The sequence below is a fragment of the Lentzea sp. NPDC036955 genome (assembly GCF_055608005.1).
This window is the reverse complement of record NZ_JBVJRC010000008.1, coordinates 166834-397519: the sequence shown is the minus strand read 5'-3', so window position 1 is coordinate 397519 and position 230686 is coordinate 166834. Positions and strand designations below refer to the sequence as shown.

Genomic DNA, 230686 nt, shown 5'->3' with positions numbered 1-230686 from the left:
CCTCGGTGATCGCCTCGACCACCTCCGCGCGGCTCACGGTCAGCTCGGAGACCCTGCGCCGCAACACCTCCTGCGCGGTCGGGCCGAGGAAGTGGCGCGCCAGCCCGAGGTCAAGGCGCTCCACACCGAGCAGCGCCTGCACCGTCATGAACACCAGCAGCGTGCCGAACAGCACGAACGTGATCGGGTCGTACCAGCTCATCCGGCTCGGGCTGCCCGTGCCGAAGACCATCTGCCACACCATGACCGCGGCCGTGCCGGCACCGAGGACGATCAGCAGCAGCACGCCCGCGCCGAGCCCGCCGACGAGCCAGCGCACACCCAGGTACCGCAACGCCCGCCGGCCGGTGAAGTCCCCCGCGCTGCCCTGCCCGTGGAAGCGCTCGATCCGCCGGCCCTCGAACTCGGCGAGCACCCTGGCCGTCGTGAACACCGCTGGTCGCGCGGACCTCACCCCCAGCAAAGCCGCGGCGCAGACCACGAAGGCGAGCTCGGCGAACGCGGACGCTCCCCCGACCGCCAGCCCGGCCGTCCGGCGCGCGACACGGCGCAGCAGCCCACCGCGGTCGAACAGCACCCCGGCAGCGTAGCCGTCACCGGGCACGCGCCGACCGCCGTTCCCGCAGGCGGATGACCACGAACCACCCGGCGGCCAGCACGACCGCCGCGAGCACGGCCTTCTGGAACACCCCGGCGTACTCGTCGACCAGGTACCAGTTCGCGCCGAGCAGGTACCCCGCGCCCACGAACACCGTGTTCCAGATCAGGCTGCCCAGCGTGGTCAGCAGCAGGAACTTCGCGAAGCCCATCCGCTCCACTCCCGCGGGCAGCGAGATGAAACTGCGGAACAACGGCACCATGCGCCCGAAGAAAACCGCTTTCGCGCCGTGTTCCGCGAACCACTTCTCGGTCCGGTCGAAATCGGAGACCTGCACGAGCGGGATCTTCGCGACGAGGGTGCGGGTGCGTTCGCGGCCGAGCAGCATTCCGGCGAGGTACACGACGACCGCGCCCACGACGGAGCCGACCGTGGTCCAGAAGAGCGCCTCCCCCAGGCTGAACACGCCCCTGGCCGCGGAGAAACCCGCCAGTGGCAGGACGATCTCGCTCGGGATGGGCGGGAAGAGGTTGTCCAAGCCGACCACCACGGCAGCGCCCACGCCGCCGAGCGACTCCATCAGGCCCACGGCCCACCCGGCGAGTCCGCCGACCGGTTCGTGGGCGGTGGGCGCGACAACTGAGAACATCGAACTCCCCCAATTCCTTTTCGGTGAGCTCGATCTTTTCAACTCCTTTTTCCGGTCACCATGAGGAAGACCGTTCGTTTTGTGGTGCTCGTCCGCAGCTGCGGAACTGCGGAGGACCACACCCCCGTCCGGACCAGCACCACCTCGTTTCGAGCCGGTCGTGGCAGGATCGGGCCCGTGAGTGACATTCAACGTGTGGGAGTCGTCGGTTCCGGCCTCATGGGCTCCGGGATCGCCGAGGTGAGCGCTCGTGCGGGGCTCGACGTCATCGTCGTCGAGGTCAACGCGGGTGCGGCCGAGGCAGCGCAGGGGCGGATCGCCTCGTCGCTGGCCAGGGGCGTGAAGTCGGGCAAGCTGACCGAGGACGACCGGGCGGCCGCGCTGGGGCGGATCCGGTTCACCACGGACATCGGCGACTTCGCCGACCGGCAGTTCGTGGTCGAGGCGGTCGCGGAGAACGAGCAGGTCAAGACCGAGGTCTTCGCCGCGCTCGACAAGGTCGTGACGGACGAGGACGCGATCTTCGCCTCCAACACGTCATCGATCCCGATCATGAAGCTCGGCATGGCCACCAACCGGCCGGAGCACGTCATCGGCGTGCACTTCTTCAACCCGGTGCCAGTGCTGAAGCTCGTCGAGATCGTGCCGTCGCTGCTGACCGGCGCCGCCACGCAGGAGCGCGCCGAGGCGTTCGTGCGCGGCACCCTGCACAAGGAGGTCATCCGCTCGCAGGACCGCGCCGGCTTCGTGGTCAACGCGCTGCTGATCCCCTACCTGCTCTCCTCGATCCGCATGCTGGAGTCCGGGTTCGCCTCGGCCGACGACATCGACAACGGCATGGTGCTCGGCTGCGCCCACCCGATGGGGCCGCTGCGGCTGACCGACCTGATCGGCCTCGACACCACGAAGGCCATCGCCGAGTCGATGTACGAGGAGTTCAAGGAGCCGCTGTACTCGCCGCCGCCGCTGCTGCTGCGCATGGTGGACGCGGGGCTGCTGGGCAAGAAGTCCGGCCGCGGGTTCCACAACTACGCCCGGTAGAACGCACGCGGGGACCTTTCGTACTCTCAGAGGGTACGAAAGGTCCCCGCGTGCGTTCGCAGGCAGGGGGCGGGGTGCCGGTGTTGCGGAGGCCGGGCTTGCTGTCTTCCGCGCTGACGAGCTGACCCTCAGGCCGGCGCCAGGCGGTTCATCGAGTGCTGGATCAGGCCGACCAGCACCGCCTTCGACGACTCGCGGTCGCGGGCGTCGCACAGCAGCACCGGGATCGCGTCGTCGAGGTCGAGGGCGTGGCGCACCTCGTCCACGGTGTAGAGCTGCCCGCCGTCGAAGCAGTTGACCGCCACGATGAACGGGATGCCGCGGTGCTCGAAGAAGTCGATGGACGGGAACGACGAGTCGAGCCGGCGGGTGTCGACCAGCACGACGGCGCCGATCGCCCCGTGGGCCAGCTCGTCCCACATGAACCAGAACCTGTTCTGGCCGGGCGTCCCGAACAGGTAGAGCACCACGCTCGCGTTGATCGTGATGCGGCCGAAGTCGAGCGCCACCGTCGTGGTGTTCTTGCCCTCGATGCCGGCCAGGTCGTCGACGTGCACACCGGCCTCGGTGAGCAGCTCCTCGGTCTTCAGCGGCGGGATCTCGGAGACCGACGAGACCATGGTGGTCTTGCCGGTGCCGAAACCGCCCGCGATGACGATCTTGACCGAGGTCGGCACGGTCAGCTGGTCGTCAGATCCCACGAACACCATCCAGTACGGCCTGCAGGAGATCCCGGTCGGGAACTCGCGGTGCGGAGTTCTGCACGATCATGTCGCCGCGCTCGATGAGGTCCGAGAGCAGCACCTTGACCACGACGAGCGGGACGTCGAGGTAGGCGGCCACCTCGGCGACCGACAGCGGGCGCACGCACAACGACATGATCTCGCGATGCTCGACCGTCAGCGACGTCTGGTCGGACGCAAACGAGGACGTGCGGACCTGCGTCACGAGGTGCAGGTCCGGCGCGTTCGGCCGGGTGCGGCCGCGCACCATGGCGTAGGGCCGCACCAGCGGCCCCGCGGCCTCGTCGTACCACCAGTCCTCGCGGGAGGACATCAGCGGGACTCTCGTGCCGAGGGCACGGGCGCCGTTTCTGCGCGGGGGGCCGACGAGAGGTACGTGCCCACCCGTTTCACCAGCATGTTCATCTCGTAGGCGATCATGCCCATGTCCGCGTCCTCCTCGCCGAGCAGCGCGAGGCACGCACCGTGCCCCGCCGCCGTGACGAACAGGTAGGCGTGCTCCATCTCGACGATGGTCTGCCGCACCGCGCCACCGCCGAAGTGGCGCCCAGTGCCGCGGGCGAGCGACTGGAACGCCGACGCCATCGCCGACAGGTGCTCCGAGTCGTCGCGGGAGAGCCCGGCCGAACGGCCGAGCAGGAGTCCGTCGGCGGACAGCACCACCGCGTGCCGCGCGCCGACCACCCGCTGGATCAGGTCCTCCAGCAGCCAGTTGAGCTCACCGTGCTGGCTGGTCTTGTCCTTCATGACGAGGGGGCTCCTTCTGATCTCCAGTCGTCGGTCAGCCGGGCGTCACGGGTGCCGCGCTGGAACGCGGCGAGCCCGTCACGGGTCCGCTCGGCCGACCTTTCGCCGGTCACCGGCTCAGCATGCGGCACCTCGCCCGGTTGCACGAGCTGCGGCGCCAGGTTCTGCCGCTTCTTCCTGCGGGGAAGCGCAGGCTTCCCGTCCGGGGCCGGTTCCGGGGTACCCGGTTGCGGCGCCGTCTGTTCCGGCGCCACCGGACCACCCGCTTCGGGAACGGACGGGACGGGCCGCGGGTTCACGAGCGCCTCCGCCACCTCGTCCGGCGCCGCCGCGCTCACCGTCCTCTGCGGCAGCCTGACCGGGAAGCTCGGGTGTTCCTCGGCGTGGCCGTGGTGCTGGTCGTGGAACGACCGCACCGGCATCTGCGTGGTCTCGCTGATGTCGCCCGCGGTGTTGTGCGGCGCCACCAGCTGCGGCGGCAGCACGCACAGCGCGACCGTGCCGCCGTAGGGCGAGTCGCGCAGCTCCACCTTGATGCCGCGGCGGGCGGCGAGCCGGGCGACGACGAAGAGGCCCAGCCGCGACTCGCCGCGGAACGCCATGGTCTCGAAGTCCGGCGGGTTGGAGAGCTTCGCGTTGGCCTGCAGGCGTTCTTCCCGCGTCATGCCGAGCCCGTGGTCCTCGATCTCGATCACGATGCCGTGCGGCGCGGCGTTGGAGTGGACGACGACCTCGGAGCGCGGCGAGGAGAACGCCGTGGCGTTGTCGACGAGCTCGGCGAGCAGGTGGATGGTGTCGGCGACGGCCACGCCCACGAGCGCGCGGTCGGGCACCGGGTTGACCTTGACCCGGACGTACTGCTCGGTCTCGGCGACGGCGGCGCGCAGGACGTCGCTCAGCCGCACCGGCTTGCGCCACTGCCTGCCGGGCTGCTCACCGGCGAGGATGATCAGGTTCTCGGCGTTGCGGCGGGCGCGGGTGGCGAGGTGGTCGAGCTGGAACAGCGAGTCGAGCTGGTCCGGGTTCTCCTCCTCGCGCTCCAGCTTGTCGAGGATCTTGAGCTGGCGGTGCACGAGCCCCTGGTTGCGGTGCGCGATGTCGAGGAACACCCGGTTCACGCCCTCGCGGGCCTGCGTCTCCTTCACGGCGGCCGCGACCGCCGTGTACTGGGCGGTGTTGAACGCGTCGGCGACCTGGCCGATCTCGTCGTTGCCGTAGTCCAGCGGCGGCATGTCGCGGTGGACGTCGACCTGCTCGCCCCCGCGCAGGCGGGCCACGATGTGCGGCAGCCGTTCCTGCGCCAGTCGCAGCGTGTCCTCCCGCAGCGAGGCGAGCCGCGTGACCAGCGCCCGGCTCACCAGCCGGTGGGAGATGCGCAGCGCGAGCACGATGCCGACGACGACCGCGAGCAACGCGATCAGGCTGCCGACGAGCACGGCGGTCAACCGGTTGCCGGCCTTCTCCAGCCCCAGGTTCGTCGCGTCCTCCGCCTGCCGGACGGCGATGGCGACGAGCCGCTCGTGCACCGGACCGGCAGCGGCCCGCCACTGCTGGTCGCTGACGGCGGTGTCGCCGTTGATGATGCGGCCCTCGAGGTCGGTCAGCGCGCGGTACTCGGAGCTGGTGCGCAGCGCGTCGTACTGCAGGCGGGGCTGCTCCAGCGCGAGCGGGATCGTGGCGTCGACACCGGAGTGGTAGGCGCCGACCAGGCGGGCGAACTCCACGCGCTCCGCGGGCGTGAACGACCGGTTGAGCAGGCCGCGGGAGCCGACGGTGGCGGCGCGGGACATCCAGTCGGCGGACTGGAAGATCGTGACGGCCTGCACGGTGGACTGGCCGGCCTCGGCGTCGGGCACCTGCCGCGCCTGCCGGGAGAACAGCGCGATGCCCGCGTCGACGAGGCCGTTGTAGTAGTCGTAGACCTCCTGCGGGTTGCCGGTGCCCGACTCGACCCGCGAGCGGTGCTGCCCGAGCTCGTCCAGCGCGGTGGTGAGCGCGGTGACCCGGTCGATGACGTCCTGCGGCGCGCCGTCGGTCAGGTCCGCGAACGCCGCTTTCATCCTGGTGACGGACTCGTCGGTCTCGGCCTGCTGCTGCCGCAGCGCGCTCGCGTCGGTGCCGCCGGCCTTGCTGAGCAGCACGAGGCTCAGCCGGCGTTCCTGCTGGAGGCCGACGAACGCCTGCACGGACGGGATCGTCACGTCCTTCACCTCGGCCGCGGCGGAGCGCATGTGGAAACCGTCGAAAACGGTGTACGAGGAGAAGACCGCCCACATGACCAGCAGGACGACGCTGGGAACGACGACCACTCCGGCCAACCGCGACCTAATGGTCCGGTAGTCGGTCGGTGCGTAGCCGCTCTTCTCGTTCACAGCGCTCTTCGTCTCCATGTGTCCCACGGCTAGCGCTGCGGGTTATCCACGTCACTCCTTCGGCTGCAAAATGGTAACAAGAAAAGATCTTCGTCACCGAATGGCAGCGATCACCTGCTGTACGCGGTCAGCAGGCTACCCAGTCAGGTGACTGCCGCAACACCCAGTCCGGGGGTTCTTGCCCTGCGAGAACCCCCGGACGGCCTAGTTCTACGGACGGGTCACGGAGACCACGTCGTAGGTGGTCTCCGGCGTGGGCGGGGTCGTGAACCGGGCGTTCGGCAGGTACAGGCGCTTTCCGAACGCGGCCACCGTGGTCGGCACGTCGAACCGCGCGTCAGTTCGTTCCGCGGCCAGCGTCGCGCCATCACGGCTGAGCGTGTAGCGCGCGACTTTGTTCAAGCGGTTTTGCACCACGTACAACTGACGTCCCTCACGCAACAGACCGTCACCATTGGTGAGTGTTTGACCGTTCAAATCGATGCCGGTGGTCTTACCGGTGCGCGGGTCGACGCGGAACAGCATTCCGGTGTTGCTCTGGACGACGATCAGGCCGCCGTCGAGTCCGGTCACGATGCCGTTCAGGTTCGTCGCGCCGGGGGTGACGACGAGGTCACCGGTGAGGTCGAGCGTCGAGTGCGGCGTGAGGCTCAGCGGCACCTGGTACAGCACCGCCTTGCGCGAGTCGGTGAACCACGCCGACTTGTCCGTGAGTATGACGTCGTTGACGAACGTGTCCGCGGTGGCGAACTGGAACTTCGCCAGCAGCGCACCGGTGCGCGTGTCATAGACCCGTGCGTCGCCACCGGCACCGCCCGCGACCCACAGCCGTTTGTGCTCGTCGACCTTCATGCCGAGCGAGGGCGTACCGGGTCCCTTGGCCAGCACCGCGCCCTTGCCGGTCCGCAGGTCGGCCGCGTAGATGGAGCCGTCGGCCCGCGAACCGAAGTAGGCGGTGGTCCCGGCGATCGCGATGCCCTCGGGCTGCCACCCGGCGGGCAGGGAGAACTCCGCCGGGAACCGCCCGTGCTGCCCGGACGCGTCTGCGGTGGCCGGCGCGGCAGCGGTGAGCGTGACGCCCAGAACCGCCGCGAACAGGACACCGAATCTGCGGTACATGCCGCCTCCTGGAGTCGGGGTGGGGTGCGTCCCGATCCTGTCGCAGGTCAGCAGCTGATCCGGACTTTTCTCAGCAACCCGACATCACCGCTGGTGGGGCGTGCTTCACAGCTCCGCCGCCGCCTCCGCGATCAGCTCCAGCGACTCGCCCTCCCCCAGCGCGAGGTCGCTCACCGCCCCGAACCGCCGCGCACACCCCTCGGTCTGCACGGGGTCCTCGACGTACGTCCCCTGGACGAACGTCTCGAAGTACGCCACGTCGTTGTGCTGGCGGTGCGCGAAGCTGAGCAACGTGAACGGCGTGCCCATCGCCGGGTGTGCGCCCGCGCTGTGCGGCACGATCCGCAGCGACACCCCGTCCAGCTCGCTCAGCTCCATCAGGTGCAGCAGCTGTGCCTTCATCACCCGCGGGCCGCCGACCACGGGCCGCAGCACCGGTTCGGCGAGGACCGCCTGCACCCGCAACGGGTCGCGGCCACCGACGCGGCTCGTCCACGCCTCCCGCGCCGCCGCCTGGTGCTCGGCGCGCGGCGGGTCGTGGTGCAGCACGGCCCTCGCGTAGTCGGCGAGCTGGAACAGGGGCGGGACGAGGTCCGTCGTGAACGTCCGCAACACCGTTGCCTCGAACACAAGATTCGCGAAGTCGGCGGCCGGGTCGAACAACGGCGCATTGTCGAGCGCGCGCACCTGTTCCGCATACTGCGCCTGTCGCACCACGGCCTGCCATTCCTCGGACGGCAGTTGGTACACGTATCCGAGCGCCATGATGTCGAGCACCGCGGAGGGCTGCACGGCGTTCTCCATCATCGACAGCTTGGCGCTGCTGAAGCCCACCCGCTGCCCGGCCTCGGTCAGGCTGAGCTGCCGCTCGTCCCGCCACCCTGCCAGGCGCCGGCCGATGGCGCGTTCGAGGGTCGTGGCCCGGAAATCCTTCGGCATGCCGCGAAGGATAAGACCGAATCGGATTCCCGAATGGGCCACCCGCTGTGGACAACCGTTAAATGGCCGACCTGTTCCTTCACTGATGAGCAATGCCGTTAGATCGCGTCGAAAGACATTTAACTCGCATGGCGTTTTGCGCGCGCATGGGCACGCACGAGGTCATGGAAGCGGAACGCGTCGTCGCCCACTTCGGTCAGCAATGCCTTCTCGACGAGGTCGTCCAGCGCGTCCTCGACGTCGCACTCGGACTCGCCGGCGATCGCCGCCGCCTCGGGCACGTCGAAGTGGGCGCCGGGGTGCCACGCGCACAGCCGGTACAGGCGGGCCTGCCGTTCCGGGAGCTCCACGTAGGACAGGTCGAGCAGGGGCGGGAGGCTGCCGTCCTCGTCGGTCAGCGGGTCGAGCTCGACCACGGGCGCGTCGAGGTCCAGCGGTGCGCGGCTCGTCACGAGGACCGTGCCGCGGGCGGGCAGGAACGGCCGCACCTGCTCGGCGCTGCTCGCGTTGTCCAGCAGCAGGGTGATCCTCTGCCGCAGCACGATCGACCGGAACGCCGCCGCGCGGTCGGCGCGGTCGACGTGGGTGAGCCGCAGTGCGCGCAGCAGGCGGCCGAGCCGGACCTCGACCGGTTCGCGCACGGTCAGGTCGACGTGCAGCTGGTCGCCGCTGCCGCGGTCGCGCAGCCACTTCAGGGCCAGCGCGGTCTTGCCCACGCCGGCAGGGCCGCTGATGACCGTCACCCCGTTGGGCCGCAACTGTTCGAGTTCTCCCGCGCGCCCGACGAAGTGCTTCGGCGGCGCCGGTGGCCGCAACTGCGCCGGAATGCCGTGCGAACCGCGGGAACGAACCTCGCCGGCAGCGTTCCTACCAGCCACAACGTCACTCATCACCGGTAACCTCCCCGAGTAGGTGAAGCTACGGTCTTTCGCACCGCTTACATCAGACGGCCATCGAGTGATCGCACGCGAGCGCGGCGCCGGAGGCGGAGGTCGCGGTCTTGACCTGGCGGCCGTTGATGATGATCTTGCAGGTCAGCTCGCCCCGCACGCCCTCCAGCCGCACCACGAACCGGCCCTTGCGCGCTCCCCTGCGCTGCCACGGCACGTCCGGGTTCTTGAGGGTCCGCTCGTCCTCGCCGGGGAACATGTACGTGAGCTGGTCGGCGGTTCCCGTCCCCTCCACGACCAGCCGGGCGTCGGTGGCCGCCGAGCAGCCGCTCATCAGCACCAGCACGGCGACCACGACGATCCTCATGTCCGGGAACGGTAGGAAACGCGGGTGTCCGGCGGCATCAGCCTGAAGGCTCGACCGGGATCAGCCGTCAGACTGACAACGCCACACGGGTTCTAGTGCGTTTGCAGTGCCAGGAACAGGTCCACGCGGGACTCGAACTCGGTCAGGTCAACGCCGAGCAGCTCCTCCACCCGGCCCACCCGGTACCGCAGCGTGTTGACGTGCACGTGCAGCTTCTGCGCCGCCGTCGTCCACGAACCGCCGCAGCCGAGGAACACCCGCAGCGTCCCGGCCAGGTCGGACCCGTGCTCGGCGTCGTAGTCGAGCACCGGGCCGAGGAGCCTGCGCCGCAACGAGGACCGCAGCTCCTCGGGCACCCCGGCGAGCAGCAGCTGGTGCAGGGCGATCTCCTCGCCCGCCACCACGCACGTGCGGCCGCCGCGCCGTTCGCCGAGCCGACGGGCGTGGGTCGCCTCCTCGGCCGCGCCGCGCAGGCCTCGTGCGGTGACCGGGGAGCTGATGCCGACGAGCACGCGGGACGAGCCGAGGCCGGGTTCCACGACCCTCAGCGCCTCGCGCACCTCGGCGGGCACCGAGTCATCGGCTTTCGCGACGGCGTAGACGGTGTCGCCGACCGGGGTGACGAGCGCCTGCGGCAGCGCCTCCTCCAGCACGGCGGCGGCGAGGTCGGCGCGCTGGTCCCCGGTGACCGCGCACAGGACGCGCAGCGGGGTGTTCTCCAGACCGGCGGCGGCGAGGCGGGAGTCGAGGTCGGGTGCGCCGGTGAGCACGGCGGTCAGCAGCGGTGCCGCGGTGCGGTTCTCGATCCGGCGGCCCTGGGCCTGGCGCAGGCGTTCGAGTGCGACGAGCGAGGCGAGCTCGGCGGCGGCCTCCGGCTGCGGTTCGCCGGCGACGACGAGGATCCAGCTGGTGAGCCGGGTGCCGCCGCGTTCGGAGACGGGCACGAGCGTGGTGCCCCTGACCGCCTTCGGCAACCGGTCGGCCTGCAGGAACTCCTTCACCAGCGCCACCCGGGCCGGCAGCTCGCCGCCCGCGACGACCCGGCCGGTCGTGGACAGCACCCAGCAGCGGGCGCGGAGCTCTTGGCTGCCCGCGGTCAGCAGCGCGGGCAGCCCGGCGCCCTCCGCGACGACGTTCAGCAGGCGCCGGTGGCGGCTCAGGCCGACGAGCTCCGTCGACACGCGTTCGGTGATCGTCGCGAACGACAGGTCGACGGGGACCTCCAGCAACGGCACGCGGTGGCGTTCGCAGGCGGTCACGAGGTCGGCGGGCAGCTGCCTGTCCTCGGTCTCGCTGGCGGCGAGGCCGGCGACGTCCGCGGCGGCCAGTGAGCGGACGAACGTCTCGGAGTCGCGCGGGCCGTGGTGCCACAGCAGGCCGGACAGCACCAGCTCACCGCCGGAGAGGTACCGGCTGGGGTCGGGCAGCTCCGTTCCGTACACGCGGGTGACCGCGCGGTCGAGCTGGTCCGCACCGGTCCGCAGGCTCAGCCGCAGTTCCGTCATGCCGAGCAACGTCCGCAGCAGCAACATGGGGTGTCACTCTCGTCCATCCGGGTTTGTAGGAAAGCACAAATTCGTTACCTCCAGGAGTCCTCGGATTCATGTGCCACGCCGTAGCTGCCTGTACCACTGAGTCTGTGTACTGGCTCACAACCGGAGGGGAGGGCGAGTGACGATCTCCACGCACGTGCTGGACGCGGCCCGCGGAAGGCCGTTCGCCGGCATCGCCGTGTCGCTGCAGCGCCGAGACGGGACCGAGGTGGCCGCCGCCGAGACGAACGCGGACGGCCGGGTCACCGGGTGGGGTGACGGCCTGGAGGCCGGGGTGTACCGGCTGGTGTTCGACACGGCGCAGGCCGCGCCGTTCTTCCCCGAGGTCGTGCTCACGTTCGACTACTCCGACCCGGCGCAGCACTACCACGTACCGCTGCTCCTCTCGCCGTTCGCCTACTCCACCTACCGAGGTAGCTGACGATGGACTTCCTCCGACCGGCCACGCTCGCCGAAGCGCTGGAACTGAAGGCCGCGCGCCCCGACGCCGTGCCGATCGCCGGTGGCACGGACGTGATGGTGGAACTGAACTTCGACCACCGCAGACCGGCCGCGCTGCTCGACCTGACGCGCGTCGAGGAGCTGCGCACGGTCACCGAGGGGCGGATCGGCTCCGGGGTGCCGTACGCGCGGATCATCGACGAGCTCGGGACCACGCACCCCGGGCTCGCGATGGCGTCGCGGACCGTCGGTTCGCCGCAGATCCGCAACCGCGGCACGGTCGGCGGCAACCTGGGCGCCGCCTCGCCCGCCGGGGACACGCACCCGGTGCTGCTGGCGTCGGACGCGGTGGTCGAAGTGGCCTCCGCGCGCGGCACGCGGATGATCCCGGCCGCCGAGTTCTACCTGGGGGTCAAGCGGAACGCGCTGGAGCCGGACGAGCTGATCGTGGCCGTGCACCTGGCACCCGCGCAGGGGCCGCAGCAGTTCTCCAAGGTCGGCACGCGCAACGCCATGGTGATCGCGGTGTGCTCGTTCGCGATCTCGCTGTTCCCGGCGGAGAACCGGGCCGGCGCCGCGGTCGGGTCGGCGGCGCCGACACCGCGGCGGGCGCACGAGGCGGAGGAGTTCCTGGCCGCCGAGCTGGACTTCTCCTCTCCGGCGCCGCTCCTGGACTCGGTGAAGCGGCGGTTCGGGGAGCTGGTGGCGACGGCGGCCGCGCCGATCGACGACGTGCGCGGGTCGGCGGAGTACCGCAGGCACGCGCTGGCCGTGCTGGCACGCAGGACGCTGGGCTGGGTGTGGCAGGAACTCTTGGACGGGGAACAGGCATGCGCGTGAACCTGACGGTCAACGGCGAGCAGCGCCAGGCCGACGACGTGTGGGAGGGCGAGTCGCTGCTGTTCCTGCTGCGCGAGCGCCTCGGGCTGCCCGGCTCGAAGAACGCCTGCGAGCAGGGTGAGTGCGGTTCGTGCACGGTGTACCTGGACGGCGCGCCGGTGTGCGCGTGCCTGGTCGCGGCCGGACAGGCGCAGGACCGGGAGGTGCGCACGGTCGAGGGCCTCGCCGACGGTGACCGGCTCGACCCGGTGCAGGAGGCGTTCGTCGAGGCGGGCGCGGTGCAGTGCGGGTTCTGCACGCCCGGTCTCGTGGTCCAGGCGCACGACCTGCTCGACCGGGTGCCGAACCCGTCCGACCCGGAGATCCGGGAGGCGCTGGCCGGGAACCTGTGCCGCTGCACGGGGTACGAGAAGATCCTGGACGCCGTGCGGCTCGCGGCGGCCCGCCGATGATCGTCCTGGACCGCTGCGCGGTGTCCACTGTGGACGAGGCCGGGACCGAGCACGCGTCCGGGCACGTCGTCGTCGAGAACGGGCGGATCAAGGCCGTCGGCTCCGGTCCCGCACCGCGGCCGGCTGAGCCGCACACGTACGTGGACGCGTCGTCGTGCCTGGTCACACCGGGTCTGATCAACACCCACCACCACCTGTACCAGTGGGCGACGCGGGGCCTCGCGACCGACGCGACGCTGTTCGAGTGGCTGACCGCGCTCTACCCGGTGTGGCGCGGGCTGGACGACACCGTGACGCACGCGGCGGCGTCGGCCGGGCTCGCGAAGCTGGCGCTGACCGGCTGCACGCTCGCCGCCGACCACCACTACGTCTTCCCCTCCGGTGGCGGGGACGTGTTCGACGCGCTGGTGTCGGCGGGGCGGCGGATCGGCATCCGGCTGGAGGCGGTCCGCGGGTCGATGGACCGGGGCGAGTCCTCCGGTGGCCTGCCGCCGGACAACCTGGTCGAGGAGACCGAGGCCGCGTTGGCCGCCACGGAACGCGCGATCGGCGCCTACCACTCGACCGCGGACGACGCGCTGGTCCGCGTGGCCGTGGGGCCGTGCTCGCCGTTCTCGGTGTCGAAGGAGCTGATGACCGGGGCGGCCGAGCTGGCGCGACGGCACGGCGTCCGGCTGCACACGCACCTCGCCGAGACGCTGGACGAGGAAGAGCAGTGCCTGGCGGAGAACGGCTGCACGCCGACCGAGTACGCCGAGCAGCTCGGCTGGCTGGGACCGGACGTGTGGCTCGCGCACACCGTGCACCTCAACGCCGACGCGGTGAAGCGGCTGGGCGCGACCTCGACGGGGTCGGCGCACTGCCCGACGTCCAACGGCCGACTGGGCACCGGCATCGCGCCGGTGCGGGACCTGCTCGACGCGGGTGCGCCGGTCGGTCTCGGGGTCGACGGCGCGGCGTCCAACGAGGACGGTGGCCTGGTCGTCGAGCTGCGGTCGGCGCTCTACCAGGCACGGCAGCGCGGCGGGCCGGGTGCGCTCGACGCCCGCAAGGCGTTGTGGATGGGCACGATGGGCGGCGCGCAGGTGCTCGGCAGGGCCGGCGAGCTGGGTTCGATCGAACCGGGCAAGGTGGCGGACCTCGCGGTGTGGGACCTGTCCGGACTGGACCACGCGGGCATCGCGGACCCGGTGGCGGCACTGGTGCTGGGCCCGCCGCCGCCGGTGAAACTGCTGGTCGTGGGCGGAGAGGTCGTGGTGCGGGACGGGGTCCTGCTCACGGCGCCGACCGACGAGCTGGCGCGGGACCTCTCCGCGGCCGGCACCAAGCTCCAGGAGGCAGCGCGATGACCCTCACCCCCACCGAGCTCACCTCCGCGGTCTCGGGTGGCATCGGCACGTCACCGCAACGCCCGGACGGCAACCTCAAGGTGCGCGGCGAGTTCGCGTACGCGTCGGACCTGTGGCACGAGGACATGATCTGGGGCGCGACCCTGCGCTCACCGCACCCGTACGCCCGCATCACGTCGGTGGACCTCACCGAGGCCTTGAAGGTGCCGGGCGTGTACGCGGTGCTCACGCACTCGGACGTGCCGGGCCGCAACCTGTACGGGCTGGAGCACAAGGACCAGCCGGTGCTGGCCGTGGACGTCGTGCGCTACCAGGGTGAACCGGTCGCGCTGGTCGGCGCGGACCACCCGGAGACCGCGCTGCGGGCGATGAAGAAGATCGTCGTCACCTACGACGTGCTGGAACCCGTGGTGGACATGGAGACCGCGGTCGACGACACCCCGCTGCACCCCGGCGGGAACCTCGTGCGGCACGTGCCGATCCGGCGCGGCGCGCAGGACGTCACCGCGGACGTCGTGGTCACCGGCCGGTACGAGGTCGGCATGCAGGACCAGGCGTTCCTCGGGCCGGAGTCCGGGCTCGCGGTGCCGGCGGCCGACGGCTCGGTCGACCTGTACATCGCAACGCAGTGGCTGCACGTCGACCGCGCGCAGATCGCGTCCGCGCTGGGACTGCCCGAGGAACAGGTGCGGCTGACGCTGTCCGGCGTCGGTGGCGCGTTCGGTGGCCGCGAGGACCTGTCGATGCAGGTGCACGCGTGCCTGCTCGCGTTGCACACCGGCAAGCCGGTCAAGATGGTCTACAACCGCGAGGAGTCGTTCTACGGGCACGTGCACCGGCACCCGGCCGTGCTGTACTACGAGCACGGCGCCGACCGCACCGGCAAGCTGGTCTACGTCCGCACGAAGATGTACCTCGACGGCGGCGCGTACGCCTCCTCGACCCCCGCTGTCGTGGCCAACGCGGCGACGCTGGGCGTCGGGCCGTACGAGGTCGACAACGTGACGATCGACGCGTACGGCGTCTACACGAACAACCCGCCCTGCGGTGCGATGCGCGGGTTCGGTGCCGTGCAGGCGGGTTTCGCCTACGAGTCCCAGATGGACAAGCTGGCAGAGGCGCTGGGGATGTCGCCGGTCGACATCCGCGTGCGCAACGCGATGACCGAGGGTTCGGTGATGCCGACCGGGCAGGTCGTCGACTCGGCGGCACCGGTCGCGCAGCTGCTGAAGCTGGTGCAGGACAAGCCGTTGCCGGCCGGGAGGTCGGCCGACATCCGCGAGCTGCCCGGCGGTGTCTCGAACACCACGCACGGCGAGGGCGTCGTGCGCGGCGTCGGTTACGCCGTCGGCATCAAGAACATCTGCTTCTCCGAGGGCTACGACGACTACTCGACCGCGCGGGTGCGCGTCTCGATGGTGAACGGTTCGCTGGTCGCCGCCGTGCACACCGCGGCGTGCGAGGTCGGCCAGGGCCTGGTGACGATCATGCAGCAGATCGTGCGGACCGAGCTCGGCATCGAGACCGTGACCGTGCTGCCGATGGACACCACGATCGGCAACGGCGGTTCCACGTCCGCGTCCCGCCAGACGTACGTGACCGGGGGCGCGGTCCGTGCCGCGTGCCTGGCCGTGCGCGACAGGCTCGGCGACCGCGCGGACATCGGCGACGAGGTCATCGACGAGACGGTCGAGTGGCGGCACCGCGCCACCGAACCGCTCGACCCCGAGACCGGCCAGGGCAACGCGCACGTGCAGTACGGGTTCGCCGCCCACCGCGCCGTCGTGGACGTGGACGTCGAGCTCGGACTCGTGCGCGTGGTGGCACTGGACTGCGCCCAGGACGTCGGCAAGGCGCTCAACCCGCAGGCCGTCGTCGGGCAGATCCAGGGCGGGTCCGCGCAGGGCCTCGGCCTCGCCGTGATGGAGGAGATCCAGACCTCCGGCGGCAAGGTGCGCAACCCGTCGTTCACCGACTACCTCATCCCGACCGTGCTCGACATGCCCCCGATGAGCATCGACGTGCTCGAACTGGCCGACCCCCACGCCCCGTACGGCATCCGGGGAGTCGGCGAACCGCCCACCATCTCGTCGACCCCGGCGATCGTGGCGGCGATCCGCGCGGCGACCGGCCTGGCGCTCACCCGCGTCCCGGTCCGCCCGGAACACCTCACCGGTACCTGAGTTCCTGGAGTTCGTTGCTGTGAACGCACATCTGCTCGCCACCATCGACCTGGCCACCCGCAACGTGGCCGCCGGCGGTGGCCCGTTCGGCGCGATGATCGTCCGCGCCGGCCAGGTCGTCGCCACCGGCGTCAACCAGGTCACGCCCACGCTCGACCCCACCGCCCACGCCGAGGTCGTCGCGATCCGCGCGGCCTGCCGGGTGCTCGGCGACTTCAAGCTCACCGGCTGCACGCTGATCTCGTCGTGCGAACCGTGCCCGCTGTGCCTGTCCGCTGCTCTGTGGGCCCGCGTGGACCGCGTCGTGTACGCCGCAGACCGGGACGACGCCGCCGCGGCCGGGTTCGACGACCGCGAGTTCTACGAGCTGTTCAGCAGGTCCCGCGACGAGTGGGACCTGCCGGTGCACCAGATCTCCACGGGCGAGGACACCGCCCCGTTCACCGCCTGGACGTCACTCGCGACCCGAATCGACTACTGAGCTCGACCACCAGGGCCACAAGCCTGCTATTCGCTGACCGGAGCTTGCATCGCTCAATTGCGTTCCGGCGCTGGAACGCGCCCACCGGCATGGGAAAGGCCGTCATGACCCAGTTACGGACGCGGCAGTCGTCCGCCTTCGACCAGTTCTTCCGCATCACCGAACGCGGCAGCACGGTCAGTCGCGAGGTCCGCGGTGGCATCACGACGTTCGTCGCGATGTCGTACATCGTCCTGCTCAACCCGCTGATCCTCGGTGCCTCCGCCGACATCACCGGCGCCAAGCTCACCACCGCCGAGATCACCACGGCCACCGCGCTCGCCGCCGGTGTGATGACCGTCCTCATGGGACTGGTCGGCAACGCACCGCTGGCGATCGCGGCCGGCCTCGGCGTGAACGGCGTGGTGGCGTTCCAGATGGCACCGGCCATGACGTGGGCGCAGGCCTTCGGGCTGGTGGTGCTGGAGGGCGTGTGCATCGTGGTCATGGCGGCCTCCGGTGTCCGCGAGCGGATCATCAACGCGATCCCGGAACCGTTGAAGATCGCGATCACCGTGGGCATCGGGCTCTACATCGCGCTGGTGGGACTGGTGTCCGCGGGGTTCGTGACCCGCACGCCGGACGCCGCCGGCTCGACCGTGCCCGTGCGGATGGGCGTCGACGGCCACCTCAGCGGCTGGCCGATCGCGATCTTCTGCCTCGGGCTGCTGCTGATGATCGTGCTGATGGCCCGCGGGGTGCCCGGCGCGGTGCTGATCAGCATCGTGGTGGCGACGGTCGTGGCGGTCGTCGTGAACTCCGCGTTCACCGTGCCGAACTGGGGACTCGTGACACCGAGGCTGCCCTCGTCGGTCGTCGGGCACCCGGACTTCGGGCTGTTCGGCCGGATCGACCTGTTCGGCGGGTTCGTGTCGGCGGGCGTGATCGCGGCGACGATCTTCCTGTTCACGCTGGTGCTGTCCGGTTTCTTCGACGCCATGGGCACCATCACGTCGGTGGCGGACGAGGCGGGCCTCACCCGTGACGGCCGCGTGGAGGGGATGGGCAGGATCCTCGTGGTCGACGGCGCCGGCGCGATCGCCGGTGGTGTCACGGGATCGGCACCGAACACGGTGTTCCTGGAGTCGGCGGCGGGCGTCGGCGAAGGCGCCCGGACCGGCCTGGCCTCGGTGGTCACCGGCGGGCTGTTCCTGGTGGCACTGCTGTTCACGCCGCTGGCGACCGTGGTGCCCGCCCAGGCCGCGGCACCGGCGCTGGTGGTGATCGGCGGGCTGATGATGACCCAGATCCGCCGCATCCCCTGGCAGGAGGCGGACTTCACCATCCCGGTGTTCCTGACCGTCGCGGTCATCCCGTTCACCTACTCGATCACCAACGGCATCGGCGCCGGCCTCGTGTCCTACGTGGTGCTGCGCATCTGCAAGGGCCGCTGGCCGGGCTGGCTGATGACCGGTCTCGCGCTGATGTTCGCCGTGTACTTCGGCGTGGACGTGATCACCGGCAAGTGACGCTCGGGCGGCCGGGCGACCGTGTGGGGAGGTTCGATGCGTGAGCTCGCTTCGACTTTGCTGTCGTGGGACCGGTTCGCGGTCGCCTCGGTGGTGGCCGTGCGGGGCAGCGCGCCCCGTCCGGTCGGCGCCGCGCTGGCCGTCGGCCCGTCCGGCGAGGTCGCCGGCAGCGTGTCCGGCGGCTGCGTGGAGGCCGAGGTCTACGAGCTGGCGTGCGAGGTGCTGAGGACGTCCGTTCCCGCGTTCGCCACGTTCGGGTACTCCGACGACACGGCGTTCGCGGCCGGTCTGACGTGCGGCGGCTCGCTGGACGTCCTGGTGCAGCGCGACAACCCGTCGTTGCGGGCAGCGCTCCAGGCCTCGGTGGACGCCCTGCCGGTGTCGGTGCGGTTCTCGTTCGAGGACCGCGTGTTCACCGAGACCTGGCTGCCGCCGCCCCGGCTGCTGGTGTTCGGCGCCATCGACCACGCCGCCGCCGTGGCCGAGATCGGCCGGTTCCTCGGCTTCCACGTCACCGTGTGCGACGCCCGCCCCGTCTTCGCGACCCCCGAGCGCTTCCCCGCGGCGCACGAGGTCGTCGTCGACTGGCCGCACCGCTACCTCGCCTCGACCCGCACCGACGCGACCACCGCCGTGGTCGTGCTGACCCACGACCCGAAGTTCGACGTCCCGGTGCTGACCGAGGCCCTGTCCCGCCCGCTCGCGTTCGTCGGCGCGCTGGGTTCCCGTCGCACGCACCTGGAACGCCTCGACCGCCTGCGCGAGGCCGGTGTCCCCGCCGCGGCGCTGGCCCGCCTGCGGTCCCCGGTCGGTCTCGACCTGGGCGGCCGCACCCCGGCCGAGACCGCGGTGTCCATCGCGGCCGAGCTGGTGGCCCTGCGCCACGGCGGCACCGGCGCGCCCCTGTCCGACCTGACCACCCCGATCCACGAGGAGCGAGATGGCACTGATCTTCCTCAACGGCGGCGGCATGCGGGGCGGCCCGCTGCACTCCCAGCTGCAGGGCACGCCGATGGTGTGCCGAGCCCGCAGTGCCCCGAGGTACCGGTACTTCTCGGTGCGGGGGACGTTCCCCGCCATGCACGAGTCGGGCACGGCGGCGGTGGTCGGTGAGCTCTACGACCTGCCGCTGAAGGTCCTGCGCGACCACCTCGTCCCCGCGGAACCGCCGGAGCTGGAGATCGGCGTCATCGAGCTGGAGGACGGCAGCGCCGCCCTGGCCACCGTGCTGCGCGACGCGGTCGTCGACCCGTTGCTCCGATCGGGTGACATCGAGGACATCTCGTATCTCGGCGACTGGCGGGCCTTCTTACACGTCGAGGGGTGAGGGAGTGGCAAGGGGGAGTTGCCGCAGGCGGCGGGACCACCGACGGTGGTCCCGCCGCGGGGGACGGCGACGCCGCTGCTCGACCGGGTCTGACCACCACCCAGACCCGGCACCACCGCTCGACCTCCTTCCGGCCGCACCCGCGACGGCTCGCCGCCGCGTCAGCGCCCGCGGCTGCTCAGCAGCCCTCGTTCGTACGCCACGGCGACAGCGGCCGCGCGGTCCGACACCCCCAGCTTCGCGTAGACGTGCAGCAGGTGCGTCTTCACCGTCGCCTCGGAGATGAACAGCGCCGCCGCCACCGCCCGGTTCGTCGACCCGCGCGCGACCAGGCCCAGCACGTCGAGCTCCCGCGCCGACAACGCCTCCGACGCCGGCTCCCGCACCTGCCCCAGCAACCGCGTCGCCACCGCCGGCGACAGCACCGCCTCCCCCGCCGACGCCGCCACGACCGCCCGGTGCAGCTCGTCGCGCGGGGTGTCCTTGAGCAGGTAGCCGGTGGCGCCCGCCTTGATGGCGGGCAGCACGTCGCGGTCGGTGTCGTAGGTGGTGAGCACCAGGATGCGGCAGGGGTGGCCGCGGAGGCGTTCGATGGCGGACAGCCCGTCGGAACCGGGCATCCGCAGGTCCATCAGCACCACGTCGGGCGAGAGCGCGCGCACCACGGCGACGGCCTCGTCCCCCGACGCGGCCTCGCCGACCACCTCGAACGACGGCGAGGCCAGCATGCCGCGCAACCCGTCGCGGACGACGGGGTGGTCGTCGACGATGACGAGGCGGATCACGCGGGCACCCGCGCCGAGATCGCGGTACCGGCACCCGGTTCCGACTCCACGTCGAGGTCGCCCGACAGCCGCGACACCCGGTGCCGCATCGCCGTCAGGCCGAACCCCGCGGAGGGCTCCGCGAGGTCGAAGCCGATGCCGTCGTCGCGCACGTCCAGGGTCACCACGTCCTCCATGTACGACAGGGTCAGGCCGACGCGCGAGGCCGAGGCGTGCTTCGCGACGTTGGCGAGGGCTTCCTGGGCGGTGCGCAGCAGGGCGACCTCCACCTCGGGGTGCATGGCGCGGGCGGAACCGGTGCAGGTCACCGCCACCGGGACGCCGTGCAGGACCGACCAGCCGGACGCGACCTCGCCCAGCGCCTCCGGCAGGGCGGCCTCCTCCAGCGCGGGCGGGCGCAGGGCGTGGACGGAGCGGCGGGCCTCGTCGAGGCCGGAGCGCGCCAGCGACACCGCCGTCGTGACGCGGTGTTCCCAGTCCGCGGGGGTGGCCGCGGACAGCTGCGTGACGATCCCGGCCAGGTCCTGGGCCAGGGTGTCGTGGATCTCGCCGGCCATGCGCTGGCGTTCGTCCTGCACGCCGGCCTCGTGCGCCTGCACCAGCAGCTGCGCCTGCAGCCCGGAGTTCTCGTCGAGGAGCACCTTGCGCAGCCGGGCCTGCTCGGTCGTCACGTGGCCGACGAACGTGAACACGGACGCCACCACCACGAACACGAGCAGCAGCAACCAGAACGCCGGTCGCGCCTCCGGTGGCGGGTAGCCGCCGAACAACGACAGGGTCGCCAGCACGGCCGTGCCCGCCGTCGCGAGGAACATCCAGCGCGGGCGCAGCAGCTCGCTCGCGAAGACGTACACCGCGTACGACACGGCGCCGAACCAGTGCTCGCGCATGCCGAGGACCGCGTAGAAGACGACCATGCCCGCCACGAACACGGCCATCAGCTCGGTCCGGCCGCGCCACTGCGGGTGCAGCGTGAACCACCACAGCATCCACGCGTACCCGAACGCCACGACGCCGTACGTGAACCAGCGCTCCGCCACCGGCTGCTCGGTGAAGATCGCGTACAGCGCGGTCGTCACGGTCAGCACGAAGTACGGGATCACGTGTGCGACGGAAGCGAGCCTGTGCTCCCACCTGTCCAGCGCGGCCTGGTCCACGAGCTACTCCCAGCGGAACGTCGTGGCCGCGACGCTACCCGCCACGAGGCCCACGAGCCCCATGATCGCCAAATGCCCCCACCCCGGCGCGGTGCCGAGCCACGCCTGGTGCAACGCCTCCACACCGGGCGGTGTGAAGGAACCGATCGCCTGCACGACCGGGGGCAGCATGAACCGCGGCAGGTACACGCCGCCGAAGAACATCAGCAGCATGAACACCGCCGTCGCCCAGCCACCGGCCGCACGCGCGTTCGGGGCCAGTGCGGCGATCACCAGTCCCAGCGCGAACGTGCCCGCGCCACCCAGCACCACCGCCGCCGCCAGGCCCACCGGGTGGTGCGGCAGGTCCACGCCGAACACCAGGTACCCCACCACGATGGTGAGCAGCACCGACAGGATCGCGGCGCAGGAGTTCACGACCAGCTGCCCCACCAGCAACCGCGCCGGGTGCATCGGCGTCGTGGACAGCCGCCGCAGCACGCCTTTCTCCCGATAGGTCGCCACGACCGTGGGCACGCGCTGCAACCCGATGAACGCCAAGGTGAACACGACCAACGACGACATGTACGCGTCGATGAACCGCATCCCGTCGAACTCGGGCGCGGGCGTCCGCAACGCCGGAACCGCCCCCAGCACGAGCAGCAGCAGCGACGGGAACACCACCGCGAACAACGAGTTCAGCCGGTCCCGCAGGAACAACCGCGCCTCGACCTCAACGATCCGCATCATCACGACCCCCGGTCAGCTCCACGTACGCGTCGTCCAGCGACACCTGGTCCACCCGCAGCCGCCGCGCCACGAGCTGGTTGCGCGCCAGCCACGACGTCACGACCGCCAGCACGTTCTCGCCGCCGGTGACCACCACCTGCTCCCCCGCCAGGTCCACCCCGGCCACGTCCGGCAACGCCAGCAGCGCCGGCACGTCCACCGGCGCCGAGGGCACGAACCGCACCCGCGTCGAACCGTCCACGCGCGACACGAGACCGGCCGGGGTGTCCAGTGCGGCAACGCGTCCGTCGCGGATCACGGCCACGCGGTCGCACAACCGCTCGGCTTCCTCCATGAAGTGCGTGACGAGCAGGACCGTCACGCCGGCGGCGCGCACGTCCTCGATCACCGACCACGTGTCCCGCCGCGCCTGCGGGTCGAGCCCGGTGGTCAGCTCGTCGAGGATCGCCACCCGCGGCCCGCCGACGAGCGCCAGCGCGATCGACAGCCGCTGCTTCAGCCCGCCGGAGAGCCGCCCGTACTCCGCGGTCAGGTGCTCGGTCAGCCCCAGCCGCTCCGACCAGTCGACCGGCTTCGGGTAGAACGACGAGAACAGCCGCAGCGCCTCCCCGACCCTGATCCGCTCGGGCAGCTCGGAGGCCTGCAGCTGCACCCCGATCGCCGCACGCGAGTGCGCCGGTGGCCGCCCCAGCACGGTCACGCTCCCCCGGTCCGGTGTCCGCAGCCCGGCCACGCACTCGACCGTCGTCGTCTTGCCCGCGCCGTTCGGCCCGAGCACGCCGAAGATCTCCCCCTCGGCCACCGAGAACGACACCGAGTCCACCGCGACCTTCGGCCCGTACCTCTTCCCGATGTCGCGCACTTCGATGATCGCCATGCCACCACGATGGGGCAGCGCGCGCCGGGGATCATCGAACGACGGGCGGCACCGGCATCAACCGATCGGTCGATGCGCTACTCGGTCTCCACGAAGGCGGTGCGCACCGCGGCCGCCAGGCGCGCGACGGGGTCCGGCACCGGTCCCGGCAGCCGGGCGAGCAGCACCCGGCGCTGTTCGGCGGGCCCACCGCGCACGGGGAGAACCCGCACCCCGGCTGGCGCGACCTGGACCAGCGACGCGGGCACCGTCGTGATGCCGAGGCCCGCCGCGACCAGCTGCAGCTTCGCCAGCCAGTCGCGGGCGGTGTGCGCGACGACGGGCCGTTCGGGCAGCCCCGGCCACACGCCCATCACCGACGGGTCACCGGGCCCGGAGATCCAGCGCTGTCCGTGCAGGTCGTCCACGTCGATGAAGTCGTTGCGCGCCAACGGGTGCGTGGTCGGGACGGCGACCCGCAGGCTGCGTTCGACGAGGGTGTCGACGGCCAGCGCGGGGATCTCGTCGTCCGGGGCCCGGAACGGCGGCGCCGAGGCGATCAGCGCGACGTCGAGGGTGCCCGCCCGCACCGCGCGCACCAGCGCGGGCGTGCTGCCCTCCCGCGTCACCACCGTGATCGACGGGTGGGTGCGCGCCAGCGCCGTCAGCGCCCGCGGGAGCAGCCACGCCCCGGCCGTCGCGAACCAGCCGAGCCGCACCGTGCTCTCGCCGGAGGCCGGCAGGCCCTCCAGCTCGCGCGCACCCGCGTCGACCTGGTCCAGGGCGGCAGCGGCCCGGCGCAGCACGACCCGGCCGGCAGCGGTGAGCCGCACGCCGTCGTGCCGCCGTTCCAGCAGCACGGCACCGGCCGCCCGCTCCAGGGTCGCGATCTGCCGGGACACCGCGGACTGCGTGTACCCCAGCGCGGTGGCCGCCGCCGTCAGCGTGCCGCGTTCGGCCACCTCGCGGAACACCCTCAGCGCGGTCAGCGACGCATTGGCCAAAGACATGATGTTTACGCATACCCCGTCTGCTGAACTTTCGCTACCGGCATGGCTCGGCCGAGCCTAGCGTCGAGGGCGTGATCGAAACGGAGTTCGGGTTCAGCACCACCGCCGCCGAGGTCGTCGACGGGATCGACCTCACCGGCAAGCGCGTCGTCGTGACCGGCGCGTCGTCCGGCATCGGCGTCGAGACCGCCCGCGCACTGGCCGGAGCGGGCGCCGAGGTGACCCTCGCGGTGCGCAACGTCGCCGCCGGGGAGCGGGTCGCCGGGGAGGTCGGCGCGGCCGGGGTCGCCCGCCTCGACCTGACCGACCTGGTGTCCGTCGAGGAGTTCGCGCGGAGCTGGAGCGGACCGCTGCACGTCCTGGTCAACAACGCCGGTGTCATGGCGAGCCCCGAGCGGCACACCGAGCAGGGCTGGGAGTGGCAGTTCGCCACCAACCACCTCGGGCACTTCGCCCTGGCCACCGGTCTGCACGGCGCGCTGCGTGCCGCCGGGGGCGCCCGCGTCGTCTCCCTCACCTCGCGCGGCCACATGCTCTCGCCCGTGGTGTTCGACGACGTCCACTACGCGTTCCGCCCCTACGAACCGTGGGGCGCCTACGGCCAGAGCAAGACCGCCAACGTCCTGTTCGCGGTCGAGGCGACGCGCCGGTGGGCGGCCGACGGCATCACCGCGAACGCCGTCATGCCCGGTGCCGTCCTCACCGGCCTGCAACGCCACATCGGTCAGAGCGAGGTCGACCCGGCCATCGTCAAGACGGTCGAGCAGGGCGCGGCGACCTCGGTCTTCGTGGCCACCTCACCGTTGCTGGAGGGCATCGGCGGCCGTTACTTCGACGACTGCGCCGAGACGCGCGTCGCCGACCACCGCGACGAGACGCCACCGATGCGCGGGGTCGCCCGCTTCGCACTCGACCCGGACGCCGCCGCCCGGCTGTGGACGTACTCCGAGACCCTGCTGGCGAAGGCATGATCGCCCTCGTCACCGGTGCCACCCAGGGCCTCGGCCGCGCGCTCGCCGAAGGCCTGGCGCGGCGGCTGACCCCGCGGGACACCGTCTACCTGACCGGCCGCGACGCCACGCGGGTCGCCGACGCCGTCGCGGCCGTCCCCGCGGGTGGGGCCGAGGTCCGCGGCGAGGTGCTCGACGTGGCGGGCCCGATCGACCGGTTCGCGGCACGCGTCCAGGAGCGCCACGGCGGCATCGACGTCGTCTTCGGCAACGCCGTCATGCGCATCGGCCCCGACGACGACCCGCGCGCGATCATCGACGAGTACACGCAGGTCAACAACTTCGGCACCACGAGGTTGCTGAACGCCTTCGCGCCGATGCTCAACGACGGCGGCCGGCTGCTCGTGGTCGCCAGCTCGCTCGGCACCCTCCACCACCTGGCACCCGTGCTGCACGGGCGGTTCGCCGACCCGTCCACAGTGGACGAGGTCGACGCGCAGATCGCCCGGTGGCGCGACGACGTGAAGGCGGGCCGTCCCGGCGCGTGGCCCGCGTTCGTCAACATCCCGTCGAAGATCGGCCAGGTCGCCGCCGTCCGGGCGCTGGCCGCCCTGCGCCGGGACACCGATGCGGCGCGCGGGGTCCTGGTCGCCGCGGTCTGCCCCGGGATGATCAACACGCCGACGTCCGCGCTGTGGTGGGACGTCAGCGCCGCACCCACCCCGGACCGGGCCGCCGGACCGCTGCTCGACCTGGCGCTGGGTCCGGTCGAGCCGGCGCATTACGGGGAGCTGGTGCGGTACGGCGAGGTCGTGCCGTTCAGCTGAGCGGCTGGTGCAACCCGTGCACCGCCTGGTCGAGCAACGTCTGGATGACGGCCTCGTTGTGCTCGGTCCGCCCCGGCGTGATCATGCGCGACGAGGCCTCGACCATGGCGTGCACCAGCATCGCCCGCAGCTGCGCGCGCTGCACCCCCGCGGTCTTGAACACCGACACGAGCGGCGCCAGCAGTCGTTCGTGCTCGGCCCTGATCTGCTCGCGCGAGGCGTCCGGCAGCGCGTGCGCGGACAACGCGACGACCGCGCCGTGGCTGCCGTCTGTGATGATCGCGAGTTCGGTCCGCACGTACGCCTCGATCTTGGCGGGCACGCTGTCCGCGCTGTTGACCGCGTCGTCCAGCTTGTCCGCCCACTCGGGCAGCGCGTCGGACACGATCGCGGCGACCAGCTCCTCGCGTGAGCGGAAGTACTCGTAGAGGCTCGGCCGGGACAGGCCCACCCGCCTGGCCAGCGACGCGAGCGTCAGCGCCTCGGCGCCCTCGGACGCCACGATGTCGCGCCCCGCGTCCAGCAGGGCGCGCAACCGGTTGGCGCGGTGCTCGGCAACGGTGTCGGCGCTGATCCTCGGCACCCGTGGATCGTATCGCGCTTGCTTTCCCGACGGGGTGTTGGAATAGTTCCCGACAGAGCGTCGGGATCAGGGAGGCCAGCATGTTCATCGCGACCAACCGGATGTTCGTCAACCCGGACATGTCCGAGGAGTTCGAGCGCTACTTCCGCGGCACCATGCGCACCCACCTGCCCGGAGTCCCCGGCCTGCTGCGCAGCACGCTGCTCAAGCCGGTGCGCGACGACCAGCCGTACGTCTCGGTCAACGAGTTCGAGTCCGAGGACGCCTTCCACGCCTGGGTCGCCTCCGACGCGTTCCGCGAGGCGCACAAGGGCCACCGCACGATCGCACGTCTCGTGACGGGCAACGAGCCCGAGCGGTTCACGCACGCGGAGGACCTGGTGCTGCCGCGGCAGCGCACCGAGGCGTCCTGACCGGGCAGCGAGCCCTGCACCGTCTCACAGGGTGGACAGCAGGGCCCTCATCCGGTTGATCTCGTCGGACTGCGTGGCCACCACGTCGTCCGCCATCTCCTCGACCTGGACGTTGTGGCCGGCCGCGCGCACGTCGGTGGCCATCTTGATCGCACCCTCGTGGTGCTTGATCATCAACTCCAGGAACATCCGGTCGAAGTCCTTGCCGCGTGCGGCCCCCAGCGCGGTCAACTGGTCCTGCGTGGCCATGCCGGGCATCGACCCGTGGTCGCCGTGCGAGCCGACGATGTTGTTGGTGCGCTGCCACTGCTTCATGGCACCGATCTCGGGTTCCTGGCTGTACCGGATGCGGTCGGCCAGGCCCTTCACCGTCGCGTTCTCCGCGCGGTCGGGCGCGAACCTGGTCATCGCCAGCGCCTGCTCGTGGTGCACGATCATCATCGACACGTACTCGCGGTCCGCGTCGTTGGGCGGCGGCACGACGGCGGCCGTCGCCTCCGACGCCGCGATGGTCGGCGCCGACCCGCCGGGGGTGTCCGGCGCGATGACCGGTGCCTGCTCCGGCTCCGACGTACAGCCTGCCAGCAGGGCGAATGCCGCCACGATCGCCACGAGCCCAGAACGCATGCACCGGACAATACAGTCCGCGGCGGCGGGCGTTGCCCGGCTTTTCGCGAGGGGGACGAACACCCCCACAACCCTCCGAAAGACGCTGGCCTTTAGCAAGGCGAAGGGTCATACTCCCCCTCACCAACCTGTGATGAGGGGGTAAAGCAGTGACTTCACGCGCAACGGCCCGGCGGCGCAGAGCGCCGTTGGCGGTTCTGGGGGCGCTCGCGCTGACGCTGTCGACGATGACCGCGCCCGCGTACGCCGAGCCCGACCTGCCCGCTGACGGCAGGGGTCTGACCGAGGCTCAACTCGAAGCGCAGGCGGAAGCGGTCGACGGCCTCCCCGGTGTCGACGAGATCTCCCGCAGCCGCAACATGGTCCCGGTCGCCCACCTGGACAAGCAGGCTCCGCTCGACTCGACGCAGACCGACATCGCGTTCCAGGACAACTACGCGTTCGTCGGCAACTACAACGGCTTCGTCATCTACGACATCCGCAACCCGAAGAAGCCGACGATCAAGTCGCAGGTGCTGTGCCCCGGCTCGCAGAACGACATCTCGGTGTACGGGAACCTGCTGTTCCTGTCGACTGACTCGTCGCGCAGCGACAACTCCTGCTCCAGCGTCGCCCAGTCGGCGACGATCAAGGAGTCGTGGGAGGGCATCAAGGTCTTCGACATCAGCGACAAGAGCGCCCCGCGCTACGTCGCCGCCGTCGAGACCGCGTGCGGCTCGCACACCCACACGATGGTGCCGGGCAAGAACAAGAAGGACGTGTACCTCTACGTCTCGTCCTACTCGCCGAACGCGACGTTCCCCGACTGCCAGCCGCCGCACGACCTCATCTCGATCGTCAAGGTCCCGGTGAAGAACCCGGCCGCGGCCGCGCTGCTCAAGGCCCAGGTCGTGTTCCCGGACGGCGCCAACCCCGGCGTCCCCGGCACCATCGAGGACGGCTACACCTCGGCCACCACCGGTTGCCACGACATCACCGTCTACCCGCAGCTCGACCTCGCGGCCGGCGCGTGCATGGGTGACGGCGTGCTGTGGGACATCTCCGACCGGGAGAAGCTGGTCGAGATCAACCGGGTCCAGGACGACGCGCACTTCGCGTTCTGGCACTCCGCCACGTTCAACAACAGCGGCACCAAGGTCGTCTTCACCGACGAGCTCGGTGGCGGTGGCGCCGCGACGTGCAACGAGAAGATCGGCCCGAACCGCGGTGCCAACGGCATCTACGACATCGTGGGCAAGGGCAAGAACCGCAAGCTGGTCTTCAAGTCCTACTACAAGATCCCGCGCATGCAGGGCGACACCGAGAACTGCGTCGCGCACAACGGGTCGCTGATCCCGGTGCCCGGCAAGGACATCATGGTGCAGTCCTGGTACCAGGGCGGCATCTCGGTGTGGGACTTCACCGACTCGACCAAGCCGCGTGAGATCGGCTTCTTCGAGCGCGGCCCGATGCCGAACGGCGCGGGCGGCGGTACGTGGTCCACGTACTGGTACAACGGCTACATCTACTCTTCGGAGATGGGCCGCGGCTTCGACGTCATCGACATGCGCGACCCGCGCACGTTCGTGGCGAAGCTGTTCCGCACGGACGAGCTGAACGTGCAGACCCAGGGCAACTTCTACCGCGGGTAGGGGTTCCCACCCAGATCAGCGCGGCTGCCGGCGTTCGGCAGCCGCGCTGATCGCTGTCAGGACCAGGGTGACGGTGACGCCGCCGAGCACCGCCCACACCGGTGAGCCGGCGTCCAGCGCCCACGCGGCCACCACGGCGGTCAGGCCGTAGCCCGCACCGGTCACCGCGTACATCATCGAGAACCCGGCGGCGTGCGCGCCGACCGGCAGCCGTTCGCGCAACGCGAGGCTCCGCGTCACGAGCACACCGGACTGGAACAACCCCGCCGCGAGCAGCGCGCCCGCGATGCCGGGCAGGTTCGGGAACAACGCCACCGCGCCCACGCAGGTCGCCGTGACGACGAGCAGCACCAGCCCCTGCGTGCGCAGCGATCCCGGCCACGGCCGCAACCCGTAGAGCACCGCCCCGAGCGCACTGCACGCCGCGAACCCGGTCAGCAGCGGGCCGGTCCAGCCGATGCCGATCCCCCGGTGCTCCAGCAACGCCGGCAGCACCAGCTCCGCGATCGCCAGCTGCGCCAGCGCCGCCGCGCTCACCAGGTAGATCGGCCACGCCGACGCCACCACGCGCACCTTCGCCGTGCCCGATCGGGACGTCACGTGCCCGCGCGGCAGGATGAACACCAGCCACGCCGCGACGACGATCAGGCTGACCGACACCACCACCGGCGCACGGCGGTCGACGCCCAGCGCCAGTGCCGTCACCAGTGCGGGCGCCACCGCCCACACCACCTGCGTGATCATGGCGTCGAAGCCCATCGCCTTGGGCACCAGCGCGTCCGGCACCAGCCCGAGCAGCATCGCGCGCAGCCCGCCCGGTGTCGTCGACGGCCCGGCGCCCGCGATGAACGCCGCGACCACCATGACGGTCACGTTGCCGGTCAGGGCGAGCGTCGTGAACGCGCCCGCGCCCACGAGCAGCCCGGCGCTGAGCTGCCCGCGCATCCGCGACGGGTCGAGCAGCAGGCCGAGCACCCCGGCGCCGAGGACCTCGCCGAGCACGTAGACGGCGGTCAGCGACGCCGCGAGGACGTAGCCGCCGGGCAGGTTCCTGGTCAGGAACACCATCATCAGCGGCGTCATCGACATCGGCAGCTTCGCCGCGACCGTGACGACGGCCGTGGTGAGCACGTCGCGGTTGGCGAGGTCGCGGTAGCCCGCGGCGGAGATCGTCACCGCGCGCCGCCCTGGCTGAGCGCCGCCCGCTCCGGCAGGCCCGGCACGTCGGGGGCATCGGCGCAGTCGGCGGCGGTGACGACTGCACGGGGTTCGCGGACACCGGTCATGGTGACGATCATTTCACCACCCGCGGCCGCGGGAGCGGTGCCCGCCGAAAGTCCGGCGCCTCAACCCCGCAGGGCGAAGAAGTGAATCCGCGAGCCCGGCCGGAAACCGATCCGCGGGTACACCGGCGCACCGGCCTCGGTCGCGTGCAGGGTCGCGCGGGTGATCCCCGTGGCACGGGCGCCCTCGTACAACGCCTTCCTGGTCACGGCCTCGCCGTAGCCCCGGCGCTGCCACCCGGGAAGGGTCGCGACGAGCACGACGAACAGCCGTCCCTCGACCTCCACGCACGCCGCGCACGCCACCGCGACGCCGTCGTTCAGCGCCAGGTAGGCGTGGACGTCGTTCTTCCACAGCGCGGAGCCCGCGAGCCCGTCGCGGCCGTCCTCGGGCGCGAACCCGTAGGCCGCGGAGTTGATGTCCGCGTAGGTCAGCAGCTGGTCGTCGGTCCGCACGCGGGCGAACGTCAGCTCGGGGTGCACCGGCTCGGGGATGGACGGCAGGTCCGCGGCCATGCCCGTTCCGGGGAAGGCGTGCTCCAGGCCCGCCCGCTGCGCCGCGGGGAGCAGGGCGGCGCGTGCGCCGTCGTCGAGCAGGTCCTCGAAGAGCCACAGGAAACCCGGCCGCTGCTTCGACCGCATGACCTCCGCCGCCGCGTGCAGCCGCTGGTCGAGCAGCCCGGCGGCCAGCCCCGGCTCGGTGAGCGTGACGGCGTTCCAGAACGGGAACCGGCTGTCGGCCCAGCGGACGGCGACACCGGGCAGGTCCCGCACGTCGGCCGCGGGGTCGCGGTCGAGCACCACGGGCCGCCAGCCCGCGGTCAGCTGCCGCACCGACTCGATCGAGTCCGCGAGATCAGACATCGGAACCTGCCACCACCCTCGTCGCCACCACCAGCACCAGCGCGATCCCCGCCGTCACGTGGATCGGCGCCGGCCCGAACGTCGCCGCCAGCACCGCCACCGCACCGGCCGGCAGCAGGTACTTGCGGAGGCCGTCCTGACCGGGACAGTCCTGCACGTACCAGACGCACAGCAGGAAGATCGCGAGCGGCACCGTGGTGAACGCCGCCACCGTCGTGCCCGGTGCGTGCGAGACGTGCAGATCGTAGTCGACGCTCGCGGCGAGACCGGCACCGAGCGCGGCGACCGAGCCGAGGACGAACAGGTGCGCGTACCCCCACAGGAACGCCCTGCGCAGGTCGAGCAGGCTGGTCGGTGCCTCGAAGTACAGCCACCACACCGAGAACACGATGACCAGCGACGCCGCGGCCAGCGAGATCAGGTTGACGCCGCTGTCGAAGCCCTTCTGGAACGCGAGGGTCGCCGCCAGGATCGACTCGCCGAGCACGATCAGCGTGAACAGGCCGTGCCGCTCGGCGATGTGGTGCGGGTGCCAGGTCGTGGCCGACGCGCGTTCCGCCCAGGCCGGCACCACCAGCTCGCCGAGCATGAACAGCACCCACAGCGGGATCTGCAGGGCGGGCGGCGCGACGAGCACCCACAGCACCCAGAGCACCTGCATGAAGGTGATCCCGGCCGCGTACCGGAGGGTGCAGGCGCGGTGCTCCGGGTTGTCCCGCGACGCGCGCAGCCAGTGCGCGACCATCGCGAGGCGGATCACGACGTAGCCGCCGACGACGACCCGGTAGTCCTGGTGCTCGAAGACGGCCGGGATGCCCGAGGCGACCACGAGCACGCCAGCGATCTGGACCATCGTGATGATCCGGTACAGCGTGTCGTCGTTGTCGAACGCGCTCGCGAACCAGGTGAAGTTGAGCCATGGCAGCCACAGCGCGAAGAACGCCATGCAGAACGCCATGACACCGGCACCGACGTGGTTCTCGGAGACGGCGTGGTGCAACGAGGCGGCGGCCTGGGCGACCGCCACCACGAAGCTCAGGTCGAACAACAGCTCCAACGGCGTCGCGACCCGGTGGGCCTCCGCCATGTCGCGCGCGAGGAGCTTCCTGATCATCCGGGCACCACCATGATCCTCGACTCGGTGAGGTCCAGCGCGACCCGCGTGCCCGGCTGGTACGCGGAGGCGGTGTTGGAGGGCTGGTCGACGCGCAGCACCTGCTCACCGACCCTCACCGAGATCCGCGTGACCGGCCCGAGGAACGACTGGGTCAGCACGTCGCCCACGATCTTGCCACCGGTGTCGCCGGTCTGCTCGGACACCCCGATGTCCTCCGGGCGCACGATGACGCGCACGTCGCTGCCGGACGGCTGGTCGTGCGGCACGGGCACGGTGACGCCGTTGATCACGACGGTCTGGCCCTGCGCCTTGGCCTCCACCGAGTTCGTGACGCCGACGAACTGCGCCACGAACGCCGACGCGGGCTCGCGGTACACGACCGACGGCGTGTCGAGCTGCTCCAGCCGGCCGTGCGACATGACGCCGACGCGGTCGGAGACGGCGAGCGCCTCCTCCTGGTCGTGCGTGACGAACAGCGTCGTCATGCCGAGCTCGGTCTGGATGCGCCGGATCTCGTCACGCAGGTTCACGCGGACCTTGGCGTCCAGCGCGGACAACGGCTCGTCCAGCAGCAGCACGCGCGGCTGGATCGCGAGTGCCCGCGCCAGTGCGACCCGCTGCTGCTGACCACCCGACATCTGGTGCGGGTAGCGGCCGCCGAGGTGCGACAGGCCGACCAGCTCCAGCAGCTCACCGGTCCGCTTGGTGTCGCCCTTGCGCAGCTTCAGCCCGAACGCGACGTTCTGCGCGGCGGTCATGTTCGGGAAGAGGCTGTAGGCCTGGAAGACCATGCCCATGTCCCGCTTGTTGGCCGGAACCTTCGTGACGTCCTTGCCGCCCACGGTGACCGTGCCGGAGTCGGCGGTCTCGAAACCGGCGACGATGCGCAGCGCCGTCGTCTTGCCGCAGCCCGACGGTCCGAGCAGCGAGACCAGCTCGCCCTCGGCCAGGTCGAGGTCGAGACCGGCCAGCGCCGTGTTGCCGCCGAAGGACTTCCGCAGCCCCTTCAGTTCCAGATGACCCATCTTCACTCCTCGACCACGGTCTGACGGCGCCGTTGGCCGACATAGGAAAGTGCGAACAGAAGGACGAACGCGAAGACCAGGCACAGCAGCGACACCGCGATGGACACGCCCGCGTTGCGCTTGCCGAGCAGGTTGACCTGCACCTGCAGCGTGTCGAAGTTCAGCAGCGACGCGATGGTGAACTCGCCGAGCACCAACGCGACGCTCAGCAGCGACGCGCCGATGAGCGCGACGCGGATGTTCGGCACGACGACCTTCCACAGCACCGTGAGCCACGACGCGCCCAGGCTGCGCGCGGCCTCCGACAGCGTCTTGAGGTCGATGGCGCTCAGACCGGCGTCGATCGCCCGGTAGGCGAACGGCAGCACCAGGACGGTGTACGCGAACGTGAGCGTCAGCGCCGAGTCGCCGAGGAAGTAGTTCACCCACGCGTACAGCGGCGCCATGCCGACCACGAGCACGATCGCGGGGATCGCGAGCGGCAGCAGGCAGAGGAACTCCACGAGCCGTTGCAGCTGCGGCAGCCGCAGCCGGATCCACGCCATCGTCGGCACCAGCAGCACGAGCATCAGCACCGCGGACGTGACCGACAGCAGCAGCGAGTTGCCCAGCGCCGCCATCAGGCCCTCGTCCTCGACGATCGACGTCCAGGAGCCGAGGCTGCGGGTGCCGCCGGCACCGCGCGTGGAGAACTCCGCCATCGCGATCAGCGGCAGGACGAAGTAGACGCCCAGGACCAGCAGGACGACCGTGCGCAGGACGCGCTGCCTGACTAGCGAACCCACTTGGCCACCCTCCGCTGCAGCAGCACGTTGACGCCCATGGCGATGCTGACCACGACGACCATGCCCAGGCCGAGGGCCTTGCCGAGGTTCTCCTGGCCGAGCACGACCTCGCCGGTGAGGAACCCGCGGATCTGCAGCGGCACGATCGGGCTGCCCTGCGACACGAGCGCGGCGGCCGTGGCGTAGGCGCTGAAGGCGTTGGCGAACAACAACAGCAGCGCGCCGAGGAACGGCGGGGTGAGGATCGGCCCGCCGACGTGCCGCCAGAACGTCCAGGTGGTGCCGCCGAGGCTCGCGTTGGCCTCCCGCCACTGCGGGCGCAGGCCCTCCAGGGCGGGCAGGAACACGATCACCATCAGCGGGATCTGGAAGAACGTGTAGACGAGCGTCAGACCGGGCAGCTCGAACAGCCACGCGCTGCCGGCGAACAGGTCGACGCCGGCGCTGTCGCGCAGGAACTTCGTGACCAGGCCCTCGAAGCCGATCGTCGCGAGGAACGCGAACGCCAGCGGCACGCCACCGAACTGGGCGAGCACACCGGACCCGGCCACGACGGTCCTGCGCAGCATCCCGTCGGGGTTGCCGACGGCGACCGCCCACGTGAGCAGGGCGCCGAAGATCGCGCCGATGACCGCGGTGAGCGCGGACAGCTCGATGCTGAGCACGAACGCGTCGAAGACGACACCGGTGAACAGGGTGGAGAGGTTGCCGAGCGTGAACGCGCCGTCCGAGTCCTGGAAGGCGCCGACCAGCACGAGCACCGTGGGGTAGACGAGGAACGTGCCGACGAACGCGAGGAACGGCACCGCGACGAGCCAGGCGGCCGCAGACGGCCGACCGGCGGCCCCACCCTTCTGCCGGGTGGAACCGCCGGGCGTCGCCGCTACGGGAGCGACGGAGGTCATCCGATGGCCTGGGCCCAGGTCGCGGTCAGGACGGCCTTGGCCTTGTCGGCCTGCTCCTGCGTCTGGAACACCTGCTTGCCGTCGGTCTTCGGCAGCTTGTCCTTCGCCGCCTTGTCCGCCTTGTCCCCCATCTTGTCGAGGCGCACCGGCCGGGCCAGGCCCTGCAGGTACAGGTTCTGCCCCTCGTCGGAGTAGAGGAACTCCTGCCACAGGCGCGCGGCCGCCGGGTGCGGCGCGTCCTTGCTGATGGCCTGGTTGTAGTAGCCGCCGATCTGCGCCTCGGCGGGCACGACGACCTTCCAGTCGAGCTTGCCCTTGAGCTTGTCGGTCTGGGCGGCGTTGGTGTAGTCCCAGTCGATGACGACGGGCGTCTGACCGGACTCGATCGTGGCGGGCGACGGGTCGACCGGCTGGAAGTTCCCGGCCGCCTTGAGCTGCTTGAAGAACTCGACACCGGGCGCGATGTCGTCGGCGGACCCGCCGTTGCCCAGCGCGGCCATCACGACACCGGCGAACGCGGCACCGGCCTGCGTCGGGTTGCCGTTGAGCGCGACCTTGCCCTTGTACTCGGGCTTGAGCAGGTCCTTCACGCTCGCCGGCGCCGGCACCTTCGCGGCGTCGTAGCCGATCGACATGAAGCCGCCGTAGTCGCCGTAGTAGGCGCCGTCCGCGTCCTTGAGCTCGGCGGGGATGTCGTCCCAGGTGCTGACCTTGTAGGGCGCGAACAGGTCCTTGTTGGCCAGCGCCACGTTCAGCCCGAGGTCGAACACGTCGGGCGCCCGGTCGGTGCCCTTGAGCTGCTTGGCGGCGTTGATCTCCTCCTGGCTGGAGGCGTCCGGCTGGTCCGACTTGACCTCGATGCCGTACTTCGCCTTGAACGCCTCGATGACCTTGCCGTAGTTCGCCCAGTCCGGGGGCAGCGCGATGACGTTGAGCTTGCCCTCCTTCTTGGCCGCCTCGACCAGCTTGTCCATGCCGCCGAGCTCACTCGCCGACTTCGCGGTTCCGGCAGCACCGGCCGGCGTCTCCTTGGCGGGCGGGGCGCCACAGGCAGCCACCGCCAGCACCACCGCGCCGACGCCGATCAACTTCGTCGTGACGTTCCGTCGCTTCAGCACGAGCGGAGGATTCGCGCGGGATGCTTTCGTTGTCAAGCCAGCCGCGCCGGTTGAGACCTTCTCGACTCCTGCGGTGAATTCTCGGAGGCGCGCGGGTGCCGTACCGGGAAACCGGTCCGGCACCGTCGCTTGTAGACGAACCCGGGCCCTGCCCGGCCGGCTGGCCGCCGACGACCCCGGGAGGGCCGTCTCAACTGGAGCCGCAGGCGGAACGGCGAGGTGGGCGGACGTCACCCGATCTCCAGCCCCAGCGGCGTCGGCACGTGCCGCACGGTGTTGCGGTGCCGGTGGCTCGTGATCAGCCCGGCGTCGCGCAGCACGCCGGCGTGCTCGCTGGCCCGTCCCGGCGAGATCCCCAGCGCCGCCGCGATCTGGCTGGTCGTGCTCGACGGGTTGCGCGTGATCGTCCGCAGCACCGCGGTCCGCGTCCGGCCGAGCAGCGGGGTCAGTGCCGGCGTCCGCTCGCTGGCCTCGATCAACGGCATCGGCACGCGCGCCGGGTAGACGACCACCCGCGGTTGTCCGGGCATGGCGCTGCCCAGCAGGGTCGAGCCGAGCCGGAACGCCGTCGGCAGGAGCACCACCCCCTCCCCGCCCAGGTCGATCGCCAGCTCCCGCGCGTGCGGGACCTCCAGCACGTCACCGTGCCACCGCGCCGCCGGAAAGACGCTCTCCAGCGCCGCGCCGAGTCCGGCGGTCATCAGCACCTCCCTGCGGTGCGCCACGTCCGTGTGCCACGCCGCCCGCACCCGCTGGTGGTCGAGCACCGGCCGGGCGCTGCGCAACGCCCGTTCCAGCACGGCCTGCGCCGAGCGGTCGCCCGAGGCCAGGCCGCGCGTCCACGCCGAGCCGGGGCGGCCCACCGCGGCCAGCGACTCGCGCACGTACGCCGGTGGCGAGGCCAGCACCCGGTCGACGGCGGTGTCGAAGTCGTGGTCGAGCGCCCACAGGTACTCGACGGCGCCCGCGTCGGACACGAGCTCCAGCAGCGGCAGCGCCTCCCGCGGCAGCGCCCTCCGGGTCCGGGCGACCCACGGCCCCAGCAGGCCGCGGCCGTTCCCGCACAGCGCACCGGCCGCCAGCGACAGCTCCACCAGCGGCGCCGGCGCGGGCAGGAACCGCGTGCGCAGCAGGTCCTCGGCCGTGAACCGGATCCTCAGCACGCGCGCGAGTGCAGCACACACCACCGGGCGTTGTCCTGTGCTTTTCCGACTTTCCGCCCTGCCGGAAGGTCCGTGCCGTGCCGCGGCGAGCACGCCAACCTCGGTGGTGTCCGCAAGAACACCCAAGGGGAGAAACCGAATTGCGCAGGATCACCTTGTTGCTCGCCACCGTCGTCGCGCTCTGCACCGGGTTCGCGACCTCGGCCTCGGCCGGCACGATCTTCTTCCAGCTCAAGGTCCAGCACACGCTGAAGTGCCTGCAGGTCAGCGGCGGCACCACCGCCGTGCAGTCGACGTGCGGGGGCTTCCAGCAGCAGAACCAGATCTTCGTGCTGGACCCGCTGCCCAACGGCAACCACCGGATCAGGAACGTCTCCACGAACAGGTGCCTCGACATCCGCGGCGCCAACCCGGCCACCGGCGCCGACGTCATCGAGTTCACCTGCACCGCCGGGGCGAAGCACCAGGAGTGGGGGTTCGGCTTCGACGGGGCCGGCCACTACGAGGTCGTGTCGGCGCTCAACCAGAAGTGCCTCGACGTCGACACGTTCGGCGGTGGCACGAACAACGGGGCCCGCGTGCAGATGTGGGACTGCCTGGACAACCCCGCGCTCAACCAGCGCTGGAACCTCCAGTCGATCTGACCCGGCGGGTCGGGGACCGTTTCCCGGACGGGAGACGGCCCCCAGCCCGGCCGGGCCGCTACTGCCGCATCAGGCCGACCGCGTCCCGGGCGTGGAACACGGCCGGTGAACCGGCCGGGACCTCCTGGTACGAGCCGCGCCGTTCCCACCGCACGCCGTAGATCAGGCCCGGCAGGAGCCGCCGGAACCGCAGGTGCACCTCGCCCGCGGCGTCCACCGGGAACGGCTGCCCTGCCGGGTCGCGGCGGTAGGCGCCGTCGAAGCGCTGTACCTGCGGCTTGTGGTCGGGGCCGAAGCGCACCCGCAGGTCGAACTGCTCGCACGGGCGTTCCGGCACGTGCAGCAGCTCGGGCAGCAGCGACTCGCGGTCGAGCGGGTAGCGCAGCGCGAACTCGAAGGTCTCGCCGCGCGGCAACGGCTCGGCGGGCACCACCGTGAACCCGGGCCGGGCGTGGGTGACGACGCCGTGGTCCTGCAGCGTGCCGCCGTAGAGGAGCCGGGTGTCGCGGCGCGGCACCGCGAACAGCGCGGTGAACTCGACCTCGTCGACGTGCTCGGCGTCGATCACGAGCCGGTGCCGTTCGACGACCTCGGGCCTGCCGTGGTCGAGGACCACCGACACGTTCAGCTCCGCGAGGTGCCAGCCCCCGGTCTCGCGGCGCGTGGTCGTGGCGGCGAGCTCGGCCAGCTGCTCGACGGCCTCGTCGACGCGGCGGCGCACGGTGCGCGCGTCACGGTCGACCTCGGCGGCCACCCAGACGACCCGGTCCTGGTACAGCGGCAGGCGGGTCTCCGGGGTCAGCGCGAACGCCGCGCGCGCGGCGAGCTGCAGGTCGTCCGGCAGCTGCTCGACCAGCTCGGTCAGCCGCGTGATCAGCTTCTGCCGCGCGGCCAGCGGCCCGTCCGAGCGGGTGATGCCGCACGCGGCGCGCAGCGTCGGCCCGATCTTCTCGTCGATCCCTCCCGCGTGCACACCACGCCCCTTGCGCACCCTCTTCAGCTCGCGGACCAGGTTCTTGTGCGTCGTCACCGTTCGCCCTCCCCTTCGTGTGCGGCGCAGCGTGCGACGGGGGCGTGGACGGGAAGTGGACACACCGTGGATTGATCAGTGGTGTTCTGGACGCAGCACCGACGCGGCGAGCGCGATGCCCAGCCGGACGCCGTCGCGGGCGAGGAAGACGCGTGAGACGCCGATGCGGTCCAGCGCGGGCACGTCGACGGCACCGACCCCGAAGACGATCATCTCGGGGCCGTTGTCCGAGGTGGTGAGGCCGGAGAGCGGTGTCTCCCAGACCGCGTCGGTGGCCCGTCCGTCCGAGATGAAGAACAGCACGGGACGCCGGACTCGGATCTGTTGCGCTTTCAGCACCGTCACGTCACGGTCGATGGTGGTGCGCATGAGGGTGAACGTCGCGCCGAAGTCCGTTCCGGATTCCTGGCGGGGGCGAATGATCTCCACGCCCTCCAGCGCGGGTCTCAGCGGCTGCACGACGCACGGGCTCCGCGCGAACGCCACCACGCACACGCGGACCTGCGTGAGGCCCAAGCCCTCCGCGTGCACGGCACCGCGGAACTCGCGCAGCCCGGCGTTGACCTCGTCGAGGTGGTCGGTCATCGAGAACGACACGTCGCAGACCACGTAACACGGCAGCACTTCGGACACCATGCGTCTCCCCCAAGTCACTTCACGTGACCCCAGCTTTCCGCTCCCCTGTAGACCAAAAGTGGAAAGAATGCTGATTCGCGACACACCAAAGGGCCCTTGTGCGACATCCATGCCAGAAGTGAAGCTGGCTCGAAGGAGGCGGAGTGGAATTCCGGATGCTGGGTCCGCTGGAGGCGTGGCAGGACGGCGCGCCGGTACCACTGGGGGACCTCCAGCAGCGCTACGTCCTCGTGGTCCTGCTCCTCAACGCGAACAGGCCGATGACGCCGGAGCGGATCACCGAGATCGTCTGGCCGGACCAGCCCGAGCGCAAGAACCTGGTCCGCGGGTACGTGAACAAGCTGCGCAAGGCGTTCGCCGAGGCCGGTGCCGACGACGTCGTGATCGAGACGACGCCCACCGGGTACGTGCTGCGCGTCGCCGAGGAGAAGATCGACACCGTCCGGTTCGACCGGCTGCGCGACCAGGCCGCGCGGGCGGTGCACGACAACGACGGGCGCCGTGCCGTCGACCTGCTGCGGGAGGCCGTGGCGCTGTGGCGCGGCCGGTTCATCGAGGACATCGACATCGACCGGGTCGGTGGCGCCGACGTCGTCTTCTCCGACGAGGGCCACCACGACGCGATCGGTGACCTGGCCGAGCAGGAGCTGGTGATCGGCGACCACCGCTCGGCGCGCGACCGGATGCGCCGGGCCGTGCGTTCCCGCCCTGACCACCAGAAGTACGCCGAGCTGCTGATGCGCGCGCTGATCGCGGGCGGCGACCAGGTCGGTGCGATCAAGGTGTTCGAGGCGGCCGGTGAGGCGCTGGCGCAGGCCGGGTTCGAACCGGGTCCGCTGCTGCGCAACCTCGCCGAACGGGCCCGCCGCGGCGAACCGGTGAGCTCGCTGCCCTCCCGTCCCGGACGGTTCACCGGGCGCGCGGCGGAGCTGGCCGCGGTCGAACGGGCCGCGGCGGGAACGGGCGAGCGGCGCGCGGTGTGGGTCAGCGGCGCTCCCGGCGTCGGCAAGACGGGACTGGCGGTCGAGGCCGCGCACCGGCTCAAGCGCCGGTTCCCCGACGGTCAGCTGCAGGTGCGCCTGAACGGGTTCACGCCCGGTGTGGCCCCGACGTCGGTCTCCGACGCGCTGACCCAGCTGCTGACCGAGCTGGGCGTGCCACCCGAGCAGATCCCAGACACCGTGAACCGCAAGGCCACCCTCTACCAGACGCGTCTCTACGGCACGAAGACGTTGGTGGTGCTCGACAACGCTGTCTCGGCCGAGCAGGTGCGGCCGCTGCTGCCCGAGGCCGAGGGCTGCTTCGCGATCGTGACGAGCCGGCAGATGGGCGAGCCGGACATCAGCGCCCACGTCCGGCTGTCCCCGTTGCCGCCGGACGACGCCTTTTCCCTGTTCACCGCGCTCATCGACCCGTTCCGCGTGCAGGGCCGCTCCGCCGACGTGGCGGGGCTGGTCAAGCGCTGCGGCTACCTGCCGATGCCGATCAACGTGGCCGCGGCGCTGTTCCGCAGGCACGACCGGTGGTCGCTCGACCACCTCCTGGGCCTGATCGACGAGAGCGGCCCGTGGCAGGAGGACGGCACCGCGGCGGTCCGCGCGTCGTTCCGCCAGCTCGACGCCGCCCAGCAGGAGGCGTTCCGGCTCTTCGGGCAGCTGCCGGGACCGGACGTCGACCTGAGGGGTGCGGCCGCGCTGCTGGGCTGCGACATCGCTGTCACCCGCGAGCTGCTCGACGACCTGCACGAGGTGTGCCTGCTGGAGGAGGTCGCGCCCGACCGCTACCAGATGCTCGACGTGCTGAAGGAGTACGCCTCCGCCGACCCGCCCGCGACGGGACCGGAGGCGTTGCTGCGGCTGCTCGACTTCTACGTCGTCACGCTCGCGTCGGCGGTGGGCACCGCGTACCCGTTCGACCAGGCCGGTCGGCCGTCGGTGGACCGCACGAGCCCGTACGCGCTGGAGTTCGGGAGCGAGGAGACCGCGCTGGCGTGGGTGACCACCGAGCGCGACAACCTGGTGGCCGCGGTGCACCACGCGAGCCGCACCGGGCTGGCGGGGCACGCGTGGCGGGTCGCCGTGCTGGTGTGGCGGCGGTTCGCGTCGGCCAACCGGTTCCACGACTGGATCGAGGCCACGGAGCTGGCGCGGGAGGCGGTGGGCACCGACCGGTACGGCCGGGCCCACGTGCTGCTGCGGCTCGCCTCCACGCACGACCGGCTGGGCCACCACGCGCAGGCGCTGGAGCTGGCCACGAAGGCGCTGCCGCTGTGGACCGAGCTGCCCGACGTGCGGGGCGAGGCCGCGACGCTCGCCACGATGGCGATCTGCACCATGCAGCTCGGCGACCACGAGAAGGCGACCGGGCAGTTCGAGACCGCATTGCGCAAGTACGAGCAGTGCGACGACCTGCGCGGCCAGGCGCACATGCTGAGCCACCTCGGTTACCTCGACGAGCAGCACGGCGAGTTCGAGACGGCGTTGCGCCGGCACGAGGCCGCCGTCCGCATCCAGCGCTCGATCGGCAACCGGCGCGGTCTCGCCCACGCGTTGAACAACCTCGGCGCGAGCCGCCAGCACCTCGGCGGGCTCGACGACGCGATCCCCGAGCACGTCGAGGCCTACGAGATCGCCTCCGAGCTCGGCGACTCGGTGCTGGCCGCCTACGCGTTGACGAACATCGCCGACGCGCACCGGCTCGCGGGCCGCCTCACCGAGGCGGTGCGCCACCACGAGCTCGCCACGTCCCACGCGTCCGAGGTCGTCGACGCGGACCTGCGGGCCCGCCTGTTCCGCGACCGCGGCCTCGTGGCGCAGGACGGCCGCGACCACCTGGCGGCGCTGCGGCTGTTCCAGTCCTCACTGGACGTCGCCGACGCCACCGGCAACCCGACACACCGCTCGCACGCGGAGGCCGGCATCGCCCGCGCCCTGCACGCGCTGGGCCGGCACCGGGAGGCCGCGGCGCACTGGGACGTGGCGGAGGAGGTGTACGCGGCGCTCGACCAGCCGGAGGTGCGGGAGGTGCGGGCCCAGCGCGCGGACATGACGTGCGCCTGCGGTCAGCGGTGAACCAGCCGCTTGAGGTCCGGGTACACCGCGCGCACGGCATCGTGGTTGTGCCAGCGCCCCAGCGTCCGCGCGAGCTGCCGCAGGTCGGTCCTGATCGTCGCCGAGTCCACGGCCTCGGCGTCGGTCAGCGTCGCGGCCAGCGTGCGGCAGCCCTCGTCCACCTCGCCCGCCAACGCGTGGGCGAGCGACCGCCGGGCCCCGAACCGCGTCCTGGACCGCCGTGACTGCGCCGGGATCAGCTCGATCTGCCGGTCCAGCAGCTCCGCGGCCTCGGCGTTGCGCCCCAGGTCCACCAACGACCAGCCGCGCGCCAGCTCCAGCGGGTCCGGCACGCTCGACCCGAGCACCGGGTACGGCCGGTCGTCGCGTGGTGCGTCCTGCATCAGCTCGGCCGCGCGTTCGAACGCGCTTTCGGCCGCATAACGGTCTCCCGCCAACGCGTGGCCTTGCGCCTCACGGCGTGCGGCCAGCGCGAGTGTGCGCGCTCCGGCCCGTCCGATCCACTGCGCCTGCTGGGCGAGGTTGATCGTGGTGGCCGCCTCCTGCCGGTAGAGCGCGAGCCCCGCCTCCCGCACGAACGCGTAGCAGGCGATCTCCGGGTCACCGGCCGCGCGGGACAGCTCGGAGGCGTGCCGCGTCCACCACAGCGCGTTCTGCTCGTCGCCCGCCTCCTGGCTCATCCAGCCGGTGTACTCGGCGATCCGCGCGGCCAGCCGCTGCAACGCGACGCTGCCGTCCCTGCGCGCGGTGGCGTCGACCTTGTACTGCAGCTCCTTCAACGGTTCCAGGAGCATCGTCGGACTCGTCCGCAGCCCGAGGCCCTGCAGGTGCTCGAACCGGTCGCGGATCCGCACCGCGAGGTCGGGCCCCTGCCCGGTGCCGGTGAGCGCCCCGACGCCGAGCATCGTGCCCGCCACCAGCAGCTGGCGCCGCGTCGGCTGCGGCCGGGTGGCGGCGGCGACCAGCTCCCCGCCGGTGCCGAGCGCGCTGTCGCACAGCCGGGCGAACGCGGTGTTCGGCGGTTTCAGCCCATTCTCGATCTTGCTGAGATATCCCTTGCTGTAGTGCACCAGCTTTGCCAGCTGCCCCATCGACAATCCTGCGGCGAGACGTCGTTCCCGCAACAGCTCACCAAAGTTCTCCGCCACGACTGCCTCCCGCTCAGACGTTCCCCGAGTACAACACCCCGACGAGTTCAGCGCAATGCCCCGGCCTTCCACCGAATAACGGCGGTCGACCGGGGCGAATTGCTCTCAGCTCAGTCGTGCCACGGGTTCCCACCGCCGTTGGGCGCGTCCGTGGTGGTCGTGGTGGGCGGCGGCGGGGTGCCGTCGGCGGTGGCCGCGGGCCCGGAAACGGCGGCGGCGAAGCTGAGCGCGGTCACCAGGGCGGCGACGGTCACACCGAAAGTGGACAGGGTTTTGGACATGACGAATCCTCCGAAGGAAATCGCAGTTTGATTTCTGGATTTCGCCCGTTCGATTTCGGGCTACTTCGAGAATCCATCACCGAAAAGCGCGCAACCAGATGTTTCCCGTTGCCCGGCACAGCGGGCAACGGCCTCCACACCTGTTCCACTTCTCATCCACCAGGACAGCAGAAAGGCGGTGCCCCGGTTCAGGGCACCGCCTCGTTCACCACAGTCCGCGCTCTACCTCCGCGCGCGCTCGACCACGTCCTCCAGCCGCAACGGGCTCGGCGGGTGGTGGCTCAGGCACAGCGGCGCGCGCATCCGCCGGAACCCGAACGTGTCCCCGGTGACGTAGAACCGCCCGCGTTCCAGCCGCGAGATGTCCGCGACCGTGCTGCCCTTCGCGCGCGCCATCTCCGTCGCCGCCGCGATCTGCGCCGGGCTGTTGAGCCGGCCGAAGAACTGCGTGGTCGCGTTGCCGGTCACCTGGTTGTGCACGCCTTTCGGCGCCTGCGTGGCGAGCAGCAGCCCCAGCCCGTACTTGCGCGCCTGCGAGGCCAGCAGGATCGTGCTCTGCGTGCTCGCCGTCCACGCCCCGGACGGCGCGATGGTCTGCGCCTCGTCCATCACCAGCAACCCGCCCAGCGGCCGGTCGGCCGCCGGGTTGCGCTTGATCCAGGCGAACACCTCCAGCTGCAGCTGGCTGATGAACCCCTGCCGCTGCTCCTCCGACGGCAACCCGACGAAGCTGATCACCGACACCCGCGCGCGCCTGCCGTCCGACGGCGTGAGCAGCACCCCGGGGTCGGTCGGCTCGCCCTGCCCGCCGAGCAGCGGGTCGTTCACCATCGCGGCCCTGAGCGTCTCCGCCAGCTCCACCGCCGTCGCCGGCGCCGAGTTGAGCTTGCTCACCCCGTCCGGCAGCTCGGCCAGCACCTCGACGAACCCGTTGAGGTCACGCCGGTCCCTGCGCGCGTAGTACGTCAGCGCCTCTCTGAGCACTGCACGCCCACGCACCGCGAACCGCGACTCGCTGGCCACCCGCGCGTGCGGCACCAACCGCGCCACCGCCGCTTCGACGGCGGCACCGAACTCGTCGGGATCTCCCCGCACCTCCGCGAAGTCCGGCAACGGGTGGAAGCTCAGCGCCCGCCCGCCCGCACGCCCCGGCGTCCACACCACGACCTCGGTGTGCGCCAGGTACTCCGCCGCGCGCTCCGCGTCCCCCGGCCGCCACTCCCCCGGCGGCTCCGGCCACGCGTCCCCCAGCCGCGCCAGGTCGTTGTTGGGGTCCAGCACGATCGCCGACACCCCGCGCAACGCGCACTCCTCGACGATCCGCCGCAGCAGCACCGTCTTCCCGCTGCCGGACCCGGCGAACACGATGGCGTGCTTGCGCAACGACTCCAGCTCGATGCGGATCTCCCCGTCCATGCCGAGCACGATCTCCCCCGGCGCCGCCTCCGGCACCGGCGGTGGCCGGGTCTCCTGGTGCGAGGCCGCCGTCCGCTCCTGCGCGGGCAGGACCGAACGCAGGAACGTGGCACCGCTGGCCGGTTTGCGCGCCACCAGCCACGACAGCAGCTGGTGGGTCTGCACCGCGCAGATCTCCTTGAGGGCGCTGAACGTCCGCAGGTCGTCGTCGCTGATGTCGACGCACCGGCCACCCGCCCGCTCCAGCGCGGCGACCTCCTGCCGGGTCTTCGCACCGGTCCAGCCCTTGGCGCCGTTGCGGATGATGACCAGGTGCCGGCCCTGCCCGCCGTGCGTGCCCTCGGCGGCGGCACGGGCGTCGCGCAGCTTGCGCAACACCCGGTTGCCGTGGCTGCTCGCGATGAACACCAGCCCCCAGCGCTCCTGGGTGTCCAGCTCCTCGTTGACCGTGAGGCGCAGCCCGGCGTGCAGGCGCCCGTCCTCGGACTGCGGCTCCGGGTGCCACTTCAGGTCGTCGTTGCCCACCTCGGTGATCCACGACTTCAGCCCGGCCAGCAGCAGCGGCGGGACGACCTCGTCCTCGTTGTGCGGCCGGATGTCCCCGGCGACGACCCCGGACTGCTCCCGCAGCCGCGCGAACCGCGCGTCGAACTCGGCCAGGTGGTCCTGCTCCCGCACGGCGGGCTCCGGCGCCTCGGCCGGCTGTGCCTCGTCGAACGACGTCAGCTCCCTGATCTCGGCGTACAGGCAGGCCTCCGCGTGCGCGTGCACCCGCTTGAGCAGCTGCCGCGGCGTCCGGTTGGCCCACGTCGCGGCGTCGAACGCGCTCGGCGCCACCGGCCACGTCGGGTGCGGCGGCGTGATCCCGTTGCGCTGGTAGATCACGCCGAGCCACTTCTCCAGCAACCGCTTGCCCAGCACGGGGTCCGCGATGGCGGCGAGGATCGGGGTTCTGGTGAACCGGTCCTCGACGGTGCTGGTCGCGATCGACTTCAGCATCGTCCACGTGTCGGGCAGGCAGGCCACCACCGTGAGCGTGCGCCTCGTGGTCTCACGGAGCTGCATCAGACCATCGGAGATGTCACTGATCTCCTGGCGGAGCTCGGGGTTCGTGACGATGTCCCCGACCGCGTCGCGGCCCTTGTTCACCAGCGTGTCCAGCTGGTCGACCGCGATCACGCACGGCCCGGTCATCGCGAGGACGCGGGACACGTCGCGGACCAGCTCCCGCGACGGCTTCGGCTCGGCGGGCAGCCCCCACCGCCTGCGTTCCTCGCCCGTGTCGTCGCCGCCCTTGAGGTAGGACCGCGCGATCTCGGCGTGCTCGGACGCGTACAGCACCAGCGCCCTGATCGTGTCACCGCACTCCACCGCGATCCGGCTGTCCACAGTGCGCAGTCCGCTCAGGAACGCCCGCAGGTGCTCCGGTGTCAGGTCCGCCTGCCCCACCACGGCCCTGGCGACGTCCTCGGACACGTCGGCGCCCATGCACAGCTGCCGCAGCAGCACGGTGAGCTGCAGCTCGCCCTCGTCGTCGGCCCTGCGGAGCTCGCTGCGCAGCGCGTCGGCGATGTCGTCCCAGAACGCCTTCCCCGACGTCACCTCGACGAGGAAGAAGTAGCCGCCCTCCTGCTGGACCATGCGGCGCACGGACCCCAGCAGGTGCGTCTTGCCCACGCCCTTCTCGCCCTGCAGCACCAGCCCGCCGATGCTCGGCCCGACGCTGGCCCGCGCGTCCGCGATGCCGGCGCGCAGGCGGTGCTCCGCCCGCGTGTGCAGGCCGTCGACGTGGAACGGCGAGGTGTGCCACACGTCGTCGGGTGTCTCGGCGGAGTTGAACCGCACGACCGCCAGCGCCTCGCGCAGGTGCTCGGTCATGATTCCTCGATTGCCACGAGGTGCTTGTCCTCGCCGCCGATCCGGATGGCCGCCGCGTGGTCCTCGTCGGTCAGCACCTTGCGGTTCGCGCTCGCCACCAGGTGCGTGGAGCCGTCCTTGACCATCTTCAACAACGTCTGGTCGACCTCCTCGCGTTCCGCGCCGTCGAGCCGCGGCCGCAGCTTCGCGAGCCGCACCCAGTCCTGGTAGCCGTCACCGAGCTCCAGGTACGCGCGCCGGATCACGTCCTCGAGGTCCTGGGGTGACTTGAGCGCCTCGGCGAGCGAGCCCCGGTCGCGCAGGAAGAGCGCGAGAACCCTGAGCACCAGCCCGTGCACCCTCGCGAGTGGTCCCATCCTGTTCGGTGCCTCCCCGTCGATGAGATCGTTCAGGCACCAGGCGACGCCGCTGTCGGTGATCTCGTGGACCAGCCGCCTGCCCTCGGTGGTGGTCCGCAGCAGCCCGTCGCCGTTCAGCGCCTCCCTGTCCTGCTTCCCGAGCTCGATCTTGAACGTCTTCGTCAGCTCCACGTTCGGGATCGCCCGGTCCTCCACCATGAGCTGCAGCAGCGCCGCTCGTGCGGTGGGTCCGTACTTCTCCGGCATCACGCCGCCTTTCAGTCGGTGAACGCGTTGACTCGTCGCTCGATCCGGGCGAGCAGAGCGCGCACCTCGGCGCGCAGCTGCCCAGGAACCACCACGGCGGTCCCTTTGAGGTGCGATTTGGTCAGCAGGGCCAGATCCGCCGTCAGGACCCGCACCGCGTCCATGTCGCCGTCGTCGAGCGCGACAGCGATCCCCTGCACGGTCTCCCTGACCAACGCCAGCCTTGCGGAGGACGGCAGCTGCTCCGGCACCTCCCGCAACGCCACTTCCGCAGCCCGCAACGCCTCCTGGTCCGGCTCGGCCTCCGTGGCCGGAACCGCCTTGAGCAGGTCGTGCAGCTCCCTGGCCACCCGCACGGGCCGCACGTCCGGTTCGAACTCCCCGAGCTGCAGGTTTCGCAGGAAACCCGGCAGCAGGTCGCGTGACGTGTGCGGGCTGACCAGGCAGAACAGCCGCCGCTCCGTTCCGTCGGGTCCCAGCGCCCGCCGCGCGAACCGTTCCGCCTCGGTCTGCTGCCACCGGCTCAGCCGACCGTCGACCAGCAGACACAGGTGCTCGGCGGGATCGTTCGCCTGGTCGAGGATGCCGGGGTCACCCGACAGCGAGTGCTCCGCGCGCACCCCCAGCAGGCGCAGCTCGGTGATCAGCTCGGTCGAGGTCTGCCACAGCGACCGCGGGCTGGACACCAGCAGGTCCAGGTCGAACTGGCGGCGCCGGGAACGCGCGGCGGCCACGTAGGCGTCGCGGTTGTCCGCCAGCAGGTCGGTCCGGTCGAACTCCTGCGCGACCACCGCGGCGACCGTCTCCAGCGCGAACGAGATCTGGTCCGAGGACGGCGGCTGCTCCGCCACGACGGGCAGCTGCTCGCCGAAGCTCCAGTACGAGATGTAGGGCACGGTGAGGTGCCGCATCATCTGCTCCGGCGTCACGCCCTTGATCAGCCAGTTGCCGAACAGCGGCGCGACGACCCCGGCGCACTTCTTCTGCCAGTCTTCTGCCCGCTCGTACTCGACCCGGTTGTCCAGCCTGGACAGCACCGGCAGCACCTGGTGCCGGGGCCGGTCGTAGGGCAGCCGGTCCCTCGCCCTGTCGGCGAGGCGGACGATGTCCACCACCTCGTTGAGGTTCTGGTCGTTGGCGGTGAACACGACGACCAGGCGGTCGGGCAGCTGGGCCGTGCAGATGCTCGCGATGTCGGACACACCGGTGCGGCTGTCGATCAGCACGAAGTCGTACTTGGCGGTCCACTCCTCGCGGTAGGCCTCGAGGTGCGCCGCGAACCCGCGCTCGTACAGGTCCTCCCAGTCGATCGACTGCATCCGGCGCGAGTACGAGCCGTCCAGCCGGCGGTCCTCGGTCCGCCCCGCGGCGATCAGGTCGAGCACCCCGCCGTCCACCGCGACCCGCACCTCGTGCGCGCCGGGCGTCCTCACCCCGGCCAGGAACTCGTGTGCGATGTCGACCACACCGCTGCGCGGTTTCTCCGGCAGGTGCGGGTCGAAGTAGAGGTGCAGTCCGGGGGCTTCCAGGTCCCAGTCCACGGCGAGCACGCGATAACCCCACCGAGCGAGCAACACCGCCGTGTTGGCCAGGGTGAAGCTGCGTCCGACGCCGCCTTTGTAGGAGTAGAACGTGATCACGGTCCCGGTCATCACTCGAACCTCGGCAACGGCGGAGGAGGGATGAGCACCGGCTCCGGGTGCTCGACGATCGGCCAGTCCGGACTCCAGTCCGGCACCTGCTGCGCCAGTTCCACGAGATCGCGGGCGAGCTCCCTCACCCGGCGGCAGAAGTAGATGTACTCCACCGTGTCCTGATAAACGGGTTCGGTGTAGGAGTACTCCTTGAAGTCCTGCCAGGAGCGCATGCGTTCTTTGACCGCGAATTTGTGCGAGTCCGAGTAGAGAATCGGGTAGACCAGCCCCTGCGGGAAGTCAGCGGAGGCCAGTCCGAGCACGGCCTCGCGCGCCCGCATGCTCTCCAGCTCGGCCATGCACCAGTGGGACTCGAAGTAGTGCGGCGTCATGAGCTGGATCATGATCTTGCTGCGGTGCAGCGAGTTCACCAGGTGGTGCGACCAGTCCACCGCCCGCGGCATCACCCGGTCCATGTAGACCTTGGGCGCCGGCGCACACTCGTCAGCGAGGTACTCGACGAGCTTGTTGTAGAAGTGGTTGAGCAACCATTTCTGCACGCTGCCCGTTCGGCTGTAGCTGATGAAGAAGTCATATTTGTAGCCGGACACAGCGGCCAACGATAGATGCCGATATCCGGCAAAAAAAGACAAAAAAGAGGCTGGTTTCGGTCATTCTGTCCATAAAGTGGACATAAACCGGGCAGCCTGCAACCAGCAAGAAGCCCCCGGTCCTGGTGGACCGAGGGCTTCTCATGCGAAGTGGACGATACTGGGATTGAACCAGTGACCCCTACCGTGTCAAGGTAGTGCTCTCCCGCTGAGCTAATCGTCCGAGCGGATGACGAGACTCGAACTCGCGACCCTCACCTTGGCAAGGTGATGCGCTACCAACTGCGCTACATCCGCGTGCCCCTCAGGATTCCCTTGTGGGGTTTCCCTCGGTGCGGGAGGAACTTTATCCGACGCTCCCCGGAAGTTCCAAATCGGCTGATCTTGAGCCTGCCGGCGCCTCCGGAAGGCCCCCGGAGCGCGATGCAGAGGCCGTGGAACGAGAACGGGGCGAGGTGCGTTGTGCACCTCGCCCCGCTGTCGATCCGATGGACGATACTGGGATTGAACCAGTGACCCCTACCGTGTCAAGGTAGTGCTCTCCCGCTGAGCTAATCGTCCGAGGCGGAGACGGGAATCGAACCCGTGTACAGGGCTTTGCAGGCCCTTGCCTAAGCCACTCGGCCACTCCGCCAGGAGCATGAGTCCTCGATGGACACCCATCGTGAACCCACAGAGCGGATGACGAGACTCGAACTCGCGACCCTCACCTTGGCAAGGTGATGCGCTACCAACTGCGCTACATCCGCGTACATCACTGACTTCGTGATGTTGGACAAACCTTATACGAGGGGTGCAACCCACTTTCACCGGGGGTACCCGCACCGCCTCCGCGGGCCCCCTACCTCGGGTTTTCAGCTCAGGTCGTTCGAGATCAGGTGCGTGAGCGCCTCGTCGACGTTGACCCACAGGTGCTCGTTGCCGGGCACGACGACGTCGTAGGTCCGGTCGAGGAAGTCCGCGAGCTCCTGGGCCGACGCCTCGAACATGGCGTGCCCGGACGGCGAGCTGAGCTCGATCACGACGACCTCGGGGTCGTCGGCGGCGGGGCGGATCCGGACGTCACCGTCACCGGCGTCCGCGATCAGGCCGTCCGCGAGCAGGTCGCGGGCGAACACCCACTCGACCCAGCCCGCGCGACCCGTGCGGAACGCGGCCACGACCGCGTACGGGTCCTTTGTGTCATATCGCAGCTCCACCTGAACCGGGACCGCCGGGGTCCTGGGCGCCAGCAGGTCGAAGACCGCTGTCGAGCGGAGCGTCACGTGGTCGTTGCGCATCGTCGTTACCCTCTTCTCCCTTCCCGGTCAATGAAACGACCGAGCACCTCAGTTGTGACGTGCATGTGGCGAGGAACGCTCGCCGTCCGACCGCAGATCACCCCTTCGGGTCAGCTTTGCTGCACTCGGCGACCATTCGTGCGCGTTCCGTGCCTTCCTCGTCGTCAGCCCACGTTCAGCGACCCCCATCTTGCTGGGTCTAACCTGAACCCGGTACCGGCTGTTGCGCGAATGTTGGACGTGAGGACATCTCTGGTGGCTGACTCGCCCGGCCCGACCGCTGCGCCACGTAGCGACCGGCCGACCGACTTCGAGCTCGTGCAGAGGCTCGCGCAGGGCGACCGGCCGGCGTTCGGCGAGCTGTACGACAGGTACGGCACGCCCGCGTACTCGCTGGCCAGGCGCATCTGCGTGGACGCGGAGCTCGCCGAGGACGTCGTCCAGGAGGCCTTCCTCGCGCTGTGGCGGCACCCCGCCAGGTTCGACCCCGCACGGGGCGGTTTCGGGACCTGGTTGATGACCCTGGTGCACCACCGAGCGGTGGATGCCGTCCGCAAGGAGAACACCCAGCGTCGTCGAACTGTTCCCTTGACCGAGGACGTGTCACCTCCGACGGACGGTTCCGACCACGAAGCGTTGGTGAGCGTGGTGGGCGCCGAGGTCCGGGCGGCGCTGCGCAAATTGCCCGAGGAGCAGCGCCAGGTCATCACGCTCGCCTACCTCGGTGGCTACACGCAGTGCGAGGTGGCGAAACTGACCGGCGTCCCGCTGGGAACTGTGAAATCGCGCACGTTCGCGGCGATAAGACGCCTGAGAGGCACGTTGGGGAACCTGTGGGCCGGCGAGACCGGCGAGACGACGGGAGTGAACCGGTGAACGGCGAGCTGTGCGCTCACGAGGAGCTCGCCGTCGGCTGGGCGATGCACTCCTTGGAGCCCGACGAGGAGGCGGTGGCCCGCGACCACCTGCCGACCTGCTCCACCTGCCAGGCCACCGTCCGTTCGACGGAGGAGGTCCTCGCGGGCATCGGCGGCGCGGTCCGCCAGGAACAGCCCCCGGCCCACCTGCGCGCGCGACTGCTGGAGCAGATCGAGCACACCCCGCAGGAGCCCCCGGCCGCCCCCCACCCGCGCCCAGCGGCCCCGACTCCGCTGCGCCCGCAACCGCGCCGCCGCACCGGCCGGCTCCTGCTGGCCGCGGCCGCCGCAGTCGCAGTCCTCGCGGCAGGCGGCTTCCTCGGCGTGCGCGTGACCCAGCTCTCCGACGAGGTCGCCGCCTCGAAGGCCCGCACCGACGACCTGAACAAGGCCCTGGTCCTGGCCGCCGACCCGACCACGAACCGCGCCCTGCTGCGCACCGGCTCCGGCACCGACGCGGCCGTGGTCCTCTCCGGCCCGACCACCGCGGCCGTCATGCCGATGAACCTGAAGCCGAACGACTCGGGCCACGTTTACGTGGTGTGGGGTGCGAGCACGAAGGCGCCGGTACCGTTGGCCGTGTTCGACGTACGCGCCGGCTCGACCGACCCGCAGCTCCTCTCGTGGTCGGCCGACGCCCACAAGCACACGACCTTCGCGGTATCACTGGAACCCGGCCGCCAGGCCCCTCCGAGCCCCTCGGAAGTGCTGGCACTCGGCCAGGTTGCGTCCGCCTGAGTCCCAACAGGATGATCGACACATGACCAAGCCCGACGCGAAGCCCACCGAGCACAAGGGCTGGCGCAACTGGTTCCACCGCAACCCGGCGCTGAACCTCGCCTACCGCATCGGCGTCGGCGTGATCGGCGGCGTCGTGCTGGTCGCGGGCGTCATCATGATCCCGTACCCCGGCCCCGGCTGGCTGGTGGTCTTCGCGGGCCTCGCCATCCTCGCGACCGAGTTCGAGTGGGCCGGCCGCGTCCTGAAGTTCGCCAAGCGCTACTACGACCGCTGGGTGGAGTGGCTGAAGCGCCAGCCGGCCTGGGTCCGCGGCCTCGTGATGGCCGGCGTCTGCGCCATCGTCCTGGTCACCTGCTACTTCCTCAACGTGTTTGCGCTGGTAGGAGGCTGGTTCGGCCTCGACTGGGCCTGGTTGCAGAGCCCGATTTTTGGTTCTCGTTGATGATGTTGTAAGCTATGGCCACACCGCGAGAGCGGGACAGCAGGACAACAGAACACGGGCGTTTAGCTCAGCGGGAGAGCGCTTCGTTCACACCGAAGAGGTCACTGGTTCGATCCCAGTATCGCCCACAGTGTGTTTTACCTGTTCAGACGGCCTGTCGATGATCATCATCGACAGGCCGTTTGCGTTGTGCTGAGAGCAGGACCCCAAGACTATATTTGTCGTACCTAAGTGTTCACCTGGTTTCAGCCATGGCTTCCCTGATCCACGCCAGCATCCGGTAGACCATCGCCTCGTGCACGTACGAATACCGGTCGTGGACCTCTTGCACTTATGCCCCAATCGCTCCAGCCTCAGCACATATGGCGCATCGTCCGACGCCAGCCGTAACCGTGGTAGTCCATCCGGCAGAGTTGAGAAGCTCCCAGGACAACGACCAGGCCGAGCGTCAAGTACGACATCAACATCGCACCCTCCATCGGTGATCGTCCGACAGGAGAAGCGCGTGCGATCGAGCGCGATGTCGAGTACGAAACGGGCTCGGGGGAACTCCGCTGAAGTCGGTCCTAGCTGATGGTCGCCGAGACATGTCGATCCCCGATCGCGTTCGAGGTCAGCTCATGGCTGCCTCACCACTGCGTTTCAGGGATCAGCTCGATAGCGACAAAGCCAACCCAATCGTAGGACTCCGATTGGACCAGAGTAGGAAGTGGCGTCGGTCACGTCGACCAGGTTCGCCCATCCCGGTTACCTGCGGCCCGGCCACCAGCGCTGACGCCCGAGCAAGCGCTCGACGACAGGCGTCAGGTCTTGGTAGTGGCCGCCGATGAGACGAGCGATAACAGCCACCAGGCGAGCATCTGAACCGACAAAAACCCGCGCACGGCGTCGTTCTGCTCCACTTAGGACAAGATCTGCAGCGGTTTCGGGTTCGGTACGCGCGACGCGCTTCTCGAAGCCGCGGGCCACGGCATCCCGGTTCTCGCTTTTCGCGAAGAGCCCGTTGCGCACGATCGATGTTCGGACGCCTCCGGGGAACACGCACGTGACCGACGCTCCAGCGTCTGCGGCTGCGAGTTCTTGGCGCAACGACTCGCTGAACCCGCGGACGGCGAACTTCGAGGAGTTGTAGGCACTGTACTTCGGTGTGGCGATCAGGCCGAAGGCACTCGAGAAGGTCACGATCCGTCCGCCGGTCGAGCTGACCAGGAACGGCAGGTGAGCCTTGACGGTGTACACGAGTCCTCGCCAGTTCACTGCCATGACACGCTCGATGTCCGTGACGTCCGAGTCGATGAGGCTTCCCCGGTGGATGATCCCCGCCGCGGTGAACACGGAGTCGACGCCACCCAGCTCGGCATTGGCTTCGGCGGCCGCTGCCTGGACGCCACCCCAGTCAGTCACGTCGACGACATGAGCAAGAACCCGCGCTCCGCTTTCCTCACAACGACGGGACACTTCATGAAGACCGTCAGCGTTGTGATCGAGCAGCGAGAGCCGGGCTCCGCGTCGTGCGAGCTCAAGTGCCAGCGCACGCCCGATTCCAGCGCCGGCACCGGTGATCACCGCGACCTTGCTCTCGAAGCAGCTCACAGTCCAGCACCTTCCCGTGGACGACTGATCAATCGACCATGCCATGATCGGGTGCCGTCAGGGGTGACGAGCGCCGCGGTGGCGTGCTGATCGAGTGCCGTGAGCGCCGCAGAAACGGCCACTTTCATCCACGTGCCTTCTTCAGTGCGAAGTCTGAGAACGCCCTCCGCAAGTCCGCTCGAAGCCAATGCGTTGGACAAGCCGACTGCGGTACGCAGGTCTTCACGGTGAACCGCAGAACGGCAGGGGTGCCGAGCGTCCACGCAACTCCAGACATCGGGGCGTCCGCCCACTTCAGCAGCCTCATCTTGCGCAAGTCGACGATTGTTCGCCAGCGCCCAGGAGTCGCCTCGGCAGCGAGAACTTGCCGCGCGAGCAATATCGGTATGGACGGTGGCGCGGCCGGCACGGACTCAGCCGGCCCGATGTCGCCCGTGATCCCACGGACGACGAGCTCAGCTCGCCCGTTCGGCAGCTCCACCTCGGCCTCGGGACTGTACGCGGCGGCAGGGATCGTCCGGACCCGGTCCCCGCCGCGAACTCCGTGACGCCGGGCCCGATCGCATCGATGATGCCGCACAGTCCTGGTTGGGCACGGTCTCCTGGGTACTCGGCGGGTTCGTGAGTACGAGGCCCGCCTTGGCCTTCCAGTTCGTGGGTTGACGGCGGACACCACTGTCCACCCGGCCCTCACTGGAGCCCGGCTCTTCAGGTCCATTTCGGACAGTGACACGACTTCCGGACCACCGCGCCAGCTGCAGACCTGGTCGGCTCGACCCTCACATGCCCCATGAAGGCCATCAACCGACACACGTGGGGATACCCCGGTTCATTCCGCACCACGCCGTCCGTCTCGACTGGCACGCCCTGTGAGCGACACAGCCCACGACCACCTTCGCAGACAAGCCACGCTTCAATAGCACACAATTTCATCATTAGGCAAGCTCAACCACATATTCGTCCACATCGGACTAAATTACGTGGCGTACTCCAGAAAGCCAACACTGACAAATCAAGAGCACCCTCCACGCCAGCACATCCACCTTGTCAGCGACAGCATCCCATCCAGACCCGACAATAATTCGCTGCGATGTCGAATGTTACTCCACTAGGAGTAACAACTCAGACGGATTCCTGTCCACCGCATGGCACTCGCCACTGAGATTCTTCATCAAGTGGCATACGCGTGAGAGTGGACAACCGGTCACCGCAGCTCCATCCCTACTTAACATCGACTCTGACCTGCATATATGCGACACAGAACACCGGTCGGACATGACCGGTTCAACACCGAACTGGACACCGACAAGACTGAGAGTTCCTTTTTTCTGACAAATGAATGACACTGCAGACACCCCGCAAGCAAGACCTGCAAGGATGTGCCTGCACCACTGAGCACTACACCGAGCCGCAATCAGCAACGCATTGACAAGAGCCTGCACTGACCGTGTAACCATTCCACACGAACGAACGATGGATCGGTCGCACACGGCCGCTCGGCGATTCAAGAGGGAGACTCCGCTGTACCACTCGAACACACTTTCGACCCTCTCCCCCGTCTGCCGGAAAGCGGGCAGGCCATCGTGCGCATGATCCCGGATTCGGTGCATCACGGCGCCAGCCGCGCGGAGCAGGAGATCTTCTCCCAGCTTGCCGCTCTCGAGGTGGACGGCTGGGAGTACGCCCTGCACAGCACCAACCTGCCCGAGCACGACCGCAAGCGGGTCTGCGAGATCGACTTCCTGCTGCTGGGCACCCGCGGCTTCCTGGTGCTGGAGGTCAAGGGCGGCGACATCCTCCTGAAGAAGGACGTCTGGCACACGCGGGACCTCAAGGGCAAGCGGCACCGGCTCAAGGAGAGCCCGCTGGACCAGGCGCGGACCAGCATGTTCGCGCTCGCCAAGGTTCTCCGCCGCACGACCTCCGACCCGAGGCTGGTCGACCGCACGGTGTTCGGCTACGGGGTCGTCTTCCCGGAGAGTGAGTTCGACGCGGTCAGTGTCGAGTGGACGCCCGAGATGGTGATCAACTCGGTTCGCCTCGCCTCCGACGGGTGGGCGGACTGCCTCGACCGGCTGGGGAAGTTCTGGGAGGGCAAGCCCGGCGGCTGGGGTTCGCTCTCGGCAGAGGACATCGAGCGCTACCTCAACGTCCTGCGCCCCGACTTCGACCGCGTGCTCTCCTTGCGCCGTCTCGACGACATGGTGGAACAGGAGCTCGTCGCCCTCACCAAGAGCCAGTACAAGGCTCTCGACCAGCACAGCAGGAACCCGCGGCTGGTTTTCGAGGGTGGCGCCGGCACGGGCAAGACCATGCTGGCCGTCGAGATGTGCAGGCGAACCCGTACCTCGGGCAGGCGCGTCCTGCTCACCTGCCGCAGTCACGTCTTGGCGGCTTTCATCCGGTCGCAGCAGGACCTCGAAGGCATCACGGTGGTCCCGTTCGACGAGGTGGCCGCCCTCTGCGCGGAGACCTTCGACGTGGTCGTGGTGGATGAGGCGCAAGACGTCATCAACGCGCACGACCTCGACGTGCTGGACGCCGTTCTGGCGGGCGGGCTGGCCGACGGCCGCTGGGCGTTCTTCCTGGACTCCAACAACCAGCGAGGGCTGGTCGGCTGCTACGAGGACGAGGCGAAGGCGCGACTGGACTCGCACCGCCCGACCTTCGTCGACCTGATGGACAACTGTCGGAACACCATTGAGATCGTCCGTGCCACCCAGCAACGGACGGGGGCGGACCTCGGGGTGACGACAGCTGGTCACGGTCGCGAGGTCGTGGTGGCTGAAGAAGACCGCGACGAGGTGGCGTCCGTGGTCTCGGCCGCCTTGGCCGAGCTGGAGGAGCATGGCGTTCCGCTCGAACAGGTCGTGCTGCTGTCGCCGCGTGACCTGGCCTCGTCGATCTTCGGCAGGTTGCCCTCCGAGTGGTTCGAGCGGGTCGACGTGCTGGACCTGATGCGGATGCGCCGACCGGGCAGGGGACGTGTCGGATTCGCGCGGATCGCCGACTTCAAAGGCCTGGAAAGCCGGTACGTCTTCCTCGAGGTGGACGACGCGGCGGACGAGCGAGCTGCGCGCGCACAGCTGTACGTGGGCATGACCCGGGCCAAGGCCGCACTGTGGGTGATCAGGCCGAGCGGGACAGGGGACGACCGGTGACGGGGCGGTACGACACGGGTTTTCCCGACCGGGACGAGGTGCTGGCCTACCTGCACGACCACCTGGTCGGCCCGGTGGACGGCGAGGACGAGGTCCTGTACGAGAAGGCACCTCAGCACCGATACCTCACCGCCGTGCTGTTCCCGCTGTCCCTCACCCCGCACGCCATCGGCGCGAACGGCCCCGCCGACGATGCCGAGGAGGTCGACGAGCAGGCGGGAGCCCTCCCGCAGGACGACGACGAGGACCCGATCACGCTGGCGGGGCAGAGCCGGCCGAGCTCCGCCGGGGTCAGCTTCATGACCACGTCCCGGTCCGCGATCGTCGTGGAGGTCCGCGCAGCGCGGTACCGCGCTCTGGCGGAGGACGAGTGGCAGCGTGAACCGCTCGACCTGGTGGCGGATGAGGCGCTGCTGATCAAACCCCCGGTATCCGGGCCGACGCAGCGGCGGTTTCTGTGGAACAAGAAGGCGAGCGTCGAGGTCAGCTGGCGCCCGCACCCCGACGGCGTCATCGTCACCGTCGTCCTCGTCAACCGCGCGGTGCAGGAAGAGCGCCGAACTGTGAACCCGGAGGACTGCCTCTTCCAGGCCGGGCTGTGCTGCTCGGTCGCGGAGGGCGCGATCATCGGCTACCCGACGCAGCTTCGCGCCCACAGCGACGAGGAAGCCGAAGAGCTCGAGCTCCAGTACCGCGACGTACCGGTGTACGCCGTCGGTCACGGAACCGCGGCGGCGTGGGACACCACGGGCGACCACCCGGCCTGGGTCGGCACGTCGTTCCTCCCGGTGCACGTCGTGCCCGGCGTCACCTCCGAGCTGCCCGGTGTGGCAGACGCCGTCCGCTTGAAGACCCTCGCCGTCATCGACACCGACCCCGAACCCGTGTTCGCCACCCTGACCCGGTTCGTCGACTGCTACACGGACTGGATCGAAAAAACATGGGAGTCGACGGCGGACGACCTCCTCCCGCGGCTGCGTCCCGCGGCCGGCCGCTTGCGGAACCGCGCGTCCAAGGCCAGGGACCGCATGCTTGCCGGTCTCGACTTCCTGCGCGGCGACCGTAAGGCGCTCAAGGCCTTCGCGCTGGCCAACGAGGTGATGGCCATGCAGATGGCGCACAGCGGGCCAGGCCTCGCCGGCTCGCCGCACGCCCTCTCCGAGGCGCCGGACCCGGAGGTCGACCACCATGCGCTCGACCTCGCGTGGCGTCCGTTCCAGCTCGGCTTCCTGCTGATGACGGTGAAAGGCGTGGTCGAGGAGGGTGCGGACCGGGACCTCGTCGACCTGATCTGGTTCCCCACCGGCGGTGGCAAGACCGAGGCGTACCTCGGCCTCGCCGCGTTCACCATCCTCCACCGGCGGCTCACGCTGGCCGAAGCCGGCGCGGGCACAGCGGTCGTGACCAGGTACACCCTGCGGCTGCTCACCAGCCAGCAGTTCCAGCGCGCCGCGACCATGATCGCCGCCTGCGAGCTGGTGCGCCGCGGGTCCGAGGAGGAGCTCGGCAGCCGCCCCATCTCCATCGGCCTGTGGGTCGGCGGGGAGAACAGCCCCAACAGCTACGCGGACGCCCGGCGATGGCTCACCAAGGCACGGGACGGCATCGCGACCGATCAAGGGTTTCAGATCGAGTCCTGCCCGTGGTGCGGTACGCGCATTGTGCCCAGCGGCCCCGACGACGAGCAGCGCTGGGGGATCTCGGCGACCAACAGCTCCTTCCGCGTGCGCTGCCTGAACGTCAAGTGCCAGTTCCACAACGAGCTTCCTATGTCCTCTGTGGACGAACACCTTTATGACAACCCGCCCACCATGCTCGTCGGGACCGTCGACAAGTTCGCCCGCACCGTGTGGAACGAGAAGGCTGGGGTGTTCTTCGGCGCGGGCGACGACCTCGGACCGTCACTGATCATCCAAGACGAGTTCCACCTCATCTCCGGTCCGCTCGGCACCATCGTGGGGCTCTACGAAGCGGCTTTCGACGTGCTGATGGGGCAGCTGGGGAACAAACCCAAGATCGTCGCCGCCACCGCGACGATCCGGCGGGCGGACGAGCAGACCAAGGGCGTCTTCGGGCGGCCCGTCGCACTGTTCCCTCCCGCGGGCATCGACGCGACCGACTCGTACTTCGTGCGCACCGACGACGAACGGCCCGGACGGGCCTACCTGGGGGTCATGCCACAGGGACACACACCTCTCACCGCGCTCATCCACGTCGCGGCGGCGCAGCTGCAGGCTCCCCTCGAGGTCGAGCTGACGCCCCCGGTGCGTGACGCCTACTCGACGCTCGTGGTGTATCACAACAGCCTCCGTGAGCTGGGCAAGACGATCAACCTTGCATCGGACGACATCCCGTCGCGGCTGAAGGTGATCGCGCAGGCCGAGGACCACGTCCGGCAGCTCAACGACGACAACGTGGTCGAGCTGACCAGCAACGTGGGGTCCGCCCAGATCCCGCAGCGCTTGGACCGGCTCAAGAAGTCGCACGACGCCCTGGGCGGGGTTGCCTTCCTGGCGAGCACCAACATGATCTCCGTGGGTGTCGACGTCGGCAGGCTCGGCGTCATGACCGTTGTCGGCCAGCCCAAGACGACCGCCGAGTACATCCAGGCGACCAGCCGTGTCGGCCGAAACGCCGACCGTCCAGGTCTTGTGGTGACGGTGTACTCACCGTCCAAACCACGCGACCGGTCGCACTACGAGTCGTTCGCCCCGTACCACTCGAGCCTGTACCGCTGGGTGGAGCCGAGCTCGGTGACGCCGTTCTCGGTGCCAGCCCGGCTTCGCGCTCTCCACGCGGATCTGGTGGTGCTGGTGCGCCACGCACTCGGTCTGTCGGGCGACGGGGACGCCGCGTCGTTCGACCGCGATGACGAGCGTTTCACCCGGCTCCTCCAGGCGTTCCTCGAACGTGTGGAGCGGGCTGACGAAACCGAGCTCGAACGGGTTCGAGTGCATCTGGACGACCTCATCGAGACATGGGCGAAGCGGATCGTCGACGCGGAACCCGCGGGCGGACTGCGTTACAGCCAGGGCGGGCGCGAGCGGCCCAAGCTGCTCAAGCGCTTCACCGACCGCGGTGACGGCTGGGCGACGCTCGACTCGATGCGCAGCGTCGACGTGGAGGTCCAGGTACAGGTGAGGGGGACGCGGAAGTGACGGTGCGCAAGGTTCGACGCTCGCAGATCATCAGCCCGTTCGGTCCCGGCGCGATCATCGACCTCGTCGGCGAGTCGTTCGTGGTGGAGGACGCGGGCAGGTGGCGCGGCCCGCGCGTGCCCGTCGAGTTCCCCCGTCTGGCCTCCTACCTGAGCGTGGACTCGCTCGCAGCACCGTCTCCGTCCCCGCGCTGGCCCATCCCCTACTACCGGTTCCCCCAGTGGTTGTTCTGCTCCGGCTGCCGACGGATGAGCCGGTGGTCGTACACGAAGGAGGTCGCCAACACCGCGCCTTCCTGCGAGAACTGCCCTGGCCGCAAGCAACTCGTTCCGATGCGGTTCGTGGCGGTGTGCGCCAACGGGCACCTGTCCGACGTGGACTGGATCGGCTGGGCACACTCCTCGATCCGCCGTGACCGCAACCAGAACCAGTGTCAGCGGCCGGTTCTGGAGTTCCTGAGCAAGGCCAAGGTCGGTGGTGGCCTGAATTCGCTCGTCGTGCGCTGCGCGACGTGCCGGGGGGAGAGGTCGCTGGACGGCTTGACGACACGGATCGGTCTCACCCAGATCGGCAGCAAGTGCACCGGCAGGCAGCCGTGGCAGGACCAGCGGGACGCGGTGCCCTGCTCCCAGCAGGTGGTGGCGATGCAACGCGGCGCGTCGAGCGTGTACTTCCCCACCGTGGTGAGCGCAATCGACATCCCGCCGGACTCGGCGTGGAGCACGTTCAGCACTCCGCTGGCCTCCCTCCGGAAGAGCGCCGAGTTCAAGTTCCTCCTCAGCGAGCCGAACCACGAGCTGGCCAAGGCGATGATCGGCATCGCCGCCACCAAGCACTGTCTGGCCCACACCGAGGTCGAGGCCGCCTTGGCGCAGGAGCTGACGGACCTGCGCGCCCCCGCCGAGGGCGGGCCGGAGAACATCCGCCCGGACGAATGGGCGGCGCTGATCAACCCGCAGGGGAACCACGACCCCAAGGACCGCTTCATCTCGCGCCGGGCGAATCGTCCCTGGGGCGGCGCGGGAGGCGGCGCCACCGGCTGGCAGGCCCTGATCCCGGATGTCGTGCTGGTCGACCGTCTCCGCGAAGTGCGCGTGCTGACCCACTTCGAACGACACACCATGAGTCAGGTGGTGCCGTCGAACCTCAGCGCCGACGCGGATTTCCTGCCCGCCGTCGAAGTGTTCGGCGAGGGGTTCTTCCTCAGGTTCGACGAGGAGTCCCTGTCCTCCTGGGAACGGTCCGATCCCGTGGTCGAGCGATGCCGGAAGTTGGTGGAGAGGCACCGCGCCAAGGGCTTGAAGTGGCTCTCCGAGCCCACGCCGCGTTACGTGCTGCTGCACACCTTCGCCCACCTCCTCCTCCGCAACACCGCTTTCGAGGCCGGCTACTCCACTTCGGCGTTGCGCGAGCGCCTGTACGTGACGACGAGCGGCCGAGGTCCCGCCATGGCCGGAGTGCTCGTCTACACCGCGGCCGGTGATCATGAGGGCACTCTGGGCGGGCTGGTCAGGATGGGCGAGTTTCCGCGACTGGGCAGGCTCCTCGACATGTCGGTCACCGCGGCCCTGTGGTGCTCGTTCGACCCCGTGTGCTCGGACCACCCCGGGCAGGGCCCGGACGGCCTGTCGCTGGCCGCGTGCCACGCGTGCACGTTGACTCCGGAGACCAGCTGCGAGGCGACGAACAGGTTGCTGGACCGGCGCCTGCTGGTCGACCCGGAGTTCGGGTTCTTCAAGGACGTGGCGGCGGCCATCGGCGGTGTCCCCGGGACCGTGCTGTGAGCGCCGCGCTGCACGCCCACGCCCACGTCCACGAGGCCTCCGGGTACGAGGTGGTGGTCGCCGTTCCCGGCGTGGACCAAGCGGTCAGAGCGGTCGCCACCTACCGCCGTCTGCGCGGCCGGGGCAAGGAGCTGCACGTCATCACCAAGGCCAGCGTGCTGAAGAACCGGATCCGCACGTTGATGCCGTTCGAAAGCCGCGGCGACACGGTGATGACCTATCACTCGTACTTCGCCGACCTGTGGCGTGCGGTGCTGCGGACCAAGGCACCGCAATCCGACGACTACGACATCGACTTCTGGGAGTTCGAGCAACGCCTTCGGTCTCGTCACATCCGGCCGCTGAACCGGCGGCACGTCGTCGTGGTCCACGGTCAGCAGCTTCCCCCCGACTTCTACCGGGTTCTCCGCCTTCTGCACGTCGGCGCGACGGTGTTCGTCGATCCCGTGCAGGTGGTCGACGACTCCGGCACGACGATCGAGGAGCTCGAAGCCCTCCTGGGTGTCGTAGGACCCACTACGTCGAACGACGTCGACGGCGGCATCCCGCGAGTTCACGAGCTTCTGGAGCACCTCGGCGGGGGAGGTCCCCGCTCGGACTTCCCGTGCCACGACGGTCCGCGGCCCGTTCTCGTCGACCACGACGACGTCGACGAGGAGATCCGGTTCGTCGTGGAGCAGGCGGAGGCGCACCGCGACGAGCAGGTCGGCGTGCTGCTGCCGACCAGGGAACTGGTGCAGGTCTTCAAGGACGGCATCGGAGATCTCTTCGACGGCAGCACGCAGTGGTACCTATCAGGCGCCAGAGTCCCGAAGCACGCGGCGATCACGACGTCCGGGCCCGGGGTCAAGGTGCTGACCTGGGTCAGCGCTGTCGGGATGCGGTTCGACCACGTGGTGCTCGCGGGTCTGGACCAGGTGAACGACCGCTTCCGCCTCGAGACCGCGTTGCGGGTGCTCGCCCCGACGACCCGCTCGGGGTTGTTCCTCTCCTATTCCGGGGCGGGACGTCCAACGGCGCTGGCGGACCTGCCGATGTTGCTGCTGGACGACCGCACCCGCAAGACGGACGGCGACGGGTGGGTGGAGGTGGTCCCCACCCCCGTGTCCCCCGTTCCCACCGCGGTGCCCGAGCAGCAGTCGCTTCCTCCCACCCGCACAGCGATCAGCAGTGCCCGCACGGTGCTCACAGCTCCGTTGCCGGACGAGAAGCGCGCCAAACGCCTGCTGACGTCCGAGGAGGAAGTCGGGTTGGCGCAGCTAATGCGCCCCGACGGCGGAGACCTCGCGGAGGAGCTGCCGAAGGGTTTCCGCGCGACGTTGCGCGGCGACGAGGAGCGGGCGAAGGCGTTCGACGCCATGGTGTTGCACAACACCGGGCTCGTGAGGTCTTGCATCCCGCGGTACTCCGGAGCGGGGCTCGACCACGACGACCTGTACCAGCACGGTGTGATCGGCCTGATCCGGGCGATCGAGAAGTGGGACGGCTCCCGCGGGCTGAAGTTCTCCACTTATGCGGTGAACTGGATCAACCAGGCCATGGGCCGCGCCATCCCCGACGACGGCACGTTGATCCGGCTGCCGGTGCACAAGTACGAAGAGGTCCGCAAGGTCCGCGTCGTGCGGGACAGGCTCGGCCTGGAACAGGACGAGGTCACCGTCGCGGACATCGCCAGGGTCACGGGGTTCTCCCCGGAGAACGTGGCGGATTGCCTGCGCCTGGCCAGGGGCATGCTCAGCCTGGACGCCCCGCTGAGCGGGGACGGTGACATCTCGCTGGCCGATCTCGTGCCCATCCCGTTCGAGCACGACTCGAACCCCGATCACGTGGTGGACCGTGCGCTCGGCGCCGAGCTCGTGCGTGAGGCCGTGTCGCGCCTCAAAGAGCGCGAAGCCGAGGTCCTCAGGCTGCGGTTCGGCTTCGACACCGGCGAGGAGCGCACCCTGGAGAAGGTCGGTGAGCACTTCTCCTTCACCCGCGAGCGAGCCCGCCAGATCGAGAGCAAGGCCAAGGGCAACCTGATCGCGAAACTCGCGGACGTGGGGCTCGTCGCCGATGACGCGGACCCCGTTCCCGCTCCTCAGCCGAAGCGGCCGGCTCGCCGGTTGGCCGTGGTGCGCACACCGGTCCGCGAGAAGCGGCCGACCGGCACGGAGATCACCACGGGCACGGGGCTCGTGGAACGGCTCGGTGCCACAGGCGAGGACAGTGCGATCGGGCACATGCTGACCGCCTTGGTCGACCGCGCGTTGCAAGCCGGTGCTCGTCGTATCCGCATCAGGAGCGCGGGCTCTGGCACGAACTCCAGACTTGCGATCGTGCACGACGGCGCGGCCTTCGCCGGGTACACGTTGCTCTCGACCCTCCACGAGGGGAAGGAGGTGTCGCGCGGATCGGTGGCGCTCGGTGTCGCCGCGTCCCTCTATGACGAGATCACCGCCTGGGAGTCTCACGCGTCCCCCGGCTGCCTGATGCTCACCTCCGCGGCCGACACCGACACGTGGTGGTTGCACCACAGCTCCCGGAGGGTTCCCGCAGGGCTGGTGGCCGAGGAGGAACCAGGCCGCTGGTCGGTGGTGCTGCTCCGCGCGCCACGTCCCCAGGTCGCGCGTGCGCGCTTCGAGACGATCCTCGACCGGTGCGTCCGCGAGCTCGGCGTGGTGTTCGGCGAACTGCTGGAACGCAAGATCGGCATCGACGTCAACGGCAGCGCGGTGACCGCGAAGGACCCGTTCCTGTGGAGCAATCCCGCGGGGCAGCACCTCGGGGAGGAGCGGGTGGCGGCGGCCGGGTTCTCGGTGGTGGCCAGTCCACGCGTGCTTCCCCACCCGGAACTCCTGCGCGCCGGCGAGACGGGCGTCGTCGGCGACCCCGCCGACTGGCCGGCCTCGCAGGGCTTCTACGTGCGGTGCGATGGCCGGTACCTCTCGTGCGGCGGCTGGCTCGGTCTCGACGGACTGGGCATGGCGGAGAGGACCGCTCTGGCCAGAGTCCTCGTCGAGATTCCGGTCGGCCAGCGCTCCGCGTGGGGCGAGGACCACGCCGGGGCCGCGGTCACGCCTCCGGAACCGCTGCGACCGAGGCTGGCCGCTCTCGCACGCATAGCGCGTGGCAAGTCAAAGCTCGTGATGGAACAACACCGAACCGAGGGGACGACGTGACGGACGGCGAACTCGCCGCGTTCGCAGCGGAGCTGCGGAGCAGGGTCGAGGACCGGATCCAGGCCGAGCCGGAGCTGATGGCCCGGGACGCCTTCGTGACCCTGGTGGGCGAGCACTTGATCGACGACGGGGCGCTGGACGACCTGGAGACCTGCTACCTGTTCGTGCCGTGGCAGAGCCGTCGCGTCGAGGTGGCGGGGTACGACATCACCAACGACGGCACGATCCTGCACCTCGTCACGGCTGACTACGGCTTGGACGCCGAACCGTTGAAGCGCGAGCGGCTGACCCAGCTGGTGCGTCGTGTGGGCGCGTTCGCGGAGTTCTGCCGAAACGGCCTGCACGAGCAGTTGGAGCGGTCGAGCCCGGCCTACGACATGGTCGAACGCATCCACGGCGCGTGGTCGCAGCTGCAGATGATCAAAATCTTCGTCTTCACCGACGGGAAGACCGGGCTGCGCCGCGCGGAGGAGGCCACCGTCGCCGATCTCCCGACCCTCGTGAACGTGTGGGACGTCAACCGGCTCCAGAAGCTGATCAGCTCGGGCGCCCAGCAGGAGGACATCCTCATCGACGTCGCAAAGATGGGCTACGAGGTGCGGTGCCTGGAGTCGGTGGTACAGGCAGACGGGTACCGCTGCTTGATGGCGATGCTGCCGGGGAAGCTGCTCGCCGACCTGTACGACGAGCACCACAGCCGCCTGCTCCAGCGCAACGTGCGCGCTTACCTCCAGGCCAGGGGAAAGGTCAACAAGGGGATCGCCGAGACGATCAAAGAGCAACCCGGCCGGTTCCTGGCCTACAACAACGGGGTGTCCGCGACCGCTCGCGCGGCGGACCTCGACCAGACCCCGAGCGGACCGGTGCTCCGCACGCTGACCGAGCTGCAGATCGTCAACGGCGGGCAGACCACGGCCTCGCTGCACCACGCTGCCCGCAAGGGGATCGACCTGTCCGAGGTCACCGTCCCCGCGAAGATCACTTTGATCCCGGACGACCGGCTGGACAGCATGGTTCCCGAGATCTCGCGCTACGCGAACTCCCAGAACGCGGTCACACCCGCCGACTTCGAGGGCAACAGCCGCTTCCACGTGGGGCTGGAGCGCTGGTCCCGCACCATCTGGGTCACTCCGTCCGGTGTCGACGTCGAGCAGACCCGGTGGTACTACGAGCGCGTACGCGGGCAGTACGACGTCGAGAAGAACAAGTTCACGAGCGCCGCCGCGCGGCGCAAGTTCGATCGCGAGAACCCCGTGCGGCAGCGGTTCGGGAAGACGGACGCGGCGAAGTACGAGTACGCGTACGCGCTCCGGCCGGACGTCGTGTGCCAGGGCGCCGAGAAGTGCTTCCGGACGTGGACGTCCGAAGAAGGGCTGGCCGAACGCGAGGCCCCCGACGACGTGTACTTCCGCCACTTGGTCGCCAAGGGCCTCGTGTTCCGCCAGGTGCGATCGATCATCCAGAAGCAGAACTACGGCGGCTATCTCGGGCAGACGGCGGCGCACGCCGTCTCGCTGATCGTGGACACGCTCGGCGGGCTCGACCTGGACCGGCTCTGGAAGGAGCAGGCACTTCCCGATCCGATCGCCGCCGCGGTCCCGGAGGTCGCGCTGGCGGTGCGCCGGGTGCTCACCTCACCTCCCAGCGGCGGGAACGTCACCGAGTGGGCCAAGAAGAGCGCCTGCTGGGAGCGCGTCCGCGCGATGGGCTGGGCTCCCCCGTCCGACGTCCTCGCGGGATAGCGCTCCCACTCTTGTCTGCAATCCGTACGTCGGGGCGGCCGAACGGACCGGCCCGGGAAGTGGCATGGCTGAAGTTGACCAGAACCAGATCGACGGTGGTGGAGATCCCGCGCGGGTCCCTGTTCGGAGGACAGGAGGCGATGTGGCGGTCTACGCGGTGAAGCTCGAACGCAGTGATGTGCTCCAGCTGCCGACGCACCCGGACGCCTGTCCCGAGGAGACGTTCCAGCAGTGGTGCGCCGAGCGAGTAGCAGGAGGTGCGCGACTCGCGGTCGACCTGTTCTCCGGGGGTGGCGGGTTGAGCCTGGGGTTGACCAATGCCGGATGGACCGTCGCGGCTTCGGTCGACCACAACAAGTTCGCGCTGCAGACCCACCGCGCGAACTTCCCCGGGCTCGCCTTGGACGTGGACCTGGGCGACCGGAAGAAGCGCGCTGCGCTCATCAGGATGCTGAAGCTCGCCGACATCGACCTGATCGCCGGCGGCCCTCCTTGCCAGCCGTTCAGCCGGGCCGGGCGCAGCAAGATCCGCAGCCTGGTCGACGCCGGCGTGCGCGACGAGTTGGACGAGCGGAAGGAGTTGTGGCAGGCCTACATCGACGTCGTGCTGAAGGTCAAGCCGCGTGCGGTCCTCATGGAGAACGTCCCCGACATGGCGCTGGGCGACGACTTCCACGTCGTGCGGCGGATCGTGAACATGCTGGAGCGCGTGGGCTACCGAACCGATCTCCGGCTGGTCGACGCCTGGCAGTACGGTGTCCCCCAGCACCGCAAGCGCCTGATCCTGCTGGCCCGTTCGGACAGCGCCGCCTTCCCCTGGCCGGAACCGGTGAAACCGGTGACCGTCCACGAGGCGATAGCGGACTTACCCAGGCTCGACCTGGGCACCGGCGGGCGTGACCTGCCCTACGCACCCGACGACCAGGTCTCGGAGTTCGCCGCGCGGATGCGACGGCACGTCACCGACGGCAGGGTGCGGGACCACATGACCCGCCCCGTCCGCGACGACGATCGCAAGATCTTCTCCTTGATGACGTCCAAGACCCTTTACGCGAACATCGACCCCGCTCTGCGCAGGTACAAAGCTGACACCTTCGACGACAAGTACAAGCGCCTCGACTGGAAGGAGCTGAGCCGCTCGATCACGGCGCACATCGCCAAGGACGGCTATTGGTACATCCACCCGTTGGAGAACCGCACGCTCACCGTCCGCGAGGCCGCGCGCATCCAGACGTTCCCCGATGACTTCCGCTTCGCCGGTACACGCAGCCACGCGTTCCAGCAGATCGGCAACGCCGTGCCACCGATGCTCGGTGAAGCGGCTGCCACAGCGCTGCTTCCCTTACCGGACAGCGAAAAACCCGCGCGGAACGAGTGGCGCGTGCTGTCCGGGCAGCTGTCCTCGTGGGCAGAACGGCGTCGCGCCGGGACCTACTGGTCCGTGCTGCCAGGGGAACGTCTGACCCCACCTGTCGCCGCCGTGGTGGCAATGCTGGATCCGTCGCCCGCCGAGCTGGCCGCGTACAACGACGGTCTCGTCGAGGTCGCGGCGAAGGGGCGAGTCACCAAACGGGCGGTGGACCTCATCGAACGGGGCGCCACCACCCGTGCGTCTGCCGCCACGGTGACGCGGCTTCGGCAGTTGCAGGACGACCGGAGGATCTGGCTGCGGGCAGAGAACATTCCGGAGATCTTGGACCTGCCTCCTGGAAAGGCCGCTCTTCTGAAGCTCCTGGCAGGCGACGACGTCTTGCTGACCAGCCAGCCGGTCATCCGCGTGTCGTCCAGAGTGCTCAACACCGCCTCGGAGCGGGCCAACAGCTTGACCGACGGCCGCGTCGACCTTTCCCGTCTGGTTGGTGGTGACGCCAAAGCACCGTTGCGCATGGCCGCACTACGTCTGATCGGCCAGCTCCACTGCCACAAACAGGCGCCTCTGTGTGAGCGCTGTCCTCTGGCTCGTGCCTGCGCGACCGCACAGGACAAGCGACCTTCGAATCGGCTCTTCTAGGTTCCGCGGGCACGTGGGCACTCGACGAAGTGGTCACGTGCCCACGCCTGCGCGTGCTCAACCACCTCGACAAGACTTCGCCACAACGGCGTGAGTCCGTACTCGACCCCGACGCCTCGGCACCGGGACAGGGCGGTGCCACACCAGCACGTCCCGCTTCATCGCGGCCAGCGTCTCCACGAGGACCTTGGCGCTGATCGGCCGGAGGTGCCGCCGCAGCACCCCGAAGCGCCACGGTCTGGCCTCCAGGCGCGGGAATGCGGACGCGCGAAATCAGACCGGTAGCGCTGCGCTGTGGCTGATGCAGCCTGCGCGAGCAGGGCGGCGTCCTAGGCTGATCGCATGGCGAGTGGTGCTGGACGACTGTCCGATGACGAGTTGACACTGTTCGGTCGATTGCTTGGGCGGTATTGCGAGTTCGACCTCGACCAGTTCGACAACTGGATCGTGGCCACATCGTACGGCGATGTTTTTGTCAACCTCACCCGTCAAGATCCTCCAGAAGACCACATGGCGGCCTACCGCCGCGTGCCGACCTGAGCGCCACACACGACCACGCTGGCGGGCACAGGCGCGGACGATGTTTCGGCAGCCGAACATCCGCTTCTGTGTCGATGATCTTGGACTCTGCTGACCTTCATGTACGGCCGCGGACGCGCTGACCGTCTCGCTCACAGCGTCATTCGCAACGACGTCACTCCAGTGCTCGCCGCCGCGGCAATGAACACCGAGTTCTGAGTTGCGAAGCGAACTTTCGAGCCTCCCCGGTCCCGGAACGCGTTGTCCTGAAAGGCTTTCATTTTTCGGTCGGTCATTCGGCCCAACGGACAGCCGCCACCAGGACGGTTTCGCCCCCACAACGGGCTCCGGCCGTTTCAAGACCTCAGGGAGCGGCAAAGGTCTGGACCACCAGCCGATCGAGATCCGGTCGGCGCGCCGACGGACTGGAGTGACGGATGAGCGAGGCGAAGCTGCCCCCGCTGTCGATGGACGAGCTGGCCGCCGAGTGTGGCACGGCGTTGCCGGACAAGGAGGTGTACTCGCTGCTCGACCTGAACGTCGACCTGGACCTCGCTCTCGACCTCGCAGCGCCGATCGGCCTGGCCGTCGCGGGCAACGCCAACATCGCGGCCCCGATCGATGCCGCCGTGGGCGCGAACGTGCTGTCCGACGGATCCACCGCGCAGGCCATGGCCGACCAGGGCGTCGCGATCCAGCAGGGCATCACCGGCGAGGCGGTGGCCAACTCCGACCAGGACAGCGCCATTGGCCAGGGCACGTCCCCGGCCCCCGCCCCGCAGCCGCCGGCTGGCGGGGCGCAGGTCCCGACGCCCACGGATCTGGCCGGCGCGCTGGACGGCGGTCTGCTCAACGTGGACGTCGACCTCGCCGCCGACCTCGACCTGGCCGCCCCGATCAACGGCGCGGTGGCCCTCAACGCCAACGTGGCCGCCCCGATCGACGCCGCCGTGTCCGCCAACCTCGGCTCCGTGGGCTCGGAGGCGACCGCCGTCGCGCAGCAGCAGGCGATCATCCAGCAGACCATCGACGGCACCGCCGAGGCGAATGCCGCGCAGAGGTCCGACATCGACCAGTGAGCGACCTGATGAACGCCTCACCACACCCGGCCGGCGGGGACGTGCTCACCACGGCCCCGCCGCGCCGGGCGCGCGACGTCGAACTGATCGGCGAGATGCGTGGCTCCGGCTACCGCCGCCCACCGGCCCTGGTCCGCCGAGCCGACGGCCAGGTCCTCCAGCTCACCCCGCTGCTGTACCGGGTCCTCGAAGCCGTGGACGGGCGTGCTGACCACGCCGGGATCGCCGCTGTCGTCGGGCCGGCCATCGGCCGCTCGGTCACCGCGGAAGACGTGCGCACCCTGCTGGAGACCAGGCTGCGCCCGCTCGGGGTGCTCGAACTCCCCGATGGCTCTCAACCCGTGCACCGCAAGGCCGAACCGCTGCTCGGCCTGCGCCTGCGCCGGGTGATCAGCGAGCCCCGCGTCACCCGGCGGGTCACCGCGCCGTTCGCGCGGTTGTTCCACCCGCTGGTCGTGGCCGCGGTGCTCGTGGCGTTCGCGGCGATGTCGTTCTGGGTGCTGTTCGTCAAGGGCCTGGCCGGTGCCACGCACCAGGCGTTCTACCAACCCGCCTTGCTGCTGCTCGTGTTCGGGGTGACAGTGCTCTCGGCGGGCTTCCACGAGTTCGGGCACGCCGCCGCCGCGCGGTACGGCGGCGCGACACCCGGCGCGATGGGCTTCGGCCTCTACCTGCTGTGGCCCGCCTTCTACACCGACGTCACCGACAGCTACCGGCTCGGCCGGGCCAGCCGGCTGCGCACCGACCTGGGTGGGCTGTACTTCAACGCGCTCGTCGCGGTCGCTGTCCACGGCGTCTGGTGGCTGACCGGCTGGGATGCGCTGCTGCTGGTGATCGCCACGCAGATCCTCCAGATGGTGCGCCAACTCGCGCCCATGGTGCGCTACGACGGATACCACGTGCTCGCCGACCTGACCGGTGTCCCCGACCTGTTCCACCACATCAAGCCCACGCTGCTGGGCCTGTTGCCACACCGCTGGGGCAGGCCGGAGTCGAAGGTCCTCAAGCCGTGGGCGCGCGCGGTCGTGACGACGTGGGTGCTCGTCGTCGTGCCGATCCTGCTGACGAGCACGGCCCTGCTGGTGCTGGCGTTCCCGCGAGTGGTGGGGACGGCGTGGCACAGCGCCGGTGAGCAGTGGCGGTCGGCGCACGCGGCGCTGGGCGAGGGAGACCTCGCGCTGGTGCTGGTGCGGGTGCTCGGGGTGGTCGCCATCGTGCTGCCCGTGCTCGGCGTCTGTCTGCTGCTGGCCCGGCTCGCGGGTCGTCTGGTCACCCGTAACTGGCGCTCCACTGAGGGCAGGCCTGGCCGGCGCGCGCTCGTGGTGCTGTGCGGGATCGCTGTGGTCGCGGGCCTGGCGTGGGCGTGGTGGCCGCAACCCGACCGGTACCGGCCGATCCGGTCCGACGAGCGCGGCACCGTGACCGACGTCGTGCCCGTCGCCGCGTCGGGCCCGGCTCCCGTCCAACCGGCGCGACCGGTGTCCACCCAGACTGTGTGGCCTGCTGGCAAACCATTGCCCAGCAGGGACAAGCCGGTCCTGGCGATGGTCCTGGAACCGGTCTCGCCGGGTGCCCCGACGTGGGTCTTCCCGTTCGACCGGCCGAAACCTCCAGGGCCGGGCGACAACCAGGTCCTGGTCGTCAACACGACCGACGGCGCGGTCCGCTACAAGGTGTCCTTCGCCCTGGTGTGGGCGACCGATGGTGTGGTGGACAACAGGAACGAGGCGTACGCGCTGGCCTCGTGCCGGGGCTGCACGACGGTGGCGGTCGCTTTCCAGGTGGTCCTCGTGGTGGGCCAGGCGAACGTGGTGGTGCCGCAGAACATCGCCGTCGCCGTCAACCACTCGTGTGTCGAGTGCGTGACGTACGCGCTGGCCTCGCAACTGGTCGTCAGCCTTCCCGAAGACCTGAGCCCCCAGGCGAAAGCCCGGCTCGAAGCGGTGTGGGCCGAGCTGTCCCGACTGGCCGCGGACGTGCCGAGCCTGACCGCGCAACAGATCCAGCAGGCCTTGGAGGGCGCCAAGTCCCGCATCCTCGACGTGCTCCGGCAGGAAGGCGTTCCCCTGCCCAGCACCGCGCCGACCACCACCCCACCGCTCAACACCACGTCGGCGGAAAGTTCCCGTCCGGCCACCTCGTCCGACGTGCCCACGACGACCGCGCCACCGAGCACCACTGCGACGACCGCGACGACCGCGCCATCGTCGTCCCCGGAGCCGACGACCACGGTCACGTCACCTCCCAGCGCAGTCCCCTCCACCTGATCCCGACCGCGCGGAACACGTTCAACCAGTTCACCATCAGCGCTCAGGGCGATGACGTCGACGAACTGCCACCGGATGAGGAGGCACTCGGGAAGCCTGCAGCAGCCGTTTGACACACACGGCACGATCACCAGGACCGACCTCGGACAACCCCAGGGGAGCGCCGGTGAGGTTCACCAGGTTGACCGCCGTGCTGCTGTGCGCGGTGCTGACCGCGGGCTGTCAGTCGTTGTGGAACGGAGGAACGAACGTGCGCACCACCGACGCCGCCGGCAAGTCCGGCACCGGCGAACTGCGAACCGACCTCGAGCCGCTCACCAAGCGGTTCGCGGCTCTGGGCTCCCCGGAGCAGGCCCGCTGGATGTCGGGCACCCTCGGCTCCGACCGCGCACCCGGCCCGTCGACCTACTGGATCGACGCCGTGATCACGCTGCCGGAGAGCAAGATCGACGAACTGAGGTCCGCGTACAGCCCCGAGCCTGCCGGCAAGGCGCCGGACGTCGTCGATGGCCTGCGCGGTGAGCTGCCCAGTGGCAGCTTCCTCACCAGTGATCGGCTCGACCAGGCTTTCACCGCCGACAAGTGGTTCGCCAAGGCCTACCTCGTGCCGGACGACCGTGCGCTCGTGCTTGTCGCCACCGGGACCTGATGCCCACCGCACGCACCGTTGACGTTCCAACGGTCGCCGGTGCCGGCTGCCAAGCGTCGGTGACCAGGACCACGGTTCTGCGGTCAGGACGACTGTGGGCGAGCGCAGCAAAGGCGGTGGTGGCGACCGTTGGCGGAGGTGGCCTTCATCCTGTCGACCGCGAGGACGGCCGGCAGGACCCCGCCGCGGTCTTGCGGAACCCGGCCGGCCGGACCGCGACGGTCAGAAGAGCGCGGAGTGCTTGCTCCTGGACGACAGCGGGTTGTGCCGCGGCTTGCTGCGTGCCATCGGCACCATCGCGTGGCACTCGGTGGTGCGCGGGGGGCTGTCGCGGTGGTCGAAGGTGCGCAGGGTGTCGGCGGTGCGGCGGAGGTCTTCCGCGCAGCTCGCGAGGATCTGGGCCACGGCGCTGCGGCCGTGCGGCGGGATTCCGGGTGCCAGGTCGCGCCAGTCCTCGATGCGGCGCAGCTGGGTGTGCAGCTGTTGCAGGATCTGCCTGCCGACCTCGTTGAGCCGGAACGACGGGTCGTTGCAGAGCACGTCCAGCACCGACAGGTGGTTCGTCAGGCCCGAGGTGGCCGCTGTCAGGCGCTCGCGTTCGGGTACCGGATCACGGCCTTCGGCGAGCCTTTGCCGGACGTCGCGAGCCGTTCCCACGGAGATGCCCGACTGGCGGGCGATTTCGCGCAACGACGCGGTCGGGTGGTCGCGGATCACCTGGGCCGCGGCGGTCCGGCCGGAGGCCGTGGTCATGGGGCGGGCTCGGCCGTCACGGCCGGTGCGCACGTCCATGGTCCGGGGGACGGTCTCGCGGCGCAGGGCGGCCACGCTCTTGGCGCCCAGGCCGGCGGCGAGTGCGATGGCGCGGTCGGAGAGGTCGGGGTGCGTGTTCAGGATGCGTATCACGGCGCGTTTGCGGTCGTCCCTGGTCAACGGGAGACCGTGGGTGACGTTGAGCTTGACGGCGTGCAGGAACGCGTCGCGCTCGCCGCCGTCGAACCACTGCACGGCGATGGTGCGCTGGCCGCGGGCACGGGCCGCCTCCACGCGGTGCGCTCCGTCGATGACGCGCATGGTCGGGCGGTGCACCAGGATCGGAGGCAGGTCCGTGTCGCACTCGACCAGGATCCGGACGTGTTCCGGGTCTGTCCTGGATCTGGGCGAGTCGCCGGGCAGCACTGTGTCGATGTCTACTTCGGACGTTGATGCCTGTTGGTGCGACGCCGCTTTTCCTGACATGAAGAACTCCGGTGTGGTGGATCGCCGACCCCGTGCCGCGGGTCTGGGCGACAAAAGTGATGGAAGCCGCTCAGGCTCGTTGTGGTCACGCGCAGCACAGCCCCAGTCAGCCCCCAGCTGTCCAGCTCGTTTCTTCTTAACAAACCAGGTTTCCAGCTGGTTATCCACCTCGTCGCCCGATCGGACCAGCACGTCGAACAGTGCCCCCACCTGCGAAGCGGCAGTTTTCCCACGCTCGTGGGAGCGCTCACATACAGCGCAAGCTGCAAGATCATGGAATAACTCTGAGCACACCGCGGTTCTGTCAAAGTTTATTTCCGCTAAGCATCAGCCACGCGACTCGTGCACGTTGACCGTGCGTGATCAGAACCGCCGGTGGGACTCCTATAACACTTGTTCCGGAACAAATCAACACGACGTTGAACAAGATTGCCGGGAACCGGACCGGGAAACGCGAGTTCCCCCGGTGGGGTCTCCACCGGGGGTACCTGGACCTCGCGTCAGACCTCGTACTCGACGCCCACGCCGCCGAAGTGCAGCCGGCCCTGGATGACGACCTTCTCCCCCGCGCTGTCGAAGCCGGTGATCAGGCCCGCCTCCATCAGGCGCGTGACCAGCTGAGCGCTGATCTCCTGCTTGCCGATCGCGCCGAGCTTCTTCACGAGCGCCCGGTAGCCGAAGTTCTCCTCGGCGAGCTCCTGGAACACCTGCCGTTCCGCCTCGCCCATCACGTACTGGGTGAGGTCCTCGTCGGCGTCGTTGGCCAGCACGTGCACCGGCTCCAGCCGCATGCTCAGCGGTTCGACCTTGTAGTGCGGCTTCAGCAGCACCTTGCTGCCGGTCCAGACGAGCTTGCTGATGCTGTTGAGCCGCTGGGTCAGGCCACTGATCCAGCGGACCCTGGCGGCGTCCAGCTCGGCTTCGGAGAACTCGTCCGAGAGCTCCTGGCGCTGGTGCTTGCCGATGTGGATCATCGTCGCGGCGCGGTCGTGGAAGTCCGCCACCGCCGCGCTCTCGTCACCGTCGGACAGCCGGTCGAACCACTGCCGGCGCACCAGCCGGTCGTCGTCGGACTCGGTGATGCGGCGCTGCCGCCAGAACTCCGACTCGGGCTCGGTGAGCGAGGCGAAGGTGTAGAACGACGCGAGGAACTGGTGGTAGCCCTCGTAGGCGTCCCGGTACGAGCGGTTGTACCAGGCGTGCACGGCCTCGGACTCGCCCGGGTTCGCGGTCATCCGGTCGATCGCCGCGGCGGCGCTGACCGCCGACTGCGAGGCCAGGTGGACGCCCTGGGAGAACAGCGGGTCCGTGAAGCAGGCCGCGTCACCGCAGAGGAAGTAGCGGCCGGCCGAGAAGTGGTCAGCGTCGTAGGACCAGTCCTGCACGATCCGCACCTCGTCGACCATCTCGGCGTCGCCGAGGATCTCCATGGCGCGCTTGGCCTTCGGCAGGGTGGCGCGGTAGAACGCCTCCGCGCCCATCTCCCTCACCTCGGCCGCACGCGAGCGGTCCACCACCAGGCCGACGCTGTAGAGGCCCCCCTTCATCGGGATCATCCACACCCAGCCGTCCTCGAACGTGATCGAGTACGTGGTGCCCGCGAGGTCGCCGGTGAACGGGTCGGGCAGCTTGAAGTACGACCAGACCGCGAAGTTCCGGTAGAACTCGTCGTAGCGGCGCACGCTGAGCTTGCGGCTGAGCGGGCCGCCGGAGCCCCCGGCGTCGATCACGTAGTCCGCCGTCACGTCCCACCGCTCGTCGGCGCGCCGCAGCGACAACGTCACGGAGTCGGCCGCGGACACGTCGACACCGGTGACGGTCGTGGCCTCGTGCACGGGGATGCCCCGCGACCTGGCCTCGTCCATCAGCATCTGGTCGAACTCCTCGCGCTTCACCTGCACCGCGTGGTCGAACACCCACGGGTTGATCTTCGGCGCGGCGAAGGAGAAGGTCCAGGGCGCCTGGTCCTGTCCCCACAGGAAGGTCGCCGACGGCTTCTTGACGAAACCGGCGGCGTCGATCCGGTCCTGCAGCCCCAGCCGGTTGAGGATCGACATGGTCCCCGGCAGCAACGACTCACCGATGCGGTACCTCGGGAACGTCTCCCGTTCGAAGACCTCCACGTCGTGCCCGAGCTTGTGCAGCGTCAACGCGGCAACGCAGCCCGCGGGCCCGCCGCCGACGACAGCTACTTTCGACCGTGCCATTCCGCTCCCCCTAAGGGTTTTCGTGGTGTCATCAGGCGGATGGTCCGCCTGAAGGTCAGTCCTGATCGCTGTGCGGGCGCAGCCGCACCTTCTTGAGCCGGTCGGACATGCCGATGTCGTCGATCACCGTCACCTTGGACGGGATCTTGAACGGTTCGACCCGGCCGGTCAGGAACTCCCGCACGTGGGCCCTGGCCTCCGCCCTGGTCAGGCTGCCCACCGGTTTGACGTCGACGCACACCGCCTGGCCGGTGATGGCGTTCGGCCTGCCGTAGACCACGCAGTCCTCGACGAGCGGGCTGGTCAGCAGCACCGACTCCAGCTCGAGCGGGAGCAGCTTCTCGCCGCCGACGTTGATGACCTCGGTGGCGCGGCCCTTGACCCGCAGGTAGCCGTCGCCGTTCTCCTCGACCAGGTCACCGGTGCGGAACCAGCCGTCCTCGGTCACCGCGTCGGCCGGGTGGTTGAGGTAGCCGAGGAACTGCGTGCTGCTCTTGAGCTGCAGCTCGCCGTCGACCACGCGGTAGCGGGTGCTGTCGTCCGCGATCTTGAAGTAGGTGCTGCTGGACGACTCGCTCGTGGTCGCGGCGATGCCGGTCTCGCTGGTGCCGAAGGTCTGCACCAGCCGCACGCCGGGGAACGCCGCGCCGACGCGGGCGAGCAGCTCGGCCGACATCGGCTCGGTGCCGTAGGTGATCAGCCGGAGGCTGCTGACGTCGTGCCGTTCGAGGTGGCCGCCGACCATGATCAGGTTCAGGAACGTCGGGCTGGCCGGCAGCACGCGGATGCGGTGCTGTTCGATCAGCCCGCAGATCTCGTCGGGCGTGCGCTTGGCGGGCAGGACCGCCGCGCCGCCCACCAGCATGGTGCTCAGCAACGAGTTGATGCCGCCGATGTGGTCGAACATCAGCACCATCAGGATGTTGAGCGAGACGGAACCGCGGGGGCGTTTGGCGAGCTTCTGCTCCACCAGCGCGTCGAGGTCGTGCAGGATCGCCTTCGGGGTGCCGGTGCTGCCGCTGCTCAGCAGCACCAGTCCGGCGGCGCCCCTCCCGGCCAGCTCGCTGAAGGCGGGCGACGGCGCACCCGCGGCGGACATCGGCACGACCTCGACCGCGTCGGCGGTGCGGAGGGTGAAGCGGGGCGCGCACGTCTCCCGCACGGTCTCCGCCGTGACCGGTGTGCTGCCCACCATCGGGACGACGGTGTTGCGGTCGAGGTAGAGCGCGAACAGCGCCGCGACCGCGTTGGGGGAGAAATCCCCTTCCAGGACAACGGCGTCGTGCGCGCGGGCGCCCGCCTCGGCGAGCAGGCGGCGGATCTCGCCGATCCGGTCCAGCAGGGCGGCGTAGCTGTGCGGGACACCGTCCACCCACAACGCGGTGCGCTCGCCGAAACCGGCCATTCGCTCCAGAAATGCTTCCCGCACGTCAGTTCACTCCTCCCAGGAAGATCGTTTCGCCGGTCACGAACGCGGACTGGGAACCGATCAGGAACTCCACCGGCCCGCACAGGTCGGCGGTGGTGCACATCCGCTTGATCGCCTGCCTGCCGACAAGTCCGTCGATGCGCTCGCGCGGCACGGTGCGCGTGAGCGTGGTGCTCACCGGCGGCACGCCGAGGCCGTTGACCCGCACACCGTGCTCTGCCAGTTCCTTGCTCATCACCCGCACGAGCTGTTCGACAGCGGCTTTGCTCGCCGAGTAGGCGAGCTGCCCGTCGATGGCCCACGGCACCGCGACCGTGGACAACGCGACGATCGAGGTGCTGGGCTGCTCCGAGCGGCGCAGCAGCTTCACGGCCTCGCGGCAGCAGCTCAGCACCGCGAAGAAGTTCAGGTCGAACAACCGGCGCGTGGTCTGCTCCGGCGTCAGCATGAAGTGGTTCATGACCGACGTGCCGGCGTTGTTGATCAGGGCGTCGAGGTGGCCGTGGGTGCGCCGCAGCTCGCGGAAGAGCGCCTTGACCGCGGTGGTGTCGGTCAGGTCGACCTGGTGGTGGTCGTAGCGCTCGTGCTCGATGCCGCCCGGTTTGCGGCTGCACCCCACGACCTCGTGGCCGGCCGCCAGCAGGTGCTCGGCCAGCGCCTTGCCGATGCCGGTCCGGGTACCGGTGATCATGACCTTCACGGTTCGGTCCGCCTCACCGCGGTGCCGCGACCAGCCGCAGTTCCTCCTCGGCGAAGCCGACGAGCCGCCGGACGCTGCTGAACGGGCTGACCCGTTGCGACACCGCCTTCTCGGAGGCGAGTGCCACCTCCACGTCGAACTCGTCTTCGAGCTTCTCCTCGACGAGCGCGAGAAAACCGACCAGGTGCATGGACTCGAACACCCCTGAGTCACCGCCGTAGAGCCGCAGGTCGAGCACATTGTCGGTCGGTATCTTTTCCTCCCGCGTTTCGTTCAGCTCCTCGATTGCGGAAACAATGATCTGCAGGATGCGATCGTCCACCGTGCTCTCCTCTTACCGGTTCTCCAGGCGCGTCGAATTGCGCCGGATTCACGATCTCGTCTGGAGGCCCTCCGCCGCACGGGCTGTCCCGATTGGGGGGCCGGCCGCCGGATGGGTGCGGCACCGCGTCGGGTGCCTGCCGGTTTCGGACGCTAGCAGCGGATATCGGCCTTCGGAAGCGACTCCGGCGACTTTTGCGGAGGTTGAACGCACCACCGGTGTGCGAGTGCGGCACTGCCGCAGTCGCACGTGTCCGCGCGGCGCTCAACACCACTTGTCACCGTTCGGGGCGCTCGACAAACTCGGCGGCAGGAAATCCACTGCGATATTCGACAGCGAGAGAGGTGTGCCATGGGCAGTCAGGCCGATCCCGATGCCGAAGGCGGAGGGCTGACCGAAATCGCCGGTCTGCCCGCGTTCGACCGGACTGATTCCGCTGAAAGCGCGGTGATTTCCAGGTTGGTTGGAAATTGGCACCGGCGCGCGGCGGTGAAGCGCGCGGAACCGGACGTCCACGCGTTGTTCGACCCCGACCGCCCGGACTTCCGGGTGGACATGGTGCCGTTCAGCGCCCACCCGGTGTGGGAGCGGTGGTCCGACGCGCAACGGTCGCGCATGACCAGCTGGGGCTGGATCGCCTACAACCGCAACACGGTCCTCATCGAGCAGGGCATCGCGAACCCGGGCTTCCAGCTCGTCGCGTCCGGTGAGTACCCCGGCGCCGGCGGCCAAGAGCTCGAGCTCGCCATCGCGCAGGCGATGGTCGACGAGCAGTACCACACGCTCATGCACATGAACGGCAGTGCGACCACCCGCCGGATGCGCCGCTACGAGTTCTCCGACCGCGTTCTGCCGGACTCGCTGATCACCACCATCCACGACGAGCACGTGGACCGCTGCGCGGAACGCTGGGAGCGCAGCCTCACCACGCTCGCGTTCGCGACCGTCGCGGAGATCTCCATCAACGCCTACCTGGACCTGCTCGCGAACGACGAGGACATCCAGGTCGTCAACTCCACCACCGTGCGCCTGCACAACCGGGACGAGTACTGCCACGCCTCGATCTCCGGGGAGATCCTCAAGCAGGTCCACGACGTCCTGCCCGCGCACCAGAAGCGGTTCGTGCTGGACAAGGTGGTCGCGGGCCTCGCCGCGTTCGTGGCCCCCGACTTCACCACCTGGGAGACCATCGCGGACTTCGAGGGGCTGCCCGGCTGGGAGAAGGCCGCCGCCGAGATCCGCGAGGAGCAGGGCGGCACGCACCTGGTGCAGGACCACTCCGGTGTGCACGCGCTGCTGTCCGAGATGGACGTCCTGGACCAGGTGGAGTTCGCGTGGGGCACGACCGCGGCGAAGCAGGGCTGACCGCGGTGGCCACGACACCGGTCCTGCGCGAGGACGCGGTCGCCGTCCGCGACCTGTTCAGCTTCCTGCGCGACCTCGGCCTCGACTGCGACGTCAACCCGTGCGCGGCCGCGTTGGGCGTGCTCGCCACCGACCCGCGCGACACGGAGGACTTCCTGCGGGAGCTGGGTGTCACCGCCGCGCTGGGCAACCTCATCGGCGTTCCCGAGCACGAGGTCAAAGCCACCTGCGTCGTCCACGACACCCGCGTGACGGGCAGCCCGGACGACCTGGCCGAGGTGACCACCGCCTACCACAACACCCGGCCGCTGGGCCTGGACGAAGCCGTCCACGTCGCCTTCTGGCCCCACGACGACGGCCGGCACCTGGTGTTCGCGAAGTTCAACCACATGGTCGTCGACCTCGCCGACGTCGTGGTGTTGCTCGGACAGCTGCGCGCACACCTGCGCGGTGAGCCGGTGAAGCGGCCGGGGTCGCGCTACCGGGACCACTCGGGGATGCTCGCCCGCTTCGCCGCGCTGCCGGCCGCCGACCCTGAGGTGGTGCAGCGGGAGCTCGGAGCGCTGCCGACACCCGGCCGACCCGGTGTGCCCACGATCTCCGGCAGCTCCGAGCGCTGGCTGCCCCTGCGCCCCGGCCTCTCGTTCGACGACCTGCTGGCCGCGGTGACCGCCACCGTGCTGCGGGTGGTCGGCGGAGGACTCGTGCTGCAGTACCCGTTCTCCCGCTGGGACTTCGCCCGCAGGGGCGGCTACTTCGTGGAGATCCGGCCGCTGGTCGTGCACCGGGAACGCGCAGGCGAGTACACGCCGGAGCACTTCGCCGCCACCAGGGCGCGGCTGGAGGGGCTGGGCCGCTACACGATGTCCGACCTCACCGCGTTCGCCACCGCGTTCAGCCGGGGCCGGATGCCGCGGATCGTCGTCTCGGACACCACCTTCATGCGTCCAGAGCCGCGCGACTGGGACTGGGTGCGGGTGCGCAGCGACCGCGTCTTCGAGGACCTGAAGTTCCTCGCCGACCGCTCCTTCCCCGGACCGCCGCTGATGAAGCTGCAGTACAAGAGCCGGTTCATCGGCGAGGACACCGTCGCGGTCGTCCTCTCCGAACTCGAACAGCGAATTGGAGCCCTCCGTGCGACTGCCTGACCTGCTGAGCGGTGCGTTCGCGCGCCACGCCGACCGGGTGGCGTTGCGCTGTGCCGGTCGCGAGTGGACCTACTCGGAGCTGGACCGGATCACCGGCGCACTGGCCGCGCGGATCGGACGCGAGTGCCCGCCCGGCCGCCGGGTGCTGGTGGTGGGCGAGCACTCCGCCGAGTCCGTGCTGTGGGCGCTCGCGGCACTGCGCAGCCACGCCGTGCACACCCCGGCCAACCCCGCGCTGCCCACGGCGAGGTTCGTGGAGTCGGCGCGCGTCGCCGACCCCGGTCTCGCCGTCTGCTTCGACGACGACTCGCTGGCGAAAGCCGCCGCGGCGGGCGTGCCCGCCCTCGACACCCGCACCGTGCCGCTCACCGCCTCGGCGGCCGGCGTGCCGGACGCCGGTGACCGCGCGGTCGCCTACTCGATCTTCACCTCCGGTTCGACCGGCACGCCCAAGCTCGTCGACGTGGGGCACGGCGGCCTGCTGAACCTCTGCCGGTCGCTGACCCGCCTGCTGGACATCGGTCCCGGGCAGGAGGTCGTGCAGTTCGCCTCGCTGTCCTTCGACGCCTCGATCACCGAGATCGTCGTGCCGCTGCACGCGGGTGCGACCGTCGTCGTGCCCGCCCGCGGTGTGCAGTCGTGGCTCGGCGCGCTCTCGCAGCACCTGGCGGAGCACGGCGGTGACCTGATCATGGTGCCGCCGTCGGTGTACGCCCGGCTCGGCGAACGGGCTCAGCGCAACGTCCGCAAGGTGCAGTTCGCGGGTGAGGCGCTGGGCAAGGCGGAGTTCGACACGGCCGCGCGCCACAGCCGCGTGTTCAACGCCTACGGCCCGACCGAGGGAACCGTGTGCTTCTCGGTCGCCGAGCTGACCGAGTTCGCCACCACGATCGGCACGCCCATCGACGGGTTCTCCGCACTGGTGCGCGACCTCGACACCGGCCGGTTGACCGAGTCGGGCATCGGCGAGCTCGTGATCGTCGGTGACGGGGTGGCGCTGGGCTACGTGGGCGGGGACCCGCGCGAGCGGGAGAGGTTCGGCGAGGTGCGGGGCAGCCGCGCCTACCGGACCGGCGACCGGGTCGCGCTCGACCGGGGTGGCCTGACCTACATGGGCCGCGTCGACGAACAGGTCAAACGGCTGGGGCACCGGGTCAACCTGGCGCACGTGGAGTTCGCGCTGAGCGCGCACCTCGGCGTGCAGGTCGCCATGGTGCAGCTGGACGACGAGCTCGTGCTCGCCACGACGGAGGCGCCGGACGGCGAGGACGCGCTGATGGTCCGGCTGCGGCAGCTGCTCCCGGCCTGGGAGGTGCCGGACCGGGTCGCCGTCGTTCCCGAGTTCCCGTTGGCGACCAGCGGGAAGCTGGACAAGAACGCGCTGGGTGAGCTGCTGGCCGAACCCACGACCGCGCCCGGCGGCGCCCGCGGTGAGGAACTGGGCCAGGTGCTCGACGTGGTCGCCGCGGTGCTGGGCCAGGAGGTCGGCGCGGACGTGTCGATCTTCGACGCGGGCGGCAGCTCGCTCGCGATGATGCGCATCCAGGTCAAGCTGGCCGAGCTGTTCGGCCAGCAGGCGGTGGAGGCGGCGTTCGAGGCCATGGAGTACGACTTCGTGGCCGCGGACTTCCTGCGGCACGTGCGCGGCGAGGAGGTCGTGCGCGACCTCTCCCCGGCGGAGCTGGCCTTCCGGCAGGCGGAGACCGAGCTCGCGGCCCTGCGCGCGGAGCTGCCAGAGCTGCGGCGCGGCGCGCCCACCGGTCCGGGCCCGGTGCTGCTGACCGGTGCGTCCGGGTTCATCGGCGGGCACGTGCTGGAACGGTTGCTCGACGACGGTCACCGCGTGCTGGTGGTCAGCACCAGCAGCGCGCAGCGGCTCAAGGCGGGCCACGCCGCCAGGTTCGGCCGGCCGGAGGCCGGACTCGGCGCCGTGGAGGTCATCGGCTACCCGGAGCTGGAACGCCACCTGGCGCAGGGCACCGGGCCGGCGGTCGAGGCGGTCGTGCACTGCGGTTACGACGTCAACCACCTGCTGCCGCTGGACCGGCACATGTCCGGCAGCGTGCGCACCACCGCTCTCGTCGTGCGCGCCGCCGCCGCGTGGGGCGCTCAGTCGTTCGCGTTCCTCTCGGCGGCGTCCGCGGGAGAGCGGTTCGGCACCTTGTCCGCCCAGGCGCTCACGGCGGTGGGCGAGCCGTACTCGCGTTCCAAGCTCATCTGCGAGTCCTATGTGGACGCGCTGGCCGCCGTCGGGTGCGCGGGCGCCAGCTACCGGGCAGGTCTGGTCTACGGCCACGGCGAGACGGACAGGGCGTTCCTGCGGGACGACTGGTTCTCGTCCCTGCTCGACCTCTCGGTCCGCCTGCGCGCCCTGCCCCGGCTCGACGGGTACGTGCCCGTCTGCGACGTCGGTCTGCTGGTCGACGCGCTGCTGGCCGGCGTGCAGGGCGCACCCGCGCGTTCCCAGGTCGTCGTGCACCGCACCTACGGCCTGGCGGACCTGCTGGCGGTCACCGGGCTGACCGAGTCCGACGTCGTCGACGTCGGCGGCTGGTTCGACCTTGCCAGGGCCGGCGGAGCGGCAGACCCGAGGGTGCTCGCCGCGACGCAGTCGGCACTGGGAGGACGGGGCTGGCGGGAAGCGCGCCACGAGACCGACCGCGACGTGCTCGCGGACCTGCTGGCCCTGCTGCCGGGCACGTCCGTCGTGAGCGCCTGACCCCCGACGCACGAACGGAGCCCCGAAATGCGCTACTACCTGCGTGACGACGTCGCGGTCGAACCGGTGGTCGCCGGCTGGTACGGCTGGTCGTACCTGCTGCCGCCGCAGACGCTGGCCCGCTTCCTCCGCAACAGGTTCACCCCGATCATGGAGTCCTATTCGGACTCCCCCGAGGTGCACGCCGCCGCGGTGCGCCAGCCCCGCATGCACGGCGGCCCGTGGGTCCACGCCCACGAGCACTACGACACCATCGTCAGCTGGTGGCGTGACACGGCACCACGACGGGCGAAGCTGGACGAGCTGTTCGAGGCGATCCGGCAGCTGGAGGACGAGATCCTGCCCCGCTACACCGGCCAGTGCCTCGACCCGGTCTACCGGGAGCTGCCCCCGGCGCTGGCCGGCCGGGTCGAGGTGTTCTACGGCCGGGACAACCACAGCCCGGACTACCGGTTCATCGAACCGCTGATGTACGCCTCGGAGTACTACGACAAGAGCCTGCAGCAGGTGCGGTTCTCCTTCGTCACCGAGGACGCCAGGGAGTTCGCGCTCACCACGCCGATGCTGGAGTACACCCCGCAGCAGCTGCTGGTCGACGTGCCGCTGGACTCGCCGCTGCTCGACCAGGTGTTCCGCGGCGGCCTCGACGACGCGGGCCTGCACGAGCTCACCGTGAACCTCGGCCTCACCGGGGAGCGGGCCCAGCGCTTCGCCGGGTACTTCACCCTCGCGCAGGTGCCGGAACCACGGGACGAGCAGTCCCTGCCGGACGTGCTCGACTACGCGGGCCACGCCTGCGTGTTCATCCGCCACGAGGGCGGCACGTTCCTCATCGACCCGGTGCTGAGCCACACCGGGTACGAGGGTGAGACCGAGGGCAGGTTCACCTACGCCGACCTGCCCGACCGCATCGACCACGTGCTGATCACGCACAACCACCAGGACCACATGCTGTTCGAGACGCTGCTGCGCATCCGCCACCGCGTCGGCACGGTGCTGGTCCCCCGCTCCACCAACGCGAGCCTGGTGGACCCCGGGCTCGCCGGAATCCTGCGCAGGCTCGGGTTCACCGACGTGGTCGAGGTCGACGACCTGGAGGCCCGCCCGTGCGGCACCGCGACCGCGATCGCGTTGCCGTTCCTGGGCGAGCACGGGGACCTGCGCATCCGCAGCAAGACCGGCTGGTTGCTGCGGCTGGGCGACCGGCAGGTGCTCTTCGCCGCCGACTCGACCAACGTCTCCCCCGCCACCTACGCCGAGGTCGTCGCGCTCGTCGGCCGGGTGGACACGGTGTTCATCGGCATGGAGAGCATCGGTGCGGCCGCCAGCTGGATCTACGGCCCGCTGTACCCGAAGCCGCTGTCGCGGCGCGAGGACCAGAGCCGCAGGCTCAACGGATCGGACTTCGAGCAGGCGAAGTCCATCGTGGACGCACTCGGCCCGAGCGAGGTCTACGTCTACGCCATGGGACTCGAACCGTGGCTCGGCACCGTCATGGCGATCGAGTACGACGAGGAGCACCCCGCCATCGTCGACAGCGATCTGCTGGTCAAGTACGTGGTCAACCAGGGCAACGCCGCCGAGCGCCTGCACATGCGCAGGACCCTGACCCGGTAGCGCGTTCCCGCCCGAGACAAGGCGCAGCGCATGCGAACTCTTCTGATCGACAACTACGACTCGTTCACCTACAACCTCTTCCAGTACATCGGTGAGGTCGCCGGCCGCCCGCCCGTGGTGGTCCGCAACGACGCGGAGTGGTCCGACATCGACCTCTCCGAGTTCGACGCCATCGTGGTCTCCCCCGGTCCCGGTCGTCCCGGACGGCTGAAGGACTTCGGCATCAGCGCCCGCGCGGTGCTCGACAGCGACCTGCCGGTGCTCGGGGTGTGCCTGGGGCACCAGGGCATCGCGGAGCTGTTCGGCGCCACGGTCGCACTGGCCCCGGAACCGATGCACGGCCGCGTGTCCCAGGTGCGGCACACCGGCGAGGACCTCTTCGCCGGCCTGCCCTCGCCGTTCACCGCCGTGCGCTACCACTCCCTGGCCGTCACCGACCTGCCCGCCGAGCTCGACGCGACGGCGTGGACGGACGACGGGGTGATCATGGGGCTGCGGCACCGGCACCGGCCGCTGTGGGGGGTGCAGTTCCACCCCGAGTCCATCGGGAGCGAGTACGGCAGGGAGGTCCTGGCCAACTTCCGCAGGCTGGCCCTCGCCCACGAGCGGGCCGCCCACGAGGTCCTGGTGCGCCGCGTCGACGTGGCGCCGGACGGCGAGTCGGTGCGGGAGGCCTGCTTCGCCGGCGCGCGGTCGACGTTCTGGCTGGACAGCAGCGAGGTGATCGACGGACTGTCCCGGTTCTCGTTCCTCGGTGACGACAGCGGTCCGCTGGCCGAGCACATCACCTACCGGGTCGCCGACCAGACCGTCACGGTGCGGGACGCGCACGGCCGCACGACCCACGTCCGGCAACCGTTCTTCGACTACCTCCAGGAACAGCTGCACCGCAGGAGGGTGCCCGCTCCACCGGGACTGCCGTTCGAGTTCAACCTCGGCTACGTCGGCTACCTGGGCTACGAGCTGAAGGCCGAGACGATCGGGGAACCGGCCCACGTCTCGGCGCATCCGGACGCGGCACTGCTGTTCGCCGACCGCGCGGTGGTGCTCGACCACGCGGAGGGGTGCTGCTACCTGCTGGCACTCGCCGCGCCGGGTGCCACGGCGTGGCTCGACGACACCGAGGCGAGGGTGCTGGCGATCAAGCCGGCGACGGCCCGCGGGCGTGCGATCGCGCTGGCGGCACGGGACTGGGACTCCTTCGGCAAGGTCGCGATGCCGCGCCACGACAAGGACGCCTACCACGACCGCATCGAGGACTGCCTCGCCGAGATCCGGGCCGGGGAGTCGTACGAGATCTGCCTGACCAACATGATCACCGTGCCCTCCCGCGCACGGCCGGACCGGCTGTACTCGGCGCTGCGGGAGATCAGCCCGGTGCCCTACGGGGCGTTGCTGGAGTTCCCGGAGCTGGCGGTGCTCAGCGCCTCCCCCGAGCGGTTCCTGACCGTGGGCGCGGACGGCGGCGTCGAGTCGAAGCCGATCAAGGGCACCCGGCCGCGCGGCGGCTCCCCCGCGGAGGACGCCGCGCTGCGCGCCGACCTGCTCAGCCGGGAGAAGGACCGCGCGGAGAACCTGATGATCGTCGACCTGGTCCGCAACGACCTCAACGCGGTTTGCGCTGTCGGGTCGGTGCACGTGCCGCTGCTGTTCGACGTGGAGACCTACGCCCCGGTGCACCAGCTGGTGTCGACCGTCCGCGGCACGCTGCGGCCCGGTGCGACCGCGGTGGAGTGCGTGCGGGCGGCGTTCCCCGGCGGCTCGATGACCGGTGCGCCGAAGAAGCGCACCATGGAGATCATCGACCGGCTGGAGGACGGTCCGCGCGGCGTGTACTCCGGCGCGCTCGGCTGGTTCTCGCTCAGCGGAGCGGCCAACCTCAGCATCGTCATCCGCACCATGGTGCTCACGCCCGGGGTGGCGGAGTTCGGGGTGGGCGGCGCCATCGTGGCCCTGTCCGACCACGAGGAGGAGTTCACCGAGACCGTGGTCAAGGCGGGCGCGCTGCTCGCCGCGCTCGACCGGGCGGCGGGTGCCGCGCATTCGGCCGGCACGGTCGCGGGTGAGGTCGCGTGACGGCGCTGCGGCACGCGGTGGTGGCCGGGGGCGGAGGTGCGGTCGGCGCGCTGTTCGCCGCCCTTCTGAGGGACAGCGGCGTGACCGTCACCGCGGTGGACCTCGGCCCCGGCGACGGCGACGTCCTCCAGGGCGACATCACCGCACCGGACGCGGTGGTCGCCGCCGCCGTCGCCGCCGCGGACCTGGTGGTGCTCGCGGTGCCGGAGCCGGTGGCGCTGCGGGCGGTGAAACCGCTGGCCGGGCTGCTCGGACCGGGCGCGGTGCTCGCCGACACCCTGTCGGTGAAGTCGCGGCTGAGCGCCCGCCTCACCGACCTGCCCGGCGAGGTGCAGGTGGTGGGCCTCAACCCCATGTTCGCCCCCGACCTGGGCATGGCGGGCCGGCCGGTGGCCGCCGTGGTGGCACGCGGCGGACCGGGTGTCGACGCACTGCTCGACCTCGTGCGCCGGTGGGGCGGGCGGGTGGTGCGCTGCACGTCCGGCGAGCACGACGCCACGGCGGCCGCCACCCAGGCGCTGACCCACGCGACGGTGCTGTCCTTCGGGCTGGCGCTGGCCAGGCTGGGGGTGCCGGCGGACCGGCTGGCCGCCACGGCACCGCCACCGCACCTGACCCTGCTGGCCCTGCTCGCCCGCATCACGAGCGGCCGGCCCGAGGTCTACCTGGACGTCCAGGAGGCCAACCCGCACGCGGCGGGTGCCCGGCAGGCGCTCGCGGACGGCCTGCGCGCGTTCGCCGCCGCCGTGGAGGAGGGCGAGGCCGGTGTCGCGGCCGCCTTCGGTGAGATCCGCGCCCTGCTCGGCGACAGGTGCGCCGAGCACGAGCGGCGCGCGCACGACGTGTTCACGACCATGCACTGCCACGCTGAGGAGCTTCGATGACCGAACACGACGGCCTTGCGCAGTTGCGCGAGGAGCTGGACCGCCTGGACGCGGAGCTGCTCGACATCGTCCGCGGCCGGCTGGACTGCGGCCTGCGCATCGCGGCGTACAAGTCGGCCAACGAGGTCCCGATGATGCAGCCCCACCGGGTGCGGCTGGTGAAGGAACGCGCGGCCCGGTACGCCGCGGAGCACGGGATCGACCCCGGTTTCCTGGTGCGGCTCTACGAGCTGCTCATCCAGGAGATGTGCCGGGTCGAGGACGTCGCGATCGCCGCGGCCGCCGGGAGCGGCAGGTGACCGCCGCCGACCGGCTGGTCCCGGTCCTCGACTCCCCGGCCGCGCTCGTGCGGGCGGAGATGGCCGCACGCACCGCACGGCAGCAACCCGTCTGGCCGGACCAGGACGCCGTGGACGGGGTTGAAGCCGAGCTGGCCGGACTGCCCGGTCTCACGACCGAGGACGAGGTGGTCGACCTCGCCCTCGGCATGGCCCTGGTCGCCGAGGGCGCCGCGCTCGTGCTGCAGGGCGGTGACTGCGCGGAGCGGTTCCACGAGGCCGTGCCCGAACTGGTGCGGCGCAAGGTCGACCACCTGCAGGGGCTCGCCGCGATGATGCGGGCGGGCAGCGGGCTCGCGGGCGTGGCGGTGGGCAGGCTGGCCGGGCAGTACGGCAAACCCCGGTCCTCACCGTTCGAGCCCGACCCGTTCGAGACCGGGCTGATGGCCAGCTACTGCGGTGACGCCGTGAACGACCCGGAACCGGACCCGTTGCTGCGGGTACCCGACCCGCGCCGGCTGCGCACCGCCTACGACTGCTCGCAGGTCGTGCTGCGCGAGGTGCGGCGTGCCTGGTGGGGAAAGCCGTTGGAGGAGCGCGTCTACACCGCGCACGAGATGCTGCTGATGCCCTACGAGCGGCCATTGGTGCGTGACGGCGTACGTGGTGCGTACAGCGCGGGTACGCACTTCGGCTGGATCGGCGAGCGCACGAGGGAGATCGGGGGCGCCCACCTGGCGCTCGCGGCAGGGGTGCGGAACCCGCTGGGGGTCAAGATCGGTCCCACCGCGACACCGGACGACGTCGTGGCGCTGACCCGGCACCTCAACCCGGACGGTGTTCCCGGCCGGTTGAGCCTGATCCTGCGCTACGGAGCGGAGCAGGTCGACGAGCTGCTGCCCGCCGTGGTCGCGGCGGTCGCCAGGAGGGGCACGCCGGTGGTGTGGCTGTGCGATCCCATGCACGGCAACGGGCTCAAGCTGCGCGGGGTCAAGACCCGGCTGATGGCGGCGATGCGGGCAGAGGTGACGTCGTTCGTGCGGGTCGTCGCCGGGTACGGACTCCGCCCCGCCGGGTTGCACCTCGAACTGACGCCGGACCCGGTGACCGAGTGCGTGTCCGGAACGGACGACGAACCGTCCTTCCCGGACTACCGGTCGACCTGCGACCCGCGGCTCAACCCGGAGCAGTCGGTGGCGCTGATCGCCCACTTCCTCGACCGGCTGGCCTGGACCGGGTGAACGCTCAGGGGGTCACCCGCGGGCGACCCCCTGAGCCGGGGATCACACCGCCTGCACCTCGGCGCGCTGCCCGGCGCCGGCCCTGGTGCGCGCGGCCAGCAGCCCGGCACCGCCGACCAGCAGGGCCGCGACCACCAGTGCGGCGCTGACCAGCAGCGGAGAGCGGAAGCCCGCGCCCGCGCTGATGGCCGCACCTCCCAGCACGGGTCCCACCGCGGCGCCCACGTTGAGCGCCGCGGTGGCGAAACCACCGGCGAGGGTCGGAGCGCCGGCGGCGGAGTAGAGGGCCTGGGAGATCAGCGTCGAGCCGACCGCGAACGAGAGCGTGCCCTGGATGAACATGAACACGAGCGCCACGACCGGGTTGCCCGCCGTGGCCGCGAACACGAGCCAGCCGGCGAGCAGCGCGACGGCACCGACCGACAGCAGGCCCGTCGGGTTGCTGTCGGCGAACTTGCCGCCGAGCGTGACACCGGCGAACGAGCCGAGGCCGAACAACAGCAACGCGAGCGGCACCCAGCTCGGCGACATGCCCGCGACGTCGGTGACGACCGGGGCGAGGTACGTGAACGAGCAGAAGGTCGCGCCGTTCACGAGAGCGCCCAGCACCAGCACGATGATCAGGCGTGGCGTGCGCAGCGCACGCAGCTCGTGCAGTGCGCTCGGGGCGTTGGGATCGGGCGCGGTGCCCGGAACCGACCGCAGGATGGCGAACACCGGCGGCACGGACAGCACCGCGACCGCCCAGAACGCGGAACGCCAGCCCCACAGCTCACCCATGTACGCGCCCGCGGGCACGCCCGCGATGCACGCGATGGTCACGCCGCTGACCAGGACCGCGGTCGCCTTGCCCTTGGTCTTGTCGTCGACCATCGAGGCCGCGGCGGCGATGCCCACGGCGAGGAAGCCGGCGTTGGCGAGGGCGGCGACGACCCTGGTGACGAGCAGGACCGAGAAGCTGTCGGTGAGTGCGCCGACGACGTGCATCAGCAGGAAGACGACGAGGAACGCCAGCAACGAGGTGCGGCGCGGCCAGCGCAGGCTCAGCATCGCCACCACGGGCGCGCCGACGATCATGCCGACGGCGAAGGCGGAGATCAGCGAACCCGAGGCGGGGATCGACACGCCCAGCTCGACGGCGATGTCGGGCACGAGCCCGGACAGCATGAACTCGGACATCCCCATGGCGAAGACCGCCAAAGCGAGGACGTACACGGCAAGAGGCATTTCAGAACTCCTGGAACCGCAAGAGAAGAGGTGTCAGCCGGCGGTGCGCGGTGCGCGCACGGCAGCGCCCCGGAACGAATCCGGGGTGTGGGTGATCTCGATGCGGTGGCTGGGACCGGAAAGCCCGGACAAGGGCGAGGTCCACGTGCGTCAGCGCCGGAAGAGCGCGACAGCGACGAACGCCACCGGTGAGGTCCGGTGGCTACCTACTGGAAGCCTCTGGGCTGGACACGCCGGTCAACATACCAACGCCGTTCCCGCGTTGTCCAACCGCTTCCACCCGAACGACCGACGACCGATCCCGGAGTGACTCCCCCATGACCCCACTGAACACGCTCCTGTTCCTGTTCGCGCTGGCGGTGGTCCTGGTGGCCGCCCAGCTGCTGGGCGCGCTGGCCAAGCGGCTCGGGCAGCCCGCCGTGGTCGGCGAGATCGTCGCGGGTGTGCTGCTCGGCCCGACGCTGTTCAGCGGCGCCGTTCCCGCCGCGCTCTTCCCCGCGGACGTCCGGCCCGGCCTGACCGCGCTGGCCAGCGTCGGCGTCGCGGTGTTCATGTTCGTCATCGGGCTGGAGCTCGACCAGAAGCTGTTGCGCGGCAAGGGTCGTGCCGCCACCGGTGTGGCCGTGGGGGCCATCGTGCTGCCGTTCGGCCTGGGGTGCCTGCTGGCACTGCACCTGGCCGGCGACCACGAGCACCGGGGGCCGCTCCTGGCGTTCGTCCTCTTCTTCGGCGCGGCGATGTCCATCACCGCGTTCCCGGTGCTGGCGCGCATCCTGGTGGAGCGCGGCCTGCACCGCACGAACGTGGGAGGGCTGGCCATCGCGGCCGCGGCGATCGGTGACGTGGTGGCGTGGTGCCTGCTGGCCGCGACGCTGACCTTCGCCGCGGGCCGGAGCGCCTGGCAGACCGTGCTCGTCGTGCCGTACGTCCTGGTCATGCTGTTCGTCGTGCGCCCGGTGCTGGCACGACTGGTCGCCGCGCACCAGCGCACCGGCCGGGCCCTGCCCGCGGGTGCGCTCGCCGGTGTCGTGGTGTTCGCGGTGGTGTCCGGCGGGGTGACCGAGTGGCTGGGGCTGCACTTCATCTTCGGGGCGTTCTTCGCGGGCGCGGTCGTCCCGCGTGCCGGAACGGAGAGGCTGCGCGAGGAGGTCATCGGCCGGGTGGACCCGCTGGGCTCGGTGCTGCTGCCGGTGTACTTCGCGGTGGCGGGCCTGGGGGTCAATCTGTCCACAGTGGACCTGAGTGGCGCCGGCGAGCTCGCGCTGATCCTGCTCGTCGCGATCGCCGGCAAGTTCTTCGGCGCCTATCTCGGCGCCCGTGCGTGCGGCCAGGACGTCCGGCACGCCCGCACGCTCGCCGTCCTGATGAACACCCGCGGCCTCACCGAGCTGATCATCCTGGGCGTCGGCCTGGAGACCGGGCTGCTGGACGCCTCGCTGTACTCGCTGATGGTCGTCATGGCGGTGGTGACCACGGCGATGACCGGCCCGCTGCTGAGCCTGGTCCACCCGCGCACGCGCGTCAGCCCTCCGGACCGCTTCCTGCCGGCGACGAAGTCCTGACCCACCAGGAGAACTCACCGTGACCAGTTCCTTTTCCCTCTTGGACTCCCCGCTCCCACCCCTGGCCGTCGGCACGATGTACTTCGGCACCCGCGTGCCCGCCGCACAAGCGCATGTTCTGCTGGACCACGCGATCGAGCTCGGCGCATCCTTTGTGGACACGGCGAACAACTACGCGTTCTGGCACCCCGGCGCCACCGGCGACGAGTCGGAGAACTGCATCGGCGACTGGCTGGTGAGCCGACGGCGCAGGGACCGCGTCACGCTGGCCACGAAGGCCGGTGCCCGTCCGTCCCACCCCGGCGGCGACCTGTCCACCGCGCTCGGGCTGAGCGCACCGGCGGTCACGGCGCAGGTCGAGGCGAGCCTGCGGCGGCTGCGCACCGACCACGTCGACCTCGTGTACGCCCATGTCGACGACCGCTCGGTCGCACTGGAGGAGACGGTCGGGGCACTGCAGGACCTGGTCGCGCGGGGTCTCACCCAGGCCATCGCCTGCAGCAACACGTCCGCCGCCCGCCTGTCGGCGGCACTGGCACTACCGGGACCGCGCTACGCGGCGGTGCAGAACCGCTTCACCTACCTCCTGCCCGATCCCGGCCACGACCCGGCCCCGCACGTGCTGCTGGACGACGAGGTGCTCGCGGCCGCGAGCGCGGGCCGCGTCCTCCCCGTGGCGCACTCCGTACTGCTCGGCGGCGCGTACACCCGCCAGGACCGCCCCCTCCCGGCCCCCTACCTCCGGCCGGGCACCGCGGCCGCGTTGTCCGTGCTGGACGACGTCGCGGCGGAGCACGACCTCGACGCCGGGCAGGCGGTGCTCGCCTGGATGGTTCGCCGTCCGGCCGCCGTCCTGCCGATCGTCGGCTGTTCCACGCCCGCTCAGCTGGAATCGGCGTGGCGAGCGGTGCACACGCCGTTGTCCGATCGCGCGGTCGAGGCACTGGAGGCCGGCCGGTCGTCGTGACCAGGGCGGTGGAGGCGGCCGGTCCTGTACTCCTTCTGCGACCGGAGGCGTCAGGACGGCGGCTCGATGCGGCCGGGAGGGCGCGGTAAATTGGGAGCGCTCCCAGAACGTGTCCTCCACACCCTGCTCGAGGAGCCGAACCATGTCGCGACGGCGTTGTCGCCGGTCCACCCTGCTGGCCGGCCTGCTCATCCTGGCCTCGTCCGCGTTCCCGTCACCCTCGTCGCCGGCGGCCGGCACCGCCGCAGCCGAGACGTACCGCACCCGCGCGGTGCCACTCACCCAGTTGACCGTGGTGTCCGAACGGGTGGCGTCCGGTCTGCGGCGTCCGATCGCGATCACCGGGCTGCCGGACGGGCGGATGCTGATCGCCGAGAAGGACGGCACCGTCCGCGCCTACCACCCCGACACCGGCCTGGCGGCCGAGCCGGTGCTCGACCTGACCGCCCGCATCGACACGTCGGACAACGAGCGCGGCCTCCTGGGCATCACTCCCGCGCCGAACTTCGCGCGGACCGGACTCCTCTACGTGGCCTACACGAGCCTGCCGGCCGGCGCGCTCACCCTGGCCCGCGTGCCCCTCGGCGCCCCGGACCGGTTGCAGGTGCTGCTCACCCAGGCGCACGCCGAGTACGGCAACCACAACGGCGGACAGGTCGCCTTCGGCCGCGACGGGTACCTCTACTGGTCGACGGGCGACGGCGGCCACGCCGACGACCCGTTCAAGTCCGGTCAGGACCTCGGCACCCTCCTCGGCAAGATCGTGCGGATCGACGTCAACCGCTCCTGCGGGGCGCAGCCCTACTGCGTGCCCCGCAACAACCCGTTCGTCGGCGTGCGAGGCGCGCGGCCGGAGATCTGGCTCTACGGGCTGCGCAACCCGTGGCGGTTCTCCGTCGACCCCGTGGACGGCTCGCTGTGGATCGGTGACGTCGGCCAGGGCCTGGTGGAGGAGGTCAACCACATCCGCCCGTGGCAGGGCGGGGCGAACCTCGGCTGGTCCTGCCGGGAAGGCACCCCGGTGTTCGACCAGGGGCAGTGCAAGCCGGGCGTCCGGTACACCGACCCGGTCTTCGAGTACGACCACTACAACGACAACTGCTCGGTGACCGGCGGCGTGGTGTACCGGGGTTCGCGGACCCCGCAGGCACGGGGGACCTACGTGGCGAGCGACTACTGCTCGACCCGCGTGTTCGCCGTGCGCCCCAGGTCCGACGGCGGCTACGACACCGCCACGATCGGCAACTTCCCCACCCAGCCGAGCGCGATCGGCACCGACGTGCACGGTGAGCTGTACGTGCTCAGCGACCTCCCGGGAGGGCTCAGCCGGGTCCGGTTCGAACTGGTCCAGCCGGGTCAGCGCTGAAGCCCCGGCGTGCGTTGACCACGCCGGGACGGTCCTGACGGACGCCCTGCCCGTTCGGATCCGGTCGGCCCGCTGACCCCCGTCGCGACCAGGGCCGGGGTCGCGGCGAGGGTCAGCAGGCCGAGCGCGGGGTACGCCCAGCCGAGCGCGGCCAGCGGCCAGGGCCGCGGGACCTCCCAGATCGACGGCTGCTGGTCGATCAGGAACGTGATGACGTCCGAGCCGGTCACGACGACCCACGCGCCGGCGAGCCACCAGGCTGCGCGGCCGGTGACGCCGTGCACGAGCCACAGCACCACCGGGATCGCCCACAGCCAGTGGTGGCTCCACGAGATCGGCGAGACCAGCAGGCCGAACAGCTGCACGGCGAGCACCGCGGCCAAGGTGTCCGACGCGCGCACGGCCGAGCGCAGCGCGAGACCGGTCAGCACCGCGGACACGGCCACCGCGAGCAGCCACGGCCAGGACATCCCGACGTCGTGGCCGAGTGAGCGGGACAGGGCGCCGCGCAGCGACTGGTTGATCGCGGACCCCACCGGGCCCACGCGGTCGGCCGCACCGAGCAGCTCGAACCAGTAGCGCCCCGAGTCCGCCGCGGACACCGCGAACCCGGCGGCCACGGTCAGCGCGAAGCCCGCGAACGACCAGGCCGCGGCCGCCCACCGGCGGGTGACCAGGAAGTACAGCCCGGAGATCGCGGGCGTCAGCTTGAGCCCGGCGCCGATCCCGACGCCCAGGCCGGCCACCGAGCTCCGCGCGGCGACCATCGCCGCGAACACGAAGGCCACCAGCACGAGGTTGATCTGCCCGAAGTCGAGGGTCTTGCGCACCGGCTCACACCACAGTGCGAGCCCCGTCCACAGCAGCGCGCGCCGCGGGTCGTGGGTGGTCTTCGCGGACAGCAGGCGCAACGTCGTGCGCACGATCCACCACAGGCACAGCAGCGACAGCAGCTGCCAGACGACCCGTGCCGCGAGCCACGGCAGCGCCGACAGCGGCAGGAACACCACCGCCCCGAACGGCGGATAGGTGAACGGCAGCGGGAAGTCCGCCGTGAACGGCATGGTGAGCGCGTACAGCCGGTCGGTCAGCACGTTCGGCGCGAGGCTCCAGTACACCCTGAGGTCGATCATCCCCCAGCTCGCGGGGAACGTCAGCCGCCAGGCGTAGCCCGCCAGCGACAGCCCGAGCACCAGCGGCGCGAACCGCAGCACCCGGGCCTCGACGACGCGGAACCGTTCACTCACGCGTACCTCCCACGACACAGCAGCCGGCCGCCGCGGTGACAGCCGGGCGCGGGTCCATGGTGTCGTGGGGCCCGCCTGTAGCACGAACCGGTGGTTTACCTGCGGTGGGAGAACCGCGTGACGTTTCACGGCCGAAGGTGTCCTAGGGAGTGACACGGACGAACAGGTGGGAGCAGCCATGAGCGTCGAGGCCGCCGCCGCACTCGACGATGCCACGCTGGTGGCGCGGTCCCGGGACGGCGACATGCGCGCCTACGAGCTGCTGGTGCGCCGCTACCAGGGGCAGATGTACCGGCTGGCGTTGCGGGTGGTGGGCAGCGCGGGTGATGCGGAGGACGTGGTGCAGGACGTGTTCCTCACCGCGTGGCGCAGGCTCGGGCAGCTCAAGGACGACGGCGCGTTCGTCGGCTGGCTCTACCGCACGGCCACCAACAGGTGTTTGAACGTGCTGCGGCAGCGCAGGCCGGTGGCCGACGTGGAACTCGACGAGCAGCCGTCGGCGGCGCCGCGGGAGCGGCCCGACCGGGCGGTGGAGGTGAGCGCGCAGATGGACGCGTTGGCCGTGGCGTTGCGCGGGCTGACTCCGGAACAGCGCGCGTGCTGGGTGCTGCGGGAGGTGCACGGGCGGTCGTACGACGAGATCGCCGAGGCCATCGGCACCACGCAGCAGGCGGTGCGCGGAAGGCTCGCGCGTGCGCGGGCACAACTGGCGGAGGTGATGGCGCCGTGGAGGTGACGGCGGACTACGCCCTGCCGTGCGGGCGGGACGTGGAGCAGGTCTGGGAGGCGATCGAGGTCGCCGACGAGCACACGCGCCGCTGCCCGCACTGCTCGGCGGTGCGGGAGAGCCTGCTGGTGCTGCGGGCAGCGACGGAGGAGATGGCGCGCGATCGCGTCGAGCCACCGTCCGACCTGGTCAGCAGGGTGATGTCGGCTGTGCGGGCGGACGCGCGGCGCGGTGAGGTGCTGCCGTTGCCGAGCGCGGGGGCCGACCCGGCGCGGATCAGCACCCAGGCCATCGCGGCGGTGCTGCGGTTCGCGGCGGACGGCGTCGACGGCGTGCGCGCCCGCGGGTGCCGCGTCCGCGAGGCGGTGGAGTCGAGCGAGTCCGACCCGGTGATCGAGGTGGAGCTCGGCATCGCGATCGTGGCCGGGCACACCTCCGCGCAGACGTTCGACGTGGTGCGGGAACGGGTGATCGCGGCGGCCACGGCGCGCATCGGCGTGCGGCTCGCGCGGCTGGACCTCGTCGTGTCCGACGTGCTCGAAGGGTGAGCGGGGTGCTCGAAGTTCTCGAAACGGTCGTGGCGGCACCGGTGGTGGCCGCGGTGGCGGTGCACGCGGCCGAACGCGTGCCCGGGGTGCGGGTGCAGCCGGGGGTGGCGGGGCTCGTCGGCTCCGTCGTCCGCAGTGCCCGCCAGCAGGTGAAGGGGCTCACCCCGGCGCCGGCCGAAGGCGTCCGGGTGCGGTACGCGGACGCGGCGGTGCTGCTGGAGGTGGACGTGGTGATCTCGGGTGAGGACCAGGCCGCCGCGGTGGCGCGGGCGGTGCAGCGGTCGGTGCGCGCGGCGGTGCCGCGGCTCACCGGTGTCGAGGTCGCCTCGGTCCTGGTGACGGTGGTGGACGTCGCGTGCTGATCGCGGAGGAACTGCTCAAGGCGCTGCGCAAGGTCGACGGGCTGCGGCCGTCGACTCCGGTGCTGTCGGTGCGCGTGCCGTGGGACGTCGACGGGCTCGCGGTGGACGTGGCCGACGACCTGGTGTGCGTGCGGGTCGTGGCGACGCGGCTGCCGCTGCCCGCGCTGCTGGCCGAGGCGGGGGTCGTGCTGCGCGCGGTTCTCACCGGCACGCGGTGGGAGTCGGCGCGGCTGCGCCTCGTTGTGACCGATGTGGACGGAGACGCGCTCGCACCGGGTGGCCCCGATCACCCGATCAGGCCGTGACGATGTCCGGATGACGTTGTCGTACAAGGTGTCGACGGTGCTTCGGAGGAAGGAATGACGATGACCACGCAGACCTCGGAGAAGAACAGCACGGCGCTCGCCCCGGCCGGCAAGCTCTCCAGTGACCGGGGCTCGACCACCATCTCGGAAGTGGTGGTGCAGAAGGTCGCGGGCCTCGCGGCGCGGGAGATCAAGGGCGTGCACGCGCTCGGCGGCGGTGCCACGCGGGCGTTGAGCGCGCTGCGCGAGCGGATCCCGGGTGCCACGGCCAGCGCCGGCCAGGGCGTGTCCGTCGAGGTCGGCGAGCGGCAGGCCGCCGTGGACCTGGAGCTCGTCGTCGACTACGGCGTGCCGATCGCGGACCTCGCGAAGTCGGTGCGCGGCAACGTGATCGCCGCGATCGAGCAGATCACCGGCCTCGACGTGGTCGAGGTCAACATCAACGTCAACGACGTGCACATGCCGGCCGAGGACGACGGCACGGAGCCCGAGACCGGCACCGGCCGGGTCCAGTGAGCCAGGCCCGCCGCCTCTCCGTCGGGGGCGGGGCGGCGGGTTTCCCTTCGTGGCAAAGGAGAATGGCCGTGAGCACGACCGCACTGGGACTGCTGACGGGGCTGGCTCTGGGCCTCGCGGCGGCGTTCGGCGGCTTCAGCGCCTTCCTGCTCGTGCTGGTGTTCGGCGCGCTCGGCCTGGTCGCCGGCCGCGTGGCCGAGGGCAAGCTCGACCTGGCGCAGCTGCTCGGCAGGGACAGGGACTGAGCCGATGACGACCACGCTCGCCGCGCCGCAGCGCGGCCTCACGACGGTGGCCGAGCGCGCGGTCGGCCGGATCGCGACCCGTGCCGCGCACGAGGTGACCGGTGTCGCCGGTGCCACCGCCAGCGCGCACGTGACCGGTGGGGTGGCCGCGCTCGACGTGCGGCTCGACCTGCACTACCCCGCACCGGTGCCGGCGACGACCGCTGCCGTCCGCGCGCACCTGGTCGAACGGGTCGGGCTGCTCACCGGTCTGGCGGTGTCCGTCGTGGACGTGTCGGTAGCGGTGCTGCGAACGGCGGCCGAGGTGAGCGGGAGGGTGCGATGACCCGCCGGTCACGCCGGTCGCTGCCGGCGGTCCTGGTCGCGCTGGTGCTGCTCGCCGCGTGCGTGCTGGTCGCCGTGTGCGCGGTCCAGCTCGCGCTGGGCGAACCACCGCTCGTGTCCTACCCGGCCGTGGCCGAGTACCTGAACGGGACGCGGTGGGACGCGCGGGAGGTGCTGGTCGCGGCTGCCGTGGCGGCCGTGGCCGGGTTGCTGCTGGTGCTGGCGGCGGTCGTGCCGGGACGGTCGCGGACGGCGCCGCTGGACGAGCGCACGTCGGTGTCGCGCCGGGGCCTGCGCAACGCGGTGCGGGCCGCCGCGCGGGTGGACGGCGTCGAGTCGGCGGCCGTCACGGTGGGGCGCAGCCGGGTGAAGGCCTCCGTGCACACCCGGCGCACCAACACCGAGGGCCTCGCCGACGTCGTGCGCGAGTCGGTGCGGCGCCGGCTGGCGGAGATCGAGCTCGCCCGCACACCGCGGGTCGTGGTGCGGGTCAAGGCTTCCAGGGGTGCGTCGTGAACCGTGTGCTGCTCTTCCTGTGCGGCCTGGTGCTGCTGGCCGCAGGCGGTGCCGCGGGTGCCGCGCACTTCGGCCGCTTCCCCGGTCTGTCCGCGCAGGCGCCGCTGGTACCGGGCACGCAGCTGCCGCCGCCGTGGGTGCTCGTGGTGGTCGCCGCGGTGGCCGTCGTCCTCGGGTTGCTGTGCGCGCGGTGGCTGGTGGCGCAGGTGCCCCGCACGCTGGCGACGACGTGGCGCTGGTCCGGTGACGACGGGTCGACGCGGATGTCGACCGGGGTCGCGGTGGCGCCGCTGGCCGAGGAGATCAGCGGCTACCCCGGTGTGCGCAAGGTGGAGGCCGCGTTGACCGGTCCGCACACCGCGCCCCGGCTCGCCCTGGTGGTGCGCGCGCACGCCGACGCGGACCTGCGGGAGATCCGGCGCCGCATCGACTCCGAGGGCGTGCCGCGGCTGCGGGAGGCGCTGGAGTCGCCCGGTCTCACCGCGACCGTCGAGTTCCGCCTGGCCGGCTCGTCCGCCGCGGCGGCGCGGGTGTCCTGATCAGACCTGGTCGGCCAGCCGTTCGACGTCCGTGGTCTTCCCGGCGACGATGAGCACGTCGCCGGGCTGGACCACGGTCTCGGCGGTGGCGTAGGTGAAGCCCTCCCCTGCCCGTTTGACGCCGATGACGGTGACGTCGTACTTGGCCCGCAGCTTGCTCCTGCCCAGCGCCTGGCCGACCACGTCCTGCGGCGGCCGCAGCTTGACCATGGCGTAGTCGTCCTCGAACTCGATGAAGTCGAGCATCCGCCCGGTGACCATGTGCGCCACCCGCTCCCCCATCTCGTGCTCGGGCAGCACGACGTGGTGGACGCCGATCCGTTCGAGGATGCGGCGGTGCTCGTGGCTGATCGCCTTCGCCCAGATCGTGGGGATGCCGAAGTCCACGAGGACGGCGGCGGTGAGGATGCTGGCTTCGAGGTTCGTGCCGATGCCCACGACCGCGCGCCCGAACTCGTCGACCCCGAGCTGCCTCATGACCTCGGCGTCGGTGCTGTCGGCGACGACGGCGTGGGTGAGGTTGTCGGCGTGCCGCTGGATCAGCGCGGCGTCCGAGTCGACCGCCATGACCTCGACGCCCTGCGAGACGAGCTCGAGCGCGAGCGAGCTGCCGAACCGCCCCAGCCCGATCACGACGACGCGGGATGTCCTATCCGACAATGGGTCGCTCCTCGGGTAGCTCGTAGCGCCGCCGGCGTTCGCGCAACGCGAGCGCCGACACCAGTGTGATCGACCCGACCCGCCCGGCGAACATCAGCACGATGATCACCAGCTGCGCCACGGGCGGCAGCTCGGCCGTGATCCCGGTCGACATGCCCACCCCGCCGAACGCCGACGACGTCTCGAACAGCACGTCGTCGAGCCGGAACGAGGTGGTGGCGAGCAGGACCAGCGTCGCCGTGATCACGACGCCCACGCCCAGCAGCGCGACCGTGACGGCCTGGCGCTGGACCTCCGCGCTGATCCTGCGGCCCATGACGTGCACGCTCGGCTCGGCCCGCACCTCGGCCAGCAGCACGAACGCGAGCAGCGCGAACGTGGTGACCTTGATGCCACCCGTCGTGCCCGCGCTGCCGCCGCCGATGAACATCAGCACGTCGTGCACCAGCATCGTGGCCGGCTGCAGCTGGGCGATGTCGATGGTGTTGAACCCCGCGGTGCCCGGCATGGCGCCGTGGAACAGGCCGATGAGCAGCTTGTCGGCGACGCCGTAGGGCCCGAGCGTGCCGGCCCTGCCCCACTCGACGAGCAGGACCACCGCCGTGCCGGCCGCGATCAGTCCGAGGTAGACGGGAACGGTGATCTTGGTGTGCAGCGACCACCGGCGCCGCCGCCGGCCGCGCAGGACCTCGAAGAGCACCGGGAACCCGAGCCCGCCGGTGACGGCGACCGCCACGATCGTGAGGCAGATCCACGGGTCCGTCGCGAACCGCACGAGGTTGTCCGGGTAGAGCGCGAGCCCGACGCTGTTGAACGCCGACACCGAGTGGAACGCGCCCTCGTACGCGGCCCGCTGCGGCGACATGCCGTAGCCGAGCCAGAACCGCAGGCCGAGCACGACCGCGCCGATCGCCTCGACCACCAGGCTGATCGTGATCACACCCGCGATGACCCGGCGGACGTGGCCGAGGTTGAGCGTGTTCGTCTCGGTCTTCACCGTGAGCTGCATGTGCAGCCCCAGCCGGTGCGACACGAGCAACGCCAGCACCGAGGCCATGGTCATGATGCCGAAGCCGCCGACCTGGCACAGCACCAGCAGCGTGACCTCGCCGAACGTGGACCAGTGCGACTCCGTGTCGACCACGGCCAGGCCCGTGCCGGTGATGCCGGAGACCGCGGTGAACAGGGCGGTCAGCGGCGAGGTCGTGCGGCCGGGCTCGGCGGCGACGGGGAGCAGGAACAGGACCGTCCCGACGGCGGTGGCGGCCAGGAAGGCGAGGACGACGAGGCGGGCGGGGTGCCGCCAGCCGGACATGACCGGGCCGGAGATCACCGGGTCAGCCTAGGCGGTGTCCCGGGGGTGCGGATCACGAGCGTCCCGGGTGGGTCAGCCGTGCGCGTTCACGACGGGACCGAAGTGCTGCGCAGCGGGTTCGGGCAGTCGACGTACCGGCTCGCCGCCCCTTCCGCACGGGTCCACCGCAGCAGCAGGTTCGCCTTCGCCGGCACGACCGGGCTCTCCAGCAACGACACCAGCTGCGGTGGTGACCCGTGGGCGTCGGCGCAGGCGGCGAACACCGCGCGGGCCTCGGACCAGAGGTCGGCCCCGGGGTGGCGCGCGTGCACCGCCCCGGCGATCTCCACCAGGTGGTTGACGATCAGGCAGTACTGCAGCCGCTCCCACCCCTTCGCCTCGGACACGCCGCGGGCGCCGAGCACGTCACCGTCCACTGCGGACAGCAGCGCGGAGTGCGACGGCAGCAGGCGCATGCCCTCGTGGTCGCGGTAGAACGCCTGGACGGGCACGCCGGTCGCGTCCACGCCCACCAGGACGTTCTGCATGTGGCTCTCCATCACCACGCCGTGCGCGAAGAACGCGTGCAGCACCGGGGGCACGACCGCCTCGACGTACGCGCGGAACCAGGCGGCGGGGTCGGTCAGCGCGTCGAGCGGGTTGCCGGGGAAGCCCTCGGCGAGGCCCGCTGCCAGCAGCGGGGTGACGCCGGGGCGGGTGTGGCGGCGGATGCCGTCGCGGACGACCACGGCCAGGCCCTCGAAGTGCGCCGGGGACGTGCGGTAGCCGTGGTCCAGCAGGAAGGCCGTGCCGGGGTGGGTGGCGGCGATGTCGGCGAACACCGGTTTCAGCACGTCGGCCAGGGGTGGGATCCAGTGCAGGTCGTAGGTCCAGAGGCGGCGGACGTCGTTGGTGATCTGGATGTCGAGGCTGAACTTGTAGAACAGGTCGGCCGCCGGGTCGTACACCGTGCGGACGGAGGAGGTCGGCCAGACCGGTGGGCCGTCGGCCCCCGCGGGCAGGCCCAGCAGGGAGAGCTGCAGGGGGTGGGCCGGGAGGGTGCCGGGTGGCAGGTCCACCTCGCCGGCGTCCACGAAGTCGCCGGTCAGCACGGACAACCGGAACTCCGCGTGGGTCTCCGGTGCGTACGGCAGCCAGGCGGCGGCGGGGAGGGTGCCGCGGCTCTTCGGGGCCGGGTGGTAGCGGTGGCCGGCGACGAGGGCCTGTTCGGAGCGCTGGTAGAGGTCCGAGGGCGGGGTGCCGCGGGCGGCGAGGATCGCGGCGATCGCGGAGTGGGAGGCGGCGATCTCGTCGAGGAAGCCGACGGGGGCGCTGCCGAGCTCCTTCACGACCAGGGCGGCCAGCTCGTGCCAGGTGACGGGGTGCCAGGTGCCGGAGTGGAGCTCGGGGGACGACGGCCAGCGGCCGGTCCGCGCGCGGAGCACGGCGCCGGTGTGCGGGAGGCGGAGGACGAGGTGGTCCGCGGTGGTGGTCACCTCGGCGACCTCGCGGCGCAGGCAGTTCAGCAACGCGGTCGCGGTGATGCCGTCGGGGTCGGAGTTCGCTTCCACCTGTGTTCCCTCTGGCGATGTGTCAGGATCACGTCATTCTCACGCAGACGCAGGTCGAGGCGGAATTCGCCGCCGCTCTGGACGGTGAGCGGGCCGAGCGGTTCCTCACCGGGCTGCCGGGTGCGCGGGAGGCGGTGCTCGCCCGGCTCCTGCGGGCGGTCGCGGTCGAGCCGGTGCCGCCGGTCGAGCGGCTCACCGGGCACCCCGCCGACGTCGTGCGGCAGTGGCCGGGCAGTGAGCGGCTCGCCGGGGAGGTCGCGCACAGCGTGGCGGGGCTGGCGTTGGCGCGGACGGCGAAACCGCTGGCCACGCCGTTCCTGCGGCGGTCGCTGGAGGAGCACGAGCAGAGCGTCGTGGACGGGCACCCGCTGCACCCGTGCTGCCGCAACCGGACCGGGTTCACCGCCGCGGACCACCTCGCGTACGGGCCGGAGCACCGGCCCGTCGTGGCGTTGCGGCTGCACCCGGCCGAGGACCACGTGGTGTTCGGGGACTGGCCGGACGAGCTGCGGGACGGCCGGGCGGTCCTGCTGCCGGTGCACCCGTGGCAGGCCGGGCGTAAGGAAGTTCACTCGATCGGAACGCTCGACGCGCACCCGTTGATGGCCCTGCGGACGTTGTCGGCGGGCGACTGGCACGTGAAGACGACGCTGAGCGCGCAGCTCACCTCGGCCGTGCGGGACATCTCGGCGGGCTCGATCGTCACCGCGACCGAGGTGTCGGAGTTCCTGGAGCGCACGGTCGAGGGCATCGAGCTGCAGCGCAACCGGGCCGCCGCGGCGGTGCTGGTGGACGGGCAACCCGACCGCGAGCTCGGCGTCATCCTGCGGGACCGGCCGGTGGTGCACGGGGATGAGACGTTGCTGCCGCTTGCCGCGCTCACGGCCCGCCCGGTCGACGGCGGACAGCCGCCGATCCGCGGGCTCGGCGACCCGGTCGAGTGGCTCGCGGAGTTCGCCGCGCTGGCGGTGCCGCCGCTCATGACGTTGCTGGCCAGGGGTGTGGCGCTGGAGGCGCACGAGCAGAACCTGCTGGTCGGGCTCGTGGACGGGCGACCGCGGCGGCTGGTCTACCGCGACCTCGCGGACATCCGGGTCAGCCCCAGGCCGGAGCTGCCGCACCGGCTGCACGCCGACCGGGAGGCGCTGCGCGCCAAGACGTTCGCCACGTTCTTCGCCACCGCGCTGACCGGGCTCGTCGGTGCGCTGGAGGCACCGGCGGACGAGCTCTGGCGGGTCGTCGCGGACGCCGTACCGGACACGCCGGACCGGCACGCGTTGCTGCACGACCCGATTCCCGCGAAACCGCTCACGCTGATGCGGCTCGACCCAGCGACGAAGGAGTGGGCGCACCTGCCCAACCCGTTCAGGCGCTGACGAGCAGCGTCTCCCGGTGTTGCCACGCGAGCGCCAGCAGGGCCGCACCCGCCGCCTGCGTCGGTTCGTCGTGGACGAACCGCTCGACGTTCTCGGCGGTGAAGCCGAGACCGGCCAGCACGCGGCCCTCGTCGTTGTGCGCCACCAGGTCCCCGAACAGCTCGTCGAACAGCGCCGCGTCGAACACCGCGACCGTGAGCACGTCCGTCGCGAACGTCAACGGGTCCACGCCCGTTCCGAGGTACCAGACGCGCACCTCGGCCAGCCGCCGCGCGAACGGCCAGCCGTCGTAGTCGACCGGACCCGCGTACTCCTCGGGGGCGCCGAGCAGCTCCTCGGCGAACTCGCGGACCATGCAGCGCCACAACGAGAAGTCGTTCACCGGGTCGGTGGCGGCCTGGAACACCCCGACCGGCAGCACCTGGTACAGCCCGCCCGCGTGCCCGACCTTGCGCGGGTCCCGCCAGTGCAGGAAGAACGTCGCCGCGCCGGTGGCCCGGTCGTGCCGGATGGTCAGCGTGCTGATCGCGACGTTCACCGGCCGCCGGGACGGGTCGCACGGGTCGCCGACCGCGGCGCGCAACAGCATCGCGTCGGCGTGCCCGAGCTCGCGCGCCGCGTACTCGTGCGCGCACGCCTCGCCCACGTCGATGCCGTCGAAGTACGACCCGATGCCGAACGTGAGGTGCCGGCCGGTGAAGCCGAGCAGCCGGTAGGTCGGCCGGTTCTCGAACACCGCGGGCGCCACCAGTGCCGCCATCGCCTCGGAGTAGCTGCGGAAACCCTCCGGCAGCCCGTCGGCCGTGAGCCGGAACTCGTTGGCCTGCTTGAGCTCCAGCGTGAGATCGTGCAGCGGCACCGGTTGCGCCGGCGTCCAGTGGGCGGCGGTGAGCAGCGGGGTCCCGGCCACCTTCGGCACGTCCGGGTACTCCGCGGCGGCCTTGACCGCGAGGGCGTGCCGGTGTTCGAGCAGGTGGGCGCGGACCGCGAGCCACTGTGCAGGCATGGGCGTGATGGTGTCACGGACGGGGTGGTTCGGTGGAACGGTTGACAGGCGGAGGGATCAACGACGTCTATCGCGTCGGTCAGACGGTGCGCCGCCCGGTCGGCCCGTGGTCGCCGCGCGTGCACGGGCTGCTGCGGCACCTGCGTGAGCGCGGTTTCACCGGCGCGCCGGACTTCCACGGCATCGACGAGGAGGGCCGCGAGGTCCTCACGTTCTTCCCGGGCGAGGTCTGCAACTACCCGCTCTCCCCCGCCGCGCGGTCGGAGGAGGCACTCGTCAGCGCCGCACGGCTGCTGCGGTCCTACCACGACGCCACGGCCGGCTACGACCACCGCACCGGCTGGATGATGCCCGTGCGAGAGCCTGCGGAAGTGGTCTGCCACGGCGACTTCGCGCCCTACAACTGCGTGCTGGACGGCACGACGGCGGTCGCGCTGATCGACTTCGACACCGCGCACCCGGCGCCGCGGCTGTGGGACGTGGCGTACGCGGTGTACCGGTGGGCGCCGCTCACCCACCCGGACAACCACGACGGGTTCGGCACCGCTGCGCGGCAGGCGGCCAGGGCGGCGAGGTTCTGCGACGCCTACGGGCTGGCGGACCGCTCGGGGCTGGTGGCCGCGGTCGCCGAACGGCTCACCGCGCTCGTCGAGCTCATGCACGCGCGGGCGGACGCGGGTGACCGGGCGTTCGCGCGCCACATCGCCGACGGTCACGACCGGTTGTACCTGCGCGACGCCGAGTACGTGCGTACGACGATGCCGGGCATGATCACGGGATGACCGTGTCGACGTCCTGGGACCGCATCGAGGACTGGTGCCGCGCCAACGGTGTCGCGCACGTGCTGAGGCCGCCCGCGACCGCCGCCGCCATCGCGGCCGCCGAGGAGGAGGTCGGGCACCGGTTCCCCGCGGACCTGGTGGAGTCGTGGCTGCGGCACGACGGCACGTCCATGCGGCCGGCGAGCTTCCTGGTGCCGCGGCGGTGGATACCGCTGCCGCTGGACTGGGCGGTCGAGGACTGGCGGCGGCGGACCGGCGAGCTCGCCCGGCGCCAGGCCGACGAGATCGACGACTTCTCCGGCGAGGACGACGAGGACTGGTCCGAGGTCGAGGAGGGCGAGGAGGACCTGTTCTGGGGGTGGAACCCGGCGTGGCTGCCGACCGCGCTCGACGACACCGGCTGCGCCCTCGTCGTGGAGCTGCGGCCGGGTGACCGGTGCGGTGCGGTCGGGCAGCTGGACCCGCAGTCGATCCCGGCGTTCGACGGCGTCAACACGTACCCGTCGACCGCGGCGCTGCTGGAGCACACCGCGGCCGCGCTGCCCGGCGCGAGGGTCGAGAACGGCGGGATCTTCTGGCACTAGCCACTCGGGCGGCCCGGGACCGACCGGTCCTTTGTGGAGCGAGCCCTACTCGACCGCGCAGGTGCTGCCGTTGAGCGTGAACGCGGCCGGTTCCGGGTTGGCGGCGCGGACGCTGCCGTTGAAACCGAACGACACCGTGCCGCCGGGTGCGATCGCGGCGGTGTAGTCCTCGTTCATCGCGCGAACGGAACCGGTGCCGCGCAACAGCTTCGCCCGCCACATCCGGGTCACGGCCTGGCCGTTGCCGAACGTCCAGCCCACCGTCCAGCCGTTGACCGGGGACGTGCCGGTGTTGCGCAGCGTCACGTCGGCGGTGAACCCGCCCTGCCACTCCGCTGTGACCACGTAGCCGACCGAGCACGGCGGGCGCGGTGGTGTCGTGGTGCGGACGGGAGCCGGCGTGGTCGTCACCGGTGTGGGTGCCACCGCCTTGGTCGACCAGGGTGCGTCCATCCCGTCGCACGGCGGACCCCACAGGCCGCGATCCGCCTGTGCCGCCGCCATTTCCGCGTCGGTGTACCGGCCGCCGTCCGCGTCCTGGGCGCGCAGCACGCCCTCGCGCACGGCGAGCAGCGCGTAGTCGGTGCCGTCCTCCAGGGTCAGGCTGGCCTCGCCCGGCGTGATGCTCTTGACCAGCACCGGGCGGGCCAGCAGCGTGGTGCGCGCGAACGCCAGCGCCCGCGGCGCCCAGCACCCGGCGGGCGGTGCCAGCAGGGCGATGCGGAGCCGGGTGCCGTCGGCCAGCTCGACCGTGACCGGGTCCGGCACCGCGCGCACGAGCTGCGGGACGTCCTCCGGCAGCGGCACGTCGGTGACCGGCGACGTCGGCGTGGGGCGGCTGGGGTTCGGCGGCGGGGTCGGCTCGGCGCTGCAGGCAGTCAGCAGCAGCACCGCGAGCAGGACGGCCGGCAGGGGTCTTCTCATCGGGAGGTGGCGGTCCGGTGCTGGTCGGGGAACGGGGTGCGGAGCGGGTGCGCGCCTCATCTTCGCGAGGCGGGGCAACGCCGTCCAGCAACGAACCGATCACGGAGCGCCGATCGCGAGCGGTCGGTGTTCGCGTTCACATTCACCTTTCGCCGCAGGGACGCGCGAGCCCCGCCGAGCAGTGTCACGCCAAGATGATCAATCGTTCAACTACTTGTGAGCGATCACATGGAATGCCATGCTGTCGCCCGGTTCGCAGACCGCGCCCGCGTCGGGAAAAGGCCTCTCATGGCACCACAGCACGCCACCGTCCACGAACTGCTGGGACTCCGGGTGAACGGGGTGAACCTGAAGATCGCCACCACCCACCGCACCGGCCGGCTCGCCCCGGTGGTGTTCCTGCACGGGTTCGGCGGCACCAAAGAGGACTACGCGGACGTGGTGCTGCGCCCGGCGTTTCACGACCGGCCGGTCCTCGCCTTCGACGCACCCGGTTGCGGCGCCTCGGAATGCGCCGACCTCGCCGCCGTCGACCTGCCGTTCCTCGCCGACACCACCCGTGCGGTCGCGGACCGGCTGGGTCTGGGCCGGTTCCACCTCGTCGGCCACTCGATGGGCGGCGTGGCCGGTCTGCTGTTCGCCCACCGCCAGCCCGGCCGGGTGCTGAGCTTCGTCAACATGCACGGCAACCTGACGCCGCAGGACTGCTTCCTCAGCCGGCCGGCGACCACCGGGCACCGCGGCGACTTCCTCGCCGCGTTCGCCGACGACGTCCGCCGCACGCCGCACTACGCCGGCGCCCTGTACGCCGCGAGCCTGCCGCACAAGGTCCGCCGCGCCGCCGCGCACGGCCTCCTCTCGTCCATGGTGGAGCTGTCCGACCGGGGTGAGCTGCTGACGCGGTTCCTGTCGCTGCCGTGCCCGAAGATGTTCCTGTACGGCGAGGAGCACGCGGCACTGCCGTACCTGCCGAAGCTCGACGCGAACGGCGTGCAGCTCGCCGAGATCCCGCACAGCGGCCACCTGCCCGTGTACTCCAACCCGGTCGCGATGTGGCGGCACATCGCCGAGTTCCACCAGCGCGTGGAATCGGGACGGGACGTCCGTTCGCACGCCTAGTGCCTGTGTCGAGGTCCCGTTCGATGAGAGTCGCGCCTGAGGTGGTTCCTGGCGGTGCGGGCGGACAGCCCGCATACCGGTGTTGTATGTGGGCTGTCCGCCCGTGCCCCCAGGGGCCGCCTCAGGCCCGGCTGTCGCGAACATGGACTTCGACACAGGCCCTGGGCAGGAACCGTCGTGCGGGGGCGTTGTGCGCCACGGCTGCTCCCGTCGGGCGAACGAATTGCCGAACCCGCCCCGGACAGGTCCATCGGCGTGCTATGCACATCGGATGGGGGGAGTCGAGTTCCGGCTGCTCGGGACCGTGACGGCCGGGAGAGGGGACCAGGTCGTCGAGCTCGGGCACGGCCGAAGGCGGTGTGTGCTGGCCGCGTTGCTCGTGGACGCGAACCAGGTGGTGTCGGCGGACCAGCTGCTGGACCGGGCGTGGGGTGACGCCGTGCCGCGGCAGGGGCGCGACACGTTGTACGCGTACCTGTCCCGGCTGCGGCGGGCGTGCCGCGGGCTGGAGGTGGAGATCACCCGGCGCTGCGGCGGGTACGTGCTCGCCGTGGACCCGGAGAACGTCGACCTGCACCGGTTCCACCGGTTGCTGGCGCGGGGGCGGGCCGAGCCGGACCCGGCCGCCCGGCTGGCGGCGTTCGACCGGGCGCTGGGGTTGTGGCGGGGTGCGGCGTTCGCGGGGCTGAGCACGCCGTGGCTCGACGACGTGCGGGAAGGCCTGGCAGCGCACCGGTTCTGCGCCGAGCTGGACCGGATCGACCTGCGGCTGGAGCTGGGACTGCACGGCGAGCTGGTGACCGGGCTGGCCGCGGCGGTGCGCGAGCGCCCGCTGGACGAGCGGCTGACCGGGCAGTTCATGCTGGCGCTGTACCGGTCGGGGCGGCAGGCGGAGGCGCTCGCGGCTTACCAGGGGCTGCGCGACCGGCTGGCCGAGGCACTCGGTGTCGATCCCGGGCCCGAGGTGCGGCGGCTGCACACGGCGTTGCTGCGGCAGGCGCCCGAGGTGGCGGCACCGGTGGAAGTGGCGGCACGGGCCCGAGCGGTGGCACCAGCCGGAGAGGCGGCACCAGCCGAGGCTGTGGCACCGGACCAAGCGACGGCACCGGCCACGACCGCAGCGTCAGCCGACACGGCGGCACCCGCCGAAGCTGTGGCACCGCCCCGAACGACACCCGCCGAGGCGCGGCCACCGGCACAGGTGCCCCGCGGTGTCCCGCACTTCGTCGGGCGCGCGGAGGCGTTGCGGGAGCTCGGTCCCGGGCTGTCGGTCGTCGTGGGCACCGGCGGTGTGGGGAAGTCCGCGCTCGTCGTGCACTGGGCGCACCGGCACGGCGGCGACTTCCCCGACGGGCAGCTGTACGTGGACCTGCACGGCTACGGCACCGCGGAGCCGATGGCCCCGTCCACCGCGCTGGAGGGGTTTCTGCGGGCGCTCGGGGTGGAGCGGATCCCGCCCGGCGTGGACGAGCGGGCCGCGCTGTACCGGTCGGCGCTGGCCGGGCGGCGGATGGTGGTGCTGCTGGACAACGCGCGGTCGGCCGAGCAGGTGCGGCCGCTGCTGCCGGGGCGGCCCGGTTGCGCGGTGCTCGTGACCAGCAGGGACGACCTCGCGGGACTGGTGGCCCGCGACGGCGCGCGCCGGATCACGGTGGGGCGGCTCGGTGCGGCCGAGTCGCTGGAGCTGTTGCGGCGGGTGCTCGGGGCGGAGCGGGTGGCCGCGGAGCTGCCGGCGGCGACCGAGCTGGTGCGGCGGTGTGCGGGGCTGCCGCTGGCGTTGCGGGTGGCCGCGGAACGGGCGGCCGGGCTCGCGGACCTGGTGGCGGAGCTGGCGGACCCCGGTGCGCTGGACGTGCCCGGCGACCCGGCCTCGGCGGTGCGCAGCGTGTTCTCGTGGTCCTACCGGGCGTTGCCGGAGCCTGCGGCGCGGCTGTTCCGGCTGCTCGGGTGGCACCCCGGCCCCGACCACGGTGCCGCAGCGGCCGCCGCGCTGGCCGGGGTGGACCTGCCCGCCGCGCACCGGTTGCTGGACGTGCTCAGGACCGCGCACCTGGTCGAGCAGACCGCGCCGGACCGGTTCGCGATGCACGACCTGCTGCGGCTCTACGCCCGGCAGCTCGGCGCGGACCCGGCGGCGGTGCGGCGGCTGGCCGGCTGGTACCTAGGCACCGCCCGTGCCGCCGCCGAGCTGGTGCACCCGGCGGTGCCGCACCTGCCGTGGCCGCCGGTGCGCTCGCCGTTCACCGGCCGCGCCGAGGCGCTGGCGTGGCTGGACACCGAGCGGCACAACCTCCTCGCGCTGGTCCGCACCGGGAGCGGGCCGCTGGTGTGGGAGCTCGCGGACGCGCTGCACGGCTACTTCTCCGTGCGGGAGCACCACGACGACCTGCTCGACACGGCGACCGCGGGGCTGCGGGCGTCCGTTGTGGACGGTGACCTGCGCGCGCAGGCCGTGCTGCACCTCGCGGTCGCGACGGCCCGGCTCGGACTGGGCGAGCGCGCGCTCGCCGAGGAGCACTTCGAGCAGGCCCGCCGGCTCGGTGAACGGACCGGCTGGGACGAGGTGCGGGCCACCGCGCTCGGTCACCTCGGCACCCTGCACCGCCACCGCGGCCGGTTGCGCGCCGCCGCCATCTGCCACGCGAGCGCACTGGCCGTGGTCCGCTCGCTCGGCGCGGAGGTGCCCGAGGCCGGGGTGCTCTGCGACCTCGGCGAGGTCTACTACGAGATGGGTCACCTGCGTCTCGCCGAACGCCACTGCCAGCGCGCGGTGGACCTGCACCGCGCACACGGCTCGCGGATCGGCGAGGCCACCGGGCTCTGCCTGCTCGCCCGGATCGCCTTCGAGCTGGGCGACCTCCCCCGTTCACTCCGGCTCTGCACCGACGTGCTGCGCCTGGACCTCGGCGCACGCGGCCTGGAGGCGGCGGCATTCGCGCAGCTCGCGCTCGCCGACTGCGCTCTGGGCGCGCACGACCGGGCGGAGGTGCACGCGGAGCAGGCGCTCGACCTGGCCCGCGAGACCGGCTGCCTGGCCGCGGAGGCCGACGCCCACAACGCGCTGGGACTCGTCGACCGCCGGTGGAACCGGTTCGCCCAGGCCGCTGAACGCCACCGCCACGCACTCGACCTCGCGCGCGCCGACGGTCGCCGGCGCGGCGAGGTCGAGTCCCTGGTCGAGCTGAGCGCCGCGGTGGTGGCGCTCGGCTGCCCCGACCCCGGTCTCGCCGCGCAGGCGGTCGCGCTGGCGGCCGAGGCCGGTTTCCGGGTCCTGCACGGGCGCGCGCTCACGGCACTGGCCCAGGCCTGGTCCGCGTGCGGCGCCGTCGACGCGGCGGTGGCCAGCGGCGAGGAGGCCCTGGGAATCCACCTCGGCACCGGCCACCGCCTCGGTCACGCCGCCACCGCGGCGTTGCTGGCCCGGCTCACCCGCGGCTGACCGGGGTCAGCACGCCTCCAGGCTGCCGCGCGACCCGTTGGGGTTCAGGTCGAGCAGCGAGTCGCTGACCCAGCCCTGCACCCCGGTCGTGGTGTCCCGCAGGTACGTCCACGTGGTGTAGGTGATGCCGTTCCTGGTCACCGCGTCGCCGACGGCGTAGCAGTGGTAGTCGACGTTGTGGGAGAGCTGGCCCTGGCCGTCGGACGTGCACGAGGTGTGCGGGCCGCGGCGGATGTTGACGTTGCTGCCGTCGAACAGCTGGCCGGAGCGCGCGTCCTTGTTGCTGTGCGCGTGCCCGGAGCAGGCCATGATGCCGACGCCGGACTGGTCGGTGTCCGCCGCGCCCGTGGTGACCGGCAGCGGCTTCTCGTCAGCGGCGTTCGCCGTCCCCACCAGCGCGAACGACGTCGTGGCCGCGAACAGCGCGACCGCGGCGACTGAAGTGATCTTCACGTTCGTCCCCCCTCAGGGTCGAAGGTTGCTTGCGCCGCACAGCCTGCTCGGCGGGCCGTGCCCAAAACCTTGCGCAAAACCTTGACCCCGGTTCAGCCCGACTGGTCCGTTCGGCCGATCAGCGGCGACCGTTGATCGGAGCCGAACGACCTGTCGGCGCAGCCGCCGTCCCCACTTCATGATCACCCGGCAAGAGTTTGACGGGTGGCCAAGACCTACAGTTACGCCGACGCCGTCCGGCTCCTCGGCACGAAGGAGAGCGCGCTCGTCGACGCGCTCGACCGGCTGGTGGGCCTGGCCCTGCTGGGCGGGGTCGCGGGCGGGGTGACCGAGCTGCTGGGCTGGTTCGACGCGAAGACCGACTTCGTCCGGTTGAGCAGGGAACTGCTGGTCAAGGCCGGTGCGCGGCGCTCGGGCCTGAGCCGGCACAGCCAGACGGAACGGCTGCACGCCGCCCACACCGTGATCGTCGTGGTGGCGTTGTTCGAGGCGTTCGAGCAGGTCGAGCTGCCGTTCCGGTTCGCGGAGCTGGGCCTGCACAAGGACGAGCAGCACACGCTCGTCGGGCTCAGCAGCGTCTTCGACGGCGACGGCGTGCTCCCGAGCGCGAGCCGGCCCTTCGCCCAGAACCTGCGGACGATCGAGGACCAGTACCGGCGCGCGTGCCGCGACCTGCTGAAGCTGCTGGAGGGCACGGCGGTCTGGGCGCGGCTGACGGGTGAGCAGCGCGTCCGGGTCACCCGGCTGCTGTCCGATCTGCACCTGACCGCACTGCAGCGGTACCAGGAGCTGGTCCGCAAGCTCGGCGCCGAGTACCCGGAGCTGGCGTTCTGGTTGCACGCCGACCACGACGCGCACGTCTCCGCCGGCCTCGCCCGGCTGGAGGAGGCGCTGGTCCGCACCAGGGTCGGTGCCGCGCCCGACGACCGCCGCACGGCGCTGGCCGCCCGCTACCGGGCGGTGCTGGACCGGCCGATCATCGACCCCGGCCAGGTGCCGACCGGTCTGGAGATCCCGCTGACCCGCACCGCCTACATCGACCCCGACTACCAGGTCGTCGCCATGACCGAGGACGCCCACCCGGCCGAGTCCGGCTGGTGGCGCGACCAGCCGCCGCGCTCCGACCTCTACCGGTACCTGGTCGGCCACCTGACCTCGCCGAAGGCCGTGACCCACCCGCTGGTGGTGCTGGGCGACCCCGGTTCTGGCAAGTCGCTGCTGACGAAGGTGCTCGCCGCGCGGCTGCCCGCCGCGGACTTCCTGACCGTGCGGGTGGAGCTGCGGGCCACGGCGGCGGAGGCGGACCTGCGCCGGCAGATCGACCAGGGCCTGGGCCTCGCGCTGCACGAGGACGTGAGCTTCACGGCCATGGCGCGCGCGGCCGGTGACGCACTGCCCGTGGTGCTGCTCGACGGGTTCGACGAGCTGCTGCAGGCGACCGGCGTGACGCAGACCGACTTCCTGGACCGGGTGCAGACCTTCCAGCGGGACTGCGCCGACGCGGGACGGCCGGTCGCGTTCGTCGTGACCAGCCGGATCAGCGTCGCGGGCGGCATGCGGATCCCGCTCGACACCGACGTGCTGCGGCTGGTCCCGTTCAGCGACGCCAACGTCGAGGCGTGGCTGGAGGTGTGGAACGGCTCCAACGCCGGCTACTTCGCCGCGAACGGGCTGGTCCCGTTGCCCGCCAAGGCCGTGCTCGACCACCACGACCTCGCCGAGCAGCCGCTCCTGCTGCTGATGCTCGCGTTGTACGACGCCGTCGGCAACGCTCTGCAGCGGCACCGGGACAGCCTCGGCAAGGTCGACCTGTACGAGGAGCTGCTGCGCCGCTTCGCCCGCCGCGAGGTGGACAAGGGCCACGACACCGCCGCCCCCGACGAGGACCCGGTGGAGGTGGAGCTGGAGAAGCTGTCCGTGGTGGCGTTCGCGATGTTCCAGCGCGGCACCAAGTGGGTGGCGGGCAACGCGATCGACGAGGACATGACGGCGTTGCTGCACCCCGGTGTGCCGCAGCCCAGGCACGGCATCCGCCGGCCGCTGAGCGAGGGCGACCGGGTGGTCGGGCGGTTCTTCTTCGTGCAGTGCGCGATGGCGATCCGCGACGAGCACCGCCTGCACACCTACGAGTTCCTGCACGCGACGTTCGGCGAGTTCCTGGTCGCGCGGTTCACCTGGACGGTGCTGAACGACCTGCGCGAGCGCGAGTCGGCCGGGCGGCGGATCACCGGTGCCCAGCCCGACGACAGCATGCTGTGGGCGCTGCTGTCGTTCGCGCCGCTGACCTCCAGCAACCCGGTGATCGAGTTCCTGGTGGAGATGGCCGGTGCCGCCCGCTACCGCGAGGAGCTGAAAGCACTGGTGCAGCGGCTGTTCTCGCTCTCGCGGATGCGCAGGCCGCGGTCGCTGGAGTCCTACCTGCCGGTGCCGCGGCAGGAACCGGCGCGGTACGCCATCTACAGCCTGAACCTGGTGCTGCTGCACGTCGTGCTCGCGCGGGTGTGCGGGTCGCGCGAGCTCGGCGTGCGGAACTGGTCGAAGCTCGCGGGGCTGTGGAAGGCGGAGCTGACCGACGCGGAGTGGCGCACCCTGATCGAGTCGGTCTACGTGCGGTGGGACGACCCGCTGCACGTGACGCTGGCGATCGGCACGGCGCTGCCGACCTCGGTCGAGCTGGACGGCCTGGCGCGGCGGGTGTCGCTGCGCGAGGCGGCGCTCGACGCCCGGTTCACCGGCGACCCGGCGGCCAACGAGTTCAAGCACGCCTTCGAGGCGCTGCCGGACGTGCGGTTCGACGTCGACTACGCGCGGGCGCTGGTGCAGCTGGCCGCCTCACCGGTGGCGCCGGGCGAGCGGGCGTGGCACTACCTGTGCTGGGCCGACCGCTTCCCCGACCTGGTGCTCGACTGCCTGCGCCGCGACCTCACCGTGAGCGCGGAGACGCTGGGCAGGCTCGCCAAGACCGGGTTGAGCGCGAGCAGCGGGTTCGTGGCGCAGCTGTGGGACCGGGTCGGCCGCGGCGGGCCCGACGACGAGCTGCTGGGGGTGTTCGACGAGGTGCGGTCCGCGGTGACGCCGGGCAGCTACGAGGTGCCGATGCTGGACGCGCTGCTGCGGCTGCACGAGGGCGGGCGGGAGGACTGCGCGCCGCGGCTGCGCGAGCTGTTCGGCTCGGTGGACTTCGCGGCGGTCGGGCAGGTGCGGCCGGACCTGGTGTACCGGGCGGGCACGGTCGCGAACGAGCTGGGCCTGTTCGGCTGAGCGGGCGCGCCACGACGACCGGGCCGCCCCGTCGTCCGGCCCGGTCCGGGTGCGGGGTGCTCAGGCCCGCCAGCGCCGGGAGGCGTGGACCACGTCGCCGACCGCGCGGGCGAGACTGCCGTCGGCGTCGACGTGGGGCTCGTACCCGGCCTGCGGAAGCGGCCTGGCCGGCTCCCTCGGGACCTCATACGGGTCGCTGTCCTCCCACCGCAGCCTGCGCGCCGTCTTCACGAACGCGACCGCCGCGGCCAGCAGCAGCACGCCGGTCGCGACCGGCCACAGGACCTTCTCCGCGAGGGCGATGGCGAACTGGACCTGGGCCACCACCACGAACACGACGGTCAGCCCGACCACGGACCACGGGGCCGAATGTCCCTCGTGTCTGCGCTTGGCGGCACCGGTTGCCCCCATTGGCGTCACCTCCACCGATGTCGACTCGAACATCGGCGATTGATCGCACGGAGTTACAGCGCCCAGCGTACTCCCCAGGTCGTTTGGTTGCGCACAGTCATCACCCGCGGTGCCGCTCACCAGGCACGGACGGCTGGGCCGGTGCGCGCGTGAATCACCCACTGGTGTGATCATCGGCGTATGACCGCACAGCACTGCGGCGACCCCGCCGCGTTCGCCGCGGACGTCCTCGACGAGGGTCCGCCCGAGCACGAGCACGACCCCGGTGTCGCCTCCCGCCGTCCCACCAAGACCGGTGCCGGCGGTGCGCTGGTCCGCGACTCCACCGGACGCGTGCTGTTCGTGGTGCCCACCTACAAGTCCGTGCTGGACATCCCGGGTGGCATGACCGAGGACGACGAGTCGCCGAAGGCCGCCGCGCGCAGGGAGGTCCGCGAGGAGCTCGGCGTCGACCTCCCGCTCGGGCGGCTGCTCGTCGTGGACTGGACACCGCGCAACGGCGTGTGGCGCGACTGCCACCAGTTCGTCTTCGACGGCGGGGTGCTCGACGGTGCCGTCGCGCACGACCCCGAGCTGGAGTCCGTGGTGTACCTGGGACTCGACGAGGCCAGGCCGCGGATCTACCCCTCTTTGCACCGGCGGCTGACCCTCGCCCTCGCCGCGCTGGAAAGCGGTTCCACGCGGTACGCCGAGTTCGGCAGGGAGGTCTGAGGTGCGGATCGTCTCGCTGCTGCCCGCCGCGACCGACATCGTCGCCGAGCTGGGCCTCGCCGGACACCTCGTCGGGCGCACCCACGAGTGCGACTGGCCGCCGTCGGTCGCGGACGTCCCGGTGGTCACGAGCACCGCGGTCGACCAGGACGCGGTGAGCAGCCGGGAGATCTCCGCGACCGTGCACCGCGGTTCGTCGGTCTTCGGCCTGGACGTGGAGCTGCTGCACGACCTCAAGCCCGACGTCGTCCTCACTCAGGACCTGTGCGACGTGTGCGCGGTCTCCTACGAGAGCGTGTCCGCGGCCGTGCGGCTGATGGACGCCGGCCCGGTGGTGCTGAGCCTCGAACCCTCCACCCTGGACGAGGTCCTCGGTTGCCTGAAGACCGTCGGCGACGTGCTCGGAGTGGACAGCGCCGAGCGGATCGACCGCCTGCGCGTCCGGATCGACCACGTCGAACGGCTGACCGCGGGCCTGTCCCGCCCGCGCGTGGCCGCGATCGAGTGGCTGGACCCGGTGTGGCCCGCCGGGCACTGGGTGCCGGAGCAGATCACCAAGGCAGGCGGTGTCCCGCTGCTCGCCGCTCCCGGTGAGCACACTGGGCCGACCACGTGGGAGGCCGTGCACGCGGCGCGGCCGGACGTCGTGCTGCTCGTCCCGTGCGGCTTCCCGATCGGGCGAACGCTGACCGAGCTGCCCGACCAGGTGTTCCCCGAGACGTGGGTGCTGGACGGTCCCTCGTACTTCAACCGCCCCGGCCCGCGGGTCGTGCGCGGCATCGAGGTGCTGGCGCGGGTGCTGCACGGCGTCGGCCCGGCCCTGGAGCCCGGTGAGGCGACCAGGGCCTGTGTCGAGGTCCAGGTTCGCGACAGCCGGGCCTGAGGCGGCCCCTGGGGGCACGGGCCCTAGGCTCGCCCCGTGGACCTGAGCGCATTCCCCCGCGTGGCACTGGGCGGCTGGCCGACCCCGCTGGAGGACGCCCCGCGCCTGACCGCCGCACTGGGCGGCCCGCAGGTCCTGCTCAAGCGCGACGACGTCAACGGCCTGGGCGCCGGCGGCAACAAGCTCCGCAAGCTCGAGTTCCTCCTCGGCGCGGCCCTGGAGCAGGGCGCGGACACCGTCATCACGTTCGGCGCGCTGCAGACCAACCACGGCCGCCAGACCGCCGCGGCCTGCGCCAAGCTCGGCCTGCGGTGCGAGCTCGTGCTCACCGCCAAGGTCCCGATGACCGGCCCCGCCTACGAGCGGTCCGGCAACGTCGTCCTCGACCACATGTTCGGCGCGAACGTCCACATCTGCGCCACGGCCGAGGAGACCGCCGAGACCTACGACCGCGTCAACCACCCCGGCGCCGTCACCCTCCCCGTCGGCGGCTCGAACGCCCTCGGCACCCTCGGCTACGTCGCCGCCGCCACCGAGCTCGTCACCCAGCTGACCGCCCGCGGCATCGACGACGCCTGCGTCGTCGTCCCCCAGGGCTCCGGCGCCACCGCCGCGGGCATCGCGCTGGGCACCGAACTGCTCGGCTGGCCCGGCACCGTCCACGCCGCCAGCGTGTCCCACAGCGCGGCCGACGCCACCTCCGAGCTCCACCAGCTCGCCACCGGCGCCGCCGCCCTGCTCGGCCACCCCGCCCCACGACTCGGCCACGTCACCGTCACCGACGACACGATCGGCCCCGGCTACGGCGTGCCGACCGACGAGGTGTGGGCCGCGCTGAAGCTGTTCGCGTCCACCGAAGGGGTGGTCCTGGACCCGGTGTACACGGGCAAGGCCGCGGTGGCGTTCGAGCGCCTCGTCCCGGCGCTCGCGAAGCCCGTCGTGTTCCTCCACACGGGTGGTCTGCCCGGTTTCTACGGCTACGCCCCGGAAGCCGTCGCCCAGTTCTGACCGGCGCTGCGCATAAACGTGTCCTATCGGTGCGTTTCGCGTGCGTTCTTGACATCACGACCGGTCGGATGTTGACCATTTTTTGTCCATGACTCCCGGCTGGACGACCAGGCATAATCGCGACCATGCGTGACCGCGTTTCACTGCCTTCAATTTTTCACCCGCTCGGCGCAGCCACATTCAACCCACGTGCACTGGAATAGGCTGACCTGCTGTTATTTCGCCGACCACCACCGGTGAAAGTGCGGTAACGAGGCAGTGGGCCGGTCCGATCGAAATACCGCGACCTGTCCGTCCACCATTCCACCAGCGTCAGTGGGTGAATTGACTCATGCGTCTCTCAGTGCTCGCCTGCACAACGGCCGCGGCGTTGCTGTTGCCGTTGACGGCGGGCGCGGCAAGGCACCAGCAACAACAACCGGAACCCGTGATCACCCCCGCGCACATCGTGGTGCTGGTCGACGAGTCGAGCAGCATCAGCGCGCAGGACGTGGAAAGGGAACGCGAAGCCGCCGCGCTCATCGCGCTCGGCGAGGTCGCACCGTCCAGCTCCATCGCCGTCGTCGGCTTCGGCAGCGACAACGGTGCCCAGTCCCCCGTCGACGTGGTGTGCCCGCCGAGCACCGTCGCCACCGCCCAGGACCGCCAGCGGCTCAGCGACTGCGTGCGGAACCTGCGCAGCCGGGCCGCGGGCCAGGGCGACGGCACCGACCACGCGGCGGCGCTGCAGCAAGCCCTCAACTACCTGCGGGGTGACGAGGAGGGCCCGAAGCTGATCTTCATCCTCACCGACGGCGAGCTGAACGTGAGCGACAGCCCCCGGTACGGCACGGACAACGTCGGCAACCAGCGCAACCTGGAGGCCTCCCGGCAGATCGGCGAGTCGCTCAAGGAGGCGGCCGCCAGGAAGGTCCAGGTCTGGCCGCTCGGCTTCGGCAAGGTCGACCGCGCGCAGCTCGACCGGTTCGCGGCGGAGTCCTTCCAGGGCAGGTGCGGGGCCAGGTCGCCGACGCCGTCGGCCACCGTCGTCACCAGCAGCGCGGACGTCGCCCAGGCGTTGCTCAAGGCCTTCCAGGCAGCGCGGTGCGTCGGTGCAAGCGAGATCCAGCGCACCCCGCTCAGCAGCGGCGGCACCGCGGAGGCCAAGGTCACCATCCCGGTGATCGCGACCGACGGGTCGATCCTGGTGACCAAGCACGACTCCCGCGTCTCGGTGTCCTACGTGGACCCGCAGAACCGGACCGTGCCGAAGTCGGGTGAGCAGGACGGGTCCACGTTCCAGGTGAGCGGCGAGAACGGCGTCGTGGAGGCGCTGCGGATCGTGAACCCGCTGCCGGGACCGTGGACCGTGAAGATCACCTCCGCTCCGGGGGTGCCCGCGCTCGACGTCAGCACCGTCGTCATGTACCAGGGTGCGGTGCGGTCGAGCATGACCGTGAACCCGCCGTCGCCGCGGCCCGGCGAGGAGGTCACGGTCGCGCTGAGCCTGCAGACCAGGAACCGCTCGATCACCGACCCGGCCGCACTCGCGGACCTCTCGTTCACCGCCGACGTGACGGGCGACGGCTTCACGACGCCGATCGTGCTCAACGACGACGCGCAGAACGGGGACAGCCGCGGCCAGGACGGCATCTACACCGGCAGGACCACGATCCCCGACCAGGCGAAGGGGTCGGTGAAGTTCAGCGGCACGGTGGCCGGCATCGGCGTCAGCAGCGACACCAGGACCGTCGAGGCGGCGATCGTCAGCGGTCCCCCGGTGTTCACCGCCACCGGCACGTTCGGCAACTCGGACCGGAAGGTCGCGCCCGGCGGGTCGATGAAGGGGTCCGTCACCATCACCAACAACTCCGGTCGTGCGCGCAAGGCCAGAATTCTGGTGGCGGACCCCGCTCCCGGCACGCTCGCGACCATCCCCGGCGAGCAGACCGTCGTGGAGCTGCCGCCGTCGGGCACCAGCACGTTCGAGTTCGACCTGACCTTCGCAGCCGACACCGTCGAGGGCGCCAACGCGGTGACGCTGCGGGTGGTCGACGACGAGCAGCCCGCGTCCGTGATCTACGAGTGGCAGCTGACCGCGACCGTCGCGACGCCGCCGCCGTTGACGGAGATCGCGATCGCCGTCGGGGTCGCCGCGGTCGCGACGACGGCGCTGGTGCTGTTCATCATGTGGCGCCGTCGCAGGGACGTCCGCGGACTCGTCGTCCACCTCTTCGAGGGACACCGGTCGCGCGGTGACCTCGCGGCACCGGAGCAGCCGTCGGCGCGGTTCCGCTTCCACCTCGGGGAGGCCGGCGCGGGGGTGCCGCAGCTCGCCCACTCCGCCGGCGGTGACGACAGCTACGTGCTGCACCGCAGCGGAGGGCGGCTGACGCTGCACACGCCGTACGGGGAGACCAGGCGGTTCACCGTCGGCGACCGCGTCGACGTGAGCCCCGCGCTCTCCCTCCAGGTGCTCGACGAGCACGCGTCCGCCGACTTCCCCGGTGACCAGCAGGACCCGTACGCGACCACCCAGCCCGCCGACGACCGGTCCGCCGGCGGCAACCACCACCTGCTCTAGCAGCGGGCAGCGGAAGGACCACGATGCAGATCTACCAGCCCATGATGTACGTCGGACTGGGTGGCACCGGCTGTCGCGTCGGGGCCGAGCTCGAACGCAGGCTCCGCGAGGAGCTCTGCGGCCCGGACGGCACGGAGCTGCAGCACCGCATGCAGGGCAAGAACTTCCTGCCCTACCAGCTGCCGTCGTGCCTGCAGTTCGTCTACGCCGACCTGTCGGAGGACGAGTTCGGGGCACTGGAACGCCGGGTGGTGCCCGACCCCGAGTACCTGCCGGCCGCGGAACGCACGATGCACCTCGTCCGGGAGCTCGTGCCGCACCACGACACCTACCCCGAGGTCGCGCGCAGCCTGCGCCTGGCCGCCCCGAAGCTCGTCGACACCTGGCTGCCGCCCCCGCTGGGCGAGCCGCGGATCGGCCCGCTGGCGCGGGGCGCGGGGCAGCTGCCGACAGTGGGCAGGGCGGCGTTGTTCGAGACGTTCCGCGGTGGCACGTCGGCGGCGCAGGCACCGTTGCGCAAGGCGGTCGGTGCGATCAACAACTCGCTCGGCGAGCTCGCCCTGCTCGGTGGTGGCAAGAGGTCGTTGTCGTGCGACGTCTTCGTGGCGTTCTCGGTCGCGGGCGGCACCGGCAGCGGCATCTTCTTCGACTTCCTGCACCTCATCGGCGACGTCTTCGCGCACCAGGACTACCGCGCCCGCATCTTCCCGCTGGTGCTCATGCCGTCCGCGTTCGACGAGGGCCTCGGCGGCGGACGGGCCGCGCGGTTGAACGCGGGCCGCTCGCTGCTCGACCTCTTCCGGCTCGTCGACGACCAGAACGCCCAGGTCGCCGGCACCGAGCTGGACAGCTCCGGCATCAGCGGCACGCTGTCGGTGCGGTACCCGGACCGCGAGGAGATCCGGCTGCGGGCCTCGACCGTGCAGACCGCGTTCCTGTTCGGCAAGGGCGCCGGGGTGCAGCGCGACGACCTGCACCGCTCCATCGTGTCGCTGGTGCTGTCCCTGATCGGCACCGACCTCGGCACCGACGGCGACGGCGGCCGCCAGGCCATCGCGCAGACGTACATGTCGTTCGCGGACAGCTTCATCAACAGCGCCGTCGAGCGGGAGGTGCCCGCACCGACCGGCATCGGCAACCGGGGTGTGTCGACGAGCTCGGTGGCGTCGATGACCGTGCCGGTCGACGACATCGCGGACATCATCAGCGCCCGGCTGCTCGCCGCGGCCGTGAACGAGCTCGACGAGCCGGGCTCCGGCCAGGCGGAGAACAACTCGTCCTTCATCGAGCGGTTCTTCACCGAGTCCAACCTGGACCCGTTGCGGCTGCGGGCACCCGTGCCGATCAACGAGGTCTCCGCGGTGTCCGGCGCCGAGGCGATCACCCGCGCGCTGGCCACCCGCGCGAGGACGATGGAGTCCGGCCTGCGCACGCTCGACCAGCAGCTGTCCCGGCAGATCCCGGACCTGGTGCAGACCTTCGACGCAGGCCGCGCGGTGAAGTCGTTGCTGGGCGAGATCGACCTGTTCCGGTTGCGCCGGGTGCTGAACGGCCACGACGGCCTCTCGGACGAGGCCAGCGCACTCGGCTTCGCGCGAATCCTGGAGCTGCGCCGCGGCGAACCGCTGGCACCGCCGGGGATGACGCTGAACCCGCCCGCCTCCGCCGACATCAAGGGCAGGTTCCTGCGCAAGCTGCAGTTCTCCGACCCGCCGGTGCGCGCCGCACTCGCCCGGCAGGACGAGTGGTACGCGTGGCGGGCCCGCCGGGTCTGGCACGCCGCGTGGAACGACCAGGCCGTGCGCTGGGACCTCAAGCTCAAGGCCGTGCAGCAGCAGGTCCTGTCGCTGGTCAACGCCTTCGAGGACCACGCACGGCAGAGCGAGCGCCGCTTCACCGCCCGTGCCCGCGAGCTCTACCAGCAGCGCGTGGGCGTCACGTACCTGCTGCCGCGCCAGGGTGACCTGGAGCCCTTCTACCAGGCCGTCGTGCGCCGGTTCGTCGACTTCTACGTGCACCAGGGCGGGAAGCTGCACCCGACGGCGACCCCCGGCGACCTCGTCACCGAGATCCTCGGGGAGGAGGGCTGGAAGCACGCCTACGACATGGTGCTCGACGGCCGGGGGCCGACCCTGGCGGTGGCGCACGTCAAGGACCGCGTGAAGCAGGCGGTGAAGCGCCTGTTCTCCTACCGCGACGGCCAGCACCGCGCCCTGCTGCCCGCGCTGCAGGACCTCCTGGCCGCGGCGGCGGGCAAGCCCGGCGTGGCGGTCGGCGACGACGAGCTGGCGCAGTTCAGGGAGAAGCTCGCCGGTCTGGTGCCCGGCGGGTTCGCGCCCAGCGGCACCGGCCGCATGCGCATCCTGTTCAGCTACCCCGCCGGCACCAAGGACTTCGAGCTGGAGAAGTACCTGCAGCAGGAGGTCACGCTCCCGCGCACCGGCGCCGTGGTCGAGTTCCGCCCGATCGCCGCCGAGTCGATCACCGTCGTGCTGTTCCGCAGCTCCATGGGCCTCACCGAGGTGCCCGAGGTCCGCGAGGTCCTCAAGCACTGGTCCGACGCGCTGAAGAACGAGGAGCAGCAGGACTTCCTGCGCTGGCGCCAACGCCTCGGCTTCGACTTCGGCTACCTGGCCACGATCCCCGAGCACCGCGAACGCATCCTGCACCACCTGCTGTGCGCGGCCTGGAACGACCAGATCGCCGTCGAGGGCGACGAGGACTCCCCCACCGCGATCCTGGTGCGGCTCGGCGAGGGCGCGCAGGCCACGATGAAGCTGCCGCTCGAACCGTTCGGCCGCATGTCCAGCTGGGCCAGCGTGCTGTCGGCCTACGAGGCGTGGGTGCTGACCGACGACGAGCAGATCCGCCGCGACTTCTGCGCCAAGCTGATCGCCTCGACCCCGAACGGGGTGGACAGCAGGCCGTCGAAACCCTCGAACCTCTACGACCGCATCGTCGGCATGGCGGCCGGCGAGCTCGACATGGTCGACGAGGAGCTGCGGCAGCGGTCCGGCGAGAGCGGCATCCGCCGGCTGCACGCTCTGCGCGAGTTCTGGGAGGACACCCTCTCCAGCGCCCTGCGGCTGCCGTTCCGCGGCGTCAACAACCCGTTGCAGGACAACCTGCAGGACCTGCGCGAGTGGGTCGCCCGCGACCCGGAGTGGCTGCGCCCGTGAACCCCGATCCCGTGATGACGCTCGACCTCCGCACGCCGGAGGGCCGGTCCTACGCGACCAACCTGCGCCGCCGCAACGCCGGTGAGCTCGGCCCGTCCAGCCGCGTCCTCGTCGTCGACACCACCGACGCGCTGGGCACGCACCCGGAGTGGTACGAGCGCCTGGCCCGGCTGCCGCAGGTCACCGGTGTCGTGCTGGTCGCGGTCGGTCCCCTCGACCACGGCGACGGCCCGGTGCTGCGCATGCCGTCCGCGCTCACCGGGGTCGGCGTGACGCTGTGGGTGAACGACGCTCCGGGGGTGCCGTGGGAGGGCGGGTCGCAGCCTCCCGGCGCCGGCCGCGGTGAGTCCACCGTGGACGACCTGCTCGCCGCGCTGCGGTTCCCCGGGGTGTTCGACCGCGTGCTGCAGGAGGTGCGCAGGATGCCGCACCAGAGTGCGAACCCCGGTGTCGCGGTGGACTACGCGGCGGTCGAGCCCGGGCTGACGCGGGCGTTGAAGCTGCGGGCGTTGCGGCAGCTCGTCGCGACCGGGGTGGCGGCGCGGCTGCACGACCGCGAGTCCACGGAGCTCGCGTCCGTGGTGCGCGGCGCGACCGATGGCGAGACCGTGCCGGTGCTACCGGGATCACCGCTGCACGAGGCGATGACGGCGGCTCGGGACCGGGTGGCCGCGGCGTCGCGGGCGGTGGACGCGTTGCGCGGCCTCGGCGGGCTGCTCGGCACCGGCAGGACCCACCGGGTGGTGCTCAGCCGCCTCGCCGACGCCGGCGAGGCGGTGGCCAGGTACCACGGGCTGACGCGCCGGGTGCTGGAGGACGTGGACTCCAGCCTCGCCGAGGGCTACCCGCCGCCGACGGAGCTGGTGGCGCAGGGCCTGCCGTCACCGGCGCCGGTGAACTCGGTCGAGCTCGCGGACTCGCTGCGCAAGGCGGTCACCACCGAGCTCGCCGGTGGCAGGACGTTGCCCGGTCTCGCCGACCAGGCCCGCGGGCTGGGCAACCAGCTCGGCGCCACGCGCAGTCTCGCGGTCACCGGCGAGGTCGTGGACGCCGACGCCGCGACGTGGATGCGCGGGCTCACCGCACCGCCGCCGTTCAGGCCGTGGCCCACGCCGATGGCGCACCTGCTCCCGGTGGTGTTCGTGACGTGCCTGCTGGCCTCCTGGCTGCCGGGGATGAGCTGGTGGCCCGCCGCGGGGCTCGCGGTGCTGTGGCTGTTCCTGGTGGCGCTGCTGTTCGCCCGCGCGCCCGGCTCGCCCGCCGCGGGACCGCAGCTCGCCGTCACCGCGCTCGTCGCCGCGGTCAGCGGTACCGCCGGGGTGTTCCTCCGCGCGGTGCCGTCCCCCGGCGCCGCCGCCGGTGCCGCTGTCGCGGCGGGGCTCGGCGTCTCGGCGGTCGTCGCCGTGGTGCTGGGCTGGAACCGGGCGGTGGACGCGTGGACGGCCGCGGTGCCGGTGCGCAGGGCGGCCGCGCTCACCCGGCAGCTGACCGAGCAGGTGACGAGGACGATCGAGGACCGGTGGCTGCCCGCCGACCGCAACCGCCGGCTCGCGGACGCGCTGCTGGTGGTCGCGGGCGGGCTGGACGCGGTGTCCGGGGTGTTCTCCGACGTGATCCGCGACCGGCGCGAGGAGGGCGGCCAGGTCCTGAGCGGTGACAGCTCGGCGGGGCTGGCCGACGTGCTGCACCACGACCTGGTCGCCATCGCGCTGGAGGTGCTGCGGCCGTCGTTCGAGGAGATCGCCTCGCAGATGCCGCTGTCCGGCGACTCGCACCGCGCCTTCCTGCGGGCGCAGGACCTGATGTCCGGCTACAACGACCACCTCGACCACGCCGGGCTGCGCGAGCTGCCGCCGTTCGTGACCGACGAGGGACCGCGCCGCCGGCTCGCCGCGACGCTGTGGCGCAGCTCCGACGCCAGCAGGCGCGTTCTCCTGCTCACCGAACGCAGCCGGATGACCCAGCTCTGCGCGGCCGAGGACATCCGGCTGCTGCAGGCCGACGGCGCGGTGGTGCTGCACTTCGCCTCCGCGGACATGGACCTGCCGCCCGCCGACACCGGCGAGGTGGTCCGCACCAGGGGCGACGCGGTCGGGGCGCTGCGGCTGACCCCGATCCTCGCCAGGTACGTCGAGTCCAGGGTGCACGCGGTGACCGAGCACGCCGAACCTCCGCACGAGCAGGGAGAGCCGCGATGACCTTCGCCGGCACCAACTTCGACACGCTGACCGGCCGCGACCCGGCAGGCCGCCCCGCCTCGTGGCTGGTGCGGGTGCTGGAACCGGAACCTGCGGGCGACTCGGCCCTGGTGACCCACCGGGTGAAGACCCACGACGGCACCACGTTGCTGCGCCGCTCGCTCCCGCTCACCGGCAACCCGCTGGACGCGTCGATCGCGGAAATGCTGCTGGACAACGAGATCAGGGCGCTGGTCCGGTTGCACGCGCGCTATCCCAGACCGGTGCCGGAGCTGCCGAGGATCGTCGGGTACGACTTCGACTCGAGCACCCCGTTCGTCCTGCTGGAACCGCACGTCGGCAAGTGCCTCGACGGCAGCCCGCGCACGCTGCTGATCGACGAGCGGCGCCGGTTCATGGTCGGCGTGTTCCGGGCGTTGGCCCACCTCGCCGCGGTCGACCTGGTGCACGGTTCGGTCGGGCTCGCGTCGCTGTGCTGGGACGGCGCCACCGCCCAGCTGGTGAACCTGGAGCACGCGGTGAACCCCGGCGAGCCGACCCGTTCCGGCCTGTCGCGCAACGGTTCCGTCGCGCACACCGGCGACGACGTCCGCGCGGCCGGCCGGATGGTGTACGAGCTCGTCACCGGCAAACGGGTCGAGCTGGGTGCGGTGCCCGACCTCACCGCGCAGCCGGAGCAGCTGGCCACCCTGCTGCGCGGGGTGTTCGCGGCACGCCCCGCCGACCGGCCGACGGCGCTGGAGGTGCTGGAGCGGCTCAACGACCGCGACCCGCTCCTCCCGCCCACGGACACGACGGCGCTGATGCGGGCGGGCTACGACCGGTTCGACACCCTGCGGCCGGTCAAGGTGACGGGTCCCCGGCAGCAACAGCCACCGCCGCCACCACCGGTCAGGCGGTTCGCGCCCCGCCCGGAGCGCAAGCCGGTCCCGCTGCTCCCGTTGGCGCTGCTGGTGTTCCTCGCGGTCGCGGTGGTCGTGGCGCTGGTGGTCACCCGATGACGACGCCTCCCGAGTCCACCCGCGTGCAGTGCCCGATCTGCCTGGAGCTGTTCTCCTGGTGCGACGACGAGCTGTACCGGCGGGTCGTCGACAGCAGTGGCGCGCGCTGGGTGCGCGCGGACCTCTCGCACATCAACAACCCCGTGAAGAAGCAGGACCGCCGGGCGCGCTGCTACGTGCGGTGCCCCAACACCAGCAAGGAGAACAAGGAGCACTACCTGCCCGTCTCCTACCGCGACCACGGCACGCCGGTGGTCATCGGGCTGGTCGGGCGCAGCCGGTCGGGCAAGACGCACCTGCTGGCCAGCATGATCCACGAGGCGTTGCGCGGCGACCTGCGCCACCACGGCCTCGTCTTCGAACCGGCCGACGAGCTGCGGCACTCGGCGTTCCAGCGCGAGATCGACCAGCTGATGCTCGGCAACAAGCTGGAGGCCACCGAGTTCCTCAACGAGGACGTCACCACGTACCTGTTGCTGCGCAGCAACAATGGACCGACCAGGCCGCTGGTGTTCTTCGACGTGGCCGGTGAGGACTTCGTCACGTCCGGGCCGCAGGGGCTGGGCGGCCAGTTCGTGCTGGGCGCCACGGCGTTGATGTTCGTCGACCACCCGGCCGGCGCGGTGCCGGCGTTGCACGGCGCGGGCCGGGTCAGCACGAACCCGGCGTTCTCCGGTGCGCTGGAACGGATCGGGCGGCGCGAGGACGCGCGCGACCTGCCCGTCGCCGTGGTGCTTACCAAGGCGGACGAGCTGCGCTACGAGGCTCCGATCGATCACTGGATCCGCCGCGACGACCTGCGCGAACCGCTGGACGCGGCCCAGTTCCGCGCCGAGAGCAGGGACGTCTACGCGTTCCTGGACCGGCACGAGGCCAGGCCGATGCTCGACGTGTTCGAGCGGTTCCACCGCAGCACGTTGCACGTCGTGTCGGCGACCGGCGCCGAAGCCGACGACAACAACACGTTCCCCCGCGGCGTCCGGCCGGCCAGGGTGCTGCGGCCGCTGCTCGCGCTGCTCGCGATGGCGGGGCTGGTCGCGCACCCGCAAGCGGCGGAGGTGGGCAGGTGAGCGACCTCGACCAACTCGTCTTCGCACCGGACGAGCGCAAGGGCATGAGCCTGTACTCCGCGTCGTTCCCGGTGCGGGACAACGACAGCTGGCAGGACTGGGACGGCAAGCTGATGCTCTACGCGCGGTTGCTGAGCGAGCCGGGCGGCAAACCACCGCCGCGCGCGTCGTTCACGCACGTCGCGTTCGCGGACGGCACCGCGGCGCTGGTCCGCCGTTCCGGTCAGCCCGGTGACGTGGGGCGCAACGTGGCGCACGCGGTGATCGGGGACCGCGCCGCGATCAACGACCTGCTGCCGCGCCTGGTCGGGTGGGACCGCTGGCTGGACCACAGGCCGGTCAGCCTCCAGCTGCCGAAGCCGGACCCGGCCGACTTCCCTGGCCCCCGGCCGTTCGAGCTGGACGATCCCGTGCTGGTGCCGATCGCGACCGCGGTGCTGGCCAGGCCGGACAGCTCCTTCAGCGTGATCGGCGTGCCGGAGGAGCTGCGGCTGCCGGTGGTCTGGCGGCTGCGGTCGCTGTGGCCCGAGCAGGAGTGGACGTTCTCGACCTACGAGAAGAGCGACGAGGACAAGCCGAACCTGCCCAGGGTCGTGTTCCTCGCCGAGCGGCCGACCGCGCTGGTCGAACCGCAGGAGGGACGGGTGCGCATCGACGTCAACGACGACGTGCGGTCCGGCGACCACACCACGAAGCAGGCGCGGGCGATGCTCAACGGCCAGCAGGTGCCGGCGACCACCACGGCGGTCGCGGCGGTGCCGGACGAGCCGGTGACCGAGGTGGTGGAGGTGGTGGAGATGACTGACCGGCACGAGGCGCCCGCACCGGCCCGGCCGCTCCAGCCGGCCGGACCCACCGCACCGGTCCGGCCGCTCCAACCGGCCGGGCCCACCGCGCCGGCCGAGGTGACCGGCCTGCCGAGGACCGGACCGCGCAGACCCGCGGTCGCGGTGGTGGACGGCGACGCCCTGGCCGGGATCCTGCACAGCGACGACCCGTTGCACCGGCGGCTGGAACGGCTGACCAGGCTGCTCGACGCGCTCGACGCCTCGGCGGTGGACCACCAGGTGCTCGCCTGGGTCGAGGACGTGGCGGTGCCGCGCACGCTCGTCGCGTTCATCGTCGACTACCTGGAGTCCCGCGGTGTCACCGGGTTCGACCGGGCTCTCGCCCGGCGCTGGCGGGCCGAGCAGGGCATCCACCACCTGCCGCCGGAACCGGTGGGACCGCCGCCGGCCAGACCGCCGGTGGACGCGAGGCTCGTCGAGCGGGCGTGGTCCGAGCAGGAGGCGTGGTCGCGCAAAGCCGGGCAGCACAAGAGGTACGTGGTCGCGCTCCGGCTGATCGTGCTGGGCTGCCTGCTGTCCGGTGCGGTCGGTGCGGTCGGTGCCGCCCAGCTCACCACCGGGCCGCGCTGGGCAGCGGCGCTCGTCGCGGGTGCCACCGCAGCGGTCGTGGCGATCGGCACCTGGATGCGCAAGCAGCTGGAACCCGAGGAGCGCAAGCAGTGGACGTACGCGCGCCGGCGTTCCGAGTCGCTGAAGTCCGAGGTGTGCCGCTACCTCGCGGGCGCGGACCCGTACCGGCGCGCTGACGCGGACCAGCGGCTGAGGCGGCACGTCGACGAGCTCCTGCCGATCGCCACCGCGGCGACCGCTGCCAAGTCGCCCGGGATCACCGGCATCACGACCTACACCCGGTTGCGGGTGCAGGACCAGATCGCCCACCACGTCTCGAAGGCGGATCGGTACGAGACCTCCCTGAAGCGGGCCCGGCTCGCCGAGTTCGGCTTCGGCGTCGCCGCCACGGTGCTGGCGGCGGTCGGCGCGGTCGTCGGCGGGCACGTCGTGCTGTGGATCGGTGTGTTCACCACGATCGCGGGTGCCATCACCGCGCACATCACGCTCACCGGCTACGAGCACCTCGTCGTGCGGTACCGGCGCACCGCGGCCGACCTGCACCGCCTGCTCACCGCGCTGGCCGACCAGCCGGACGAGGCGGCGCAGGACCTGTTCGTCGCGGAGTGCGAGCGGGTGCTGGCCCAGCAGAACGACGACTGGGTGGCGCAGCTCACCCCGTCCGCGGCCGGAAAGGACCAGCGATGACCGACCTGCGGTGGGACGTCTTCATCAGCCACAGCACCTCGCCCGCTCCCGAGGGGGTCGCGGCGCGGCTGCTGGAGGAGCTGCTGGAGTGGGACGCGCTGCCGGCCTGGCGGGTGCGCGCCGACCGGGAGTTCCTCCACCTCGGCGACCGGTGGCAGGAGCGGATCCGGGAGGTGGTCAACGAGAGCAACGTCGGCGTCGTGCTGCTCGACGAGAACGCCTTGCGCAGCAAGTGGGTCAGGCGCGAGACGCGGCAGATGATCGACCGCGGCCGGGACTTCCGGGTCATCCCGGTCCTGATCGGCCTCACCCGCGCCGACGTCGAGGAGGCCGGGTGCGAGGAGTTCACCGAACTGGTGCGGGACCGGCACAACATCGTGGTCCGCGACGACGGCCAGGTCGTGCTCGACGAGCTGGGGACGTTGCTGGGCACGGAGGTGATGGCCGCGCTCACCCCGGAGGAGATGTCCTGGGTGCAGCGCATCGCCTACTACCTGCCCGAGGACGAACGGATGCTCGCGAACGCGTTGCGCAGGTTCGACCCCGTGCGAGACCTCCCGCCGCTGCTGCCGCGGGAGAGGCTCGCCTACCGCATCCTCGAGTCGCGGCTGCACAAGGTCGTCAAGGCGTTGTTCGTCTTCCTCAAGCACGACCTGGTGAAGCGGCTGCGCCCGGAGTCGAGGGCGATGCTGGCCGAGCTGATCGAACCGAGCTGGATCGAGTCGTCGCTCGCCCGCCGCATCCCGCCCCACACGCCGTCGCAGGTGTGCGTGCTGAGCACCGGCAACCCGGTCCCGAAGGCGCAGCGGCCCGGCGTGTGCGTCGACACCGGCGTGCACCTGGTCCGGCGGGCCACCTGCTGGGACGAGGAGAACGTCGAGGTCCGGCCGTGCGGGGACGTTCCGGTCGGCGACCCGAGCGAGATCCCGCTGCACCTGGGCGACCAGTACCAGTGGGAGGAGGACGTGAAGAACTACATCGTGCTGGAGGCCGGTCGCAACCTCCGGTCCAGGTTGGACACCGCACGAGCGGTGCGGGACCTGTGGCCCGACGTGGTGGTGGTGCTCGTCGTCGATCCGGGCACCGACCCCGTCGGTGAGAAGTTCGACCAGCACCTCGGTCCTTACGGCACCGTCGTGATCGAACACCGCGAAGAGCTCGAAGCGAACAAGGCCATGGACAAGATCCGCGAGGTCCTGAGGATCGAGAAGGCGGGCCGATGAGCACCGGAACGGACACGACGCAGGTCGAGACGGACGGCAAGAGGTACGTCCGGCCGCCGGGGCTGGACCTCGCGGTGCGGGTGGCGACCGCGACGAGCAGGCCGCTGCTGCTCTTCGGCGCGCCGGGGTCGGGCAAGTCCAGCCTGGCCAAGAACATCGCCTACCGGGACGACCTGCGCTACTACGAGCACGTGGTCACCGCGCGCACCTCGGCCAGGGACCTGCTGTGGTCGTTCGACAGCGTCCGCCGGCTCGGCGACGCGCAGCTCAAGGTGCGGGACTGGCGGGACGACGACTACGTCACGCCGGGCGTGCTGTGGTGGGCGTTCGACCGGGCGAGCGCCCTGACGTTCAAGCGGGCCAAGGAACCGCACCCGTCCTGGAACACCGGCGAGCGCAGGCGGCCGGGCGCGGTCGTGCTCATCGACGAGATCGACAAGGCCGACCCGGACGTGCCGAACAGCCTGCTGGTGCCGTTGGCCGACCGGTTGTTCACGGTGACCGACCTCAGCGAGGCCAGGGAGGTGCGGGAGGTGGCGGACCCGCGGTGCCTGATCGTCATCACGTCGAACCAGGAACGCGAGCTGCCCCCGGCGTTCGTGCGGCGGTGCGTCGTCCACGAGCTGGAACCGCACGACGAGCCGACGTTGCGCAAGATCGCCGAGAGCCACGTGGGCAGGGACCGCAGGTACCCGCTGGACCACCTCATCCGGAAGCTCCAGGACGCCCGCAAGCAGGCGCGCGCCGACCAGCGCAGGCAGCCGAGCACCGCCGAGTTCATCGACGCCATCCGGGCCTGCCTGGGCGAGGGCATCGAGTCGACGACGCACCTCGACCTGGACCCCATCCTGAAGATGATCTTCGAGAAGGACGCGGGCACCGGTGCCGCGCCGGGGTGGTCGCCGTGACGGCGGCGGCCTGGCTGGGCGATCTCGTCAGGGCGGTCGCCGCCGAGACGCCGCCGGGCCGGGAGCCCGATCCCGCGCTGGTGCGGCAGATCGAGCGCCTGCTGGGGATCGAGCACGGCACACCGCCGGTCGCCGAGGACGCTGCCCCGCCGCCACCGGAACCGCAGCCCCTGCCGCCGCCGGAGGAGCACGTGCGAACGCGGATGCCGGAGGCGGAGGAGACCGGCAGGCGGTTCGGCGACTTCGAGCAGCCGCCGTCGTACCGGACGGAGCAGGACCCCATGGTGGGCCTGAAGGTCTCGTGGGACGACGAGGGCGAGCCGGACCGCCCGTGGCTGCCGGTGCCGGACCTGCCCGTGCTGAGCCCGGAGCAGCTGCTGCGCCGGCCACCGCACGAACCGCTGCTGCGCCGCGCCTCGACCTCCGCGGTGGTGCAGGCCCTGTTCTCCCGCCGGATGCCGGACACCGAGGTCGACGTGCCCGCCCTGGTCGAGCAGCTGGCGTCGGCGCGGGCGGTGAGCGAGCTGCCCCGCCTCGCCCACCCGACCTTGCGCTTCGGCGCCCACGTGCTGATGGACCGCTCGGAGGGCATGTCGTTGTTCTGGCGCGACCAGCAGGCGCTGGTCGGCGTGGTCAACAGCGTCATCGGCGCCTCCCTCACCGAGGTCAGCGTGCTGTCCGGCTCACCGCGCCGGATGCAGCGCGGCCACCGCCACCCCGCTCCCGACCGCGCGGTGCTGGTGCTCGCGGGCTTCGGCATCCGCCGCGGGCGGGCCGAGCAGGAGGTCTGGGAGCCCTACGTGCGCTGGCTGCGGCGCCGGCGCTGCCGGGTGGTCGCGCTCGTGCCGTTCCCGCGCGACCGGTGGCCGGGGTGGCTGACCTCGCTGATGCCGGTCGTGAGCTGGGACCGGGTCACCACCGTCGGGGCGGTGCGGGCGGCGCTGGGGCGGACGTCGTGATCCGCGAGCGCCTCCGCGAGGAGCTGGACCGCCCGAGCGTCGCCCCGGACGTGCAGCTCGCCGTCGCGCTGAGCACCGCCACCCGGATCGAGGCCGAGCTGGTCAGGGCGGTCCGCCTCGGCGTGCTGCCCCACCTCGACGTGGGTGCCGAGTCCGACTTCTGGTTCAGCGACTGGGTCGGGGCACGCCAGCCGCAGGTCGTGGCGTTGCGCTCGGACCTGCTCGACCTCCTGCGCGACCGCCTCGCCCGCTACGACGAGGCGGCGCTGGAGACGTTGCGCGCCATCATGTTGCGCAGCCACCGCAACCTCTCCCCCGCGCTGGCGCTGGAGGAGGACGTCACCTGGCACGCGTGCACCGGCGGCGAGGAGGGGTTCACCGTCGCGTGCGCGCTGCTGCGACGCGCGTCGAAGGCGATGGTGGTGCAGGGCCGCGACGGCGTGGCCGGCTGGGTGGCCGACGCGGTGCACCGGCTGCCGCGGGAGGTGTTGCGCAGCACCGACGGCTGGCACGCCGTGCTGAACGCGCGCAGGACGCGGTCCGAGGACATCACCGCGGAGCCGGAGCACGTCGACGCACGGGTGATCGAGGAGATCCTCATCCCGGTGGCGCACGGGCAGGACGACTCGACCATGCGCCGGTGCGTCGGGGTGCGTTGGGACGACGGCGCGCTCGTGCTGGGCGAGGGCGTGGACGGCGGGGTCACCATCCGGCTGCCGCACCACGTGCCGCCCCTCGTGGAGCTGGTCGAGTACGGCAACAGCGAGGGCGACTGGCACCTCATCGGGCAGTCACCGCCGTTCCGGCCGGTGAGACCGGGCCCGGTCCGGCTGCGCACGCTGGACGGCCGGGTCTTCGACATCCCCGAGGCCGTCGGCGACCGGGTGCAGGCCTCGCCCGTGCTCGTGCAGGTCGAGGGTGCCCAGGGCGAGCCGGCGCGGTTCTGGCTGCAGCCGGTGCGGTTCGAGACCGGCGAGCGGGCGCGGGCGGGCCAGCCGGTGGCGTTGCTGACGAGGGTGCTCGACACCATCCCGGCCGACCCCGGCGCGTTGTCGAAGCTGCACGGCTGGTTGGCGCAGGAGGAGGTCTGCGCGGTCAGGTTGCTGCACGGCTGGACCGAGGAGCAGCGGATCCGGCTGGCCACCCAGATCGCGGCGGCGGGCGAACGAGAGGGCTGGCACGTGTTCCGCGGGCGGCAGGACCCGGCGGCGGCGCAGTGGCTGCGGTCGGACAAGCCGCAGCCGGGGCCGAAGGGCGTCCTGCTCGTGGTGGACCGCGCGGACTCGTGGCACCCGCAGCACCTGCGGGGCATGCTCGCGGCGCTGCTGGACGGGTCGGCGCGGACCAGGGTGCTGCTGCTGTCGCTCGACGCCGGGTCGTGGTGGAACGCGGTCGCACGGGCGTTCCCGGCCGCCGACGTGCACTGGGCGGCACAGCGGCTCGACGCCGACCCGCCGCGGGAACGCACTGAGCTGTACCGGCGGGCGATCGACGTGATGGCGGACGCGATGTCGGCGGACCTCGACCCGGCCCGCGACCCGCGCGGTCCGTGGACGTCGCAGGACGACGTCGAGCTCGTCGCGGTGGCGGCGGCGCTGGACGCGCTGACCAGGAAGACCAGGAGGGGCTACGCGGGCGCGGCGAAGCTGGTGCTGCGGCACGAGCACGTCTTCCGCACCCGGCGGGCACCCGAGCACGACGGGCAGCTGGCCGCGCTGGTGTTCCTCGCGACCCTGCTGCGGCCGTTGCACGTGGGCGCGGCCCGCGACCTGTGCCTGCACTTCGAGCTGATCGACGCCGAGCACGACTGGCGACCGCTGCTCGCCGCGTACGAGCGGCTCTACCCGCTCGACCAGGAGGCGCTCGACCCGCTCGGCCCGTGCCAGCTCGCCGACGACCTGCTCGCGGGCGTCCTGGTGGACCAGGACGCCGATCTCGGCGTCGACCCGGCCTGGGCGGTGCGGCTGCTCGATGCGATCGCGACGGCCACGTTCCCGGAAGACCCCGGCGTCGAACCGCACTCGATGGCCGCGCTCGCCCACGCGTCGGCGCGGTTCCGCCGGCTCGCCACCGGCTTCCTCAACCCGATCGTCCACTCCCGGCCGGAGCTGCTGGTCCGCGCGGGCGCGGCGGCGATCATGACGGCGCTGGCGAACGCCGACACCGAGCTGCTGGAGCGCATCCACGGCGCTCTGCCACCACCGGACGAGCGCGAGGTGCACCTCGACCCGGCCGTGGTGCGGCTGGAGCTGGCGCTGGTCGGCCACCTGCGGTCGGAGGGTGCGCCGAGTCCGGAGCGCGACGCGCCGCTGGACCTGCGGCTGGCGCGCAGCCAGGCTCGTGCCGGTCTGCTGGAGGCGGCCCTCACGACAGCGGCGAAGGCCGCCGACGGGTACCGCAGGCTCGTGGTGCGGGAACCCCGCGTGCACACCACCGGCCTGTGCGAGTCGCTGGTCCTGCAGAGCGGGCTGCTGGGCGAGCTGAACCAGTCCGAGCAGGCGCTGGCGGTCGCCGAGGAGGCCGAGTCGCGGCTGCGGACGCTCCAGGTCAAGCGCCGGGACGAGCCAGGCTCCGCCCTCGCCTCCGCGCTCGCGAACCTGGGCAGGCAACGCGCGCGCAGCGGCAACACCGGGCACGCCCTGCGCGACGTGCGGGAGGCCGTGAGCATCCTGCGCGACCTGGCCGGGGTGCGGCGCGCCGAGTACGAGCCGGAGCTCTGCGAGGCGCTGGTCAACCTCGCCGAACGCGCGGGCGAGGCCGGGGAGCCGGAGCTCGCGCTGTCCGCGGTGGAGGAGGCGGTGGCACTGGCCGCCCGGCTCCACGCCGCCAACAAGTGGGCCCACCTCCACCGCTACGCCGCGGCACTGGCTGGGCGGTGGCGGTGGACCGGGTCGGCGAGCGACCTGGACGAGGCGGTGTCGTTGTACCGGCAGGCCGCGCAGGCATCACCCGAACGGTTCGACCTGGCGCTCGCCGGCGTGCTCGTCGACCGGTCCCGCACCACCGGCGACCTGTCCGCGCTGGAGGAGGCGATAGGCCTCTACCAGCGGCACAAGCGGGCAGAGGACGAGCTGGCCGCGGCGGTTGCGCTGCGTGACCAGTGGGAGGGCGGGTCGGTGTGATCGCTACCCTGGAGCCGTGACCGACCTGGCCGACGACCTCAGCCTGCTGCGCGACCTCGAACGCAGGTTGCTCGTCTACAAGTTCGCGATCGAAGAGCTCATGACCAAGCTGAGGATTCTCAGCGAGGAGTTCGACTCCGTGCACCGGCACGACCCGATCGAGCACATCACGAACCGGGTCAAGAAGCCGGAGGGCATCCTGGAGAAGCTGCGGCGCAAGGGGGTGCCGTTCGACCCCGACCGGATCGGCGACCACCTCGACGACATTGCCGGGGTGCGGGTGGTCTGCCCGTTCGTCTCGGACGTGTACCGGGTGTCGGCGATGCTGGCGCGCCAGCACGACGTGGACGTGCTGCTCACCAAGGACTACATCGCGGTGCCCAAGCCGAACGGGTACCGCAGCCTGCACCTCATCGTGCGGATCCCGGTGTTCCTGTCGGACCGGGTGGAGCACGTGAAGGTAGAGGTGCAGCTGCGGACCATCGCCATGGACTTCTGGGCCACGCTGGAGCACAAGCTGTTCTACAAGTACGACGACCGGCCGCCGGCGGACTTCGTCGACGAGCTCATGTCGTCGGCGTTGATCGCCGCGCAGCTGGACGAGCGGATGGAGTCACTGCACCGCCGCATCCACCAGGACGACCGCTAGCTGCCGGGCCGCTTCGCCGCGCAGGACGCCGTAGTGGTCGGCGTCGATGCGGTGCGTGGTGGCGTCGGTCAGGCTCGCCCACATGTCGAGCTGGCTGTCGAGCAGGTCCGCGGCGACGACCACGGCTCGGGTCTGCTGCGGTCCGCGGGCCCGGTAGGCGGCCGAGGCCTGGGCGTGGCGCAGGAAGACCTCCCAGCGCTCGTCCAGGACGTGCGCCGGCACGTGGTGGCCCGCCTGGGCCAGGCGCGCGGAGATCACCAGGGTGTCGGTGAACTCGCCCTCGACGCCGAACGACGCCATGAGGTTGCGGCCGAACATCTGGAACCACTCGCGTTCGATGCCCTCGGGGTAGTTCTGGTTGATCGGCGGGGTCGAGTCGATCACGGCCACCAGCGGCGGCTGCGGGTCGCGGACCGTCATCTCGAACACGATCTGGCCGCCCATCGACCAACCGGCCAGCACGTCCGGGCGCAGGCCCGCGAGGTCGAGGTCGGTGCGGTAGGCGCGGGCCATCATCGGCAGGGTGGGCAGTGGTTCGACCTCCTGCGAGACGGTGACGCGCCAGTCGTCGGGCAGTGCGGCCACGAGGTCGCGGTAGTCCTGGACGCCGCCGCCCGCTCCGTGCACGAGGTGCAGGTGCGTGCCGGGGCCGTCCTGGAGGGTCACCAGGGTGCTCGGCGCGGCCTGTTCGCCGGTGCTCTGCAGCTGGGCGACGAGCCGGCGCGGGGTGGGGTCGACGAGCCAGTCGGCGATGTCGACGGAGGCGTCGAGCCGGTCGCGCACGGCCGCGAGGAGCCGCACGACGTGCAGGGAGTGGCCGCCGGAGGCGAAGAAGTCGGCGTCGGGACCGGTGGGCGGTTCCTCCACGAGCGCGGCCCATTCCTCCGCGATCACCTCCCACTCGGTTCCGGCGGGCAGTGCCTGGTGTTCGACGACCTCGGTCTCGACGTGGCCGGTGACCGCGCGGGTCCGGATCGGCAGCTCGCCGACGGTCAGCGCGGGGTCGGCGGACAGCACGGTGTCGAGGTCGTCGAGCAGCCGCAGCACGGTGTCGCGGTCGTAGCGACCGGTGTTGTACTCCACCTCGGCGCGGTGGCCGCCGTCGACCTCGGCGAACGACATGGACATGTCGGCGCGGGCCGCGCGGTTGGGGCTCGCGAGCCAGGTGAGGCCGACGTCGCCGAGCTTCAGGTCGAAGCCGATCTGGCCGAGGTAGCTGACGAGCAGCGGGGACGCGTCGGTCAGCGACGCCTGCGTGGCCGCCGGCAGCGCGGCGAACACGGCCGGGTAGGGCACGTGCTGGTGCGCGAACATCTGCCACAGGCCGTCACGGGCCCGCGTGACGACCTGCGCGACGGTGTCGGTGTCCTGGATGGACGCCCGCACGACGCACAGGTTCGCCGTGTAGCCCACGAGTGCCTGGTCGCGGACGCTCATCCGGTTCGCGGCGACGACACCGACGCTGATGTCGGCACCGGCGGTGCGGGCGAGCACGGCCTCCAGCGCGGCCAGCATGATCGCGAACGGCGTGGCGAACGACGCCTTGGCGAGTGCCGCGAGGCCGGCGCTCGCCTGCGCGCTCAGCGTGTGCCGGATGACGACACCGGGTGCGCCGACGCCGAAGCGGCCGGCGTGGTCGGCGGCGACCGTGGTGGCGGTCGCACCGTCCAGTGCAGACCGCCAGTGGTCGAGCGACTTGTCCCACTTGCCGCTCGCGCGGGCCTCGTGCTGCTCGGCGGCGTAGATCGTGAACGGCACGGGCTCGTCGTCGAACTCGCCGCCCTCGTAGGCGACCGACAGCTCGGCCACGAGCAGCTGGATCGCCCAGCCGTCCAGCACGACGTGGTGGACGGTGAGCAGCAGCTCGTGCCGGTCGCCGATGCGGACGTACGTCAAGCGTGCCAGCGGGGCGTCGGCGAGGTCGATCGGCTGTTCCTGGACCTCCTCGGCGATGAGGCGGGCCAGCTCCTCGTCGCCGTGGTCGACCTCGACGACGTGCAGGCGGGCCGTGCGGGTGTCGTGCACGGTCAGCGTGATGTGGTCACCGGTGCGCTGGACGGCGGTGCGCAGCGCCTCGTGCCGGTCGGTGAGGCGTTGCCACGCGGACCGCAGGCGGTCGACGTCGAGCGTGCGGTCGCACAGCAGCCGCCAGGTGAGGTTGTAGAGGGACTTGTTGCGGGCCCGCTGGTGGATCCACCAGACGGACTCCTGCATCGCGGTCGCGGGACTAACGAACACCCTGTGCCTCCAGGAACTCGGCGAGGAGGCGCTTGCGGTCGACCTTGTCGATGTCGGTCAGCGGGATGTCCGCGCGGTGGTGGAACGCGCGCGGCCGCATGTACACCGGCAGGGTGTCGGTGAGGCTGATGAGCTCGTCCTCGCCGACCTCGGCGCCCGTGTGGAACGCGTGCAGGTCGATCTCGCCGTCCGCCGCGGTGACTGCCAGCACGACCGCCTCGACGACGCCGGGGTGGCGGCGCAGCACGGACTCGATCTCGCCGAGCTCGACCCGGTTGCCGCGCACCTTCACCTGGTGGTCGATCCGTCCCATGTGGACGAGCTCGCCGCTCTCCAGCCGGACCCGGTCACCGGTGCGGTACCAGAGGTCGTCGGACACCGGGCTCGTCCCGTCGTAGAGGGTGCCGCGGGTCTCGCCCTCCTTCCACGCCACGAACCGGCCGATGTTCTCGCTCTCGGTGAGGTAGCCGGGGAACCGCTGCGAGCCGCGCACGCACAGCTCGCCGTCGTCCTCCTGCGGCTCGAACTCGTCGTTGAACAGCACGTAGTCGAGGTGCTCGAACACGGTGCCGATGGGCGCGGAGCCGTTGGAGGTGACGATCCGGTCCTCCGGGTTCGCCGGCACCTCGTAGGCGGTGACGATGCAGGCGGCCTCGCTGGGGCCGTAGCAGTTGATCACCGCGGTGTTCGGCGCGGCCTGGGTCCAGGCCTCGATCTGCTCCACGGTCAGGGGTTCGCCGCCGAACGAGCTGAGCCGCAGCGTCGGCATGCTGTTGGGGGCGAGTGCGCGCAGGCGCTTGGCGAACGAGATCAGCGACGGCACGGACATCCAGTGGGTGAGCCGCTTGCCGCTGATGAACTTCACCGGCGTGAGCACGTCACCGCGTTCGGCCACGACCAGGGTCGCGCCGGAGCCCCACGCGCCGAACATCGACAGGATCGAGCCGTCGAAGCACATCTCGAACGTCTGCGCGACGCGGCAGTCCGGGCTGAGCTTGTAGCGCTTCATGACCTCGGCCAGGAACCAGCTGACGTTGGTGTGTGTGACCGGGACGCCCTTGGGCTTGCCGGTGGCACCGCTGGTGTAGACGACGTAGGAGCCCTCGTCGAGGTCGGGGCGGATGATGTCCGGGATGGCGATCTCGTTGTCCGGCAACAGGAACTTGCGCCAGCGGTCGCCGGTCATGTCGAACAGCGGCACCCGCGCGTTGGCCCGGTACTCCTCCAGGCCCTCTCCGGAGCTGTCGTCGATCATGGTGAAGTCGACGGCGGCGTCCTCGGTGATGCCGAGGTTGCGGACCGCGGGCGCGGCGGGGTTGAGCGCGACCGCCGTGGCACCGAGCCGCAGCCCGGCCAGGTAGGCGATGTAGCCGATGAGGCTGCGCGAGGTCATCAGCCCGACCCGCTTCGGCGCGTGGCCGAGGTTCTCCAGCATGGCGGCGCTGACCCGTTCGACGGCTTCCTGCAGCTCGGCGTAGGTCAGGGTGGCGCTGGACATCTCGATCGCGACGTTGTCCGGGTACTCCTGGGCGGACGCGTGGAACCAGTCGTAGAGCGAGCGGGTGGTCAGCACGGTTGCCTCCGGGACGAGATCGGTTTCGAGCTCAAGCAGGTGACGCAGGGTGTTGTGCACGAGCGACGCGCGCGGGCGGCCCCTGCGTGCGGAGTCGACGGCGAAGCGCAGCGCCTTGGGCAGGCCCTCCCAGGCCGTGCCCGCGTCGGTGTGGCCGAGCAGCCGGTGCCGGAACGCCCGGTGCTGCGCCGCGGTCCACAGGTCGTCGAGGTTGCGTTCGGTGATGCGGTCGGCGAGGAACGGCAGGACCTCCTCGTCCGTGCGCAGCCACTCGCCGTCGAGGTGGGGCGTGACACCGGGTCCTCGTTCTCTTCTGAGCCAGAGCTGACCGTCGGGTTGGTGCAGCGGGAAGCCGAACACGTGCTCGTTCCTGAGCCTCTGCTCGGGCGTCCAGTCGTCCGGGTGCATGGCCTTGAGCAGCTGCTCGGTGGTGAGCCAGCCGGCGAACGGGTGCTGCTCGCCGTCCGCGAGCAGGCCCGCGAACCCGTCGCGCACGTACCAGCGGTTCTGCCGGCGGCGTTCGACGAGCACCCAGTGCGGCGCCGGGGTCTTGCTCGGCGACCACGGCAGTTTGGCGTTGTCGGTGACCACCAGGCAGCGCCCGTGCTCTTCGAGCTCGTCGGTGATGCCCCTGACCGGGTCGCCGGTGGCGTAGGCGAGCTGGGTGCCGTCCGGCAGCCGGTTCAGCGGGTACCGGTGGTGCGAGAACGCCAGCTCGTCCAGGTCCGTGCGCACCGCCAGCCGCACGGACTCGGCGAAGGTCGCCTCGGTGCCCGCGAACTCACCGGCGAGGTAGGCGACCAGGTTCGTCGTGTAACAGCTCAGCCCGGTGATCACGGTGCCTCCAGGAACGCCACGCTCACCGGTACCGCGCTGGTGCGCAGCCGGTTCCACCGCACGCCGCGCCACGTCCCGCTGGCCTGCCCGCGGGCCACCGGGATCGACCACGGCCGACCCGACAGGCCCTCGCCGGTCGCCTTCACACACGCCTCCTGCACGGTCCACACCCAGGCGAACTCCAAGTCCCGCTCCCCCTCCGGCAACTCCGCCAGCTCCGCCACCCCGCACCGCCGCAACAACCCGTCCGAGGCGGGTACCGGCAGCTGCACGTCCACGCCGACCCCGAGTCCCCTGCCCCGCCGGCACGCGGCGGCGACGTACCCGCCGTCGTGCGCCAGGCTGACGGCCAGGTCGGGGTGGTCCGGCAGGTACGGCTGCCCGCTGTCGCGCGCCGCGATCTCCCCCTCGCCCAGCTCGGCGACCAGGCTGCGCAGCAGGCCCCTGGCGGCGGCGAACTCGCGGGCGCGCACGGCGGGGAGGTGGGCCGCGGCCTGGACGTCCACGGCGTGCGGGGTGACGTCGCCGACGGCGGCGACCGCGACCCTCACCGGACCTCCAGCAGGTCGTCCGCGTGGTCCGCCACGCCCGCCAGCATCGCCCCCACGGCACCGCCGGCGATCCCGAACATCGCCACCGCCGCCCGCAGCTCCGCGATCCCGCCGTGGGTGAACGCGTCCGCGCCCAGCAGCTGCGTGCACTCCCGCAGCACGACGTCCAGCCCGTCCGCGACGGCCACCTTCAACGCCATCGCCGAGGCCATGTCCGGTGCTGCCGCCGACACCGCCGCCATCCGCCACGTCTCCACGACGCACCGCGCGAAGCGTTCGCGCACCGCCGCGTTGTCCCACAGCACGCCCTCCCCCAGCGCCCGCGAGCCCAGCCGGGCCCGCACGTCCCGCAGCACCCGCCGGCACAGCGCCACCGCCCACAGGGCGCCCGCGCGGCGTTCGGCGGCGACCTGCACCGCGAACGACGCCAGGCCGCGTCCGGGTGGCCCGACCAGGGCGGAGCGGTCCAGGACCACCTCGTCCAACGTGATCGCGCCGATGCCCGCACCGTCGAACAGCGACGTCGGCTCCGGTGTCACCCGCACGCCCGGCGCGTCCAGGGGCACCAGCACCCAGCAGAAGCTCGTGAAGTGCCGCACCGGCTTGTGCCGGGCCAGCACCAGCGCGTGCGAGGCGTGGCAGGCGTTCGTGATCCACCGCTTGACGCCCGACACCGCGACCGACGAGTCCGACAGCTTCGCCGTCGTGCCCATCGACATCAGGTCCGACCCCGCGCCCACGTCGTCGGTCGCGGCCAGCGCCACCACCGCGTCACCGGCCTCCACCGCGCCGGCCAGCGGATGTCCGTTGTCCCGCAGCAGCGGCAGGACCGTGGCGAGCTGGACGCAGCAGGCCAGCACCACCCCGACCGGGTGGCGTCCGTCCAATGCGGACACGTCGGCCGTGCTCGTGTCCAGCTCCAGCCACGCATCACGCAAGGCGCACCTGCCGATCGAGCAACGCCAGCGCGCCGTTCGCCAGCAGCAGGCGGTCGTTCGAGTAGTTCAACGACGCCGAGCGCAGGTCGCGGAAGACCCGTTCCAGGTCGGAGGACCGCATGTACCCGTGCCGGAGCCCGACCAGCTCGACCATCTCGTCGACCGCGGCGAAGCACTCGACCGCTGCCCGCACCTTCAACGTGTTCACCAGCATCTGCCCGGCGCCGACCGAGAAGTCGGCGTCGAGGGTGTGCTGCAGCAACGCGTGCACCACGTCCAGCCGCTCGCGAATCCGCGCCACGCGCGTCAGCAGCAGCTCCGACGACGGGTCGAACTGCCGCGACGACCCGCGCACCAGTCCGAGAACGCGGGAGAACGCGCCCGACGCCGCACCCAGCCACGCCGCCGCCCAGCCGAGGTGCGCCAGCGGCCCGAAGGTCGCCGCCACCACGTCGCGGAACCCACCGGGTGCGCCCACGACCTGGGAGGCGGGAACGACACCGGCGAGCCGCATCGGCACGCTGTGGGTGGCGCGCATGCCCAGCGGGTCCCAGCCGCCGTGCACCTCGACCACGTCGAGCTGCGAGCGGTCCGCGTACACCAGCGACACCTGCGTCGGCGTCGTCGCGTCCGGTGCCAGCACGGTCACCAGGAACGCGTCCGCGTGCACGCCGCCGGTCACGATCGGCGCGTCCCGGTCGATCCGCAGAGCGCCGTCCACCCAGTCCACGGTGGACTCCGACGACAGCAGGTGTCCACCCTTGCCCTTCTCGGTGGTCACCGAGGCCAGGTACACCCGGCCGGACCGGATCCGGTCCACCAGCGCGGGCGCGTGCCGCACCAGTGCGAACGCCTGCTGGCAGTGCATCGCGTAGATCATCGCGACGGACATGTCCTCGCGCCCGAGCCGCAGCGTCACGTCCACGACGTCGCGCACCGACCCCACGACCGGCAGCGCCAGCAACCCGCTGTCGCGCAACGCCTCCAGCGCCTCCACCGGGAACGCCGCATCGGCGTCGCAGCGGCCGGCGTGCTCGGCGGTGACCGCGAGGACCTTCTCCAGCGCCGGGATCACGACGCGACCCGCAACGAGTCGACCGCCGCCCACAGGCTGCCCGCGGTCGCGAACGTCGCGTCGGTCAGCAGCTCGTCGGGCAGCGACACCCGGTAGTTGTCCTCGATCGCGAACAGCAGCTCGATGGCGCGCATCGAGTCCAGTCCGAGATCGCGCAACGACGACTCGGGCGTGATGGTGCCCGCACCCGCGTACTTCAGGAACGGCCGCAGCACGGCCGGGAACTCAGCGTCCATTACAAACCCCTCTCTCGTCTGATCTCCAGCCGCGACTCGTCGACGACCACACCACCGTCCACGACCACCTCGTCGGCCAGCGGATGTCCGAGGAACGCCACCAGCGAGGCGTAAAGCCCGTACGCACCGACGTTGGGAACGCTCACCACGTCACCGGGTGACACCGGCGCGACCTCGGCGGCGCGCGCCCACGTGTCGACCGGTGTGCACAGCGGGCCGGCGACGATCGTGTCCGGCACCGGAGACCGCGCCGGGTCGTCCTGGGCCGTCTGCACGTCCGGCACGATCGGCGGCAGCCTGCGCAGCCCCGACATGCCGCCGAGGTGGTTCACCCCGGACTCCAGCACGAGCACCGGCCGGTCCTGCGAGTACTTCACGTCGAGGACCCGCGTGCGCAGGGTCCCGCAGGTCGCCGTCAGGTACCGGCCCGACTCGAACGCCACCACCGGCGCACCGGTCCGCCAGCCGGGGAACGTCTCGTCCAGCAGGTCGGCGAGGCCGTCCGCCAGGCCGGGGAAGACCGGCAGTTCCCCCGACCTGGCGAACGGTGCCCCGAACCCGCCGCCGAGGTCGAGGACCTCGACCGCGAGCCCGGTCTCGTCGGCGAGCCGGCGGGCCGTGCGCGCCGCCTGCCGGAACTGGTTCAGCAACGCGTCCTCGTCGCTGATGTTCGTGCCCATGTACAGGTGGAAGCCGGCGACCGAGACGTGCTCGCGCGAGCCGAACGCCGCCGGGTCGCGCAGCACCCAGGTCAGGTCGGCGCCGAACTGCGAGGGCACCCCGGTCATCGTCAAGCCGTGGCCGGGCACCGGCTGCTCGTCGTTGATCCGGACGATCGCCCGCACCGGCACGCCCAGCGCGTTCAGCTGGTCGAGGCCGAACGGCGAGTCGACGGAGAAGTGCGTGACGCCCTCCTTCACCGCCTCCCGCAGGTCCTCGTCCCGCTTGCCGGGACCCGTGTACAGCAGCTGCTCGCCGGTGAACCCGGCCTCCAGCGCCACGTGCAGCTCGCCCGGCGAGCACACCTCGGCCAGGCAGCCCTGCTCCCGCAACGCCCGCACCACCAGCGGGTGCGGGTTGGCCTTGAGCGAGTAGTAGATCTCGCTCGGTTCCGGCAGCGACGAGCGCAGCAGCGCGTGACAGCGCCGCACCTCGTCCAGGTCGTAGACGTACTCAGCCACGCGTCCCCCTGAGCACTCGGCCGTGAGCCCCGCCCACCCCCGCTGCTGCCAAGGGCGTCTGCAAGTACCACCAACACATGATCGAATCGCCCTCAACTACCACCGACATGCTCGCCGCCCTTCGGACCAGGCCTGCGCCCGCGGGCGGCCGGAAGCACTGTCGGCAGTGGAAAAGTGCTTGTTGATGTTGAGTTGGTGGTACTTGCAGATGCCGGCGGAAGCAGGGGGTGGAAGGGAGACGGGAGAACCTGGTCAGGCATGTTGGAGCCTCTTCCGGTCGACCTTCCCGTTGGGGGTCAGCGGGATCTCGGTCACGACCACGCACGCCCGCGGCGCCTTCGCGTCCTCGATCTGCTCGCGCAGCAACGCCAGCACCTGCTCGGAGGTGAGTGCGGTGACGGCGAACAACGTCGCCCCGTGCTGCCCGCTGGCCGGGGGCAGCACCGCCGCCGCCTCGACGCCGGGGACGCGGTGGGCCGCGGCCTCGACCTCGGTGACGCTGACCCGCGAGCCGTGCTCCTTGTAGATGTCGTCACGCCGGCCCACGAAGTACAGGTAGCCGTCCGCGTCCATGCGCCCGTAGTCGCCGGTGCGCAGCTTGGGGAACAGGCCCTCGTCGCGCGGGAACCGCTGGGCGGTCAGCTCGGGACGCCGCCAGTAGCCGCTCATGACGTTCGGCCCGCGCACCACGATCTCGCCGACCTCCCCGACCGGCACCGGTGTGCCGTCCGGGTCGACGACCAGGATCTCGGTGCCCGGCAACGCTTTCCCGCACGCTCCCGGCCGGCGCAGGTCCTCGTCCTTCGGCATGATCGCGGCGCGTTTGCACTCGGTGAGCCCGAACATCAGCTGCACCTGCAGGCCGAGGACCAGGTGGCGCAGCTCGGCGATCACCTCGGGCTGCATGGCCGCACCGGTGTTCGTCAACAGCCGCAACGCCGGCGGCTGCGTCCCCGGCCGCGCGAGCATCCGCGCGAGCCCGGCCGCCATCGCCGGCACCGCGGGCAGCACGGTCGCACCGCACGCCCGCAGGTGCCGCACCAGCTGCGGGCCGGCGTCCGCTGCGCTGCCCAGCTGCAGCCGCGCGCCCGCCAGCGTGCTCAGGAACACCTGGTAGAGCCCGTAGTCGAAGGCCAGCGGCAACGCGCAGAACACGGTGTCGTTCGGCAGGTACTCCAGCTGCGACTGGATGGCCTGCGCGGCGAACACGACCTGCGCGTGCGTGGACACGACGGCCTTCGGCATGCCGGTGCTGCCCGAGGTGTAGACCAGGCACACCGGGTCGACCGCGATCGGGCCGGGCACGGGCTCCTCGTCCCCGCCCTCCACCGCCCTGCGGACCTCGTCGAGGTCGCGCAGCACGAGCACCGGTTCGCAGTCGGCGACCACGTGGGCGATCGCCACCTCGGGCGACTGCGGGTTGAGCACGCTGAACACCGCGCCCGCCCGCGCGCACCCGTAGAGCAGGGCGGGCACCAGCAGGTCGACCGGGACGACGACGACCACCCGGTCACCGCGCCGGACGCCTTGGCGGTGCAGCCAGGTCGCGATCCGGCGGCTGGCCCGGCTCAGCTCGCGGTAGGTGAGCGTCGCGTCGCCGTGGCCGACGGCCAGCGAGTCCGGCCGGGACCGGGCCGCGCGGTCGAGGAACTCGTGCAGCAACGTCATCTCGCGCTCCCCGCAGCAGCCGACCCGGTGAACAGCACGCACAGGGAGTCCAGGTCGCGCAGGCTCTCCGGCGTGAGCGCCTCGGCGGCCACCTCGACGCCGAGCCGCGCCTCGACCCGTTCGATCACGTCCACGAGCCGGAACGAGCTGAACCCGGGGAACTCGCGCAACGGTGTCCGGCCGCTGTGCACCCGGTTGCCGAGCACGTCGCTCAGCTCGGCCGCCACGACGGACCGCACGCGCGTCAGCTCCTCGTCGCGCGCCAGCAACCGGGCGAGCTCGGTCGCCACGCTCGGCACCAGCGCACCGCCGCGCAGCACCCGCCGCATCGCCACGTAGCTGTGCGCCGCCAGGACGTTCCACTCGCGGACGTGCTCCTCGAACGCCGCCGAGTCGAGCCACACGGCGTGCAGCCCGCGGGAGCGCGCCAGCAGCCAGATGTCGAGCACCATCTGCTCGACGTCGGCGCACGTGGCCTCGACGTCGACCGTGCTCACGAACGGGGAGATCGCCTGCTGCGCGGGCAGTTCGCCGAACGCGAGCTCGACCACGGTGGCCCTGGGCAGCTCGTCCCACGACACCCGCCACACGCCCGGCCGGGCGTTTCCCCACTGCGTGCCGTTGTGGTACCCGTCCACGACCTCGCAGGCGTCGCCGTCGTCGCGGAACAGGAAGCTGTGCTCCATGTGCTGGTGGCCGGCGTACGGCACCCAGCTCAGGTCGAACGCGTCGGCCACCGCGTACTGCAGCTCGTCGGTGGCCCGGTCGCGCAGCACCGCGTCGTCGTGCCGCTTCACCACCTGCAACCCGAGCAGGCGGGAGGCCTCGTCGAGCCGGCGGTCCAGTGTGGACTCACCGGTCAGCTCGGCACCCAGCGCCACGTGGCTGCCGGGACCGTGCCGGAGGTCGGCGAGGATCGCCAGGTTGACCTGGAGGCAGTCCATCAGCTCGGCGCGCAGGCCGCTGAAGTCGCTCGGCACGTCAGATCCTCCTCAGTCCGGCCACGGCTGCGCGCAGCGCCTCTTCGTCGGCCGGTGCGTCCTCCGGCAGGCCGGCGAGCAGCCGGTCGTAGGCCGAGAGGTCGAGCAGGCCGTGCCCGCTGACGCACACCAGCACGCCCTTGCCCGGCTGCGCGGCGGCGGTGATCGCCGCGGCGAGCGCGTGCCCGGACTCCGGTGCCGGCAGCACCAGCTCGGTCATCGCGAACGCCCGTGCCGCCTCCAGCGCCGTCCGCTGCCCCACCGCGACCGCGTCCACCTGACCGTGGTGCCGCATCGCCGAGATCACCTTGGCCGCGCCGTGGAACCGCAGCCCCGCCGAGTGCGACGGCGGGATCGAGTAGGAGGAGCCGATCGTGTACATCGCCTCGACCGGCCCGGTGCCGGTGGCGTCGGTGTGGTCGTAGGCGTAGACCCCGCGGGTCAGCTTCGGCGTGGCCGACGACTCGACCGCGAGCAGCCGTTCACCAGTGCCGCGGGCGAAGAACGGCAGCGCGATGCCGCCGAAGTTCGAGCCCGCTCCCACCGAGCCGACCACCACGCCGACCTCGTCGTCCAGCTGCTCGACCGCCTCCAGTCCGATCACGGTCTGGTGCAGGATCGAGTAGGTCTCGCCGGAGCCGATGCAGAACGCCCGCTTGGGGTCGGCCGCCGCGTACTCGACCGCCTCCCCGATCGCGAGCGACAGGCTGTTCGCCTGCTGCCCCGACTGGCCCACCGACGTCAGCGTGCTCGGCGAGGCGTGCACCTCGGCGCCGAAGAGCCGCATCAGGCTGCCCCGGTAGGGCTTGTCCCGCAACGACCCGCCGACCATGAACACCGTGCAGGTCATCCCGAACGCCGCGCACGCCGCCGCCAGCGCCGTCCCCCACTGCCCGGCACCCGTGCCGGTGACCAGCTCGCGGAACCCCGCGCGGTGGTAGTAGTGGGCCTGCGCCAGCGCGGTGTTCAGCTTGTGGCTGCCCGAGATGTTGCCGCCCTCGTACTTCACGTAGATCGGCGCGCGGGCGCCGACCTCCTCCTCGAACCGCCGGGCCCGCCACAGCGGCGACGGCCGGTAGGTCCGGTAGCGCTCCAGCACCGGTTCCGGGATCTCCCAGTACTCCTTGGCCGACACCGACTGGCGCACCAGCTCCAGCGGCAGGCCCGCCGTGACGGCGCCGGACGAGGTTTCCGGCGTCAGGTCCGGCGGCAGGTCGTGGCCCAGGTGCGGCAGAACGCTCCGCCAGTGCGTGATCATTCCGCCACCGCCGCGCTGACGACGTCCACGATGTCCGCCACCGTCGTGAACTTGCGGCCGGCGAACAGGTCGTCCGGCAGCGTCACGTCCAGCTCGTCCTCCAGCTTGACCAGCATGCCGAGGAACCCCAGCGAGTTGATCCGCAGCAGCGACCCGTTCAACGGCTCGTCGTCGGCCAGCTCCGCGGGGTCGAGCGCCAGCCGCGACTCGCGGATGACGAGCTTCTTCACGACGTGCCCGATCTCAGCCGCCCTGATCTCAGCCACGGAGCGCCCCTTCCCCCTCGATCACCCAGCTGTGGGTCAGCAACGCCGACAGGCCCACCGGTCCGCGCACGTGCAGCCGGCCGGTGCTGATCGACAGCTCCGGTCCGAGCGCCATGGTCGGGCCGTCGTGCAGCCGCAGCGACCCGTTCACCACCAGTGCCGCCGCGTCCACGGTGTTCAGGAACCGCGTCACCACCTCGCGGTCGGAGGCGACGATGCCCTCCGTGTGCGCGGACCCGTACCGGCGGATGTGCGCGACCGCGTCGTCCACGGAGGACACCCGGTGCAGCGCGATCGTGCGGTCCAGGAACTCGCGGCCGTGGTCGTGCGGGTCCAGCTCCAGCTTCAACGCCCAGCCGTCGCGCGCCGCCTCGAACGCCTCGATCAACGCGGGCGCGATGTCCTCGTGCGCCAGCACCATTTCGAGGGTGTTGCACGCCGTCGGCTCCGGCAGCTTGCTGTCCAGCGCGATCGCCACCGCCAGGTCGACGTCCGCACTGGCGTCCACGTAGAGGTGGTTCACGCCACCGCCGGAGGCGATCACCGGGATCGTCGACGCGGACAGGCAGTAGTCGATCAGCGAGGGGCTGCCGCGCGGGATCAGCACGTCGATGGCGTCGTGCCGCTTCAGCAGCTCCCGCACCACGCGCCGGTCGTGGTCGGTGACGACCTGGACGACGCCCTCCGGCAGCCCGGCCCGTACCGCCGCCTCGGCCGCGATCCGGCCCAGCTCGGCGTTGGTGAGCGCCATCTCCTTGCCACCGCGCAGGATCACGGCGTTGCCGACCGCGACGGGCAGCAGCGCGCCCTCGATCGTGACCGTCGGCCGCGCCTCGTAGATCATCAGGACCACGCCGAGCGGTTTGGCGATCCGGTTGCCGACCCGGCCGGTCACGCGCGGCAGCTCGGCGCGCACGTCCTCGGTGAGCCGCACCAGCACGTCGAGGTGGCGCTGCGCCAGCGTGAGCCGGTCCAGCAGCTCCCCGGACAGCCCCGAGCTCTCGACGTCCTGCGCGTTCGCGGCGAGCACCCGCGTCCAGTCCTTCGTCAGGCCGGCGGCGAGCTCCGAGCAGTACTCGGCGTACCGGTCGTCGCCGGGGGGCGGGGCGGCCGCTCTGGCCTGCGCCGCACGCGTCACCACATCCACTGGCCACCATCCACGATCAGCTTCTGCCCGGTCACGTAGGTGCCGTTGACGAGGAACTCCAGCCCGTCGGCGACGTCCTCGACGGTGCCCATCCGGCCGACGGGGATCTCGGAGATCACCTGGGCCCGCGCGACCGGGTCGTCCAGCCGGAACCGGGTGACCAGCTCGTCGGTCTCGGTCATGCCGGGGATCAGGCAGTTCACCCTGATCTTCGGCGCGAGCTCCAGCGCCAGGCACTTGGTCAGGTGCAGCAGGCCGGCCTTGGCGGCGCAGTAGTTCGCGCCGTTGGCCCGCGCCCGCATGCCGGTCGTGGCACCGACGTTGATCACGGTGCCGTCGTCCATCATCGGGACGAACGCCCGCGTCAGGTAGAAGGCACCGGACAGGTTGGTGTCGACGACGGTCTTCCAGTCCTGCACGGACATCTCCAGGAACGGCCGGTCGATGTTGACCCCGGCGTTGTTCACCAGCACCGAGATCGGCCCGATCTTGTCGGCGACGACGGCGACCGCGTCCGGGTCGGCCACGTCCACCTGGTAGGTCCGCAGTCCCGACGCCTCGGCGGCCGCGGCGTCCGAGCGGTACAGCGCGACGACCTCGAAGCCGAGCTTGGTCAGGCGCCGGCTCAGCGCCAGCCCGATCCCGCGGGTTCCCCCGCTCACCACAGCGAGCCTCATGCCCGCACCCCCAGGAAAGCGTCGAGTCGTGCCGTGAGCTCCGGCAGGTGTGCCGGGTCGAAGACGGAGTAGTGCGAGGCGGCGAGCGTGCCGCCGACCAGGTGGGGTGCCAGCTCGCGCCAGCGCGCCGCCGCAGCCTCCCGGTCGCGGAAGTCGTCGTCCCGGCACATCAGCACCAGCACGCGACCCGCGTGGGTGCCGGTGCCGTGGTACTCCGCGAGGGCGGCGACCTGCGTGTCGAACGTGGCCCGCACGCGGTCGGCCGTGTCCGGGTCCGGTCGCGGGCCGAGCATGCCGACGATGAACTCGCGCAGCTCCGCGTCGTCCTCCGCGGTGGACACGCGGGGCAGCGGTGAGCTGTCGACCACCACGAGGTCCGGTGCGCCCGCGAGCCGCTGGCACAGCTCCCAGCCGACCGTGCCGCCGAGCGACCAGCCGAACACCAGGGCGGGGTCCACCCCGGCCTCGGCGAGCGCCTTGTCCGCCGACTCGGCCATCTCCGCGATCGTGTGCTCGGGTTCCTCGCCGGGGACGAGGCCGGCCGCGCGGACGGCGTGCACGTTGTGGGTCTCGCCGAGGTGGGTGGCCAGGCGCAGGTACGGGTTGAGCCCGCCGCCGGCGCCGGGCAGCAGCACCGCGGACGGCCGGTCGCCGCGGCGCACGAGGGTGATCAGCCGGCCGAGCATCAGCCCGCCTTCCCGGCGCGGACCAGGCCGGCCAGCGTCGCGACGGTCGGCGAGCCGAAGAAGTCGATCATCGGCACGGGGACGCCGTAGCGCTCCTGCACCTCGGCGAGGACGGTGAAGATCGTGAGCGAGTGGGCGCCGTACTCCAGCACCGGCCGGTCGCGCACGATCGGCTCGACGTTCAGCACCCCCGACCAGATCCCGGCCAGCTCGCGCTCCAGCTCGTCCTCGTACTCGACGGTCTCCGGCTCCTCCGGTGCCACGAGCAGCTCGTCGCTGCGGGCCACCAGCGCGTCCCTGTCGGTCTTGCCGGTCGGCGTCGTCGGCACGGTGTCCAGCTCGAACACCCACACCGGCACCATGTACGACGGCAGCGACCGCGACATCTCCGCCTTGATCGCGTCGGCGTCCAGCTGCCCGGAGGGCACGACGAACAGCACCAGCTCGCGGTCCACGCCGTCGCCGCGCACGACCGCGACGGCCTGGTGCACCGAGGGGCACCGGTTCGCGACGGTCTCGATCTCGCCCAGCTCGATCCGGTAGCCGCGGATCTTGACCTGGTCGTCGGCGCGGCCGAGGAACGTGAGCACGTCGTCGTCATCGCGCACGACCAGGTCACCGGTGCTGTACATGGTGCCGCCGCCGGCGAACCGGTCCGGCACGAACCGCTGGGCCGTGATCTCCGGGTCGTTGACGTACCCGGTGGCCGGGCACAGCCCGCCCAGGTACAGCTCGCCGACCACCCCGGGCGGTGCGAGGTGCCCGGTCGAGTCCACGACGTAGGCCTCGACACCGGGGTACGGCAGGCCGATCGGCACGTGCGCGGCCCACTCGTGGCTGCGGTACGACAGCCGGTGCGAGGTCACGGCGTGCGTCTCCGTGGGTCCGTACAGGTTCACGAGGACGCAGTGCTGGTGGCGTTCGAAGAACGTCCGCACCTCGTCGTCGACCATCAGCTGCTCGCCGGAGACGCACAGGTAGCGCAGGTGCGGCAGGACGACGCCGCGGGCGTTCGCCAGCTGCACCAGCGGCCGCAGCGCCGCGACCGGCAGGTACACGTGCGTGACCTCGGTCGAGGCGATCCGGCTCAGCACCGCCGGGAACATCCGGCGGTCGGCGGGCTCGCGGGAGACGATGGTGCCGCCCGCGACCAGCGTCGGGACGATCTCCTGGAACGACACGTCGAACCCGAGCGGCGCGTACTGCAGGAACCGGGTGTCGGCGTCCATGTGCAGCGCGGCGAGCTGCCACGAGGTCAGGTTCGCGAGCGGGCCGTGGCCCATCTCGACGCCCTTGGGCTTGCCGGTCGAGCCGGAGGTGTACATGACGTACACCGGGTGCTCGGTGCTCGCGACCAGCTCGGCGTCCGGTCCGTCCAGTGTGGACACCTCGGCGTCACGGCCGAGGACGAACGCGCAGCCCGCCTTCTCGATCATGTACGCGAGCCGTTCGTCGGGCAGCGTCGGGTCGAGCGGCAGGTAGGCGGCGCCGCGGCGCAGGATCGCGAGGATGGCGATCGTGGTGTCGGCGAGGTCCTGGTTGACGAGGCCGACCACGTCACCGGGGCCGATCCCCCTGGCGGCCAGGCCGTTCGCGACCCGGCGGGCCGCGGCGACCAGCTCGCGGTAGGAGAACGCGCGGTCCGGCGTCTCGATCGCGACGGCGTCCGGCCGGTCGGCGGCGACGTCCTCGATGATCGACGCGAACGAGCCGTCCGGGATCGGGCGGTGCCAGCCGTCGGTGCGCGGCACCGGCCAGTCGGTGAACAGGTCGGCCAGCGCGACCGACGAGTCCGCGAGCGCCCGCCGCATCGCCGAGCGCAGCGACGTGAGCAGACCGTCGGCGGTGGCCGGCGAGATCAGCTCGCGGTCGTACTCCAGCTCGAACTGCCAGCGCCCGTCGACCGGGGTGGCGCCCAGCCACAGGTCGAACTTCGCGTTGCCGTTGCCCAGCTCGTGCACCCGCAGCACCGAGCCCCGCGACTCGGAGAACGTGTCCTGCATGGCGAGCATCGCGGAGAACAGCGGGTTGCGGTTGCTGGAGCGCTCCGGGCGGGCGTGCGCGACCAGCTGGTTGAACGTGATGTCCACATTGGACCGGCAGTGGTCGACCGCTCCCTTGACCACCTTGCCGAGGTGCTCGTCGACCGTGCGCGACCACTCGGCCTCGACGGTGACCGGCAGGGTGTTGACGAAGAACCCGCACAGGTCGAACGCGCCGATCGTGCGCCGGGCCATGAACGGGCTGCCGACCAGGACGCTGCCGACGTTGCCGTGCCGCGCGAGCACCAGCCCGTACATGCCGCTGAACACCACGAACGGCGTCACGTCGAGCCGGCGGCACAGGTCGGTGAGCGCCCTGCCCTCCGCCTCGGACATGGTCCAGCTGATCCGCGCGCCGGTGAACGAGGTGTAGGACGGGCGGCCCGGCCGCGGCGAGAGCACCAGCGGCGGCACCTCGCGCAGCTGCGCCGCCCACTCCTGCGCCCGCTCCGCCACGCGTTCCGGGCTCGCGCTGCGGGTCTGCGCCTCGAGCTCCTTGCGGAACGCGGTCTCCCGCGCCTCCCGCTTGGCCGCGAGCTCCTCCCGCGACAGCGGCTGGGCCAGCGCGGCCTCCAGGTCGCGCACGAACGGCCCGAGCGAGATGCCGTCGAGGATGATGTGGTGGTCCGCCAGCAGGATCGCGGCGGCGCTGCCGTCGGACGCGCGGACGAGCGCGAACCGGTAGGCGGGGCCGCGCGCGAGGTCGAACGTCGGGCGCCCGATCCGTTCCGCGACCTCCGCGACCGCCTGCTCGAACTCCCACGGCTGCACGGTCACCCGCTCCATCGGCACCACGACCGGCGGCGGCGTGAGGGAGGCGTGCATCTGCGGCAGCGCGGCGAACACCTCGCGCATCGCCGGCTGGATCGTCACCAGCGTCAGCAGCGCCCGCGACACCGCCTCGTCGCTCAGCGCCGGGTCGACGTCCAGGCGGACGAGCTGGTTGTACAGCACGGAGTCCGCCGGCGCGCCCGCGTCGACGACCAGCAGTCCCTTCTGGGACTCCGTCATGGGCAGCCCATAAGGAGTTGTCACTGCGCCGCTCCCTCCAAGTCGCGCAACCAGCCCTTCAGGTCCCCCACCGTGCGGAGGTCGACGAGCCGTGCGGCGTCGATCTCCGCGTCGTCGTCCGTCGCGACCTCGACCGCGAGCCGCAGCAGCGCGAGCGACTCGAGGCCCGCCTCCAGCAGCGGGGTCGAGTCGTCGAAGTCGGTCGACGCGTACCGGGCAATCACCGAATCCAGGTCGGACATGAGCGCAAGCTTCAGCGTCGCCGATGTTTTCTCGATGTTCGCCGGATGGAATGTCGCTGTACGGGCTGGACAGGCCTTCGACGTCGGGTAATAGTGAGTCACCCTGGAATGGAGAGGTAGCTCGTGCGCGCTCGCTGGACCGGTCACCACCTGCGAAAACACCGGTTCACAAGCCCCGGCATCACGTTTTCCGAGCTGCCCATTCGCAAACCAAATGGCCCTACGGACGGGGAACTGCCGTGAATTCACCCGACGAGCTGCGTCCTGCCACGGCGCGCCGCAACGAATGGTTGCTGGTGGCCTTCACCGGCACCACGAACATCGCCGACGCGGTGACGAGGGTCGCCCTGCCGCTGCTCACCGTCGGCATCACGACCTCGCCGATCGTGGTGACCGCGGTGGCCTCGCTGATGACGTTGCCGTGGCTGCTGACCTCGTTGCACATCGGCGTCTTCGTCGACCGCATGGACCGCCGCACGCTCATGATGGCCGCGGAGATCGCCCGCACGCTGTCGGTCGCGGCGATCCTGCTCGCGTACTTCTTCCAGATGGTCAACCTGCCGTTGATCTACCTGGTCGCGCTGGTGCTCGGTCTCGCCGACGTGCTCGCGGGCGTGTCCGGCGCGGCGATCCTGCCCAACGCCATCCCCAAGAAGCGCTGGCAGAAGGTCAGTGAGCGGATCACCGGCCTGGAGTACCTCGCGAACGGCTTCCTGGGCACGCCGATCGGCGGTTTCCTGACGGCGGCGGGCTTCGCGGTGGCGTTCGGCGTCTCCGGGATCGTCTACGCCCTCGGCGCCCTGCTGCTGATCTCGCTGGTCGGCAAGTTCAAGGTGGAGCCGACGACCGAGCGCAAGTCGGTGAACGCGGAGATCAAGGACGGCCTGGGTTTCCTGTTCGGCAACAGGTTGCTGCGCACGATGTCGATGATGATCACCGTGATGGCGGCCTGCTGGGGTGCCTGGCTCGCGTTGATCCCGGTGTACGCGGTCGGCGGGCCGCTCGGGTTGTCCGCCGAGCAGTACGGTCTGCTGCTCACCTGGCTCGGCGCCGGTGGTGTGGTCGGGTCGCTGCTGGTCGGGTGGATCAACAAGCTGCTGGGCCGGCGCTGGTCGATGTTCGTCGACATCATCGGCTCGTTCGCGCTCGTGGCCGCGCCCGCGTTCCTCCCGGCCGAGCCGGGCAGCGCGTACGTGATCGGCGCGGCGGCGTTCGTCGCGGGTGCCGGTGGTGTCATGTGGACGGCGAACTCGCGCGTGATCACGCAGACGTTCGTGCCCGCCGAGATGATGGGCCGCTACAGCGCCGCCGCGCGCATGATCGCCTGGGGTGCCTCGCCGATCGCGGCGTTCCTGTCCGGTGTGATCGCGCAGTTCGCCGGCTACCGCTGGGCGTTCGGCATCTTCGCCGCGCTGTGCCTCGCGATCGTCGTCCCGTTCTTCCTGGTCGTCACGCCGGAGGCCGTGGCCGCGGTGGACCAGCCGGACGAGGACGAGGACGAGGCGGACGGCGTGGACAAGAAGGACAAGCCGGAGGAGGCGAAGGCGTGACCCTCTGGCAGCGCTTCGCCACGACGGCCCAGCACCACCCCGACGCGGTGGCGCTGGTCGCCGGTTCGTCGTGGACCTACGCCGGCCTGCACGACCTGGTGCTGCGCACGGCGGCGCAGGTCGTGCGGGACGCGGGCGGTGTGCCCGCGGCGGTCGGGGTCACGGCCACCCGGACCGTCGACGCCTACGTCGGCTACCTCGCGGCACTGCGGCTCGGTGCCGGTGTCGTGCCGATCAGCCCGGACTGGCCCGCCGCACGGGTGGCGGCCATCTGCTCCGCCGCCTCGGTGACCCACGTCGTGTCGGAGGTGGGCACCGGGAAGCCCTGGGAGGAGCCGTACTACGGCGACGCGGACGACGTGGCCTACACGTTGTTCACGTCCGGCTCGACGGGCTCTCCCAAGGGCGTGCCGATCCGGCACCGGAACGTGCTGGAGTACCTGGACTTCAACGTGGCCCGGTACGGCGTCACGCCGGACTCGCGGCTGTCGCAGACCTTCGAGCTGACCTTCGACCCGTCCGTCTTCGACATGTTCGTCGCGTGGTCGGCGGGCGCGTCCGTCGTCGTCGCGCGGCCGGACGACAAGATGGCGCCGGTGCGGTTCGTGAACGACAACGAGATCACGCACTGGTTCTCGGTGCCGTCGGTGATCTCGCTGGCCCGGCGGCTGCGCCAGCTCCGGCCGAACGCCATGCCGTCGCTGCGCTGGAGCCTCTTCGCCGGCGAGCAGCTGACGCTCGACGCGGCACGGGTGTGGGCCACCGCGGCACCCGCCTCGACGATCGAGAACCTCTACGGCCCGACCGAGCTGACCGTCACCTGCACCGGCTACCGGCTGCCCGAGGTGTGGCCGGTGACCTCCAACGGGACCGTGCCGATCGGCGAGGTCTACCCGCACCTGTCCTACGAGGTCACCGAGGACGAGGAGCTCTGCGTCGGTGGTTCGCAGTGCTTCTCCGGCTACCTCGACCCCGAGCAGAACGTCGGCCGGTTCCTCGGCGGCCGCTACCGCACCGGCGACCGGGTGCGGTGGGAGAACGGCGTGCTGGTGCACCACGGCCGGCTCGACGACCAGGTGAAGGTGCACGGCTACCGGGTCGAGCTCGGGGAGGTCGAGTCGGTGCTGCGGCGCCACCCGCTGGTGCAGGACGTGGTGGTGCTGGCAGTCGGCGAGCTGCACGCCGTCTACACCGGCACCGCCTCCCCCGCCGAGCTGGAGACCCTGGTCGCCACCGAGCTGCCCGCCTACATGGTGCCGCGCACCTTCTCCCCGGTCTCCGGCTTCCCGTTGAACGGCAACGGGAAGATCGACCGCCGCAGGCTCGCCGCCGACCTCGGGGAGGTGACGGGTGCGGTTCCGGATCCTCGGCGCGGTTGAGGTCTTCGACGGCTCGTCGTGGCGCGCCATCGGGTCGGCGAAGCAACGCGCACTGCTCGCGTCGTTGCTGCTCAACGCCAACCAGGTGGTGCCGGCCGAGCGGCTGATCTCCGACCTGTGGCCGGACGGCCCGCCCGCGTCCGCCTCCGGGCTGCTGGCCGGGTACGTGTGGCGGCTGCGGCACGCGCTGCGCGACGACGGCGTGCTGCTGACCCGTGCACCCGGCTACCAGCTGGCCGTGCCGTCCGGCGCGATGGACGTGCACTACTACGAAACCCTGGTGGCACAGGGACGTGCGGCCTCCGACCTGGAGGAGGCGGTGTCGGCGTTCACCCGCGCGCTGGCGGTGTTCCGCGACGTGCCGTACGCGGACGTGCCGCTGACGCCGTCGGTGCTGGCCGAGCGGGCCCGGCTGGAGGAGTCGCAGCTGTCGGTCGTCGAGGCGCGGATCGGCGCCGAGATCAAGCTCGACCGGCACGAGGCGCTGCTGCCGGAGCTGAAGCTGCTCGTGTCGCAGTTCCCGCTGCGGGAACGGCTGCACGCCCACCTGATGCTCGTGCTCTACAAGTGCGGGCACCAGGCCGACGCGCTCGGCACCTACCGCGACCTGCGCCGGCTGCTCGTGAACGAGCTGGGAATCGAACCGTCAAAACCGTTGCGGGACCTGCAACAGCGCATCCTCCAGGAGGACCCGTCGCTGCTGGGCCCCGCACCCGTGCGGGCCCGGCCGCGCACCCCGCCGCCGCGCGGGCTGCTCATCGGGCGGTCGCGCGAGATCGCCGCGGTGGCCGGGTTGCTGGCCGCGGGACAGGTGTGCGCGGTGCACGGCCCGGTCGGCGTGGGCAAGACGGCGCTGGCCGCGCACGCCGCGTTCTCCGTCGCCGCCCACTTCCCTGTGGGGGTGCTGCACTTCTCGGCCGCGGAGGCGCTGCACTCGCTGCCGCCGGGCGTGCTGGCGGTGCTCGACGACGTGCCGGACGTGGGCGTGGTCCCGGCCGGCGTGGGGGTGCTGGTGACGTCGCGGGGACCGGTGCGTGGCGTGCCCGGCCGTGCACATGTCCACTTGGGACGGTTGTCCGGCGCGGCGTCGGCGGAGCTGCTGCGGGCGCACGTCGGCGACCGCGAGGGACCCGCCGCCGAGATCGCCCGGCTGTGCGAACGGCTGCCGCTCGCGCTGCGGCTGGCCGGTGACCGCCTCGCGACCCGGCCGGACTGGTCGCTGGCCGACTTCGCCGCGCGGCTCGCCGACCCCCGGCGGCGGCTGGACCTGCTGTCGTGGCAGGACACCAGCGTGCGCGACCGGCTGGCGGGCGCGTGGGACGGCCTGGCCACGGCTGAGCGCTCGGCGCTGCGGCTGCTGGGCGCGCTGGACCTGCCGGTGGTCGCGGCCGACACGATCGGCGCGCTGATCGGGCGGTCGGAGACCGAGGCGTCGCTCATCGCCGAGCGGCTGATCGACGCCGGGCTCCTGGAGAGCGTGACGATCGACCGCTACCGGGTGCCGGACCTGGTCCGGCTGTTCGCCCGGGAACGGCAGGAGGGAGACGCGTCGGCGGCGATCTCCCGGGTCGTCGAGCACTACGTGGCACTGGTCGACCAGCGGCGGTCCACCGCGGACCGGCGGGCCTGGTACCGCGGCGAGCTGGCGACGTTGCGGTCACTCGGCCTGCACGACCGCTCCGACCGGCTGCACCGGGCCGTGGCGCACCTCCTCGGCGGCCAGCAGACTTAGGCACGTGAAGAGCGTGTGGCCGTTGTGCGCGGCCGGTTTCGTGACGGCGTTCGGCGCCCACGGCGTCGCGTCCGGACTGGGTTTCCTGGAGCCGGACCTGCTCACCCTGGGTCTGCTGCTCGCGCTCTACGACGGCGCCGAGGTGGTGCTGAAACCCGTCTTCGGCTCGCTGGCCGACCGCGTCGGCCCGCGCCCGGTCCTGCTCGGCGGCCTGCTGGCGTTCGCCCTCGCCTCCGCGTCGTTCGTGCTCGTCGACAGCATCGCCGTGGCCCGCTTCGGCCAGGGCGTGGCCGCCGCCGCGTTCTCCCCCGCCGCCAGTGCGCTGGTGGCCAGGCTGACCCCGGACACCGCGCGCGGCCGGGCGTTCGGCCGCTACGGCGCGTGGAAGGGCATCGGCTACACCGCCGGTCCACTGCTCGGCGGCGTGCTGATCCACTTCGGCGGCTTCGACGTGCTGTTCCTGACGATGGCCGGGCTGGCGGTGGCCGTCGCGCTGTGGTCGCTCACCGTCCCGCGGCTGGAACCGTTGCCGCGCACCGGGCAGACCGTGCTCGACCTGGTGCGGCGCCTGTCCCGCCGCGACTTCCTGCGCCCCACCGCGGCACTCGCCGCCGCCACCGCCGCGCTGGCCACCGGCGTCGGCTTCCTCCCGGTCGCCGCGGCGGCCCACGGCCCGGTCGTCACCGGTGCCGCGGTCTCGGTGCTGGCGCTCACGGCGGCCGTCGTGCAGCCCCGCGCCGGCCGGGCGTACGACGCGGGCCGCATCACGAGCCCGCGCCCCGCGCTGCTGGCCGTCGCACTCGGTTTCGTCGCGGCCGCACTGGTTCCGGGCTTGCCGGGAGCGTTCACGGCCGCCGTCCTGATCGGCGCGGGCACGGGCGTCGTGACACCGCTGGCGTTCGCGGCGCTGGCCAGGTCCACTCCGGAGGAACGCCTCGGCCAGACGATGGGCAGCGCCGAGGTGGGCCGCGAGCTCGGCGACGCGGGCGGCCCGCTCCTGGTGGGCGGGCTCGCCGCGGTCGCCTCGCTGCCGGTGGGCCTGCTCGCGCTGGCCGCCGTGATCACCGTCACGGCTTGGAGATCTCCAGCTGCAGCTCGGTGACCCAGCCCGCCGGGTCGCCCGCGCCGTAGTCGAGGTACACCTCGCGGGCGAACCCGAGCTGCCGGTAGCCGTTGGCCTCGATCCACGTCGCCACGGTCTGGTAGGTGACGTCGACGTCGTCCATCGGTCCGCGGTGCACAACGGTCGCCGCCTGCGGCAGCGCCGGCAGGTCCACGACCTCGAAGTCGTAGGCGTCCGACGGTTCGACCGACACGGTGACACCGGCCCGCACCAGCACGGAGTCCCCCTCGGCAGGCTCGTAGGTCGCGATCCCGTAGCCGGTGATCCGCACCCCGGCGCGTTCCACCCGTGACAGCAGCTCCGGGTACAGCGGCTGGATGACCGGGCCGATGTCCTCGGGCCCGTAGGAGGCGGCGGTGGCGCTCAGCCTGGCCACTCGCGCGGACGGGACGGGTTTCACGACGACGTCGTCGGTGGGCATGGCGCCCTCTCTCTCGATGGCGCGGAGACGTGCCTCGACCCGCCGCAGCCGCGACTCGTCCGCGACGATCCGCTGGCGCAGCTCGGCCCGCCGCAGGGACAGCATCCCGTGCAGCTGCTCGACGGACAGCTGGTCGTCTAGCACGACGCGGACCTGTTCCAGGGTCAGGCCGAGGTCCTTCAGCGCGACCAGGCGGTTGAGGCGGTGCAGCTGGGCGACGGTGTAGAAGCGGTAGCCGGAGCCGGGGTCGACGTGAGCCGGCGGGAGCAGCCCCACCGCGTCGTAATGGCGCAGCATCCGCACCGACACCCTCCCCAGCCGGGCGAAGTCTCCGATGGTGAACACGACTGCTCCTGTGTAGGGGCTGACACGGTGTCAGGGTCAAGAAATGATGGTTTGAACAGCGCGCCGGGTGCGCACCCCGGGGTGTTGACGAGAGGTGGCACATGACGTTCGCACATCCGGCGTTGTTCTACTCCGACGAGGAGTCCTACATCGACGGCATCGTCCCGTTCGTCGTGGAGGGGCTCGCGAACGCCGAACCGGTGGTCGTCGCCGTGCCGGACCGCCACCTCGCGCTGCTCAGGGAGGCGCTCAGCGGGTTCGCGCACCTCGTCACCTTCCTCGACATGGCGGACGCCGGCCGCAACCCCGGCCGGATCATCCCGGAGCTCCGCGCGTTCGCCGACCGGCACCGCGGGCCGCTGCGGATCATCGCCGAACCGGTGTGGGAGGGCCGCAGCGACGTCGAGTACCCGGCGTGCGCGCTGCACGAGGCGCTGGTCAACTACGCGTTCAGCGACCGCGACCTGAGCATCCTGTGCCCGTACGACACCACCGGGCTCAGCCACGACGTCCTCGCCGACGCCGAGAAGACCCACCCGGTCGTGATCGACGCCGGCGGTCACCGCCCCAGTGACCACTTCCACCCCGCACGGGTCGTCGTCGCAGCGCACACGATGCCGCTGCCCATCCCGGAGGACGCCGCCGGCACGAGCGTCGGCGCCGGGGCGATGGCGGCGGTGCGGGCGTTCGCGCGCGAGCAGGCCACGAAGCTCGGTCTCGCGCCCGACCGCGTCCACGACTTCGCACTCGCGGTCACGGAGCTCGCGACCAACAGCGTCCGGCACGGCGGCGGCGAGAGCACCGTCCGGGTCTGGACCGAAAGCGAGAGCATTGTTTGCCAAGTCAACGACAACGGTCACATCACCGATGTTCTGGCTGGACGCACACCCGTTCACGCAAACGATCCAGGCGGTCGCGGTCTGTTGCTGGTGAACCGTTTGGCCGACCTCGTGCGCACCCAAACGACGTCGTCGGGCACCGCAATCCAGGTCAGATTCGACCTGGGGCACAAAAAGGCAACGTGATCGACATACATTTGGCCGATCTCGTTATAGCTTGGGCACGTGCACGACGAGGAAGCGACGGAAATCGGTTACACCGGGGCACGTTTCGGGTCTCCGGCGACTCGCGCACGCCTGCGCGCCGATGGAAGAGATGACGCGAGCGGTCTGGAGACGCAGCAGCTACCCCGTCAGCACCCGACGCGCCGGCGACCGCCGGAACCGCCTCCGGAGTGGCTGATGCAGGAAGAAGAACAGCAGGTGTCGGCGCGGGACAGCGCGCTGGTCCGCCCGTACGCCCGCACCGGTGGCCGCACCGCGGCCCGCCACGACCTCCGGTTGGAGACGCTGCTCTCGACCGACGAGGAACGCCTGTACCGGGCCAGCGCCGAACAGTCCCAGATGATGAGACTGTGCCTGCAACCGCGGTCGGTCGCGGAGATCTCCGCGCTCATGAAGATCCCGCTCGGTGTCACGCGGGTGCTGCTGAGCGACCTGATCACGCTGGACCTCGTCGCCGTGCACGAACCCGGCGACAAGCCGAACATGGCGCTGCTCGAACGGGTTCTGTCGGGTCTGCGGCGCCTCTGACCCACCTCCGGCCGGCGCGCGGAATCGTGCCGGGGCGCCGATAATGGTGCTGTGGCGACCCCCAGCGGCGAGACCGAACCGACCCCGCAGCCGACCCCGCAGCCGACCTCCGCGTCGACTGCGCCGTCTGCCGCGCCGACGACCCCGATCACGACCCCGCCCGCGACCACGCCGGGGGACACGACCGGGACCGTCGCCCAGAAGAGGAAGCCGCGGCCGACCAGGATCAGCGGCACCTGGGTGGCCGTGCTGGTCGCGCTCGTCGTGCTGATCTTCCTGCTGGTGTTCATCCTGCAGAACGGCGGCAACACGACCATCTACTTCCTGGGGGGCCAGAGCACGCTGCCGCTGGGCGTCGCGCTGCTGTTCGCCGCGATCGGCGGCGGGCTGCTCGTCGCGGTCGTGGGCGCGGCCCGGATCATGCAGCTGCGCCGCCAGGCCAAGCGCGCCCAGGTCGTCCCTAGTCCTCGTCCCGGGACCTCAGCACCAGCTCGACGCGAGAGCTGATCCCCAGCTTCCGGAAGATCTTGCGCAGGTGGAAGTTCACCGTGTGCGGTGACATGAACAGCTGCGTCGAGATCTGCCGGTTCGTCCTGCCCTTCGCCACCAGGTTCGCGATCGCCCGTTCGGTGTCGTCCAAGCTGGACCATCCGGACGAGGGCCGCACCGGTGCCGCACGGCGGCGCCGGCCGAGTTTGCGCAGCCGTTCCAGCACCCTGGCGCCGTCGCGGGACGCGCCGATCTCGCGGTAGAGGCCGAGCGCGGTCTCCAGCGCCTTCACCGACGCGGCGCGGTCGGGTGTCGCGGCCAGCACCGCGCCGAGGTCCTCGGCCGCGTTGGCGCGCGCCCACGGGTCGCGGTGCTGTTCGGAGGCAAGCCGCAGCAGCGCGGTGTCGCCGTCGAACAGGCCTCGGACGTGCAGGGCGGTCGCGGCCACCGCGCGGAAGCCGGGGTTCTCCTCCGCGAGCCGTTCCACCCGGTCGACCACGGCCTTGGCGAGCCCGTCGTCGCCCGCCTCGGCGGCCCTGCGCACGAACCACCCGGCGGCGCGGGGTTCCTCGGCGAAGAGCCCGGACTCGACCAGGTCCGGGTACCGGCCGTGCAGCAGCCCCAGCGCCGGTTCGAGGCCGCGGTGCACGTAGGTGACGAGCACGTCGGCCCACTGGTAGTAGCCGTGGGAGAAGACGATCCCGTCGACCTGGCCGGTGCCGCGGTACCGCTCGACGTGCTCGACCGCCGCGGGCAGGTCGCCGGTGTGCAGGGCGACCAGCGCGAGCACCACCAGCGCGGGCGCCAGCAGGACGGTGTGCCCGGTGTCCTCGGCGGCGGCGAGCGCGGTGCGGGCCTCGGCGGCGGCCTCCTCGATCCGCCCTGCCTGCAACAGGACGCGCGCGTGCACGACGGCGGTCAGCAGCTCCCCGGTGACGACGGAGGACGGCCCGCCGCGGACCCGGCGGAGCAGGCCTTCGGCCTCGCCGAACTCGCGCAGCCCGGCGTGCAGGGTCGCGAGCAGCAGCTGCGGGTAGGCGCACAGGTCGTGGGAGGACACCGCCCGCGCGCCCGCACGGGCCAGTTCCAGTGCGGTGCCGGGACGTCCGCTGTCACGCGCGAGCGCCGCGAGCACGGCGAGGGCCGTGGCGAGCACGTCGTCCGGCGCACCCCGGCGGGAGCGCACGACCGCGTCCGCCGCCTCCTGGGCACGGTGCCGGTCGTGCCCGAGCAACGCCATCAGCCGGGTGATCTCCACCCAGGGCACGAGCTCCGCGGGCAGGTCGGTCTCGGTGAGCAGCACGTCGGCGAGCTCCGCGGACTCGGCGCACCGCGCGCCGAGCAACGTCGTGACCGCCACGCAGTGCCGCAGCTTCGCCGCACTGGGCGAGGGCACCTGGCCCGCGACCGAGTCCTCGGCGAGCGCGCGGGCCGCCGTCAGCCGGCCCGCGGCGACCAGGGCCCGCACGGCGGTCACCGTGCGGTTCGGCAGCGACGGCGAGGTCTGGTCGGTGAGCTCCAGTGCCCGCACGGCGAGCTCGGCCGAGGCGTCGGGTGCCTGCCACAGCACGGCTTTCGCCGCCGTGACCAGACCGTCGATCGACCGCACGTCACCGCGCCGGGCGCCGTGCAGCAGGTGCCGGGCGGCCGTGGCCGCGGCGTCCCCGCGCCCCAGCAGCATCTCCCCCGCCTCGCGGTGCAGCGCGCGCCGGACGGGTGCGGGCACGGAGTCCGCGACGAGCCGCCAGACCAGCTCGTGGCGGAACGCGAGCCGGTCCTCGGCCGCGGTGACGAGGCCGGCGCCGATCACCTCGTCCAGCGCGGGCACCAGGACCGCGGTGCTGGAGGCGAGCAGCTCGGCGACGTCACCGGGTTCGAACCGCGGCCCGAACACCGACGCGACCTGCAGCAGGTGCCGCGCTCCGCCGCTCAGGGCCGTGATGCGCTCGCGCAGCAACGCTTCCGTGCGGCGCGGCGACCCGTCGGTGCGCAGCGCGGCCCGTTCCCCTGTGACCACGAGCTGGTCGTCGTCGCGCAGTGCGGTGACGAGGCGGATCAGGGCGGCGGGGTTGCCCTGGGCGGTGGCGGCGAGCGCGCACAGGTCGTGGTCGGGAACGCCGCCGGCGAGATCGGCGACGAACTGGGCGGCGACGTCGTCGGGCAACGGCCGCAGCTCGACGTGCGCGGCGGTGCGGGCGAGGGCGGCGAACAGGCGGTCGGCGCCCTCACCGCAGCGCCGGGCGAGCAGCCAGACCACCTGCTGCTGCACGGAGTTCGGCAGCAGCGCGCGCAGTGCGGCGAGGGTGCCGGGCTCGGCGAGGTGCAGGTCGTCGAGCACGACCAGCGTAGGACCGCCGGGTTCGCGTTCGGCCAGGCGGGCCAGCAGGAACGGCTGGTCCAGCTCGTCGCGCGCGGTCACGACGGTGAAGCCGCGGCGTTCGGCGGTGCGGGCGGTCTCGGTCAGCAGCCGGGTCTTGCCGGTGCCCGCCGCGCCGTCGACGAGGACCACACCGGTGCCCTCGGCCAGCACGCCGTCGAGCAGCGCCCGTTCTCCTTCGCGGCCGCGGAACAGCCCGTCCCGATTCCCCGACACCCGATTTCCTTTCACCCCGCGGCTGCGGAGAAACGCTGCCCTACCACAGCGACCCCGGCCGCGACCAGCCCTGATGGTTCCGAACCGGCCTGCGGGGATGAGCGGTCACGCACTCTTCCGGCCGCCGCTACCCATTCGAGTAGCTGCCTGGCGGATCATACGTGCCACCACCGTGCTGAGACGCCTCCCGGCGCGGCTACCTTTACCTGGGCAAGTGGCGCGCTTTCTCCTAGCATCATTTCTGCTGATCGTTTCACCCCCGGATTGCGAGAGATCGTGGAAAACCCGCCGAAAGCGTGGTGCGCCGGAATCAGCGACCGGGTGGCGCCGGGCACGACGACGGTCGTGGAAGGCGCTCCGGGTACGGGCAAGACGGCGGTGCTGGACGACGTCGCCGCGCGCTGGGAAGGCTCCGGCGGACGCGTCGTGCGGGCCCGCGGAAGTGCTCTGGAAATCGATTTACCATTCGGCTTGGTGGCCCAGTTGTTCGATTTGGTGGATCCGGCGGTGGTGCCTTCGGAGGCAGTCCCGGCCCTCCGGTCGACGGCCTCCGGTGCCGGCTTCGCGGTGCTGCGAGCGCTTTACCGGCTCGCGGTTGAGTTAGCCGGTTCGTCCGGTTTGCTGGTTCTCGTGGACGACGCGCAGTGGGCGGACGCGGAGTCGTTGCGGTGGCTCGCGTACCTGTCCCTGCGGGTGCGGCAGCTGCCGGTGGCGGTGGTTCTCGCGGTCGGTTCCGGTGAACGGGCGGACGACCCGTCGTTCGCGGAGATCGCGGCGACGTGCCGCCGGGTGGTGCTGGCGGACCTGACGCCGGACGAGGTCACCGGGCTGGTCACCGCGGCACTGGGCCCGGCCGATCCGGCGTTCACCGCCGCCTGCCGCACCGCGACCGGCGGGAACCCGCTGCTGACCGTGCGGCTGCTGAGGGCGCTGGCGCGGGACGGGGTGCCGCCCTCGGCCGCGGCGGCCAGGCAGGTTGATCACCTGGCCGCGGAGGTGGCCCGCGAGGTCGTGGTGGCGCGGGTGCGGCGGCGCCCGGCGGCGGTCGTGACGGCGGCGCACTGCCTGGCGGTGCTCGGGCCGGCACCGCACCCCGGCGTGCTGGCGGAGCTGACCGGGCTGGGTCCCGGCGAGCTGGCCGAGGCGGTGCGCACGGCCGAACTGCTCGGCGCGACCGGTCCGGCGGTGCTCGCGGACGTGCCGGCGGCGGCGCTGTCGGCGTTGCACCTGCGGGCGGCGGAGTCGTTGCGGGCCCACGGTGCCGCGGACCGCGAGGTGGCGGCGCACCTGCTCCAGACGGCACCGGGGCTGCCGCCGTGGGCGGGCGGGGTGCTGGACCGGGCGGCGCGGGAGGCGGTGGGCGGTGGCGACCAGCCCGGTGCGGCCCGGTTGCTGTGGCGGGCGTTGCGCGAGCCGGTCGCGAACCCCGCGCGGGCGTTGCGGATGCTGGGGATGGCGGAGCTGGTCGGGAACCTGCCGGGTGCGACGGCACGGCTGCGCGAGGCGCACGAGTCCGATGTGGACGACGTGGAGTCCGCCGTGGCGCTGTCCTACGCGTTGCACGCCGACGGGAAACCCGCGGAGCTGGTGGAGGTGCTGCGCTCCCCCGACGCCTTCGCGCACCTGGTGGTGCACGGGCTGGTGTGGCGGGAGGCGGTGCCGCCGTCGGTGCCGCTCGACACCCCGGCGGGGGTGCTGCACCACGTGATGGCCGGGTCGATCAGCGCGGCCGAGGCCGTGCGGCGGCTGTCCACCGACGGCGCGATGCCGGCGTTGACGTCCGCGATGGTGCTGAACCTGGCCGACCGGCTCGACCCGGCGCTGGACGTGCTCGACGCCGTGGACCGCGCGGAGGCACCGGCGTTGCGCGCGCTGGTGTCGGTGATGAGGGCGAACGTCCAGCGGCGCAAGGGAGATCTCACGTCCGCCCGCGCCGACCTCACCGCGGCCGCCGGCCACCTGCGGCAGGACCCGCACTGGCACGCGGTGACGGCCTGGCACGCGGCGTTGCTCGCGGACATCCTGCTGGAGGAAGGACGTCCGGACGAGGCGCTGGCGTTGATCGAGCAGACGACGACGGACGAGCTCCGGCGGCTGTGGACCTACGGCGGGATGCTGACCGTGCGCGGCCGGGCGTTGATCGTGCGCGGTGAGGACCACGAGGCGCTGGAGGCGTTCCTGGCCGCCGCACGGCACTGCGCCCAGTGGCCGTACCGCAACCCGGCCGCGCTGGCGTGGCGTTCCGGTGCGGCGGTGGCGTGCGCGGCGCTGGGCGACGGCGAGCGGGCCCGGCAGTTCGCGCTGGAGGAGGTCGAGCTGGCCGGGGACTGGGGTGCGCCCAGGGCGTTGGGCATGGCGTTGCGCGCACTGGGCCGGGTCACCGCGGGAGCCGCCGGACGCGCGCACCTGGAGGACGCCGTGCGGGTGCTGCGCGGCTCCCCCGCCCGGCTCGAACTGGGCCGCGCGCTGGTGGACCTCGGCGTGGTGGCGCGCCGGCAGGGCGACACGGCGGCGGCGCGCGTGTGCCTGCGCGAGGCGGTGGACCTGGCGCAGAAGTGCGGGTCCACGGCAATGGCGGCACGGGCGCACTCCGAGCTGGTCGCGACGAGCGCGGGACCGCGGCGGCTGCGGCAGACCGGGCCGACCGCGCTGACACCGGTGGAGCACCAGGTGGCGGTGCTGGCGGCGCGGGGCCGGTGCGACGAGGAGATCGCCGGTGCCCTGCTGCTGTCCGCCGACGCGGTGGAGGGCGTGCTCACCGCCGTCTACCGCAAGCTCGGCGTGCCCGGCCGGTTGCAGCTGCCGGAGGCGCTCGACGCGGGGTGAGCGGCATCCCCCGTACGCGAGTGGTCCGGACCCGTTCGGCCGATGGTTCACGCTGGACCGTTCGGCCCATGGTCCTTGCTCATGGCGAGCGACCTGCAAAGACGCAAGGTGTCCGTGGTGTTCGGCGCGTTGGACGCCAACAGCGACGGATACCTCGACGAGAGCGACTTCCGCGCGCTCACCGCGCGCTGGGTGTCGTTGCGCGGCGGCGACGAGGAGCTGCTGTCCGAGGTGATGATGGGCTGGTGGGCCACCCTCACGTCGGCGGCGGGCACCGACCGGGTGAGCATGGACGACGTGCTGTCCATCGTGGACGTGCTGCCGCGGAGCCCGGAGGCGGTCACCGGCACGGCGCACGCGATGTTCGGTGCCGTGGACGCCAACGGGGACGACTACGTGTCGCCGGAGGAGTTCCAGACGATGATCTCCGCGTGGCTCGGTCATGACGGTGCCACCGACTTCGCGGCCCTCGACTCCGACGGCGACGGCAGGCTGTCGCGCGACGAGTTCGCCCAGCTGTGGCTGGAGTTCTGGTCCGGCGACGACCCCTCCGCCGCCGGCACCCGCGTCTTCGGCCCTCTCTGACTCCCCCTGCTGCTCCGGCAGGCAGGGGGAGTCAGAGAGGGCCGGGGCGATCATGGTCGGCGGTGGCGGTCGCGGTGGACGCGACGGTCGTGCGCTGCCTGCTGGTGCCCGCGGCGATGGGGGTGCTGGGCGACCTCAACCGGTGGGCGCCGGGCGCACGACGGCGAGGCGACCGGACCCGCCCTCCCACGAGCCCGTGACCACGCCGACCACGTCACCGTCGGCGGGGCGCGGCAGCACCAGGCGGTCGAGCTCGACCACGACCGGACCCCCCACCGCGCGCCGCAGCTCGCCGCGGGCCTCGGCGGCCAGGCTGCGGCTGCCCGGCTCCGAGGTGCCGCCGGCGGTGACGAGGTCGAGCACGGCGGCGTGCCAGACGGGGTCGGTGACGGCGTCGTAGATCCACCGCGGGCCCAGGACGCTGTGCTCGGCGGTCGTGAGGAGCGCGCCACCGTCGAGCGGTGCCGGCCGGTAGGTCAGCGGGACCTGGTAGACCGACTCACCCGCCCGCAGCAGGTGCGTCTCCACGCCGACCTCGCCCGCGGGGTCGGAGAACCGGAAGTACCCGACCGGCCGCAACGGCCCCTCGCCCGCGTACCAGTCCTGCCGCGCCACCCAGGCGGGCACGAAGTCGCGGAACGGCGGTGTCAGCGCGGCCCCGGCGTGGATGTTCCCCATGTCCCGCAGGTTACGCGTGCACCAGCGTGAAGAACTCCTGCCGGGACGCGGGGTCCTGCCGCAACGCGCCCTGCAACGCCGAGGTCACCGTGCGGGACCCGCTGACCCGCACCCCGCGCAACGCCATGCACATGTGCTCGGCCTCGATCACCACGCCGACGCCCTTGGGCCGCAGGTGTTCCTGCAGCCAGTCGGCGACCTGCTTGGTCAGCCGCTCCTGCACCTGGAGGTCGCGGGCGAACATCTCCACGACCCGCGCGAGCTTCGACAGCCCCAGGATGCGCTCCCCCGGCAGGTACCCGACGTGCGCGATGCCGTGGAACGGCAGCATGTGGTGCTCGCACAACGACTGCACCGGGATGCCGCGGGCCAGCACCAGCTCGTCGTAGCCCTCGTCGTTGGGGAACGTGGTCAGGTTGAACGTCCGGGGCGTCAGCAGCTCCTCGTACGCCTCGGCGACCCGGCGCGGCGTGTCGGCCAGGTGTTCGGAGTACGGGTCCTTGCCCAGCGCCTTGAGCAGGTCCGTGACCGCCTTCTGCGCGCCCTCGACGTCCATGCCGCCACGGTAGTTCGGCTGGCCGAATTTAGTCAATGGGAGTAGTTTTTAGAGATGGCCGACCCCGTCGCCGCCGTCGCGGCCCTGGACGAACCGAACCGGCGCAGGCTGTACGACCTCGTGGCCCGCCGGACCGCGCCGATCAGCAAGGACGAGGCCGCGCAAGCCGCCGGACTGCCCCGCACGACCGCCGGGTTCCACCTCGACAAGCTGGTCGAGATGGGCCTCCTCACAGTCGTGCACCAGCGCCGGACCGGACGCGGCGGACCGGGCGCGGGCCGTCCGGCGAAGCTCTACCGCCGTGCCGAGGAGCAGATCGCGGTGTCGCTGCCGGACCGGCGGTACGAGGCCGCGAGCCACCTGCTGACCGATGCCCTCCTCGAAGCCGAGACCACCGGTGAGCCCCCGCGCGAGGTCCTGCGCCGCCGCGCGCACGAGTGGGGCACGGCCCTCGCGGCCGCCGCGCGGGGCGACCTCGTGCAGGCGCTGGAGGACTTCGGGTTCGAGCCGCGGGCCGGGGACGGCTCGGTCCTGCTGGGCAACTGCCCGTTCCACAGCCTCGCGCAACGCCACACCGAGCTGGTCTGCGGCCTCAACCTCCGCCTGCTCACCGGCCTGGCCGACGGCATCGGGGCGGGCTACCGCGCCCGCCTCGACCCGTCACCGGACCACTGCTGCGTGCGCCTCGATCAGGCGCCGTCCTCCAGGTCGCCCTCGGTCTCCAGGTAGGCCGCCCGCAGCGCGTCCAGGGTGGCCTCCTCCGGGTGCTCCCACATCTTGCGCTCGGCGGCCTCCAGCAACCGTTCCGCGATGCCGTGCAACGCCCACGGGTTCGAGGTCTGCAGGAACTTCCGCGTCTCCGGGTCGAGCACGTAGGTCTCGGTCAGCTTCTCGTACATCCAGTCGGCGACCACGCCGGTCGTGGCGTCGTAGCCGAACAGGTACTCGACCGTGGCCTGCAACTCGAACGCGCCCTTGTACCCGTGCTGGCGCATCGCGTTGACCCAGCGCGGGTTCACCACGCGGGCCCGGAAGATCCGCGACGTTTCCTCAGTGAGCGTGCGGGTCCGCACCGCCTCCGGGCGCGTGCTGTCCCCGACGTACGCGGCGGGCGCCTTGCCGGTCAGCGCCTTCACCATCGTGACCATGCCGCCGTGGTACTGGAAGTAGTCGTCCGAGTCGGCGATGTCGTGCTCGCGGGTGTCGATGTTCTTGGCCGCCACCGCGATCCGCCGGTACGCCGACTCCATGTCCGCGCGCGCGGCGATGCCGTCGACACCGCGACCGTAGGCGTAGCCACCCCAGACCGCGTACACCTCGGCGATGTCCTGCGAGTCGCGCCAGTTGCGGCTGTCGATCAACGGCAGCACGCCGGCGCCGTACGCACCGGGCTTCGAGCCGAAGATCCGCAGCGTCGCCCGGCGGTGGTCGCCGTGCTCCGCCAGGTCCTGCACCGCGTGCGCCCGCACGAAGTTCTGCTCCGCCGGTTCGTCCAGCGCCGCGACCAGCTGCACCGCGTCGTCCAGGAGGGACACGACGTGCGGGAAGGCGTCGCGGAAGAACCCGGAGATCCGCACGGTGACGTCGATGCGCGGCCGGCCGAGCTCGTCGAGCGGGACGACCTCCAGGCCGGTCACGCGGCGGGACTGGTCGTCCCACACCGGTCGCACGCCCAGCAGCGCGAACACCTCGGCGATGTCGTCACCGGCGGTGCGCATCGCGGACGTGCCCCACACCGACAGACCCACGGACGGCGGCCATTCGCCGTCGTTGTCGGCCCGGTAGCGCTCCAGCAGCGAGTCCGCCATCGCCTGGCCGGTCTCCCACGCGAGCCGCGACGGGATGGCCTTCGGGTCGACCGAGTAGAAGTTGCGGCCGGTCGGCAGCACGTTCACCAGACCGCGCAACGGGGAACCGGACGGACCGGCCGGGACGTAACCGCCGTCGAGCGCGTGCAGGACGTGCGTCATCTCGTCGGTCGTGCGGGCGAGCCGCGGCACGACCTCGACGGCCGCGAACTCCAGGATCTTCTGCACATCGGGGTTCTCGTGCAGCGTCTTCGCCACGGCGGCGTCCCAGCCCGCGTCCTCCATCGCCTGGACGAGCACGCGGGCCTGTTCCTCAACGGTGTCAACGTCTTCACGCGCCGTGCCGACGAGTCCGAGCGCCTCGCGCAGACCGGGCAGCGCCGCGACCTGACCGCCCCACATCTGCCGCGCCTGGAGCATCGCGAGCACCAGGTTGACGCGGGTCTCCCCCGCCGGCGCCTGGCCGAGGACGTGCAGGCCGTCGCGGATCTGGACGTCCTTGACCTCGCACAGCCAGCCGTCGACGTGCAGGATGAACTCGTCGAACTCCGCGTCGTGCGGCCGGTCGTCGAGCCCCAGGTCGTGGTCGAGCTTCGCGGCCTTGATCAACGTCCAGATCTGCGCGCGGATCGCCGGCACCTTGGCCGGGTCCATCGCGGAGATGTTCCCGTACTCGTCCAGCAACTGCTCCAGCCGCGCGATGTCGCCGTAGCTGTCCGCGCGGGCCATCGGCGGCACGAGGTGGTCGACCAGCGTGGCGTGCGCGCGCCGCTTGGCCTGCGTGCCCTCACCGGGGTCGTTGACGAGGAACGGGTAGATCAGCGGCAGGTCGCCGAGCGCCGCGTCCGTGCCACAGGACGCCGACATGCCGACGGTCTTGCCCGGCAGCCACTCCAGGTTGCCGTGCTTGCCCACGTGCACCACGGCGTCGGCGCGGAAGCTCGACTCGATCCAGTGGTAGGCACCGAGGTAGTGGTGCGAGGGCGGCAGGTCCGGGTCGTGGTAGATCGCGATCGGGTTCTCGCCGAACCCGCGCGGCGGCTGGACCATGACGGTGACGTTGCCGGACTGCAGGGCCGCGAGGACGATCTCGCCGTCGCGGTCCTTGCTGCGGTCCACGAACAGCTCACCGGGCGCCTCACCCCAGTGCTCCCGCATCGACTCGCGGAACTCCTCCGGCAGCGTCTCGTGGAACCGCCGGTAGTCGGCGGCCGCGATGCGCACCGGGTTGCTCTCGAACTGCTCCTGCGTCAGCCAGTCCACGTCCTGCCCGCCCGCGGCGATGAGCGCGTGGATCAGCTTGTCGCCGTCGAGCTCGTCGACGCCCGGCAGGTCGTCGCCGATGTCGTAACCGTGCTCCCGCATGGCCTTCAGCAACCGGACCGTGGAGGCGGGCGTGTCGAGGCCGACCGCGTTGCCGATGCGGGAGTGCTTGGTCGGGTACGCCGACAGCATCACGACGACCCTGCGCTCGCCGACCGGGATGTGCCGCAACCGCGCGTGCCTGGTCGCGATGCCCGCGACGCGCAGCGCCCGTTCCGGGTCGGCGACGTAGACGGTGAGACCGTCGGAGTCGATCTCCTTGAACGAGAACGGGACCGTGATGATCCGGCCGTCGAACTCGGGGATCGCCACCTGGGTCGCGGTGTCGAGTGGCGACAGACCGTCGTCGTTGGAGTCCCACTGCTCACGGCTGGAGGTGAGGCACAGGCCCTGCAGGATCGGCACGTCCAGCGCCGCCAGCGCACCCACGTCCCACGCGTCGTCGTCACCGCCCGCGCTCGCGTTCGCCGGGTTCGTGCCGCCGGCCGCGAGGACCGTCACGACCAGCGCGTCGGCCTGCCGGAGCGTGTCGAGCAGCTCGGGTTCGGCGGTGCGCAGCGACGAGCAGAACACCGGCAGCGGCCTGCCGCCCTTGGCCTCGATCGCGTCGCACAGCGCGTGCACGAACGCCGTGTTCCCCGCCACGTGGTGCGCGCGGTAGTAGAGCACCGCGACCGTCGGGCCCTCCACCGCGGCCGGCTCGCGTTCCAGCACCCCCCACGTGGGGGTGGCGGCGGGCGCGGCGAACCCGTGGCCGGTCAGCAGGATCGTGTCCTCGAGGAACTTGTGCAGCTCGGCGAGGTTTCCTGGCCCGCCCTGCGCGAGGTACAGGTGCGCCTCCGCGCACACGCCGCCCGGCACCGTCGACAGCTCCATGAGCGCCGCGTCGGGCTGCATCTCACCGCCGAGGACGACCACGGGCAGCGGCTGCGCGAGCAGCCAGTCGAGGCCCTCCTCCCACATGCGGCGGCCGCCGAGGATGCGCACGACGACCAGGTCCACGCCCTCGACCAGCGCGGGAAGGTCGTCGGTGGTCGTGCGCGAAGGGTTGCCGAGCCGGTACTCGGCGCCACTCGCACGCGCCGACAGCAGGTCGGTGTCGGAGGTCGACAACAGCAGGATCACGCGGGCTCCATCCCTCGTGGGGTCCTCGCCCCAGGTCACGGGTCGCGACGAAGCGGAGTTCCTGACTCCCGGCGAGTTCGCTGGTCACAGTGGCGGGACCGCGCCGGATTCGCACCGGCTTCCTCCTGCGCTTCGTCGTTCGGGCTCACCCTAACCGGCGGGTTACAGTCCGACCTATGCGTACTCACCCGGATGCCTGCCCCGGCGCCGTCGAGCTGCACCAGGCGGCCGATGGCGGGCTGGCCCGCATCCGGGTCCCCGGCGGCACCCTCTCCGCAGCTCAGTGGGATGCCGTGCGCACCGCCGCGGCCGAACTGGGGTCGGGCGTGCTGGAGCTGACCTCGCGGGCGAACCTCCAGATCAGGGGCCTCACGTCGGGGGTCGAGCTGGGTGCCCGCCTGCGTGCGTGCGGCCTGCTGCCGTCGGACACCCACGAACGCATCCGCAACATCATCGCCGCGCCCCTGGACGACAACCAGGCGCTGGTCGACGCGCTGGACACCGCCCTGTGCTCCGACCCGTCACTCGCCGCCCTACCAGGGCGTTTCCTGGTGACGGTGGGTGCTTCGGTGAGCGGTCTGGGCGGCGACATCGGCCTGGTGGGCGACGCGCTCCTGCTCGCCGGTACCGATACAGGTGTCCGGGTCGACGACCCCGTGGACGCCGTCGTCACCGCCGCCCGGCTGTTCCAGGAGCTGCGCGGCACGGCCTGGCGCCTGTCCGAAGTGGACGGCGGTGTGCGCAAGATCACCGCCCACCTCGGCACTTCCGCCGCACCGCGCGTCACCCCGGCTGTGACTCCTGTCGCACCTTCACCTGTGACACCAGGCGTTCCACTGGGCCGGCTCGACGCCGGTCAGCTGCCGGGCACGGCCCTGCGCCTGACCCCGTGGCGCTCCCTCGTCGTGCCGCCGGGCACCGACACGTCCGGCCTGATCACCGACCCCGCCTCGCCGTGGCACGGGGTGAGCGCGTGCACCGGCAAGCCGGGGTGCGCGAAGTCGTTGTCGGACGTCCGCGCCGACGCCCGCGCGTGGCTCGGCACGCCCCGCTCGCGGCCGGTGCACTGGTCGGGTTGCTCACGCCGATGTGGTCGTCCGGCCGGTGATGTGATCGAGTTCGTCGCGACCGGCGACGGCTACGAGGAGATCAGGTGACGGAGTACATCAGGGACGGCGCGGAGATCTACCGGCAGTCCTTCGCCACCATCCGCGCGGAGGCGGACCTCACCGCCTTCCCCGCCGACGTCGCCCAGGTCGTGGTCCGCATGATCCACGCCTGCGGCATGACGGACCTGCCGCGGGACGTCGGGTTCTCCCCGCACGTCGTCCGCGACGCCCGCGCGGCGTTGCGCGCCGGCGCCCCGATCCTGTGCGACGCCAACATGGTCGCGTCCGGCGTGACCCGCCGGCGCCTCCCCGCGGACAACGAGGTCCTCTGCTACCTGCAGGACCCCCGTACCCCCGCACTGGCGACCGAGATCGGCAACACGCGCAGCGCGGCGGCACTCGAACTGCTCGCCGACCGCTTCGACGGCGCGGTGATCGCCATCGGCAACGCCCCCACCGCCCTCTTCCACCTCCTGGACCTGATCGCGGCCGGAGCCCCGCGACCGGCGGCCGTGCTCGGCATCCCGGTCGGGTTCATCGGCGCCGCGGAGTCCAAAGACGCCCTGGCCGCAACGGATCTCGAACACCTCGTGGTCCGCGGCCGGCGCGGCGGCAGTGCCATGACGGCGGCCGCCATCAACGCGATCGCTAGTGAGGTCGAATGACGGGCAAGCTCTACGGCGTCGGTGTGGGTCCCGGTGACCCCGAACTCGTGACGGTCAAGGCCGCACGGCTCATCCGGGAAGCCGACGTCATCGCCTACCACAGCGCCCGGCACGGTCGCAGCAACGCCAAGAGCATCGCGGCACCGTACTTCCGCGACGGTCAGATCATGGAGCAGCTCGTCTACCCGGTCACCACCGAGGACACCGACGACTACCAGGGCGAGATCGACGCGTTCTACGAGGAGGCCGCCGCCACGCTGGCCGCGCACCTCGACGCCGGCCGCACGGTGGTCGTCCTCGCGGCGGGAGACCCGTTCTTCTACGGCTCCTACATGCACATGCACAAGCGGCTCGCCCACCGCTACGAGGCGGAGGTCGTCCCCGGCGTCACGTCCGTCAGCGGTGCCTCCGCTGTACTGGGCACCCCGCTCGTCGAACGGGACGAGGTGCTCACGATCCTGCCCGGCACGCTGCCGCCGGCCGAGCTGGCCGCGCGGATCGCGGACACCGACTGCGCCGCGATCCTCAAGCTGGGCCGCACCTTCGGCAACGTCCGGCAGGCGCTGGAGGAGGCCGGGCGGCTCGACGGCGCCTGGTACGTGGAGCGGGCGACCACCGGGCGGGAGCGCACGGCGAAGCTCGCCGACGTCGACCCCGGGTCGGTGCCGTACTTCTCGCTTGCGTTGCTGCCCAGCAACTCCCGGCCGGCGCGGCCGGGTGGTGAGGTCGTGGTCGTCGGTCTCGGCCCAGGCCACCACTCCTGGCTCACCCCGGAGGCGAAGCGGGCACTGGAGTCCGCCGACGACCTCGTCGGCTACACCACCTACCTGAACCGGGTGCCCGACCGCCCCGGCCAGACGAAGCACGCCTCGCACAACCAGGTCGAGTCCGAGCGCGCCGCCTTCGCACTCGACCTGGCCCGCCGCGGGTCGCGCGTCGCGGTCGTCTCGTCGGGTGACCCCGGTGTGTTCGCGATGGCCACCGCGGTCCTCGAAGTGGCCGCCGAACACCCGGACGTCCCGGTGCGGGTGCTCCCCGGTGTCACGGCTGCGAACGCCGTCGCCGCGAAGGCCGGTGCGCCGCTGGGGCACGACTACGCGGTGATCTCGTTGAGCGACCGCCTCAAGCCGTGGGACGTCATCGCCGAACGCCTGGAGGCCACCGCCAAGGCGGACCTGGTGATCGCGATCTACAACCCGGCCTCGAAGGCCCGCACGCACCAGGTGGCGGAGATGCGCGACCTGCTGCTCAAGCACCGTTCGCCGGACACGCCGCTGGTCGTCGGCCGGGACGTCGGCGGTCCGGAGGAGGAGATCCGCGTCCTCACCCTCGGCGCGCTCGACCCGGCCACGATCGACATGCGCTGCCTGCTGGTCGTCGGCTCGTCGCAGACCGTCGTGACCGAGCAGGGGGTCGTGTTCACGCCCCGGCGGTACCCAACCAGCTGACGGCCTCGTCCACGGTGGCCACCGCCTCCACGGGTGGGAGCGGTGGCCGCCGCACGACGACGACGGGGAGGCCGAGCCGTTCCGCGGCGTCCAGCTTCGCCGACGTCATCGTGCCGCCGCTGTCCTTCGTCACGAGCACGTCGATCCGGTGCTCGCGCATCAGCGCCAGCTCGCCTTCGACGGTGAACGGCCCGCGCGCCAGCAGCACCTCGATCCGGTGCGGCATCGGCGGTTCCGGCGGTTCGACCATGCGCGCGAGGAACCACTGCGGGCACCCGGCGAACTCGGCGAGGTCCTGCCGCCCGGTCGTGAGGAACACCCGCTCGCCGGGCAGGGCTGCCGCCGCGTCCGCGACGCTGTTCACCCGGGTCCATCCCGGCCGGGGCGTGAACCCGGGCCGGCGCAGGACCAGCAGTGGCACCCCGACCCGTTGGCAGGCCTCAAAGGCGTTCGCCGTGATCCGCGCGGCGAACGGGTGGGTGGCGTCGACCACGGCGTGGATGTCGTTGTCCCGCAACCACTGCGCGAGCCCGTCCACCCCACCGAACCCGCCGACCCGCACCTGTCCGGCCGGGAGCCGCGGCTCGCGCACCCGTCCGGCCAGGGAGGACACCGCGGTGACCCGGGACGCCAGCGCGCGGGCCTCGCCGGTGCCGCCGAGGATGAGGATCATCGAACGCGGGTCGCCGAGTACAGGTGGCTGTCCGGGAACTGCGTCGCCCCCAGCACCTTCCCCACGATGATCACCGCGGTCCGCTTGATGCCCGCCGCGGCGACCTGGGCGGCGATGTCGTCGAGGGTGCCCCGCAACACGACCTCGTCCGCGCGCGAGGCGTACGCGACGACCGCGACCGGGCAGTCCGCGCCGTAGTTGGGCACCAGCTCCGCGACCACGTCCGCGATCCGCTGCACGGCCAGGTGCAGCACGAGCGTCGCGTTCGACCGCCCCAGCGTGTCCAGGTCCTCGCCCTCCGGCATCGGCGTGGCCCGCTGCGACGTCCGCGTGAGGATGACGGTCTGCCCGACGCCCGGAACGGTCAGCTCGCGCTGCAACGACGCCGCCGCGGCCGCGAACGCCGGCACCCCCGGCGTCACGTCGTAGCCGATGCCCAGCGCGTCCAGCCGCCGCATCTGCTCGGCCATCGCGCTGAACACCGCCGGGTCGCCGGAGTGCAACCGCGCCACGTCCAGTCCGGCCTCGTCGGCCGCCACCAGCTCAGCGATGATCTCGTCGAGCGTCAGGTTCGCCGTGTCGACCAGCCGTGCGCCGTCCGGGCAGAACTCCAGCAGCTCCACCGGAACGAGCGCACCGGCGTACAGGCACACCGGCGAGGAGGCGATCAGGTCGCGGCCCCGCACGGTGATCAGGTCGGCGGCACCGGGTCCGGCGCCGATGAAGTGCACGGTCACTTGGTCACGCTCCACGTCGTCACCGGCATGTGCGGCCGCCAGCCGGTGAACCCGCCGACGGCGGACCCGCGGTTGACCGCGATCCGCACCAGGTCCCCGCCGAGCCGCGCGTACCACTGCGCCACAACGGCTTCCGACTCCAGCGTCACCGCGTTGACCACCAGCCGCCCACCGGAACCCAGTGCGTCCCAGCAGAACTGCACCACGCCGGGCACCGTCAGCCCGCCGCCGATGAAGATCGCGTCGGGCTTCTCCAGCCCCTCCAACGCCTCCGGCGACCGCCCGACGAGCACCTGCACACCCGGCACGCCCAGCGCGGCGGCGTTGCGCACGATCCGTTCGGCCCGCACCGCGTCCTGCTCGACGGCGATGGCCCTGCACGTCGGGTGCGTGCGCGCCCACTCGATCGCGATGGACCCCGACCCCGCGCCGACGTCCCACAACAGCTGCCCCGGCAACGGCGCCAGCTGCGCCACCGACACCGCCCGCACCTCGCGCTTGGTGAGCTGGCCGTCGGTCTCGTAGGCGTCGTCGGGCAGTCCCGGCACCCGCGAGTACCCCGGTCCGCTGAACTCGACGGCGATCACCGACAGCGGGTCCGCGATCTGCCCCGACCACGGGTAGACCCGCTCGTGCGGCCCGCCCAGCTGCTCCAGCACCGTGATCGGTCCCGCCAGTGCCGCCACGGCCTCGGCGTCCCCGCCGAGCACCAGCACCCGCCGCCCGGCCGTGAGCGCGGGCCGCAGCAGGTCGACCGACCGCCCCACCAGCGAGACGACCTCGACCTCGTTCAACGCCCACCCGAGCCGCGCGCACGCGAGCGACACCGACGACGGGTGCGGGATGACGGTGACGCGCGGTCCCAGCATGCGCACGAGCGTCGTGCCGATGCCGTGGAACATGGGGTCGCCGGAGGCGAGCACGCACACGTCCCGGTACTTCTCGAACAACGCGGGCAGCGCCGGCACCAGCGGCGAGGGCCACGCGACCCGCTCGAACTCGCCCGGCACCAGATCGAGCTGCCGCTGCGAGCCCATCAGCACCTTCGACCGCGACACGGCGGCCTGCGCGGCGGGCGAGAGCCCGTCCCACCCGTCGGCGCCGATGCCGACGACGAGGACGTCAGACTGATCCGGAGACACGCTGCACCTGAATCTCGATCACGACCCGTGTGGGGTTGACCCGCGGCTGACGATAACGCTGCGCGTACAGCTCCTCCGCTTGCGCGACGGACTCGGCGTCCTCGCGGACGGTGGCCGGCCCCTCCAGCGCGGACCACCGGCGTCCGTCCACCTGGCACACCGTCGCGTACCCGGCCCCGCGCACGTGCCGGACCTTCCACGACGCGCCGTCCGTGATCACCCGCGCGACACCGTTCACCCGGTCGAGCGTCACTCCCACGGGCACCACGTGTGGCGTGCCGTTCGCACGCACGGTGGACAGCGTGCACAGGTGCCGTTCCGTCCAGAACTCGGTGAACTCGGGGCCGCGCTCGATCGACATGGCACGCATCATCCCCGCGCGGGGCCCGCTGACGAAATCGAGGGAGAGCACCGTCACGCGAAGTCAGGTCATCGGTTCGGGCTCCGGAGCGCCGCGACGAGCTGCCGCGCCCGCGGTTCGTCGAACTCCGCCAAGACCGCGAGCGCTTCCTGTTCGGTGGCGGCTGCCTGCTCCGGCTGTTCGGACTCCCTGAGCGCGCGGGTCAGGTTGGTGAGTGCGCACGCGAGCATCCAGCGGTCGCCGGTGTCCCGGAATGCGGTCACGGCGGTCCGGTGGAACTTCTCCGCCTCGTCCGGCCTGCCCAGTTCCCGATAGGCCTCACCGGTGCCGTCGAGCGCCTCTGCTTCCCGGTTGCGGTCACCGAGCTGCCGCTGCGCCACCGCGGACCGCTGGTAGGAGACCAGGGAGTCGGCCACCTCTCCCCTGGCACGCTGGATTCGGCCCAACTCGGTCAGCCAGTACGCCTCCCAGGCGACGTGGTGGTCCTGTTCGGCGATGGCGAGCGCTCGCCCGATCGACTCCGCCGCCGCGTCGAGCTCGCCGTTCTCCCGCTGGGCCGCGGCCAGCAGGAACCACGCGTTCCCCTCGTAGGCACGGTCGCCGAGGTCCCGGTAGGTCTGCACGGAACGGCCGAGGGCGTCGACCGCGGCCGGGAGCTCCGCGAGGTCGTAGCTGGCACCGCCCAGGTTGGTCATCGCCAGTGCCTGCCAGCGGCGGTCACCGAGCTCTTGAGCGATCTCCAGGCACTGCCGGAAGCGCTCGATGGCAGGAGTGAGCCTTCGGCGGCGCCACTCGAGCAGTCCGAGGGCGTTGACCGACACCATCTCCCCGTAGCGGTCGCCGCTCTCCGCGCGGAGGGCCAGTGCCCGCGAATGACATTCCTCGGCGCGCTCCAGCTGCTGCGACTGGAGGTAGGCCTTGCCGAGGCTGTCGAGCACCTCGCCCTGGGCTGCCAGGTCGCCGATCCGCTCCGCGGCCGCCAGCCCGGCGGAGCTGGTCTCGATCCAGTCCTCGAACGGGTTGCGGCTGACGTAGATGCTGCGCAACAGCACCGGCAGCCGCCACGCGACGTCGTCCCGGCCGGCCGAGACGGCGGTGCGGACGGCGGCGACGAGGTTCGCCCGCTCACGCTCGTACCAGTCGAACGCCTCGCCCCGGTCCGAAAAGGACACAGGAGTCGTGTTCGCGGGCAAGGGTGTCAGGACGACGCGCCGGTCGAGTGGTGCGATGACCGCTGTCGCGTTCGACAACGTGTGGAGGTACCAGCTCAGTCCCCGGTCCACGGCGTCCCTTCTGGCAGCGGCATCTTCATGGTGGAACGCCTGTTGTGCCGCGTAGATGCGCAACAGGTCGTGGAACTGGAACCGGTTCGGCGCATGCTGTTCCAGCATGTGCGCGCCGATCAGCACGTCGAGCAACTTCCTGGTCTCGGACAGACCGAGGCCGCCGAGCGCTGCCGCCGCGGTGACGCCGAACTCCGCTCCGGGGTGGAGTCCGAGCAGCCGGAACAACCGGGCGGCATCCGCGTGCAAAGCCCGGTAGGACCAGGCGAAGACGGTCCGCACGGCATCCGACTCGTCGTCCTGGTCGGCGGTCAGCGCGTCCCACAGCGCCGACTCGTCGCGCAGATCGTCGATCAGTTCGTTCAGCATCATCAGCGGACGGCTCGACGCGCGTTCCGCGGCGATGCGCAACGCCAGGGGCAGCCGCGCGCACAGCCTCGCCAGCTCGACCAGGTCGGTCGTGTCGTCGTCGCGCCGGTAGCCGCTGGTGACCGTGCGCAGCAACCGAACCGCCTCCTCCTCGGAGAGCATGTCGAGCACGAGCCGCCGAGCACCGTCGCGGGCCACCAGCCCGGAGAAGCGGTTGCGGCTGGTGATCAGGACCAGGCACGTGGAGCTGCCGGGCAGCAGCGGCCGCACCTGGCCGGGACTCGCCGCGTTGTCCAGGACGACCAGCACGCGCCGGTCGGCGAGCAGCGAGCGGAACAACGCCGACCGGTCCTCCAGGGCGACCGGAATCGTTGTGGCCGGCACGCCGAGCCCCCGCAGGAACCGTTCCAGCGCCTGCTCGGCCGTCACCGGCGCGCCGGGGTCGTAGCCGCGGAGGTTGACGTAGAGCTGGCCGTCCGGGAACCGGTGCCGGACGCTGTGCGCCCAGTGCAGTGCGAGCGACGTCTTGCCGACACCGGCCGTGCCGGTGATCAGGTAGACGGCGACCGGTTCCTCGTCGGCCTGCTCCAGCACCTCGTCGAGCCGGGCGAGCTCGTGCAGCCGGTTCACGAACCCGCTCGTGCCACCGGGCAGCTGGTTCGGCCGCGGCAACGGCCGTTCGTGGTCGCGCGGACCGTGGAAGTGGATGCCGCCTTCGACATCCCTCGCCTGCACCACGTCGGCGGCGGACCCGGAGACCGAGGAGCTCGGCTGAAGCCGGTCGTCCGGCTCCATCACCGGCTCCGCAGCGGTGGCCCCAACGACTCGACCTCACGTGCGAAGTACGTGCTGATCGGTTCCGCCTTCTCGTACAGCCGTGTGATGAACTCGCGACAACGGAGCACCGGAGAGGCACCCGTGTAGAGCACTGCGCCCCGCAGACGCCCGTTCTCCTCATAAAGGATCTCGTACATCACGTCGTCGCCCAAGGTGATCAGCTCGGGCAGCAGGCTCTTTTCCTCGAAGCGCGCGACCTCCTGCTGGAGCAGGATCCGAGTAGGGCCGCCGAGCTGATCCCTGACGCGGAGCAGGTGCAGTTCCCACCTCAGGTAGTCCGTCAGCGGATGCTCCACTATTCGCACTCGGGAGGTGACGAACCCCGCGTTCTCGATCTTCGCGTAATGCGCACGCAGAGCCGGCCTGCGTTCGTCCAGGAGCGCGAGGGACCGGTGCCAGTCGCCCTCGTGGAACGCCTCCCAGCTGTCGTCCCCCGGCTCCTCGAAGTGCTGCAGCCGTTCGAGCTTCCAGAAGCCGGACCGGCCGCTGTTCCAGAAGCGCCGGTCGAAGTCGTCGAGGTATGCGTCTCCGAGCAGCAGCTCGCCTTCCGCACCACCGAACAGGTCATGCATCGGGGATGTCCGCCTTCGCCGCGATCACCATTCCCCGCGGCAGCACGACGAGCCGCTCGTCCGCGCCGACGCTGACGCCGTCCGGCAGGCGCCCCGCGTACTCCGGGGTGAGGTCGCGGCCGATGACCGCGACGTCGCCGTTGTCGAGCTCCCAGATGTCAGGGCACTTGGACTCACCACCGCTGGCGGCTTCGTCGGACTCACCGCCGCTGCCCGGTTCCTGCGGTGCGATTCCCCAGCGCCGGGAAAAGTCAGCCGACGGATTCGGTTGCCATATGTTTGTGGACATAACAAGAATGTCCTTTCTCCCCAAACGTAAGAGAATCAAGGTTAGCACCGAAAACATCGGAACCACGAAGCCGTTCTTCCACCGATCGTATGAACCTCAATAGCGAACGGCCCGTCACCATCGTGACGGGCCGTTTGCATGATCGAGCGCCTACGGGTAGTTGACGACGTTCACCGGCACGGTTCCCGGCGGCGTCACCCCTCCCGTCTCGTTGACCACGTGCGTGATGGTCCCCTTGTAGTTGAGCGACACGGTCAGCAGGTTGTGCAGTCGCACCCCGGACCGGTTGGGCACCTCGAACGCGTGGTGGGCCCGCACCGACGGGTTGACGTTGAAGAAGCAGTAGCTGCCGAGCCCCCACGCCTCGTGCGTGGTCACGTTGTCCGCGACCTTGTAGGCCGCGTAGCCGGCCAGGCCGTTCGGCGAGTTCCACACCGCCTGGTTCGGCACGTCGTAGGGCATCTCGTTCTGGAAGAAGATCGTCCGCCCGTTGTTGCCATTCCAGATCACCTGGTACTTCTGGTAGTGCTCGACGAACAGGCCGGTGGCCAGCACGTTGTTGCCGTTGACGACGACACCGGTGTCGCCGATGGCCTCGTTCCACCCGTAGGTGCCGGCGTTGCCGTGGTCGGCGCGCCAGACCCAGGTGTGGTCGATGATCGTGTCGTTGCTGTTGACGACGAGGCTGTTCGTGGCCTTGCCGGCGATGGCGCCGCCGACGCGGAAGAACACGTCCTGCAACGTGATCGGGTTCGCCGAGTGCGAGACCGACGAGCCGGGCGTGCCGACGGTCAGCAGCGACTGCGACAGGGTCGTGCCGGCGTCGAACAGGACGCCCTTGATCCGCACGCCGTCGACGTCGGCGACCTGCATGGCCGTGACGCCGTTCTGCGGCACGATCGTCGCGTACCCGATGCCGAGCACGACGGTGTTCGGCCGGGTGATCTGCAGCGTCTGGTTGACGTTGTAGATGCCGGGCGTGAAGAACAGGTTGCAGCCCTGGGCCAGCGCCGCGTTGATCGTCGAGGCGGTGTCACCGGACTTGACGACGTAGAACTGGCTCATCGGCAACGACGAACCGGGCGTGCCGCCGTTGATCCACGACGCACCGGAGGCGTTGGTGCGCAACGAGGGCAGGAACACCCGGTAGGCACCGTTCTCGAAGTACAGGTACGGCACGTCGCGCGAGACCGGCGTGGTCGCGAGGGTCGTCGACGGCGGGTTCGGGAACGTGGTCGCCGGAGCGCCGGGCGTCCCGGAGAACACCATGTTCCACACGCCGCCGTTCCAGCTGCCGTAGTTGGAGTCGCGGGTGTACCACTGCTGCTGCGACACCGACGCCGTCTGCCCGGACACGCGCGTGTCGGCGGTGTAGCCACCGGACGCGAAGCCGTAGGAGGCCGGGTAGAGCGCCAGGTTGCCGCGGATGTCCATGCGGCGGAACGGCGCGGCTTGTGCGACGGCCCAGCGGTTGGTGCCGTTGCTGGGGTTCACGGCCATGTTCTCGGCCGAGCGCCAGAAGTTCTGCAGCGCCACGCCCTGGTCGGACTCGTTGAACGCGTCCACGGTGATGTCGCCGTTGATGACCACGTCACCGGGGTTGCGGCCCAGACCCGCGACGGACGTGTAGTAGCCGACGTCGTCGTGGATGTTGTACGTGCCCGGCTTGAACAGGTGCGCGACCCGCCGCGGCGCCATCTGCGCCGTCAGCGTGTCTTTTTGCATGTTGAAGTCCGCGTCCAGCTGCGTCTGGATGCTCGCCGCCGACATGCTCGGGTCGAAGATCCGGGTGTTCGGCCCGAAGTTCGGCGTGTTGGACTGCACGCAACCCTGCTGCGTGCCGATGGTGTAGGTGGCGCTGCCCACGGACGAGTTCGCGAGCCCGGACTTGATGCCGATCGCGTTGATGGTCCTGGAGCTCGGCACCGAGATCGGCCCGCTGTAGACCGGGGAGGACGCCGTCGGCGTCGAACCGTCCACTGTGTACCGGATGGTCGCGCCGGAGGTGGCGGTGGAGATCGTCACCGTCTGCCCGGACGTGTAGGCGCCGCCCGGCGGGCTGAACGCGGGAGTGGCGACCGGTACCTGCGTGCTGCCGTGCGTGTAGGTGAAGTGCGGCGTGTCGTACTGGGGGCCGCTCTTCTCGTAGGTGAACCAGTACTCGACCACCGTGCCCGCCGACAGCGACCCGACGGACTTCTGCCACGTCCCGCCGTTGTTGGTCATCCGGAAGTTCTGCTGGGGCGTGTTGGTGATCAGGTAGTGGACGTCCACGTACAGAGCGGGCGTCGTCGGCGTGAAGTTGATCCTCGCCTCGGACGTGCTGACGGACGTCACGTTCTGCGTGTAGTCCGCCGCCGCCGAAGCGGTGTCGGACGCGGCTAATGAAGCCAGCACAACGGCAACGGCAGCGAAGCCGGCCTGCAATCTCGTCTTTGAGAGCGCTCTCACACCTGATGACGGTAAACGGCGCGGGTCCGCGGGACAAGCGCCGTTTCCACCCGAACGGGTCCGTACCTTGAAACGACTTCAAGCAATAGCGTCGGAGGCCATGACCTACTCCACCGCGTACAGCCGTGACCTCGGCGACGAGCTGCGCCTCATCCGGGAGACGAGCACGTCGCTGCACGGCCGCGCCATGGCGAACCGGCTCGGCTGGGACCCGAGCAAGGTCTCCACCATCGAACACGGGAAGGCGCACGCGAGCGCGGGCGACATCATCCAGTACCTGACGGTGTGCGGCAAGGACCTGGAGTACATCGAGGCTTTTCAGGCCCGGTACCGGCACGCCTTCGACCCGTACTTCGCCCAGATGCCGGAGAACCTGCGCACGCTCATGATGGCCGAGTCGCTGGCCACGAAGATCACCTGGGTGGAGACCAGCACCGCCCCTGGTCTCGTCCAAACCCCTGACTACGCCGATGCGCTGTACCGCAACGCAGGGCTGATCCCGCCGGAGAAGGTCGCCGCGCGGGTGAAAGTGCGGATGGAGCGGCAGACGATCCTCCGGCGTGCCAGAAGGCCGGACGTTCGCATCTACGTCCTCGAACGCGCGCTGCGGACCCACGTCGGCGACGACCGGATCATGGAGGACCAGTACCTGCAGCTGCTGTTCAACACCTACATCGTGCGGATCGTGCCGGATGACGCCATCGTGCTGACAGCGGGTTGTGCGCTGATGGAGTTCGAGAAGGCCCCTGCGCTGGTCTACACCGACACCGAGATGGCCCAGGTGTTCGCCCAGGACGAGCCCGCGGTCGAGGTCGCCACCCACCTGTTCCAGCGACTGGAAGCGCTCGCCTTGGATCAGGAACAATCGAAGCGCAAGCTGATGGAGTACATCAGCCGACTTCGAGGGGAATCTGATGGGGCAGGAACGGATCTGGCGTAAGAGCAGCTACAGCACCGGCGGTGACAGCAGCGCCTGTGTCGACGTGTCGCTCGACCACAACGCGCTGGTGCGGGACTCGAAGAACGTGAGCGGCGACGTGCTCACGTTCTCGACCCCCGCCTGGCAGTCGCTGCTCACGCACCTCGGTTCGCGTTGAGGTAGTTGTAGATCGTGTAGCGGGTCACCGCGAGCACGCTCGCCAGGTGGTCGACCGAGTCGCGGATCAGGAAGAACCCCGCCTCGTCCAGCACCCGCACGACCTGCGACTTGTGCACCTTCTTCATCAGCTCGACCGGCACCCCGACGTCGGCGATCGCCTTCTCGACGAGCACCCGTTGGAGTGTGTCCACGTCCTGCGGGAACGACTCGACGGGCCCGGACGCCTCGTGCGCGGCGAGCTTGTTGACGCACAGGCAGCCCACCGCCACCCCGGCCGCGTCGCGCACGAAGGTCGTCGACGACCAGATCGCGCGGCCGTCCGGCGCGTAGGTCTCGTAGCCGGGCATGTCGGTCGTCGTGCCGCGGCGGACCAGGCCGAGCAGCAGGTCCGTCATCGGGCCGCCCACCTGGCGGCCGGTGAGCGAGCCGGCGATCGCGATGATCGAGTTCGGCAGCCGGGACAGGTCGTGCACCACGACCTCGGTGTCCGGGCCCAGTGCCGTGGCGAGGCTGTCGACCGTCGGCACCAGCGCCGACAGCGCCGCCGGCATGGTCGAGACCGACGGACCGGACAGCGACCGCAGCGCCGACCGGACGCGTTCGAGGGTGCCGCGGGTGGTCGTGGCGTGCGGGGACAGGCGGACGTGCTCCGGGCGGACGGTGGCGGTGACGCCGAACGACTTCAGCGCCTCCCCCACGACCGGCGCGGCCTCGGCCGTCGTGAACGCCAGGATGCCGGCGCGGCGGTCGCGGGCGGAGACGACCTCGCCGCCGCACGACAGCACGATCTCCTCCAGTTCGGCGACGACCTCGGCGACGGCGGTGTCGAGCGCGCCCACGCCCGCCAGCTCGACGAGCTCCAGCGCCTCGGCGAACGCACCGGACACGACCGGGGAGAGGTTGGTGACGTTCCACGCCGCCGCGTCGGGGGCTGCGGCATGCACGGCGTTGTCGAACAGGCCCGCGTCCACCGCGCCCGTCCACCCGGACAGCACGGGCTGGAGCCGTTCCAGCGCGCGGTCCGACAGCACCACGAAACCGGTGCTCCACCCGGCCCGCAGCCACTTCTGGCCGCCGACCACGAGCACGTCGGCCACCTCCCACGGTTCGTCGACCACGCCGAAGCCCTGGATACCGTCCACGATCAGCAGGCGGTCGCCGACGGCCTCGCGCAACGCCGCCAGGTCCGCCCGGTAGCCGGTGCGGAAGTCCACGGCGGACACCGACAGCGCGGACACCTCGGGCGTGAGCGCGTCGACGACCGAGGACGCCGTCACCGCGCCGTCGAGCACCACCGACGGCAGGCCCGCGCGCACCCACGGGTAGGTGTTCGACGGGAACTCCGCCGCCGAGTACATGACGGTGCCGGTCAGGCCGAACGCGGCCTGGAAGAGGCCGGTCGACGTGTTCGGCACGAGCGCCACGTGGTCGGTGTCGGTGCGGCACAGCCGCGCGGCGGCGGCCTTGACGCGCTGCTCCTCGCGCATCAGCGTGTCCACCGTGGCGGGACCGGCGAGCGACGCCTGCTCCATCAGCCGGGTCGTGGCCGCCACCACCGGGATCGACGGGGGGCCGAAGCGGGCGAAGTCGAGGTACCCCTCCGGTTCGCGGAACTGGGCGAGGTACGAGGAGTTGGTCACCTAGAGCACCTTTGCGAGGAACTGCCGCGTGCGCGGCTGCTGCGGGTTGTCGAGCACGTCGGCCGGGGTGCCGGACTCGACGACCGCGCCGTCGACGAGGAACACCACGCGGTCGGCGACCGAGCGGGCGAAGCCGATCTCGTGGGTGACCACGATCATCGTCATGCCGTCGCGGGCGAGACCGGTCATCACGTCGAGCACCTCCCCGACGAGCTCGGGGTCCAGCGCCGACGTGGGCTCGTCGAACAACATCAGCTTGGGTTTCATCGCCAGCGCGCGGGCGATCGCAACACGCTGCTGCTGGCCGCCGGACAGCTGCGCCGGGTAGGCGCCGGCCTTCTCCGCGAGCCCGACCCGTTCCAGCAGGTCGCGCGCCTCGGCGACGGCGGTGGCCCGGTCGACGCCGAGCACGTGCACCGGGCCCTCGAAGACGTTCTCCAGCGCCGTGCGGTGCGGGAACAGGTTGAACCGCTGGAACACCATGCCCACGTCACGGCGCTGCCGGGCGACGTCGCGCTCCTTCAGCTCGTACAGCTTGCCGCCGGCCGCGCGGAACCCGACCGGCACGCCGTCGACCCAGATGCGGCCCGCGTCGATGGTCTCCAGGTGGTTCACGCAGCGCAGGAACGTCGACTTGCCGGCACCGGACGGCCCGAGCAGGCACACGACCTCACCCCGCTCGACCTCCAGGTCGATGCCCTTGAGCACCTCGGTGTGACCGAACGACTTGCGAACATCGACCGCCTCAACGAGGGCCATACGCACGCTCCAGGTAGTGCTGCCCGACCGACGCCAGCGACACCATCACCAGGTACCAGGCCGCGGCGGCGAACAGGGTCTCCATGATCTCCAGGTTGCGCGAGGCGATGTTGTTCGCGGCGTGGATGAGCTCCAGGAACGCGATCACCGACGCCATCGACGTGCCCTTGATCATGTTGATGAAGTTGTTGCCGGTCGGTGGGATGATCACGCGCATGGCCTGCGGCAGGACCACCCGCCGCAACGTCGTGGCCGGCGTCATGCCGATCGACTTGGCCGCCTCGGTCTGACCGGGGTCCACGCTGGACAGACCTGCGCGGACGATCTCGGCCATGTAGGCGCTCTCGTTCAGCCCCAGCCCCAGCAACGCCGCCACGAACGCGGTCATCACCACGTTCGTCGGCACGCTGAACACCATCGGGATGCTGATGTTCTGGAAGACGAGCGCGAGGTTGAACCAGATGAGGATCTGCAGCAGCACCGGCAGGCCGCGGAACAGCCAGATGTAGCCGATGGCGAACCACCGTGCGACCGGGTTGGCGCTCAGCCGCATCAGCGCGACCACCACGCCGAGCACGATCGCACCGCCCTGCGCGGCGATGGCCAGCACGATCGTGTTGACCAGGCCTTCGAGCATGACGGGGTGCGTGAAGAACCCCGGGACGTGCTCCCACTGGATCTGCGCCTCCGCCATCGCCCAGCCCAGGCCGGCGATGATGATGACGATGATCCCCGCGCTGACCCACCGCCACGGGTGGCTCAGCGGGACGACGACGAGCTCATGATCCTGCTTCTGATCGGACATCCGATCCACATCACTTGCCATTGATCGCAGCCTTGCCGATCGCACCCTGCTTGATGTCCCAGTTGCCGAGGATCTTGGCGTAGGTGCCGTCGTCGATCAGTGCCTGCAACGCGCCCTTGACCGCCTCGCTGAGCTTGGCGTTCTGCTTGTTCACGCCGATGCCGTACGGGCCGCCGTTGATCGGGGCGAGCTCGACGACCTCGAAGAACGCGCCGTCACCCGCGGTCTTGGCGACGTACACGGCGGTCGGCAGGTCGTTGAGGATCGCGGCGACGCGGCCGGTGCGCAGCTGGTTCTGGTTGCCGGTGTCGCTGTCGGTGACGCTGACCTGCACCTCGGGCTTGCCCGCGGCGACGCAGCGCTGGCTCTGCTCCTTGGCGAACGTCTCCTGCGAGCTGCCGAGGTTCACCGCCACCCCCTTGCCGCAGAGGTCGTCGGGTCCCTTGACGCCCTGCGGGTTGCCCTTCTGCACCATGATCGTGATGCCGGAGGTGAAGTAGTCGACGAAGTCGATCTTCTGCTGACGTTCGGCGGTGTCGTTCATCGCCGCCATCGTCACGTCGACCCGGCCGGTCTCCAGGCTCGTGATCAGCGAGCTGAACGCCATGTCGCTGTGCTCGGCCTTGAGCCCGATCTTGGCGGCGATCGCGGTGATCAGGTCGACCTCCGACCCCTGCGGGGTCTTGCCGTCCTCCTTGTAGAAGTTGTTCGGCGGGTTCTGGATGTTCGACCCGACCCGCAGCTTGCCGGTCTGCGCGATGGCCGGGGGCACGAGCGCGGCGAGCGCGTCGTCCTTCTGGACGCTCGACAGGTCCGAGGACGGCGGGGTGGTCGTCTGCGCGTTGTCAGACGTGCCGCCACACGCGGTGAGCGTGGCGACGAGCAGCGTGGTCACGAGCAGGCGCGGCTTCATGGCCGGGAACCTACAACGCGAAGTTGAAGACGTCCACAAAAAGTTGAAATCCACGCCTGCCTCAGTGCACGCGGGGAGCTTTCGTACTCGTAGAGGGCACGCGGGGTCCCCGCGTGCCCGGAGGGGCGGGAATTCTGGGGGCGGTTGGGGCGTTGGGAGGGGCGAGCCAACTACGAGGAGGAACAGATGGCGACGGTCGAGCTGACCACGGAGAACTTCGACGAGGTGGTCGGCGGTTCCGGCATCGTCCTGGTCGACTTCTGGGCCGAGTGGTGCGGGCCGTGCCGTGCGTTCGCGCCGACGTACGAGGCGGCGTCGGAGAAGCACGAGGACCTGGTGTTCGGCAAGGTCGACACGGAGGCGCAGCAGGAGCTCGCGGCCACGTTCGGCATCCGGTCGATCCCCACGTTGATGATCGTGCGCGAGGGTGTCGTGCTGTTCGCCCAGCCGGGTGCGCTGCCGGGCAACGCGCTGGACGACCTGATCGAGCAGGCCCGCGGTGTGGACATGGAAGAGGTCCACGCGAAGGTCAAGCAGGCGCAGGAACAGGGCTGACCTCCCGCGAAACACCCATGTCGGTGATTCGCGAGGGGCTACTCCGGGTAGCCGAGTCGCATGAACACCGACACGTCGACCGCACAGCTGGTCAACCAGCTGTCCGAGCAGGTGAGCAGGCTCGCACGCGATGAGATTCGCCTCGCGGTCGCCGAGCTCAAGGACAAGGGCAAGCACGCCGGTGTCGGCGCCGGGTTGTTCGGCGCGGCCGGCGTGTTCGCGTGGTGGGGCGGGCTGAGCGTCGTCGCCGGCCTGGTCCTCGCCCTCTCCCTCGTGCTGCCCGGGTGGGCGGCTGCCCTCATCGTCGCCGCCGGGCTCCTCCTGATCGCCGGTGTCCTGGCGCTGGTGGGGCGCTCGCAGGTCAAGCAGGCCGCTCCGCCCGTGCCGCGGCAGGCGGTGGAGAACGTCCAGCGCGACATCGCGACGATCAAGGAGAGTGCGCACCGATGACCGATCCCAGGGAGCAGTTGCAGCGGGACGTCGAACGCACCCGCCGTGAGCTCGGCGAGACCGTGGAGGCGTTGGCGCACAAGGTCGACGTGCCGGGTCGTGTGAAGGAGCAGGCGCACGAGACGGTCGTGCGGATGACCGCGGCGACCGACCAGGCCGTGGCGTCGCTGCCCGAACCGGTGGCGCAGCAGGTGCAGAAGGCGCGTCAGCACCCGCTGGCGATCGGAGCGGTGCTGATGGCACTCGTGCTCCTCATCTGGAAGCTGTCCAGGAGGAACGGATGAAGCTGCTGTACCGCCCACTCGGAATGCTGCTCGGTGCGCTGGGCGGCATGGCCGCCACGGCGATCTTCGGGCAGATCTGGAAGGTCGTCGCCGGCGACAAGGAAGCGCCCAGCGCGACCATGAAGGACCGCCGCTGGCGCGAGGTCCTGCTCGCCGCCGCACTGCAGGGAGCGATCTTCGGCCTGGTCAAGGCCGCGATCGACCGCGGTGGCGCCGTCGGCTTCCAGAAGGCCACGGGCAAGTGGCCCGGTGACGAGGAAGACTGACCACCGCACCACCACAGCACGACACGAGCCGGTCCGCGCCCACCCGCGGACCGGCTCGTCGTGGTCCTGCGGGCGTTTGAACCCTCAACTACTCTGGTCGGCATGCCACAGCCAGAGGGTGCCGAGCTGGACGCGATCAGGGCCAAGCGCGACGAGCTGCGCGAACGCTACGTGAAGCCGTTGGCCGACCGCGGCGGCTCACCGACGCAGGGCGTCCACCACATCGCGCTGATCTGCCGCGACGTCGAGGAGACGATCCGGTTCTACCAGGAGTTCCTCGGCTTCCCGCTCGTGGAGCTCGTGGAGAACCGCGACTACCGCGGCTCCAGCCACTTCTTCTTCGACCTCGGCAGCAAGAACCTGCTGGGGTTCTTCGACTTCCCCGGTCACGACCACCCGCCGTTCTCCGAGACGATCGGCGCCGTGCAGCACCTGGCGCTGTCCATCTCGCCGGAGCGGTTCGACGCGATCAAGGCCAAGCTCGACGAGGACGGGGTCGAGTACCTGGGGCCGGATCGGGGCGTCGAGGACAGCCTGTACATCCGCGACCCCAACGGTGTAGGGATTGAGTTCTACCGGGAAGAGCTGGGCAAGTTCGAAGGCTCGACGCTCGTCAACTGAAGGAGTCGCAGAGTGGCGCAAGAGGTCAAGGGCATCGTCGCCAGGGGCAAGGGACAACCCGTCGAGCTGACCTCGGTGCTGGTGCCCGACCCCGGACCCGGTGAGGCCGTGGTGAAGGTGCAGGCGTGCGGCGTGTGCCACACCGACCTGCACTACCGCGAGGGCGGCATCAACGACGAGTTCCCGTTCCTGCTCGGGCACGAGGCGGCCGGTGTCGTCGAGTCCGTGGGCGAGGGCGTCGCCGACCTCGAACCCGGCGACTTCGTGGTGCTCAACTGGCGCGCGGTCTGCGGCACGTGCCGTGCGTGCAAGCGCGGCAAGCCGTGGTACTGCTTCTCGACGTTCAACGCGACGCAGCCGATGACGCTGACCGACGGCACGAAGCTGTCGCCCGCGCTGGGCATCGGCGCGTTCGCCGAGAAGACGCTGGTCCACTCGGGACAGTGCACGAAGGTCGACCCGTCCGCGCGGGCCGCGGCCGTGGGCCTGCTGGGCTGCGGTGTCATGGCCGGTGTGGGCGCGGCGGTGAACACCGGTGGTGTCACGCGCGGCGACTCGGTGGCCGTGATCGGCTGCGGTGGTGTCGGTGACGGCGCGATCGCCGGTGCGCGCCTCGCGGGTGCGGCGAAGATCATCGCCGTGGACACGGACCCGCGGAAGCTGGAGTGGGCCAAGGGTTTCGGTGCCACGCACACGGTCAACGCCCGCGAGGTCGACGACGTGGTGACGGCGATCCAGGACCTGACCGGCTCGTTCGGCGCGGACGTGGTGATCGACGCGGTCGGCCGCCCGGAGACGTGGAAGCAGGCGTTCTACGCCCGCGACCTCGCCGGGACGGTCGTGCTGGTCGGCGTCCCGACGCCGGACATGACGCTGGAGATGCCGCTGATCGACTTCTTCTCGCGCGGCGGGTCGCTCAAGTCCTCCTGGTACGGCGACTGCCTGCCCTCGCGGGACTTCCCGCTGCTGGTCGACCTCTACCAGCAGGGCCGGTTCGACCTGGACGCGTTCGTCACCGAGGAGATCGCGCTGGACGGCGTCGAGGGCGCGTTCGAGAAGATGCACCACGGCGACGTGCTGCGATCGGTCGTGGTGTTCTGATGGCGCTGCGGGTGGACCACACCGTCACGTCCGGCACGTTCTCGCTGGACGGCGAGACGTTCGACGTCGACAACAACGTCTGGGTGATCGGCGACGACAGGGAGTGCGTCGTCATCGACGCACCGCACGACGTGGACGCGATCCTGGCGGTCGTCGGCAGCCGCCGGGTCAAGGCGATCCTGCTGACCCACGCCCACGACGACCACGTGCGGGTCGCTCCCGACCTCGCGCACGCCACGGGTGCTCCCCTGGCGCTGCACCAGGCCGACCGGGTCGTGTGGGAGCTGACCCACACGGGCGTGATCCCGCACGAGGCGTTGCAGGACGGCCAGGTGCTCACGGTGGCCGGCGAGGAGATCCACGTGCTGCACACGCCGGGCCACTCGCCCGGCGCGGTGTGCTTCTACGTGCCGTCGCTGGGCGCGGTGTTCACCGGTGACACGCTGTTCCAGGGCGGTCCGGGCGCGACCGGCCGGTCGTTCTCCGACCGGCCGACGATCGAGCGGTCGATCCGGGAGAAGCTCTTCGAGCTGCCCGGCGGCACCGTGGTGCACACCGGCCACGGCGAGGACACCACGATCGACGCCGAACGCTTCTGACCCCTGCCGGCCACGTCAGAACCGCGGGGGCCGCTTCTCCAGGAACGCCGACACGCCCTCCGCGTAGTCGGCGCTGGAGGCGGCCTCCGCGTACAGCGCCCGCACGAAGTCGTCCTCGTGGCCACCGTCGGTGATCGAGTTGACGATCTTCTTCGCCCCGCGCACGCTCACCTGCGCACGCCCGGCGATCTGCGCCGCCAGTTCCCCGACGCGCGCGCCGAGGTCCGCGACGACCTCGTTGACCAGCCCGATCCGCAACGCGGTCGCCGCGTCGATCAGGTCGGCGGAGAACAGGATCTGCTTCGCCCACGCCGGGCCGACCACGTCGACGAGCTGCTTGGTGGACGTGAAGTTGTAGACGATGCCGAGCTTTGCCGGGGTGATCCCGAACCGCGCGCCGGCCGCCGCCACCCGGAGGTCGCAGGCGAGGGCGATCTCGCAGCCGCCGCCCACGCAGAACCCGGACACCGCCGCGATGGTGGGCTTGTCGAGCTGCACGATGGCGCGCTCGCCGTTGTGCACGGCCTCCCCGTAGCGCGCGGCACCCTCCGCGCCCCGGCGCAGGGTGGAGAACTCCGCGATGTCCGCGCCGGCCGAGAAGTGCTCGCCACCCCTGATGACCAGTACGCGGACGCTGTCGTCGGCGGACACGCGGGCCATCAGGCCGGGCAGTGCGGACCACATCTCGTAGCTCATCGCGTTGCGCTTGGCCGGCCGGTCGATCGTCAGCGTGGCGACCGGACCCGCCGTTGACAGCTGAAGGAATTCACTCACTTGCCGCACGATACAGCGCGCATTCGGCGCACATCCCGGCTCTTGTTCGGGTAGGAACGCGGTCACGCCGTTGTGACGTCCGTTGCCGAACAAGGGAGGAACGCGTGACCGCGGCCGGCATCGGCGCTGCCACCCTGCGCACCTTCGCGACGCGGTTGCGCGGCAGCGCCCCCGTCTCCGCGCGCATCCTCTCCGAGCTGGCGAGCGAGCTCGACCGGGGCGGCCCGGTGGCCGACCTGCTCTGCTCGCACAGCGCGGTGCACAGCCCGCTGTTCGGCATCCAGGCGCTGGCCGGGGTGCGGCTGCTGATGCTGTCGGGGCGGGCGCCGGAGCTGAGCGAGCGGTTCGCCGGCGCGCACGCGGCGGCGATGGCGGGCGCGTCGGACTCGGCGTCGCTGCTGGCGTGGCTGGCGGCGCGGCGGGCGATCGTGGAGAACCCCGGCGAGATCCTCGCGGCGCTCGACCGGACCGTGCAGCAGCACCAGCCCAAGACCGCCGGGTTCCTGTTGCGGGGCCTCACGATGATCGGCGCGCCCAAGGTCCGGTTGCTGGAACTGGGCGCGTGCGCGGGGCTGAACCTGATCCTGGACCGCTACCGCTGGTTCGGCCTCGACTGGGAGTGGGGCGACCGGGACTCGCCCGTCCGGCTCGCCGCCGCGGGACCGCGGCCACCGGAGCTCCGGATCGTCGCGCGGGCGGGCTGCGACCTGCAGCCGCGCGACCCGGCCGACCCGCGGCACGCGATGATCCTGCACTCGTTCATCCCGCCGGAGCACGACGCGCTGCGCTGGGACCTCGACGACGCCATCGAGCTCGCCGCGCAGGTCGGGGTGCGGGTCGCGCGGTCACCGGCCGGGCGGTGGCTGCGGGAGAACCTCGTGGCGCCGGACGAGAGCGACACCTGCACGGTGATCTGGCACAGCTCGTTCTGGCCGTACCTGACCGAGGACGAGCGGCTGGAGATCGAGACGACGCTGACCGCGGCGGCGGGGTCGATGCCGCTGGCGCGCGTGGCGTACGAGGCGGCCGACTTCCGGTCTACGCCGCGGTTGACGGTGACGATCTACAGCTGAACAGTCCGTGAACGGTCAATCGCGCACCGTGGTGCCCGTGGCTTCATCACCTCTAGTTTGCGGTGGGTGAAAACTTTTTTCGCGACCGCTGTTCTGCTCACGACGACCCTCATCGCCGCGCCGGCGCAGGCGGCCGTCTCCGACTACGACCTCGCCCTGCACTGGGCGCCGGTGCACCACCAGGACACGGACTCGTCGGACCACGACGCGGACTACCTGTCCACAGTGGACTTCGACGGCGACTGGGACGGGCTGAACAACTGGGAGAACCAGACCCAGCTGAGCCGCCTCACCGGTGCCGCCTACTACTCGGTGGTGGAGACGGAGACCCACTGGTTCCTCGTCTACTCGTTCTTCCACCCGCGCGACTGGGACGACAAGCCGGACCCGTTCGGCCTCACGACGCACGAGAACGACCTGGAGGGCGCGCTGTTCGTGGTCCGCAAGGACGCCTCCTACGGCACGCTCGAAGCCGCCGTTACGGTGGCGCACAGCGACTTCTACTCCTACGTGCCGGCCGGGTCGCCGTACCGCAGCGGTTCGGAGACGGTCGACGGCACGCTGCTGCTCTCCGGCGGGCGGCCGGCCACGCGCCAGGAGGCCAAGGGCCACGGCCTGTACCGCTGGGACGGCAACGACTTCCCCGGCGGCGACGGAGTCGTCTACCACCCCGCCGCGACCGGTGAGGTGCCCTCCGGTGGCAACGACCGTGACGTGAAGTACCGGCTGGTGGACACGTTCGCCGCGAACGGGATGTGGGCGCGCCGCAACAACTCCGAGACGTACGCGTCGTTCGGCACGTTCCGCGGCGACAACGGCAAGGACAACGCGGCGAACGCGCCCTGGGGCTGGGACGACCAGAACGACGGCGCGTTCTACCGCGGCTACCTGGCCACGCACCCGGCGGAGCTGGTGAACTCGTACTTCTCCGGCAAGGGCACGTTCAGCCTCACCTACGTGCGCAACGCCTACCGCGGCTGAGCCAGCAGGTGCCGGTCCACCGCTGGAGGGTGACCGCGATCGACAGCTGCCGCTTGCCGGCGTCTGCAAGGAGGGGAAGGAGGCGGACAAGAACTTCTGGCCGGCAGGGCGGCGGCTAGGCCTGGGCGGTGGGGCGCACGACGATCTCGTTGACGTCCACGTCGGGCGGCTGCTCCAGGGCGAACGCGACGGCGCGGGCGATGGCGTCGGGCGGGATCGCGATCTCGTCGCGCATCGCCGCGATGCCCGCCCGCACACCGGGGTTGGCTGACGCCTCCGCGAAGGCGGTGTGCACGAAACCGGGGAACACGGTCGTGACCCGCACCCGCGGGCCGGCCTCCTGGCGCAGCCCCTCGCAGATCGCCTGCACGGCCACCTTGGTGCCCGCGTAGACCGCCATCGCCGGCACGACGCGGAACGCCGCGGTGGAGGCGGTGGTGACGAAGTGCCCGGACCCCTGCTCGCGGAACACCGGCAGCGCGGCGGCGATGCCGTGCAGCACGCCCTTGACGTTGACGTCGACCATCTCGTCCCACTCGTCGACGCGCAGGTCGTCGAGCGGCGAGATCGGGCCCGCACCGGCGTTGCCGACGAGCACGTCGAGCCGGCCGAACCGGTCGCGGGCCAGCGCCACCAGCGCGTGCAGGTCCGCGCGCCGGGTCACGTCGGTGGCCGTGTGCACGGCCGTGCCGCCCGCCTGCTCGATCCTCGCCACCAGGTCCGCCAAGCGGTCCGTGCGGCGGGCGCCGAGCACGAGCCGTGCTCCGCGGCGTGCGAGCAGCAGCGCGGTCGCCTCTCCGATCCCGCTGCTCGCACCGGTGATCGCCACGACCTTGTCCTCGATTGACATGGCACCAGCCTGCGGCGGCCTCACCCTGGTATCCAGAGCCGGTTTATGCTGGAACCGGAGGTACCAGCATGGGACGGACGGCTGACCAGCGGCGTGAGCTCGGCGCGTTCCTGCGCAGCCGGAGGGAACGCCTGTCCCCCGCCGAGGCCGGGCTGCCGAACACGTCCCGCCGCAGGACACCGGGGTTGCGCAGGGAGGAGCTCGCCGTCCTCGCCGGGATCAGCGCCACCTGGTACACGTACCTGGAGCAGGGGCGCGACGTGCGGGCGTCCGGCCAGGTGCTCACCGCGCTCGCCGCGGCGCTCGGGCTCGACCGGCCCGAAGAGGACCACCTGTTCCTGCTCGCCGGGCACGCGACCACGCGGGTGCCGGAAGCGGAGGCCGTGACCGCGGAGGTGGCGGCCGTGCCGCACCTGCTGGGCCCGCACCCGGCGTACGTGATCGGCGCGACCTACGACGTGCTCAGCCACAACGCGGCGGCGGCCGAGCTGTTCGTGAACCTCAAGGCGCACAAGCCGAACTTCGCCCGGTGGACGTTCACCGACCCGCTGGCCCGCGAGGTCGTTCTCGACTGGGAGCAGGAGGCGCGCGGCCTGCTCGCCCGGCTGCGCACCCTCGCGGGCCGCCACCCCGCCGACGAGCGGTTCACGCGGCTGGTCGCCGAGCTGCACGAGGCGAGCCCGGAGGTGCGCTCGTGGTGGCCGCACCACGAGGTGCAGGACCAGGGCAGCGGCCGGAAACGCTTGCGCCACCCCGATCTCGGGCCCCTCGACTACGCCTACACCGCGTTCCACCTCGCCGGGCAGCCCGACCGGACGCTGGTGATCTACGCCGACGCCCGGCCCTGCTGAGGGTCAGGCCGCCCGCGGGTACATGCGCGCCATGCCCGGCGGCGCGGTGAAGGGCGCCCACGTGCCCTCCGCCTGGGCCAGCCGGTCGGCCACCACCCACAGCACGCTCGCGTTGAAGCCGTACCCGAGGTGCGACGAGGACACCTGGACGTTCTCCCGCCGCGGGCCCGGTTCCTCCACACAGGACTCCCAGGACACGATCCCGTCGGTCTTGGAGTAGACCGACGTGGCCGGCACCGGGATCGGCGGGCGGGTCGACTCCGGCGGCGGGAACTCGTCCTTCGGGATGTGCAGGCGGGAGAACAGCGCGAACGCGGGCATCGCCCGTGACTGCACGGGATCGCTCATGTTGTACGGCGAGCCGAGGGTGACCACCTGGCGCACCCGGTGCGGGTGGTCACGGGCCATCTCGCGCGCGAAGATCCCGCCGAGCGACCAGCCCACGATCGACACCGGGCCGCCGTGGGCGTCGGAGACTTTCTTGACCAGCGCGTGCATGCCGTCGACCGCGTGGCGGGTCGGGCCGATGTTGGTGCCCAGGCCCCAGCGGTGCGCCTCGTAGCCCAGGCCGGAGAGGAACCGGCGCAGCATCACCGTGGACGGGTCCGCGGCGCCGAGACCGGGGAACACGAGGACGGGGTGGCCGTCACCGGAGGGCGCACCGCGCAGCATCGACCGGGTCGCGACGAACTCGCCGACGTCCAGGGCGCAGCGGGTGGGTTCGGTGAGGTACCAGAAGAGGCCGGGAGCGCTGCCTCTCACGAGGTGCAGGGGCGAAGCGGCAGCTTCGTCGAAGACGTCGTCCGAAGGTATGGCGGACATACGGGCCTCCCCACACGTCGACAACCCCGAGCCGGCGCCCCGAGCGGCTCCGCCCGGTGTGTCCATGATGTTTCGTGATCGATCTTTTTGCCAGCACTTTCGAGTCTCGATTCGCCACGCGGAGGTGACGCGTCGGCAACCTCACCGCTGTGCAGTGCCTCTCACCTGCATGGACGTCGATTGAGACGGAGTGCTCCTCTAGTGTTCCCCGAGTGGACCGGATGAGCTCGCTCGACGCAGGCTTCTACTTCATCGAGGACGAGAACGTGCCGATGCACGTCGGTTCCGTCCTGGTCTTCGACGGCCCGGTGCCGTCCTACGGCGACGTCATCCGCCTCTTCCTGGCGCGCATGGACCAGGTGCCGCGCTACCGGCAGAAGGTGAAGGCGCTGCCGTTCCACGTCGGCCGCCCGGTCTGGGTCGACGACGACCACTTCAACGTGCTCTACCACGTGCGGCACACCGCGGTGCCGTCGCCGGGCGGCGAGGACCAGCTGCGCAACCTCGCGGGCCGGATCTTCGCGCAGAGGCTCGACGGCACGAAGCCGCTGTGGGAGGCGTGGCTCGTCGAGGGCCTGGAGGGCGGTCGCTGGGCGATCATCTCCAAGGTCCACCACTGCATGATCGACGGGGTGTCCGGTTCGGACATGCTGCAGCTCATCCTGGACTTCCGGAAGGAGGGCGAGCTGCCGGAGCCGGAGGAGTGGACGCCGCGGCAGCAGCCCTCGACCCTCGATCTCGTCGTCGACGGTGTGCGCGACGCCGTGGTGACCCCGGTGCAGCACCTCGCCGCACTGCCCGCGCTCGCGCGGAACCTGCGGTCGTTCAGCGAGATCGTCGACTTCGGCAAGTCCGTTCTCGGTTCTCTTCCCGGTACCGCGCGCCGCCTGCTGACGAGCGCGGCCACGTCGCTCAACGGCCCGATCGGCCCGCACCGCCGCTGGGTGTGGGCGCGGGCGGACCTGGCCGAGATCAAGCAGATCCGCCGTGCCGCCGGCGGCACGGTCAACGACGTCATCCTCACCGCGGTCACGCGCGGTTTCCGCGACCTGCTGGAGAAGCGCGGCGAGCTGACCGACGGCATGGTCGTGCGCACGATGGTGCCGGTGTCGATGCGCAGGGCCGACCAGCACAACGAGCTCAACAACCGCGTCAGCGCCGTGCTGGTGAACCTCCCCGTCGGCGAGGCGGACCCGGTGCGGCGGCTCGCGTCGATCCGCGCGCAGATGGACGACCTGAAGAGCTCCCGCCAGGCCGCGGGCGCCGACGTGCTCACGAACCTGAGCAACTTCGCCGCGCCCACGCTGATGGCGCTCGGCTCGCGCACCGCCATGCGGTTCCCCCAGCAGGTCCTGCAGACCGTCACGACCAACGTGCCGGGCCCGCGGATCCCGCTCTACCTGCTCGGCCGCCCGCTGGTGGAGATGTTCCCGTACGTGCCGGTGGCCTCGACGATCCGGATCACCGTCGGCATCTTCTCCTACCTGGACAGGTTCACGTTCGGCATCAACGCCGACTTCGACGGCGTGCCGGACGTGCAGCTGCTGGCCGACGGCATCCGCGCCGGGTTCGACGAGCTGGTGGCGCTGGCCGCCGAACGGGAAGACCAGCGCTGAGGTCAGCTACCGAGCCGGTTGGCCGCCATCCAGTCCAGGACCCGCTCGGCCACGACGTCGGGGATCTCCATCTGCGGCACGTGACCGACGCCCTCGAACTCGTCGTAGCGCCAGTGCGGGCGGCGGCGCGCCACGTACCGGGCCGCCGCGACGTTGACGAGCCGGTCCCGGTCGCCGCTCATCAGGAACACCGGCACCCGGATCTTGTCCATGGCCGCGAAGTACGCGCCGCGCTTCGACGTCGTGACCACGACGCTGCGCGCGGCCGCGAGGAACGCCGCGTCGAGGCCCTCGACCTTCGCGCGTTCGCCGATGAGGTGCTCGCTGGCGAGCTTCAGCTCCTCCGGGATGGTCGTGGGGTCCGCGCACACGAGCTCCAGCACGCGGTCGACCTGCCGGCGCGGTGACACCGCCCTGGAGCGGGCCATGAACCGCTCGCCCAGACCGGGGACCGAGTACAGGAAGAACGTGCTGAGCATCGTCGGGTCGGGGCGGGTGCCGAACACCATCGGCAGCGCGGGGTCGACCAGCACGAGCCCGGTGACCAGGTCGGGGTCCTGCGCGGTGTGCAGCAGGGAGATCAGGCCGCCCATGGAGTTGCCGACGAGCACGGCCGGTTCCTTGACGACGTGCCGCAGGAACCGGCCGAGCAGCCGCGCGTTGGCTTGAACGGTGGTCCCGCGGCCCTCCGGGTGCGTCAGGCCGTGTCCGGCGAGGTCGACGGCCACGACGCGGGCCTTCTCGGCGAGCAGCGGCGCGAGCAGCACCCAGTTGAGGTGCGAGCCGCCGAGCCCGTGCACGAGGACGACCCGCGGACCGTCCTCCGGTCCGCCGAAGTCGACCCAGTGCACGGGTCCGTCGAGGTCTGCGTACCGGCTGGTGCCGCCGAACTGGGCCACTATCGTCATACCAACCAGTATGTCGGTTGGCGCTACCGACCGGTAGCGCCCGTCGGCGGCATCACTTCCACGGTCGCGCGGGCTGACACTTGCGGCCGTCCTGCTCCGCTTCCTCGACCGGCCGGAAGTCGGGGATCGCCTCGTTCGTGCCCGGCACGACCCAGCACTTGCCCTCGCCGTCGCTGTCCGGGTCGAGCGGCTTCCCCGCCGCGTCGTAAGCCTGCACCACCAGGAAGTCGCCAGGGCGACCGCCGCCGCTCCAGGTGGACGGGTGCAGGCGGCGCAGCACGAAGGTGCCGTTGGCGATCTTGACCTCGCCGGTCGCGCCCTCGGAGTCGCGCCACGTCATGCGCGCGACGGACGAACCGACGCGGCCCGCGCGGAAGCGGTAGCCGGGCGCACCGGCCAGCGCGGGGCTGAACGGGTGCGTGTCACCGCCGGGCTGCACCCCGCCGACGTGGGTGGAGTAGTCCCCGGCCAGCCAGTCGACGTGGAGGGCGTTGGGCCCGCTCGCGCCGTACTCCTCGCCACCGCGGCCGATCTCGCACCACACGGCGGCCTTGGCGGTGTAGAGCAGCGCCCACCGGCCTCCCTCGTCCTGGCCGTAGTTGTCCAGCCGCAGCGGCTCGGTCACCTTCGCGTCCCGCGCGCAACCCTGTTCGATCCGGGTGACCTGATCCGGTCGCAGGCCGAAGGTGTCGCGCGGCGCCGGTTCCGGTGCCGGCGAGTCGGTGACGTGCACGGCCGGCTGCGGCGGTTGGGTCTTCGGGTCCAGCAGCACGACGCTCGTGACCACGGCGGCCACCGCGGCCGCCCCGGCGAGGACCGGCACCAGCAGCCGCCGGCGCGGGCGGCCGGAGACCGCCTGTTCGAGATCGGCCCTGATCCGCGCCTGGCGGCCGGGCGGCAGGTCGCGGTCGGGTGGCAGCACGTTCGTCATCGGTCCTCCCCTGCGTTCACGAGTTCGCTCTGCTTGAGCCGGGACCTGGCCTTGCTGACCCGAGCCCGCACGCTGCCCTCGGTGATGCCCAGCACGGCGGCGGCGTCGGCGTAGGACACGCCGGACCACACGCACAGCGCGAGCGCCTCCCGTTCGTTGCGCGGCAGCTTCTCGACGGCCTTGAGCAGCTCGGCCATCCGCCGCTGGTCGTCGACCCGGCCGGCGACCCGGTCGGCGTGGTCGGGCACGTGGCCGGGGTCGTGGGCCCGCCGCGCGAGCCGCAGCCGGCGCGCCAACGACCGCCGCTCGTTGCGGGCCACGTTGGTCGCGACGGTGAGCAGCCACGGCAGCGCGGACTCGCGTTCCAGCCGCACCTGGTCGCGTTTGCGCCAGGCCAGCAGGAACGTCGCCTGCAGCTGGTCCTCGGCGGCCGCCCACGACGCGGTCAACCGGAAGCAGTGGTTGTAGACCGCTCTGGCGTGCCGGTCGAACAGCACCCCGAAGGCGTGCGCACTGCCCCCGGCGGCCTGCGCCCACAGCGCCCGGTCGTCAGGGTCTTCGGTCGTCATGCCCACTCGTGTCCGCAGGGTCCGCAGGTGTTGGCAGAAGAACTTCTGGATGATGTCGAGAACGGCCGGCCGGCTCCGTCCCCGTTGCGACCGACGTACTCGAAGGAGATCCTGATGGCCAAGTACCTGCTGCTCAAGCACTACCGCGGCGCGCCGGCGGCGGTGAACGACGTCCCGATGGCGCAGTGGACGCCCGAGGAGGTCACCGCGCACGTCCGGTACATGGGCGACTTCGCCGACCGCCTCCGCGAGACCGGCGAGTTCGTCGACGAGAACGCCCTGTCCCCCGAGGGCACCTGGGTCCGCTACGACGGCGAGGGCCGCCCGCCGGTCACCGACGGCCCGTTCGCCGAGACGAAGGACCTCATCGCCGGCTGGATGGTCATCGACGTGGACAGCCACGCCCGCGCCGTCGAACTGGCCGGCGAGCTCTCGGCCGCCCCCGGCGCCGGCGGCAGGCCGATCCACGAGTGGCTGGAGTTGCGCCCGTTCTACGGCGTGAAGCCGACGATCACGGAGTAGCGGCCGTGGACTTCTCCCAGCTCCGAAGCCTCACGCCGGGAGTGCTCGGCGTCCTCGTCCGCCGCGGAGCCGACTTCGCGGCGGCCGAGGACGCCGTCCAGGACGCCCTGGTCGAGGCTCTGCGCTCGTGGCCGGCGGACCCGCCGCGCGACCCCAGGGCCTGGCTGGTGACGGTGGCGTGGCGCCGCTTCCTGGACACCGCCCGCGCCGAGTCGTCCCGCCGCCGCCGCGAGGACGCGGTGTTCGACGAGCCCCCACCCGGCGACGTGCCCACCGCGGACGACACGCTGCGGCTCTACTTCCTGTGCGCCCACCCGTCGCTGTCCCCGTCCTCGGCCGTGGCGCTGACCCTGCGCGCCGTCGGCGGCCTGACCACCCGCCAGATCGCCACCGCCTACCTCGTCCCCGAGGCGACGATGGCGCAGCGCATCAGCCGCGCGAAGAAGACGATCGCCGCGGCCCGCCTGGACCGCCCCGGCGACGTGGCAACGGTCCTGCGCGTCCTCTACCTGGTGTTCAACGAGGGCTACTCCGGCGACGTCGACCTGGCCGCCGAGGCCATCCGCCTGACCCGGCAGCTGCACACCGCCTTCGACCACCCCGAGGTCGCGGGCCTGCTGGCCCTGATGCTGCTCCACCACGCCCGCCGCGCCTCCCGCACCGGCCCCGACGGTCTCATCCCCCTCGCCGCCCAGGACCGCTCGCTGTGGGACGTGGCCCTGATCGCGGAGGGCGTGGAGGTCCTGCAGGCGGCGCTGGCCCGCGACCGCCTCGGCGAGTTCCAGGCCCAGGCGGCCATCGCGGCCCTGCACGCCGACGCGCGGACCGCGGCGGAGACCGACTGGGTGCAGATCGTGGAGTGGTACGACGAGCTGGCCGCCCTCACGCCGAACCCGGTCGTGCTGCTGAACCGCGCGGTGGCCGTCGGGGAGGCGGACGGGGCACCCGCTGGACTGGCCGCGTTGTCCTCTGTGGACCCCTCGTTGCCGCGGTATGCGGCTGTTTCCGCGTACCTGCGGGAGAAGGCCGGGGACCTGGACGAGGCGGCGCGGTTGTACGCGGAGGCGGCGGAGGCGGCGTCGAACCTGGCCGAGCGGCACCACCTGACCAGGGAGGCCGCTCGGGTGAACGCGCTGCGCAGGGGCGTCAGGCGTGCGACGGGTGCCCGTACAGCCCGATCCCGCCGAACTCCAACGACGTGAGGAACGCGGCCGAGGCCACGTAGGACGCCTCCACCAGCTCCGCGGTGTGCGAGAAGTCCAGCGGTGTCACGGCCTGCACGGGCGGACCGGGCAGGTACAGCACCGGCACCTGCTGCGAGGCCAGTTCCACCTCCAGCACGGCCTGGTTGCGCATGCCCAGCGTGGCCCAGAACAGCAGGGTCTCGGCGAGGGTCTCCGGCACGGTCGGCAGGTGGCCGGGGAACGCGCAGTCCAGCACCACCAGGGACTGCGCGCCCATCGCGAGCGCCTGGCGGATGGGGACGTTGGCCAGCACGCCGCCGTCGTAGAGGACGCGGTCGGCGATCCTCACCGGCGGGTAGACGCCGGGGATCGCGGCGCTCGCGAGGATCGCGGGGACGAGGTCGCCGGAGGTGATGTTGACGGCCTCGCCGGTCACGCAGTCCACCGACACCGCGCCGAAGGGGAGGGAGAGGCCCTCGAACGTCGTGGTGCCGTCGAGACCACCGGCGAGCACGCCGGCCAGGCCGGTGTTCGGGAAGAGGTAGGTCTTGTTGGCGCGCAACGACCTCAGCTGGGCGAGGGGGCCGCCGGGGAACACCCGCTGGCGGGTCATGCCCTGCCAGAGCGCGAAGAGGCGTTCCGCGGCCCGGTCGGGGTCCAGTGCGAGCAGGGAGCCGTTCACCGAGCCCACCGACGTGCCGACGACCAGGTCCGGGCGCACCCCGTGCTCGCGCAGCGCGCGGAGCATGCCGACCTGGGCCGCGCCCAGGCTCCCGCCACCGCCGAGCACGAAGCCCACTGGTCCTGGCAATTCGATCGTCACGACGAAAATCCTAGGGCGGAACTCTGGTTTCGGCCGACACTGAAGCTACGAAGAGAGCCACAGCAACGGGATCGCCACCTCGTCGCGCGTCCGCGAGCCGTGGAACCCGTTCAACGCCGAGAACCGCCGTTCGGCCTGGCCGCGCACCAGCACCGCGTCACCGGTCATGGCCACCACGACGTCGCCGATGCGGTCCGCGGCGATCGGCGCGACCGGGCCGAACCAGCCGGCGGCCACGGCCTCGGCGCGGGTCAGCACCTCCGCGCGGGAGCCGAGGAACGACCGCCACACCGACACGACCTCGTCGACGGGGCCGGACACGTGCAGGCTGCGCGCCCGCGGTTCGCCCGTGATCAGCCGGACGCCCTCCCACAGCAGGGGTTCGGTGTCGAAGTCGATCCGCTCCCCCGCCGTGATCATGCCGTGGTCCGCGGTCACCACGAGCACCGACCCGGCCGGCAGGCGCTCGGCGATCCGGGCGGCCAGCGCGTCCACGAACTCCAGCTGCAGCAGCCATTGCTCGGAACCGGGCCCGTGAACGTGCCCGATCGTGTCGAGGTCCGCGTGGTAGGCGTAGCAGAACGCGCGGTCCGCGGTGAGCGCCGCGGCCGCCCCGAGGGCCAGGTCGCCGAAGCCCGCCGCGCCGACGAACCAGGAGCCGCGCAGCACCGCGCGGGTCAGGCCGCTGCCGCGCTGGACCATCGGCGCCACCGTGCTGACCGCGACACCGGCGGCTGCCGCGCGTTCGAACGTCGTGGGGTGCGGCTGCACGACCTCGGGCACGAGGGTCTTGCGCAGGTCGTGGTGGTGGTCGTCGTGCCGGGTCCACGACAGCGCGTTGAGCACCTCGCCGCCGGTCTCGAAGGTGTAGCCGACGATGCCGTGCTCGCCGGACAGCAGGCCGGTGCCGATCGAGGCGAGGCTGGTGGCGGTCGAGGACGGGAAGCCCGCGTCGATCTCGCGACCGGCCAGCGAGCTCAGGAACGGCGCGTGCTCGGCGTGGGCGCGCAGCAGGTGGTGACCCAGCCCGTCGACGAGCAGCAGGCAGACCCTGCGGGAGGCGGGCAGGTCGAGCGTGTTGTCGCAGCCGGGCACGTCCAGCCCGGCCAGCAGCGAGGGAACGACCTCGGCGATGCTCATCGGGCCACCGTGCCACGCCGAATCCGGCGAAGGGCACAATGACCCGCTGTGACAACGCTCATCCACCAGAAGATCGCTGACGAGCTCGGTGTGGCCTCGGGCCAGGTCAGCTCTGCTGTCGAACTGCTCGACGGTGGCGCGACCGTCCCGTTCGTCGCCCGCTACCGCAAGGAGGCGACCGGCGGTCTCGACGACGCGCAGCTGCGCACGCTCGAGGAGCGGCTCGGCTACCTGCGCGAGCTGGAGGAGCGCCGTGCGGCGGTTCTCACCTCGATCCGCGAGCAGGGCAAGCTCGACGAGGCGCTCGAAGCGCAGATCCTCGCCGCGGACTCCAAGGCCCGGCTCGAGGACCTCTACCTGCCGTACAAGCCGAAGCGGCGCACCAAGGCCCAGATCGCGCGGGAGGCGGGCCTCGAACCGCTGGCCGACGCGCTCCTCGGCGACCCGAACCTGAACCCGCAGGAAGAAGCGGCCGGGTACGTCGACGCGGAGAAGGAGGTCGCCGACGCGGCGGCCGCTCTGCAGGGCGCGCGGGCCATCCTGGTCGAACGGTTCGGCGAGGACGGCGACCTGATCGGCGAGCTGCGCGAGCAGATGTGGACACGCGGCCGGGTCGTGGCGAAGGTCCGCGAGGGCAAGGAGACCGAGGGCGCGAAGTTCGCGGACTACTTCGCGTTCGACGAGCCGTTCACCAAGCTGCCGTCGCACCGCATCCTCGCGCTGTTCCGCGGTGAGAAGGAGGAGGTCCTCGACCTCGTCCTCGAACCGGAGGAGCCGGTCGAGAGCGGTCCGTCGTCGTTCGAGGTGCGCATCGCCGCCCGGTTCGGCATCGACGACCGGGGCCGTCCCGGCGACAAGTGGCTCACCGACACGGTGCGCTGGGCGTGGCGGACGCGGATCCTCGTGCACCTGGGCATCGACCTGCGCGGCCGCCTGCGGGCGTTCGCGGAGGACGAGGCCGTGAAGGTGTTCGCGTCGAACCTGCGCGACCTGCTGCTCGCCGCTCCCGCCGGCACCCGCGCCACCATGGGCCTCGACCCCGGCTACCGCACCGGTGTGAAGGTCGCGGTCGTCGACGCCACCGGCAAGGTCGTGGCGCACGGCGTGATCCAGCCGCACGTGCCCGCGAACCGCTGGGACGAGTCGATCGCGAAGCTCGCCGCACTGGCCAAGGCGCACGACGTCGACCTGATCGCGATCGGCAACGGCACGGCCTCGCGCGAGACGGACAAGCTGGCCGCCGACCTGATCAAGCGCCACCCCGAGCTGAAGCTCACCAAGGTCGTCGTGTCCGAGGCGGGCGCGTCGGTGTACTCGGCGTCGGCGTACGCGTCGTCGGAGCTGCCCGGCCTGGACGTGTCGATCCGCGGCGCGGTGTCGATCGCGCGGCGCCTGCAGGACCCGCTGGCCGAGCTGGTGAAGATCGACCCGAAGTCGATCGGCGTCGGCCAGTACCAGCACGACCTGTCGGAGTCGAAGCTGTCGCGCTCGCTGGACGCGGTGGTCGAGGACTGCGTGAACGCGGTCGGCGTGGACCTCAACACCGCGTCGGTGCCGCTGCTGACCCGCGTCTCCGGCATCACCGCCGGTCTCGCGGAGAACATCGTGCTGCACCGCGACCAGAACGGCCCGTTCAAGACCCGCACGGCGCTGAAGGACGTGACGCGCCTGGGCCCGAAGGCGTTCGAGCAGTGCGCGGGCTTCCTCAAGATCCGCGGCGGTGACGAGCCGCTCGACGCCTCCTCCGTGCACCCCGAGGCCTACCCGGTGGTGCGCAAGATGCAGCAGCAGGCGGGCACCGAGCTGATCGGCAACACCGCGGTGCTCACGAAGCTGCGGCCGGAGACGTTCGTCGACGACAAGTTCGGCCTGCCGACGGTCACGGACATCCTGCGGGAGCTGGAGAAGCCGGGCCGCGACCCGCGTCCGGCGTTCAAGACCGCGACCTTCGCCGACGGCGTCGAGAAGATCGCCGACCTGAAGCCGGGCATGGTGCTGGAGGGTGTCGTCACGAACGTGGCCGCGTTCGGCGCGTTCGTCGACATCGGTGTGCACCAGGACGGTCTCGTGCACATCTCCGCGTTGTCCAACACCTACGTCAAGGACCCGCGCGACGTCGTGAAGTCCGGTGACGTGGTGCGGGTGAAGGTGCTGGAGGTCGACGAGGCGCGCAAGCGGATCGGGCTGACGCTGCGGCTGACCGACGAGCCGGGCAAGCCGGCGCCGAAGCAGCACGGCGGAGGCGGTGGCGGCGGTGGCCGTGACCGTCGCCCGCAGCGCGGTGGCGGTGGCGGCGGCGGCGGCAACGACCGTCGCAGCTCCCCGCCGCCGGCCAGCGGCTCGATGGCGGACGCGCTCCGCAAGGCCGGCTTCGGCAAGTAGCCCGGCCCGGCATGTGGAAGGGGCGTCTGCAAGTACCACCGACTTCAGGTCGGCAGTACTTGCAGACGTCCCAACAAGCAGGGGTGGGTACCGGGGTTACTTGGCCCTGGTGCCCTTTGCCTTCACCAGCTCCGACTCGAACAGGTCCTCCACGGTCGTCAGACCGCCGGGCGCCGACGCGTCCACCTTCGTGATGTACGACTGGGTCGCCGAGGGCCGTCCCACCAGCGAGTAGTGCAGCGGGCTCGTCAGCCCTTTGGTGTCCAGGCCGTTGGTGTCGTGGAACGCCTTGAGCAGCCCGTCACGGGTGAGGTCACCGTTCGCGCACGCCTTCTCGACCACCGCGAGGAACACCATCGCGACGGTGTAGCCGTGGTCGACGTAGATCGCGGGCTCGTCGTTCGGGAAGCGCCGGGTGAACGCGGCCGCGACCTCGCGCGGGCCCTGGGCGGTGCCGGTGAACGGCGCCACGGACGTCACGACCGACACCTGCTTCTGCACGGCGGCCGCGACGGGCGACTTGAGGATCGCCGGGTCGAAGCCGACGACGTTGACCATGAACGGCACGTCCCACTTCAGCGCGGCGGCCACGCCCACGGCGGCGGCGGTCTGGGCGGGTGTGGTGCTCAGGACGACGGCCTTGGCGCCCGCGGCCTTCAGCGCGGCGACCTGGGTGCTCAGGTCGGCGGTGGTCTCGGTGATCGCCTGCTTGGCGACCGGCATGCTCCACTGCTTACCGGCGAACTCGCTGCCTTCCACAGCGTTGTCGCCGTAGCTGCCCTGCACGTACACGTGGCCGATGGTGTCGCCGTCCTTGATGACACCGCGGCGCTTGTAGTGGTCGAGGCCGTTGATCACGTCGAGGTCGTAGGTGGTGCCGACGATCATCATGTGCGGGTTGCCGAGCAGCTGCGCCGACCACGAGGCCGGCGCGGTCAGGGTGCGGGTCTGCATGATGTCCGGCTCGATGGCCGCGGTCATCGGGGTGCCCGCGAGCTCCAGCAGGCCGAGGACCTGCGGTTCGAGCTCGAAGTAGCTGTCGAGCGCCTTCTGCACGTCGTAGGCGTGGTCCCGCTGCTTGAGCTCGATGCGGCGCCCGCAGATCCCGCCGCGCTGGTTCACCTGGTCCAGGTAGAGCTCGTAGCCCTTGATCCTGGTCAGCGCGGACGCTTTGAACGGCCCCGTCATGTCCGACAGGATGCCGAGCGAGATCGTGTCGTCCGTGACTCCCGGCCCGGTCTTGACCTGGGCTTTCTCGTCGCTCGAAGCGCCACAGCCGGCCGCGAGGACGGCGAGCGCGACGGCGGTGGGCAGTGCGCGGCGGAAGGGCATGCAGGAGTCCTTGTCAGGGGCCAGAACGTACTGAGCGGTAGCTCAGTATTGGTTTCGTTGTCTCATATCGCTTCTCTAAGTGGTGCGGAACACAGATGCGCAGGGTTCAGGTGACTGCCGTCCGACCACGCGCTGTGCTAGACCTTCGGCCCCGAACGAAATGAGACGCGCTTCACCGGCGGAGTTGCGGGTACCCGTCCCTCATGGCTGACGACGTGATCACGCAGAGCGGGGACCTCGGAACGCTGGTCGCGCAGGTGCCCGCCGGGGATGAGAACGCGATGGTCTGGCCGGGCGGCGAACCGGTCGTGCAGTCGCGGACCGAGGACGACTGGCGGGAACGGCACCTGCGCAAGGCCTACGAGATGGAGCAGCTCGAACAGCTGGCGCGCACGGTGCGCGCGGCCGAGGCGACCCGGTCCCGGCCCCGCGTCGCGGTGTTCAGGTGAGGGTCGTCGTCACCGGCGGTTCCGGCAACGTCGGCACGGCGCTGCGCCGCCACCTCGACTTCGAGGACGTGGGCGTCGACGTGCGGACGCTTTCGGCGTTGCGCGACGCCATCAGCGGCGCGGACGTCGTCGTGCACCTCGCGTGGGCGGTGAAGCCCACGCACAAGGAGACCAACGTCGACGGCACGGAACACGTGCTCGCCGCGTGCGTCAAGGAGAACGTCAAGCACCTCGTCTGCGCGTCGTCAGTCGCCGCGTACGCACCGGCACCGCGCTGGGGCCGGGTCGACGAGTCGTGGACGCTGACCGGAATCCCGGGCAGCACCTACAGCGCCCACAAGGTCAAGCTCGAAGAGATGGTCCGGCGCTATCCGTTGCCGTGCACGGTCATCAGGCCGTGTGGCATCGGGCAGGCGTCGGCGGCGCAGCAGCTGCGACGGTGGCTGCTGGGCCCTTTGGTGTCACCGAAGTTGCTGCCGTTGCTGCCGTTGCCGTTGTGGGACGGCCTGCGGTTGCAGCTCGTGCACTCCGACGACGTGGCGCGCGCGATCGTCGAGATCATCGAGCAGCAGGCGCACGGCGCGTTCAACCTCGCCGCCGAACCGGTGCTGACCGCGCCGATGATCGCCGACCTGGTCGGGCCGGGCCGGGTGCCGCTGCCCTACCCGGTGGTGGAACGGCTGGCGGGCGCGACGGCACGGCTGGGGTTGCAGCCGCTGACGCCGGAGTGGGTCCGGATGGCGGACCGGGCTCCGCTCGTGCGCTGCACCCGCGCGCAGGAGGATCTGGGATGGTGGCCACAACACGATGCGCGCGACGTGCTGCGCGAGGTGGTCACGGCAATGGGGAGGCGTGCGTGAACGAGGTCGACGCGGTCGTCATCGGCTCCGGACCGAACGGGCTGGTCGCCGCGGCACTGCTGGCGGACGCGGGCTGGGACGTGCTGGTGCTGGAACAGCGCGGCACCCCCGGTGGTGCCGTCACGTCGGCCGAGACCACGGCGCCGGGCTTCACCAACGACGTCTACAGCGCGTTCTACCCGCTCGGGCTGGGCTCGCCGGTCATCGCCGCGCTGGACCTGGACGTGCGGTGGGAGCACGCACCGGCCGTCCTCGCGCACGTGCTGCCCGACGACCGGGTCGCACTGCTGTCGCGGGACGTCGAGACGACGGCGAAGTCGGTGGGCTCGTTCGCCCACGGCGACGCCGACGCGTGGCAGGCGGCCTACGAGCAGTGGCGCAAGGTGCGCGGCCCCGTGATCGAGTCGCTGCTGCGCCCGTTCCCCCCGGTGCGAGGGGGTGCGTCGCTGCTGCGCACCGCCGGGATCGGTGACGCGCTGCGACTCGTGCGGATGCTCACGCTGCCGGTGCGGCGGCTGGGCGAGGAGCTGTTCGAGGGCGAGGGCGCGCGGGTGTTGCTGGCGGGCAACGCCATGCACACCGACCTCGGCCCGGACCAAGCCGGTGGCGCGGGCTTCGGCTGGCTGCTCGCCATGCTCGGGCAGGAGGTCGGCAACCCGGTGCCCCGCGGCGGTGCCGGCGAGCTGAGCGCGGCGCTCGTGCGGAGGTTCGGCGGGCGCATCGAGACCAATGCGCGGGTGACCGAGGTGCTGCACGCGCGCGGTGTGGCCGTGGGTGTGCGTCTCGAAGACGGAACGGCCGTGCGCGCGCGGAAAGCCGTTCTCGCCGACGTTCCCGCACCGCGGCTGTACCTGGACCTGATCGGCGCGGACGCGTTGCCCGGCCGGCTCGCCGAGGACCTGAAGAGGTTCCAGTGGGACGGCGACACGATCAAGATCGACTGGGCGTTGTCCGGCCCGATCCCGTGGACCAACCAGGAGGCCGCGCAGGCCGGGACCGTCCACATCGGAGGCGACGTCAACGGCCTGGCCGGCTTCGCGCACGAGCTCGCGTGCGGCAAGGTGCCGCGCACCCCGTTCTCGATCATCGGCCAGATGACGACGACCGACCCGACCCGCTCCCCCGCGGGCACCGAGGCGGCGTGGGCGTACACCCACGTCCCGCTGGGCGGCACCTGGACACCGGACCGGCTGAAGCGCCGCGCCGACCGCGTCGAGCAGGTCATCGAGGAACGCGCACCCGGCTTCCGCGACCGCATCATCGCGCGGTCGGTGCTGGGCCCGCAGGACATCGGCACCGTCAACGGCGGCACGGCGGCCATCCACCAGCAGCTGGTGTTCCGGCCGGTGCCGAGCCTGGGCCGCGCGGACACCCCGTTCGACCGCCTCTACCTGACGGGCTCGTCGGCGTGGCCGGGCGGCGGCGTGCACGGCGCGGCCGGGGCGAACGCGGCACGGGCGGTGCTGGCGCGGCACGGTGCGGCGGGTGAGCTGTACCGGATGCTGGTGCAGGGACTGCACAGGGCGATCTACTGACGGGCCGACCTGGTGGTCCGGGCTTCCGGGTGACCCGCGTTTCCGGTTGCCTCGGCGCTACGCCTGGACCACCAGGCTTTGCCGGTGTTCGGTCGCCTCCGGTTCGAGCACGTACTCCAGCACCTGTCCGGAGTGCTTCTTGAGCAGTTCACGCACTTCCTCCGGAGTGGCGTAGAAGAACTCCCGGCGCATGTTCACGCGGTTGCCCCTGCGATCGGTCAACTCCTGGTGCAGTCCTGCCAGTTCAGCGCGCATGCGGTCGACCTCTTGCCGGACCTGCGCGTACGACTGGTGCCGACGTCATCGCGAGGCTCCGTCGGCTTGTTGGACCGACTGTGCGAACTCACCCGAACGGACGATCTACTGACGGGCCGACCTGCGGGCCCGTGAGGCCCGCAGGTACCCCATCACCAGCTCCTCCAGGTCGGGCACGTCCGCCTCCCACCCGTCCGGCACGCTGTCGCCGCGCACCAGCGCGGTGGTCAGGCGCGGTGTGCGCGACGAGTCGACGACACCGGTGGCGGGCAGGTCGAGGCCGGCGGGACCGACGAGGACCCGGTGCCCGGCCAGCACCTCCTCGATGTCGCCCGCGAGCTGCATCCGGCCCTCGTCGAGCAGCAGCAGGTGGTCGCACACGTCGCGGAGGTCGCCGAGCAGGTGCGACGACAGGATCACCGTCGTGCCGCGTTCGGCGACCTCGGTCATGACGATGCGCACGGTCTCGTCGCGTGCCAACGGGTCGAGGTCGGACAACGGTTCGTCGAGCAGCAGCACCTTCGGCAGCCTGCCGAGTGCCATGGCGATCGCGACCTGCGTGCGCGCGCCGGCGGACAACGTGCCCACGCGCGCGTCCTTGTCCACGCCCGCCAGCAGGTCCAGCACCTCGAACGCGCGGTCCGCCGACCAGCGGTCGTTCATCGCCGCGCCCGCGCGCATCATCTCGTGCACGGTGAACCGGTCGTAGAGGGGGCGGCGCTGGGTCAGCAGCGACACGTCGGGGTGCATCCGGCCGCGCACCTCGGTGCCATGGACGCGCACGGTGCCGTGAGTGGGCTTGGTGAGCCCGGCGAGCAGCGACAGCAACGTGCTCTTGCCCGCGCCGTTCGGTCCCACCAGCCCGGTGACGCTGCCCTCCGGCACGGTGAACGTGCAGCCGTCGAGCGCCTTCGTGCGGCCGAAGTGCTTCGCCACGCCCTCGGCGCACACCGCAGCTGAGTTCATCCCGCTCTCCCAAGTAGAACGTCCTGAGTGGACACTAGAAGCGCGTCGAACGCACGTCCGTGTAGAGCGCGTCGACCTCGTCGCCGGACAGGCCCTCGCCCACCGCGCGGTCCATCCACAGCTCCAGGTCCTGCCGCAGCGGCGCACCGGCCTTCGCCGCGTCGGTGGCGAGCGAGGCCGTGACGAAGGTGCCCATCCCCCTGCGGCCCTCGACGAGGCCCTCGTGCTCAAGCTCGCGGTACGCCTTCAGCACGGTGTTGGGGTTCACCCTGGTGGCCTCCACCACCTCCCGTGCCGTCGGCAGCTTGTCACCGGGGCCCAGCACCCCCATGCGCATGGCCTGCTTGACCTGTGCGGCGATCTGGAGATAGGTGGACACCCCGGAGTGCCGATCGATGCGAAACTCGATCACGCCGCTCAGCATAGGTGCCCACCCGGCCTCCTGATCGCCGTCCGTCACGTCTGCCTGCGGACGGCCCACACCGCGCCGAGCACGAACACCGCCGCGAGCCCCGCGAAGACCGACGCCTCCAGCAGGTGCAGGGTGGTCACCTGGTCGACCGGGATGACGTCGGCGTACCCCTTCTCGATGCCGTTGCGCCGGTAGCAGGCCAGCAGGTCCACCCTCTCGTCCGGGTCGGGCGAGGCGCAGTTCAGCTTCGACGACGCGTCCACCACGACCGCACCGGACGCGTCGAGGTAGCCGCCGTCGACGTACAGCGGGCCGCGTTCGGCGACCACCGGGTTCGTCGGGTCGTCCGACACGATCCGGGTCGGCGCGATCATGAACTCGCGCAGCCCGGTGAGCACGAACCGCACCACGACGAAGACGCCGAGCGTCAACGTCATCGCGACCAGCGTCCGGCGGGACGCCGCGCCCGCGAACATGCCCAGCGCGTAGGCGAACACCGCGTACGCGAGCGGGGAGACGCCGTCGGACTCGAAGTTCGTGAAGTAGTACGGCCCGGTCGAGAACGGTCCCAGCTGCCCCGCGACGTCCAGCCAGCTGTGCACCAGGACCTGGAACGCCACCACGAAGGCCAGCGCGGGCAGTGCCGCGACGAGGAACTTGGTCGCCACCCATCGGGTGCGGCTCACCGACTGCGTGAACGCGAGCGCGTGCGTGCCCTGCTCGAACTCGCGCGCGAACAGCGGTGCGCCGACGAACACGCCGATCAGCGCGGGCAACGCCACCACCGCTCCCTGCGCCAGGTGCATCCGGTCGTACCAGGTCGTCTGGAACTCGGTCGCGGCGTTGCCGCGGCAGGCCTCCAGGCCCTTGTCCACGCAGTCCAGGAGGTTGCGCGCGGTGAGGTCGGCGAGCGTCGCCGAGCGCAGCAGCAGGACGACCACCGCGCCGATGAGCAGCCCCGCGGCGAACGTGACGAACACGGGCCGCTGCTGGCGCCACACGACCCAGGTCATGCCGCCACCTCCTCGCGCATGTAGGCGAGCGCCAACCGGCTCAGCCGTTCCAGCCCCGGCCGTCCGGCGTGGGCGCGCAGCAGCTCGTCGACGTCACCGGCGAGCCGCACCCGCCCGCCGATCAGCAGCACGAGGTGGTCGCACACGTCCTCCAGCTCCGCCAGCACGTGCGACGACAGCACGACGGTGATCCCCTGCCGGCGGCACTCGTGCACGAGCGTCGCCAGCACCGCCTCGCGCGCCAGCGGGTCGAGGTCGGCGAGCGGTTCGTCGAGCACCAGCAGTCGCGGCCGCTTGCCCAGCGCGAGCGCCAGCGCCACCCGCGTGCGCTGCCCGCCCGACAGGGTGCCGATCTTCGCCGCGAACGGCACCTGCGCGTTCTCGACCAGCTCCTCGGCGTAGCCCTGGTCCCACGCGGGGTTGGCGGTGCGGCCGTAGCGCAGCGTCTCGGTCACCGTGAACTGCGGGTACAGCGGCTTGGCCTGGGTCAGGAACGCGACGGCCGGGTGCATGCCGCGGCCGGTGGGCACGTCGCCGAAGACGGCGATCCGGCCCTCCGTCGGCCGCAGCAGCCCGGTGAGCAGGCCCATCAGCGTGCTCTTGCCCGCGCCGTTCGGTCCGACGAGCGCGACGACGCGCCCGGCGGGGACGGTGAGCGTGCAGTCCCGCAACGCCCAGCCCCTCGGGTACTTCTTCCCCAGTTGCTCCGCCACGACCGGCGGGTGCTGACCTTCTCGCATGCCGCCACGCTAGCACCCTTTACCTAGGTAACTAGTGAAAGGGTGTTGAAAGGGTCAGCTCTTGCCCTTCGCGAGCGCCCCGAGCCGTTGCAGGGTCTCCCGGTTGCGCGGGGTCAGCAGCGCGTCCTGCGCGAACGACGGCATGAGCGCCGACGGCCCGCGCACGACCTTCTCCGCCATCCGCACCTCCGTCACCGTCTCCGAGCGCGCCACCAGCGTGAACGTGATGCGGGCCGCACCGGCGGGCCACAGCCGCGCGTCCAGCTCCAGCAGGCGCTTCGGTTCGCAGGTGACGACCTCGGTGGTGTCCTCGATGGTCAGCGGCCACGGCCCGACGCTGTGGTGGATGCGCGTACCGGGCGACGGCCAGCCGCTGTCGACGTCGCGGATGTGCGACGCGCCGACCACCCAGGCCGCGTACGACCAGCCGTCGGCGAGCAACGCCCACACCGTGTCGATGGGAGCCTCAATGTCCAGTGATACCTCAGCCACGCAGGAGAGGTACCCCGTAATCAGGAAGCGATGCGCCGCGTGGCGGTTCTTGCGACCGAGCACGCGGCCACCTCCGGCTCACCCCGTCGGGCGAGAGGCGGCGACGGACGCCACGAACCGCACGAACCCCTCCGGGTCCTCGCAGGCCGCCGGCTGCTGCAGCACCACGCTCGACGCGCCCGCCTCGGCCATCGACGCCACCAGCTCGGTCACGTGCCCGCGGTCGCGCGAGCCGGTCTCCACGTAGACGACCACCGGGTGCTCGCGGGAGGACCGGACCGACCGCACCCGTTCCAGGTCCGCCGACGAGTCGAGGATGGTGCCGTCGCCGATCTCCGCGGCCAGTCCCAGGGTCTTCGGTCCGAGGCCGCCGACGTAGACCGGCACCGGTGCGGCGGGCGGCCAGTCCAGCGCCACGTCCGTCAGCGACACGTACCGGCCGGACGTGGTGACCCGCTCGCCCGCCAGCAACGCCCGCAGCGCACCGGTGTACTCGCGCAGCAACGTCAGCGGCGACGACACCCGCGCGCCGACCTGGCCCATCCAGTCCTGCACGCCGTGCCCGACGCCGATCGTGACGCGGCCGGGGAACATCCGCTCCAGCGTCGCGGTCTCCATCGCGGTCAGCGCGACGTTGCGCAGCGGCACCGGCAGCAGCCCCACGCCGACGTTCAGCCGTTCCGTCCACGCCAGCGCGGCGGAGGCGGCGGCGATCCCGCTCTCCAGGAAGCAGTCCTCCCACAGCCACAGCGAGTCCAACCCGGACTCCTCCGCGGCGAGGACGACGGGTCGCAGGCGTTCGGGCGGCAGCTGGGGCCGGTAGACGGCGCCGAGTGTGATCACCCGACAACTACTACCGGCCCCGCGGCCCGATCGGCAACAACGGCGCGGGTCAGCACCCGCCGCAGTTGTAGTACGTCACGTCCCAGTGGTTCGACTCGAGGTAGTAGACGTTGCCCGAGCTCGACTGCCACTTGTTGCCGCCGATGGACGAGAACCGGGACTTGATGTAGTTGGTGACGCAGCTCGACAGCGAGTAGTCGAGCTTGTAGCCGTTCCAGTGCGAGTAGGTGCCCGACGCGTGCCCGGTCTCGGTGCCGCCGGTGATGTTCAGCGCGCAGCCCGTCGCGCTCTTGAACGTCTTGGCTCCCGCGATGGTCGTCTGGTTCACCTGCTCGAACGACGTGCAGTTCGACCTGTTCCGGTCGCTGCAGCCGCCGCTGGAGGACCAGGTGATGCCGGCCGCGCTCAGCTGTGCGGTCGCCTGCGAGTGCGTGTACTTGGCCGGGGCCGCCGATGCGACGGACGCGCCCATCACCAGGGCCGCGAGCATCGCGGCCACAGCGGCGATCGTGCGTGCGAACATGCTGTCTCTCCTTCAGCCCTATGGTGGCGCGAAAGCTAGGCAGGGGCGGTAAAGGAAGGCCTAACGCGGTGTTCGGCCGTTCTTTGGCCGTTTTTTGGCGGTGCGGGGTCGAATCGGGTCGTCACCACCGAGCAGGACCGGAGCACCGGCCATGGGAACGAGGAGTACCGGACGGACTGCTCCGGCTTCGTGTCGTCGCCGTGGAGATCAGCTGATCGCGAGGAACCCCAGCGGCGGCCGCTGCGCCGGCCACCGCGCGCGCCACTGGAGCACCTCCCCCGACTCACGGGTGCCCAGTCGCGCGAACAGGGTCGCGGCCTCGCGCCAGCAGCGGTCCGCGCCCACCGCGTCCCCCAGGCGGGCGTGGGCCGCGCCGAGGTCCCGCAACGTCCTCGCGCGCCACAGCCGCAGACCCATGTCGGCCCACGCGGTGAGCGCCTCGGTCAGCACCAGCCGCGCACCGGCGTGGTCGCCGCGGGCGAGCCGCCACTCCCCCAGCGTGCGGCGGACCAGCGCCTCGCCGAACCGGTCGCCGACGTCGCGGCAGCCGTCCAGCGCGGTGCCCAGCAGCTCCCGCGCCGGGTCGAAGTCGCCCTTGCGCAGCAGCACCTTCGCCCACGCCTGGGCGGTGTAGCAGCCGAGCAGCTCGTCACCGGTGCCCGCGACCATCTCGTGGGCGCGCACGACGTGCTCCTCGGCGAGGTCCAGCTCGCCGCGCGCCCGGTGCACCAGTCCGATGCCGCGGGCCGCGAGTGCCTCCCCGCGGCGGCTGTTGGCCTTGCGGTAGGCGGCTTCCGCCTCGTGCAACGTGTCGAGCGCCTGCTCGTCGTCGCCCAGTTCCCGGTGCACCGAGCCGATTCCGTACAACGCGTGCGCGACGCCCTCGGTGTCGTTGCCCGCCAGCAGCTCCCGTGCGCGGCCGAGGGCTTCGAGCGCGCACGGGTACTCGCCGAGGTCGCGGCACACCATGCCGATGCCGTTCATCGCGACGGCTTCACCGTGCTGGTCGTTCAGGCCCACGAACAACGTCTGCGCCGTGCCGAACCACGAGCGCGCCTCGACCAGGTTGTCCCGCTTGTAGTGCATCTGCCCGAGGCTGCACCTCAGGACCGCTTCCAGCCGCACGTCACCGGCGCGCCACACCGCCTCCAGTGCGGCCGTGTGTGTTCGTTCCCAGGCCTCGTAGCGGTTGCGCAGCCCGAACCACGCGAACACCAGCACCTCGGCCAGCTGCGAGGCGGTGGTGGCGAGCCCCAGCTCCGCCGCGCGTTCCACCAGCCTGGTCAGCACGGACTCCTCGCGTGCGAACCAGGCGTCCTTGTCCGCGGGCCGCGCCGCCGCGGTGACCACGCCCAGCGAGTCCTGCATGCGGGGAACGGCGAGGAAGAGGTGCTCGGTCAGACCGTCCACGGTGGACAGTGCGGCGAGCACGGCCCTGCGCACCAGGTCCTCGCGCTCCCGCTGCGGGTCCTCTGCCTCGGCGAGCTCCCTGGCGTGCAGCCGCACCAGCTCGTGCATGCGGTAGCGGGCGTTGCCGGTGACGTCGAGCAGCCGGGCGTCGACGAGCTGGTCGAGCACGTCCTCGTCGAGCAGGTGCACCCACAGGTAGCTCGGCACCTCGGGCAGCCCGAGGAACCCGACCACCCGGTACGCGCGGCGCACGTCCTCGCCCAGCGACCGGTAGGTGAGCTCCAGGCTCGACCGCACGGCCAGGTCGTCGGCCACGAGCTCGTCGAGCCTGCTGCGTTCATCGGCCAGCCGCCGCACGAGCTTCGACACGGGCCAGTGCGCGCGCCCGGCCAGACGCGCGCCGGTGATGCGCACGGCCAGCGGCAGGTACCCGCACAGCCGCGCGACCTCGGTGGCCTGCTCCGGTTCGGCGGCGACCCGGTCGTCGCCGAGGATGCGCGCCAGCAGCGTGACCGCCTCGTCGTCGCCCAGCACGTCGAGCGGGACCCGGTGCACGCCCTCCAGCCCGCAGAGCCGGCTGCGGCTGGTGATCAGGGTGAGGCAGCCGGGGCTGCCCGGCAGCAGCGGCCGGACCTGCGACACGCTCGTGACGCCGTCCAGCACGATCACGACCCGCCGCCCGCCGACCTGGGCCCGCCACAGCGCCGCGCGTTCCTCCGGGCTCTCCGGGACCCGCTCGCTGGGCACGTCCATCGCCCGCAGCAACGCGTCCAGCGCCCCCGACGGCGAGTGCAGGTCCACGAACAGCTGCCCGTCCGGGTACCGCTCGGCCAGCCGGTGCGCCGCATGGACGGCGAGCGCCGTCTTGCCCACGCCCGCCGGTCCCTCGATCCACCACACGCCGCCGTCGCCACCGAGCAGCCGGTCCAGCTCCGCGGCCCGCCCGGTGAAGTCCCCGGCGTCGCGCGGCAGGTAGTTGCGGCGCGTGTCCCGCGCGCCCTCCAGCACGTCCCGGTACAGCTGCTGCAGCTGCTCCCCCGGCTCGACGCCCAGCTCGTCCACGAGCACCCGGCGCGTCTCGCGGAACACCCGCATCGCGTCCGCCCGCCGCCCACCCCGCGCGAGCGCGGTCATGAGCTGCCCGCGCAACCGTTCCGCCAGCGGGTACTCGGCCACGAACACGCCCAGCGCGTCGATCAGCCCGGCGTGCCGCCCCAGCGCCAGCTCCGCGTCCGCCCACGCCTCGGCCGCCGCGAGCCGCTGCACGTCGAGGGTCTGCGCGAACACGACCGGCGTGCCGCGCCACAGCTCCAGCGCCCTGGCGAGCAGCTCGGCCTTGACCCTGAGCTCCGCGGTCTCCTGCGCGCTCGCGACGAGCCGGCGGAAGGCGTGCAGGTCGACGTGCCCCGGTTCGGCGGCCAGCACGTACCCGGCGGCCCGGTGCTCCACCGGCAACCCGGCCCTGCGCAGGCTGGAGATGTGCACCTGCAGCGACTTGCGGGCCTGCGGCGGCGGGTCCTCACCCCAGATGAGGTCGATCAGCCGGTCGACGGGCACGACCTTCCCGCACTCGACCGCCAGCACGGCCAGGATCTGCGCGGGCTTGGGTGGCACCGGCGGCTCGACCGGCCCGAGAATCCTGACTTCCACTGCGCCCCCACCAGTGTTGAAGATTCACCGAGTTCTGCGCGTCAAGGTCAAATTCTGACGCCACGTTCGAGCACCCGGTTCCACCTGCTGGCGAAGGCCACTCGAATGGACGCAGAAGTCGATGCAACCAGACCACGGTTGTCCCCGTCCACGCCACTGCGAGTGGTTCCGAATATGAACTGCCGTTCCGGCGCTACACGCTCGCTTTCAGCCGGGCGAACTCCTCGGCGAGGGCGGGCAACTGCCAGTGCGCGTTCAACCCGCTCGGATTGGGCAGCAACCACACCCGCACACCGCCCACGGTCTCGTCCTGCGGCCCGACCTGCGCCTTCTTCCGCCCGAACGCACTGCGGTACACGGTCACGCCGAGCACCGCGAGAACCTTCGGTGAATAGGTGCGAACCTTTTCGGTCAGCACGACCGCACCGGCTTTCATCTCGTCAATTGTTAATTCATCGGCTTTGGCCGACGGGCGCGCGACGACGTTCGTGATGCCGAGCCCGAGTTCGAGCAGCCCCTCCTGCTCGGTCGGCGCGAACAGCCGCGGCGTGAACCCGGACAAATGCAACGCGGGCCAGAACCGGTTTCCCGGCCGGGCGAAGTGGTGCCCGGTCGCCTCCGAGACCAGGCCGGGGTTGATGCCGCAGAAGAGGACGTCGAGGCCGGGCTTGAGCACGTCACCGATCACGCTGACCAGCCTACGAGCACTACCGTGGCCGGCATGGCCCGGCTCCCGTTGCTCTTCATCGACGTCGACGGCCCGCTGCTCCCGTTCGCCGGCACCAGGCACACCGGCCCGGCCCACGAGAACCCGCTGCTCGCCCGCCTCGACCCGATGCACGGCCCCTGGCTCGCCGCGCTGCCGTGCGAGCTCGTCTGGGCCACGACCTGGATGGACGACGCCAACGACCTCCTCGCGCCCCTCCTGGGCCTGCCTGAACTGCCCGTCGCGACCTGGCAGGAGGACCAGGAGACCGAGGACCGCGACTTCCGCGACGGCCTGCACTGGAAGACCCGCGGCCTGGTCGCGCTGGCAGGCACCAGGCCGTTCGCCTGGGTCGACGACGAGATCACCGGGAAGGACCGCCTCTGGGTCGCCGAGCACCACGAGCGAGCCCTCCTGCACCGCGTCGACCCGCGCCACGGCCTGACCGATGCCGACTACCTGGCCCTCGATGCCTGGTTGCGCGCCGCGGCCTGACCGCCGCCCCCAGCGGCGAGCCCTGGTCAGGTCGTCGCTGGCACGCGCGGCCGTGGCGTCCACATCGTGTACCCGGCCCGCAGCGCGTCCTCGGCGGAGTGGAAGACCACGTCGCCCTTCATCCGCTTGTAGTAGGGCGACTCGGGCGTGTGGAACATCATCGTGCGCGAGTTCGCCTTGATCGCGGGCGCCGGCGGCACCGGGTCCTCCATGATCGAGAGGCGGGTCTCCGGCTGCGCGGCCGCACGGGAGCGCATGGTCAGCCAGGTGAGCAGCACGCCCGCGAGGAAGGCGCCCGCGCACAGCAGGAACATCTGGAGGAAGAACCCGAACAACGCGAAGGCTCCTAGCCCGTAGTCGTGAAGTCCTCGTCGACCCGCAGGCCGGGGGCCGCGGCGCGCAGGGCGTCGCTGAGCGCGCCCGCACGCGTGTGGTCGGGTACGCGTGCCGAGGCGACGAGGTGTCCGGTGTGGACGACGGCGGTGAAGTCGGTGACGTCCGCGCCGAGCACCGCGCGCAGCACCGAGGCGACCTCGTCCGCGGCGACCGGCAGCCGCACGGTCGTGGACGGGGTGATCAGGTCGGTGACGCGGTGCTTCTCGGCGACCGAGCGCACGGCGTCGGCCACCTCCTGGCGTTCGGCCGGGGTGGCGGCGCCGGCCAGCACGACCTCGGCCGAGCGCACGGCGAGCACGAGCTGGCCGGGCACGGCCGCGGGGGCCTGCCCGGCGTGCACCGCGACGCCCACGGAGGCGAGCAGCAGCGGCACGGCGATGGCGCCGATGGCGACGCGCTGCGGC

207 protein-coding genes, 6 tRNA genes, 1 pseudogene and 1 riboswitch (2 of these 215 running past the window's edge) are annotated in these 230686 nt (G+C 71.3%); of the genes and pseudogenes, 103 read left to right on the top strand and 111 right to left on the bottom strand.

Annotation, left to right across the window (positions count from 1 at the left end):
• Both ACZ7CF_RS28635 and ACZ7CF_RS28630 read right to left on the bottom strand, forming a co-directional pair.
• A protein-coding gene (locus ACZ7CF_RS28635; RefSeq protein ID WP_470371012.1) for a sensor histidine kinase crosses the window boundary here: on the bottom strand, nt 1–577 show its 5' portion. 560 nt of this gene lie to the left of the window's left edge; only the first 577 of its 1137 coding nucleotides appear in the window; it begins with the start codon at nt 575–577; its stop codon lies beyond the left edge, outside the window.
• A gap of 16 nt (nt 578–593) precedes the next feature.
• The gene (locus ACZ7CF_RS28630) at nt 594–1247 is read right to left on the bottom strand and encodes a DedA family protein (RefSeq protein WP_458431152.1); all 654 of its coding nucleotides are present in this window, start codon (nt 1245–1247) and stop codon (nt 594–596) included.
• Nucleotides 1248–1424: 177 nt separating this feature from the next.
• On the opposite strand from ACZ7CF_RS28630, the gene ACZ7CF_RS28625 reads away from it, so the two are divergent.
• Entirely contained in the window at nt 1425–2288 is an 864-nt protein-coding gene (locus ACZ7CF_RS28625; protein ID WP_360391660.1) for a 3-hydroxybutyryl-CoA dehydrogenase, read from the top strand.
• A gap of 128 nt (nt 2289–2416) precedes the next feature.
• On the opposite strand, the gene ACZ7CF_RS28620 is transcribed toward ACZ7CF_RS28625, so the two are convergent.
• From ACZ7CF_RS28620 to ACZ7CF_RS28580, 9 genes are all read right to left on the bottom strand, one after another.
• Nucleotides 2417–2998, bottom strand: a complete 582-nt coding sequence (locus ACZ7CF_RS28620) for a GTP-binding protein (protein ID WP_458431151.1) — start codon at nt 2996–2998, stop codon at nt 2417–2419.
• A complete protein-coding gene (locus ACZ7CF_RS28615) occupies nt 2979–3344 on the bottom strand; it encodes a DUF742 domain-containing protein (protein ID WP_470371011.1) in 366 nt (121 codons plus the stop codon). Before ACZ7CF_RS28615 ends, ACZ7CF_RS28620 begins: the two co-directional genes overlap by 20 nt.
• Nucleotides 3344–3778: a roadblock/LC7 domain-containing protein gene (locus ACZ7CF_RS28610; RefSeq protein ID WP_360391668.1), complete on the bottom strand. Its 435-nt coding sequence runs from the start codon at nt 3776–3778 to the stop codon at nt 3344–3346. Before ACZ7CF_RS28610 ends, ACZ7CF_RS28615 begins: the two co-directional genes overlap by 1 nt.
• Nucleotides 3775–6150, bottom strand: a complete 2376-nt coding sequence (locus ACZ7CF_RS28605) for a sensor histidine kinase (protein ID WP_470371010.1) — start codon at nt 6148–6150, stop codon at nt 3775–3777. The genes ACZ7CF_RS28610 and ACZ7CF_RS28605 overlap by 4 nt, the downstream gene beginning before the upstream one ends.
• Nucleotides 6151–6360: 210 nt before the next feature.
• A complete protein-coding gene (locus tag ACZ7CF_RS28600) occupies nt 6361–7269 on the bottom strand; it encodes a superoxide dismutase (RefSeq protein WP_360391673.1) in 909 nt (302 codons plus the stop codon).
• 105 nt (nt 7270–7374) lie between these two features.
• Nucleotides 7375–8208: a helix-turn-helix transcriptional regulator gene (locus ACZ7CF_RS28595; protein WP_360391676.1), complete on the bottom strand. Its 834-nt coding sequence runs from the start codon at nt 8206–8208 to the stop codon at nt 7375–7377.
• A gap of 119 nt (nt 8209–8327) precedes the next feature.
• Nucleotides 8328–9098: a hypothetical protein gene (locus ACZ7CF_RS28590; RefSeq protein ID WP_360391679.1), complete on the bottom strand. Its 771-nt coding sequence runs from the start codon at nt 9096–9098 to the stop codon at nt 8328–8330.
• Between the two features lie 52 nt (nt 9099–9150).
• A complete protein-coding gene (locus tag ACZ7CF_RS28585; RefSeq protein WP_458431148.1) occupies nt 9151–9465 on the bottom strand; it encodes a hypothetical protein in 315 nt (104 codons plus the stop codon).
• 92 nt (nt 9466–9557) lie between these two features.
• Complete coding sequence (locus ACZ7CF_RS28580; protein WP_470371009.1) at nt 9558–10997, bottom strand: PucR family transcriptional regulator; 1440 nt, start codon at nt 10995–10997, stop codon at nt 9558–9560.
• A 139-nt stretch (nt 10998–11136) separates the two neighbouring features.
• Between ACZ7CF_RS28580 and uraH the strand changes: the two genes are divergently transcribed.
• The 9 genes from uraH to ACZ7CF_RS28535 all read left to right on the top strand — a co-directional run bounded on the left by uraH (nt 11137) and on the right by ACZ7CF_RS28535 (nt 19599).
• Nucleotides 11137–11439, top strand: a complete 303-nt coding sequence (gene uraH / locus ACZ7CF_RS28575; RefSeq protein ID WP_360391687.1) for a hydroxyisourate hydrolase — start codon at nt 11137–11139, stop codon at nt 11437–11439.
• A gap of 2 nt (nt 11440–11441) precedes the next feature.
• Nucleotides 11442–12299, top strand: a complete 858-nt coding sequence (locus tag ACZ7CF_RS28570) for an FAD binding domain-containing protein (protein ID WP_470371008.1) — start codon at nt 11442–11444, stop codon at nt 12297–12299.
• Nucleotides 12290–12751: a (2Fe-2S)-binding protein gene (locus ACZ7CF_RS28565; protein ID WP_360391693.1), complete on the top strand. Its 462-nt coding sequence runs from the start codon at nt 12290–12292 to the stop codon at nt 12749–12751. Before ACZ7CF_RS28570 ends, ACZ7CF_RS28565 begins: the two co-directional genes overlap by 10 nt.
• Nucleotides 12748–14100: an 8-oxoguanine deaminase gene (locus tag ACZ7CF_RS28560; RefSeq protein WP_470371007.1), complete on the top strand. Its 1353-nt coding sequence runs from the start codon at nt 12748–12750 to the stop codon at nt 14098–14100. Before ACZ7CF_RS28565 ends, ACZ7CF_RS28560 begins: the two co-directional genes overlap by 4 nt.
• Entirely contained in the window at nt 14097–16283 is a 2187-nt protein-coding gene (locus ACZ7CF_RS28555) for a xanthine dehydrogenase family protein molybdopterin-binding subunit (RefSeq protein WP_470371006.1), read from the top strand. The genes ACZ7CF_RS28560 and ACZ7CF_RS28555 overlap by 4 nt, the downstream gene beginning before the upstream one ends.
• Before the next feature lie 19 nt (nt 16284–16302).
• Complete coding sequence (locus ACZ7CF_RS28550) at nt 16303–16764, top strand: nucleoside deaminase (protein ID WP_360391703.1); 462 nt, start codon at nt 16303–16305, stop codon at nt 16762–16764.
• 104 nt (nt 16765–16868) lie between these two features.
• A complete protein-coding gene (locus tag ACZ7CF_RS28545) occupies nt 16869–18272 on the top strand; it encodes an NCS2 family permease (RefSeq protein WP_360391706.1) in 1404 nt (467 codons plus the stop codon).
• A 36-nt stretch (nt 18273–18308) separates the two neighbouring features.
• Nucleotides 18309–19385 carry an XdhC family protein gene (locus ACZ7CF_RS28540; protein ID WP_360391709.1) on the top strand — a complete coding sequence of 359 codons (1077 nt, stop codon included), beginning with the start codon at nt 18309–18311 and terminating at the stop codon, nt 19383–19385.
• Nucleotides 19270–19599: an allophanate hydrolase-related protein gene (locus ACZ7CF_RS28535; RefSeq protein ID WP_458434353.1), complete on the top strand. Its 330-nt coding sequence runs from the start codon at nt 19270–19272 to the stop codon at nt 19597–19599. Before ACZ7CF_RS28540 ends, ACZ7CF_RS28535 begins: the two co-directional genes overlap by 116 nt.
• A gap of 161 nt (nt 19600–19760) precedes the next feature.
• Here the strand turns inward: ACZ7CF_RS28535 and ACZ7CF_RS28530 are convergent, their stop codons facing one another.
• From ACZ7CF_RS28530 to ACZ7CF_RS28510, 5 genes are all read right to left on the bottom strand, one after another.
• Nucleotides 19761–20384: a response regulator transcription factor gene (locus tag ACZ7CF_RS28530; RefSeq protein WP_360391714.1), complete on the bottom strand. Its 624-nt coding sequence runs from the start codon at nt 20382–20384 to the stop codon at nt 19761–19763.
• Nucleotides 20381–21541 carry a sensor histidine kinase gene (locus tag ACZ7CF_RS28525; protein ID WP_360391717.1) on the bottom strand — a complete coding sequence of 387 codons (1161 nt, stop codon included), beginning with the start codon at nt 21539–21541 and terminating at the stop codon, nt 20381–20383. Before ACZ7CF_RS28525 ends, ACZ7CF_RS28530 begins: the two co-directional genes overlap by 4 nt.
• A gap of 3 nt (nt 21542–21544) precedes the next feature.
• The gene (locus ACZ7CF_RS28520) at nt 21545–22267 is read right to left on the bottom strand and encodes an ABC transporter permease (protein WP_458431143.1); all 723 of its coding nucleotides are present in this window, start codon (nt 22265–22267) and stop codon (nt 21545–21547) included.
• Nucleotides 22254–23147 (bottom strand): ABC transporter ATP-binding protein, encoded by an 894-nt coding sequence (locus tag ACZ7CF_RS28515; RefSeq protein WP_470371005.1) that lies wholly within the window; start codon nt 23145–23147, stop codon nt 22254–22256. The genes ACZ7CF_RS28520 and ACZ7CF_RS28515 overlap by 14 nt, the downstream gene beginning before the upstream one ends.
• Before the next feature lie 77 nt (nt 23148–23224).
• The gene (locus ACZ7CF_RS28510) at nt 23225–24136 is read right to left on the bottom strand and encodes a LysR family transcriptional regulator (protein WP_470371004.1); all 912 of its coding nucleotides are present in this window, start codon (nt 24134–24136) and stop codon (nt 23225–23227) included.
• Nucleotides 24137–24207: 71 nt separating this feature from the next.
• Between ACZ7CF_RS28510 and ACZ7CF_RS28505 the strand changes: the two genes are divergently transcribed.
• On the top strand, nt 24208–25107 hold the full coding sequence (locus ACZ7CF_RS28505) for an SDR family NAD(P)-dependent oxidoreductase (protein WP_470371003.1): 900 nt from the start codon (nt 24208–24210) through the stop codon (nt 25105–25107).
• A complete protein-coding gene (locus ACZ7CF_RS28500) occupies nt 25104–25913 on the top strand; it encodes an SDR family NAD(P)-dependent oxidoreductase (protein ID WP_360391729.1) in 810 nt (269 codons plus the stop codon). Before ACZ7CF_RS28505 ends, ACZ7CF_RS28500 begins: the two co-directional genes overlap by 4 nt.
• On the opposite strand, the gene ACZ7CF_RS28495 is transcribed toward ACZ7CF_RS28500, so the two are convergent.
• The gene (locus ACZ7CF_RS28495; protein WP_360391732.1) at nt 25906–26496 is read right to left on the bottom strand and encodes a TetR/AcrR family transcriptional regulator; all 591 of its coding nucleotides are present in this window, start codon (nt 26494–26496) and stop codon (nt 25906–25908) included. The genes ACZ7CF_RS28500 and ACZ7CF_RS28495 overlap by 8 nt on opposite strands.
• A gap of 80 nt (nt 26497–26576) precedes the next feature.
• Here ACZ7CF_RS28495 and ACZ7CF_RS28490 point away from each other — a divergent pair, with 80 nt between their 5' ends.
• Nucleotides 26577–26909, top strand: a complete 333-nt coding sequence (locus tag ACZ7CF_RS28490) for an antibiotic biosynthesis monooxygenase family protein (protein WP_360391734.1) — start codon at nt 26577–26579, stop codon at nt 26907–26909.
• Between the two features lie 24 nt (nt 26910–26933).
• Here the strand turns inward: ACZ7CF_RS28490 and ACZ7CF_RS28485 are convergent, their stop codons facing one another.
• On the bottom strand, nt 26934–27536 hold the full coding sequence (locus ACZ7CF_RS28485) for a DUF305 domain-containing protein (protein ID WP_360391736.1): 603 nt from the start codon (nt 27534–27536) through the stop codon (nt 26934–26936).
• A gap of 227 nt (nt 27537–27763) precedes the next feature.
• Here ACZ7CF_RS28485 and ACZ7CF_RS28480 point away from each other — a divergent pair, with 227 nt between their 5' ends.
• Nucleotides 27764–29167 carry an LVIVD repeat-containing protein gene (locus ACZ7CF_RS28480; protein ID WP_458434352.1) on the top strand — a complete coding sequence of 468 codons (1404 nt, stop codon included), beginning with the start codon at nt 27764–27766 and terminating at the stop codon, nt 29165–29167.
• Between the two features lie 15 nt (nt 29168–29182).
• On the opposite strand, the gene ACZ7CF_RS28475 is transcribed toward ACZ7CF_RS28480, so the two are convergent.
• From ACZ7CF_RS28475 to ACZ7CF_RS28435, 9 genes are all read right to left on the bottom strand, one after another.
• The gene (locus ACZ7CF_RS28475) at nt 29183–30343 is read right to left on the bottom strand and encodes an MFS transporter (protein WP_458431138.1); all 1161 of its coding nucleotides are present in this window, start codon (nt 30341–30343) and stop codon (nt 29183–29185) included.
• Nucleotides 30340–30465, bottom strand: coding sequence for a hypothetical protein (locus ACZ7CF_RS28470; protein WP_360391742.1), 126 nt, complete (start codon nt 30463–30465; stop codon nt 30340–30342). The genes ACZ7CF_RS28475 and ACZ7CF_RS28470 overlap by 4 nt, the downstream gene beginning before the upstream one ends.
• A 48-nt stretch (nt 30466–30513) precedes the next feature.
• Nucleotides 30514–31314 (bottom strand): GNAT family N-acetyltransferase, encoded by an 801-nt coding sequence (locus tag ACZ7CF_RS28465; protein ID WP_470371002.1) that lies wholly within the window; start codon nt 31312–31314, stop codon nt 30514–30516.
• Nucleotides 31307–32428: a low temperature requirement protein A gene (locus ACZ7CF_RS28460; RefSeq protein ID WP_470371001.1), complete on the bottom strand. Its 1122-nt coding sequence runs from the start codon at nt 32426–32428 to the stop codon at nt 31307–31309. Before ACZ7CF_RS28460 ends, ACZ7CF_RS28465 begins: the two co-directional genes overlap by 8 nt.
• Nucleotides 32425–33456, bottom strand: coding sequence for an ABC transporter ATP-binding protein (locus tag ACZ7CF_RS28455; protein WP_360391751.1), 1032 nt, complete (start codon nt 33454–33456; stop codon nt 32425–32427). Before ACZ7CF_RS28455 ends, ACZ7CF_RS28460 begins: the two co-directional genes overlap by 4 nt.
• A gap of 2 nt (nt 33457–33458) precedes the next feature.
• Complete coding sequence (locus ACZ7CF_RS28450; RefSeq protein WP_360391754.1) at nt 33459–34241, bottom strand: ABC transporter permease; 783 nt, start codon at nt 34239–34241, stop codon at nt 33459–33461.
• Nucleotides 34229–35146: an ABC transporter permease gene (locus tag ACZ7CF_RS28445; RefSeq protein WP_470371000.1), complete on the bottom strand. Its 918-nt coding sequence runs from the start codon at nt 35144–35146 to the stop codon at nt 34229–34231. The genes ACZ7CF_RS28450 and ACZ7CF_RS28445 overlap by 13 nt, the downstream gene beginning before the upstream one ends.
• Nucleotides 35143–36264: an ABC transporter substrate-binding protein gene (locus ACZ7CF_RS28440; protein ID WP_470370999.1), complete on the bottom strand. Its 1122-nt coding sequence runs from the start codon at nt 36262–36264 to the stop codon at nt 35143–35145. Before ACZ7CF_RS28440 ends, ACZ7CF_RS28445 begins: the two co-directional genes overlap by 4 nt.
• Before the next feature lie 230 nt (nt 36265–36494).
• Complete coding sequence (locus tag ACZ7CF_RS28435; protein WP_458431132.1) at nt 36495–37427, bottom strand: winged helix-turn-helix transcriptional regulator; 933 nt, start codon at nt 37425–37427, stop codon at nt 36495–36497.
• Between the two features lie 140 nt (nt 37428–37567).
• On the opposite strand from ACZ7CF_RS28435, the gene ACZ7CF_RS28430 reads away from it, so the two are divergent.
• Nucleotides 37568–38071: an RICIN domain-containing protein gene (locus ACZ7CF_RS28430; RefSeq protein ID WP_360391766.1), complete on the top strand. Its 504-nt coding sequence runs from the start codon at nt 37568–37570 to the stop codon at nt 38069–38071.
• 58 nt (nt 38072–38129) lie between these two features.
• Here the strand turns inward: ACZ7CF_RS28430 and ACZ7CF_RS28425 are convergent, their stop codons facing one another.
• A complete protein-coding gene (locus ACZ7CF_RS28425) occupies nt 38130–39101 on the bottom strand; it encodes a hypothetical protein (RefSeq protein ID WP_470370998.1) in 972 nt (323 codons plus the stop codon).
• A gap of 75 nt (nt 39102–39176) precedes the next feature.
• On the bottom strand, nt 39177–39737 hold the full coding sequence (locus ACZ7CF_RS28420; RefSeq protein WP_458431131.1) for a vWA domain-containing protein: 561 nt from the start codon (nt 39735–39737) through the stop codon (nt 39177–39179).
• A gap of 143 nt (nt 39738–39880) precedes the next feature.
• On the opposite strand from ACZ7CF_RS28420, the gene ACZ7CF_RS28415 reads away from it, so the two are divergent.
• On the top strand, nt 39881–42808 hold the full coding sequence (locus tag ACZ7CF_RS28415) for an AfsR/SARP family transcriptional regulator (protein ID WP_470370997.1): 2928 nt from the start codon (nt 39881–39883) through the stop codon (nt 42806–42808).
• Here ACZ7CF_RS28415 and ACZ7CF_RS28410 read toward each other — a convergent pair.
• From ACZ7CF_RS28410 to ACZ7CF_RS28355, 12 genes are all read right to left on the bottom strand, one after another.
• On the bottom strand, nt 42799–43956 hold the full coding sequence (locus ACZ7CF_RS28410; RefSeq protein WP_360391778.1) for a helix-turn-helix domain-containing protein: 1158 nt from the start codon (nt 43954–43956) through the stop codon (nt 42799–42801). The genes ACZ7CF_RS28415 and ACZ7CF_RS28410 overlap by 10 nt on opposite strands.
• A gap of 110 nt (nt 43957–44066) precedes the next feature.
• Entirely contained in the window at nt 44067–44237 is a 171-nt protein-coding gene (locus tag ACZ7CF_RS28405; RefSeq protein ID WP_360391781.1) for a hypothetical protein, read from the bottom strand.
• Nucleotides 44238–44459: 222 nt separating this feature from the next.
• Nucleotides 44460–47531, bottom strand: a complete 3072-nt coding sequence (locus ACZ7CF_RS28400; RefSeq protein WP_470370996.1) for a helicase HerA domain-containing protein — start codon at nt 47529–47531, stop codon at nt 44460–44462.
• A complete protein-coding gene (locus ACZ7CF_RS28395; RefSeq protein ID WP_470370995.1) occupies nt 47528–48136 on the bottom strand; it encodes a hypothetical protein in 609 nt (202 codons plus the stop codon). Before ACZ7CF_RS28395 ends, ACZ7CF_RS28400 begins: the two co-directional genes overlap by 4 nt.
• An 11-nt stretch (nt 48137–48147) precedes the next feature.
• The gene (locus ACZ7CF_RS28390; RefSeq protein ID WP_470370994.1) at nt 48148–49788 is read right to left on the bottom strand and encodes a tyrosine-protein kinase family protein; all 1641 of its coding nucleotides are present in this window, start codon (nt 49786–49788) and stop codon (nt 48148–48150) included.
• Nucleotides 49788–50381, bottom strand: a complete 594-nt coding sequence (locus ACZ7CF_RS28385) for a TIR domain-containing protein (RefSeq protein WP_360391793.1) — start codon at nt 50379–50381, stop codon at nt 49788–49790. The genes ACZ7CF_RS28390 and ACZ7CF_RS28385 overlap by 1 nt, the downstream gene beginning before the upstream one ends.
• Nucleotides 50382–50532: 151 nt before the next feature.
• Nucleotides 50533–50604: transfer RNA gene (locus ACZ7CF_RS28380), tRNA-Val, on the bottom strand.
• A 1-nt stretch (nt 50605) separates the two neighbouring features.
• Nucleotides 50606–50678 (bottom strand) — tRNA-Gly (locus tag ACZ7CF_RS28375).
• Nucleotides 50679–50870: 192 nt separating this feature from the next.
• Nucleotides 50871–50942 (bottom strand) — tRNA-Val (locus ACZ7CF_RS28370).
• 1 nt (nt 50943) lies between these two features.
• Nucleotides 50944–51015: transfer RNA gene (locus ACZ7CF_RS28365), tRNA-Cys, on the bottom strand.
• 42 nt (nt 51016–51057) lie between these two features.
• A tRNA-Gly gene (locus tag ACZ7CF_RS28360) sits at nt 51058–51130 on the bottom strand.
• A gap of 105 nt (nt 51131–51235) precedes the next feature.
• Nucleotides 51236–51661, bottom strand: coding sequence for an SsgA family sporulation/cell division regulator (locus ACZ7CF_RS28355; RefSeq protein ID WP_030466274.1), 426 nt, complete (start codon nt 51659–51661; stop codon nt 51236–51238).
• A gap of 255 nt (nt 51662–51916) precedes the next feature.
• Here ACZ7CF_RS28355 and ACZ7CF_RS28350 point away from each other — a divergent pair, with 255 nt between their 5' ends.
• From ACZ7CF_RS28350 to ACZ7CF_RS28335, 4 genes are all read left to right on the top strand, one after another.
• Nucleotides 51917–52537, top strand: coding sequence for an RNA polymerase sigma factor (locus tag ACZ7CF_RS28350; protein ID WP_470370993.1), 621 nt, complete (start codon nt 51917–51919; stop codon nt 52535–52537).
• On the top strand, nt 52534–53316 hold the full coding sequence (locus tag ACZ7CF_RS28345; protein ID WP_470370992.1) for an anti-sigma factor: 783 nt from the start codon (nt 52534–52536) through the stop codon (nt 53314–53316). The genes ACZ7CF_RS28350 and ACZ7CF_RS28345 overlap by 4 nt, the downstream gene beginning before the upstream one ends.
• Nucleotides 53317–53338: 22 nt before the next feature.
• A complete protein-coding gene (locus ACZ7CF_RS28340; protein WP_470370991.1) occupies nt 53339–53761 on the top strand; it encodes a TIGR02611 family protein in 423 nt (140 codons plus the stop codon).
• Nucleotides 53762–53817: 56 nt separating this feature from the next.
• Nucleotides 53818–53889 (top strand) — tRNA-Val (locus ACZ7CF_RS28335).
• 619 nt (nt 53890–54508) lie between these two features.
• Here ACZ7CF_RS28335 and ACZ7CF_RS28330 read toward each other — a convergent pair.
• Nucleotides 54509–55354, bottom strand: a complete 846-nt coding sequence (locus ACZ7CF_RS28330; protein ID WP_470370990.1) for an SDR family NAD(P)-dependent oxidoreductase — start codon at nt 55352–55354, stop codon at nt 54509–54511.
• A 1589-nt stretch (nt 55355–56943) separates the two neighbouring features.
• Between ACZ7CF_RS28330 and ACZ7CF_RS28325 the strand changes: the two genes are divergently transcribed.
• From ACZ7CF_RS28325 to ACZ7CF_RS28280, 10 genes are all read left to right on the top strand, one after another.
• Nucleotides 56944–58515, top strand: coding sequence for a nuclease-related domain-containing DEAD/DEAH box helicase (locus tag ACZ7CF_RS28325; protein WP_470370989.1), 1572 nt, complete (start codon nt 56944–56946; stop codon nt 58513–58515).
• Nucleotides 58512–61673: a helicase-related protein gene (locus ACZ7CF_RS28320; protein ID WP_470370988.1), complete on the top strand. Its 3162-nt coding sequence runs from the start codon at nt 58512–58514 to the stop codon at nt 61671–61673. The genes ACZ7CF_RS28325 and ACZ7CF_RS28320 overlap by 4 nt, the downstream gene beginning before the upstream one ends.
• Nucleotides 61674–61675: 2 nt before the next feature.
• Nucleotides 61676–63457, top strand: a complete 1782-nt coding sequence (gene drmB, locus ACZ7CF_RS28315) for a DrmB family protein (RefSeq protein ID WP_470370987.1) — start codon at nt 61676–61678, stop codon at nt 63455–63457.
• Nucleotides 63454–66618 carry a sigma-70 family RNA polymerase sigma factor gene (locus tag ACZ7CF_RS28310; protein WP_470370986.1) on the top strand — a complete coding sequence of 1055 codons (3165 nt, stop codon included), beginning with the start codon at nt 63454–63456 and terminating at the stop codon, nt 66616–66618. Before drmB ends, ACZ7CF_RS28310 begins: the two co-directional genes overlap by 4 nt.
• Entirely contained in the window at nt 66615–68360 is a 1746-nt protein-coding gene (locus ACZ7CF_RS28305) for an AIPR family protein (RefSeq protein ID WP_470370985.1), read from the top strand. The genes ACZ7CF_RS28310 and ACZ7CF_RS28305 overlap by 4 nt, the downstream gene beginning before the upstream one ends.
• Before the next feature lie 64 nt (nt 68361–68424).
• Nucleotides 68425–70371 carry a DNA cytosine methyltransferase gene (locus tag ACZ7CF_RS28300; protein WP_470370984.1) on the top strand — a complete coding sequence of 649 codons (1947 nt, stop codon included), beginning with the start codon at nt 68425–68427 and terminating at the stop codon, nt 70369–70371.
• Between the two features lie 342 nt (nt 70372–70713).
• The gene (locus ACZ7CF_RS28295; RefSeq protein WP_470370983.1) at nt 70714–70911 is read left to right on the top strand and encodes a hypothetical protein; all 198 of its coding nucleotides are present in this window, start codon (nt 70714–70716) and stop codon (nt 70909–70911) included.
• Nucleotides 70912–71327: 416 nt separating this feature from the next.
• Nucleotides 71328–71969, top strand: coding sequence for a peptidoglycan-binding protein (locus tag ACZ7CF_RS28290; protein WP_470370982.1), 642 nt, complete (start codon nt 71328–71330; stop codon nt 71967–71969).
• Nucleotides 71966–74236 carry a hypothetical protein gene (locus tag ACZ7CF_RS28285; RefSeq protein WP_470370981.1) on the top strand — a complete coding sequence of 757 codons (2271 nt, stop codon included), beginning with the start codon at nt 71966–71968 and terminating at the stop codon, nt 74234–74236. The genes ACZ7CF_RS28290 and ACZ7CF_RS28285 overlap by 4 nt, the downstream gene beginning before the upstream one ends.
• Before the next feature lie 166 nt (nt 74237–74402).
• Nucleotides 74403–74885, top strand: coding sequence for a hypothetical protein (locus tag ACZ7CF_RS28280; RefSeq protein WP_360391838.1), 483 nt, complete (start codon nt 74403–74405; stop codon nt 74883–74885).
• A 222-nt stretch (nt 74886–75107) separates the two neighbouring features.
• On the opposite strand, the gene ACZ7CF_RS28275 is transcribed toward ACZ7CF_RS28280, so the two are convergent.
• From ACZ7CF_RS28275 to ACZ7CF_RS28250, 6 genes and pseudogenes are all read right to left on the bottom strand, one after another.
• On the bottom strand, nt 75108–75959 hold the full coding sequence (locus ACZ7CF_RS28275; RefSeq protein WP_360391840.1) for a hypothetical protein: 852 nt from the start codon (nt 75957–75959) through the stop codon (nt 75108–75110).
• A 665-nt stretch (nt 75960–76624) separates the two neighbouring features.
• Nucleotides 76625–78316 (bottom strand): annotated as a pseudogene (cmlS, locus tag ACZ7CF_RS28270) (chloramphenicol-biosynthetic FADH2-dependent halogenase CmlS); the annotation flags it as partial.
• A 70-nt stretch (nt 78317–78386) separates the two neighbouring features.
• Nucleotides 78387–79760: an ANL family adenylate-forming protein gene (locus ACZ7CF_RS28265; protein WP_470370980.1), complete on the bottom strand. Its 1374-nt coding sequence runs from the start codon at nt 79758–79760 to the stop codon at nt 78387–78389.
• Nucleotide 79761: 1 nt separating this feature from the next.
• Nucleotides 79762–80451 (bottom strand): SDR family NAD(P)-dependent oxidoreductase, encoded by a 690-nt coding sequence (locus ACZ7CF_RS28260; RefSeq protein ID WP_360391848.1) that lies wholly within the window; start codon nt 80449–80451, stop codon nt 79762–79764.
• A gap of 22 nt (nt 80452–80473) precedes the next feature.
• Nucleotides 80474–80782, bottom strand: coding sequence for a hypothetical protein (locus ACZ7CF_RS28255; RefSeq protein WP_360391850.1), 309 nt, complete (start codon nt 80780–80782; stop codon nt 80474–80476).
• A 264-nt stretch (nt 80783–81046) separates the two neighbouring features.
• Nucleotides 81047–81298 (bottom strand): hypothetical protein, encoded by a 252-nt coding sequence (locus tag ACZ7CF_RS28250; protein ID WP_360391853.1) that lies wholly within the window; start codon nt 81296–81298, stop codon nt 81047–81049.
• Here ACZ7CF_RS28250 and ACZ7CF_RS28245 point away from each other — a divergent pair.
• Genes ACZ7CF_RS28245 through ACZ7CF_RS28210 form a run of 8 tightly spaced genes read left to right on the top strand, consistent with a single transcriptional unit; the run spans nt 81272 to nt 92110 of the window.
• Nucleotides 81272–82147, top strand: coding sequence for an AurF N-oxygenase family protein (locus tag ACZ7CF_RS28245; protein ID WP_360391856.1), 876 nt, complete (start codon nt 81272–81274; stop codon nt 82145–82147). The genes ACZ7CF_RS28250 and ACZ7CF_RS28245 overlap by 27 nt on opposite strands.
• Nucleotides 82117–83295, top strand: coding sequence for a hypothetical protein (locus tag ACZ7CF_RS28240; protein ID WP_458431102.1), 1179 nt, complete (start codon nt 82117–82119; stop codon nt 83293–83295). Before ACZ7CF_RS28245 ends, ACZ7CF_RS28240 begins: the two co-directional genes overlap by 31 nt.
• Complete coding sequence (locus tag ACZ7CF_RS28235; protein ID WP_470370979.1) at nt 83282–86014, top strand: AMP-binding protein; 2733 nt, start codon at nt 83282–83284, stop codon at nt 86012–86014. The genes ACZ7CF_RS28240 and ACZ7CF_RS28235 overlap by 14 nt, the downstream gene beginning before the upstream one ends.
• A gap of 27 nt (nt 86015–86041) precedes the next feature.
• Entirely contained in the window at nt 86042–87631 is a 1590-nt protein-coding gene (locus ACZ7CF_RS28230; protein WP_470370978.1) for an MBL fold metallo-hydrolase, read from the top strand.
• 30 nt (nt 87632–87661) lie between these two features.
• The gene (gene pabB, locus ACZ7CF_RS28225; RefSeq protein ID WP_360391866.1) at nt 87662–89707 is read left to right on the top strand and encodes an aminodeoxychorismate synthase component I; all 2046 of its coding nucleotides are present in this window, start codon (nt 87662–87664) and stop codon (nt 89705–89707) included.
• Nucleotides 89704–90591, top strand: a complete 888-nt coding sequence (locus ACZ7CF_RS28220) for a prephenate dehydrogenase/arogenate dehydrogenase family protein (RefSeq protein ID WP_360391869.1) — start codon at nt 89704–89706, stop codon at nt 90589–90591. Before pabB ends, ACZ7CF_RS28220 begins: the two co-directional genes overlap by 4 nt.
• On the top strand, nt 90588–90890 hold the full coding sequence (locus ACZ7CF_RS28215) for a chorismate mutase family protein (RefSeq protein WP_360391872.1): 303 nt from the start codon (nt 90588–90590) through the stop codon (nt 90888–90890). The genes ACZ7CF_RS28220 and ACZ7CF_RS28215 overlap by 4 nt, the downstream gene beginning before the upstream one ends.
• On the top strand, nt 90887–92110 hold the full coding sequence (locus tag ACZ7CF_RS28210; protein ID WP_360391875.1) for a 3-deoxy-7-phosphoheptulonate synthase: 1224 nt from the start codon (nt 90887–90889) through the stop codon (nt 92108–92110). Before ACZ7CF_RS28215 ends, ACZ7CF_RS28210 begins: the two co-directional genes overlap by 4 nt.
• 42 nt (nt 92111–92152) lie before the next feature.
• On the opposite strand, the gene ACZ7CF_RS28205 is transcribed toward ACZ7CF_RS28210, so the two are convergent.
• Complete coding sequence (locus tag ACZ7CF_RS28205) at nt 92153–93337, bottom strand: Cmx/CmrA family chloramphenicol efflux MFS transporter (RefSeq protein ID WP_360391878.1); 1185 nt, start codon at nt 93335–93337, stop codon at nt 92153–92155.
• A gap of 317 nt (nt 93338–93654) precedes the next feature.
• Between ACZ7CF_RS28205 and ACZ7CF_RS28200 the strand changes: the two genes are divergently transcribed.
• From ACZ7CF_RS28200 to ACZ7CF_RS28190, 3 genes are all read left to right on the top strand, one after another.
• Nucleotides 93655–94899, top strand: a complete 1245-nt coding sequence (locus tag ACZ7CF_RS28200; RefSeq protein WP_470370977.1) for a cation:proton antiporter — start codon at nt 93655–93657, stop codon at nt 94897–94899.
• A gap of 40 nt (nt 94900–94939) precedes the next feature.
• Nucleotides 94940–95866: an aldo/keto reductase gene (locus ACZ7CF_RS28195; protein WP_470370976.1), complete on the top strand. Its 927-nt coding sequence runs from the start codon at nt 94940–94942 to the stop codon at nt 95864–95866.
• Nucleotides 95867–96008: 142 nt separating this feature from the next.
• On the top strand, nt 96009–97232 hold the full coding sequence (locus tag ACZ7CF_RS28190; RefSeq protein WP_470370975.1) for a PQQ-dependent sugar dehydrogenase: 1224 nt from the start codon (nt 96009–96011) through the stop codon (nt 97230–97232).
• Here ACZ7CF_RS28190 and ACZ7CF_RS28185 read toward each other — a convergent pair.
• Nucleotides 97223–98479, bottom strand: coding sequence for a mannosyltransferase (locus ACZ7CF_RS28185; protein ID WP_470370974.1), 1257 nt, complete (start codon nt 98477–98479; stop codon nt 97223–97225). The genes ACZ7CF_RS28190 and ACZ7CF_RS28185 overlap by 10 nt on opposite strands.
• 178 nt (nt 98480–98657) lie before the next feature.
• Here ACZ7CF_RS28185 and ACZ7CF_RS28180 point away from each other — a divergent pair, with 178 nt between their 5' ends.
• The 9 genes from ACZ7CF_RS28180 (at nt 98658) to ACZ7CF_RS28140 (ending at nt 102561) form a co-directional block, all read left to right on the top strand.
• Nucleotides 98658–99215: an RNA polymerase sigma factor gene (locus ACZ7CF_RS28180; RefSeq protein ID WP_360391920.1), complete on the top strand. Its 558-nt coding sequence runs from the start codon at nt 98658–98660 to the stop codon at nt 99213–99215.
• Nucleotides 99206–99754, top strand: coding sequence for an Asp23/Gls24 family envelope stress response protein (locus ACZ7CF_RS28175; RefSeq protein ID WP_360391922.1), 549 nt, complete (start codon nt 99206–99208; stop codon nt 99752–99754). The genes ACZ7CF_RS28180 and ACZ7CF_RS28175 overlap by 10 nt, the downstream gene beginning before the upstream one ends.
• A gap of 5 nt (nt 99755–99759) precedes the next feature.
• Entirely contained in the window at nt 99760–100116 is a 357-nt protein-coding gene (locus tag ACZ7CF_RS28170) for an Asp23/Gls24 family envelope stress response protein (RefSeq protein ID WP_470370973.1), read from the top strand.
• The gene (locus ACZ7CF_RS28165; RefSeq protein ID WP_360391928.1) at nt 100110–100421 is read left to right on the top strand and encodes a hypothetical protein; all 312 of its coding nucleotides are present in this window, start codon (nt 100110–100112) and stop codon (nt 100419–100421) included. Before ACZ7CF_RS28170 ends, ACZ7CF_RS28165 begins: the two co-directional genes overlap by 7 nt.
• A 54-nt stretch (nt 100422–100475) precedes the next feature.
• Complete coding sequence (locus tag ACZ7CF_RS28160) at nt 100476–100937, top strand: Asp23/Gls24 family envelope stress response protein (protein ID WP_458431090.1); 462 nt, start codon at nt 100476–100478, stop codon at nt 100935–100937.
• 68 nt (nt 100938–101005) lie between these two features.
• The gene (locus tag ACZ7CF_RS28155) at nt 101006–101182 is read left to right on the top strand and encodes a hypothetical protein (RefSeq protein WP_093600157.1); all 177 of its coding nucleotides are present in this window, start codon (nt 101006–101008) and stop codon (nt 101180–101182) included.
• A gap of 4 nt (nt 101183–101186) precedes the next feature.
• Entirely contained in the window at nt 101187–101507 is a 321-nt protein-coding gene (locus ACZ7CF_RS28150) for an Asp23/Gls24 family envelope stress response protein (protein ID WP_470370972.1), read from the top strand.
• The gene (locus ACZ7CF_RS28145) at nt 101504–102022 is read left to right on the top strand and encodes a DUF6286 domain-containing protein (RefSeq protein ID WP_360391936.1); all 519 of its coding nucleotides are present in this window, start codon (nt 101504–101506) and stop codon (nt 102020–102022) included. The genes ACZ7CF_RS28150 and ACZ7CF_RS28145 overlap by 4 nt, the downstream gene beginning before the upstream one ends.
• The gene (locus ACZ7CF_RS28140; RefSeq protein WP_470370971.1) at nt 102019–102561 is read left to right on the top strand and encodes an alkaline shock response membrane anchor protein AmaP; all 543 of its coding nucleotides are present in this window, start codon (nt 102019–102021) and stop codon (nt 102559–102561) included. The genes ACZ7CF_RS28145 and ACZ7CF_RS28140 overlap by 4 nt, the downstream gene beginning before the upstream one ends.
• On the opposite strand, the gene ACZ7CF_RS28135 is transcribed toward ACZ7CF_RS28140, so the two are convergent.
• The 3 genes from ACZ7CF_RS28135 to ACZ7CF_RS28125 form a co-directional block, all read right to left on the bottom strand.
• Entirely contained in the window at nt 102562–103221 is a 660-nt protein-coding gene (locus tag ACZ7CF_RS28135; RefSeq protein WP_360391942.1) for a potassium channel family protein, read from the bottom strand.
• A complete protein-coding gene (locus tag ACZ7CF_RS28130; protein ID WP_360391945.1) occupies nt 103211–104554 on the bottom strand; it encodes a TrkH family potassium uptake protein in 1344 nt (447 codons plus the stop codon). Before ACZ7CF_RS28130 ends, ACZ7CF_RS28135 begins: the two co-directional genes overlap by 11 nt.
• Before the next feature lie 68 nt (nt 104555–104622).
• Nucleotides 104623–106086 carry an IucA/IucC family protein gene (locus ACZ7CF_RS28125; protein WP_470370970.1) on the bottom strand — a complete coding sequence of 488 codons (1464 nt, stop codon included), beginning with the start codon at nt 106084–106086 and terminating at the stop codon, nt 104623–104625.
• A gap of 17 nt (nt 106087–106103) precedes the next feature.
• Here ACZ7CF_RS28125 and ACZ7CF_RS28120 point away from each other — a divergent pair, with 17 nt between their 5' ends.
• The gene (locus ACZ7CF_RS28120) at nt 106104–107462 is read left to right on the top strand and encodes an IucA/IucC family protein (RefSeq protein ID WP_458431083.1); all 1359 of its coding nucleotides are present in this window, start codon (nt 106104–106106) and stop codon (nt 107460–107462) included.
• Here ACZ7CF_RS28120 and ACZ7CF_RS28115 read toward each other — a convergent pair.
• On the bottom strand, nt 107452–108468 hold the full coding sequence (locus tag ACZ7CF_RS28115) for a hypothetical protein (RefSeq protein WP_470370969.1): 1017 nt from the start codon (nt 108466–108468) through the stop codon (nt 107452–107454). The two genes, ACZ7CF_RS28120 and ACZ7CF_RS28115, sit on opposite strands and share 11 nt — an antisense overlap.
• A 32-nt stretch (nt 108469–108500) precedes the next feature.
• Between ACZ7CF_RS28115 and ACZ7CF_RS28110 the strand changes: the two genes are divergently transcribed.
• Entirely contained in the window at nt 108501–109250 is a 750-nt protein-coding gene (locus ACZ7CF_RS28110; protein WP_458431080.1) for a phosphotransferase, read from the top strand.
• Complete coding sequence (locus ACZ7CF_RS28105; RefSeq protein WP_470370968.1) at nt 109247–109834, top strand: SMI1/KNR4 family protein; 588 nt, start codon at nt 109247–109249, stop codon at nt 109832–109834. Before ACZ7CF_RS28110 ends, ACZ7CF_RS28105 begins: the two co-directional genes overlap by 4 nt.
• Before the next feature lie 45 nt (nt 109835–109879).
• Here the strand turns inward: ACZ7CF_RS28105 and ACZ7CF_RS28100 are convergent, their stop codons facing one another.
• The gene (locus tag ACZ7CF_RS28100) at nt 109880–110758 is read right to left on the bottom strand and encodes a cellulose binding domain-containing protein (protein WP_470370967.1); all 879 of its coding nucleotides are present in this window, start codon (nt 110756–110758) and stop codon (nt 109880–109882) included.
• A 288-nt stretch (nt 110759–111046) separates the two neighbouring features.
• Between ACZ7CF_RS28100 and ACZ7CF_RS28095 the strand changes: the two genes are divergently transcribed.
• Together ACZ7CF_RS28095 and ACZ7CF_RS28090 are read left to right on the top strand one after the other, a co-directional pair.
• Nucleotides 111047–111877 (top strand): alpha/beta fold hydrolase, encoded by an 831-nt coding sequence (locus ACZ7CF_RS28095; RefSeq protein ID WP_360391969.1) that lies wholly within the window; start codon nt 111047–111049, stop codon nt 111875–111877.
• Between the two features lie 271 nt (nt 111878–112148).
• Nucleotides 112149–115316: an AfsR/SARP family transcriptional regulator gene (locus ACZ7CF_RS28090; RefSeq protein WP_470370966.1), complete on the top strand. Its 3168-nt coding sequence runs from the start codon at nt 112149–112151 to the stop codon at nt 115314–115316.
• A gap of 6 nt (nt 115317–115322) precedes the next feature.
• Here the strand turns inward: ACZ7CF_RS28090 and ACZ7CF_RS28085 are convergent, their stop codons facing one another.
• Nucleotides 115323–115769 carry a hypothetical protein gene (locus ACZ7CF_RS28085; RefSeq protein ID WP_360391973.1) on the bottom strand — a complete coding sequence of 149 codons (447 nt, stop codon included), beginning with the start codon at nt 115767–115769 and terminating at the stop codon, nt 115323–115325.
• A gap of 204 nt (nt 115770–115973) precedes the next feature.
• Between ACZ7CF_RS28085 and ACZ7CF_RS28080 the strand changes: the two genes are divergently transcribed.
• A complete protein-coding gene (locus tag ACZ7CF_RS28080) occupies nt 115974–119030 on the top strand; it encodes an NACHT domain-containing protein (RefSeq protein ID WP_360391975.1) in 3057 nt (1018 codons plus the stop codon).
• A gap of 60 nt (nt 119031–119090) precedes the next feature.
• Here ACZ7CF_RS28080 and ACZ7CF_RS28075 read toward each other — a convergent pair whose 3' ends face one another.
• Entirely contained in the window at nt 119091–119441 is a 351-nt protein-coding gene (locus tag ACZ7CF_RS28075; RefSeq protein ID WP_360391978.1) for a hypothetical protein, read from the bottom strand.
• A 180-nt stretch (nt 119442–119621) separates the two neighbouring features.
• On the opposite strand from ACZ7CF_RS28075, the gene ACZ7CF_RS28070 reads away from it, so the two are divergent.
• The 14 genes from ACZ7CF_RS28070 to ACZ7CF_RS28005 all read left to right on the top strand — a co-directional run bounded on the left by ACZ7CF_RS28070 (nt 119622) and on the right by ACZ7CF_RS28005 (nt 141020).
• A complete protein-coding gene (locus ACZ7CF_RS28070; RefSeq protein ID WP_470370965.1) occupies nt 119622–120152 on the top strand; it encodes an NUDIX domain-containing protein in 531 nt (176 codons plus the stop codon).
• A 1-nt stretch (nt 120153) separates the two neighbouring features.
• Entirely contained in the window at nt 120154–121035 is an 882-nt protein-coding gene (locus ACZ7CF_RS28065) for an ABC transporter substrate-binding protein (protein WP_470370964.1), read from the top strand.
• A gap of 36 nt (nt 121036–121071) precedes the next feature.
• The gene (locus ACZ7CF_RS28060; protein ID WP_470370963.1) at nt 121072–122043 is read left to right on the top strand and encodes a D-cysteine desulfhydrase family protein; all 972 of its coding nucleotides are present in this window, start codon (nt 121072–121074) and stop codon (nt 122041–122043) included.
• 331 nt (nt 122044–122374) lie between these two features.
• Complete coding sequence (locus ACZ7CF_RS28055; RefSeq protein WP_470370962.1) at nt 122375–124606, top strand: VWA domain-containing protein; 2232 nt, start codon at nt 122375–122377, stop codon at nt 124604–124606.
• Between the two features lie 23 nt (nt 124607–124629).
• Nucleotides 124630–127785: a tubulin-like doman-containing protein gene (locus ACZ7CF_RS28050; RefSeq protein WP_458431067.1), complete on the top strand. Its 3156-nt coding sequence runs from the start codon at nt 124630–124632 to the stop codon at nt 127783–127785.
• Nucleotides 127782–129983 (top strand): hypothetical protein, encoded by a 2202-nt coding sequence (locus ACZ7CF_RS28045; RefSeq protein ID WP_470370961.1) that lies wholly within the window; start codon nt 127782–127784, stop codon nt 129981–129983. The genes ACZ7CF_RS28050 and ACZ7CF_RS28045 overlap by 4 nt, the downstream gene beginning before the upstream one ends.
• A complete protein-coding gene (locus ACZ7CF_RS28040) occupies nt 129980–130984 on the top strand; it encodes a phosphotransferase family protein (RefSeq protein ID WP_470370960.1) in 1005 nt (334 codons plus the stop codon). Before ACZ7CF_RS28045 ends, ACZ7CF_RS28040 begins: the two co-directional genes overlap by 4 nt.
• A complete protein-coding gene (locus ACZ7CF_RS28035; protein WP_470370959.1) occupies nt 130981–132054 on the top strand; it encodes a TRAFAC clade GTPase domain-containing protein in 1074 nt (357 codons plus the stop codon). Before ACZ7CF_RS28040 ends, ACZ7CF_RS28035 begins: the two co-directional genes overlap by 4 nt.
• A complete protein-coding gene (locus tag ACZ7CF_RS28030) occupies nt 132051–134159 on the top strand; it encodes a DUF4231 domain-containing protein (protein ID WP_470370958.1) in 2109 nt (702 codons plus the stop codon). Before ACZ7CF_RS28035 ends, ACZ7CF_RS28030 begins: the two co-directional genes overlap by 4 nt.
• Complete coding sequence (locus ACZ7CF_RS28025) at nt 134156–135382, top strand: toll/interleukin-1 receptor domain-containing protein (RefSeq protein WP_458431058.1); 1227 nt, start codon at nt 134156–134158, stop codon at nt 135380–135382. The genes ACZ7CF_RS28030 and ACZ7CF_RS28025 overlap by 4 nt, the downstream gene beginning before the upstream one ends.
• Nucleotides 135379–136290 (top strand): MoxR family ATPase, encoded by a 912-nt coding sequence (locus ACZ7CF_RS28020; RefSeq protein ID WP_360392008.1) that lies wholly within the window; start codon nt 135379–135381, stop codon nt 136288–136290. The genes ACZ7CF_RS28025 and ACZ7CF_RS28020 overlap by 4 nt, the downstream gene beginning before the upstream one ends.
• The gene (locus ACZ7CF_RS28015; protein ID WP_470370957.1) at nt 136287–137249 is read left to right on the top strand and encodes a hypothetical protein; all 963 of its coding nucleotides are present in this window, start codon (nt 136287–136289) and stop codon (nt 137247–137249) included. The genes ACZ7CF_RS28020 and ACZ7CF_RS28015 overlap by 4 nt, the downstream gene beginning before the upstream one ends.
• The gene (locus tag ACZ7CF_RS28010) at nt 137246–140371 is read left to right on the top strand and encodes a hypothetical protein (RefSeq protein ID WP_470370956.1); all 3126 of its coding nucleotides are present in this window, start codon (nt 137246–137248) and stop codon (nt 140369–140371) included. Before ACZ7CF_RS28015 ends, ACZ7CF_RS28010 begins: the two co-directional genes overlap by 4 nt.
• Nucleotides 140372–140387: 16 nt before the next feature.
• The gene (locus tag ACZ7CF_RS28005) at nt 140388–141020 is read left to right on the top strand and encodes a GTP pyrophosphokinase (RefSeq protein WP_360392015.1); all 633 of its coding nucleotides are present in this window, start codon (nt 140388–140390) and stop codon (nt 141018–141020) included.
• Here ACZ7CF_RS28005 and ACZ7CF_RS28000 read toward each other — a convergent pair.
• The 16 genes from ACZ7CF_RS28000 to ACZ7CF_RS27925 form a co-directional block, all read right to left on the bottom strand.
• Nucleotides 140985–143258: a condensation domain-containing protein gene (locus ACZ7CF_RS28000; protein ID WP_470370955.1), complete on the bottom strand. Its 2274-nt coding sequence runs from the start codon at nt 143256–143258 to the stop codon at nt 140985–140987. The two genes, ACZ7CF_RS28005 and ACZ7CF_RS28000, sit on opposite strands and share 36 nt — an antisense overlap.
• A complete protein-coding gene (locus ACZ7CF_RS27995) occupies nt 143248–145668 on the bottom strand; it encodes an AMP-binding protein (protein WP_470370954.1) in 2421 nt (806 codons plus the stop codon). Before ACZ7CF_RS27995 ends, ACZ7CF_RS28000 begins: the two co-directional genes overlap by 11 nt.
• Nucleotides 145665–146219 carry a 4'-phosphopantetheinyl transferase family protein gene (locus ACZ7CF_RS27990; RefSeq protein WP_470370953.1) on the bottom strand — a complete coding sequence of 185 codons (555 nt, stop codon included), beginning with the start codon at nt 146217–146219 and terminating at the stop codon, nt 145665–145667. The genes ACZ7CF_RS27995 and ACZ7CF_RS27990 overlap by 4 nt, the downstream gene beginning before the upstream one ends.
• Nucleotides 146216–147157, bottom strand: a complete 942-nt coding sequence (locus tag ACZ7CF_RS27985; RefSeq protein ID WP_360392027.1) for an acyl-CoA dehydrogenase family protein — start codon at nt 147155–147157, stop codon at nt 146216–146218. Before ACZ7CF_RS27985 ends, ACZ7CF_RS27990 begins: the two co-directional genes overlap by 4 nt.
• Nucleotides 147150–148232 carry an acyl-CoA dehydrogenase family protein gene (locus tag ACZ7CF_RS27980; RefSeq protein ID WP_360392030.1) on the bottom strand — a complete coding sequence of 361 codons (1083 nt, stop codon included), beginning with the start codon at nt 148230–148232 and terminating at the stop codon, nt 147150–147152. The genes ACZ7CF_RS27985 and ACZ7CF_RS27980 overlap by 8 nt, the downstream gene beginning before the upstream one ends.
• Complete coding sequence (locus ACZ7CF_RS27975; protein WP_360392033.1) at nt 148229–148468, bottom strand: acyl carrier protein; 240 nt, start codon at nt 148466–148468, stop codon at nt 148229–148231. The genes ACZ7CF_RS27980 and ACZ7CF_RS27975 overlap by 4 nt, the downstream gene beginning before the upstream one ends.
• Nucleotides 148468–149649, bottom strand: coding sequence for a type III PLP-dependent enzyme domain-containing protein (locus ACZ7CF_RS27970; protein ID WP_360392035.1), 1182 nt, complete (start codon nt 149647–149649; stop codon nt 148468–148470). Before ACZ7CF_RS27970 ends, ACZ7CF_RS27975 begins: the two co-directional genes overlap by 1 nt.
• A gap of 252 nt (nt 149650–149901) precedes the next feature.
• Nucleotides 149902–151317, bottom strand: coding sequence for a class I adenylate-forming enzyme family protein (locus ACZ7CF_RS27965; RefSeq protein WP_360392038.1), 1416 nt, complete (start codon nt 151315–151317; stop codon nt 149902–149904).
• Nucleotides 151314–152297 carry an acyl carrier protein gene (locus tag ACZ7CF_RS27960; RefSeq protein ID WP_470370952.1) on the bottom strand — a complete coding sequence of 328 codons (984 nt, stop codon included), beginning with the start codon at nt 152295–152297 and terminating at the stop codon, nt 151314–151316. Before ACZ7CF_RS27960 ends, ACZ7CF_RS27965 begins: the two co-directional genes overlap by 4 nt.
• Nucleotide 152298: 1 nt before the next feature.
• Entirely contained in the window at nt 152299–153555 is a 1257-nt protein-coding gene (locus ACZ7CF_RS27955; RefSeq protein ID WP_458431049.1) for a TrpB-like pyridoxal phosphate-dependent enzyme, read from the bottom strand.
• On the bottom strand, nt 153552–153821 hold the full coding sequence (locus ACZ7CF_RS27950) for an acyl carrier protein (protein ID WP_360392046.1): 270 nt from the start codon (nt 153819–153821) through the stop codon (nt 153552–153554). Before ACZ7CF_RS27950 ends, ACZ7CF_RS27955 begins: the two co-directional genes overlap by 4 nt.
• A complete protein-coding gene (locus tag ACZ7CF_RS27945; protein ID WP_470370951.1) occupies nt 153814–154968 on the bottom strand; it encodes a glutamate-5-semialdehyde dehydrogenase in 1155 nt (384 codons plus the stop codon). Before ACZ7CF_RS27945 ends, ACZ7CF_RS27950 begins: the two co-directional genes overlap by 8 nt.
• Nucleotides 154956–155645, bottom strand: coding sequence for an SDR family NAD(P)-dependent oxidoreductase (locus ACZ7CF_RS27940; RefSeq protein ID WP_458431048.1), 690 nt, complete (start codon nt 155643–155645; stop codon nt 154956–154958). Before ACZ7CF_RS27940 ends, ACZ7CF_RS27945 begins: the two co-directional genes overlap by 13 nt.
• The gene (locus tag ACZ7CF_RS27935) at nt 155642–156331 is read right to left on the bottom strand and encodes an alpha/beta fold hydrolase (RefSeq protein WP_360392053.1); all 690 of its coding nucleotides are present in this window, start codon (nt 156329–156331) and stop codon (nt 155642–155644) included. The genes ACZ7CF_RS27940 and ACZ7CF_RS27935 overlap by 4 nt, the downstream gene beginning before the upstream one ends.
• The gene (locus ACZ7CF_RS27930; RefSeq protein WP_458431046.1) at nt 156331–159384 is read right to left on the bottom strand and encodes a non-ribosomal peptide synthetase; all 3054 of its coding nucleotides are present in this window, start codon (nt 159382–159384) and stop codon (nt 156331–156333) included. The genes ACZ7CF_RS27935 and ACZ7CF_RS27930 overlap by 1 nt, the downstream gene beginning before the upstream one ends.
• Before the next feature lie 20 nt (nt 159385–159404).
• A complete protein-coding gene (locus ACZ7CF_RS27925) occupies nt 159405–159626 on the bottom strand; it encodes a phosphopantetheine-binding protein (RefSeq protein ID WP_360392057.1) in 222 nt (73 codons plus the stop codon).
• 239 nt (nt 159627–159865) lie between these two features.
• On the opposite strand from ACZ7CF_RS27925, the gene ACZ7CF_RS27920 reads away from it, so the two are divergent.
• From ACZ7CF_RS27920 to ACZ7CF_RS27905, 4 genes are read left to right on the top strand one after another with little or no spacing between them, the layout of a single operon-like run.
• The gene (locus tag ACZ7CF_RS27920; RefSeq protein WP_360392060.1) at nt 159866–161176 is read left to right on the top strand and encodes an MFS transporter; all 1311 of its coding nucleotides are present in this window, start codon (nt 159866–159868) and stop codon (nt 161174–161176) included.
• A complete protein-coding gene (locus tag ACZ7CF_RS27915) occupies nt 161173–162555 on the top strand; it encodes an AMP-binding protein (protein WP_360392063.1) in 1383 nt (460 codons plus the stop codon). Before ACZ7CF_RS27920 ends, ACZ7CF_RS27915 begins: the two co-directional genes overlap by 4 nt.
• The gene (locus ACZ7CF_RS27910) at nt 162527–164287 is read left to right on the top strand and encodes an AfsR/SARP family transcriptional regulator (RefSeq protein WP_458431045.1); all 1761 of its coding nucleotides are present in this window, start codon (nt 162527–162529) and stop codon (nt 164285–164287) included. Before ACZ7CF_RS27915 ends, ACZ7CF_RS27910 begins: the two co-directional genes overlap by 29 nt.
• A 4-nt stretch (nt 164288–164291) precedes the next feature.
• Nucleotides 164292–165389, top strand: a complete 1098-nt coding sequence (locus ACZ7CF_RS27905; RefSeq protein ID WP_458431044.1) for an MFS transporter — start codon at nt 164292–164294, stop codon at nt 165387–165389.
• On the opposite strand, the gene ACZ7CF_RS27900 is transcribed toward ACZ7CF_RS27905, so the two are convergent.
• On the bottom strand, nt 165355–166176 hold the full coding sequence (locus tag ACZ7CF_RS27900; RefSeq protein WP_360392071.1) for a MerR family transcriptional regulator: 822 nt from the start codon (nt 166174–166176) through the stop codon (nt 165355–165357). The two genes, ACZ7CF_RS27905 and ACZ7CF_RS27900, sit on opposite strands and share 35 nt — an antisense overlap.
• A gap of 101 nt (nt 166177–166277) precedes the next feature.
• Here ACZ7CF_RS27900 and ACZ7CF_RS27895 point away from each other — a divergent pair, with 101 nt between their 5' ends.
• The 3 genes from ACZ7CF_RS27895 to ACZ7CF_RS27885 all read left to right on the top strand — a co-directional run bounded on the left by ACZ7CF_RS27895 (nt 166278) and on the right by ACZ7CF_RS27885 (nt 168275).
• Nucleotides 166278–167201, top strand: a complete 924-nt coding sequence (locus ACZ7CF_RS27895; protein WP_360392074.1) for an anti-sigma factor RsbA family regulatory protein — start codon at nt 166278–166280, stop codon at nt 167199–167201.
• A gap of 216 nt (nt 167202–167417) precedes the next feature.
• The gene (locus tag ACZ7CF_RS27890; RefSeq protein ID WP_360392077.1) at nt 167418–167768 is read left to right on the top strand and encodes a DUF742 domain-containing protein; all 351 of its coding nucleotides are present in this window, start codon (nt 167418–167420) and stop codon (nt 167766–167768) included.
• A gap of 51 nt (nt 167769–167819) precedes the next feature.
• Nucleotides 167820–168275, top strand: a complete 456-nt coding sequence (locus tag ACZ7CF_RS27885) for a LapA family protein (RefSeq protein ID WP_470370950.1) — start codon at nt 167820–167822, stop codon at nt 168273–168275.
• Here ACZ7CF_RS27885 and ACZ7CF_RS27880 read toward each other — a convergent pair.
• Complete coding sequence (locus ACZ7CF_RS27880) at nt 168229–170850, bottom strand: helix-turn-helix transcriptional regulator (protein WP_470370949.1); 2622 nt, start codon at nt 170848–170850, stop codon at nt 168229–168231. The genes ACZ7CF_RS27885 and ACZ7CF_RS27880 overlap by 47 nt on opposite strands.
• A 276-nt stretch (nt 170851–171126) precedes the next feature.
• On the opposite strand from ACZ7CF_RS27880, the gene ACZ7CF_RS27875 reads away from it, so the two are divergent.
• Together ACZ7CF_RS27875 and ACZ7CF_RS27870 are read left to right on the top strand one after the other, a co-directional pair.
• Nucleotides 171127–173676, top strand: a complete 2550-nt coding sequence (locus ACZ7CF_RS27875) for an AAA family ATPase (RefSeq protein WP_470371062.1) — start codon at nt 171127–171129, stop codon at nt 173674–173676.
• A gap of 81 nt (nt 173677–173757) precedes the next feature.
• Nucleotides 173758–174261 carry an EF-hand domain-containing protein gene (locus ACZ7CF_RS27870; protein WP_470370948.1) on the top strand — a complete coding sequence of 168 codons (504 nt, stop codon included), beginning with the start codon at nt 173758–173760 and terminating at the stop codon, nt 174259–174261.
• Between the two features lie 135 nt (nt 174262–174396).
• On the opposite strand, the gene ACZ7CF_RS27865 is transcribed toward ACZ7CF_RS27870, so the two are convergent.
• Entirely contained in the window at nt 174397–174939 is a 543-nt protein-coding gene (locus ACZ7CF_RS27865; protein WP_470370947.1) for a maltokinase N-terminal cap-like domain-containing protein, read from the bottom strand.
• A gap of 10 nt (nt 174940–174949) precedes the next feature.
• Nucleotides 174950–175495 (bottom strand): GTP cyclohydrolase I FolE, encoded by a 546-nt coding sequence (folE, locus tag ACZ7CF_RS27860; protein ID WP_458431039.1) that lies wholly within the window; start codon nt 175493–175495, stop codon nt 174950–174952.
• Between the two features lie 54 nt (nt 175496–175549).
• Between folE and ACZ7CF_RS27855 the strand changes: the two genes are divergently transcribed.
• Nucleotides 175550–176224, top strand: coding sequence for a helix-turn-helix transcriptional regulator (locus ACZ7CF_RS27855; protein WP_360392092.1), 675 nt, complete (start codon nt 175550–175552; stop codon nt 176222–176224).
• Here the strand turns inward: ACZ7CF_RS27855 and cobN are convergent.
• Nucleotides 176185–179751, bottom strand: coding sequence for a cobaltochelatase subunit CobN (gene cobN / locus ACZ7CF_RS27850; protein WP_470370946.1), 3567 nt, complete (start codon nt 179749–179751; stop codon nt 176185–176187). The two genes, ACZ7CF_RS27855 and cobN, sit on opposite strands and share 40 nt — an antisense overlap.
• 55 nt (nt 179752–179806) lie before the next feature.
• Nucleotides 179807–179876, bottom strand: a riboswitch (cobalamin riboswitch).
• 51 nt (nt 179877–179927) lie between these two features.
• Between cobN and ACZ7CF_RS27845 the strand changes: the two genes are divergently transcribed.
• From ACZ7CF_RS27845 to ACZ7CF_RS27835, 3 genes are read left to right on the top strand one after another with little or no spacing between them, the layout of a single operon-like run.
• Complete coding sequence (locus ACZ7CF_RS27845) at nt 179928–180908, top strand: hypothetical protein (RefSeq protein ID WP_470370945.1); 981 nt, start codon at nt 179928–179930, stop codon at nt 180906–180908.
• Nucleotides 180905–181525, top strand: a complete 621-nt coding sequence (locus ACZ7CF_RS27840) for a precorrin-8X methylmutase (RefSeq protein WP_470370944.1) — start codon at nt 180905–180907, stop codon at nt 181523–181525. Before ACZ7CF_RS27845 ends, ACZ7CF_RS27840 begins: the two co-directional genes overlap by 4 nt.
• Nucleotides 181522–182973, top strand: a complete 1452-nt coding sequence (locus ACZ7CF_RS27835) for a precorrin-2 C(20)-methyltransferase (RefSeq protein ID WP_458431033.1) — start codon at nt 181522–181524, stop codon at nt 182971–182973. The genes ACZ7CF_RS27840 and ACZ7CF_RS27835 overlap by 4 nt, the downstream gene beginning before the upstream one ends.
• On the opposite strand, the gene ACZ7CF_RS27830 is transcribed toward ACZ7CF_RS27835, so the two are convergent.
• From ACZ7CF_RS27830 to ACZ7CF_RS27795, 8 genes are all read right to left on the bottom strand, one after another.
• On the bottom strand, nt 182945–183646 hold the full coding sequence (locus ACZ7CF_RS27830) for a cobalt-precorrin-6A reductase (RefSeq protein ID WP_470370943.1): 702 nt from the start codon (nt 183644–183646) through the stop codon (nt 182945–182947). The two genes, ACZ7CF_RS27835 and ACZ7CF_RS27830, sit on opposite strands and share 29 nt — an antisense overlap.
• On the bottom strand, nt 183643–184383 hold the full coding sequence (cobM, locus tag ACZ7CF_RS27825) for a precorrin-4 C(11)-methyltransferase (RefSeq protein ID WP_360392675.1): 741 nt from the start codon (nt 184381–184383) through the stop codon (nt 183643–183645). Before cobM ends, ACZ7CF_RS27830 begins: the two co-directional genes overlap by 4 nt.
• Nucleotides 184380–185525 (bottom strand): precorrin-6y C5,15-methyltransferase (decarboxylating) subunit CbiE, encoded by a 1146-nt coding sequence (gene cbiE, locus ACZ7CF_RS27820; protein ID WP_470370942.1) that lies wholly within the window; start codon nt 185523–185525, stop codon nt 184380–184382. Before cbiE ends, cobM begins: the two co-directional genes overlap by 4 nt.
• Nucleotides 185506–185895: a TIGR03618 family F420-dependent PPOX class oxidoreductase gene (locus ACZ7CF_RS27815; RefSeq protein WP_360392678.1), complete on the bottom strand. Its 390-nt coding sequence runs from the start codon at nt 185893–185895 to the stop codon at nt 185506–185508. The genes cbiE and ACZ7CF_RS27815 overlap by 20 nt, the downstream gene beginning before the upstream one ends.
• A 59-nt stretch (nt 185896–185954) precedes the next feature.
• Nucleotides 185955–188333, bottom strand: coding sequence for an ATP-binding protein (locus tag ACZ7CF_RS27810; RefSeq protein ID WP_470370941.1), 2379 nt, complete (start codon nt 188331–188333; stop codon nt 185955–185957).
• The gene (locus ACZ7CF_RS27805; RefSeq protein ID WP_458431029.1) at nt 188333–188947 is read right to left on the bottom strand and encodes a DUF6879 family protein; all 615 of its coding nucleotides are present in this window, start codon (nt 188945–188947) and stop codon (nt 188333–188335) included. Before ACZ7CF_RS27805 ends, ACZ7CF_RS27810 begins: the two co-directional genes overlap by 1 nt.
• Complete coding sequence (locus tag ACZ7CF_RS27800) at nt 188940–189293, bottom strand: hypothetical protein (RefSeq protein ID WP_360392681.1); 354 nt, start codon at nt 189291–189293, stop codon at nt 188940–188942. The genes ACZ7CF_RS27805 and ACZ7CF_RS27800 overlap by 8 nt, the downstream gene beginning before the upstream one ends.
• Before the next feature lie 93 nt (nt 189294–189386).
• The gene (locus ACZ7CF_RS27795) at nt 189387–191633 is read right to left on the bottom strand and encodes a chitobiase/beta-hexosaminidase C-terminal domain-containing protein (RefSeq protein ID WP_470370940.1); all 2247 of its coding nucleotides are present in this window, start codon (nt 191631–191633) and stop codon (nt 189387–189389) included.
• 154 nt (nt 191634–191787) lie between these two features.
• Between ACZ7CF_RS27795 and ACZ7CF_RS27790 the strand changes: the two genes are divergently transcribed.
• The gene (locus tag ACZ7CF_RS27790) at nt 191788–192627 is read left to right on the top strand and encodes a helix-turn-helix domain-containing protein (RefSeq protein ID WP_470370939.1); all 840 of its coding nucleotides are present in this window, start codon (nt 191788–191790) and stop codon (nt 192625–192627) included.
• A complete protein-coding gene (locus ACZ7CF_RS27785; RefSeq protein ID WP_470370938.1) occupies nt 192602–192784 on the top strand; it encodes a DUF397 domain-containing protein in 183 nt (60 codons plus the stop codon). Before ACZ7CF_RS27790 ends, ACZ7CF_RS27785 begins: the two co-directional genes overlap by 26 nt.
• On the opposite strand, the gene ACZ7CF_RS27780 is transcribed toward ACZ7CF_RS27785, so the two are convergent.
• Genes ACZ7CF_RS27780 through ACZ7CF_RS27765 form a run of 4 tightly spaced genes read right to left on the bottom strand, consistent with a single transcriptional unit; the run spans nt 192762 to nt 196903 of the window.
• Nucleotides 192762–194426, bottom strand: a complete 1665-nt coding sequence (locus tag ACZ7CF_RS27780; protein WP_470370937.1) for an aminotransferase class V-fold PLP-dependent enzyme — start codon at nt 194424–194426, stop codon at nt 192762–192764. The genes ACZ7CF_RS27785 and ACZ7CF_RS27780 overlap by 23 nt on opposite strands.
• Nucleotides 194427–195185 (bottom strand): amino acid ABC transporter ATP-binding protein, encoded by a 759-nt coding sequence (locus ACZ7CF_RS27775; protein WP_470370936.1) that lies wholly within the window; start codon nt 195183–195185, stop codon nt 194427–194429.
• Nucleotides 195172–195990 carry an amino acid ABC transporter permease gene (locus ACZ7CF_RS27770; protein WP_360392133.1) on the bottom strand — a complete coding sequence of 273 codons (819 nt, stop codon included), beginning with the start codon at nt 195988–195990 and terminating at the stop codon, nt 195172–195174. The genes ACZ7CF_RS27775 and ACZ7CF_RS27770 overlap by 14 nt, the downstream gene beginning before the upstream one ends.
• Nucleotides 195991–196000: 10 nt before the next feature.
• A complete protein-coding gene (locus tag ACZ7CF_RS27765) occupies nt 196001–196903 on the bottom strand; it encodes an ABC transporter substrate-binding protein (RefSeq protein ID WP_360392136.1) in 903 nt (300 codons plus the stop codon).
• A 186-nt stretch (nt 196904–197089) separates the two neighbouring features.
• Here ACZ7CF_RS27765 and trxA point away from each other — a divergent pair, with 186 nt between their 5' ends.
• The 7 genes from trxA (at nt 197090) to ACZ7CF_RS27730 (ending at nt 200779) form a co-directional block, all read left to right on the top strand.
• Nucleotides 197090–197458 carry a thioredoxin gene (gene trxA / locus ACZ7CF_RS27760; RefSeq protein WP_360392139.1) on the top strand — a complete coding sequence of 123 codons (369 nt, stop codon included), beginning with the start codon at nt 197090–197092 and terminating at the stop codon, nt 197456–197458.
• 60 nt (nt 197459–197518) lie between these two features.
• Entirely contained in the window at nt 197519–197908 is a 390-nt protein-coding gene (locus ACZ7CF_RS27755) for a phage holin family protein (RefSeq protein WP_360392141.1), read from the top strand.
• A complete protein-coding gene (locus tag ACZ7CF_RS27750; protein ID WP_360392143.1) occupies nt 197905–198192 on the top strand; it encodes a DUF3618 domain-containing protein in 288 nt (95 codons plus the stop codon). The genes ACZ7CF_RS27755 and ACZ7CF_RS27750 overlap by 4 nt, the downstream gene beginning before the upstream one ends.
• The gene (locus ACZ7CF_RS27745; RefSeq protein WP_360392146.1) at nt 198189–198458 is read left to right on the top strand and encodes a DUF4235 domain-containing protein; all 270 of its coding nucleotides are present in this window, start codon (nt 198189–198191) and stop codon (nt 198456–198458) included. The genes ACZ7CF_RS27750 and ACZ7CF_RS27745 overlap by 4 nt, the downstream gene beginning before the upstream one ends.
• A 102-nt stretch (nt 198459–198560) precedes the next feature.
• Nucleotides 198561–199079 carry a VOC family protein gene (locus ACZ7CF_RS27740; protein WP_360392148.1) on the top strand — a complete coding sequence of 173 codons (519 nt, stop codon included), beginning with the start codon at nt 198561–198563 and terminating at the stop codon, nt 199077–199079.
• 12 nt (nt 199080–199091) lie between these two features.
• The gene (locus ACZ7CF_RS27735) at nt 199092–200180 is read left to right on the top strand and encodes an S-(hydroxymethyl)mycothiol dehydrogenase (protein WP_360392151.1); all 1089 of its coding nucleotides are present in this window, start codon (nt 199092–199094) and stop codon (nt 200178–200180) included.
• Complete coding sequence (locus ACZ7CF_RS27730) at nt 200180–200779, top strand: MBL fold metallo-hydrolase (RefSeq protein WP_470370935.1); 600 nt, start codon at nt 200180–200182, stop codon at nt 200777–200779. Before ACZ7CF_RS27735 ends, ACZ7CF_RS27730 begins: the two co-directional genes overlap by 1 nt.
• A 15-nt stretch (nt 200780–200794) precedes the next feature.
• Here the strand turns inward: ACZ7CF_RS27730 and ACZ7CF_RS27725 are convergent, their stop codons facing one another.
• On the bottom strand, nt 200795–201553 hold the full coding sequence (locus ACZ7CF_RS27725; protein WP_458431019.1) for an enoyl-CoA hydratase/isomerase family protein: 759 nt from the start codon (nt 201551–201553) through the stop codon (nt 200795–200797).
• A gap of 104 nt (nt 201554–201657) precedes the next feature.
• Between ACZ7CF_RS27725 and ACZ7CF_RS27720 the strand changes: the two genes are divergently transcribed.
• Both ACZ7CF_RS27720 and ACZ7CF_RS27715 read left to right on the top strand, forming a co-directional pair.
• Nucleotides 201658–202626, top strand: a complete 969-nt coding sequence (locus tag ACZ7CF_RS27720) for a DUF2332 domain-containing protein (RefSeq protein WP_360392157.1) — start codon at nt 201658–201660, stop codon at nt 202624–202626.
• A 66-nt stretch (nt 202627–202692) separates the two neighbouring features.
• A complete protein-coding gene (locus ACZ7CF_RS27715) occupies nt 202693–203607 on the top strand; it encodes a hypothetical protein (protein ID WP_360392160.1) in 915 nt (304 codons plus the stop codon).
• Between the two features lie 115 nt (nt 203608–203722).
• Here the strand turns inward: ACZ7CF_RS27715 and ACZ7CF_RS27710 are convergent, their stop codons facing one another.
• Nucleotides 203723–204457, bottom strand: coding sequence for an SDR family oxidoreductase (locus ACZ7CF_RS27710; protein ID WP_470370934.1), 735 nt, complete (start codon nt 204455–204457; stop codon nt 203723–203725).
• Between the two features lie 68 nt (nt 204458–204525).
• Here ACZ7CF_RS27710 and ACZ7CF_RS27705 point away from each other — a divergent pair, with 68 nt between their 5' ends.
• A complete protein-coding gene (locus tag ACZ7CF_RS27705) occupies nt 204526–205308 on the top strand; it encodes a helix-turn-helix transcriptional regulator (protein ID WP_470370933.1) in 783 nt (260 codons plus the stop codon).
• A gap of 3 nt (nt 205309–205311) precedes the next feature.
• On the opposite strand, the gene ACZ7CF_RS27700 is transcribed toward ACZ7CF_RS27705, so the two are convergent.
• Entirely contained in the window at nt 205312–206130 is an 819-nt protein-coding gene (locus tag ACZ7CF_RS27700) for an esterase/lipase family protein (RefSeq protein ID WP_458431016.1), read from the bottom strand.
• 221 nt (nt 206131–206351) lie between these two features.
• Between ACZ7CF_RS27700 and ACZ7CF_RS27695 the strand changes: the two genes are divergently transcribed.
• A complete protein-coding gene (locus ACZ7CF_RS27695; protein WP_360392172.1) occupies nt 206352–207746 on the top strand; it encodes a WS/DGAT/MGAT family O-acyltransferase in 1395 nt (464 codons plus the stop codon).
• Nucleotides 207747–207748: 2 nt separating this feature from the next.
• On the opposite strand, the gene ACZ7CF_RS27690 is transcribed toward ACZ7CF_RS27695, so the two are convergent.
• The 3 genes from ACZ7CF_RS27690 to ACZ7CF_RS27680 are packed head-to-tail and all read right to left on the bottom strand — an operon-like array spanning nt 207749 to nt 210154.
• Nucleotides 207749–208654: an alpha/beta fold hydrolase gene (locus tag ACZ7CF_RS27690; RefSeq protein ID WP_470370932.1), complete on the bottom strand. Its 906-nt coding sequence runs from the start codon at nt 208652–208654 to the stop codon at nt 207749–207751.
• Between the two features lie 52 nt (nt 208655–208706).
• Nucleotides 208707–209585, bottom strand: coding sequence for a hypothetical protein (locus ACZ7CF_RS27685; RefSeq protein ID WP_360392178.1), 879 nt, complete (start codon nt 209583–209585; stop codon nt 208707–208709).
• Complete coding sequence (locus tag ACZ7CF_RS27680) at nt 209582–210154, bottom strand: RNA polymerase sigma factor (protein ID WP_470370931.1); 573 nt, start codon at nt 210152–210154, stop codon at nt 209582–209584. Before ACZ7CF_RS27680 ends, ACZ7CF_RS27685 begins: the two co-directional genes overlap by 4 nt.
• 114 nt (nt 210155–210268) lie before the next feature.
• Between ACZ7CF_RS27680 and ACZ7CF_RS27675 the strand changes: the two genes are divergently transcribed.
• Nucleotides 210269–210676 (top strand): YciI family protein, encoded by a 408-nt coding sequence (locus ACZ7CF_RS27675; RefSeq protein ID WP_470370930.1) that lies wholly within the window; start codon nt 210269–210271, stop codon nt 210674–210676.
• A gap of 5 nt (nt 210677–210681) precedes the next feature.
• Nucleotides 210682–211878, top strand: coding sequence for an RNA polymerase sigma factor (locus ACZ7CF_RS27670; RefSeq protein ID WP_470370929.1), 1197 nt, complete (start codon nt 210682–210684; stop codon nt 211876–211878).
• Here ACZ7CF_RS27670 and ACZ7CF_RS27665 read toward each other — a convergent pair.
• A complete protein-coding gene (locus ACZ7CF_RS27665; RefSeq protein ID WP_360392189.1) occupies nt 211823–212683 on the bottom strand; it encodes a patatin-like phospholipase family protein in 861 nt (286 codons plus the stop codon). The two genes, ACZ7CF_RS27670 and ACZ7CF_RS27665, sit on opposite strands and share 56 nt — an antisense overlap.
• A 45-nt stretch (nt 212684–212728) precedes the next feature.
• A complete protein-coding gene (locus ACZ7CF_RS27660) occupies nt 212729–213823 on the bottom strand; it encodes an alkaline phosphatase family protein (protein ID WP_470370928.1) in 1095 nt (364 codons plus the stop codon).
• 48 nt (nt 213824–213871) lie between these two features.
• On the opposite strand from ACZ7CF_RS27660, the gene ACZ7CF_RS27655 reads away from it, so the two are divergent.
• Entirely contained in the window at nt 213872–216205 is a 2334-nt protein-coding gene (locus ACZ7CF_RS27655) for a Tex family protein (protein WP_470370927.1), read from the top strand.
• A gap of 96 nt (nt 216206–216301) precedes the next feature.
• Here the strand turns inward: ACZ7CF_RS27655 and ACZ7CF_RS27650 are convergent, their stop codons facing one another.
• Nucleotides 216302–217537 carry an ABC transporter substrate-binding protein gene (locus tag ACZ7CF_RS27650; protein ID WP_470370926.1) on the bottom strand — a complete coding sequence of 412 codons (1236 nt, stop codon included), beginning with the start codon at nt 217535–217537 and terminating at the stop codon, nt 216302–216304.
• Between the two features lie 203 nt (nt 217538–217740).
• Here ACZ7CF_RS27650 and ACZ7CF_RS27645 point away from each other — a divergent pair, with 203 nt between their 5' ends.
• From ACZ7CF_RS27645 to ACZ7CF_RS27635, 3 genes are read left to right on the top strand one after another with little or no spacing between them, the layout of a single operon-like run.
• Nucleotides 217741–217986, top strand: a complete 246-nt coding sequence (locus tag ACZ7CF_RS27645) for a hypothetical protein (protein ID WP_470370925.1) — start codon at nt 217741–217743, stop codon at nt 217984–217986.
• Complete coding sequence (locus ACZ7CF_RS27640; RefSeq protein ID WP_360392203.1) at nt 217983–218846, top strand: NAD-dependent epimerase/dehydratase family protein; 864 nt, start codon at nt 217983–217985, stop codon at nt 218844–218846. Before ACZ7CF_RS27645 ends, ACZ7CF_RS27640 begins: the two co-directional genes overlap by 4 nt.
• Nucleotides 218843–220381 carry a phytoene desaturase family protein gene (locus tag ACZ7CF_RS27635; RefSeq protein ID WP_470370924.1) on the top strand — a complete coding sequence of 513 codons (1539 nt, stop codon included), beginning with the start codon at nt 218843–218845 and terminating at the stop codon, nt 220379–220381. The genes ACZ7CF_RS27640 and ACZ7CF_RS27635 overlap by 4 nt, the downstream gene beginning before the upstream one ends.
• A 57-nt stretch (nt 220382–220438) precedes the next feature.
• On the opposite strand, the gene ACZ7CF_RS27630 is transcribed toward ACZ7CF_RS27635, so the two are convergent.
• From ACZ7CF_RS27630 to mug, 10 genes are all read right to left on the bottom strand, one after another.
• Nucleotides 220439–220636, bottom strand: coding sequence for a GIY-YIG nuclease family protein (locus ACZ7CF_RS27630; RefSeq protein ID WP_470370923.1), 198 nt, complete (start codon nt 220634–220636; stop codon nt 220439–220441).
• A 105-nt stretch (nt 220637–220741) separates the two neighbouring features.
• Entirely contained in the window at nt 220742–221602 is an 861-nt protein-coding gene (locus ACZ7CF_RS27625; RefSeq protein WP_470370922.1) for an ABC transporter ATP-binding protein, read from the bottom strand.
• Between the two features lie 34 nt (nt 221603–221636).
• Nucleotides 221637–222014, bottom strand: coding sequence for a GntR family transcriptional regulator (locus ACZ7CF_RS27620; protein ID WP_360392215.1), 378 nt, complete (start codon nt 222012–222014; stop codon nt 221637–221639).
• A 44-nt stretch (nt 222015–222058) separates the two neighbouring features.
• Nucleotides 222059–223027, bottom strand: coding sequence for an ABC transporter permease (locus ACZ7CF_RS27615; protein ID WP_360392217.1), 969 nt, complete (start codon nt 223025–223027; stop codon nt 222059–222061).
• On the bottom strand, nt 223024–223767 hold the full coding sequence (locus tag ACZ7CF_RS27610; RefSeq protein WP_470370921.1) for an ABC transporter ATP-binding protein: 744 nt from the start codon (nt 223765–223767) through the stop codon (nt 223024–223026). Before ACZ7CF_RS27610 ends, ACZ7CF_RS27615 begins: the two co-directional genes overlap by 4 nt.
• A 54-nt stretch (nt 223768–223821) precedes the next feature.
• Nucleotides 223822–224259 carry an SRPBCC family protein gene (locus ACZ7CF_RS27605; protein ID WP_458431004.1) on the bottom strand — a complete coding sequence of 146 codons (438 nt, stop codon included), beginning with the start codon at nt 224257–224259 and terminating at the stop codon, nt 223822–223824.
• A 78-nt stretch (nt 224260–224337) separates the two neighbouring features.
• Nucleotides 224338–225102 carry an LLM class flavin-dependent oxidoreductase gene (locus ACZ7CF_RS27600; protein WP_470370920.1) on the bottom strand — a complete coding sequence of 255 codons (765 nt, stop codon included), beginning with the start codon at nt 225100–225102 and terminating at the stop codon, nt 224338–224340.
• A 49-nt stretch (nt 225103–225151) separates the two neighbouring features.
• Nucleotides 225152–225625 (bottom strand): hypothetical protein, encoded by a 474-nt coding sequence (locus ACZ7CF_RS27595; RefSeq protein WP_360392229.1) that lies wholly within the window; start codon nt 225623–225625, stop codon nt 225152–225154.
• Between the two features lie 207 nt (nt 225626–225832).
• Nucleotides 225833–228685: an AfsR/SARP family transcriptional regulator gene (locus ACZ7CF_RS27590; RefSeq protein WP_470370919.1), complete on the bottom strand. Its 2853-nt coding sequence runs from the start codon at nt 228683–228685 to the stop codon at nt 225833–225835.
• 193 nt (nt 228686–228878) lie between these two features.
• On the bottom strand, nt 228879–229373 hold the full coding sequence (gene mug / locus ACZ7CF_RS27585; protein ID WP_470370918.1) for a G/U mismatch-specific DNA glycosylase: 495 nt from the start codon (nt 229371–229373) through the stop codon (nt 228879–228881).
• A 33-nt stretch (nt 229374–229406) separates the two neighbouring features.
• Here mug and ACZ7CF_RS27580 point away from each other — a divergent pair, with 33 nt between their 5' ends.
• Nucleotides 229407–229886, top strand: coding sequence for an HAD domain-containing protein (locus ACZ7CF_RS27580; protein ID WP_470370917.1), 480 nt, complete (start codon nt 229407–229409; stop codon nt 229884–229886).
• 26 nt (nt 229887–229912) lie between these two features.
• On the opposite strand, the gene ACZ7CF_RS27575 is transcribed toward ACZ7CF_RS27580, so the two are convergent.
• The gene (locus tag ACZ7CF_RS27575) at nt 229913–230221 is read right to left on the bottom strand and encodes a sunset domain-containing protein (protein ID WP_360392241.1); all 309 of its coding nucleotides are present in this window, start codon (nt 230219–230221) and stop codon (nt 229913–229915) included.
• Between the two features lie 11 nt (nt 230222–230232).
• Nucleotides 230233–230686, bottom strand: the 3' portion of a protein-coding gene (locus ACZ7CF_RS27570) for a hypothetical protein (RefSeq protein ID WP_360392244.1). It continues 8 nt past the right edge of the window; only the last 454 of its 462 coding nucleotides appear in the window; the start codon falls outside the window, past its right edge — the gene reads right to left on this strand; it ends in the stop codon at nt 230233–230235.

Excerpts from the sequence above, each read along its gene's own strand:
- ACZ7CF_RS28630 (WP_458431152.1), bottom strand. The coding sequence starts at position 1,247 with ATGTTCTCAGTTGTCGCGCCCACCGCCCACGAACCGGTCGGCGGACTC.
- ACZ7CF_RS28620 (WP_458431151.1), bottom strand. The coding sequence starts at position 2,998 with ATGGTGTTCGTGGGATCTGACGACCAGCTGACCGTGCCGACCTCGGTC.
- ACZ7CF_RS28615 (WP_470371011.1), bottom strand. The coding sequence starts at position 3,344 with ATGTCCTCCCGCGAGGACTGGTGGTACGACGAGGCCGCGGGGCCGCTG.
- ACZ7CF_RS28610 (WP_360391668.1), bottom strand. The coding sequence starts at position 3,778 with ATGAAGGACAAGACCAGCCAGCACGGTGAGCTCAACTGGCTGCTGGAG.
- ACZ7CF_RS28600 (WP_360391673.1), bottom strand. The coding sequence starts at position 7,269 with ATGTACCGCAGATTCGGTGTCCTGTTCGCGGCGGTTCTGGGCGTCACG.
- ACZ7CF_RS28595 (WP_360391676.1), bottom strand. The coding sequence starts at position 8,208 with ATGCCGAAGGATTTCCGGGCCACGACCCTCGAACGCGCCATCGGCCGG.
- ACZ7CF_RS28590 (WP_360391679.1), bottom strand. The coding sequence starts at position 9,098 with ATGAGTGACGTTGTGGCTGGTAGGAACGCTGCCGGCGAGGTTCGTTCC.
- ACZ7CF_RS28585 (WP_458431148.1), bottom strand. The coding sequence starts at position 9,465 with ATGAGGATCGTCGTGGTCGCCGTGCTGGTGCTGATGAGCGGCTGCTCG.
- ACZ7CF_RS28580 (WP_470371009.1), bottom strand. The coding sequence starts at position 10,997 with ATGTTGCTGCTGCGGACGTTGCTCGGCATGACGGAACTGCGGCTGAGC.
- ACZ7CF_RS28570 (WP_470371008.1), top strand. The coding sequence starts at position 11,442 with ATGGACTTCCTCCGACCGGCCACGCTCGCCGAAGCGCTGGAACTGAAG.
- ACZ7CF_RS28565 (WP_360391693.1), top strand. The coding sequence starts at position 12,290 with ATGCGCGTGAACCTGACGGTCAACGGCGAGCAGCGCCAGGCCGACGAC.
- ACZ7CF_RS28560 (WP_470371007.1), top strand. The coding sequence starts at position 12,748 with ATGATCGTCCTGGACCGCTGCGCGGTGTCCACTGTGGACGAGGCCGGG.
- ACZ7CF_RS28555 (WP_470371006.1), top strand. The coding sequence starts at position 14,097 with ATGACCCTCACCCCCACCGAGCTCACCTCCGCGGTCTCGGGTGGCATC.
- ACZ7CF_RS28545 (WP_360391706.1), top strand. The coding sequence starts at position 16,869 with ATGACCCAGTTACGGACGCGGCAGTCGTCCGCCTTCGACCAGTTCTTC.
- ACZ7CF_RS28540 (WP_360391709.1), top strand. The coding sequence starts at position 18,309 with ATGCGTGAGCTCGCTTCGACTTTGCTGTCGTGGGACCGGTTCGCGGTC.
- ACZ7CF_RS28520 (WP_458431143.1), bottom strand. The coding sequence starts at position 22,267 with ATGCGGATCGTTGAGGTCGAGGCGCGGTTGTTCCTGCGGGACCGGCTG.
- ACZ7CF_RS28515 (WP_470371005.1), bottom strand. The coding sequence starts at position 23,147 with ATGGCGATCATCGAAGTGCGCGACATCGGGAAGAGGTACGGGCCGAAG.
- ACZ7CF_RS28510 (WP_470371004.1), bottom strand. The coding sequence starts at position 24,136 with ATGTCTTTGGCCAATGCGTCGCTGACCGCGCTGAGGGTGTTCCGCGAG.
- ACZ7CF_RS28500 (WP_360391729.1), top strand. The coding sequence starts at position 25,104 with ATGATCGCCCTCGTCACCGGTGCCACCCAGGGCCTCGGCCGCGCGCTC.
- ACZ7CF_RS28490 (WP_360391734.1), top strand. The coding sequence starts at position 26,577 with ATGTTCATCGCGACCAACCGGATGTTCGTCAACCCGGACATGTCCGAG.
- ACZ7CF_RS28485 (WP_360391736.1), bottom strand. The coding sequence starts at position 27,536 with ATGCGTTCTGGGCTCGTGGCGATCGTGGCGGCATTCGCCCTGCTGGCA.
- ACZ7CF_RS28480 (WP_458434352.1), top strand. The coding sequence starts at position 27,764 with ATGACCGCGCCCGCGTACGCCGAGCCCGACCTGCCCGCTGACGGCAGG.
- ACZ7CF_RS28470 (WP_360391742.1), bottom strand. The coding sequence starts at position 30,465 with ATGATCGTCACCATGACCGGTGTCCGCGAACCCCGTGCAGTCGTCACC.
- ACZ7CF_RS28465 (WP_470371002.1), bottom strand. The coding sequence starts at position 31,314 with ATGTCTGATCTCGCGGACTCGATCGAGTCGGTGCGGCAGCTGACCGCG.
- ACZ7CF_RS28460 (WP_470371001.1), bottom strand. The coding sequence starts at position 32,428 with ATGATCAGGAAGCTCCTCGCGCGCGACATGGCGGAGGCCCACCGGGTC.
- ACZ7CF_RS28455 (WP_360391751.1), bottom strand. The coding sequence starts at position 33,456 with ATGGGTCATCTGGAACTGAAGGGGCTGCGGAAGTCCTTCGGCGGCAAC.
- ACZ7CF_RS28445 (WP_470371000.1), bottom strand. The coding sequence starts at position 35,146 with ATGACCTCCGTCGCTCCCGTAGCGGCGACGCCCGGCGGTTCCACCCGG.
- ACZ7CF_RS28420 (WP_458431131.1), bottom strand. The coding sequence starts at position 39,737 with ATGGTGTCCGAAGTGCTGCCGTGTTACGTGGTCTGCGACGTGTCGTTC.
- ACZ7CF_RS28405 (WP_360391781.1), bottom strand. The coding sequence starts at position 44,237 with ATGTCCAAAACCCTGTCCACTTTCGGTGTGACCGTCGCCGCCCTGGTG.
- ACZ7CF_RS28400 (WP_470370996.1), bottom strand. The coding sequence starts at position 47,531 with ATGACCGAGCACCTGCGCGAGGCGCTGGCGGTCGTGCGGTTCAACTCC.
- ACZ7CF_RS28395 (WP_470370995.1), bottom strand. The coding sequence starts at position 48,136 with ATGCCGGAGAAGTACGGACCCACCGCACGAGCGGCGCTGCTGCAGCTC.
- ACZ7CF_RS28390 (WP_470370994.1), bottom strand. The coding sequence starts at position 49,788 with ATGACCGGGACCGTGATCACGTTCTACTCCTACAAAGGCGGCGTCGGA.
- ACZ7CF_RS28355 (WP_030466274.1), bottom strand. The coding sequence starts at position 51,661 with ATGCGCAACGACCACGTGACGCTCCGCTCGACAGCGGTCTTCGACCTG.
- ACZ7CF_RS28340 (WP_470370991.1), top strand. The coding sequence starts at position 53,339 with ATGACCAAGCCCGACGCGAAGCCCACCGAGCACAAGGGCTGGCGCAAC.
- ACZ7CF_RS28325 (WP_470370989.1), top strand. The coding sequence starts at position 56,944 with ATGATCCCGGATTCGGTGCATCACGGCGCCAGCCGCGCGGAGCAGGAG.
- ACZ7CF_RS28300 (WP_470370984.1), top strand. The coding sequence starts at position 68,425 with ATGGCTGAAGTTGACCAGAACCAGATCGACGGTGGTGGAGATCCCGCG.
- ACZ7CF_RS28295 (WP_470370983.1), top strand. The coding sequence starts at position 70,714 with ATGGCGAGTGGTGCTGGACGACTGTCCGATGACGAGTTGACACTGTTC.
- ACZ7CF_RS28290 (WP_470370982.1), top strand. The coding sequence starts at position 71,328 with ATGAGCGAGGCGAAGCTGCCCCCGCTGTCGATGGACGAGCTGGCCGCC.
- ACZ7CF_RS28275 (WP_360391840.1), bottom strand. The coding sequence starts at position 75,959 with ATGCGCGTCATCGACGGAGCGCACCGCGTGGAGGCGGCCCGTGCCCGC.
- ACZ7CF_RS28260 (WP_360391848.1), bottom strand. The coding sequence starts at position 80,451 with ATGATCACCGGTACCCGGACCGGCATCGGCAAGGCGCTGGCCGAGCAC.
- ACZ7CF_RS28230 (WP_470370978.1), top strand. The coding sequence starts at position 86,042 with ATGCGCTACTACCTGCGTGACGACGTCGCGGTCGAACCGGTGGTCGCC.
- pabB (WP_360391866.1), top strand. The coding sequence starts at position 87,662 with ATGCGAACTCTTCTGATCGACAACTACGACTCGTTCACCTACAACCTC.
- ACZ7CF_RS28215 (WP_360391872.1), top strand. The coding sequence starts at position 90,588 with ATGACCGAACACGACGGCCTTGCGCAGTTGCGCGAGGAGCTGGACCGC.
- ACZ7CF_RS28205 (WP_360391878.1), bottom strand. The coding sequence starts at position 93,337 with ATGCCTCTTGCCGTGTACGTCCTCGCTTTGGCGGTCTTCGCCATGGGG.
- ACZ7CF_RS28200 (WP_470370977.1), top strand. The coding sequence starts at position 93,655 with ATGACCCCACTGAACACGCTCCTGTTCCTGTTCGCGCTGGCGGTGGTC.
- ACZ7CF_RS28190 (WP_470370975.1), top strand. The coding sequence starts at position 96,009 with ATGTCGCGACGGCGTTGTCGCCGGTCCACCCTGCTGGCCGGCCTGCTC.
- ACZ7CF_RS28180 (WP_360391920.1), top strand. The coding sequence starts at position 98,658 with ATGAGCGTCGAGGCCGCCGCCGCACTCGACGATGCCACGCTGGTGGCG.
- ACZ7CF_RS28160 (WP_458431090.1), top strand. The coding sequence starts at position 100,476 with ATGACGATGACCACGCAGACCTCGGAGAAGAACAGCACGGCGCTCGCC.
- ACZ7CF_RS28150 (WP_470370972.1), top strand. The coding sequence starts at position 101,187 with ATGACGACCACGCTCGCCGCGCCGCAGCGCGGCCTCACGACGGTGGCC.
- ACZ7CF_RS28145 (WP_360391936.1), top strand. The coding sequence starts at position 101,504 with ATGACCCGCCGGTCACGCCGGTCGCTGCCGGCGGTCCTGGTCGCGCTG.
- ACZ7CF_RS28120 (WP_458431083.1), top strand. The coding sequence starts at position 106,104 with ATGTGTCAGGATCACGTCATTCTCACGCAGACGCAGGTCGAGGCGGAA.
- ACZ7CF_RS28115 (WP_470370969.1), bottom strand. The coding sequence starts at position 108,468 with ATGCCTGCACAGTGGCTCGCGGTCCGCGCCCACCTGCTCGAACACCGG.
- ACZ7CF_RS28105 (WP_470370968.1), top strand. The coding sequence starts at position 109,247 with ATGACCGTGTCGACGTCCTGGGACCGCATCGAGGACTGGTGCCGCGCC.
- ACZ7CF_RS28100 (WP_470370967.1), bottom strand. The coding sequence starts at position 110,758 with ATGAGAAGACCCCTGCCGGCCGTCCTGCTCGCGGTGCTGCTGCTGACT.
- ACZ7CF_RS28095 (WP_360391969.1), top strand. The coding sequence starts at position 111,047 with ATGGCACCACAGCACGCCACCGTCCACGAACTGCTGGGACTCCGGGTG.
- ACZ7CF_RS28090 (WP_470370966.1), top strand. The coding sequence starts at position 112,149 with ATGGGGGGAGTCGAGTTCCGGCTGCTCGGGACCGTGACGGCCGGGAGA.
- ACZ7CF_RS28075 (WP_360391978.1), bottom strand. The coding sequence starts at position 119,441 with ATGGGGGCAACCGGTGCCGCCAAGCGCAGACACGAGGGACATTCGGCC.
- ACZ7CF_RS28070 (WP_470370965.1), top strand. The coding sequence starts at position 119,622 with ATGACCGCACAGCACTGCGGCGACCCCGCCGCGTTCGCCGCGGACGTC.
- ACZ7CF_RS28055 (WP_470370962.1), top strand. The coding sequence starts at position 122,375 with ATGCGTCTCTCAGTGCTCGCCTGCACAACGGCCGCGGCGTTGCTGTTG.
- ACZ7CF_RS28050 (WP_458431067.1), top strand. The coding sequence starts at position 124,630 with ATGCAGATCTACCAGCCCATGATGTACGTCGGACTGGGTGGCACCGGC.
- ACZ7CF_RS28040 (WP_470370960.1), top strand. The coding sequence starts at position 129,980 with ATGACCTTCGCCGGCACCAACTTCGACACGCTGACCGGCCGCGACCCG.
- ACZ7CF_RS28035 (WP_470370959.1), top strand. The coding sequence starts at position 130,981 with ATGACGACGCCTCCCGAGTCCACCCGCGTGCAGTGCCCGATCTGCCTG.
- ACZ7CF_RS28025 (WP_458431058.1), top strand. The coding sequence starts at position 134,156 with ATGACCGACCTGCGGTGGGACGTCTTCATCAGCCACAGCACCTCGCCC.
- ACZ7CF_RS28020 (WP_360392008.1), top strand. The coding sequence starts at position 135,379 with ATGAGCACCGGAACGGACACGACGCAGGTCGAGACGGACGGCAAGAGG.
- ACZ7CF_RS27975 (WP_360392033.1), bottom strand. The coding sequence starts at position 148,468 with ATGGACGCTGAGTTCCCGGCCGTGCTGCGGCCGTTCCTGAAGTACGCG.
- ACZ7CF_RS27965 (WP_360392038.1), bottom strand. The coding sequence starts at position 151,317 with ATGACGTTGCTGCACGAGTTCCTCGACCGCGCGGCCCGGTCCCGGCCG.
- ACZ7CF_RS27955 (WP_458431049.1), bottom strand. The coding sequence starts at position 153,555 with ATGATCACGCACTGGCGGAGCGTTCTGCCGCACCTGGGCCACGACCTG.
- ACZ7CF_RS27940 (WP_458431048.1), bottom strand. The coding sequence starts at position 155,645 with ATGAGGCTCGCTGTGGTGAGCGGGGGAACCCGCGGGATCGGGCTGGCG.
- ACZ7CF_RS27935 (WP_360392053.1), bottom strand. The coding sequence starts at position 156,331 with ATGCTCGGCCGGCTGATCACCCTCGTGCGCCGCGGCGACCGGCCGTCC.
- ACZ7CF_RS27930 (WP_458431046.1), bottom strand. The coding sequence starts at position 159,384 with ATGACGGAGTCCCAGAAGGGACTGCTGGTCGTCGACGCGGGCGCGCCG.
- ACZ7CF_RS27925 (WP_360392057.1), bottom strand. The coding sequence starts at position 159,626 with ATGTCCGACCTGGATTCGGTGATTGCCCGGTACGCGTCGACCGACTTC.
- ACZ7CF_RS27895 (WP_360392074.1), top strand. The coding sequence starts at position 166,278 with ATGACGTTCGCACATCCGGCGTTGTTCTACTCCGACGAGGAGTCCTAC.
- ACZ7CF_RS27890 (WP_360392077.1), top strand. The coding sequence starts at position 167,418 with ATGCAGGAAGAAGAACAGCAGGTGTCGGCGCGGGACAGCGCGCTGGTC.
- ACZ7CF_RS27870 (WP_470370948.1), top strand. The coding sequence starts at position 173,758 with ATGGCGAGCGACCTGCAAAGACGCAAGGTGTCCGTGGTGTTCGGCGCG.
- ACZ7CF_RS27865 (WP_470370947.1), bottom strand. The coding sequence starts at position 174,939 with ATGGGGAACATCCACGCCGGGGCCGCGCTGACACCGCCGTTCCGCGAC.
- folE (WP_458431039.1), bottom strand. The coding sequence starts at position 175,495 with ATGGACGTCGAGGGCGCGCAGAAGGCGGTCACGGACCTGCTCAAGGCG.
- ACZ7CF_RS27855 (WP_360392092.1), top strand. The coding sequence starts at position 175,550 with ATGGCCGACCCCGTCGCCGCCGTCGCGGCCCTGGACGAACCGAACCGG.
- ACZ7CF_RS27845 (WP_470370945.1), top strand. The coding sequence starts at position 179,928 with ATGCGTACTCACCCGGATGCCTGCCCCGGCGCCGTCGAGCTGCACCAG.
- ACZ7CF_RS27835 (WP_458431033.1), top strand. The coding sequence starts at position 181,522 with ATGACGGGCAAGCTCTACGGCGTCGGTGTGGGTCCCGGTGACCCCGAA.
- ACZ7CF_RS27830 (WP_470370943.1), bottom strand. The coding sequence starts at position 183,646 with ATGATCCTCATCCTCGGCGGCACCGGCGAGGCCCGCGCGCTGGCGTCC.
- ACZ7CF_RS27815 (WP_360392678.1), bottom strand. The coding sequence starts at position 185,895 with ATGCGTGCCATGTCGATCGAGCGCGGCCCCGAGTTCACCGAGTTCTGG.
- ACZ7CF_RS27810 (WP_470370941.1), bottom strand. The coding sequence starts at position 188,333 with ATGGAGCCGGACGACCGGCTTCAGCCGAGCTCCTCGGTCTCCGGGTCC.
- ACZ7CF_RS27805 (WP_458431029.1), bottom strand. The coding sequence starts at position 188,947 with ATGCATGACCTGTTCGGTGGTGCGGAAGGCGAGCTGCTGCTCGGAGAC.
- ACZ7CF_RS27800 (WP_360392681.1), bottom strand. The coding sequence starts at position 189,293 with ATGTTTTCGGTGCTAACCTTGATTCTCTTACGTTTGGGGAGAAAGGAC.
- ACZ7CF_RS27790 (WP_470370939.1), top strand. The coding sequence starts at position 191,788 with ATGACCTACTCCACCGCGTACAGCCGTGACCTCGGCGACGAGCTGCGC.
- ACZ7CF_RS27785 (WP_470370938.1), top strand. The coding sequence starts at position 192,602 with ATGGGGCAGGAACGGATCTGGCGTAAGAGCAGCTACAGCACCGGCGGT.
- ACZ7CF_RS27775 (WP_470370936.1), bottom strand. The coding sequence starts at position 195,185 with ATGGCCCTCGTTGAGGCGGTCGATGTTCGCAAGTCGTTCGGTCACACC.
- ACZ7CF_RS27770 (WP_360392133.1), bottom strand. The coding sequence starts at position 195,990 with ATGTCCGATCAGAAGCAGGATCATGAGCTCGTCGTCGTCCCGCTGAGC.
- ACZ7CF_RS27765 (WP_360392136.1), bottom strand. The coding sequence starts at position 196,903 with ATGAAGCCGCGCCTGCTCGTGACCACGCTGCTCGTCGCCACGCTCACC.
- trxA (WP_360392139.1), top strand. The coding sequence starts at position 197,090 with ATGGCGACGGTCGAGCTGACCACGGAGAACTTCGACGAGGTGGTCGGC.
- ACZ7CF_RS27755 (WP_360392141.1), top strand. The coding sequence starts at position 197,519 with ATGAACACCGACACGTCGACCGCACAGCTGGTCAACCAGCTGTCCGAG.
- ACZ7CF_RS27750 (WP_360392143.1), top strand. The coding sequence starts at position 197,905 with ATGACCGATCCCAGGGAGCAGTTGCAGCGGGACGTCGAACGCACCCGC.
- ACZ7CF_RS27745 (WP_360392146.1), top strand. The coding sequence starts at position 198,189 with ATGAAGCTGCTGTACCGCCCACTCGGAATGCTGCTCGGTGCGCTGGGC.
- ACZ7CF_RS27740 (WP_360392148.1), top strand. The coding sequence starts at position 198,561 with ATGCCACAGCCAGAGGGTGCCGAGCTGGACGCGATCAGGGCCAAGCGC.
- ACZ7CF_RS27730 (WP_470370935.1), top strand. The coding sequence starts at position 200,180 with ATGGCGCTGCGGGTGGACCACACCGTCACGTCCGGCACGTTCTCGCTG.
- ACZ7CF_RS27710 (WP_470370934.1), bottom strand. The coding sequence starts at position 204,457 with ATGTCAATCGAGGACAAGGTCGTGGCGATCACCGGTGCGAGCAGCGGG.
- ACZ7CF_RS27705 (WP_470370933.1), top strand. The coding sequence starts at position 204,526 with ATGGGACGGACGGCTGACCAGCGGCGTGAGCTCGGCGCGTTCCTGCGC.
- ACZ7CF_RS27700 (WP_458431016.1), bottom strand. The coding sequence starts at position 206,130 with ATGTCCGCCATACCTTCGGACGACGTCTTCGACGAAGCTGCCGCTTCG.
- ACZ7CF_RS27695 (WP_360392172.1), top strand. The coding sequence starts at position 206,352 with ATGAGCTCGCTCGACGCAGGCTTCTACTTCATCGAGGACGAGAACGTG.
- ACZ7CF_RS27690 (WP_470370932.1), bottom strand. The coding sequence starts at position 208,654 with ATGACGATAGTGGCCCAGTTCGGCGGCACCAGCCGGTACGCAGACCTC.
- ACZ7CF_RS27685 (WP_360392178.1), bottom strand. The coding sequence starts at position 209,585 with ATGACGAACGTGCTGCCACCCGACCGCGACCTGCCGCCCGGCCGCCAG.
- ACZ7CF_RS27680 (WP_470370931.1), bottom strand. The coding sequence starts at position 210,154 with ATGACGACCGAAGACCCTGACGACCGGGCGCTGTGGGCGCAGGCCGCC.
- ACZ7CF_RS27675 (WP_470370930.1), top strand. The coding sequence starts at position 210,269 with ATGGCCAAGTACCTGCTGCTCAAGCACTACCGCGGCGCGCCGGCGGCG.
- ACZ7CF_RS27660 (WP_470370928.1), bottom strand. The coding sequence starts at position 213,823 with ATGAGCATCGCCGAGGTCGTTCCCTCGCTGCTGGCCGGGCTGGACGTG.
- ACZ7CF_RS27650 (WP_470370926.1), bottom strand. The coding sequence starts at position 217,537 with ATGCCCTTCCGCCGCGCACTGCCCACCGCCGTCGCGCTCGCCGTCCTC.
- ACZ7CF_RS27645 (WP_470370925.1), top strand. The coding sequence starts at position 217,741 with ATGGCTGACGACGTGATCACGCAGAGCGGGGACCTCGGAACGCTGGTC.
- ACZ7CF_RS27630 (WP_470370923.1), bottom strand. The coding sequence starts at position 220,636 with ATGCGCGCTGAACTGGCAGGACTGCACCAGGAGTTGACCGATCGCAGG.
- ACZ7CF_RS27625 (WP_470370922.1), bottom strand. The coding sequence starts at position 221,602 with ATGAACTCAGCTGCGGTGTGCGCCGAGGGCGTGGCGAAGCACTTCGGC.
- ACZ7CF_RS27615 (WP_360392217.1), bottom strand. The coding sequence starts at position 223,027 with ATGACCTGGGTCGTGTGGCGCCAGCAGCGGCCCGTGTTCGTCACGTTC.
- ACZ7CF_RS27610 (WP_470370921.1), bottom strand. The coding sequence starts at position 223,767 with ATGCGAGAAGGTCAGCACCCGCCGGTCGTGGCGGAGCAACTGGGGAAG.
- ACZ7CF_RS27595 (WP_360392229.1), bottom strand. The coding sequence starts at position 225,625 with ATGTTCGCACGCACGATCGCCGCTGTGGCCGCGATGCTCGCGGCCCTG.
- ACZ7CF_RS27580 (WP_470370917.1), top strand. The coding sequence starts at position 229,407 with ATGGCCCGGCTCCCGTTGCTCTTCATCGACGTCGACGGCCCGCTGCTC.